We start from the raw sequence: 175183 nt of genomic DNA, 5'->3' as shown, positions 1-175183 counted from the left end.
GAGTCCGCACGCAATCGACGACGACAACGTCTCTCGGATTAAGGCTCATAGTTCTTTCTCCGTTCGGAAATCTCGTTCAGGGTTAGCCAAAGAACTTTTCGCCAGTCTTGGCCATTTCACGCAGCTTCTCGGTCGGGTGGTACAGGGGACCAAGATCTGCAAACTTGTCTGCCAGCTCGACGAACTTGTCCACACCCATATCGTCGATATAACGCAGGGCACCACCACGGAACGGCGGGAAGCCGATACCGAAGATCAGGCCCATGTCGGCATCAGCCGGATCTTCGACGATGCCGTCTTCGAGGCAGCGAACAGTTTCCAGGCACAGCGGAATCATCATCCGGGCGATGATATCCTCGTCACTGAAATCGTTCTTACCCTGAACAACCGGCTCGATCAGCTTGTAGGTCTCTTCGTCTACAACCTTTTTCTGCTTACCTTTCCGGTCGGTCTCATACTTGTAGAAACCCTTGTCGTTCTTCTGGCCATAACGGTTGTTCTCGAACATCACTTCCACGGCAGACTTGAAGTCGGCCTTCATGCGCTCGGGGAAACCTTCTGCCATCACCTCGTTGGCGTGTTTGGCAGTGTCCATGCCAACCACATCCAGCAGGTAGGCCGGGCCCATGGGCCAGCCGAACTTCTCCATCACCTTGTCGACGTGCTGGAAATCAGCGCCGTCACGAACAAGGCCGGAGAAACCACCGAAGTACGGGAACAACACCCGGTTAACCAGGAAGCCTGGGCAGTCGTTGACTACGATCGGGGTCTTGCCCATTGCCTTGGCGTAGGCAACAGTGGTCGCGATAGCGCGGTCACTGGTCTTCTTGCCACGAATGACCTCAACCAGCGGCATCATGTGTACCGGGTTGAAGAAATGCATGCCGCAGAAGTTTTCCGGACGCTTCAGGTTCTTGGCCAGAAGGTCGATGGAAATGGTGGAGGTGTTGGAAGTCAGAATCGCGTCTTCGCGAACGTTGTCCTCGGTCTCACGCAGAACCGCATCTTTTACTTTCGGGTTTTCAACAACAGCTTCGACCACCAGGTCGACGTTCTTGAAATCGCCGTAGTTCAGTGTGGGCGTGATGTTGTTCAGAACGTCCGCCATCTGGTCGGGCTTCATCTTGCCCTTGTCGATGCGCTTGGTCAGCAGCTTCTTGGCTTCTTTCAGGCCAAGAGCGATGCCATCCTGATTGATATCCTTCATCAGGATAGGTGTGCCTTTGAGTGCAGACTGGAAAGCAACGCCACCGCCCATGATACCAGCGCCCAATACGGCCGCCAGCTTCACCTCGTTGGCCTCTTTTTCCCAGGCCTTGGCCTTTTTCTTCAGCTCCTGGTCATTCAGGAACAAACCAACCAGGCACGCGGCCACATTGGTCTTGGCCATCTTGGCGAAGCCCTTGGCCTCAACCTCGATTGCCTTGTCACGGGTCAGACCGGCGTGCTTCTGCATCACCTTGATGGCCTCAACCGGCGCCGGGTAGTTCTTGCCGGCCTGGCCGGCCACGAACGCCTTGGAGATCTCGAACGCCATCATGCTTTCCATGGCATTCAGCTTGATCTTGCCCTTCTTCTCTTCACGACGGGCCTGGTAGTCCAGCTTGCCTTCGTTGCACTGATTGATGATGCCTACGGCTGCCTCTACCAGCTGGTCAGACTCAAGAACTGCGTCCACGGCGCCAACTTTCAGGGCCTTGTCGGCACGGTTCTCGGTGCCGCCACAGATCCACTCCACGGCATAATCAACACCAACGAGGCGTGACAGCCGAACAGTGCCGCCGAAGCCCGGGAAAATGCCCAGCTTCACTTCCGGAAGGCCTACTTTCGCCTTCTTGTCCATTACCCGGTAATCGGTAGCCAGGCACATTTCGAAGCCGCCACCCAGGGCCATACCGTTGATCGCGGTCACGGTGGGAAAAGGCAGATCTTCAATAGCGCTGAATACTTCGTTGGCTTTCAGGTTGTTGGCAACCAGGTCTTCTTCCGGCCCTGCGAACAGGTCGGTGAATTCAGTAATATCGGCACCAACAATAAAACTGTCCTTGGAGCTGGTAACGACCAGGCCCTTCAGGCCTTTCTTCGCTTCCAGCTTGTCAGTCGCGGCGCGGAGCTCTTCAATCGTCAGACGGTTGAACTTGTTCACTGACTCGCCCTGCAAGTCAAAGTTCAACTGAGCGATCCCGCCTTCGATCTCTTTAACCGTGATGGCTTTACCTTCGTAAATCATCAACTGATCTCCAGTCTGTGTTTGGAACTGCTGTAACAGCCGCACAAGCGTTCGCCTAACGGCCGCTGATGCAGCGAGATTTCGGTCACTATTTTTGATCACTACCCCGATCAACCGATCCAGAATTCATACAGTCGTTTGAATCGTGGGATGACACGATGAAAAAAAACAGCTCGTTTGTCAATTTGTTTCTGGAAGAATCAACCCGGCCTGCCTCCGAATGATCAGCCGAACGGCCTCTGGAGGGGAATGGAATTGTTGTTTATCAAGCAACTACAACGATGTATGCAGAAGAAACAGGAAGTTCATCACGTAAATTTTAAATTTGTTTACATTTACCCCTGCCCCGCCCCGCAAAACTGCTTGATTGGCCGGCCCAGTTACTTTACCTTCGGATTAAGACTTTAGTCCACAATAATAAAACAGCCTTACGGAGACCCATCCGATGAAAGACGCTCGCCTGCGGGTACGCTCACTTGTAACCGCCCTGATACTGTTGCTGATTACTTCGTTCACTGTTCGTGCACAGGAAGACGGAGGGGACGGCTTTCTCTACGACCTGCACAACTTCCGCATCAGTAATTACATGGCACTGGATGCCTACTACCGTTTCAGTTCATCGGGTGACACAGAAACCCTGAACGAAATTGTTGCCGCCATCAACGAAGCCAATGACTCCATGAACTCGGTCGCAGACAGCACCGCCGGTGTTCTGTCCTCCGACCAGGTTGAAAGCCTCAACGTGGAATTCGATAAGTTTAAAGACCTGATGCGCAGCAACATCAACGATGTGCGCAACACCGGTTACCCGGACCTGCGCCTGGTTTCCGACATGGCCAACCAGGCACTGATGATGAGCCAGGTCGCGACTGAAATGTACGCCGTGGCCCAGGAAAGCTCGGAAACGGAGATCAACAACAGGATTGAGGCCGCTCGCTCCGCAGCAGTTACCATGGCGCAGATGATGGCCAAGTATTCCGCCCGCACACACTCGTCGGTTTCCCAGACCTTCCAGGGCTCATCGGACGACATGGCACTTGATGAGCAGGCAAGAGAATTCGATCTCCTCATTGCCGAGGTCTCCGAAGGTAATGCCGAGGGGCAGCTGAAAAAAACGCTCAATGATCTGACATCAAAGTGGGAATTTATCCGCGGCTCCTACATCAACTACAACGACAACAACGTTGCATTTGTGATTGACCGCTATTCCAAAGGCATTCTGAAGGGCCTGGCCACTACCATTGACCTGTTAAGGGAAGACGCCTGATACCTGATTGATTTGATGCTCGTCAGTATTCGTTTACACTTTTGGAGTACAGTGTTTCCTGGATAAGCCCCGATACAGACTTCATCCGCGAAGGAGCGATGCGATGTCAATCTATCAAAAAATTCTGGTGGCCATTGATCTGACAGAAGAAGCCCCACAGGTTCTTGAAAAGGCCGTGGAAGTCAGCAAGGCCCATGGTGCACAACTCATGCTGGCACACGTGGTGGAGCCCGTGGGCTACGCTTATGGTGGTGATATTCCCATGGACCTGACGGAACTCCAGGATCAACTGGACAAGGCAGCCAAGGATCAGCTTGCACAGTACGGCGATCAATACGGAATATCCAGGGACAACCAGGTAGTGACCGTTGGCCGCCCCGAGTCGGAAATCCACCGCCTGTCGAAAGAACAGAACGTGGATCTGGTGATTGTGGGAAGCCACGGGCGCAGGGGATTTCAGCTGCTTCTTGGCTCCACTGCCAATGGCGTTCTGCATGGAACCGTGTGCGACGTGCTGGCAGTTCGGATCAAGTAATCCTTACCGACATTGACGGATGGCGCCTTACAGGGCGCCATCCCCCCGCATTTTAGCCTCCAGCTTGCGCAGCTGGCTTTCCAGGGAAAAGCTGACACTGGAGGCCATGGAGAAGAAGTTCAACAGTGCTTTGAGGTTGCTGTCACCCTTGCAGACCGAATGAATGCGCTGCCACAGGGCCTGATTCACCAGCTGCAGGCGTTGATTCCTTTCCACCAGCCCTTTCAGATCCCAGTCCGGTTCCTGGTGATTGCGTTTCGCCAGATACTGCTCGAGCAGGTAATGGGAAACACTTCTCATGATGAACTCGTCATTGCTGGCAAACGGCAGGTGATGCACCGCCATGGATTTCAGTTCAGACAACACCGGGCACCCACTGGTGGCCATTTTAAGACCAAGGAGAGAGCGTAGCGCCTCCTCCAGGGTAGTGGATTTGGAATAGGTCCTGCGGTCATCGGTAACAATCACGTCCACCTTCTGATAGGCGTCTTCAGCCTGGAATTCGTTGACCACCGGCAGTATCTCTACTGCAGCCGGGCACTGGGGCGAATCCGCTGCTTTCAGGGGGCAGTTGGTGCACTGGCAGTGCTCCAGCCTCGTCCACGCCGGCAGCTTGCCTTTCGCGTCTGCCGGTTGGTCCGTGACCCTGAACTCCACGGACCGCTTGTCTTCAAATCTGAATTGGTATGTTACGTTCATTGATCAGCCTGTTCCTCCAGCTCCATCCACCGCTCAATTATCTTTTCCAGACGGGCTTCCTTATCGGCAAGATCTGCAAGGGTTGCGGATACGCTGTCCGCAGGGCCGGAATAGAACTCCGGGTCCGAAATCCGTTGTCGAAGATCTTCCAACTCGCTCTCCAGTTCTTCGATCTGGCCCGGTAGCTGTTCCAGTTCGAGTTTCAGTTTGTAGCTCAGTTTGGCGGGCTTTGCCTTCGCCGATCCGGTACCGGACGTTACCGGCGCCGGCTCTGCAGCTGGCGCCGGCCTGTCATTCCCTGGCGGCTTTGTCGCCTTGCGATTTCCTCCCTCGGAAGGAAACCGGCCACCCTGCCGTCGCCAGTCGGTATATCCACCGACAAACTCGGCTACTTTACCAGAGCCATCCAGAAATACGGTGTCGGTCGCCACATTGTCGAGAAACTCCCGGTCGTGACTGATCACAACGACAGTACCGGCAAACTCCACCAGACGGGACTCCAGCAACTCCAGGGTTTCCACGTCCAGATCGTTGGTGGGTTCGTCCAGTACCAGAATATTCGCCGGTTTGCTGAACAGCTTGGCAAGCAGCAACCGTGCCCGTTCGCCACCGGAAAATACACGCACGGGGGAGCGGGCGCGTTCCGGACTGAACAGAAATTCCTGCAAATACCCCAGTACGTGCTTGCTCTGGCCGTTGATTTCAATGAACTCGCGCCCTTCAGAAAGGTTATCCAGGGCGTTGCGTTCCAGATCCAGCTCACCGCGAAGCTGATCAAAATAGGCAACCTGAAGATTGGTGCCCAAACGGATTTGGCCTTCGGTGGGCTTCAGGTCCCCCAGAAGCAGGCGAACCAGCGTGGTTTTACCAGTTCCGTTTTCGCCAACCAGGCCGATCTTGTCACCCCTCAGCACCGTCATGTTCATATCCCGGATAACCGGAGTGCCATCAGGGTAGGAGAACCCGGCATCACGGGCTTCAACCACCAGCTTTCCGGATCGGGCAGCATCCTCCACCGAGAAGCTGGCTGTGCCCCCGCGTTCGCGCCGCTGGCGCCGCTCCTCCCGCATGGCCTTGAGCGCCCGCACCCGGCCCATGTTGCGGGTTCTGCGCGCCTTGATGCCCTGGCGTATCCAGGCTTCTTCCTGCTTCAGGCGCTTGTCGAACAGGGCATTCTGGCGCTCCTCTTCTTCCAGCGCCTTTTCCTTGAGGTCCAGATAGCGGTCATAGGTGGCGGCAAAGCTCACCAGGTGGCCGCGGTCAAGCTCCACAATCCGGGTTGCCAGCCTGCGGATAAAGGCCCGGTCGTGGCTGACAAAGAGTATCGCACCGCGGAACTGGGACAGGGCCTCTTCCAGCCAGGCAATGGCCGGCACATCAAGATGGTTGGTCGGTTCGTCCAGCAGCAGTACATCCGGCTCTGTAACCAGTGCGCGGGCCAGCAGTACGCGCCTCTGCCACCCACCGGAAAGCGTATTCAGCCGCTGATCCGGATCGATGCCGTACTGCGCGAGAATGGCGCCGACCTTCTGGTCAAGGCGCCAGCCATCAAGCGCTTCCAGGCGCTCCTGGACCTTCATCATCCGGTCAAGGCTGGCTTCATCCGCATTCTGGGACAACTGGTGGAATTCCGCCAGCAGGTCTCCGGTTTCCGGAAACGCACCGGATACCGCTTCATAGGCAGTCCGTGTATCGTTCACCGGGAGATTCTGGGGCAATACCGACAGCTTCGCGCCGTCTTCCAGTCTCACCGTGCCAGCATCCGGCACCACCTCGCCGGTGACAATTTTCAGCAAGGTGGATTTTCCTTCCCCGTTTCGTCCAAGAAGACAAACACGTTCTCCGGGCTCCATGGTCATGGAGGCCTGGTCAAGCAATGGCTGCATGCCAAAGGCCAGGGATACGGCATCCAGCGTTAACAATGGCACGTTACAGATTCTCCGTGGTTACAGTCGATAAAAGGGTCACCGGGTTTCCCACATGGATCTCCCCGGCTGATTCATGAATGGCATTCATTCCGAAGATCACACCGTCTGGCGTTCGCCGGTAGGTGCCGAGTTCACGCAGTGGCTGCAGATCGGCCGATTTGGTGCCGGCGTCGGGGTCTATGGTGGTCATGACGCATCGTGAGCAGGGTTTTACCAGGCTGAATTCGAAACTGCCGACAGACAACGCTTTCCAGTTGTCTTCCTCCCACGGCCTGGCACCATCTACTACGATATTGGGCCTGAAACGGCGCATTTCCACTGCCGTGGCCAACCGACAATTCAGCTCTTCCAACGAAGCAAGGTTGGTGATCAGGAATGGAAAGCCATCAGCGAAACTGACCCGACGATACTCGGTAACCCGGCTGGCATCAACGCGGCGAAAAGTATCATCAGGCATGTAGACGAATCGCAGGTTCTGGCCGCAATACCTGGACAGGGCCCCGGAGGCCTCCTGGCCACCGTATACCCCTTTGGCCCAGTCCCGCCAGACTCTTACCCGGCATTCCTCCTGGCCCGGAACGAGCGCGAACTCCCCTTCCCCCGGGATATCGATGAACACCTGCCCCGCCGCCAACCGGGTTGTTATCCGGGCCAGTTCCGGGTTGCTGCGCTGGGTAACAAACTCCCGGTCCGCATCCACAATCATCCATCGCCGATCGCCTTCCGGCCCGAAATCATCCATACGAAAGGAAGTAACCTGAATTCCGGCCAGGGATTTGACCGGATAGACGTATAATGAATGTACCCGCATGGCGCCCCCGTAACATGGGTAGTGATAAAATCATGATCACGGAGTATACCCGACAAAGCCGGGCCGGGGCTGCAGCGAAGAGGAAGACGGGGAGATCCGACATGACCAGGGAACTGTTCCAACGCAAAGATAAACAGCAATTCCTTGATTTACTGGAAGCAAGGGGTATCAGTGACAAGCGGGTCCTCAAAGCAATGGCGACCGTTCCGAGGGAGGCATTTGTTGGCCGTGACCTGGTTGATTCTGCCTACAGGGACTCCCCGCTGCCAATCGAGGAAGGGCAGACCATTTCCCAGCCCTACATCGTGGCCCTGATGACAGAAGCAATGCAGCTCGGGCCGGATGATAAAGTGCTGGAAATCGGCACCGGCTCTGGCTACGCCGCGGCTGTTCTGGCCAGTATTGTGAAGCAGGTTTACACGATCGAGCGCTACCCGTTACTGGCGGACCATGCCGCTGAACGACTGGAAGAGCTTGGCTATGACAATGTTGCGGTTCTTTGCGGCGATGGCACGCTTGGCTGGCCGGAACACGCCCCGTATGACGCTATTGTGGTAACGGCAGGCGGGCCCGATGTTCCGAAATCCCTGGTCAGCCAGCTGGTCATAGGCGGGCGCCTGGTGATTCCGGCAGGCCCGGACCAACACCGGCAACAGCTTTTACGGGTTACCCGCGTTGCTGCTGCTAAAACACAGACTGAAGACCTGGGTGGCGTCAGGTTCGTACCGCTGATTGGTGAAGAAGGCTGGAGCGAGAGTGAGGCAAAGTGGCGATGATCATGAAATGGAGCGGGAAACGAGATTCGAACTCGCGACCCCAACCTTGGCAAGGTTGTGCTCTACCAACTGAGCTATTCCCGCTTGATCAACGGACGCGTATTCTACGGATTCGTCATTGTCCGTCAACTGTTTTTTGCCAGTAAATAGTGTTGCCTGTTATCGCAACTGAGCTCAGCTTCGGCTACCCGAAGGCGCCTTGCTGTCTGCAACCTGCCCCTTCTCGCAGTTCAACAGGCCGGATGACTGCAACCATTGCTCGTCCGGATAATATTTGAACACCAACTGGCCTCCCTTGAGATTATCGACCACCTGGCGGATAACGTCTCGCCCCACCGCCGGGCAGCCATGGCTGCGTCCGATTCGGCCGTAATCGCGGACCCAGTCCTCGTTCACATAGTCTGCTCCATGAATGACAATGGCCCGCTGGCGTGCCAGGTCGTTAATACCGGGCTCGAGGCCATCAAGGCGAAGGGAGTAGCCGTGCTTTCCACGGTAGGATTCCTGGGCTCTGAACAGCCCGATGCTGGACTGATGACTACCCTCGATATTCGAGAACATGCTGGGACTCGTCATACCGGAGTTCTTGCCATGGGCAACCAGATCCCGAAGCAGGAGCCGATGCTCTTTCAGGTCAAATATCCAGAGGCGTTGTCTGGCTGATGGCAGAGAAAAGTCAATGACTGCCAGCCGTTCTGGTACGCTGATACCGTTACTGACCGCGCAACGGGATGCCTGTAATGCTTTTTCAAGCACCATTGCGTTCAGTTCCGGTGCCTCGGCCGATAATTTTCTGAAGGTTTCGCTGTCAAAGTCATCGGCAGTGCTTTCAGCGGCGAACAAGAAAACCGACATTATCGCGAAGGTGAAAACAAGGTATCGTCTGAAACAGGCAACGTGCATTAACGGTTCCTCACCGGCTGTCACACAAAAGATAAGACCGGGTTTGCCCACCGGTCCGGCCAGCGGCCTGGCCAATGATCAGAAGTGTCGCGCATTCTAACAGGGAAATTGTGGATGTCCGTCATGATGTACACTATTTATACAATTCAGCACACAGGGCAACGCGGCGGGATCGCGCTGTTGGCAACCCTTCTGTTTTCGTTCAGCGCCCCGGCTGCCGCCGTGCATGGCGATGACCTCCTCAGGTGCGAGACAACCGGAATGGCAGCCGACTGGTCAGACAGCGAGCGCCTTGACGAACTCATCGACGGGCTCAGAAATCTGTACCGGCACGGGCTCCACCCCGACCTGTATTCCCTCAGGGAACTGGTGACAATCCGGGAACACCTTTCGCTGTGGGGCAGTCTTTCTGACTGTGAAAATCAACTGGCAGAAACGACCTTTCACCGGGCGTTGCTTGATCTGAAATTTGGCAGGATAGACCCTCAGGCCCGGGGCATCACCTGGCAATCACCATTGATGCCCCCTCCCCGTCACCAGGAAGCCCTTTCCGGCCTGCTGGCTGAAGCCGGCAATTCACCAAAGCAGGCATTTGAGCTTGCCCGCCCGGAGAACCCCGACTATCCGGCACTGTTGCAGGTTTACCGTCAGGCACTACAGGACTACCCATCGTGGTGGCCGTTGATTGAAGCAGGCCCGACGCTGAAGGAAGGATCAGAGGATCCAAGAGTCCCGCACCTGAAGCAACGCCTCAGGGCCCAGGGCTACCTTGACGATCCTCCGCAAGATGACGGGAACCCGGAAGCCTACGATGCAGCAGTTGCCAACGCAGTTCGCAGTTTCCAGCGGGATTTTAATCTTTATCCGGACGGCCGGGCCGGCAGGTCGACACTTGAAGCCCTGAACAGGCCGCCAGGCGAACTGATCGATACCCTTCGGGCCAACCTCGAGCGCCTGAGATGGCCTTTTAACGCCCCCCTGCACAGAGGACTGGTGATTGATATCGCCGGAGCGGAAGCAACACTCTATGACGAGGGAAAGGCTGTCTGGAGCGGGCGGGTTCAGGTCGGCAAACCCGGCCGTGAAACACCGGAGGTCCGTTCCCTGATAACCCATGTCACCCGCAATCCCGCCTGGAACATTCCCACGTCAATTTTCATGGAGAACAAATTACCCCGGATCCGCCGAGACCCGGATTATCTGGAAGATCACAACCTTCGCGTTCTGGACCATTCAGGCAATGAGCTGGCGCCGGATCAGGTGGACTGGGCCTCACCAGCAGGTGTGCGTCTGCAACAGCAGCCCGGGCCTGCAAACCCTCTGGGTTCGGTGGTTATCCGTTTTTCCAACCCCTATGCGGTCTATCTGCATGACACCCCTGCAGGAAATCTGTTCCAGAGCACGGAACGCTTCTACAGCCACGGCTGCGTAAGGGTTGAAGGGGCAGAAACACTGGCCGGCCTGTTGTTCAGCCTCCACGACTGGCGAACCGAGACCGTTGCCACGGGCAGTTACTCCAGCGGCGAACCCCGGAATGTTCATCTGCCCCGCAGCGTCCCGGTTCTGATGACTTATCGCACGGCATACATCGACAAGAACCATCGCCTGCAATTCCGCAGGGACGGCTATCAGCGTGATCACCGGCTGATCACTCTTCTGGACACTCCAGAACCAGGCAGATGACCCTCTCGACCGTTTCCGAGAGGGTCTCAAAGTCCACCTCCTGATCATTAAGCAGGCTTTCGTACCCCATTCCCAGTGTCACATTGACCAGCAGCCCTGCGTCCCTGTCCGGTGATGGTGAATCCAGGCGCTCCAGTATCTGACGCAGCCCGGCCGTCCAGGCTTCACGATAGACTCGTGCCAGCCCGGCAAGACGCCTGTCACGCAGTGCTTCCATGAGAAAAACCTGTTCCGCCAGCACCTGTTGCCGGCGCTTGGTGAACTGCTCATGGAGATAGGCAGTGGAGATTGCTGAGAGCCTTGAAGTCAACTCCCGACGATGTGCGCCCCCGCGGCGCAGGGTTTCGTTCGGAAGGGTGTCCAGCACCAGGTTGATGGTGTCGTAGAAAGCATTGAGGTTGTCTCTGGCTTTCTCGGCGAACAGCATGAAGGAGTCGCTGATCAGTTCATGGATATCGCGAAAATAGTAAGTTGTGGCGGCCAGGGGCACACCGGCTTCCCGTGCCACTGCCCGGTGCTTGATACCCCGGAGCCCGTCACGCGCGGCAATGCGCAGCGTCGCTTCCAGGATTTCCAGACGACGCTGTTCGCTTTTGGCCCGCGTTGTCTTACGGCCACTGTAGCGAATGGACTGGCGAAGTGATCGATTCTCCGGCAACTCGCTCCGGACACTGGCTTCCGGCAACTGTGCCTGCACCATGGTTCATTTTCCCTGTTTCGACGGCCGTCCGTTGCTGCCCTGATTCGGAACAGTCCGGCCCGGCGTTTTATTGTTGGTTTTTGCAAATTCTGCCGTATCGGGCGCGGTGAAACATTGATGGGCTTGGCACTTCGGTTTTTTGCGACGACTGCCGGCAGCGGATTACTGTCCGAAACGCTTACCTGTCTCCAGGTAGGCTTCCTCTTCGGCAGTGGACTGTCTCTTTAACGCCCGGTTGCGGTGTGGAAAACGGCCAAAGGTCCGGATAATCTCCTGGTGGTCCCTGGCAGACTGAAGGAAACTTCCCATGAAATCGCCGGCTATGCCGTTTGTTGCCGTCGCCAGCTGCTCGTAGCAATCCACGGAAAGATTCTGGTCTTCCATTTTTTCCGAATGCTGCAGGGGCATGTAAAGAAACGCGCGCTGAACCGCGGGCAATGCCATGTCATGACCATTGCGCATGGCTGCCTTGCACAGCCGGATGGCAAGCTTGTCATTGTCGAACGCCAGTGCCCCGCCCCGGTGAATGTTGCGAGTGAACTGATCCAGCAGAATAATCTCGGCCAGAGCACCGCCCGGTATGCTTCGCCAGTGCCGCAATCCGTCTTCCGAGGCAAACAGCACCATGGAAATAAAACGCCGGCGAATCTCCTGATCAAAGGCCCGGGAAGAACGGAACCAGCGATTGCGGTGCTCACTGTCCGGCAACCCGTGTTCATCCAGTTCACCAAACCAGAAATCCAGAATCTCTTTCCAATCGAACATATGGTTTACCCTGTTGCATTACCACAGGCCGGCATTGGTGCCGGCACTGCTACACTTTACGATAACCAACCGGCTTTTGGTCATACCAGGAGACATTATGACTGACGACCCCAGAATCATCCTTCTTGCCCACGGAAGCAGTGACCAGCGCTGGTGCCAGACCTTTGAAAAACTCGCGACACCAACCCTTGAGTCTGTGGCCGGCTCCCGCATTGCCTACATGGAACTGGCAGAACCTTCACTCGATACCATTATCTCAAAGGGCAAGAAGGAAGGCATTACCGCCTATACCATCATTCCGCTTTTCCTGGCGGCAGGCCGTCACCTGAGAAAAGACGTACCGGGAATGATCGAAGAGCTTCAAGCCACTCATGGTGTCACCATTACCCTGGCACCCCCGATCGGCGAGAATCCGCAACTGGGCAATGCGATTCGTGATGTTGTTAACCAGGAACTTGAACGCCACAAACACCCGGCATGATGATCAACAACCGGATTGCCCCCTGAACGATTAGCATGGCAAGACAAAAGGAGTGGATGGTAATGGAAAAACGGATTCTGGTTACCGGAGGCACCGGTTTTATTGGCCAGTTGCTCTGCCAGACACTGATTGCCGACGGTCATGAGCTCACGATTCTGAGCCGGCAGCCGGCAGCCAATGTTCAGTCACTGTGTGGACGGGTGGAATCGGTGAACGAGCTGGAACAGCTCAGAGACCAAGGAGGGTTCGATGCCGTGATCAACCTTGCAGGGGAAGGGATTGCCGACAAGCGATGGTCCGAAAACCGCAAGCAGGAACTGCGAGACAGCCGTATTGACCTTACCAACCAGCTCGTGGACGTTATCAGGAGCTGGAAGACACTTCCGGCTGTTCTGGTGTCGGGTTCGGCTGTTGGCTTTTACGGTGATCAGGGCAGCCACCGCGTCACCGAGGATACACCGCCCCACGATGAATTTAGCCACCGTTTGTGCAGCGACTGGGAACAGGCTGCCCTGAGACTGGAGCCTGCAGGTGTGCGGGTTTGCCTGTCCCGCACCGGTGTTGTGGCCGGGCCAGGTGGAGGATTCCTTCAACGCATGTTACTGCCTTTCAAGCTCGGACTTGGCGGGCGTCTTGGCAACGGCCACCAGTACATGCCGTGGGTGCATCGTGACGATGTGGTTGCCGCCCTGGTGTGGATGATGAACACCGACACCGCACGCGGAGCCTACAATGTTGTCAGCCCCAACCCGGTTACCAACCGGCAGTTCACCAAATGCCTGGCAGGCGTTCTTGGCCGGCCCGCCATCTTCCCGGCCCCTGCGCCGGTCCTCAAGGTTGCGCTGGGCGAAATGTCACGGCTGCTGCTGACCGGACAAATGGCCATACCCGAACGCCTTGAGGCAGAAGGCTTCCGTTTCCGGTTTGCGAATCTCGGCCCGGCCCTTGCAGATGCGACCAGATACTGAGGTAAACCGTTAACCCCTTGGGGTAAACTGGTATTTTTTCCAAAAACCGTTTGACAGCCCGCATATCCTTACTTAATATACGCGCCACCTCGACGAGGCAAGGTTTTGAAGCGATGCGTCCCCTTCGTCTAGTGGCCTAGGACTCCGCCCTTTCACGGCGGCAACAGGGGTTCGAACCCCCTAGGGGACGCCAACTTCTCATCTAGCGCTTGTGCCCATCACGAGCTGATGCTTCTGAATGCCTCCCGTGATCCCCCAGCTGATGCTTTGCGTCCTTGAGAACGAATACTCCGACGCCGACAAAAAAACCCACCATCAGTAATACGGTTACAATTCCTGCAATAACAACTGCATCGGTATACATGGCCAACTCCTCCGGACAATCCTGATTAACTGTATCCAGATTACGCCCACCACCCCGACAGCATATTGATCTGCGTCAACGACGATGACGGCTCGCTGGCTGCCAGAATTCTGAACCGCGCCACATTTCTCTCGGTAATTCCTGTATTTGCAAAGCATTTGCAAGAAACAGCTGCTATAGTCCTGAGAACGTAAACGGACCAATTGTTACCAAACCTCCTTGCGCGGCCGAAGTATAAGGACATGCAAAAACTGCTGACTCGCCTGCAACGATTTCGAACCGGGTCCCCGCTGTCCTTCCGGCTACTCGCGTATATCCTGCTGTTCAGTTCGGTGTTTACGCTGATTTCGTCAGCTGCCCAGATCTACTCCGACTACCGAAAAGACCTGTCCCAGATTGACCGGCGTATGCAGGTCATCGAAACCGGCTATACCTCCAGCCTGGCGCGAAGCCTGTGGGCGCTGGACCAGAAACTGCTCCAGACCCAGCTGGAAGGCATTCTGAGCCTTCCGGATATTGTCCATATCCGGCTCAAGATCGAGCCGGATTCGGAACTTGTCATGGGCGAGATTCCCCGGGATACAAAGACCACCAGTCATTCCTTCGATCTGACCCACCAGGGCGACGAGATGTTCACCCTGGGCCAGCTGACAGTGACCGCCGATCTGAGACGGGTGTATTCCGATATGCGGCAGAAAGTTGTGGTGGTGCTGACGACCCAGTTCTTCAAAACCTTCTTTGTATCAATACTGATTATCTGGATTTTTCAGTATTTCGTGGCCCGCCATCTCAGCACCATGGCCAACTATGCCCGCAACTTCTCCCTTGCCAACCTTTCCCGGCCACTGCGGCTGGACCGCCCGGACACCGCTTTATACGCCAACGATGAGCTGGCCCAGGTCACGGACGCCATCAATCAGATGCGGCAGAGGCTCAATGACGATCTGGAGCGCCAGGAGCGGGACGCCGAGGAAATCCGCAAATTCTCCAAAGCAATCGAGCAGAGCCCCTCGTCCGTTCTTATCTGCGACCGCCAGTGGCGCATCGAGTTTGCAAACCACAAGTTTACGCAGCTCACCGGCTATGACGCCGATGCCATTATCGGCAAACACCCGGGCGTGCTCTCCGAAGACGCCCACGCCCACCGGGAAAACCGGCAACTGTGGCAGTCCATCCGCCTCCAGGTGCAGCGTGTTGGCGTCTGGCAGGGTGAAATCAACAGCATCCGGAGGAACGGTGAGCGATTCTGGGAACAGCTCATCGTCACGCCCATAAAGAACTCCAATGGTGAGGCAACCGGCTATCTGATCCTCGGCGAGGACATCAGTATCCGCAAACGCTATGAGCAACAGCTGCTGCGGCAGGCCAACTACGACATTCTCACCGGGCTCCCCAACCGGATGCTGGCGCTTGACCGGCTGAAACTGGCCCTTGCCCAGGCCCGGCGGGAAAGCTCCCTGGTGGGTGTCATGTTCCTGGATCTCGACAACTTCAAGCACATTAACGATACCCTCGGCCACGATGCAGGCGACAACCTCCTGATCGAGGCCGCCAGGCGCATATCAAGCTGTCTGCGTGGCACCAGCACGGTAGCCCGGCTGGGGGGCGACGAGTTTCTCGTCATACTGCCTGGCCTGACCGGGCCGGAAGCCACCTCCCAGGTAGCGGAGCGAATCCTCAAGACCTTTGCGCCCCCCTACCTGCTCAACGGCCAGGAAGTGTTTGTTACCACCAGTATCGGCATCGCGATTTTCCCCAATGACTCGGATAACAGCGGCACCCTGCTCCAACATGCCGACGCTGCCATGTACCAGGCCAAGCACAAGGGCAAGAGCTCCTATGCACACTTTGCGCCGGAGATGACGGAAGTGTCACACGAACGGCTGCAGATGGAGTCACTGATGCGCCGGGCCCTGGAACAGAACGAATTTGAACTCTATTACCAGCCGATTGTGCATACTGATTCCGGTGAGCTCTGCTCGGCGGAGGCCCTTCTGCGCTGGAACAATCCAGGCCTGGGCATGGTGATGCCGGATCGGTTTATTCCCCTTGCAGAGGAAACAGGACTGATCACCCCCATTGGTGAGTGGGTTCTCCAGGAAGCCTGCCTTGCGGCCATGCGCTGGAAGGAAACCACGGGCACCAGCATTGGCATCTCAGTGAATGTCTCGCCCCGCCAGTTCCGGGACCCGGGGTTTATCTACACCGTGATGAACGCCCTGGAAACCAGTGGGCTGGAGCCCCAGCAACTGGAGCTGGAGATTACCGAGCGCCTGATACTGGACAACACCATCGAAACAGCCGATATACTCCGGCAACTGGATCAATCCGGCATCCGCCTGTCGGTGGATGATTTCGGTACCGGTTACTCCGCACTCAGCTACCTGAAGAGCTATCCCTTTGATACCCTGAAGATCGACAAATCCTTTATTCAGGACGTCATAAAAGAGAAGGACGATGCATCCCTGGTGAAAGCCATCATCAATATGGCCCATAGCCTTGGCTTGAGGGTGATTGCAGAGGGCGTCGAGGAAGAGGCACAGACCCACTTCCTGAAGCAGGAGGGCTGCGACTTTTCCCAGGGATACTTCTACAGCCGCCCGCTTCCCGAAGATGCCTTCCATGAATGGCTCAGAACCAACCATCGCGTCCGCTGACACACCACCGATTAGAACGGGTTCATAATGGACGGAACGATACTTGTCATCAATTGTGGCAGCTCATCCCTCAAGATTGCCCTGTTTGACCAGCAGCTGAACAAGCTGGCCAGTGGCCTTGCTGAACGGCTTGGCAAAGACGATGCCTTCGCCACCCTGCAAGGACGACAGGAGCCTGTCCGCCTGCCGGCCGGGGCGGGCCACAAAGAGGCGCTGAATGCACTGACCAGCGCACTGCAGGGCTGCGGATTGCTCGATGATGTACCCGCCGCCATCGGGCATCGGGTTGTCCATGGCGGTGAAACCTTTCGCAAGGCAGCGCTGATCAACGACAATGTGCTGGCTGCCATCAAAGACTGCGCGGACCTGGCGCCACTTCATAACCCGGTTAACCTGGCTGGTATCGAGGCCACGACTGCCCTGTTCCCCGGAGTTCCCCAGGCGGCCGTGTTCGACACGGCCTTTCATCAGACCTTGCCCCGTAAAGCCTATCTCTACGCTGTTCCGCTTCAGTTATACAGAGACTGGGGTGTCCGGCGTTACGGTTTTCACGGTACCAGCCACCAGTTCATGGTAAACGAGTCCGCCCGGATTCTGGGTAAAACACAGGCCACAACTTCCATCATTTCAGCGCATCTCGGAAATGGCTGCAGCATAACGGCCATCCGTGACGGAATCAGTGTGGACACCAGTATGGGACTCACTCCCCTGGAAGGCCTTGTGATGGGAACACGCAGTGGCGATGTGGACCCGGGACTGTTTGATTTCCTCTCCGTCAAAGGGATGGCGTCACAGGAAGTTCACCGGCTCCTGAACAATGACAGTGGCCTGCTCGGGTTGTCTGGCCAGACCAACGATATGCGCACCCTCTGCGAACTGGCGGATCACGGCCACGAACCTTCTCAGACAGCCATTGATGTTTTCTGCTTCCGGCTCGCCCGCTACATTGGCGCCATGATGGCGTCTCTGACTCAGCTTGATGCACTTGTATTCACAGGCGGCATTGGCGAGAACAGCAGTCTGGTTCGCAGGAAAACCCTGGCGCACCTGACACTGTTCGGATTCACCATCGACGACGAACTGAACGACCAGCACGGCAGCATCAGCGACGGTCAGATCGAAGGAGCTGACAGCCAGTTTCGCGTTCTGGTCATACCCACCAACGAGGAACTTGTAATAGCCAGGGAAGCCCTGGCGGCGGCAGGACCCGGAATCGCCGATTAAACACGAACCACTCCACGGAGCCTTTAATGGCCAAGAATCTCTACATTGCGCCCACATCCCTGAATTCGGGGCTGACCTCTGTCTGCCTGGGGCTGCTCCGCGCCCTCGAACGGGTGGGCGTCAGCGTCGGATTTTACAAACCATTCCGCCAGTCCGTCCATCAGGGCGAGGCCCATCATAATGGTGGCGAAGACACGTCGGTTGCATTCGTTCGTGCCCGCAGTCATCTTGAACCACCCGAGCCCATGAACCTGAAGGAGGCCCAGAAACTCCTCAATACCGGCAAGGCCGACCAACTGCTTGAAACCATCGTTGGTGAATACCAGAAGGTGGCCAATACCGTTGATGTTGTCATCATCGAAGGTCTGGTGCCGGACCGGAGTGAAGCCTATATCGCAAGACTGAACGTGGAAGTGGCCCGCAACCTGGGCTCCGAAGTGATTCTGGTCAGCACTCCCGGCAACACAGACCCGCAAACCCTCGACGAAGAACTGGAATTCTATGCCAGGTTGTTCTCGAGCCCCTCTGACCCGGAAGTGATCGGCGTGGTCCTCAACAAAGTGGGCGAACCCGAACAGTCGGGATTTACCCCCAGGGTAAACTCCCGGGCCACTGAAGAAACGATAGATTATGGCCAGGCCTGCAGGGTATTCAGCCAGGGTCGCTATCGGCTGCTGGCGACCATTCCGTGGCAACCGGAGCTTCTGGCGTCACGGGTGTCCGATATTGTCCGCGAAATGAAGTGCGAGGTACTTCATGAGGGCGAGATGCACAGCCGGCGGGTTCAGAAGGTAACTGTCAGCGCCCGCACCATCCGCAATATGGTGGATACGCTGCGACCGGGCACACTCATGGTCACACCGGGAGACCGCGAAGACATCATTGTGACCACCGCGGTAGCCGCACTCAATGGCGTGCCCCTGGCCGGCCTGATGCTCACCGGGGGACTGATGCCCGACGACCGGGTGATTGATCTGTGTCGCCGGGCCCTGGAAACCGGACTGCCGGTGATGAAAGCCGAGACCAATACCTATGAAACGGCCCACCGGTTAGCCAACCTGTCACCGGCGATCCCGGTTGATGATCCCGGGCGGATCGAAAAGGCCATGGAGGCAGTGGCAACCCGCATCGACGCCGAATGGCTCAGGGAACACCTGAAAGTGGAGCGCCAGAGCCGGTTATCGCCACCCGCCTTCCGCTATTTGCTGTCGGAGCGAGCCAGGGCAGCGGCCAAACGCATCGTGCTGCCTGAAGGTAATGAGCCTCGCACGGTACAGGCAGCGATCATCTGCCATCAACGCAAGCTGGCGCACTGCATCATGCTCGGTGACCGTAATGATATCGCCAACGTGGCCCGTTCCCAGGGCCTCGATTTACCTGATGACATGGAGGTGGTTGACCCGTCCGAGGTTCGCGGGGACTATGTTGAGCCCATGGTCAGGCTCAGGAAGCACAAGGGCCTGACCCCAGACATGGCCGAAGCCATGCTGGAGGATAACGTGGTGCTCGGAACCATGATGGTGGCCGAAGACAGGGCCGACGGGCTGGTGTCCGGTGCAATACACACGACCGCCAATACGGTTCGGCCGGCAATGCAGCTGATCAAGACCCACGACCACGCAAAAGTGGTGTCCTCGGTCTTCTTTATGCTGTTGCCACAGCAGGTGGTCGTCTATGGTGATTGCGCCATCAATCCGGATCCGAACGCGGAGGAGTTGGCGGACATAGCCATCCAGAGCGCCGGTTCAGCAGAGGCTTTCGGTATTGAACCGGTGGTGGCAATGATCAGTTACAGCACCGGCAAATCCGGCAGTGGCAAGGACGTGGATAAGGTAAGGGAGGCCACCAGAATCGCCCGGGAAAGGCGCCCTGACCTGCTGATCGACGGCCCCCTGCAATACGATGCCGCCGCCATAGAGAGTGTCGCCAGAAGCAAGGCGCCGGACAGCAAGGTTGCCGGCAAGGCCACGGTATTTATCTTCCCCGACCTGAATACCGGCAACACCACGTACAAGGCGGTTCAGCGGAGCGCCAACGTGGTCAGTATTGGCCCCATGCTCCAGGGCCTGAGAAAACCGGTCAATGATCTTTCCCGGGGTGCACTGGTGGAAGACATCGTCTTTACCATTGCCATTACCGCGGTACAGGCCAAACAGGTTGAGGACGCAGGGCTGATCTGACCGATCAGCCCTGCCCACGGCAGGATCAGCGTTTCTTGCTCTTCATTCTCGCTTTCTTCTTCACCGGCCGGCCTTTTTTCAGGTCGTTGTCCTGCTTTACCTTCTGGCGGGGTGTCAGGCGGCTCACCTTGTTGGCGAACGGGTTCTCACTGGAGCGGAACTCAAAACGAATGGGTGAGCCGTTTACCTTCAGTACCTTGCGGAACGTATTCTCCAGGTAACGCTTGTAGGCTCCCGGCAAGGCATCCGTCTGGTTACCGTGCACCACAATGACCGGAGGGTTGGAGCCACCCTGATGGGCATAACGGAGCTTGATACGCCGCCCCTGCACCAGGGGAGGCTGATGCTGCGCAGTGGCATCCTGAAGGATGGCCGTGAGGCGATTCGTCGGCCATTTTGCCATGGCGGATTCGTAACAGTCATGAACCGAATCGTACATGACGCCAACGCCGGAGCCATGAAGTGCCGAAATATAATGCTTGTCGGCGTAATCGAGGAAGTCCAGGCGACGTTGAACCTGTTCTTTCACCCGTGCCTTGTCTTCGGGGTCCATGCCATCCCATTTGTTGATGGCAATGACCAGGGAACGGCCCGCATCCAGCACGAAGCCGATCAGGTGAAGATCCTGGTCCACCAGCCCTTCCCGGGCATCGATAACCAGAATGACCACATGGGCATCGTCAATCGCCTGCAGCGTCTTGATGATGGAGAACTTCTCAACCGTTTCGCTGACGTTCTTGCGACGGCGCACACCCGCCGTATCAATGAGCGTGTACTGACGATCCATACGCTCGTAAGGGATGTAAACGCTGTCCCTGGTGGTACCGGGCATGTCGAACACCACAACCCGGTCCTCACCCAGCATGCGGTTGACCAGCGTGGATTTGCCCACATTCGGGCGCCCGACGATACCGATCCGGATACCGGGGTAACGATCCGCCCTGTCCTGGGCTTCCCGCTCCTCCTCCGAGGGCAACAGCTCCTCCAGCATCGAGCGAATGCCCCGGTTGTGGGACGCAGCAATCAGGAAGGTTGACTGGAAACCGAGTCCGTGGAAATCCGAGGCCGCAATATCCGGGTCCTGCCCGTCGGTCTTGTTGACCACCAGGTGTGCCCGTTTACCGGTTTTGCGCAAATGGTCTGCGATAAGCTCGTCACCACCATTCAGGCCGGCCTTGCCGTCCACCAGGAACAGCACGATGTCGGCCTCTTCAACCGCCTGCATGGACTGACGGGCCATTTCAGCATCAAGACCTTCCTCGCCCCCCGTGAGGCCGCCGGTGTCGATGACAATAAACCGCTGGCCCTCGTAATTGCCCTCACCGTATTTACGGTCGCGGGTCAGACCGGGGAAATCCGCAACAAGCGCATCCCGGGATCGCGTCATCTGGTTAAACAGTGTCGACTTGCCAACGTTGGGACGCCCGACAAGTGCAATTACAGGGGTCATAATCTTTCGCTACACAGTGAACAGGGCCAGCGCTTCACAGCGAGATGGCCGGAAAGGAGCGCTCAGTCGCGCTCCCGGATTTCAAGAACAGACATTTTACCGCTATTGCCGTAAACCAGAAGGTTTCCGTTCTGCAACCGCTGGAAAGGCACCCTCAAACCCTCGTCGTCAAATTCCAGTTGACCCTGAAGGCTGCCGTCTTCCAGTGATAACATGTGAATATAGCCCTCGTAGTCACCAACCAGCAGGTAATCATCGAAGACGATTGGCTGGGTAGGCTGGCGCCAGGACAACTTGTCCTGAACCCACAGTTCACGCCGGTCGTTGCCCCGGTACGCGGTAATGTCGCCATTGGCACCGGCAATGAAAATTTTACCGCCACCAATCATGGGTGACTGCAGGCTGGAGGCCTTGCGGCTCCAGATTTCCTGGCCGCTCTGCAGGTCAACCAGGGCCAGTTTGCCCTGATAGCCAACCACCATGGCCGCGCTTTCCAGAATCAGTGGTTCTCCGGCAACGTCCACCAGCCTTTCCAGCTCGGTCCGCCCCTGGGGCTGACCGACGTCATATTGCCACACTGGCTGTCCGGTCTCCGTGGAGATGGCCATCAGTTTGCCGTTCGCCAGTGACGCCAGAACCAGGTCGGCGCCAACAAGCGGCGACGCGGCAGCCCGCATGGAAAGCACAGGTACATCGCTGTCGTACTGCCAGACCTTCTCGCCGTCACTGGTATTGAATGCCAACACCTTACCGTCAATGGTCTGAACCACCGTAAGACGACCATTTGACTGGGGTGAGGCCAGCGCTTCGTTTGGCAGTGACTGCTCCCAGAGCTCGGTGCCGTCCTGCCGAGACAGTGCTTTTAGCTGGGCATCGCGGGTGACAAGGTATAGGTTACCCTGATCACCACCTATGCCGGCGCTGATGTCCTCTTCAAGGTCCTGATACCAGGCCACCTCTCCATTTTCAGGATCAACAGCCCAGATCTCACCGTCGGCCGATGCGGCATAGATCGTATTACCGGCATTCAGCGGCGCCAGATAGATGAAATTGTCATCATGGCCATCACCGACGTTCATGGTCCACACGTTCTTCAGCTCGACATTCGCGGAAATCTCCGGAACCGGCGCGGGCTGTTCAAAGGTATCCGTGGAGCTGCAACCGGCCAGCAACGCCAGAACCAGCAGGCCAGCCAGTGGAACGCAACGTATCTGCCCGAAAGACAAAATGGGCATCAGGCACCCTCCCCTACGCCGAGATCCGACAGCTTCAGTTCAAGAATGCCGCTACGGCCCTGCTGAGTCTGTTCACGGGCTGCCAGGTAGGCATCCCGTGCACCTTCACGATCTCCCTGAGCAAGCAGAATATCCCCTTTCAGCTCGGTGAATACGGCACTGAAACTGCCGGCATCGTCCACACTCTCAAGGGTGCTCAGGGCCTCGTCATACTGCTCTGCCGCAAACTGGGCACGCGCCAGCCGGTTACGGATGACCAGCGCCAGCGGGCCGGATTCGTCCGCTTTGTCCCGGGCCCAGGTCAGGGATTCTATGGCCGCCCCGGCATCATCCTGATCCATGATCTGTTGCCGGGCCAGCATCAGCATGCCGTAGATGGCGAAGGCACTGTCGCTGTATTCATCCCGCAGAGTCTCCGCTATGTAGGCCACGGTTTCGGCACGGTTCTCGTCACTCTCATCGCTGTAGGCGTTAATCAGGTCGGCAAACTGGGAGGCAGCTTCTGTCCGTTGCTGCGTCTGATGGTTCTGCCAGGCCTGCCAGCCGAATACGATGGCCAGTGCCGCCGCAATACCGATCAGGAGGGAGCTGCCGTTTTTCTTCCACCAGTCCTTTATTGCCTGGACCGTTTCTTCCTCAGTACGAATTTCAGCCATGGTGACTCCTGTAATAAATGATATTTGTGCCTGTCGCCCGTCGACCCGCCATCAGCGGGCCAGCAAATTTTCCAGTGCGCCCGCAAGTTCAGCTTGGGCAATCTCCTGTTGGGGTTCATCAGACCGCAGAGGTTTCAATGCGGCCGTGCCGTTTGCCAGTTCGTTCTCACCCAGGATCACGGCGTACCGGGCCCCACTACGGTCTGCCTTTTTCATCTGGCTCTTGAAGCTGCCGCCGCCACAATGAACCATGATCCGGGCTTCGGGCAAGGCCGAACGCAGAGTTTCACCCAGTGCCAGCGCGGGTGCCACCGCTGCATCGCCCATGGCCGTCACATACACATCCACATTGCCGTTGGCACTGGAGGGAACAAGATCAAGAGTCTCCAGCAGCAGAATCAGCCGCTCAAGGCCCAGGGCAAAGCCCACGGCAAAGGTGGGCTTGCCACCGAGCTGCTCTACCAGCCCGTCGTAACGGCCACCGGCACATACGGTTCCCTGTGCGCCGAGACTGTCGGTAATCCACTCGAATACGGTTTTGCCATAGTAATCAAGCCCGCGCACCAGTCGCGGATTGACAGTGTACGCGACACCGGCCGCGTCCAGCAGCGCGCGAAGTGTCCGGAAGTGCTCCACAGATTCCTGGTCCAGGTAATCGTCCAGACTGGGAGCATCCTCCAGCAGTTGCTGAGTCGCGGGATTCTTGCTGTCCAGAATCCGCAATGGGTTGGAGGACAGGCGGCGCTGGCTGTCGTCGTCCAGTTGATCGCGATAATCGGATAGGTAGGCCACCAGGGCTTCCCGGTATTCACGCCGGGCGGCGGATGTGCCAATGGAGTTGATCTCCAGCCGGGTATGCTCTCCCAGCCCGAGCTCACGCCAGAGCCGGGCGGTCAGAATCAGCAGTTCCGCGTCAATATCCGGCCCGGCCATGCCAAAACATTCCACGCCAATCTGATGGAACTGACGATAGCGGCCCTTCTGTGGGCGCTCGTGACGGAACATCGGCCCGGTATACCACAGGCGACGGGTCTGGTTGAAAAGCAGGCCATGCTCTTCCGCGGCGCGGACACAGCCCGCAGTACCTTCCGGACGCAGGGTCAGGCTGTCGCCATTGCGATCCTCGAAGGTATACATTTCCTTCTCGACGATATCCGTCACTTCACCGATCGAGCGTTTGAACAGGTCGGTCTGTTCGACCACCGGCATGCGGATTTCCTGGTAACCGTATTGCGAGAGTACCCGCCTCACCGTGTCTTCCACAAACTGCCAAACCGGCGTCTGTTCTGGCAGGATGTCGTTCATCCCGCGAATTGCCTGGATCTTAGCCAAGTTACTACCTTATCTGTTTCAGTGATTTGGCGATCTGCACTCAGTCTGTCGAGCGGGTAATGATCGCGTCTTCCTTTTCCTTGCGACGGGCAACTTCCTCGCGGATCAATCGCTCCAGGTCGTCGGTCAGATTGGCATTATCGAGTTTCTGGTTGGGCTTGCCGGACATGTAGAACAGGTTTTTCGGGCTGCCGCCGGTCAGCCCGAGATCAGCCACCTTGGCCTCACCCGGCCCGTTAACGATACAGCCGATAATGGCCACATCCAGTGATTCGTTCACATCTTCCAGCCGGGCCTCCAGATCATTCATGGTCTGGATAACATCGAAATTCTGGCGAGAGCAGCTGGGGCAGGCAACGAAATTGATGCCGCGACTGCGCAGACGAAGGCTCTTGAGGATATCAAAGCCGACCTTGATCTCCTGCACCGGATCCGCTGCCAGCGATACCCGGATTGTGTCGCCGATACCGTCCATCAACAGCATGCCCAGGCCAATGGACGACTTGACGGTACCCGACCGGAAACCACCGGCCTCGGTGATTCCCAGATGAAGCGGCTGTTCAATCTGCGCGGCAATCTGGCGATACGCGGCCACGGTCATAAACACTTCGGAGGCCTTGAGGCTGACCTTGAAGTCCTGGAAGTCATGCTTGTCGAGGATGTCGATGTGGCGCATGGCGGATTCCACCAGCGCTTCAGCTGTCGGCTCACCGTACTTACGCTGCAGCGCTTTTTCCAGTGACCCGGCATTCACCCCGATGCGGATCGGAATGTTACGGTCACGGGCGGCACTGATCACGGCACTGACACGGTCATCGCGGCCGATATTGCCCGGGTTGATCCGCAGGCAGTCGACACCGAGTTCAGCAACCCTGAGAGCAATCCGGTGATCAAAGTGGATATCGGCCACCAGCGGCAGAGAGACCAATGAGCGTATTTTGCCAAAAGCCTCGGCCGCATCCATGCTGGGCACGGATACCCGAACGATGTCAGCACCGGCCTCCTGCAGCGCACGGATCTGGCCGACAGTTGCTTCCACGTCGCAGGTGTTGGTATTGGTCATGCTCTGAACAGCAATCGGAGCGTCGCCACCTACCGGAACATCTCCCACCATTATCTGGCGGGATTTACGTCTTTTGATCGGAGATTCGTGATTCATAGCCTGCTAACCAGGGGAAAGTGTGTTCGTAACTGTCAGATATCCAGCGTAAATTCTGCACGATTATTGACAACCCGGAAACCGGACATGTTTACCGGCTCCCCGTCAAAGCGTATGGATTCGATCGCATCAACCGCGCCCACGATGACCTGGACAGGTACCCTGCCAGACACATCGATTCGGTCACCCTCCCGCTGCAGGGAACCCACGAGGCGGTTACCCGAAGAGTCCGTCACCTGCACCCAGCACTCATCGCTGAATGACATTTCCAGACGGGCACTACTGGCTGTCTCGCCGGTTTGGGCGCTCTCTTCCAGTGCTGGCTCGGTGTTGCTGGTTACCACGGGTATCCGGCTCGGGTCAGGGTCATCAGAAGAGGATGAATCTGTTTCCGGCGTTGATCTGTCTGCCTCACCGGACTCGCTGGCTGTCACCAGGGGGATCTCTTCCAGATCAGCAGAAGGCTCTGCTTCGCTCACGCCAGCATTGGAGGAATCATCCTCTGCGAGATCGTCCTCCGCCGCACCAGCTTCGGATTGGCCGGCAGCTACCTCGGGTTGTTCTTCAGTGTCACTGCTCCCTGCGGAAGATTGACTGTCAGGCTCTGGCTGCTGCTGCCCGGATTCCGGTTCTGGCTCCGCTGGTTCGCTCATATCGGATGCGGGATCGGCGCTGCCTGCATCCTCATCTGTCGTACTGGTATCCATGGTATCCAGGAAACGAAGACCAATGAACGCCACAAAGGCAATAATGAGGATAAAAAAGAGAAGTTTTGCCACCCGGCGTTTCTGGCGCCTGCGACGTTCAATATCAACCAGGGGATTCAACTCTTCCGCCTGTGCTTTCTGTTGGCGCAGGGGTTCAAGTTCCTCGTCAAGGGTTGCAATCACGGCATCCGCGTCAAGACCCACCTGTTTTGCATAGGTTCTGACATAGCCCTTGAGGAACAGTTCACTGTCAATCTGTTCGTAGTCACCATCCTCAATGGCATGGATCACCGCTGGTCGCAGGTGCTGTGCGTCAGCCACAGCCGAGACACTCAGCCCCTTCTGCTCCCGCGCGCGCCTGAGTTGCCGGCCCGCGGGCTCACTCACCACTGGCTGTTGTGCGTCATCACTGTCCATTTGACGTCATCACCCTGTATTGTTGATATTCGACAGAGTTCGGAAAGTTGTTCTTCAGCTGCAATCCGAGACTTGATGCCTGATCCCGGTCACCGAAATGGTTAGCAATACGAATTCCGGTATAAAGGCTTTCCGGTGAATGGCGAAGGTTTCTGTTCCGCTGCATCAGGGACATAAGGCGACTGTAGTGGCGGGACGCCGCCTGATATTCACCCGACTCTACCAGTGTGCGAGATAACGCGAGCAGCGACCTGGCGTCGCCGCGGGACAACTCGACCGCACGACGATAGGCCTTGATTGCGCCCTCAAGATTATCTACCCGCTCCTCGGTAAGCCCGAGATTGAAAAATACCGATGCCCTTTCACCGTAACCCGTATCTCTGGACGCAGCGAGGAACTGGTCGCGGGCATCTTCAAACCGACGTTCACTGTAGAGAAAGGCGCCATAGTAGACCCGCCCACGGGTGTAGTCCGAATCACTGCTCAGGGCATCCTTGAAGGATCGCTCTGCCAGTTCCGGCTCGCCCTCCGATTGATACACCATGCCCATGGCGGCCAGAGCACCCGGGTTGTCCGGGTCAAGTTCCAGGGCACGGTCGAGGTGATTCCGCGCCCGATCTGTGTTGTCCTGACCGATATAAGCCGTTGCCAACTCAACGTAATTCTTGACCGCCTTGTCGCGATCGGCTTCCCGGGCGAACCGGCTATCGGTGTTGGTCACACAGCCTGTGACCAGCAATGCCAGCAATACCATGGCAAATACAGCCCGTACCTTAGTCACTGGTTCAGATGTCACAGTTGGCGATTCCTCTCGTATTCGGGGGTGAGAGCCTCACCCGGATTCATGGACTGACCTGGTGCACCTGTATGTAACGCTGACTCCTCCTGGTCCGGTCTTCTACCCGGCCAACGAGTTGTCCGCAAGCGGCATCAATATCATCCCCTCGGGTAGTCCTTACGGTTGCAATATAGCCTGCCTCGTTCAGGACCGCCTGGAAACGACGGGTGGCATTCATGCTCGGCCGCCGGAAATCGCTCTCCGGAAACGGGTTGAATGGTATCAGGTTGATCTTGCAGGGCAGCCCCCGCAAAACCACCGCCAGCTCCCGCGCATGCTCCGGCTGGTCGTTCACACCTTCAATCACCGTATACTCGATGGTGGCCTTTCGCTTGTCTGGCAGACGCGCCAGATAGCGCCGTGTTGCCGCCAGCAATTCCGCAATCGGGTACTTTTTATTCAGCGGTACCAATTGGTTACGCAGTTCATCATTGGGGGCATGAAGTGAAATGGCCAGTGAAACATCGGTAACTTCCCCCAACCGATCCAGCGCCGGAACCACCCCCGAGGTACTCACCGTAACCCGCCGTTTGGAAATACCGTAGGCCAGGTCTTCCATCATCAGGTTCATGGCATCGACCACGTTGTCGAAATTCAGCAGCGGCTCTCCCATACCCATCATCACCACATTGGTGATCGGACGATCCGGGCCGGGCTCGAACGGCATGAATGCCTTGCGGGCCACCCAAACCTGGCCGATGATCTCGGCCGCGGTCAGATTACGGTTGAACCCACGCTTGCCGGTTGAACAGAATGTGCAATCCAGGCTGCAGCCAATCTGGGAGGAAACGCACAAGGTACCGCGCTCACCGTCGGGAATCAGCACGGTTTCGACACTGTTGCCGTTATCCATGCGCATGACCCACTTGCGGGTGCCATCCTTTGACGACTCATCGTAGACCACCTCGGGCCCGCGAATCTCGGCCACTTCCTTCAGCTTTTCCCGCAGCACCTTGCTCATATTGGTCATTTGATCGAAGTCATCGGCACCTCGCTGATGAATCCACTGCAACACCTGTGTTGCACGGAAACGCTTCTCCCCCAGGGATTCGAAGAAAGCCTCCATCTTGGCCTTCGGCATTCCCAGAAGGTTGGTTTTCTCAGCAACAGCTGTCATTGAATAACCTCGATCAGATAACCAATCCGGGCCGGAACTGCTTCCGGCCCGGGACAGTGAACTCAGCCCCTCGGGCAGATTTCGCTGTCGTTGAAAAAGTACGCGATTTCACGCTCTGCTGAAGCAGCGGAATCTGAACCGTGAACGGCGTTGGCATCGATGGACGATGCGAAATCGGCGCGGATGGTGCCGGCTTCGGCTTCTTTCGGGTTGGTAGCGCCCATCAGGTCACGGTTTTTCAGGATAGCACCTTCACCTTCCAGAACCTGAACAACGACCGGCCCGGATGTCATGAACGCAACCAGGTCATTGAAAAACGGACGCTCCCTGTGCTCGGCATAGAAACCTTCCGCCTGCTCCTGGGTCAGATGCATCATCTTCGCGGCAACAATGGTCAGGCCTGCCTTTTCAAAACGGGTGTAAATCTCACCGATCACATTTTTTGCAACTGCGTCGGGCTTGATAATCGAGAGCGTGCGCTCATTTGCCATGATCTGTCTCCATTCAGGTTCAGAAAAATTTCAGGGTTGGGATTATACGCAGTCCGGAGGCAACTGCCTACCGCACTGAACGGAGACGGGTAACAACGTCAACGATTTGCGCAGCAGCGAAGTCAACCTCCTCCGGTGTGGAAAAACGCCCGAAAGAAAACCGGAGGGCCCGGTGAGCCTGCTCATCATCCAGCCCGATACCTTTCAGCACAAATGACGGCTCGATGGTCGCCGAGGCACAGGCAGAGCCGGATGAAACTGCCAGCTCCCTCAGCCCCAGCATCAGTGACTCCGCATCCACTCCGTCGAATGACAGGTTGATAATGCCCGGAACCCGGTGCCGGTCACTGCCGTTAAGCGCCACGCCATCAAGGCTTTCAAGCCCTTGCAGAAAGCGATGGCGCAGGTCTTCCAGCAAGGCCTTGTCCTGCTCAAGCAGTTCACTGGCCAGCTCAAATGCCTTACCCATGCCCACGATCTGGTGGGTTGGCAAGGTACCAGAGCGCATTCCCCGCTCGTGACCGCCACCGTGAATCTGGGCCTCGATCCGCACATCCGGCGAGCGGCGGACATAAAGCGCCCCGATACCTTTCGGGCCATATACCTTGTGGCCAGACAAGGAAAGCAGATCAACCGGCGCAGTGCTGACATCCACTTCGGTTTTACCGGCTGCCTGGGCCGCATCCACATGAAAGAGCACGCCGCGCTCGCGCAACAGGGTGCCTATCGCAGCGACGTCAGTCTGACAGCCCAGCTCGTTATTCACCATCATCAGGCTTACCAGCACCGTATTATCCCGGAGTGCGCTTGCCACCTGATCCGGTGCAATACGCCCATCACTCCCCGGTTTGAGCCAGGTAACACTGACACCCTGCTGTTCCAGCCATTTACAGGTATCCAGAACCGCCTTGTGCTCAACGACAGAGGTCACAATATGGGGGTTGTCACGACCGGCCACTGCGCCCTTGATGGCCAGGTTATCGGATTCCGTGGCGCCGGATGTCCAGACAATTTCCCGTGGATCAGCATGAATGAGACCGGCAACCTGCCGGCGGGCACCCTCAACGGCGGCCTCAGCCTGCCAGCCATAGGCATGGGTACGGGAAGCGGGATTACCGAAAACGCCATCGAGCGTGAGGTATTTGCACATTTCTTCGGCAACAACAGGATCCACGGGCGTTGTCGCCGCATAATCCATGTAGACAGGCTTTTTCATAGGATTTTCAGGAACTTCGTTCAGGCCGGCGCCTGATCCGTGAGGCGCTCGGTGTTAATCGTCTGTGAATCGCCTTCGGAATGGCGCCTGTTCTGCCGACTGGCAACCACCTGGATCTCCCGCTTCCTCATCAGGTCACCGAGGCTGATGTCGCTCAGAAACTGATGGATCTGCTCACTGAGATCAGACCACAGATGGTGGGTCAGGCATTTCTCGCCATTCTGGCAATCACCCTTGTTACCGCACCGGGTGGTATCCAGGGATTCGCTGACCGCATCCACGACCTCCGCGATAAAGACGGCATCGGGTTCGCGGCTCAGCCGGTAGCCACCACCTGGCCCCCGGATACTGGTCACCAGCTTGTGACGGCGGAGGCGGGAAAACAACTGCTCGAGATACGAGAGGGAAATCTCCTGCCGGGCAGAAATATCTGCCAGACTGACCGGCCCCTGGTCCCCGTGAAGGGCCAGATCCAGCATAGCCGTCACCGCGTAGCGGCCTTTGGTAGTCAGTCTCATAATGTCAGCCCCGGTCAGGGATTGATTAGGCTTTAACAGAGCCGAGTATGAATTGACCTACCATTTCAGTCAAGTATTCACCGCTGGGTGGGCTCATCGTCCCGCACGCAGTCAAAATCCTCCTCGTGCAATGGCGGCAGTTCTCCGTTCTGATACTCACTGTTCACCTTCCTGAGTGCCTTGCACATATTCTCGATCCGGTCGTCTACCGCATGCATGTGATCCAGCAGGCTGCGCATGGCGCGGGCAACGGGATCCGGCATCTCTTCGGTCACACCATAGGCATCGAACCCCATGCGCTCTTCCATTTCCTTGCGGCGAACGCTGTCTTCATCCTTACGTTTGACCACCACACGTCCGGGAATACCAACCACGGTAGCCCCCTCCGGAACCGCCTTGGTGACCACCGAATTGGAGCCGATTTTCGCGCCGGCCCCAACCTCGAATGGCCCGAGAATCTTCGCACCGGCTCCCACTACAACACCATCGCCCAACGTGGGATGCCGCTTGCCCTTGTTCCAGCTGGTGCCGCCCAGGGTTACGCCCTGGTAAAGCGTCACGTCGTCGCCAATTACCGTGGTTTCCCCAATGACCACACCCATACCGTGATCAATAAAGAAGCGACGGCCGATGGTGGCGCCGGGATGGATCTCGATACCCGTCAGCCACCGGGCAATCGTCGAGAAGGTACGGGCCAGCCACTTGAGCCCGAGATTCCACAGCCAGTGGGAGAACCGGTGACACAGGAGAGCATGAAGGCCCGGGTAGTTGGTCAGAACCTCAAAGGTGTTACGAGCTGCGGGATCGCGATGAAACACACTGTTCACATCTTCCCTTAATCGTTGAAACATAACCCTATTCCTGTTCACCGGCTGTGGAACCAGCCTTTGAAGTTGTTGATCCGGTGCTGTCCCTGCCAGCGGTTTTCTGCACAGCTGTCAGGACGCCCCGAAGAATGCTGATTTCCGTCTGATCCAGTTTCGCTCTCTGGAACAGGCGGCGCAACCGCGTCATCAGCAGACCGGGCTTCTCACGGCGATGGAAATCAACGTCCACCAGAACCTGTTCGAGGTGCTCGAAGAAACCCTCGACATCCCGGACCGGTGCCGGAGGCACATCCCAGCCCGGGTCACCGGGCGCCGCCATGGGCTTGAGATATGGGCTGCCGTCGCCACCTTCAAGCCCACGCAGATAATGCATGCGCAATTCATAACACATCACCTGAACCGCCATGGAAAGATTCAGGGAACTGTAGTCAGGATTCGAAGGAATATGGATGTGGAAGTGGCAGCGCTGCAACTCCTCGTTACTCAGACCATGATTCTCGCGGCCGAATACCAGGGCTACCGGCCCGGCACCGGAATGCTCCGCTGCCTTTGCTGCGGCATCCGGAGGTGCAATAACCGGCCAGGGTACCTTGCGGCCACGGGCACTGGTACCCATCACACAGACGCAGTCGGCAATCGCTTCATCAAGCGAAGCGACAACCCGCGCATTATCCAGAACATCCGAGGCGCCCGCCGCACGGGCATAAGACGTTTCATCCGGGAAAGACGCCGGATTGACCAGCCAGAGACTACCCAGCGCCATGTTTTTCATCGCCCTCGCAACGGCTCCGATATTGCCGGAATGAGAGGTTTCAACCAGAACGATCCTGATCTGGTTGTCAAAGGTGTCGGTGCCCTCCTGGGGCATCGCTGACTTGTGCATGGCGCTCGTATCTCTTCAGAAATCCGCAAAGGCGCGCATGATAGCAGATTTCACCACGGCCCTGCCTCTCCGGAAAAGCCCCGATACAGCGCCATCAGTGACATTGCGGAGTCGAAAAACGTACAAGCAACGGCAGTTTTTGATATGCTATGCGCCCTTCACACACCCGGATAATGAACACTCAGATGCAACCAGCTATTAAAATGGCCCTGCGCGTCGCGCGTCAGGGGTCCGACTATCTGAAAGCACACTTCGAACGCCAGGAACCCAATGGCGACCGCGAAGACCGCCGCAAGCAACTGGAGCGCGTCGAGCAGTCGGTTTACGACAATTTTTCCGAGCAGCTCGAAAAGGCCTACAAGGACCACGTGATCGCACCGCTTAACGAAGCGGACGCCGACGGCAATGACAAGAGCTGGCACATATTTCCCGTACTCGGGCGTGAAAACTTTTTGCGTGGCATTCCGGATTTCGCACTGGCACTGCTGCAGAAAAAGAACAACCGCACCGAGAATCTGCTGCTGATCAATCCGATCACCGGTGAAGAGTACTCCGCCAGCCGTGGTCACGGCGCTGCCCTGAACAGCCGGCGCGTACGCACCAGCGAAGTCAAGCACGCCGACCGCGCGGCCGTGGTCAGCAATCTGCTGGACCAGACCCGCCATGGAGATGACCCGCTGATGTGGGGCGAAATGGCTTCCCTTCTGGCCCGCGACAGCAGCATGTTCCGCACTGCCGGTTGCGTTGCACTGGATATTGCCCGGGTTGCTTCCGGCCATCTGGACGCTGCGGTTATATTCCGCCCGGAGCCAGCAGATCTTGCCATCGGCGTTACCCTGGCGCTGGAATCCGGCGCCCTGACCGGCGACTTCTCAGGCAACCCTTCAACCGAGAAGGCCAAACAGCTCATTGTTGCCAACCCCAAGCTGTTCCGTGAAGTTCTGAAAGTCCTTCATCCGTTCCGGGGTCGTTTGCCGCGCTGATTCCGCCAGGCACAAAAAAGCCGCAACACCTTCCGGGGTTGCGGCTTTTTTTTACCTGAATGAATTACATCCGGTTAAGCCATTCGGGTGGTTGCTCTTCTTCCTGTTCCTGCCCGGCCAGGCCTTCCTTCGGCGGCACAATCAGATCCTCACGGGCAACACCAAGTGCGATCAGCATGTTGGCGGCAACGTAAATGGACGAATAGGTACCCACCACAACGCCGATGATCAATGCCACCGCAAAGTTGTTAATGGCCTCGCCACCAAAGAAATAAAGAGCCAGAAGAACCACAAGCGTGGTACCGGATGTATTGATGGTCCGGCCGATGGTCTGATGGACAGACTCATTGATCACATGCTGGGAGTCTCCCTCCCGCATCTTGCGGAAGTTCTCGCGAATCCGGTCCGCCACAACGATGGTGTCGTTGAGGGAATAGCCGATAACCGCAAGCAGTGCCGCCAGCACGCTCAGGTCGAATGTCCACTGGAACAGTGAAAATACGCCAAGCACGATGATCACGTCGTGGGCCAGCGGCACCACCGAGGCAATGCCAAACTTGAACTGGAAACGCATGCCAACATAGATCAGCACAACCGCCAGGGCGATCAACATCCCCAGGCCACTGTCTTCCTTGAGTTCTTCTCCCACCTGGGAGCCAACGAACTCCGAACTGACCAGTTCTAGTTCTTCACCGGAGGCTTTCAGAGCTTCGGTTACCTCTGTAGCCAACTCATCGTTGCCAGTCTCGGCCAAGCGCACCAGAACCGTGGTATCAGAACCGAAATTCTGCACCACGAACTTCTCGTACCCCGCCTCTTCAAGGGTTTCACGAACATCGTCCAGCGGTGGCGCTTCCTGATACTCAACCTCTACCGAAGTGCCTCCGGTAAAATCGAGCCCGAGATTCAGGCCACGTGTCGCCAGCAGTGCAATAGCAATGACCACCAGGGCAATGGACAGAACGGAAGCGATCTTCCGAAAGCCCATGAAATCAATTGGTTTCTTCTCAGCTTCAGACATTGGCCAGCTTCCCTCCGATCGACAGCTTTTCGATCTTTCGACCGCCGTATACGAGATTTACGATGCTGCGACTGACCATCAGCCCGGTGAACATCGACGTGAGAATACCGATGGACAGCGTTATCGCGAACCCTTTCACCGGGCCGGAGCCCATGGCAAACAGGATCACCGCAACCAACAAGGTGGTTATATTGGCATCGAAAATTGACACAAAGGCCCGGGAGTAACCGGCATTAATGGCCGACTGTGGTGGTATCCCGGCCTTCAATTCTTCCCTTATACGTTCGAAGATCAACACGTTGGCGTCGACCGCTATACCAACTGTCAGCACAATACCGGCTATACCCGGTAGTGTCAGTGTTGCTGACAGAATCGACATACAGGCAACCAGCAGCGTCAGGTTAAGTGTCAGGGCAATGTTGGCAATCATGCCGAAGCCACGGTAATAAATCGCCATGTAAGCCAGCACAAGCACAAAGCCCAGTAACACGGACATCATGCCGGCATCTATGTTCTTCTGCCCCAGGCTCGGGCCGATGGTCCGTTCCTGAACAAAATACATCGGTGCGGCAAGGGAGCCCGCTCGCAGCAGCAGTGCCAGTTCCGACGCTTCCGGAATTGAATCAAGCCCGGTAATGCGGAAGCTGCTGCCCAACGCCGACTGGATTGTTGCAAGGCTGATGATGCCTTTCTCTACAACCCGTTTGTCAACGGTCTTGGTTTCGCCATCCTCAACCACTTCTTCCGTTTCCGTGCGGTACTCGATAAACAGCACCGCCATGCGACGACCAATGGCATTGCGGGTTGCCCGGTTCATCAGGTCACCGCCCACCGAGTCCATGCTGATGTTGACCTGCGGCGTGCCGTTTTCGTCGAACGCCTGCTGGGCATTGGAAACGTTGTCACCGGTGACAATCACATCACGCTCGAGGCGGGCATCGCGATTGGGCTCGTCACGAAACTCGAACTTTTCAGTGTTGGCGGTGGACTCGTCCTGCCGGGCCTCAAGGCGGAATTCCAGATTGGCGGTGGCACCAAGCACACGTTTTGCGGCTGCGGTATCCTGGACACCTGGCAGCTCGACGATAATCCGGTCCGCGCCCTGACGCTGCACAAGCGGTTCCGCCACCCCGAGTTCGTTGACACGATTCCGTATGGTGGTCAGGTTCTGCTCAATGGCGTAGTCCTGGATTGACTGGATTTCCGATTCCGACAGGGTGAGAACCAGACGGTACTCGCCGTCCTCACCCTGCTCTTCGTCCATGGTGAACTCGTCGTACTGGTCGCGGACCAGGCTGAAGGCTTCACTGCGGGAATCTTCATCGCGGAAGATAAGAGAAATGGAACGATCACCTTCAACATCCCCGCCGCGATAACGCACGCGCTCATCCCGGAGTTCCCGCTTGATCTGGCTCGACATCGACTCCAGGCGCTGCTCAACCGCCGTTTCCATATCCACCTCCAGCAGGAAGTGAACACCACCTCGAAGATCCAGGCCCAGCTTCATGGGCCCGGCTCCCAGGCTTTTCAGCCAATCCGGGGTGGAAGGAGACATATTCAGTGCTACCAGATAATCCTGTCCAAGTGCGTCCTGGACGATCGGCCTTGCCTTTAACTGGTCTTCGGCACCGGTCAAACGGATCAGGGCATCCCGATCCTGCATCTCGGAAGCCTTGATCTCTATACCCTCTGCTTCGAGCGCATCAACCGCCCTTTCCAGGATTCTCTGATCAACATCGGTGCTGCTCCGGGCACCGGTAATCTGCACGGCATAGTCGTCAGGAAACACATTGGGTAAGGCATAGATAAACCCGATCGCGAGCGCAATCAGGATGATCAGATTTTTCCAGAGTGGATACTTGTTCAGCATGGGGGCCCTTTAAGCCGGCCCAAAGACCGGCTGTGAAGTTTCAGCTTGGCAAATTCAGACCTGAGTCGAAAACCGGTCGATCAGATGTCCTTCAGAGTTCCTTTCGGAAGTGCAGCTGCTACAGCAACTTTCTGAACCTTGACTTCAACGTTATCGGCGACCTCGACCACGATAAAATCATCGCTGACCTTGGTGATCTTGCCGGCCATGCCACCGGAGGTAACCACTTCATCACCTTTGTTCAGGCCAGCCATCAGTGCTTTATGCTCTTTTGCACGCTTGGACTGCGGGCGCCAGATCAGGAAGTAGAAAATCAGAATAAAGCCGGCGAAGAAGATCACCTGCCCCATCACGCCCATGCCCTGGGCACCGGGATCCTGTGCCATGGCCAGTGCCGGCATAACAGCAAAGAGCGCAGCAACAAGTAACTTGATCGATTTCATTGATTATCTCCGTTTGATAAGAAAAGTTCAGATAGCGGTTCACAACCGGCACGCCCCGTGGTTACTGCGCCATTGGCGGCACCGTTTCACCCCGGCGGGCGTAGAAGTCACTAATAAAGTCCGACAATGTACCTGCTTCAATTGCGCCACGCAATCCGGCCATCACGTTCTGGTAGTAACGCAGATTATGAATGGTGTTCAGTTGCGAGCCGAGCATTTCTCCACATTTATCCAGATGATGCAGATAACTTCTCGAAAAATTGTTACAGGTATAACAGTCACATTCAGTATCCAGCGGCGAGGTGTCATGACGATGTCGCGCATTGCGGATCTTCACAATGCCGGTGGAGGTAAACAGATAACCGTTACGGGCATTCCGGGTGGGCATTACACAGTCGAACATATCCACGCCACGGCGAACTGCCTCTACCAGGTCTTCCGGTCGGCCAACGCCCATAAGGTAACGGGGGCGGTCTTCCGGCATCTTTGGTGGCAGGTGGTCGAGAATACGGATCATGTCCTCTTTGGGCTCACCCACAGACAGGCCACCGATGGCGTAGCCATCGAAACCGATATCGGTAAGCCCCTGCAGTGAACGTTCTCTCAGGGACTCATACATGCCACCCTGCACAATACCGAACAGTGCCGCCGGGTTACCCGCGTGCGCCTCTTTGCTGCGCTCAGCCCAGCGCAGGGACAGTTCCATTGACTCATTGGCCTGCTTCTCCGTGGCCGGGTAAGGCGTGCACTCATCGAAGATCATGACGATATCCGAACCCAGGTCACGCTGGACCTGCATAGCGATTTCCGGTGAAAGCTCCACCGGTGAGCCATCCACCGGTGAGCGGAAGGTTACTCCCGCCTCGGTTATCTTGCGCATTTCCCCAAGGCTGAACACCTGGAAGCCACCGGAATCGGTCAGGATCGGCCCCTGCCACTGGGTAAAATCGTGCAGATCGCCATGAGCCTTCACCACCTCGGTGCCTGGCCGTAACATCAGGTGAAACGTGTTACCCAGAATGATTTCCGCACCAATGTCCTTGATGTCCCGTGGCAACATTCCCTTGACAGTGCCGTAGGTGCCCACGGGCATGAAAGCCGGCGTTTCTACCGTGCCACGGGGAAAGGTCAGGCGTCCGCGCCGGGCACGGCCGTCTTCCCCAAGCTTCTCGAAAGACATAAAGCACTGGTCTGTCATGATTCTTCTCCGGATTCCGGATGCCCTTCCCCGGCATAGCATTTGAGAGCGCCCAGACTGGGCTCCTGCCCGGTAATGAACATGGCATCACCGTAACTGAAAAAACGGTATCGTTCCGCAACGGCGTCGCGGTAGGCGGACATCACATTCTCATAGCCTGCAAAAGCGCTGACCAGCATGATCAGCGTTGATTCCGGCAAATGAAAGTTGGTCACCATGGCATCGACACACTGGAACCGGTAACCGGGGTATATAAAGATATCCGTTTCGCCCCTGAACGGCTTGAGCACCCCGCCCCGGCTGGCCGACTCCAGCGAGCGCACCGAGGTGGTTCCTACCGCAACCACACGGCCACCCCGGGCCCGCGCCGCCTCAACGGCGGCGACGGCTGCTTCCGGAACATGGGCCACTTCGCTGTGCATTATATGGTTTTCAATCTGTTCGACCCGCACGGGCTGAAAGGTACCGGCGCCCACATGAAGCGTTACAAAAGTACTTTCAATACCCCGGGCCGCGAGCTTCGCGAGAATTCCTTCGTCGAAATGCAGCCCCGCTGTCGGGGCCGCCACGGCACCGGATTCTTTCGCATAGACCGTCTGGTAACGCTCCCGGTCCGTGGATTCGTCCGGGCGGTCAACATAAGGAGGAAGGGGCATGTGCCCGATGCGATCGAGCAGTTCGAGCAAAGGCTCGCTGCTGTCACATACCAGATGAAACAGGGCATCCTCCCGCTGCTTCATAAGCATCGGAGTCCCGTCCTCCAGAAGGATACGCTGCCCCGGCTTCAGCGCCTTGGACGCCTTCACATGGGCAAGCAGTTCATGTTCCCCGAGCAGTCGCTCCACCAGCACTTCCACCTGGCCGCCGGTTTCTTTCCTGGCGAATAACCGGGCCGGTATGACTCTGGTGTTGTTGAAGACGAGCAGGTCCCCGGGCTGAAGCAGGTCTGTCAGGTCAGCGAATTGCCGATGGGCAACGGTGCCGGACAAACCATCAAGGCTCAGCAGACGTGATGCGCTTCGCTCTTTGAGTGGATACCGGGCGATGAGTTCATCCGGCAGTTCAAAGTGAAAATCGGAGACATTCATTGAATGGACTGTTCAAGACACCGCATTGAGCGGCTTGTTAATGGTAGCGGCGGGCGGACTCGAACCGCCACGGGTTTTACCCCAACGGATTTTGAATCCGTCGTGTCTACCAATTTCACCACGCCGCCATCGGAGAGTGTGGGGGATTATACTGAGGTTGATTCTGAAAGCAATATAAGCGCCGTAGTTGGTTCAACGGCGCCCCGGGTGATTCTATAGCCGATCAAACAGGGACAGCCTGGAAACCTGCGCAAATGACTGCTGGGCCGCCTGCAAGACAAAGCTCTGGAAGCTCAGGTTGCTGATGGCTTCTGCATAATCCACATCCCTCAGTTCCGAGCGGATATCCTCGCTGTAGACGGAAGAGTCCTCCAGAAAGGACCTGGTGGATTCCACGGCGTTCAGGCGACCACCCAGTTCCGTTTGCTTCTTGACGATGCTCTCCTGGGCGTTGTCCAGGTTCTGTAGGGAGGCGGCGATCAGGTCATCATAGGCCGCCTGCCCTTCCGGCGTTCCCTTATCAAGGGTATCCAGACCGTCAATCAGGTTTTCGAAGGTCGCAAACACCGACTGCTTTTCACCAGCGCGGATGGTAAAGGTGTCGCCGTCCTCCGCATCCGAGATGGTTGCCCGAACTCCCGCGATTTCAAACGGTTCGCCAGATTCGTAGGGAATACCGGGTGGCCCGACAAGAACATCCCCGGTATCAGTGACTGCTGTGAGGGTGTTGGTACCGGTGTCCACGGTAATTTCAATATCATCCGGAGATACAGCCGAGAAAGCGCTGTTATCCACGACACGAACCTGATCAATTCGGCCATCTCCGGTGTTTGTCCCGCCAGGTTCTGCAGATACCGCCGCCGGAATGGTCGAGAAAATGCCCTTGCCGTGGTCGCTGATAGGCACCGTTACACCGTCATCAATTTCCAGCACCCGCTGCCCTTCATCCCCCTGGTATTCCCAGTTTCCGGATTCATTCTTGGCAAAGGCCGGGTTGTTGCCCTGAAAACCACTGAAAATATACTCGCCGGAAGCGTCCCGCGTATTGGAGATATTAGCCAGCTGGCCCAGCCGTTCCTTGATTTCCGAAGAAATGGACTTGCGGTCATTCGCCGAAAGGGACCCGTTACCCGCCTGGACCGTCAGCTCGCGTACCCGCTGGATAACATCCAGTGAGTCGCCCAGGGTGCTCTCTTCCTGTTGCAGCCGGTTCTCGGCAAGCCCGGCGTTACGCTGATACGTTTCGATGCGAGACAGCTCCTGGTCCAGCTTGAGAATCCGTGCTGCCGCGACAGGGTCATCTGATGGCTTGTTCACCCGTTTACCGGTGGACAGCTGCTCCTGGGTCTGGTTCAGGTTACTGTTCAGATCCTGCATCCGGTTAATGCCGCCGGAAAAGATCTGCTGTGATGAAATTCTGATCATGTCACATCACCTCGCGCTGTTACCGGAAACTCTGTAACAGGGTATTGAACAAATCCTGGGCCACACTCATTACCTGAGCGGACGCATTGTAAGCGGCCTGGTACTGGATCAGCCTGCCGGCCTCTTCATCCAGGTTGACACCTGACACCGATTCCCGCTGATTGGTGGACTGCTCCAGCAGCGTTTTACCAGCATCCTTGTCCAGCTGGCTCTGCCGGGTTTTCACGCCAATATCTTCAACCAGGCCGGCATACCCTTCTGAAAAACTCTGGCTGCCATTATTGAGGGTATTCTTGGTGCCCAGAGCAGCCAGGAATTCGGCATTACGGTTGTCCGACACCCCGTTGGTGTTGTAATCGATAACGAAGGAATCACCGGGCCTGGGGTTGCCGGATATTTCAAACTGGAAGCCAAAGTAATCCGGTGAGCGCGGATCCTCGGTAAACAGCTTGTTGGAGATGCCTGGCTCGAACACATTGACCGGGGGGGTTGCTCCGGCATCACCCTCAATAAGCGGCGGATCGCCGGGGGCGGCGTTTGCATCAAAAACATCGTAAACAAGCTCGCCGCCATCTTCACGGAAGCGGATATCCAGTGGCGGATCCAGCTCGCCCTCCTGACGAAAGTTACTGAGCAGCGAGTTGGTGAACGGGTCCCGCACGTTGAGCATTTTGCCCTGGTTAATGCTGGCATCGCCGGTGTTGGCATCCGCACCCTCTGCCCTCACCGGGCTGGCGAAGGCGAGATCTTCCTCGCGGTCCACTTTCAGGTCAATATTGGCTGCCGCCTGTCGCGTGGGCTGGATCAGAAACTTGTCACCGGCATTGAACGTGCCGCCTTCAACACGGATATTGAATCCGGGCATGGATATCTCGGACTGGACCGGGTCTGGCAGACGGCCCTGGTTGACCACCTTGCCTGTGGCCCTGTCCACCAGTTCAAAGTTGCGTCCGTCGCCGCCGAACTCCAGCGACCAGCTTCCGGCCTCCAACTCCGAACTGTCGATAATTTCGACGGCCAGTTGGGCATCGCGCGGCGCCCCATTATCGGCATTGGCGATGACCCGGCCACGCTGTGCCGATTCCGAGTTGATATCGCTGAAAAACAGGCCACCCAGCTCACCATCAAGATCCATACCGATTTCATGCTGGTGATTGACCGTGTCGGAGAGCGCAATGGCCACCCTTCCCAGCTCATCAAACGCCGGCTGCAGACCTTCCGATTCAAAGCGGCGCAAACCACCCAGTTTACCGCCATTGATCTGACTGTCGACGTTCAGAGTCCGCCCACCGGTAGTCAGAATGAATTCCAGACTGGTGGGGTCTTCGGAATTTTCGCGGGTACCGAGTTGCGCGGCTTCATCGCCGACCACCAGGGATTGCCCGTTACGCAGGGAGACATTGACCTGGCTGCCTTCAGCCTGCGAGACTCTGATATTAACCAGTTCGGACAGTTCTCTGAGCTTTTCGTCACGCTTATCCAGCAGTTCATTGGGCTCCCGCCCCTGGGCCAGCCCCGGCGACTCTGATATCGCATTGTTCAGTTCCGCGATGCTCTTGAGCAGCGTATTGGCATCTTTGACCCCCTGCTGCTTCTGGGTCTTGACTGACTCCCGCTGCTGGATGAACTCCTGGTTGAGCGCCTCGAAACGGTTAACCACCTGTTGCGCTTCGCTGAGCACCAGTTGCCGCTGTGGCAGCGAGGCCGGATCTTCAGCGGCATTCTGCAGGCTGGCGAAGAAATTATTGAGGGCATTGCTCAGGCCCGTGGACTCACCACCCAGAAGGTTATCGAGGCGTGACAATTCGGAGTTCAGGGTTTCCTGTTCCCCGGCCAGTGTTGTGTCCTCACGCACCTGCTGGGTAAGAAACTCGTTGGCCAGACGGCGGATATCGGTAACATTGACACCCGTGCCCACGGAACCGGCGCCGGAGCGCTGCGCCGGCTGGGTTTCAAACTGAACTTCCTGACGGCTGTACCCGGGCGTGTTGGCATTGGTGATGTTATTGCCGGTGGTATTCAGCGCCGTCTGGTGGCCGAGGATGCCGGTAAGACCGGTATTGATGAGCCCTGCCATAACCGTTACTCCTCAGCCCCGCGGGAACCCATGGACAATGTTGTCATGGAGTCGTTGTTCATGATGCGGCGAATCTTGGCACCGTAGTTCGGATCAGTGGCATAACCGGCTTCCTGGAGCTTGCTGGCAAACTGATCGGGGTCGTCGGCGGCGGCCAGCACATCCCGGTAGCGGGGATTGGACTCAAGGAACGACACGTAATCCCGGAAGCTGGATTCATAATCCGGATACGCCCTGAACGCCGCCCGCTCATTCATCGGCACACCTTCACGGAATTCCGTCGTGGCAATATCCACGGAACCGCCCTGCCAGCGCTGATCTGCCTTGATGCCGAACAGGTTAAAGCTGGGCGAACCGCCGTCACCTTCAATCATGTGCCGGCCCCAGCCGGTTTCCAGTGCTGCCTGGGCAATCATCAGCCTGGGGTTGATGCCGCTTTGTTCAGCCACCCGTTCAGCCACGGGCAAGAGTTCTCGAACAAACTGCTCCGGCGATTCGAACCGGTCTGGCAGGGTTGCGCCCGTTTCCGGCTTCACGGCCGGTGCCGGCATTTCGGCCACCCGGTTCACCTTGTCCACCTGCTCAGGAAGGCGTGGCGACAGCACGGGCACATTGCGGTCGTAATCCGCCAGCTCCGCCTTGTGAGCCGCCAAGGGTTTACCTTCCTCGGTCATACCCGGAATCTGCCGGCTTAACTGCCGGACCAGTGCTTCAGAGAGCCCGGTACCCTGTTTCTGCGATAATGTGAGGCTGAGCTGGCTGTCGAACATTTCCTGATAGAATTCCGACTGGCTGCTGTTGAGATAATTGCCTTCCGCGAACACATCGCCAGCCTTGCGCATGGATTTCACCATTTCCGACAGGAACAGGCCCTCGAACTGCTTCGCAACCTCAAGCAGTGCCGCATCCTTGTCTGTCCGGGCCCGGCTCTTGATGGAGTTGAGCCCGTCAAAATCGGTATAGACCTGTGCTTTCTGGAGACTGTAATCCTGCATCACGCCACCTATATAACAATCAGCTCGGCCCGCAGAGCGCCGGCCTGCTTGAGTGCTTCCAGAACAGCCATAACATCACCCGGCGCAGCACCTACCTGGTTCACCGCCTGCACAATCTCGTTCAGTGTGACAGCCGGACCGAACTGGAACATTCTTGCCGGTTCTTCGGTAATCGCGATCTGGGAATCAGGCTCTACCTCTGCATCCGCATCGGTAAAGGGGTTGGGCTGCTCCACTTCCGGATTCTCTTCGATGGTCACCGTAAGGTTGCCGTGAGTGACCGCAGCAGGACTCACCTTGACGTTTTTCCCGACAACAATGGTGCCGGTACGGCTGTTGATCACCACCTTGGCAGCTTCCTCTGCGGGATCCACATCGATGTTTTCAAGAATGGAAAGAAAGCTCACTCGCTGGGACGGATCGCGGGGTGCCTTGACCGATACCGCTGTTGCGTCGTGGGCATAGGCCATATCCGGCCCCAGCTGGTCATTGATGGCTTCCACCACCCGCCGGGCGGTGGTGAAATCCGGACGCATCAGGTTGAAGGTGATGGTATCGCCCCTGGTAAAGGGTGAGGTCACCTCCTGTTCAATGGTGGCACCGTTGGGTATGCGGCCAACACTGGGTACATTGACCGTGATACGTGAACCGTCCGCCCCCTCGGCACCAAAACCGCCAACCACCAGGCTGCCCTGGGCCATGGCATACACCTGGTCATCAGCACCTTTCATCGGTGTCATCAATAGCGTGCCGCCACGGAGGCTGTCCGCATTGCCGATGGACGAAACAGTAATATCCAGCTCCTGCCCCGGTTTGGCGAACGGTGGCAGGTTAGCGGTTACGGTCACCGCCGCCACATTGGCGAGATTGGGGTCTACCCCCTGCGGCAGCGTGATACCGAACTGATTCATCATGTTGCGGAACGTCTGGTTGGTAAAAGGCGCCTTGTCGCCGGTACCGTCCAGGCCAACCACCAGGCCGTAACCAACAAGCTGATTGCTGCGCACACCCTTGATACGGGCCAGATCCTTCAACCGGTCCGCCAGTACCGGTGCAGCTACAACCGACAGCGCTATTACCAGTATCCCGAACCTCAGCATTTTCATAGCGGGAACCACTCACTGTTGAAGAAGCGTGCCAGCCAGCCCATCTGATTGGCCTGGTCAAAGTCACCGGTGCCGCCATAGGCGATGCGCGCATCAGCGATGCGATTGGACGCTACGGTATTATCCGGGGAAATATCCTGGGGACGAACCAGTCCGGTCAGGCGGATGTACTCATCACCGTTGGTCAGCGAAAGCCACTTTTCACCGCGAATGTGCAGAATCCCGTTGGGCAGCACTTCTGTCACGGTAACGGTGATATTGCCGTTAAGGCTGTTACTCTGATCCGCTTCCGCCTGGCCCTCGAAATCACGTTCCAGATCAATGTCTGTGTCCACACCAAGGTTGTCCTTGCCCAGAATACGGGGGTCCAGCATGGAAATTTCATTGTCCTTGTTGATGCTGCTTTCGGCGTTCTTGCTGGCCTGGGTGGATTCCTCCAGGGTAACGGTCAGAATATCGCCGACGTTCAGTGCGACCGTGTCACCGTAAAGGCTGTAGTTTCTCGATGACTGGTAGATAGCTCCGGACTCCGGATCCCGCTGCATCATGGCCTCGGCTCGAACAGGGGAATAGGCCGGATCATCGGGCATTGCCCGGGGGCGGCTCATGGCAGTACAGCCCTGAAGCACAACCAGCGCCAGGACCACCGCCAGGGTGCCGGCGCCATGTCGGCCTGGTCTGTCAGAGATAATGGATGTCATGGTTGCCCCTCCTGCTCGCTGCTGCCGGTTAACCAATATTGTTCGTGATGAACTGCAGCATCTGGTCCGTTGCCGAAACCACTTTCGAGTTCATTTCATAGGCGCGCTGGGTGGTGATCATGTTCACCAGCTCCTCCACCACTTCCACGTTGGAAGACTCGACCATACCCTGTTCAACGGTGCCCAGGCCGCCGATACCGGGCTCGCCTTCAGCGGGGTCGCCGCTGGCATTGGTCGCCTTGTACAGGTTGTTACCGATGGCCTGCAGCCCCTGGGGGTTGGTGAAGTCCACCAATGTGATCTCTCCCAGGTTCACCGGAGCCGCCTGGTCATCAGTCACCGCTGATACCGTTCCGTCCTTGCCGATGGTGACCTTGGTGGCGTTTTCCGGCACGTTGATATTGGGCTCGAGGGTATAACCGTCCGGGTTGACGATATCGCCGTCGGAATTGAGCTGGAACTGACCGTCACGGGTGTAGGCAATCTGGCCATCCGGCAGCAGTATCTGCATGAAACCACGGCCGTTTACCGCGATATCCAGGGGCTGCTCGGTGACTTCCAGATTACCCTGGGAAAACTGCTTGGCGGTGCCCACGATACGCACACCAGTACCCAACTGAAGGCCGGACGGCAGTTCCGAGTTCTGGGTATTCAGGCCACCGGGCTGCCGGTCGATCTGATACAGCAGGTCCTGAAACACCGCACGGTCCCGCTTGAAACCGGTGGTATTCACGTTAGCCAGGTTGTTGGAAATGGTGGACATGTTGGTGTCCTGTGCGCTCAACCCGGTTTTGCTGACCCAAAGTGCTGGATGCATGTCATCTACTCCTTGCCGGGGCTGCCTTGATGCGGCCGAATTTTGCCGCTTTCCCGCCCACCCGGACGATGTTCAATAGGTTTATCAGAGATTCTGCAACAGTCGTGCCGAAGCCTCGGAATTCTCGTTGGCCGTGGTCATTACCTTCACCTGCATCTCGTACTGACGGGAAAGCTGCAGGTTGGAAATCATCTCTTCAACGGCATTCACATTGGAGCTTTCCAGAAATCCCGAAGCTACCTTCATGTTTCCATCCGGGGGCTCGGGGCCATCCAGTGCCTCATCGGCCTTACGGCGAATAAAGCCGTCCTCACCTTTCTCCAGAACTTCGGGCGGTGGATTGACAAGCTTGAGGCGGTCAACTTCCACCAGCTGGTCTGGGGGACCGCCCACGGGAACGATCGAAATCGTGCCGTCAGCACCAATTTCCACGTTGTCGAAAGGTGGCAGCGCGACCGGGCCGCCATTCCCCATGACCATTTCGCCGCTGGACAGGCGCACCATACCGTTGACATCAATCTGCATGCTGCCGGAACGGGTGAAGACTTCCTCACCCTGCTGGTTCTGAACCGCCAGCCAGCCATCACCTTCAACGGCAATGTCCAGCTTGCGACCGGTATCCTGCAACGCACCGGCGGAAAGATCGGTACCGGGCCTCTCAGCCATGGCGTAGGCCCGGGTGGGATGGTGCTCACCGAATACCGGCATACTGCGGGCCTGGGCAAAATCCCGCTTGAAGCCAGTGGTGCTTACGTTGGCCAGATTGTTGGCATGGGCCTGCTGGGAAAGCATGTTCTGCTTGGCGCCAGACATGCCGATATAGAGGGACTTGTCCATGGGAAAACTCCTGCCGGAATTTTGACTGTTACCAGTCTTTCCAGTGTTAAAGCAGGAGTTGTGCCATGTTCAGTATTCAGGGTTAGCGGAGGTTGATGATCGTCTGGGTGACGGCATCGGAGGTTTCGATGGTTTTGGCATTAGCCTGGTAATTGCGCTGGGCAATGATCAGGTTGACCAGTTCCTCGGACAAATCCACGTTGGATTCCTCGACGGAACTGGCATTGATGGAGCCCAGGGTTCCGGTGTCCGGAGCGCCGATAATAGGCTGTCCAGACTCGAAAGTTTCCACCCAGGTGGTTTCACCCACCGGAGACAGGCCATTGGTATTGTTGAATGAAGCCAGCGCCACCTGCCCCAGTGACTTGGACTGCCCGTTTGTATACCGGGCAAACAGCACACCCTCGTCTGACACATCCAGCCCGGACAATCGACCGGTTGCATAACCGTTCTGTTGCTGATCATTCACCCCGAATTCGCTGCCATACTGGGTGGTATTACCCAGGTCCAGCACAAAAGCCGAGCTTGTAGGTGGATCCGGAATGGGAGTGGTTATTTCTTCTCCGTCAGCGGGAGGACCGTCCGCTCCGTTCGGCGTACCGTCGGCATCCTTGGGCGTCCAGTCATCAATCAGGATTTCCCCATTGGGGTCGCCATTCACCGATTGTAATTCACCGTCCTGGTTAAAACGGGCCCTGTGTGGAGTTTCATCTGTTCCACCAACAAACTCACCGTCAATCTGGGTGTACACCGACCATTCGCTGGTACCCACGCCACCACCCGGCGACGGCTGCTTCACAAAGAACTGGGTCATATCGTGGGAGTTGCCCAGGCTGTCATAGATGGTCGTGGATGTTGCGTGATTGTATGTACGCTGGTCCTGAGGGTTGAAAGCGTTTATCCGCTCTGGAGCTACGTTAAAGGCCTCTGCAACTGTCGTTGATGTTGAGTCCACACCGGTAACTGTACGGTCGGTATTTATTGAGACAACGCCTGTTGCCGATTCATCAAAGTCAGGGTCTGAATCGTTTTCATACTCAGCCCGAAGCGTCTCGCCCGAGTTGTGCGTAATGCTCAACACACCATCTTCATCAACCGACGCGGATATCGACTGATCCGATATTTGCCTGATCCTGGATTCAAGCTCTTCAACTGTCGTGACCCCATCCAGGTCGATGTCTCTTGGCGAACTCTCGTCACCAACCGTCAATCGAAAGGTTGAAAAATCGGCATCCGACATATCACCGACCGGAAGAGACGTCGCAGCCGATGCCGACACTCCGGACGCAGACTGGAGTTTGCCAACGATATCGCTAACAGCCTCATCCGCATCAATATCGATGGTGCTGGACTGACCATCATACTCAAAGGTGACACTCTCATCCCTTAGATCATCTACACTCAGCGAGTTCCAGTTTCTCACCTGGCTTTCCAACACAGACTCGCGGGAATCCAGGTTCAGGTCAGAACGCAGGTTGGTCGTGCGTTTGGGTGCCAGGTTATCGGTTTCAATCTGCAAGTCATCCTGGATGCCAGACAGGTTGCCATCATCATCGGCAACAAAACCCTGAACCCGCATGTTCTGGTTATTGGTAACAAACCCGTCTTTATCGATGCCAAACTGGCCGGCACGGGAGTAACGAACCTCACCGCCATTGTTAAGAACAAAAAAGCCATCGCCGTCGATGGCCATGTCCAGGCCATTGTCGGTGAAACTGATATTACCCTGGCCAAAGGACTGCTTGACGTCCTGCACCCGGACACCGTCACCAATGGGGTTGCTGCCGGAGCCCAGAAAGCCACTGGCGTAAAGGTCACCAAACTCGGCCTTGCTGCCCTTGAACCCCACCGTGCTGGCGTTGGATATGTTGTTACCGGTTACGTCAAGATCAACCGATGATGCCCTTAAGCCGCTAAGACCTGTGTTGAAAGCCATACTTCACCTCGTGCTAATTCACCGGTATCAATTAACCTGCTCAACATCCGACAGAGCGATGGAGCCCATGCCTGCCAGGTTCAGCGTGATATTTCCGCCCTTGCCCAGCGACACGCTATCGACGTTCGCACTGAGCATGGTGCCTAACTGTTCGGGGCCGTCCGGAGTGGATGCCTCGGCGACTACCTTATAAGGACCGGGAGGCAAACTGTTGCCGTTGCCGTCCTTACCGTCCCAACTGAACCCTGTAACACCGGCCTGCTGAGCACCCATATCGATCTGCCGCACACGTTCCCCGGCCTGGTTCTCAATGGAAATGCGGAGACTGCCGGTACTGTTGGGGACTTCCACGTTTCCGGAAATTTCACCCTCAGCCCCCAGGATGCCCACGGATGAGGGCGCCAGCACGGTACGGCCCACCATGGCCGATGCCTGAAGCGCCTGGGTAGAGCGGAACTGGCTTGCCACGTCATCCACGCTACCGGAGAGGCCTTGCATCTCCTCGAGTGAACTGAACTGCGCCAGCTGGGAGATAAACTCGCCGTTCTCCTGGGGCTCCAGCGGGTTCTGGTTCTTCAGCTGGGCAATCATCAGCTCCATGAACTCATTCTTGCCGAGCTCACTGCTGCCTTTGGTGCCCTGCTCCTGCTCCACGCGATATTTGCTCAGCACATCCGAAGCGTCTGCCGGGTTAATTGCGCTCATGGTTCAATCCTCGCTCGGTTGTTACTGCTGACCCAGGGTCAGGATGCGCTGCATCATGGATTTGGCGCTGTTCATAATGTCCACATTCATCTGGAAGCTCCGGGATGAAGACATCATGTCCGCCATTTCTTCGACCACGTTCACGTTGGGGTAGAACACATACCCCTCTTCATTGGCCGCTGGATGATCTGGCTCGTATCGCATCTGCAGCTCGGCATCACTCTCAACAACGCCTTCCACTCTCACCCCGGCACCAGACCCCTCTTCGCTGCCAAAAGCCTGGCCCTGCTGTGAGGGATTCAGCATCGCCTGCTGAATGGCGGCGAATACCGGCTTGCGTGCGCGATACGTCTCTTCCGTACTGGAACTGGCGGTCTCGGCGTTGGCAATGTTGGACGCAGTAGTGTTCAGCCGCAGCGACTGGGCTGTCATGCCGGACCCGGCGATATCGAAAATGCTACCCAGTGACATGGTGTTGCTCCTCAGTTAGGTGACTGCGCCCGGATCACTGACCCGAGAGTGCCTTTTTGATGCCGGTGACTTTTCCGTTCAGGAACTGGAAACTGGCCTGGTAATCCATGGCATTACGCATGAAACGGGTCTGCTCCTGCTGGGCGTCCACTGTATTGCCATCCACCGACGGCTGATCGGGAACCCGGTACAGCAGTTCGCTGTCCTGGCCCATGGAAGAGGTGTCCATATGCGATGCATGGGTACGGTTCATGCCAAGCCCGCTTTCCATGCCTTCCTGGGCTTTTTTCATCATCGCCTGAAAGTCGATATCCCGCGCCTTGTAGCCCGGTGTGTCAGCGTTAGCGAGATTGTTGGCCAGCACCTCCGCACGCTTGACCCGCCCTTCCAGCGAGTGCTGGTGAATGCCCAATGCCTTGTCCAGGGAAATAGCCATATTGCCTCCGATTCCTGCACCCGGCGTTATTCATATTGCCGGTTATGCTTCATGCAGGAGTAAAAGCAATCGCAGTGCCAGTTTTGGGGAGTTGTTGCGGGGCATGGGCTGTAGCGGGATTCGAGCCGAAATAGCAGATATCGCGGCAGGCAGAGCGGCAAGGGATTTCCCCCCACCTGAAGCGGCAGGGGCAAGGCGCTACGGTCAGGATTGCGGCCAGCGGCGGACGAACTCCGTCTGGTGTGGTCTGGGCACTGGCGGTTTGTTTGAACTGATACTGCCGGTGTAAAGGAATCCGGTGATAATTTCATGGTCATCCAGCCCCAGGCCGCGTGCCACCTCCGGATGGTAGGCCAGGCCACCGGTTCGCCACATAGCGCCGTAACCGGCAGCTTCCAGGGCCAGGAGCAGATAGCCCATGCCAACGGCAGCCGACATGGTCTGTTCAATCTCCGGTACCTTTGGATGATTACTGTGGGATGCGATGCCCACGATAATCATCGGGGCTCTTGTGGCTTTGTTTCGAAGCTTCTCCCGCTCTTTGTCAGACGCATCGGCGCTGCAGGTGGATACAAACAGATCCCCCAACGCGGCAAGCGCCTCCTCGCCTTCAATGACCAGATAACGCCAGGGCCGCAAAAGTGCGTGATCCGGTGCCCTGGCGGCACAGGCAAAGGCTTTTTCCAGAGTTTGCGCATCCGGAGCCGGCGCACACAGGCGCGGTTCCGAAGCACGATTCATCAATGCATCCATTACTGCAGTCATATCTTCTCGCCTTGTTGGGGGCGCATGCCGTCGGATCAGGCCTGAACTACCATACGAATTGTGGGACAGATGTATTACTGTTAGTCTTTAGTCTAAGTACTTTCCACAATAAAAAAGTACTATCTACCCGAACAATGACAAATAAACCGGTAGACGCTTTATGAGCCAACAGCAACCCTTTCGCAAATGCCAGGATTCGCTTCTGACATGATGAGCGCCCCGATTGATCTGCGTAACGCCAGTTCCAGCGCCAGCAAATCTGCTGTACTGGATTCGCAGAATAACCCTGTCGCCATACCTCCCATGCCGGATTATAACGGCAGGATTCTGGCCTACACCGCCACCGCGGGCATTATTGTCTCGGGCGTCCTGCAGGATGTATTCGGCCTGTGGATGCTGTGGCTGCTGGCCGGGGCGCTGACCTGGCCGCATATTGCTCACCAGCTTACCCGCAAAACCTTCCTCCGCAACTCGCCCCGCATACGCCAGAAGATGCTGCTGGTGGACTGCGCCATCGGGGGAGGCTTTATCGGTTGCATCGGGCTGATTGCCATACCCTCCGTGGCCGTCGCCCTGATGCTGATGTTCAGCTGCCTGATCGTTGGTGGCATCCGCCAGTGGCTGTTCGGCACGGTTATCATGGCGGCCAGTTGTGCCATTGGCGTAGCGGTCGTCGGCCCGGCAGACTCTCTCCAGTCGCCATTGATCACCAGCATCATCGCCATACTGGCGACAGGGCTCTATATCTGCATGACTGCTTTCTATTCGCACCAGCAGGCCCGCGCCCTGATGATGGCAAAAACCCAGATTCAGAATCAACGGGAACAATCCATTGCGCTTTCCCACAAACTGTCCAAGTACCTCTCACCCCAGGTATGGCAGTCCATCTTTACCGGTGAGCGCGATGTACGGCTGGAAACCCAGCGCAAGAAGCTGGCCGTGTTTTTCTCGGACATCAAGGGCTTTACCGAACTGTCCGAGGAAATGGAGCCGGAAGCACTGACCGAACTGCTGAACCACTACTTCAACGAAATGTCTGAAGTGGCTCTCAAGTACGGTGGCACCATCGACAAGTTTGTCGGTGATTCCATCATGATATTCTTCGGTGACCCCACCAGCCGGGGCCAGAGGGAAGACGCCTTCGCCTGTGTGTCCATGGCCGTGGAGATGCGCAAGCACATGAAGATCATGCGCCAGAAATGGCGCAGCCAGGGCATCAAGACGCCGCTGGAAATCCGCATGGGTATCAGCACCGGCTACACCACCGTGGGCAACTTCGGCGCCGAGAACCGCATGGACTACACCATCATCGGCAAGGAAGTGAACCTGGCCAGCCGCCTGGAATCCCTCGCCGAACCCGGCGAAATCCTGATCTCCTACGAAACCTTCTCGCTGGTCAAAGACCGCATCATGTGCCGGGACAAGGGCGAGATCACCGTAAAAGGCTTCGGGCGCCCGGTTTCCATCTACGAGGTTGTGGACTTCCGCCGGGACATGGGCCCCAATCGCAGCTTCCTTGAACATGAACACAGCGGCTTTGCGATGTATCTGGACTCGGAGAAGATCACCGAACAGGAACGTGAATCCATCCTTTCCGCACTCGAGGACGCCGCCGACCGCCTGCGCCAGGAAGAGGATTCCTGATCGACTACTGCCTGATCAGCCGCGGCCCGGCTGCATCCTCCGGTGCTGTACTGCGCCACGGGTTGATATCCAGCCCTCCCCGGCGCGTATACCGAGCGCAGACCGACAGATATTCCGGCTTACAACGGGCCATCAGGTCGGTAAAGATGGTTTCAACGCAGTGCTCGTGAAAATCCTGTTTCTGGCGGAAACTGACGATGTAACCGAGCAACCCCGCCCGATCAATAGCCGGGCCGGTATAGTCCACCAGCACGGTTGCCCAGTCCGGCTGGCCGGTTACCGGGCAGTTGCTCTTCAGCAGGTGCGAGCAAAGCTTTTCCGAAATCACTTCGCCCCTGGCCAGAAGACTGTCCGGGCTGTATTCGTAAGCCACTGAATCCACTTCCTCATCGTCGATCAGCACGAAACCTTCCGGCCGACCGACTGCCCGCGCGCCCTGGTCCACGCTGTGCAGCTCCACGGTAACCGAGGCGCCACTGGCGCTGGAAAGGTCGCGGGATATAACACGACTGACCTGGTCAGCCGAGGAAAACACCGTCTGGTTCAGGGAATTCAGGTATAACTTCAGGGACTTGGATTCGATGATGGACGGCGACGCCGCCGGCACGCGAATTTCCGCCCACGCCACGGCAGGAACACCACCGGGCCTGAGCCAGGAAATTTCCCAGGCCTGCCAGAGATCCTCACCGAACCACGGCCAGCGCCCGTCGTCCAGACCGATACGGCGGCGGTTCTCCTCCCTGGCGACGGGGAACAACAGTTCCGGATCGTAAGCATCCGGATAGTCGCTGGACTTGCCCAGCGGGGCATCAATAAGGGCCATGATCAATCCTGGAACCAGACATCAGTGACGAATGCCCTTGCCGCGCGCCAGCATGCGCAGGGAAATGGCAGACAGAATGGCAATAAACATCAGAATCATACCAAGGGCAACGTACGGATTGACATCCGACACCCCGAGAATGCCGTACCGGAATGCGTTCACCATGTAGAGGATCGGGTTGATCATCGACACGCCCTGCCAGAAGCCGGGCAACATGTCGATGGAGTAGAACACCCCACCCAGGTACGTCAGCGGCGTCAGTACGAACGTTGGCACAATGGAAATGTCATCGAACTTGGTCGCCAGCATGGCATTGATAAATCCACCCAGCGAGAACAGGGCCGAGGTGAGAAAAACCGTCAGTATGACCATCGGCAGATGATGGATGGACAGTTGGGTGAAGCCCAGGGACAACAGGGTGACAATCAGGCCAATGCCCAGCCCCCGGGACATCCCTCCGGTGACATAGCCCGCCAGAATGATCCAGTTGGGCACCGGGGATACCAGCAGCTCCTCAATGCTGCGCTGGAACTTCATGGAAAAGAAGGACGACACCACATTGGCGTAGGAGCTGGTAATCACCGACATCATGATCAGCCCGGGCACGATAAACGACATATAGTCGAAACCGCCCATCGCCCCGATCCGCGAGCCGATGAGGTTACCGAAAATGATAAAGTACAGCGTCATGGTTACTGCAGGCGGTAACAGGGTCTGTGGCCATATCCTCGTGAACCGGCGGATTTCACGGACCACGATGGTTTTATAGGCTGTCAGCATCGCATCTGTTCTCATGCCGCATCTCCCTCCCTGGCGGCACCGGTGTTGTTATCCTCCACCATGCGAATGAACAGCTCCTCCAGCCGGTTGGCCTTGGTGCGCATACTGACGACACGGATGTTGTGAGCCTCCAACTGAATAAACACGCCGTTCAGGCTCTGGCCCTTCTCTACATCCACAACCAGTGCCCCCTCGTCATCCAGGCTGGTGGCAAACCCCTCAAGAAGCGGGGCCTCCGACAGCGGCTCTTCGGTATCCAGAACAAAGGTTTCCAGGTTCAGTTGCTGCAACAGCGCCCGCTTGCTGGTGTTCTTCAAAATGCGGCCGTGATCAATGATGGCGATATTGCGACAGAGAGCTTCCGCCTCTTCCAGGTAATGGGTCGTCAGAATGATGGTGGTGCCCTGGCGGTTCATTTGCTCAAGGAACGTCCACATGGAACGCCGTAACTCGATATCCACCCCGGCAGTGGGTTCATCCAGGATCAGCAGTTTCGGCTCGTGCACCAGTGCCCTGGCAATCATCAGGCGCCGCTTCATGCCCCCGGACAGCATCCTTGCCGGGGTGTCCCGCTTGTCCCACAGCCCCAGCTGACGCAGGTACTTCTCGGCCGATTGCGATGCTTTCTTCAGCGGAATACCGTAGTAACCCGCCTGGGTGGTGACTATATCGAATACTTTTTCGAACTGATTGAAGTTGAACTCCTGGGGCACGACACCCAGGTTCAGCTTGGCATCGGATAGATGGGTATCTATGTCAGAGCCGAACACCCTGACCTTGCCGGCACTTTTGTTCACCAGCGAACAGACAACCCCCAGCGTAGTGGACTTGCCCGCCCCGTTCGGGCCAAGCAGCGCGAAGAAGTCGCCTTCGGCCACATGCAGGTCAATACCCTTGAGGGCCTGAAAGCCGTCGCCATAGGTCTTGACCAGACCTTCAATTTCCAGTGCGTTGGTCATATTGAATCCAGAGGAACAAAAAAACAGGTAGCTATAAGTTGTGGCCCGGAAAGAGAAATTCAAGGTACTGGGCACGGGCGGCGTGAAATCACTAAAACCCCAAACTGCGACAGGTTTCCCGATATGGCGGCATTGGCCTCCTTATAATGCCGGTTACAACAATTTACAAAGGCTCTGCAACGCAGGCCAAAACGTCAGGGAATGTACGCGCTGCCATGAGATCCGTTCACTTCAAGTCTGCTTTATTGCCTCTGGTCCCGGTCCTGTTGCTGGCCGGCTGCTTCGACGGGGACAGCAGCGACAGCGGTGATGATTCACGCACGGGCCAGATCACGCCCGCCGGCATCTCGGGCCTGGCCTACTCTACAGCCAGCCGGAATGGCACAACCGACAGCGAAGGCCATTTTCGTTACTATCCCGGTGAAACGCTCACCCTGAAGGTAGGTGATCTGCCACTGGCGGAAGGCGTACCCGTTTTGCCAGTGGTGACTCCCCTGGAATTCTTTCCGGACCTGCGGGCCGCGTTGCAGATCCCGGGCACCACGGATGAAGGACTGCAAAGCCACCGGATAACCGAGCAGCAACTGATCCGGGAAGTGCCGCTGATCAACCTCACCCGATTCCTGCTGGCACTGAACTGGGATCTCAATATGTCCGACGGTGAAGGCATCGACATCCGGGAACGTGTCATTACCCAACTGAACGCCGCATTACCGGAACTGGATGCCCCCATCGACTTCAACGTCCCCGAGGACGAATTCACTGCCAGCGGCGAAGAGCTCTCTCCTGCTAACCAGTTGCTGCAACGCATCTGCTTCTACCCGGAAGGCGATGAACTGTGCGAAGACCCGCCAACCGAGGAAGAAATCGAAGCCGCCCCCGAACGGCCTGAAGACGCTGACGAACGGGATGAGAACGTTGAATACCAGGAAGACCTGGAAAACAAACGTGACCGGATTCTGAACTCGGTACGGAGCCTGGAAGACGCGGATGCGGAGGACGCCAGAATCTATCTCACCCGGGAACTGGACGCCATTACAACCCGCCTGGGCAACCGCTATTACCTGGACGATGATGTGGTGTCATTCCCCGAGTCCGACACTGCCATCAAAACCGTCCGGGTCAGGAAAATAGCCGGGGAACCCCAGTTGGCGGACATTGAAGCCATAAGCACCCGGGAGCGGGACGTCGTCATCCATTCCTTTGGCTGGCAATCGGCGTCCGTTGATTACTTTATTGACGGGGAATCCGGAGGGGAATCGGAAGTGCTGGTCAATTTCCGCCCGGATGACACCTATCGCTGGGTCAAGAAGCAGCTTCGGGTCATTATCGAGTAACCCGCTTTGCCGGCGCCCTCAGGCGCCGACAATCCGTGAAAAGCTCCAGCGGGATTCGGCGCCGGTCACATCATAGTGTTCGGGGTGGAGCCCTTCCGTGCCGTGTGGCAGGCACTCTGCGATGGCAAGGGTCTCGGGCGCACTGCGGCCTTCATTGTACTTTGCCAGGTCCACAATCCGGGCAGACCGGAGGGGATGGTGATCACGATCCGTCATCACCATCACTTTTGGCCACAGGCGGCGTTCAGGTGTATGGGATACCACCACACCGCGCTGGCCATCGGTAAGTTCAACCAGGCTTCCGGTCGGATAGATACCGATGGCCTGAATGAACTGCTCGGCCAGGTCTTCCTGGAATTCGATGTTGCGCATCTCGTAAAGCAGATTCACGGCACGGGCCGGTGTCATCGGCTCTGACGTGTCCCGGGGGCCAATAAGGGTTTCAAAATACTCTGCCAGGCCCGCCACCTTCGCCAGCAGCGGAATCCTGTCGCCACGCACGCCCTCGGGAAATCCGGAGCCATTGTGGCGCTCACGATGTCCCTGAACGACACTGACAACCGCCCTGGAAACCCCCGTGTCTGCCAGTTTCGCCACGCCCTTCTCCACATAACTGCGGTAAATGGCGAAGTCCTCGGCCTGCAGTTTGCCTTCGTTACGGAGGATATGGTCCGGCAGCTCCAGCTTCCCTATCTGCGACAACAGACAACCCAGCCCGAGATGGTTCAGAAGGCCTTCATTCAGGCCCAGCTGACGCCCACATACCAGTGCCCATACAGCGGTATTCAGGGAATGCCGATAGGTGTAATTGTCATGCTGGCGGGTTCGGCTCAGCCAGAGCAGCGCGTCCGGGTTACGGACCGCACTGGCAACCATACGACGAGTAACGGTTGCCACATCCCTCAGGTCCGGGGCATCACCTTTCTCTACAGACTCGAATACCCGGTGAAGAGAGGCCTCGGCGTCCATCATCACCTTTCTTGAGACCTTGAGCTCTTTCTTCATGGTGGTCACGTTTTCATAGCTGACCGGGTCCTTGATGCTCAGCGGGGGCAGCTGCACGGCCTCGCGGCTGTTGCCCTTGCCCTGCTGCCTGCCGGCAAGAAAACGGGTGCCGGGCTTATTCTGTTCAATGCTTTCACGGGTTTCCGCTACATCAATGACCACCCATTTGCAGTAGGTGACCAGAGAACGGATATCTTCCTGGGTACGGATGTGGAAACCCTGGATAGGGAATGGTGTCTGGTGCCACGGGCGATCCAGATCAGACACAAACATGCCGATTTCGAGATCGTGGACAGCGATTTTCTTTTGACGGACTCCCACGGGACACCTCTACACGTGAACGAATCGATAATCACTATTGTGACGCCCCCCGTGGAAGAGTCCATTACATTTTTGTAGTGCGAAGTAACCCGAAAGCGACAGAGGGTAACGAAAACTATCAACGGGAAACAAAGTGTAGCAACGTGACAACCCTCACAATTAAACAGATTGTCAGAAAATTATTCGTCACTCTCACAGACACTGTCATTCAGGTCAGGGGGGCGGGAGTCGAGCCTGCCTCGCGGAGACTTGCGGCTATAAACGGTATAGGGAACCGACGACGCGCGGATATAGTCGATATTCTCACTGTCATCGCCACTACCGCGGGCCGTGTTCACTGGCTTGCAGGACACCAGCAGATCCAGGGATGACCCCATATCCGTGATCAGGGCGTCTGTGTTGTCGGGATTAACCGCCATACACCGGGTATCCGGCCCTGCAGGCTCACCATTGCCGGCAACAACATCTTCTCCCTGCACACCACAGGCGCGGATGCCACCACCGCAGTCCGCTTCATCGGCCTCACTGTGGCTACTGTCCACCAGTCGCCACTTTCGGGTACTGCACTGGGTTTCAATGGTGATGGGCGTGGATTTATCCCCCACGATCCACCAGTCGGGGTATTCCGCGGTCTGCCAGGTGAGTTTTACCTGGCGGTCTTCCCCTTTGGAGTTTTCAGCCGGAAACACCGCATAGTGACTGTAATAGGAAGCGCACCCGCTCAGCAGGAGCGGTATCACCGCAACAGGCAGACCAAGCGTGCGCAATAAACCGCGATTTTTCATGGTGATTACCTCCGTGTTATTGGTCTGCGAACTGCAGCCCGAAACCATCATTGGTCTCTCTTACCACCACCATATCCAGAACCGGTGCAGGCACTGGCAGGCCCTGAACCTGCACCTGAACCCTGTCGCCAATCGAAGGCGCAAACGGCTCGGTGTCGACCACCACAAAAACACCGCCGTCGGATATATCTCTGGTCGAGAACACGAACTCACCCAGTTCTTCATGAGTCACCCGGACCTTTGCACTCATCGCCGTGCGGTTGTGTATTCTGCGATCATTCCCAACCATAGTCTGTGTTCCCACCACTTTTTGCATAGTTTTTATAGTCTTCCGAAGCATAGCACCATTTTGAAAAGAATATGGCACCGGCATATTGACACCGGCGTGAACAGAAATGAGAATGGTTGTTGTTTTTAAACATTGCTGACTCTCAATCCCGTTCAGCAAAACAACGTTTACCAGAAAAAGGAAAGTACACCATGCGCCTGAAACTTGCCGCATCTGCTGTTGCTGTAGCCTGTGCCCTGCCAATGCAGGCCAGTGCCGATGGAGAAGTCAACATCTACTCCTACCGCCAGGCTTACCTGCTTGAGCCCCTGCTGGAGGCCTTTGAAGAGGAAACCGGCATTGAGACCAACGTGGTATTCGCCAAGAACGGGCTCGCAGAGCGCCTTGAGCGCGAAGGCCGTAACAGCCCGGCGGATCTGGTGATGACAGTGGACATCTCCCGCCTGAGTGAACTGGTTGATCGTGACCTGGTGCAAGGCGTAGAGAACGACACACTTGAGAAGAACATTCCGGAAAACCTTCGCCATCCGGAAGGCAAGTGGTACGCGCTGACCACCCGCGGGCGACTGATCTTTGCTTCCAAGGAACGCGTTGAGGAAGGTGAGATCGCGACCTACGAAGACCTGGCCGACGACAAGTGGAATGATCGCATCTGTACACGCAGCGGCAAGCATCCCTACAACGTCGCTCTGTTCTCATCCATGATCGCGCATCATGGTGAGGAGAAAGCCGAGGAGTGGCTGACAGGCCTGAAAGACAATCTGGCCCGCAAACCCCAGGGTGGCGACCGTGACCAGATCAAGGCTATCCATGCCGGCGAATGCGATATCGCCATTGGTAACAGCTACTACTATGGCAACATGCTGAACGACGAGAATCAGCGTGAACAGGCAGAAGCTGTGCGCCTGGTATTTCCGAATGCCGATGGCCGGGGCACCCACATCAACGTTAGCGGTATTGCACTGACCAACAGCGCTCCGAACCGCGACAATGCCATTCGCCTGATGGAATTCCTGTCGACGGCCAAAGCCCAGCAGATCTACGCCGAGGCCAACACCGAGTACCCTGCCAACCCGGAAGTCAAGCCGTCCGGCATTGTTGCCGAGTGGGGTGAGATCAATCCCGATGACCTGTCCCTGCAGGAAATCGCAGACAACCGCAACGCAGCAGTACGCATGGTGGATCGCGTCGACTACGACGACTAAGCGCTTCACACCAAAAAAGCCGGGACGTTGGTCCCGGCTTTTTTGTACAATCGCGGCCCTGCATTTTCATCAACCCGAAGGGAACCTATGACAGAGGCCATTACCGCGGACGAGACCGGAACCGAAAGCCCGCTGCTTGCCAAACGGACTTCAAAACGCTGGCTGGTCACTGCAGCACTCACCACGGCCATTGTGGTGCTCCCGGTGCTGTCTGTTGTAATACTTGCCCTGTTTCCCGAAGAAAACATCTGGCCTCACCTGCTGGATACCACCCTGCCCCGATATGTATCCACCACGCTCAAACTGATGGCGGGCGTTGCCGTAATTACCCTGGTCATTGGCCTTGCGACCGCCTGGACAGTCACCATGTGCGAATTCCCTGGGCGGAGATTTTTCGAGTGGGCCATGCTGCTGCCCTTCGCCGTGCCGGCCTACGTTATCGCCTATGTATACACCAGCCTGCTGGATTATGCCGGGCCGGTTCAGACCACGCTGCGGGAGTGGTTCGGGTGGCGGAACGCCGCCGATTACTGGTTCCCGGAAATACGCAGCCTGGAAGGCGCCATCCTGATGATAGGCCTGGTGCTTTACCCCTACGTCTACCTGCTGGCACGGGCGGCATTTCTGGAACAGTCACCGTCGCTGTTTGCAGTCAGCCGCAGCCTGGGACACTCGGCACTCAGCACCTTTTTCCGGGTAGTACTGCCCATTGCCAGGCCTGCGGTTGCCGTTGGCCTCTCGCTGGCACTGATGGAAACACTGAACGATTTCGGTACCGTGGATTTCTTCGCGGTACAGACCCTGACCGCTGGCCTGTTCGACACCTGGATGAACCTGGGCAACCTTGGCGGTGCCGCACAAATCGCCACTACCATGCTGGCTTTTGTGGTTATCCTGGTCACCCTTGAACGCTATTCCCGACGCAAGCAGCAACAGTTCGCGGCGCGGGACAACCGGGACCCGATTCGGCGCTTCACCATGTCATTCCCGCGCCAGATGATCTGTGTGGCTGTCTGTGCACTGCCCGTTATCTTCGGTTTCCTGCTGCCAGCCATCACCCTTGGGCAGTATGCCTGGGAATACTTTGACGAAAGCTGGAACACAGATTTTATCCGCAACACCCTGAACAGCCTGTTCCTTTCCGGCACCGCGGCCCTGACCACGCTGGTCATCGGCGTAACCCTCGCCTACAGCCGCCGGCTTCATGACACACGGGGCATGCAAGTCATGATGCGGCTCTCCAGCCTCGGTTACGCCATGCCCGGTGCGGTGCTTGCGGTCGGCGTGATTGTACCCCTGGCGGGCTTTGACAACTGGGTGGACGGCATGCTGCGGGATACCTTTGGCATCAGCAGCGGTTTGCTGCTCAGCGGCTCTGCCTTTGCCCTGGTGTTTGCCTACACAGTGCGCTTCCTGGCGGTATCGGCCGGCAGCGTGGAGAGTGCCCTGCAGAAAATCACGCCAAGCATGGATATGGCGTCCAGGTCCCTGGGGCATTCACCAGGACAGACCCTGGTCAAGGTTCATCTCCCGATACTCCGGGGCACCCTGATCACTGCGGCACTGGTGGTCTTCGTGGATGTCATGAAGGAGTTGCCCGCCACCTTGATTCTGCGGCCGTTCAACTTCGAAACGCTGGCAACCTATGTGTATCAGTTTGCCTCGGACGAACAACTGGCACGCAGCGCATTGCCTGCACTGGTCATTGTCCTTGCGGGAATCATACCGATTATCCTGATGAGCAAGTCCATATCCGGAACCCGCTCCATCAGCTGATGCCATGAGGCAGGCAACGGCGGGGCTAGAGAACCGGTCTGGAATGGGCACCCTGCACTACAAAGCGCCCCTGGAACACGGCCACGGGTTCACCGACCGGCTCCGTTGAGGGCTCGCCACAGTATACCTCGGCAATCAATGACAACCGCCCTTTACCATGGCGCGCCAGGCTCTTGCGGAATCTGTCCGGAATCTCGCCGCCGGGGAGGCGGCACAGGGCGTAGAAGTCACAGTCAACCGGTTCGATATGCTCGATTTCGCCAACCTGTATAACCACGTTGCCGGCCAGGCCCAGGTCGGACAAGACCAGCTCGACAAGGCCCCAGGCCGAAATCACCGCAACAGAATAGACACTGCCGCCAAAACCGGTTCCCTGATGGTTATGATTGGGCTCGAGCGGCGCCCGAACCAGAAGTGCGTGGCCGTCATAGGAAAGCAATTCAACACCCAGGGCTTCCGAGAGCGGGATCATGGTGTGGATGCGTTTCTGAAACCGGGCTAACTGAGTCATATTCCCTCCTGAATATGTCCTCAGTTTATGCCCGTTTCAGCGCTTTCCCTATGCGACTATCGTCGGTTTACTGCCAGATGACAGGCTCGCGCTTGGCGTACCAGCTATCGACCTTTTCCTGGTAGGCATCCTCAACAACATTGCGCTTGAGCTTCAGCGTGGGCGTCAGGAAGCTGTTCTCGATAGACCACTCGTCACTGACTACAGTAATAAACGCAAGTTGCTCGTGCGGATCGACAGTTTTATTCACATCAGCGATCAGCTGCTTGAAGCTGGCTTCAATTTCCTTGCGGAAGGCTTCATCGGCCATCTTCGGGCGGATCTCCTCACCCAGCATGACCAGTGCATGGGGCTGAGTCTGGTTGGCACCGGACACGCACACCATTTCGATAGCCTCGTGGGACATCAGGCGGTTCTCGATTGGCGCAGGCGCGATGTACTTGCCCTTGCTGGTCTTGAAGATTTCCTTGATACGGCCAGTCAGTTTCAGACGGCCCATCTCGTCGATTTCGCCTTTGTCACCGGTCTTCAGGAAGCCATCCTCGGTAAAGGTCTCGCGGGTTTTCTCCTCATCCTTGTAGTAACCCATCATGGTGGCCGGGCTCTTCACCAGCACCTCACCTTCATCACTGATCTTCACTTCCACGCCCGGCAGGGCTTCACCCACATAACCGGTACGGGAGCGGCCCGGCTTGTTCATATGGGAATAGGCGAAGTTTTCAGACATGCCGTAGCCTTCCAGCAGTTCCAGCCCCAGGTTGCGGTACCAGTCCAGCACATCGTTGGACAGGGGTGCGGACCCACTGCCTGCCAGCTTCACCTTGTCCAGGCCAAGGCCCTTGAGCACCTTCTTCTTGATCAGTTTGTTCACCAGGGGAATCTTCAGAAGCTTGTCCAGCTTCTCTTTTGGCAGCTTCTGCAGCACACCGTGCTGGAATTTCACCCACAGGCGTGGCACGGAAAGGAACAACGTTGGCTGCGCCCGCTGCAGGTCCTGCACAAAGGTATCCAGGGATTCAGCGAAAAATAACTGGTAACCCGCGTACAGAGAGGACAGTTCTACAAATGTGCGCTCGAAGACGTGGGCCAGCGGCAGGTACGAAAGCATGCGCTCATTAGGGCTGACATCCAGCACCTGCATGCCGCCAGCGGCAGCAAACGCCATGTTGCCAAAACTCAGCATCACGCCCTTCGGGCGGCCGGTACTGCCAGAGGTATAGACGATGGTGGCCAGTTCATCGGCATCCCGCCGGGTGTTCTCTGCCAGCGGCGGAAACTTGCCCACGATATCGTCCCAGGTTTCAAAATCGTTGGGCGGGCTCAGCGGGTAGGACACACAACGCACGGATTCCGGAACACCGGACTTCATCATGTCCCAGTCGTCCAGTTTGCCTACGAACAGAACCTCACACTCACTGTGGTTCAGGATGTAGTTCACGGTGTCGGCATTGAGCGTCGGGTACAGGGGTACGGAAATGTGGCCGGCCATCCAGATGGCCCAGTCAGACATAATCCACTGGGCGCAGTTCTTGGAGATAATCCCCACCCGGCTTTTTTCCGGCAGGTTCAGGGACTTCAGATAGGAGGCCATGCGACGGGCTTCGTCTACCGCACGCTTCCAGGTGTACTCGACGACTTTACCGTCGCCGATTGGCTGGGTCATATAAAGGGAGTCCGCCTTGGCGGTTTCCCAGTGATAAAGCATATCAAGTGGGAGTTTGTTGGTGGTGTCCATGGACCTTCCTTGCAGTGCGTTATTTGAATTATCGGTTTTCTTGTAAGGGGTTATGCGTATTCGACTTTGGTAGGATATTTCAACACATTCACAACAGTCAAAACGTGATGGAACTAATACTATTCCCCATCCCCTGCATTCTAGCGACAGATTACCCTTCTGAAATTGACCATTAAGGTATCTTCCCTTACCCCGCAAGCCAATGGCCTGTGATAAACTTCCGCCCCGTTATCAAACGGGCGTTCGACATACCGGTCGCGCCATAATCTTTGTGAACTGACTCTGGAGACCGGCCCATGGCCAACAGAATTCTGCGTACTCTGCTGGGCACGGCCCTGCTGTCACTGGCAGCCATTGCCCAGGCTGATGAACAGCGCGTCGTTGCCATCACCCAGATAGTGGAACATCCCGCACTGGATGCGGTGTATCAGGGAGTCAGGGACGAACTGGAAGAACAGGGATATAAAGACGGCGACAACCTGCGCATCATGCACGAAAGCGCCCAGGGTAACTCAGCGATTGCCTCACAGATCGCCCGCAAGTTCGTCGGTGAAAGCCCGGACGTTATTGTTGCCATCGCCACCCCATCGGCCCAGACCATGGCAGCCGCTGCCCGTAATACCCCCGTGGTGTTTTCAGCCGTGACAGATCCCGTGGGCGCCAAGCTGGTCAAAACCATGGAGGCCCCCGGCGCCAACATTACCGGTGTAACCGATATGCTGCCCATCGAGCGTCACCTTGACCTGCTCGAGCGCGTGGTTCCTGACGCCAAACGAATCGGCACTGTCTACAACCCCGGTGAAGCCAATGCCGTGGCCCTGGTAGAACTGCTCGAGGAACGCCTGGAAGCCCGCGGCCTGGAACTGGTCAAAGCCGCTGCCACCAAAACCTCCGAAGTGCTGGGTGCCGCGCGCTCCCTGGTGGACAAGGCAGATGCAATCTATCTGACGACCGACAACACGGTGATCAGTGCCGTTGAAGCCGTCATCTCCGTGGGTGAGCGCGCCAGCATCCCGGTATTTGCCGCCGACACCGCTACCGTCGACCGCGGTGCTGTTGCCGCACTCGGATTCGACTACTACGACCACGGGCGCCAGACCGGTGCCATGGTGGTCCGCATCCTGGAAGGCGCCAACCCCGGCGAGATGGATGTGGAATCCGTCGACACTCTGGACCTGTTTGTAAACCCCGCTGCGGCAGAGCGTATGGGCATTACCCTGTCTGACGACCTGATCAGCGAAGCCAAGAAAGTCGTAAACAGCGACAAGTAACACACTGTTGACGGGCTGCCTCACAAGGGCGGCCCGTTTCCAATTACGGTGAACCTATCCCATGCTCAGTAATATTGCCTTTTACGGTGCAGTTGAAACCGGCCTTATCTATGGCCTGGTCGCCTTTGGTATCTATCTCTCCTTTCGGGTGCTTGATTTTCCGGACCTGACGGTAGACGGTAGCTTTCCACTCGGTGCCGCGGTTGCGGCCATGCTGATTATCGAAGGTTTCAATCCCTGGCTGGCAACCGGTGCCGCTGTCATAGCCGGTATGGGTGCCGGCGCGGTCACAGCGCTGCTGAACGTCAAGCTCAACATCCTGAATCTGCTGGCCTCCATCCTCACCATGATTGCGCTGTATTCGGTGAACCTGCGCATCATGGGCCGGCCCAACGTGGCACTGCTTTCGGAAGAAACCGTACTGACGCCCTGGTACAGCCTGGACCTGGAATATCACCAGGTACCCGTCGTGCTGTTCACTATTGTGGTGTTGGTTGGCCTGGTACTGCTTTGGCGTTTCATGAAATCCGAGACCGGCCTGGCCATGCGTGCCACCGGCGCCAACCCCAGAATGGCCCGGGCCCAAGGTATTGCCACCGGCGCCATGATCGTTCTGGGCGTTGCTCTGTCCAACGGCCTGGTGGGCCTGGCCGGGGCCCTGTTTGCCCAGAGCCAGGGCGCGGCAGACGTAACCATGGGCGTAGGCGTGATCGTGATTGGCCTGGCCTCGCTGATTGGTGGTGAAGCCGTTCTCACACCCTCCACGGTAATACGGGCCCTGCTTGCCTGTGTGATCGGCGCCATCATCTACCGGCTGGCCATCGCGCTGGCCCTGAATGCAGACTTCCTGGGCCTGCAATCCCAGGATCTGAACCTGATCACCGCGGTGCTTGTCACCCTGGCCATCGTGCTGCCGGGTGTGCGCACATCCGTTGCCGCGCGACTCACCCGCGACAAGGCCTGAAGGGAGGTTAATCATGATTACCGCAACCGATCTGAAACTGACCTTTGGCAAGGGTACGCCCCTTGAGAACCCTGCCCTTCGCGGTATGAGCCTGACGGTCAACCAGGGCGAATTCGTCACGGTTATCGGCAGTAACGGCGCAGGCAAATCCACGTTCCTGAACGCCCTGGCCGGCGAAGTCATGGTGGACAGCGGCAAGATCATCGTGGACAACCAGGATGTCACCAAGCTGCCCACCTACAAACGGGCCGGCCGCGTGGCGCGGGTGTTCCAGGACCCACTGGCCGGCACCTGCGAAGGCCTGAGCATTGAAGAGAACCTGGCACTGGCCATCAAGCGCGGGCAACGCCGCGGGCTGAGCTCGGCGGTAAAAGCCCGTTACATGGACCAGTTCAGAACCAGCCTGGCATCACTCAACCTGGGCCTGGAAAAACGCCTTGGCGACAAGATGGGCCTGCTCTCCGGCGGCCAGCGCCAGGCCGTCAGCCTGCTGATGGCCAGCCTGACACCTTCGGCCATCCTGCTGCTGGATGAACACACCGCAGCGCTGGACCCGAAAACCGCCTCCTTCGTGCTGGACCTGACCACGCAGATCATCGAAGAACAGAAACTCACTGCACTGATGGTGACCCACAGCATGAAGCAGGCGCTGGAAGTCGGCGACCGCACGGTGATGCTGCACCAGGGCCAGGTGGTGTTCGATATTGCCGGCAAGGACCGGGAAGGGCTGGAAGTAAAGGATCTTCTGGAGCTGTTCGAGAAACAGCGCGGGCTGGAAATTACCGACGACAGCCTGCTGCTGGGTTAAGGACGAATACGGCGGGAACCGTCCGACGGCCCCGCCGCACCTGTCTGCCAGGATAAGGCCTAGTGGCCGTATACCAGCATCCGGGTATTGGTTACGGCCAGGTCATCCATAAACACGCGACCAATAGAGGTTCCGCCTACAATCACACCACCCATGGTGATGTCTGCACGAAACTCATCCATATCAATCGCCAGGCTGTCTACACCCTGCGAGTTCTGGCGCTTATAGATATCCAGGTCCACCTTCGCGAACAGGTCCGGAATGTTCTTGTTACGCACGGGATCGTAATCAGCACCGGTGAGGGACAAGTCCTCGATTCCCAGCGCGATGAACGGCATATCAAAGTCCATGTCGTCAATCGCGATGTCTGCGCGGAAGTTCAGATTATCCGTTGCCGTGTCGATTTCGATATTGGCGCCGCCCATCACCATGTCAGCCTGGAAATTATCCAGAACGGTGGTGCTGTTACTGGTGCCGGTCAGATTCCATGCGCCGGTTGAAATACGCATATCAACCGCGCCGAAGGTCTGGGGCAGAACGTTGATGAGAGCATCCCCGTCGCTCAGGATATCGATCTCGATACGAATGTTGTCCAACAGGTCATTTTCCTGGGCAGTACTACCCATCAGGTTAACGCCCAGTTCGGAGAACATATCGCTGCGATTGGTACCACCAACGAAGATATCGTTGATTTCCAGAGACCCTTCATCGGTATAGATAAAGCGATCAATGTTCAGCTTTGTTTCCAGCTCAATGGTTACACCGGCCTGGCCGGTGATATCACCCATCGCGCTGTCGTCCAGCATTTCTATGTCTGCCATTGCGGCAGCAGGCAACCCTGCGACGCCCAGCGCAAGCAGTGTTCGTTTCAGGCCTTTCATTGTTCTGTTCCCTTTATAGTAGTTTTCACTTCCTGTGGGCCACTACCAGTTACGACTCCACGCATCTACTTTAGCGACAGGTAAAAATCGGGTACGTGCACCGGTCACATTTAATTGACTTAGTTAACTTTTATTCAGGTTTTTTCTGCACAGTTTTTAACCACAACATCTAGTGGTTTCTCGCAATACCGCTCAAGACGGCGTTTTCACAGGTATTTCACGATTTTCAAGGTTTCCGCCATTGATTTTCTTACGCTTTCAGCCGCAGTCTATAGTTGACTTCTTATTCACAGACCACTATATCCTGTTATACTCATTCCATATTCACCCATATATAGGGTTTTCTGGCCCGCCAGACACAACGCGGAGCACAAGAGACGTGCCAGCAAGCACAGGGTGAGCCTCTTTTCCTGAAACCCGCCGCCAGGCTCTGTCCGAGGCCAGGCGGCAGGCACGAAAAACACCAGATCTAGTGTTTACGCTGATCTGAAGCAAGACAGCCTTGCGGGCTGCGCAAATCTGACGAAACACATGGGGTATGGCCGGCTGCAGTAGGCAGCGACCATCAAAAAAGACAGACCGGATATCTGAGGGTGGCAATGAACGCTAAAGCACAGGCAGTGATAACAACAATTCCAATGCAGGAAGCTTCGCTGGACATCTGGAACAGCAAGTACCAACTCAAAACCAAGACCGGTGAGCCGGTCGACAAGGACATCGAGGCAACCTACGAGCGTGTTGCCACTGCCCTCGCCCAGGTAGAAAACAAGGCCGACCGCGCCAAGTACAAGAAGGAGTTCGTCTGGGCCCTTCGCCACGGTGCCATCCCGGCGGGCCGCATTACCTCCAACGCAGGCGCGGAAGCCCATAAACCGGCTACGTCCACCATTAACTGTACCGTTTCCGGCTCCGTTCAGGATTCCATGAACGACATCCTGGAGAAAAACCACGAAGCCGGCCTGACCCTGAAAGCAGGCTGTGGCATTGGTTATGAGTTTTCCACCCTGCGCCCGAAAGGTGCCTATGTCGCCGGCGCCGGGGCCACCACCTCCGGCCCGCTGTCGTTCATGGATATCTTCGACCGCATGTGCTTCACGGTGTCGTCCGCCGGTGGCCGCCGTGGCGCACAGATGGCCACCTTCGACGTACACCACCCGGACGTGATCGACTTCATCCAGGCCAAGCGTGAAGACGGCCGCCTGCGCCAGTTCAATCTGTCGCTGCTGATCACTGAAGACTTTATCGAAGCCGTACGCAATGGCGACGACTGGCACCTGTCTTTCCCCGTCACCCAGAAAGAAGTGGAAGACGAAGGCCTGGACCTGTCCGACAGCAGCCAGTTTGTGTACCGCGACTTCCCGATCCAGAAAGGCTACGTGGTCAACGACGACGGCATGGTAGCGTGCAAGATCTACCGCACCCTGAAAGCCCAGTTCATCTGGGACACCATCATGACCAGCACCTATGACTACGCCGAGCCGGGCTTCATCCTGATCGACAAGGTCAACCAGATGAACAACAACTGGTTCTGCGAAGACATCCGCGCCACCAACCCCTGTGGCGAGCAGCCCCTGCCCCCATACGGCAGCTGCCTGCTGGGCTCTGTGAACCTGACCATGTTCGTGGACTACCCGTTCACCGACAAGGCCAGCTTCAACTATGAGAAATACCGCAAGGTAGTGGCCATCTTCACCCGCATGCTGGACAACGTGGTGGAAATCAACGGCCTGCCGCTGGAAGAACAGCGCCACGAAATCACCTACAAGCGCCGCCACGGCATGGGCATCCTGGGCCTGGGTTCCACCCTCGCCATGCTGCGCATGCCCTACGGCTCGGAAGAGTCTGTACAGTTCACCGAAGAGGTTGTGCGCGAAATGGCCGTGGAAGGCTGGCGCCAGTCCCTGGCCCTGGCCGAAGAGAAAGGCCCGGCGCCCATCATGGACGACGAGTTTGAAATCACCCCCAAGATGCTGACCAAGTGCCCGCAGCTGGCTGAAGACGGCTACAAACTGGGCGACAAGCTCAAGGGCAAGGTACTGCACGCCAAATACAGCAAGTACATGCAGCGGATTGCCGGCGTGGAGCCGGAACTGGTGGAAAAACTGGCCGAGAAAGGTGGCCGCTTCACCCACCACACCTCCATCGCGCCCACCGGCACCATCAGCCTGTCACTGGCCAACAACGCCAGTAACGGTATCGAGCCGAGCTTCTCGCACCACTACGCGCGCAACATCATCCGCGAAGGGCGCAAGACCAAGGAAAAAGTCGACGTATTCTCCTTCGAGCTGCTGGCCTACCGCCACCTGGTCAACCCCGGTGCCATGCCCTTCTCCGAAGAAGAAGACAAGCGCCTGCCGCCCTACTTCACCACGTCTGAAGACGTGACACCGGCGCAGCACGTGGACATCCAGGCCGCCGCACAGCTGTGGGTGGATTCCTCCATCTCCAAGACCGCCAACGTGCCCCAGGACTTTGCGTACAAGGACTTCAAAGACATCTACATGTACGCCTACGACAAGGGCCTGAAGGGTTGCACCACCTTCCGCTTCAACCCGGAAGCGTTCCAGGGCGTACTCGTCCAGGAAAAAGATCTGGAAAACACCCTGTACGAGTTCACCCTGGACGATGGCAGCAAAGTGACCCTCAAAGGCAACGAAGAAGTGGAGTACGACGGCGAAATCCACAACGCCGCGAACCTCTTCGATGCGCTTAAAGAAGGCACCTACGGCAAATATTGATCCGGTACAACCGACACAGGACACAAGACCATGACAGTTAAAATCAGCAACAAAATCGTCGGCTACCGCGTCAAGAAAGCCGACCCTGAAGCAACGCAGCCAGCGGCGCCCCAGGAAATCAAACCTGTTCAGATGAACGAATACATCGAACGGCCAGACTTCCTGCTGGGCACCACCTACAAGATCAAGCCGCCGGTGGCCGAGCACGCGATGTACATCACCATCAACGACATCCTGCTCAACGAAGGCACCGACCACGAAAGCCGGCAGCCGTACGAAGTGTTCATCAACTCCAAGTCCATGGAACACTTCCAGTGGGTCATCGCCCTCACCCGCGTTATCTCCGCGGTATTCCGCAAGGGTGGCGACGTGACCTTCCTGGTGGAAGAACTGCGCAGCGTGTACGACCCCAACGGCGGCTACTTCAAGAAAGGCGGCGTGTTCATGCCGTCCCTGGTAGCCGAAATCGGCGCCGTGATCGAAAAGCACCTGAAGGCCATCGGCCTGATGGAAAGCGAGGAAATGAGCGAAACCACCAAGCGCATCCTCGCCGAAAAACGCGCCGAATTCGAAGCCAGCCACAGCACGGCAACGAACGACGACAAAGCCAGCGACTTCCCGCCCAACGCCACCATGTGCGGCAAGTGCAGCACCAAGGCGGTGATTGTGATGGACGGGTGCGCGACGTGCCTGTCTTGTGGCGATAGTAAGTGCGGTTGAGGTGATTGACCGCGATGAGTGATGAGAAGGCCCGGGGTGAAAGCTTCGGGCCTTTTTTATTACTGGCGGCCGGAATTATTTGATCGCTTTAATATTGCGAAAATCGAGAAGGCTTCATTTTGACCGGAAATGTGACCGCTTCGTTATTGCGGAGAGTTGATAAAGAAGGGTTGTCTGGTTGGCTTTCAATACGCTGTTTTTGTGGCTATTTTGAGAACATATCAAAGGGATGGCGATTCTATTCAGCGCAATAATGAAGCGGTCAAATTTGTGTCGCGGATTTGGAGTCGGTCTAGTTACTGTTATGAGGAAAAATAAGGAATAAATAATGAGCATTACTCCGAGAGGTATGAGCATACAGGAAGCTTATCGCCTATATCGAGATGACAAGATTGAGGTCAATCGAAAGTATCAACGAAAACTAGTATGGACCTTAGAAGAAAAGCAGTCTTTGATTGACAGCATCATAAATGATTACCCTATCCCATTAATTCTTTTGGCTGAAGAAAAAGGAAAGTCCCGATACGAAATCCTTGATGGAATGCAGAGGCTGAATGCTATTTTTTCATATATAGAGAATGGCTTTGCATTGAATGGGGAGTACTTCGACGTGAGGGAGTTTTCTAGAGCCAAGCAAGCACAGGACGCTGGACTTTTTCCAGCTCTTGAGTCTGATATCGACCTTTTAGCTCCCGACAAGTGCGCCAATTATCTCGATTATCAATTAGCGGTAACGATATTTCCTGCTGAAGATGATGCTCAGGTAACGGATGTTTTTGCACGAATCAACTCTGGCGGACGTCAGTTAAGTTGGCAAGAAAAACGGCAAGCAGGAATGACTGATTCTTTTTCTAATCTTGTAAGAGTTATATCCTCCGAAGTGCGTGGTGACTCATCGCAAGATACTTTGCCCCTGGCTGACATGCCGGAAATTAGCATCGACTCCTCACGGCTCGATCTTGGTTATAAGTTAAAAGCAGAGGAAATATTTTGGTGTAAACAAGGCGTTTTATGGGTAAAACAACTTAGGGATAGCGAAGACGAGGAAATGATAGCAGATGTCATTGCTTCTTTGATTTTTGGAAGTCCGATTGCAAAAAGCAAAGACTTGCTAGATGATATCTACAATTCGGAAACTCAGGTTTATAAAGACATAAGGTCATCGCTGGCGACCTATGGTGAAAATAGGGTCAGACAAGAAATCAAGGTTACATTCTCAGTCTTGAATGAAATCATAGAGAATGTTGACTCCGGGCAAAATGCACTCCGACGTGCTATTAATCCAAAATCTACGAATCCTATTAAGGCAGCTTTTTTTAGTCTTTTTTTAGCGTTGCACGAAATCGTAGTAAAAGAAGAAAAAACGCCTGATAATTACAAGGCAATCATGGATGCAATATCCGGGTTGCAACGTACAATGCGTACGACCGCAAAGTATTCGAAGACAGATGACCGTGTTCGAAACGTATCCATTACAAAAGGCCTTATACAGAAGTTCTTTGTTAAAAAGGATCCTCCTCTTTTGAAGCATGGCGCAGGCTTGGCCCTTGACCTAGAGAATTCGTTGAGAAGGTCGAAGATTGAAACTTCAAGATATGAATGCAAGCAAGGGATCGTTGATCTTTCGCCTGCGAGAAAACAGGACAAAAAGCTTCTTCCTCGAGTGATTGAGACCATTTGTGGTATTGCAAACGTTGGACCAGATGAGAATGGATTTCTTTTCTTGGGCGTGGCCGATAATCAGGCGGACTCAGACCGGATAAAAGACTTGGACGACATAAAGCCTGTCAAGGTTGGTGAGAGATATGTGGTTGGAATAGATCGCGAGCTTGGACATTTGGGATGTGATCTAGAAAGCTATGTGGCAAAGGTGTTGTCTGCGGTAAGAGAGTCTCAGTTATCTGAACCGCTAAAAAGTCAGATCCTAAGCCAGGTAGATACAATCGAGTATCGAGGAAATACGGTTATTCGTGTGAGGGTACCCAAACAAAAAGAAGTGTCTTTTGTTGGTGATATAGCCTATGTCCGCGAGGGGAGTTCCACAGTCGAGGCGACTGGGAAGAAGTTACTGGCCGTGAACTCGATGTTTTCATAACAAATCGTGCCACTCGGACGCACTAAAGTGCGCCGGTGCGCTCCGGTGTTAAAAGCTCACAACACTGATCATCAATCGGAGGGGCAGCCATGGAATTTGATTATCGTTCAGACGACGACTCAGGGCTCATGTATTCCGGCGACTATGAGCCCGGAACGAGCCTGTCGCAAACTATCGAGCCTGGTGATGAGGTAACGCTCAAGGTTGATGGAAGTAGAGTAAATGTCACCGTCGATACCATCAACGGAAATTCTTACGAGGGTACTGTAAGCCGGTTCATTGATGACCCAGATGCATTCGATGACCTAGACATCGGTGATGACGTGGAGTTTTTCCACTCCAGTATCTGGGCTAGGCATCGGAGTTTGTGAGCATTTAACCAGTGCATCAAATTCGTTCTGCACTTCCCCCACTTCAGTAGACACGCATCGATAACTCTGGACTTACCCCGGTGCGGTAGACACTCCTAGCCTATGATTGGACTTACCCCGGAGTAAGTCCAACGCAGCAAAGCCGCGCCGGTGTTTGAGGCGTTAGCTTTCTGGCGAAACAATGGAGATCGAATGAGTAGCAAAATGACAGCCGTTTTCGTAATGATATTGGCGATGCTAGGAGGAAAATCTCTAGCTTCTGAAAGCTCCCCTTATATTGGCGAAGAAGCCCGAGAAATTAAATCCTTGTCAAATGCAGAGGTTGACGGTCTATTGTCTGGAAAAGGTATGGGTTACGCAAAGGCAGCGGAACTGAGCGGGTACCCAGGTCCTGCTCATGTGCTCGAGCTCAGCGAAGAGCTGTCGCTTTCAGCCGATCAGCGGAGAGAGACCGAAGTCATATTCTCCCAAATGGAAGATTCCGCCAAAGACATAGGTGCTGATCTGGTGGCAGCAGAGCGTGCACTTGATGAGGCATTCAGAAGCAAGAAGATCGACGAATCATCCTTGTCGAAGCTTGTGGAAGATATTGGCAATATTGAATCCCGTTTGCGTGCAGTCCATCTCGGTGCGCATTTGCAGCAGACTGAAATTCTCAATGATGAACAGATATCTGAGTATATGGATCTGAGAGGCTACAACCGTGCTGGGCACGGAAATCACCACAAGCATCATCATGGGAAATAAAAGCTAGCAAGCGCATGTTGTCGGACTGGTTTTCCGCTGCGCTCCAAACCAGCCGCAAATGCGGGCGTTAAATCGAGATACCAACACGGAGGTTCCCCATGAAAACCATTGGTCTGATCGGCGGAATGAGCTGGGAGTCAACTCAGACTTACTACCGGCTGCTAAACCAGAAAGTAAGAGACGATCTCGGCGGGCTCCATTCAGCAAGGCTCGTTCTCTACAGCGTGGATTTTGCTGAGATTGAGGCGTTGCAGCACCAGGGGGATTGGCAGGCAACAGCGGAAATACTTGGCTCAGCCGCGCGGTCGGTTGAATCGGCAGGAGCGGAATTTCTGGTTCTCTGTACGAACACGATGCATAAAGTCGCCCCCCAAATTGAACGGGCAGTAAGCATCCCCCTTCTTCACATCGCAGACGCCACGGCCAACGTGCTCAAAAAGGACGGGGTAACCTGTGTAGGGCTTCTGGGGACAAGATTTACGATGGAGCAGACGTTTTATCTTGGTCGCCTACAGGACCATGGTATACGGGTTGTTGTGCCAGATGAGCCCCAAAGAGAGTGTATTCATTCTGTGATTTACAATGAATTGTGCCGGGGTGTGGTCAAGTCTGATTCAAAAACCATGTATCTGGATGTAGTGGCATCATTGGCAGAGCGCGGTGCTCAAGGGGTAATCTTGGGGTGCACGGAGATAGGTCTTTTGATCCAGGGCTCGGATACAGATGTCCAACTCTATGACACTACAGAAATACATGCCGAGCAGGCGGTTCAGCTTGCCTTGGGCAGGATTTAACCAGGGGAAAACCTGGACAGATCTGTTCTGCGGAACATCGCGGCTTCGCCTCCATTCCTGAGCCCCCCTGCTGCGGGCGTTGAGATCTCAGATCGACTGGTGCCAGCGACCATCATTTGCTAACGTTCAAACCGTCCAGGAGGACATTATCTGTCAATGCACAAAAGGAATTGGATCATGGATCACAGTGACCGTGAGTACGTCTCTGCCGCCATCAACTTTTTCTGGGGTGATGGTACTGCCTCACCTGAATCCGTCAATGAACGATCCGCTGAGGTCGTCTATACCGCAGTATCCGAGTCGCAATCGTGCTCAGCATCCATGGACCTGGTACCAAGGCCTAGCGGTGGTAAGCCCGGCATTACTTATATCGTGAAGCAAGTGGCGGGTATTGGTAAAAATATCGCTACCGGCAATAGCGAGACTTATCACATCTGCAAGCTTCAGGTCAGCCAGAACTTCCGCTCTGAAATCCACATGGCACTAAAGGGAATTTGATATGTTCAAGATTGGATTGGCCGCTGTTGCTTTAATTCTGTCCTTTGGAGTTCAAGCTGGTGATCACATCGAAGTCGTTTTTTCCGATTTGAGATTCAACATCCCGGCAGGCTTCACCGTTGTTGGTGATATTGGCGACAGCCAGAACATGCTGGTATTCCGATATGGCGATGAGCCCGGCAAACAGTTCCTCGCGTTTTCGGACATGACCGATGATCAAACGGTGAATTACGGCTGCCCCGTAGGCACATTTTTTGAGGCTGTTTTTTTCGAGACAAATGCAGCCGAGTGCGATCAGGCGTTGATCCAAGCCATGCAAGAGAACTTTGTCGTTGGCCGGGATGTGGCGACCTGGTCACAGGATACCTATTCCCTCGCCTACTCTGACCACGGGAACAAGGCCTTCCTGTTTGTTATTGGCGAAGATTCAAAGCTGCTGAAGATTGACTCCGATTTCCTTGATGGCGAATCCCTTAAACGCCTTGCTGACAACATTTAGTTCTCAGAAAGCTAACAGCCTCGACCACTAGCCTGATAGGTTGTGTTTGAGTGGTTCGGGTTTACCGAGGAGAAGCACTTGCGCCTTATTTTGGCACTGGTTTTGGTTCTGGCAACCCTCGCGACGGCGGGGTATGCCCACTGGCAGCTATACCGTCAGGTAAAGCCTCTTCCTCAGCGCTTGCTTGGCCACGTACTATTGGTTTTGGTGGCGGCTGGCTTTGCCTGGGTTATCTCAGGCGTTTACATGCGCGCTGAAGAAGGCGGCGGTCTGGCGGCCTTTTTAACGGCCTTTGGGGTGGCTCACGCGCCACCGGCCATCGTGCTGTTCCTGAAACAACTGGAAAAGCGATGAGCGAGCGACGAAAACACGCCGCTTTAATTACTTCCATGCTGAAGCACTTACTGGATCTTGGTCAGTGAGTCTTCGATGTCACTACGGTTGTCCGGGCGAACCAGCCGTGTGATCTCTTTTCCATCCTTCAGGAAAATCAGCGACGGCCACAGTTTCACGCCAAACGCCCGGCCCAGCCGGCGTCCTTTTCCATCCTCTACCTTCACGTGTTCAACCCCGGGATAGCTTTCCATGGCGGCCTTTATGTGTGGCTGCGCTGCCTGGCAGAAGCCACACCAGTTTGTGCCGAACTCTAACAATAAGGGGCCCTGGCTATGGGTCACCTCCTCCAGAGTTATGGATTCAGGTGTATATTGGCTGTCAAACGGCATAATGTTTACTCCGCAAGTAGCAGGCAACGTTTGAGCATAAGAGCCCAAATGATAACTTTTAATGAAATCAGTCATCCAGACTGCGGCCAAGGCAGATTTCATACGAGAGGCATTGAACCGCTGCAACCCGGCTTCAGGACAGAAGATCAGATGAGCGAATTCGTCGAAAACCTCAACGATGTATTTTGCCAATTTGGCCCTGTCTCGGTTCGGCGCATGTTCGGAGGCTACGGTGTATACCACGATGGCCTGATGTTTGGTCTCGTCGCCGATGATGTACTGTATTTGAAGGTCGACGGGGAATCGGTTGGTCGGTTTATAGAGCTTGGGTTGGAGCCGTTCGAGTACCAGAAAAATGATGCCATGATTAAAATGTCTTACTACATGGCACCGGAGAGCATTTTCGAGGATCCCGAACAGGCGAAGGAATGGGCGGCTCTCGCGTTCGATGCGGCGCTCCGGGCCAGAAAGTCATCAACAAGAACCAAGGTGAAAAAGCAGTGACAGCCTACGTAATCGGCCAGATCACCGTAAAAGACCCAGGTAAATGGGAAGAATACCGCAAGCGGGTCCCCGAGACCCTGACGCCCTGGGGTGCCGAACTTGTGCTTCGCGGCACAGGGGCGAAGGTACTGAGCGGACAACACCCCCATACGGATACTGTGGTAATCCGCTTCCCGGATATGGAGTCCTTGGTCAAATGGCACGACTCCGCCGCGTATCAGGCGCTGGTTCCTTTGCGTAGGCAGGCAGCGGATGTGGATTTAATCAGTTACGAGGCCGATTCGTAGCAGCAAGCTAGCCGGGCATTCAAGGTTACCCGACTGCATCATTCACTCAACCACTGGAGAATGCTATATGGCAGGTGGATGGTCAAAGGATGGCGCCGTTCAGGATCAGATTGATGCCAGCGTTGATGATGCGGTGCAACGCGCACGCAGCCAACTGGTGAGCGGTGAGAGCGCCGTTTATTGTGAAGAGTGTGGCAGTGCCATTCCGGAGCCCCGCCGCAAGGCAATACCCGGGGTTCGGTTGTGTGTTGCGTGTCAGTCGACTCTTGAGAAGCAGGAGACCTATTCAGGCGGCATTAACCGCCGTGGCAGCAAGGACAGCCAACTGCGGTAAGCGACGAATCCGGCGAATGGCGCCTATACTGCACAGTAAACCACCAGAGAAGCACCATGGAAAACAATACAGCAACCCTGAGCATGACCGTCCTGATGACGCCGGACAAATCCAATTTCTCCGGCAATGTGCACGGCGGCACCCTGCTGAAGTATCTGGATGAAGTCGCCTATGCCTGCGCCAGCCGTTACGCGGGGACCTATGTTGTTACCCTGTCCGTCGACCAGGTGATGTTCCTCCAGCCCATCCACGTTGGCGAGCTGGTCACCTTCCTGGCGAGTGTGAACTACACCGGCCGCACCTCCATGGAGATCGGCATCAAGGTGGTCACCGAGAATATCCGCAACAAGTTGGTTCGTCACAGCAACAGCTGCTTTTTTACCATGGTGGCCGTTGATGACAACGGCAAGGCCGTCCCGGTGCCGCAGCTGACTCCACGCACCGATGATCAGATCCGGCGATTTGCCAACGGTAAGGAGCGCCGTGCCATTCGTGCCGAACTCGAGGAACGCTACAGGGAGCTTCATCGCAAGTAAGGTCGAGCGCGCGGCGGTTATCTGGTACCCGCACACGCGCAGCAGGACAACGTTAACCAACCTAGAAGATGTAAATGAACCCGACGCCTATTTCGGCCTCGTAATTGCTGCGGGCGATTGGGCTGGAGCGAACGTCGCTACTGTAGTACTCGTAGAGTGCTTCGCCGTAGATCTGCCAATTATCGTTGATGTTGTGACGGTAATTGTAATCGACCCCAACGGAGCGGAGCCCACTGCTCAATCTGGTTTCGTCCAACCCCGATGCAGCTGCTTGCTCGGCGTTGATGCCGAAGTCTTTATTGGCGAATTCGCTATCGTGAAATACCCCAACAAGGTTAATCTCGGACCCGGTGCCGTCGATTTGGTCACCGAAGCGGCGGCCTACGCCAAACAGGCCCAGGTTGCCGTTTTCGCCGGTCACCACTCGACCAACCAGCCAGTAACGCCAGTCGGCGCTGAACGTATGGCGTGCCTGCAATACGAGTTCAACCCCTTCATCGCCGTCACCAAGTCCGTCCAGATAGCCCTTGTCGGAATCACTTTCTTCACGGCCCTCATCAAAGCCCACAAGGGCTTCGAGTAACCAGGTATCAGCAGGGAGGCCACGCCAGCCTAGTGCTTCACCGGCCCAGTAGAAGATGTTATCCCCTTTACGCCACTGCACGGCGCCTGCAGGCTGGAGCTCAAATTCAAATTCGTCCGATCCTTCGTAGGCGGTTTCATATTCAATAGTGAGACCTAGCCCGAACCCCCAGCCGTCCTCACCTCGGGTAAAGTCGTCGAGTGAGGGCAATGGAACCAGAGCCTTGTTTTCATCTTGCGCCAAGGCTGTTTGAAATAAAAAGGTCTGTAGGAACATAATCAACAGTGAGCTTGTAATTTTTTTCATGGGGAATTTTTCCTGCGTGCTACCGGGCAATGGGTGCCCAAGAAGATGCTTATTTTTTCTATTATATGGACCATTTGGGAAAACAGATCTCAGTACATATGCCGGCCTGGACTATTTCGTTTCGGGCCGGGAAACCCAATCATGCTAGTCTGGTGACAAACAACCTTATCCATCCAAGGCATCAACCATGCGAAAGAACATTCTGATTACCGGCGCCAGTTCCGGGCTCGGTGAAGGTATGGCCCGCGAATGGGCGGCAAAGGGCTGCAATCTCGCGCTCTGTGCCCGGCGGGCCGACAAACTGGAAGCGCTGCAGCGTGAATTGCAACAGGCCTACCCAAACATACGGGTGCTGGTCCGGGGCCTGGATGTGTGCGACTACGATCAGGTATTCGCGGTTTTCCGGGGTTTCAGGGATGAGCTGGGCAGTCTTGACCGGGTTGTCGTGAACGCAGGCATCGGCAGTTCCCAGCCGGTTGGGCGCGGACACTTTGCCGCCAACCGCCACACCGCGGAAACCAACTTTATCGGCGCCCTGGCCCAGAGCGAGGCGGCCATGGAGATTTTCCGGGAACAGAACAGCGGCCACCTGGTGCTGATGTCTTCAGTCAGCGGCATTCGCGGTTTCCGGGGCGCTATCAACGTGTACGCGGCTACCAAGGCCGCTGTGGCATCGCTGGCGGAGGGCCTGCAACTGGATACCAAAGGCAAACCCATCAACGTCAGTAACATTATGCCCGGCTATATTCTGACCGATATCAACCGTGACACGAAGAATGCCCCCTTCCGGGTGGACCTGGAAACCGGCGTGAAGGCACTGGTGAAAGCCATCGATTCCGAAAAGCGCCGCGCCTATGTGCCCTGGTGGCCCTGGACACCGCTCAGTTACGTGTTGAAGGCCATGCCCTTTGGATTGTTCGCAAGGGCAATGTAAGCGAATTTCTGAAAGCTGAGCCCTGTGAGTCAACCAAAAGGAGCGTGAATGCTTAAAACAATCCCGTTATTCAGGCCGCGAGCCAGGTATCCGGCGTTCATGGCAATCGCCATGCTGTTTTCGGCTCAGGTCTGGGCCGTCCCGGACTTCACCAGGTATGAATCGGTCGAAAAGCGCAAAGAGGCTTTTTTCAGCTTTTTTCTTCCCCTTGTGAAGGAGCGTAATAGTGAAATTCTGGCAATCAGAAAAAAGCTCGCACAATGGCAGGACGATCCTGAGGCAGTGGATGGCTGGAGCAGCAATGACATTCAGGACGTTGCGGCCGAATACGGCATCGAGGATTTTGAGCCGGGCTCCCCGGATGACTGGAAGCGCCTGTTGCGGCGGGTGGATGTAATCCCGCCCTCTCTGGCGCTTGCCCAGGCAGCCAAGGAAAGTGCCTGGGGGACATCCGGCTTTGCCCGCGAAGGCAATAATTTCTTCGGGCAATGGTGTTTTGAAAAAGGCTGCGGGCTGGTACCGGAGGAGCGCCCCCCGAACGAAGACTATGAAGTCGCAGTGTTCGCCTCGGCCGAGGAATCCGTCGAAGCCTACATGCGAAACCTGAACCGACACAGGGGCTACGCACCATTGCGACGTATTCGTGAAGACCTGCGCAGCAAGGATGAACCGGTGACCGGAACCGCATTGGCGAAGGGCCTTGAAGATTATTCTGCGCAGGGAGAGGAATACGTGTCCCGGGTGCGGGCCCTGATACGTTCCAATGACCTTGCCCGACACGACCAGCTTCGGTGACTAGATCGGCCAGGGTTTCTCGGCGAAAACCGGGGTACCATCACGTTAGCTGTGGCAGATACTGGTCCAGAACCTCAAAAAACTGGTTCATTCTGATGGGCTTGGTCAGGTAGTCATCAAAGCCTGCGGCCTTGCCCCGCTCAACCTCCTCCGGCAAGGCAAAGCCGGTCATGGCAATGATGGGTGTATCGCTCAGCTCCGGTTTTTCCTTGAGTGCTTTCAATACCTGGTAGCCATCCATGCGGGGCATGCTGATGTCGAGCAGGACCAGCGCCGGCTTCACGGTTGCAGCCAGTTCGATGCCTTTCTCCGGGGATTCCGCAGGCACCATGTGGGCCTTTCCATGGCGGCGGATGAACAGCTCCACCACTTTGAGGTTAACGGGGTTATCCTCGATGTAGAGTACTGTGCAGGGCTGTTGCTCCGATGCGGTCATTTCTGCAGCCGGTTTTTCCGCCGGCGGTGGAGAGGCCCGGGGTTCCGGCGGGCACTCCGGCAGTTCAATCCAGAAGGTGCTGCCAACACCCAACTCGCTTGAAATACCCAGCCTGCCCTCCATGGCTTCGATGATCTGGCGGGTAATGGTCAGCCCGATACCCGTGCCTTCGATATGGCTGTCTGCCTGTGGCAGGCGGTTGAATGGGCTGGTCAGCCCGGGCAGGTCCTCGGGGGCTATGCCCTGCCCGGTGTCGGTGACGGCCACCCTCACCCGGCGCTGGCCGTCGTCCCGGGTGCGCTCAACGGCCACGTTTACTTCGCCCCCTCTGCGGTTGTACTTGATGGCGTTGGAGACAAGGTTTACCAGCGCCTGCTTCAGACGGGTGCGGTCGGCTCTTACCCACAGGCTTTCCGGGGACGTCATCCGGCACTGTATTTCACGGTGTTCGGACAGGGGTTTTACCAGCCCCAGGACGTCTTCGATCGCCTTGTTGACGTCAACGTTTTCCAGTGACAGATCGACTTGTCCCGCTTCCACCCGGGCCAGATCCAGAACGTCGTTGATCAGTTCCAGCAGGTGATTGCCGGCCTTGATGATTTCAGCGACCTGGCTGCGGTGCCTGTCGGGCAGTGAGGGGTCGGCCTCCATATTCTGGCTGAAACCAAGAATGGCGTTCATCGGGGTGCGCAGCTCGTGGCTCATGCTCGACAGGAATCGGGATTTGGCCCTGTTGGCCTGCTCGGCCATATCCCGGGCCTTGTTCAGTTCGTTGTAAAGCCGGTTACGCTGAACGGCCCGGAACAGGCTCCAGTAGATATACCCGTCTCCCGGCTGGTCCATAATCGCATTCACCACCACGGGAACTCGCCGGTTTTCAGGGATGAGGATTTCAAGCAGGATTTCTTCCACTTTCCCTTCGTGCTTGAGCATCGGCAGCATGTAGCTGTCAAAGATGATACCGGAAGCGGGCGTAAGCAGGGAGGTGACTGCGCGCCCCACCAGCGCGCCCTCTTCGAAACCCAGCCGGCCATAAAAGTACGCATTGGCGAACAGGATTTTGCGTTCGCCGGGCTGGCCCGGGCCGGTGGTAATCAGGCAGCCACAGGGGAATTTTTCGGTCTCTCTGGCCGGCACCTGCTGCATTCAGCCACCCCGCTCATGGCAGAAGCCAATAATGGCCTCAGCCACTTCAGCCGCGTGCGTCATGTGCAGGCAATGACCCTCCGCCTGAATCAGGGAAAATGTACTGCCAGGCATATGCTCATGCATATAACGGCCAACGTTTGGCTGGGCCAGGGTGTCGGTTTCGCTTTGCAGTATCAGCGCTGGATGTCTGGTGTCGCCGAGGATGTGGCGGTAATCGGAAAGGAACGTTGCGCGGGCAAAGGCTCTCGCTGCCCGGACATCCGTTGCGCAGAAACTCCGGTTCAGCTCATCCACCAGATCCGGCGGTGCTTCAGGGCCCATCACCAGGGGAGCCATGAAACTGGCCCATCCCAGGTAATTCTTCTCCATCAGGTCGAGCAGTTCCTGGAGATCCTCGCGCTCAAAACCACCGGAATAGTCCGGCGGGATGTTCAGAAAGCATGGAGACGGACAGATCAGCACCAGACGCGAGAAGAAGGCCGGGTTGGACTGGGCCGCAAGCAGCCCGATGATGCTGCTGACAGAATGCCCCACAAGAATCACGTCCTGCAGTTCAAGCGCCCGGCAGATGTCCAGGATATCTTTGGCGTAGCCTTCCAGTGTCCCGTAACGCTGGGGATCAAAGGCGGACATTTGCGAGCCGCCGGAGCCAACATAATCAAACAGCACCAGCCTGAAATGCGCACTCAACCGGGGTGTCAGATACCTCCACATGGTCTGGTCGCAGCCAAACCCGTGGGCGAGCATCACGGTGCGAGCACCTCTGCCTTCAAGATGGACGTTGTTCCGGCGAACGATATCCTCCCCGTCCATTAGCCCCTCCCTGATTCCGGCATTCAGTCACGGCACAATCCAGCACATCTGATCGACGACACCGTTACTTCAGTATAGCTTAGCTGCTTCGGACAAAAAGGAGGTTTCAGGTTCGCATTTCTGCTCTCTCAACCCACGGCCTGCTGTGCTTGGCAGGTGCACCCGGATTTGCGGGGCGTGGTGAGGATTCATGCCCTGATGGATTTTCTCACTGAGGCGGTCAGGGCCCAGCAGGAGCGCCTGGCCGGACGGCTTTTGGTTTGAACTTTTTCCCAGTACTCTTGGGAACACATCAGCTAGTATTGAGGATCCGTTGTCCGGAACCCTGTGACAGCACGTCAGGATCACATCTATGGCAAACAAGGCAGAAAAGATATGACAGAATCCAGACAGGTCGCCGGCCTCTCAGCAGACCATCTCTCTCATATTGAAAACCACCTTGAACGCCGCTACATCAAGCCCGGAAAATTGCCCGGTGCGCTGACACTGGTGGCACGGCACGGTGAAATTGCCTATGTGAAAGCCCAGGGGATGATGGATCTGGAGCGCAACAAACCTGTCTGCAGGGATACGGTTTTCCGCATTTATTCCATGACCAAGCCGATCACCTCGATTGCCATGATGCAGCTTTATGAGCAGGGGCGGTTTCTGCTGGATGATCCCGTACACAAGTATATTCCGGCCTGGAAGAACCTGCGGGTTTATAAGAGCGGTGTCTATCCCGATTTCCTGACCACACCTGCAACCACCACCATGACCATTCGCGATCTGTTCACGCATATGTCGGGCCTGACCTACGGATTCATGAATCGCACCAACGTCGATGCTGCCTACCGTGAACTGAAGCTGGATGGCAGCCGCAGCATGACGCTGGAAGCCCTGGTCAATCAGCTGGCAGAATTGCCGCTGGAGTTCTCACCGGGTACGGCCTGGAACTATTCGGTCAGCACGGACGTGCTGGGTTACCTGGTGCAGTTGCTGGCTGACAAGCCATTCGATGAGTACCTGCGCGAGCATATCTTTGAACCTCTGGACATGCCTGACACCGGCTTTCGGGTTCGTGACGAGCAGCTTGACCGCTTTGCCGCCTGCTATCAGTACGACCCCGTCGATCAGCTCAAGCTGCAGGATGATCCGCAGACGTCCCCTTTCCGGAGTAAAAGAGAGTTTATGTCTGGCGGTGGCGGGCTGGTTTCCACCATTGACGACTATTTCCACTTCGCCCAGGCACTCTGTCAGGGTGGACAGTTTGGGGGGCGGCGAATTATTGGCCGGAAAACCCTGGAGTTCATGCGCCGTAACCATCTGCCCGGCAATCAGGACCTGCCCGGCCTTTCCGTCGGTGCGTTCAGCGAGACACCTTATGCCGGGAGTGGCTTCGGCCTGGGCTTTTCGGTAAAGACCGATGTCGCCAAATCCCACATCAACGGATCGGTTGGCGAGTATGGCTGGGGTGGCCTGGCAAGCACCAACTTTTTTATCGATCCCGTAGAGGAGCTGGTGATGATCTTCATGACACAGCTGATCCCCTCGTCGACCTACCCGATCCGCCAGGAGTTACGGGCTATTGTTAATGGAGCCCTGTTGTAACCCGCGAAAGGGGTGGTTCCTCTCTGGAGAGCCCACCCCGTCCAGCCTACCGGGTGCCGTCAAACTGCATGGCCACCGTCCCGTTTTGGGCTGCAAATACCATTTGCTGGTTTTCGGCCGGCCCGAGAAAGCCGCGGCCCGTGTAGTCACCATTTCGATGTTTGTATTCGTCGTTGCATTCGGACATGGTGTAGGCAATTTCAAACATGTTGATTGAAGTGTCGGGCACAGAGAGGGTTTGGATTCCCTGGAGGTGGCAACCGGTGGTTTTCTTGTAATACTCGGCGTTCACTGTACCATCTGCTTCCACGGTAAGGGCGACCCCGGAATCCTCCGTTGTATAAGTGCCGGCCAATTCCTCCAGTGATACTCCAATATCGCTGATCGTGTTTTGCCGCTTCAGTTTCACTTTCGTATCGATTTCGCCTTCCGCGTCGGCCGTCGTAAACCTGCCAGACTCTCGCGATTCGACGGTTCCGCTTATTGTCCCCTGCTCGTCATCTTTTTTCTCGACAAAGCCTTCAGGGTCGCGTTCGTCAGGGTCCAGCTGACGATAGTCACTACTGGTTCCGCTGATATCGGAACCATCAAATTCCAACGTTCCAAACGAAAGCCCGGCACCTTTAAGGAAGACCGTTGTGAGGGCTCCTGTCGGGCTGAGATAACTCACCGCCGTTTGGGTAGCAGAGTCGAGCTTAGTACGGGTTATCTCTGTTTCATACAGGCCGGCTTTCAGCCCTGTGACATCACCGCCTAAGCTGCTGGAACTGGTTGAATCGCTTCCGCCCCCACCTCCGCCGCCACAGGCACTTACCAATAAACTGGCGCCCAGGATTGTTATTGCCAGACCTGATTCATGCGTTTTCTTGAACATACAACACCTCGATGAAGCGACTTTAGGGAACGTCCGTTTCCAGGTTTCAAGTATCTCTGTCGCCTCTTGGAGAAAGGTCAATACCACGGCCTTTTCACTCGAAACACAAAAACCAACCATCAATTAAAAACCTGCATTAAAGGGGCCATAGCAATCTTTTAGCTTCTGTTTCCGTACCCTGTCGATTGCGCCTGCAGATGGAAAAACATGATGTGTAAAGTTTTTCGACACTGCTGTTACAGATTTGACACAGCTTCTTTCCTCCGGAACCCGGTCACCCACAGGCAATAACGGGAAGGTAGGCAAAGACTAATGTGGAGCATCGCCGCCAAATCAATCCGTGTAAGATAGTCACAACCTCCAAGCGCAATCCGTCATAGCGGAAAGCACCATGAATGCTGAGACACCCGGAGCCTGACAATGCAGCCAAAAGACATCGTTGCGCAGTTTATCGCCGACATCCATGCCCAGCGGTTTGATGAGGCCAAGGCCTTGCTGGTAGAGGAGGGGTTTGAATACGTGGGGCCGAACATGCGCTTCCTGAACCGGGATGACATGCTTGGCTATCAGTTCGGCATGGCCGCCATTCAGAAAGACCTGATCGTCCGCCAGCTAAGTGCCGACGGGGAACACGTGTTTGCGATTCTGGATTACCAGACCCACTTTGAACTCATCGGGGATGTGCGCCTTGCGGTCTGGTTCCGGGTCCGGGACGATAAGATACAGACGGTCGAAGCCTTCTATAATGCCGCTGTGGTTGAAAACATGCTCGGTGGCAATCTGCCTTCGGCGGCTTCCCGGTAACAACTGCAGGCCTGACTGCACAGGATGAACCCAGGTAAGCCGGCTATACTTTCAGTCCTTCCTGTTTTGCGGGCAATTGGCCCCCGTTGTTTCAAGGAGCATTGGCATGGCAACCCCTTCCCAGCACGACCTTCGCAAAGAGTTTCGCGCGCTTCTGGACACCAGGGACTGCTATTACACAGCCTCGACCTTTGACCCCATGTCTGCCCGGATTGCCGCGGACCTCGGCTTTGAAGTAGGCATTTTTGGCGGCTCTGTGGCCTCCCTGCAGGTACTGGCGGCTCCGGATTTTGCGTTGATCACCCTCAGTGAATTTACCGAACAGGCAACCCGTATCGGGCGTGTCGCCCGGTTGCCGATTATCGCCGATGCGGATCATGGCTACGGCAATGCGCTCAATGTGATGCGCACAATCACGGAACTCGAGCGGGCCGGTGTCGCCGCCCTGACCATCGAGGACACCCTGCTGCCGGCCAAGTACGGACGTAAATCAACGGACCTGATTCCACTGGATGAAGCCGTGGGCAAGATTGAGGCGGCCCTGGAAGCCCGCATTGATCCCGCCATGGCTATCTTCGCCCGTACCAATGCTGGCGAACTCAGTATTGACGATACCATCGAACGGGTTGTGGCTTACGAAGCCGCAGGAGCAGACGGGCTCTGCATGGTTGGCATCCGGGATTTCGAGCACCTGGAAGCCATCAGCAGCCATGTGTCGGTTCCCGTGATGCTTGTGGCCTTCGATAACCCCCAGCTGGAGGACCACCAAAGACTGATCGCCAATGGTGTGCGCATCGTGGTGAACGGCCACGGGGCCTATTTTGCCGCCATTAAAGCAACCTACGACTGGCTGCGGGAACAGCGCGGGGTCTCCGAAGGTACTCTCACCGCCTCCGAGTTGTCGACTCGCTACTCTACCCTTGAGGAGAACCGGGAATGGGCCCGGCGATTCATGGATGTGAAAGAATGACCGCTCCTCTCACTGGGATCCGTATTATCGACCTGACAGCCATGATATCCGGCCCCCTGGCCACCATGATACTGGCCGATCAGGGCGCGGAAGTCATCAAGGTCGAGAACCCGGCGGGGGGCGATTTCACCCGCTCTGCAGCCAACCGTCAGGGCGATATGTCGGTGCTGTTTCTCAATAACAACCGCAACAAGAAGTCTGTTGCGCTTAACCTGAAGGAGCCACAGGGGCGAGAGGCGCTGTTAAAACTGGTAGCCACGGCCGATGTATTTGTACAGAACTTTCGCCCGGGGGTTATTGAGCGAATGGGCCTGGGTGAGGACGAGTTACGCAAGGTGGCTCCCAACCTGATCATGGTGTCGATCAGTGGTTTCGGGGATACCGGCCCCTATTCCCGGCGCCCGGTTTACGACCCGTTGATTCAGGGCCTGTCCGGACTGGCCACTGTGCAGGCCGGAGCAGATGAGCGGCGCCCACAGCTGGTCAGAACCATACTGCCAGACAAGCTCACCGGCGTGACCGCGGCCCAGGCCATTACTGCAGCCCTCTTTGCCCGTGAACGAACCGGTGAAGGCCAGCATGTGCGGCTATCCATGCTGGATGCAATCATTGCGTTCCTGTGGAGTTCCGACATGGGCAGCCAGACCTTTGTGCATACAGAGTTGCCACAGCAGGAAGCCGCCAGCTTCCAGGACCTGATCTACGAAACCACCACCGGATACATTACCATCGCTGTGCAGAATGACCGCGAGTGGCAGGCGATCATCCGCGCCCTGAACCGGCCGGAATGGGCCAAGGATCCCAGGTTTCTGACCGCAGAACTGCGCCAGCAGAACATCGATGCCCGGCTTGACCTGATCCAGTCCGTTATCCGCACCGACTCTGCCGAACACTGGCTGGCCAGGCTGGAAGAGGAACAGGTGCCCTGCGCCCCGGTCCTGACCCGCACCCAGATGCTGGACCATCCCCAGGTTAAGGCGAACGACCTGCTGGTAAACTACGATCACCCACAGGCCGGCCTCATCCGCCAGACCCGTGGCCCGTCCCGGTTTTCAGCAACGCCGGATCAGCACTGGCAGGGCGCGCCACGCCTCGGCGAGCACACCCGCACCCTGTTGGCGGAGTGCGGTTATACCGGGGAGGAGATTCAGAGGATGATGGATTCAGGGATGGCGGGCAGCTGACCCGCTCACCCATCCCGCAGCAAAAGCACGGGATTCAACCGCATGGCCCTCAGTGTCGGTATCAGCCCTGCCAGCAGGGCCAGCGAACTGACCGTGCCGGCCACCAGCGCGCCCAGCCACCACAGGTCGCCGGCCGGCAGCTTCAGCGCCAGCCGCCGGGCAAAGTTACGATCGGCAAAGCCACTGTTCTCCACTGCTTTGGCCCCACGCCGCAAACAGCCAGCTCAGCAGCAGAGGGGTGAGCCAGAGGGAAACCCCCTGCCCGCCAATGAACAGCGTGGTAAAGGCGATCAGAGACACAAAAGCACCTTTTTCGAGGACGGGTTGCTGCCATGGAACTGTAAGGCATTAAATCAGAAGTACGCTCGTAATGAGCATGAGGCGGCCGGGGCTGGTATATTTTCTGCCTTACCTGAGTGCGCATGACAGGAGTATACCCGTTGATCAACCGTTGTCGTCCGGCCCTGCTGCTTTTGCTGGTCCCCCTGGCCAGTCTGGCAGAACCACGCTGTGAGGCCGATGCCCTGCCCGACCCCTCCGCTGATTACCGGGCCCGCGTGGAGGCAATCAATACCGGCCTGGGCATTTCGGACACCTCTATAAAAAACAGGGGGCTGAGTCTTCAGATACAGCAGGACGATCTGGTTGTCGCGGATATCGACCCCGGTCAGGGAGTGTTTTTCATGTCCCGTGAGGCCCGGGATGCCTGGAGGGAGATGCAGGCCGCCGCCATGGTCGATGACGTAACCCTCACGCTGGTTTCCGCTTTTCGCTCCCTGGAGCATCAGGAGCAGCTGCTACGCGACAGACTGAAAAACGGCGAGACCATTGAAACTGTCCTGAAAACCAGCACACCTCCCGGCTTCAGTGAGCATCACACAGGCGATGCCCTCGATTTCATGACCACGGACGTGGAGCCTTTCACTGAGGCCTTTGCCGAAACCAGAGCATTCAGGTGGCTTGAGGAAAACGCGGCGGATTACTGTTTCAAGCTCTCCTACCCGGAAGAGGATAACAACGGCATCAAATTCGAGCCCTGGCACTGGCGGCTTCTGCGGGCGGGGGAATAAGTCAGCGGGCTCAGCTCTTCTTGCGCTGCTTGCGTCTGGCTTTTTCATAAAGCTCCCGCAACGCTTTCGGATGCTTACCCTTGCCAGAACCATGGGAATCAAGAATCCGCGTCCAGATTGCCTGCTTTTCATCAGCGGAGAGCTGTTTCCACTCTTTCTTCTCCTGCCTGGTGCGGCCACAGGCCTTACAGACGGCCTTTTTGTTGAATTCGCAGATGTCGATGCAGGGTTTCTTGGTAACGGGTTCCATGATAACTGGCCCACCTCTTATCGAAAACAATATTACCCACAAGGCTGAGCATTGCAGCCCATGGTTACAAGGCGCAGGGACCGTGGAAAACCGAGATGCCAGCACCTCTGTAACTGGTCGTGGATACCTGCCCAATGGCGGCTGTGGTGCTTTTAGGCTATTCTCAGCCTTTCCAGGCAGGCGTCTGCCCACAGGCCGAAATTAACGCCACGAGGTTTGAGCATGTCCGACAATAACAAAGCCAAAGGACAGGCAACGGAATTTGATTACATTGTGGTGGGTGCCGGCACGGCTGGTTGCCTGCTGGCCAACCGCCTCAGCGAGAACCCGGATAACCGGGTGCTGCTGATCGAGGCGGGGGGCAGGGATACCTATCACTGGATCCACATTCCGGTGGGATACCTTTACTGCATTGATAATCCCCGCACCGACTGGCGCTTTCGTACCGACGCCGTTCCCGGGCTCAACGGGCGCTCGCTGATCTATCCAAGGGGCAAAACCCTGGGCGGGTGCTCCAGCATCAATGGCATGCTCTATATCCGTGGCCAGGCCCGGGATTACAACCACTGGGCGGAAGTGACCGGCGACGAGGCCTGGAACTGGGAAAACTGCCTGCCGGATTTTATGCGCCACGAGGACCACTACCGGCTAGATGAAGGCAGCGATGCCGACCCCGACCACAAAAAATTCCATGGCCACGGCGGCGAGTGGCGCATCGAACACCAGCGCCTGAAATGGCAGGTACTGGAGGATTTCGCCGAGGCGGCAGTGCAAGCCGGTATTCCCCGCACCCATGACTTCAACCGGGGTGACAACGAAGGTGTCGATTACTTCGAGGTCAACCAACGATCCGGCTGGCGCTGGAATACGTCCAAGGCGTTTCTTCGCAGTGCCATCAGCCGGGGCAACCTTACGCTCTGGCACTCCACCCAGGTACTGGCTTTGAACACAACGGCTGCGGAAGATGGACAGCCCCGCTGCACGGGGGTCAGGGTCGCCAGGGCAGGCGGTGATGAAGTTGAGGCCCTGGCTGCGAAGGAAGTCATCCTGTCTGCCGGCTCCATCGGCTCACCGCAGTTGTTGCAGGTTTCCGGAATCGGCCCTGCCGATCTTCTGAAGCAACACAACATTCCTGTTGTCGCGGATTTGCCGGGCGTCGGCGAAAACCTGCAGGACCATCTGCAGATTCGGTCAGTGTACAAGCTCCATGGCGCCAAAACCCTCAATACAATGATCCACTCCATGTTCGGCAAGGCGCGGATTGGCCTGGAATACCTGTTCAAGCGCTCCGGCCCCATGAGTATGGCACCGTCACAGCTATGTGCGTTCACCCGCAGCTCGGAGGAATATGACTACGCCAACATCCAGTACCATGTTCAGCCCCTGAGCCTGGATGCCTTCGGTCAGCCCTTGCACGAGTTCCCGGCAATCACCGCCAGTGTGTGCAACCTCAACCCCGGCAGCCGCGGCACGGTCCGTATTCGCAGCAGCGACCCGAGGGAAGCGCCTGTGATCGCCCCGAACTACCTGAACACCGAGGAAGATCGCAAGGTAGCCGCCGATTCCCTGCGGGTTACCCGCCGTATTGCGGAGCAGCAGGCGTTCGCCCGATACCGGCCGGAAGAATTCAAACCGGGCGTTGAGTACCAGACCGACGACGAACTGGCCCGCCTGGCCGGCGACATTGGCACCACCATCTTCCATCCTGTCGGTACCACCCGGATGGGCCGGGCGGATGACCCCATGGCCGTTGTGGATTCTCACCTGAAAGTGAGGGGTGTTTCCGGGTTGAGGGTTGTGGACGCTGGCGTGATGCCCACCATTACCAGCGGCAATACGAACTCGCCGACACTGATGATTGCGGAGAAAGCGGCTAGCTGGATTCTGGCCGGGAAATAACCCGCTCCGGACAGGGCGCCTTACCTGGCGGCTCTAGGAAAGGGCCACCTTCAGCCCGATGCCCATCATCAGCAAAGCGAAGACGTTGTTCTGGACTTTCTGATACCGGGCATTCCCGGCTGTCAGTGCCCACAATCCCCTGCCGAGGAACGCAAAGGCAAGGTCAAAAGCAAAGCCGGTCAGAACCAGTATCACTGCCAGAACTGCAAATTGCTCCGCCACACCGGAAAGCTCCGGGTGAATGAACTGGGGGAGCAGCACAGAGCAGAAGATCAGAGACTTCGGGTTGAGCAGGTTCGTTGCCAATCCACGCCGGAAGGCTGCCAGGTAACCTCGCCTTTTATTGCCAGCCGCCAGAGCGCTCTGTTCTGGCAAGGCACCACTGTTGCGCAGAAACTGCCAGCCCAGGTAAAGCAGATAGGCAGCACCGAGCAGGCGAACCGTGTGATAACTCCAGGGCTGCGAGTCAAAAAGCGCCGCAAGCCCAACCGCCGCCAGCAACACATGTATCGAGCGTGCCACTGCAAGCCCCGCAGCCGTGGCAATGGCTTGCCTCTGCCCATCCCTCACGGTTGTACCGAGAACCAGAATCATATCCGGGCCGGGAGCCAGATAGATTGCAACAAGGGCGGTAGAGAACAGGAATAATTCGTTCATATCCGTGGTGTTTTCCCTGAACCGAGACAATAAGTATACCGACGCCCCGGTAGCGAAAGGTTGCTTTCTGAGCCACAGGATGACTAGTATTTAGTCACTATCACCAACTCAACAGTCAAATAATGACAATTATGCCAACTGACAAGCTAGATCGATTTGACCGGAAAATTCTGGAAAAACTGCAGGCTGACGGCCGCATGCCGAACATCGATCTGGCAGCGGAGATCGGCCTATCCCCGTCTCCCTGTTCACGCCGGGTACGCCTCCTGGAAGAAAGGGGCGTCATAAAGGGTTACAGTGCCGTGCTGGATCAGGAACAGGTAGGGCTTGGGCTCACCGTATTCGTGGGCATCAAGGTCGAGCGCCACCGGGAGAAAGAAGCAGAGGCGTTTCGCGAAGCGGTCAGTGTTTTACCGGAAGTGGTTATGGCGCACCTCGTCTCCGGGGAGTCCGACTTCATGTTACAGGTGGTGGTGCCGGATCTCCGCGCCTATGAGAACTTTCTGACCACGACACTGCTCAAGTTGCCGGGTGTTCGTGATATTCGCAGTAACTTCGCAATTCAGACGGTTAAACCCCAATCGCCGTTGCCACTGGCGCACCTGCCAGCCTGAGAACGGATGCGGGGCTGTTCACGACACTGCTTTCCACTATGATATCAGGCCGGAATTCATCCCAGGCACACACGATAGAGGTTACTTTTATGGCAGACCCAGACACCCTCACCGCCCTGAAAACCGCCTTCACCTTCATGCCCCAGCCGGTGGAGATCAATCGTTTCGAATATGGCGACGATGCCGACAGGATCCTGGCCCAGGTGAATTTTGTGAGGGAGGTCCTGGTCAGCCATGGTATTGATCCCGAGGAAGTGGCCGGGGAAATCAACCCGGATTCTTCGCCAAACTCCTGCTACTGAACGCAGTCGTTTGTCCCCCACGGTGCACTCAGGGCCAACAGGAGAGACAATGTGCCGTTGATTGATCACCTGCCGGGCTGGCTACCTGCGGACCCTTCCCGGTCCACCCTGAACATTATTCTGTTGGGGGTCATCCTGTCTGCCAGCATTTTTGCCGACACCGTTGCCAGGCGCACCAGCATCCCGAGAATTTCCATTCTGATGCTCGTGGGCCTTGGCATTGCCTTCGTGCAACAGGTGTGGCTTGGCGACAGGAACGGCGACTTGCTCGGTGGTCTGAGTGAGCCACTGATCCAGCTGGCCCTGGTGATGGTCGCATTTCTGCTGGGTAGCGAATTGAAGGCAGACCGGCTGCGCAATACCGGCCCGCTGATACTGGTTATATCACTGTTCGTGATTATCGGCGGCGGCGTTCTGGTAGGAGCCGGGCTGATGTTGCTCGGGTTTCCTCTGGTGGTTGCTGTATCACTGGCCGCTATTTCAGTGGCAACCGACCCCGCCGCTGTGCGTGAAACCGTCAGGGAGAACAGGAGTACCGGGCTACTACCCGGCGTCCTGCTGGGCATTGTCGCGATTGATGATGGCTGGGGTATCGTCGTTTTCGGGTTGAGCATGGCCGTGCTGGGCTGGGTGCTGGGCGGCGATGGCCAAATGGCCCTGCTGCATGCCTTCTGGGAGCTGGGTGGCGCAATACTGATCGGCCTCGCCATTGGCCTGCCCGCCGCCTGGCTTACCGGGCGCCTCCGGCCGGGAGAACCCACGCAGGTTGAAGCCATTGCACTGATACTTCTGCTGGCCGGGCTTTCCTCATTGCTCGAGGTTTCCGCGCTGCTGGCGTCCATGGTCGCCGGTTGCCTGGTCGCCAACCTGTCCTATCACCATACCCGGTCATTCCGGGAAATCGAGCACATTGAATGGCCATTTCTGGTGTTTTTCTTCGTGCTATCCGGGGCAAGTATTGATCTGTACAAAGCGGACGATGCAATACTTCTCACGCTCGCCTATATTCTTCTGAGACTGGCCGGCCGGCTGTTCGGCGGCTTTGTTGCGGTAATGTTCGATCGCGCAAGGCACCAGGCGCTTCCCCGGAATATTGGCCTGGCGCTGACACCACAGGCCGGCGTGGCCATCGGCATGGCCTTGCTGGCAGCCGAGAGGTTCCCGGAGCTGCGTGACACCATTCTTCCGGTAGTGGTCGCCTCAACGATCATTTTTGAGCTGATTGGTCCGGTGCTTGTAAGGCGGGTGCTGCGCTCAGGAGGACCAGATGCACCCAACCGAGTATAAGCCATGAACAAAGTTGCTATCGTCACCGGTTCCAGCCGCGGTATCGGAGCCGCCACAGCAAGGCTTCTGGCCGCCAGAGGTTACTCAGTATGCGTAAACTATCGCTCCGGTGCGAGCCAGGCGGAGGCCGTGGTTTCAGAGATTACCGATCAAGGCGGTAGCGCCCTTGCCTGTCAGGCAGACGTCAGCCAGGAGCATGACGTTATTGCCCTGTTTGATGCAACGGAAAAGGCTCTCGGGCCGGTAACCGCCCTGGTGAATAACGTGGGCGTGCTGTTCACGCAGTCCCGGTTGGTGGATATGGATGTGGAACGATTCAACCGGGTAATGACCACCAATACGACCAGTTGCTTCCTGTGCTGTCGCGAAGCCATGCGTCGCATGCCTGATGGTGGTGCGATCGTGAACGTCTCCTCTCTGGCTGCTCGCACGGGCTCACCGTTCGAATACGTGGATTACGCCGCCTCCAAAGCCGCCATGGACGCGCTTACCAGGGGATTGTCTGTTGAAGCTGCGGAGCGAAATATTCGTATCAACGGGGTTCGCCCCGGATTCATTCATACCGATATCCACGCTGATGGTGGCGAACCCGGCCGGGTTGACAGGCTGACGCCGTCCATTCCCCTCAAACGGGGCGGACAACCGGAGGAAGTTGCCAACGCCATCGCCTGGTTGTTATCAGATGAGGCAACCTATGTGACAGGAACCTTTCTGGATGTTGCCGGTGGCAGGTAAGCTCAACACCAGGTCTGGCCAATTGTTAAACATTCTCCCCCCACTGGCTAAGCCGGCATGCCTGGCAGTATAGTTAGCGTCATGAACAAAAATCCCCCCATACCTAACGACAAGCTTCTGGATCTGCTCCTGGACGTAGTCTGCGTGGTGGATATAGAGGGTCGTTTTCTGTCTGTCAGTGCCGCCAGCGAACGGGTTTTCGGCTACCGGCCCGATGAGATGATCGGCCGGAGCGTCTTTGAATTCATACACCCGGACGATCATTCCATTACCCGGACAGTCGTCGAACGTATCAATTCAGGCCAGCCCTCCACCGATCATGAAAATCGCTATGTGCATAAAGACGGCCATATTGTCCAGATCATGTGGGCTACCCAATGGCTGGAGGAAGAGCAGGTGCGAATAGGCGTCGCCCGGGATATTACCGAGCGCAAGCAGATGTACTCCCGCCTGGAATACCTTGCCCAGCACGACCAATTGACGGAACTGCCCAACCGGGCGCTGTTCCTGGATCGTCTGCAAATTGCGCTGAAAAAGGCCGCAAGGGATTCAACCAAGCTGGCAGTGCTTTATCTGGACATGGACAGGTTCAAGGAGATCAACGACACCTTTGGCCATACCACGGGTGACCATCTGCTTAGGGAAGTCGCCCACCGCCTCATCCGGAGTGTGCGGGACTCCGATACCATTGGCCGCCTGGGCGGCGACGAATTCGCCGTTCTGCTGGACGGCATCAGCGAACCGACAGACGCTACTGTGGTAGCGGATAAAATTATCGCCACGCTGAGCGAGCCATACAACGTAGATGGGGAAACACTCAATACCGCCCCCAGCCTGGGCATTGCGATATACCCTGAGCACGGCCACGACGACCTGCACCTGATTCGGCACGCCGACGATGCCATGTATGTGGCAAAACGGGATGGCGGTAAACGGTATAGCATGGGCCAGGCCCGCCGGGGAAAACAGCGCCACCCTTCTCCCGACCTTCTCTGAACCTCGATCTTTTCGATGATCCGGTGCCTGATCGGTGCCCTTCCCTCACTCAGCTCGGCGAATAGGCACAAAGACATTGTTAGGTGCGCCAGCGCACTGACAAGGAACCCGGCCACACTCAAGCTGGAGTGACAGTTTCGCAACCTGAGAACCGCGCCCAGGGCTCACGGGCCGCCAATAGGTTGGTGAGACGCATAAAAGAGAGGGAAACTCATGAAATCCGAGAGGATAACGCCTGTCGATTTTCAGTCCGGCAAGCAACGGACATTCCGCTACGCTTTCGCCACCATCAATACAATCACCCTGATGGGCACCCTGGTGTTCCTTGTCTGGATTCTCGGGAAAATCATTGGTGCCCTGCACGTCCTTGTGTTCAGCCTGATCTTCGCGGAAACACCGGAGCAATCTCCGAAAAATTTCCTGATGCAGGAACACACCGGCACCTGGGTGGAAGCCCATTCAACTCTGCAGTATTCGGAGAACTCCCTTGACAGCGAAGCCTTGTACGCTATTGATCCGCAGGAGTGGGACCAGTAAAACCACCACCTGAGAGCCTTGAAGAGCTTTTGCTATTGAATGTGACCACCCGGGCCATCGGCAAGTTGGCTGCCACTGGCTCCGCGCCCGTAGAGCCGCCGGATGCCAAGCAGATCCCCGGGCTGCAGCCCGGGGAAGTCTTCCGTATAGCGAAACCCCATCAGCTGCCCGGATGGGCCGGGATGGTCCAGGCCAACGGCATGACCAATCTCATGAATCAGCGTGTAGCGAATGTCGTAGACTTCCTTATCGCCACCAAACCCGACTTTCCATTTCTGTTCGGGGTTCAGGCACACCAGCGACTGGGTGATGGTGCGCACGCCCTCTTTCTCATCAGGTGCGTAGGATACGTTGGCGAAAGCCCGCCGGCGCGGCTGGCCCTGCGCTCCGAGAATGATATCCGCATCCCGGGCATCCGCAACCCGATGAAAAGAGAGATCGGCAGCACGCTCCCATACCTGAAACGCCGCTGCCGTCTCGCGCACCAGCGTCTCGAAGGGCAGGTCCTCGCCCGAAAGCGCTTTCATGGGGGCCAGAACACCACAGTTGCGCGCATCGTCAAACCGCATTGTTTCGTCAGCAAAGGCGTAGCTGATGCTCGCTCCGACACCTAGCGTCTGCTCACCCCATTTGACTTTGGAGCCTTCCAGTTCAAGCAGCCGATACCCGTCTTTCGCGTCTGCAGCAAGCAATGGGAGCGACAGTGGCAAGAGTGCAGCCACTGTCAGTGCTCTGATGATATACCCGAAGGGAAAGCGGCGTTTCCGCCATACCAGGACTCGATTCATCGGAACAGAATACTGGCAACCATTACAGTTATCGGTTGTAGTTTGGTAAGGGATTGTTTACTGAAAGCTGATACCAGGGGTCAGGGCAATCCTGAAAATTCATTAACGACAGCCAGCAGGACCAACAAGATGATATTCAGTGGATGGGACAAACTGCGCTTTATTATCAATCGGTTGAGCGAGCGTTTGTGGGTCAAGCCACTGGTACTTTGCGTGCTTTCTGTTAGCGGCACATTCATCGCCATGCTGGCTGACGATATGGGTCTTGCCAGTGTGGTGCCCGACATTACCCCGGAATCCATCAAGTCACTGCTGTCCATCATGGCTTCGAGCATGCTGGTTATTGCGACCTTTGCCGTGGGCTCCATGGTTGCCGCCTACGCATCGGCCAGCGCCGGCGGTACACCTCGCTCGATACCACTGGTGATCGCTGATGATGTTACCCAGAACGCATTGTCTGCGTTTATAGGCGCCTTCATCTTCAGTATTGTTTCCCTGATAACCGTTCAGAATGACATGTTTGACGCTGCCGGCCGGTTTGCGATCTTCACGCTCACCCTTCTGGTGTTCGCCATTGTCATCATCACGTTCGTTCGCTGGGTGGACAGGATTGCCCGGCTCGGCAGAGTGGTCAATACCATTGAGAAAGCGGAGAGGGCAGCGGGCGAAGCACTGGACCGTCGCCGGCACTCCCCCACGCTCGGTGCACTGACCGCCTCCCCTCACCCGGCTGCTGACAACGGTGTTCCGGTATTTTCTTCGACGGTTGGCTATGTCCAGCATATTGATCTGGAGACGTTACAATCCTGCGCGGAAGCTCTCGATTGCCACGTAACGGTGGAGGCACTTCCGGGCGCATTTGTGAGCGGACACCGGCCACTGCTTTGTATCGAGGGGGATATTAAGCTGGGCGAAGCGTTCAGGCCGGATGCTTTCGCAGGCGCCTTCACCATTGGCTCAAGCCGTACCTTTGAAGATGATCCCCGCTTCGGGCTTCTTGCGTTGTCAGAGATCGCCGACAAGGCGCTGTCGCCTGGCATCAATGACCCTGGAACTGCAATCAACGTCATTGGCACACTGGTGCGACTGTTTACGCTCTGGCAATCCCCGCGTGAAGGGGACAGGTTGCAGGCGATCGCTTATAACCGCGTATCGGTTCCGGAGCTGGTGATCGATGACTTGTTTGACGATGCCTTTACCGCAATTGCCCGCGACGGAGCGGGCATGGTTGAAGTGTCCATTCGACTGCAGAAAGCTCTCCGGGCTCTGGCGGAAACTGATGACGATGCGATGACCGCCGCTGCCAGAAAGCATTCACGAATGGCTCTGGCACGTTCGGAGCACTCCATGTCGCTTCAGGAAGATATCAACGCTGTGCGCCGGAATGCTGAATTTTCGGCCCCTGAATTCAGGACAGAGGCCCCTCCCGTTTAATCAATCCACCCTGACATTCATGGGTGGACCTGGCTTTCACTCACTCATATCTTCATAACTCGGCGCAGCGTTCAGATCATCACGAGTCATGTTAATGCGAAGGTCCAGCTCCTCAGAATCGTCCGTGGCGCGTGACATGGTTACATCATCCCAGCCAATCGCGACGTCTTTCTCAGCCAGGCCCAGGAATCCGCCAACCCCGACTACCACGGCAGCAACCTTGCCATCCTTGTCAATAATCAGGTCAGTCACCGAACCCACTTCCTCTTCATCATTGGTTCTGATCTCGGCGCTGATCAGGTCACTCGCCTGTATACCGCCGGCCGGCACAGAGTCCATATAGCTCTCACTTTTCATGCCGGACTGATCGCTCATTTTCTGGTCATCCTGGGTGCTCTTTTCCTCCATAGCAGCATCCTTGTCGTCAGTTTGTTCTGCAAACACAGCGCCTGAACCCAGGGCTATTGCCGGTGTGACCAGTGCATAAAAGGCAAGTGAATGTAGTGTTTTCATTGGATTCTCCTCGAATCGGGTATGCAAGCCAGAGAAAATGCTCCGACCTGTCGCCTCATCACGGCTTTCCCCATTCCGGCTTCATTGCCGGGAACGGTCTGAACTAAGGCTCAACATCAGATTCAGGATGAGGTTTCAAAGTACCCCGGGAGAACCGGCCGGTCTGTTCGCTAAAACACCAAGAGGGGCGAGCCTAGCGTGAGCTCGGCGGCGACGCGGACTCTTTACGCAAGCTCGATTCCAGTTCTTTCGTGTCGGTAATGTCGACCATGGTCATAACCACGCCGTCAATGACGTTGTCGAGCCGGCGGTAAGGAATGATCCGGATAGAAAACCAGCGGCCATCGTTGGTTGCAATCTGCTTTTCACAAACCACAAGGGTATTGAGCGTCTCCCGTGCATCCTCTTCCAGCTCCGGGTAGTCGAGGATGGTGGTCAGCTCACTGAGAGGACGCCCAACATCGCTTTCCCGCAGGCTGATAATGTTGGATGCCCGGGCGGTGTAGCGGCGCACATTCAGATTCTGGTCCATGAACAGAATGGCAATTTCAATGCTGTTGAGCACATTCTGCATGTCGCTTTGTGCCAGCGCCAGGTCGTCCAGTTTGGCCTGCAATTCGGCATTGATGGTCTGCAACTCTTCGTTCATCGACTGCATTTCCTCCTTGGACGAGGTCAGTTCTTCATTTGCAGACTGGAGTTCCTCGTTGGTGGATTGCAGTTCTTCATTGGAGGCCTGAAGCTCTTCCCTGGAGAGCCTGGCTTCTTCGCTCAGCTGCTCGATGGCCTGCTGGTACCTGAGGATTTCCTCCGACTGGTCGTTGACCGCTGCCGGGGACCGCTTTGAGCGTTTGCTCCGGGCGACGGCGGGTGCCTCACGGAATACCACCATGGTCATGCCTTTAAGCGCTGCGGGGTCGCTCAGCGCCTGTACCGTTACATCCACATGCTGCACCCCTGCCCCAGTCTCGACGGCCACATTGTGGAGCTCCACCGGTTCGCGCTGGGCCGCCGCCTGTTTCAACGCTGTATACAGGGGTGTACGCAACCCCTCCCGCGCCATGGCATGGATATTCCAGTTGGCTTTGCCGGCCGCCGGCTCAAGATACTTGCCGGTGCGCCCACTGATATAGACGATGTCGGCATCCCGGTTCAGCACCACTGCCGCCGGAGCATACACCTGCAACAACAGATGATCGGCAGCAGTTTGCAGGTTCTCGCTGCCCTTGTGGGGAACGGTGGGCACAGGCACGGGTTGCTCCTTGGATAGAGTGGATAACGGAGGAAAGGACTTTAAAAGGAAACTGGAGCCGCTGATGGAATCGTGCGGCAACCTTCGGTAAAGGCGCAGTCTCTGCTTCAGGGGCTCAAACAGATGGTTCAGCCTGCCCACGGTCTCCGAATTGCCCAGCATCAGCAGGCCATTCTCCCGCAGGCTGTAGTGAAACAATGGCAGCAGCCGACGCTGCAGCATGGGGTCGAAATAAATCAGCAGATTGCGACAGGCAAGCAGGTCAAGCTTTGTGAACGGCGGGTCCAGAATAACGTCATGCTGGGCAAACAGAACCTTGTCGCGGATGGGCTGATTGATCTGGTAACCGTTATCGCTTCTGGTGAAGAAACGGGCAAGCCTCTGTTTCGATACCTGTGCTTCGATGCTTTCAGGGTATCGACCAGCACGGGCTACGGCTATGGCCTCGAGGCTCAGATCCGAAGCGAAAATCTGGAAGCCGATATCCTGCTTCGGCTTCACCTGCTCCAGAACTTCGGTGATTACCATCGCCAGGGAATAGGCCTCTTCACCAGTGGAGCAGCCCACAACCCATGCTCTCAGGCCCGTGCCACTCCGATTCCGTTCAATCAGCGCCGGCAGCGCTTCCTTGCAAAGATAATCCCAGGCATCAGGGTCGCGGAAAAAGGAAGTTACCCCTATCAGCAATTCCTTGAACAGCAACTGCACTTCCTGGCTGTTCTCTTCCAGGTATCGAATGTAGTCAGGCATGGTCGCGATGCCATGAATCGCCATACGGCGTTCTATTCTCCGCAACAGCGTACTGGGCTTGTAAAGAGAAAAGTCGTGCCGGGTATTCTGTTGTAGTATCCCGATAATCGCATCGATGGGCTCCAGCGACCTGGCCGGGGGCTTACTCTCGTCCGGTTCGGTAACGTGGGTATTGTAAGACAGTATCCGCCCGGGAAGTTCGCTGGCCGGGGCAACGATATCCGCGCAACCGGCAGCGATGGCACTTAGCGGCATGGCATCAAACTCCGCGGAACCCGGTTCCTGTACAACGGCAAGTCCGCCGGTGGCCCTGATGGCCTGCAGGCCCAGTGTGCCGTCAGAACCCATTCCTGAAAGTACAACAGCAATGGCCCGTTCGCTCCGGGCGCTGGCCAGTGAGGAAAACAACACGTTGATCGGTAAGCGCATCCCCCTTGGCTCACGGGGCTGCTGCAGTTTCAGCAGATTATCCGTCACCGTTAGCTCAGCGTTGGAAGGGATAACATAAACGGTATTGGGCTGGATGTGCTGGTCTTGCCGGGCTTCCTGAACCGGCATGTCGGTAAACCGTTGCAGCAGTTCCGGCAACAGGGCTTTCTGGGTCGGGTCCAGATGCTGAACAACGATAAACGCCATCCCGGTATCCGCTGGCGTGTGGCGGAAAAAGTCCTCAAGTGCTGCAAGGCCGCCAGCGGATGCTCCGATACCTACAATACGCATCAGGTCAGGGCGGAGTCAGTGTCAGGCACCGGACAAGGGGAAACCACCATCAAGACGTTATCTCCGGACGGGCTCAGGCTGGCCCTGATCGACAGATGGAGTTCCGGTTGTCCGGCAAGTTGCGCGGTGCAGGTTCCGGTTGAACCCGGGACCTTGAGCGACTCAATCATATTTGCCACATCGGCACGCCCCGGGGATGCCAGGTACTGGGTCAGTGTTTGCTCTTCCGAATGTTCCGGCGCAAAACCCAACAGACTGCACGCGGCCGCGTTACTTTCAACAACCCGGCCATTGCGGGATACCACCAGGTAGGCCATCGGGGCGAGCTTGTAAAGCGTCTGATAATGGGCCAGTTCCTCGGTCAGTTCGGATTCGCTGGCCTGGATCTGTTCAAGCAGAATATCAAGTTCTACCTGGTGGGTCTGCAGCTCGTGAAGGAGCTTCAACGCATCGGCGGCAAAATCAGGGTTGCTGGCCCGTCGGTACAGAAGTTCCAGGGCCTCAACCCCCAGAGCTCCACCCCCGATTCTGGATGCAGCAGCAGCCCCATCGCTGATCAGCGCTTCGGCGTAATCGCGCAGGTGGGCCCGGTTCTCGGCCCAGGACATCTCCTCGATGGTTGTCATTAGTGGCTCCTTGTTAAGGCTTTTCAGCCGTTACTGCTATTCATACTACTCCGCACAACAGGCTTTAGACAGTGGCGGTAACATAAACATCAGATTCAGCGCCCTGTGTGCGTTAGCGTACCGAAACACTGGCGCCAAATTGTTAAATTCAGTGAAATAAGGAGAGTCTGCGAGCGCAATCGATTCGCAAGTATCTGGCCCCCAAAGGGGGTACCTGATAGCTCCGGATTAACCGGGAGCATCGCTATGAAGATCTTTCACTTCCCAGGCCGACGAATGCCACTGATTTTCGGCCTCGCACTGGTATCACTACTGGTGGCCTGTGCTTCGGCACCCTTACCCCCTGAAGAGTCTTTGAATGCCGCAAACGACGCGATCGAAAGTGCCGAGCAGGCAGACGCAAGGCAATACGCCCCTGCGGAGCTGGAAGAAGCCCGCGCAATGCTCGTCATGGCGGAGAAAGCCGTGGCCGAAGAAGCCATGACCGAGGCTGACCAACTGGCGCAGCAGGCGCGGGTGGCCGCTGAACTGGCCATTGCAAGAACACAGGCCGCCAAGGCAACGGAAATCAATCGCCAGTTCGAGCGCGATGCCGATGCCCTGGATGTGGAAATGGGGCGGCAGGGAGAGCAGAAATGAATACCATATCGTTACTGAAAAAACCGTTTGGCGGCAAAGCCGGCGCTACGATCGTATTGTCCTCGTTATTGCTGACTGCGTGCGCCATGGCGCCCGAAACCCCACCCGCTGCACTGGATGTACGTGAAAAGCTGACGGAACTGCAGCGTAATCCCGACATGGCCAATAACGCTCGCACCGAGCTTCGCGATGCAGAAGCCGCTGTCGAACTGGCTGAACAGCCGGTTGACAAAGACGAAGCCGAGCTAGCTGACCACCGCGTTTACATGGCGGACCGCATGGTGGAAATCGCCAGGGCAAAAGCCACCACCCGCAAGGCAGAAGCAGACCGGCAGCTCCTGGCTGAGCAGCGGGATGCCGCCAGGCTTGCTGCCCGCACGCTTGAGGCAGACAGCGCCCGTGCAGATGCGGAAAGCGCACGCAGCTCCGAGTCTGCGGCGGCGGCCATGTCAGAAAAAGCCGCCGAGGAAATGCAGAGACAGATTGACGAGCTTGAGGCCGAAGCCACCGAGCGTGGCCTCGTGCTGACTCTGGGAGACGTATTGTTTGCCACTGGCAGCGCCGAGCTTCAGGGCGGCTCCAACCGCAACCTGGAAAAGCTCGTGGACTTTCTCAATGAATACCCGGACAGGAATGTTCTGATTGAAGGCCACACGGATAACGTTGGCAGCGCACAGTTCAACCAGACGCTTTCAAGGCAACGAGCCGAGTCGGTGCGCCGTTATCTGATTGACCATGGCGTGCAGAGCCGCCGGCTGGATGTATCCGGGCTGGGCTTTGATCGCCCGGTTGCCAGCAATGACTCTGCAACCGGACGTCAACAGAACCGCCGCGTCGAAGTCATTATCGAGAACTAGGGATCACAGCCATGTTGGGATCATCCAGGACAATACCTTTTGTGCCTGTTGCGGCTCGAAAAAGCGGCAACGGCGTGAACAGCGCTGGTTGCAATGGTGAATCGCAGAACACGAAACTCACGGCCACCAACAGAAAAGAGACTTCCTGCGTGGACAACCAGTGGGCGGATGCAATACTCGATTTTGTTGGCGATGCCGTACTGGGTACGGATACCCAGGCAACGATCACCTACATGAACCGCGCGGCGGAAAAGCTGACCGGATTCAGCCGCAAGGAGGCGATCGGCCGGCCTCTGGACGAGATATTCCGGGTCATTGACGTGGCTACCCGGGTAACCAGGGCCAATCTCGCGCACCATGTTATGGACAGTGGCCTGGCGGTTGATTTGCATAACAGCTCTTTGCTCAGAACACGCGACGGTAGTGAGCTGGCCATCGAAGATGCAGCCACTCCACTCTACAACGCGAACGGCGAGGTAATTGGCGCGCTGATCAAGTTTCATGATTCCCGCTATTCCGCCGAAACAACCGCCAGAATGGCGTATCTGGCGCAACATGATTCGCTCACGGGCCTACTTAACCGCTACGCCTTCGCAGAGCGCTTCGAGCAGGCAGCAGCACTGGCCCGCAGGCACGGCAAGAAAATGGTGATGTTGTTCATCGATCTGGACAATTTCAAGGAAGTGAATGACACCCTGGGCCACAGCGTCGGCGACGAGATCCTGAAAGCGCTGGGGCAAAGGCTGCTGGGCTGTGTGCGTGCCACGGATCACGTGTGCCGGCATGGCGGCGATGAATTTGTCGTGCTGTTAAGCGACCTGACAGAACATGAACAGGCTTTTGCCGTGGTCGACAAGGTACGAGAAGCCGCGGCCGACCTGTTGCGGGTTGGTGGTTATAAGCCCTCAGTCAAACTCAGCGTCGGTATAAGCCTGTTCCCCAACGATGGCGAAACACTGGAGGCATTGCTGCCCCACGCGGACGCTGCCATGTATCGGGTCAAGACATCGCGCAAACAGCGCAGGAACAAATTACGGGATGCCCCGATACCGAATCACGGACGAACCGCCTGAAGGTTTGCACTTGTGGCTTCCAGACGGTCTGTTTCACGTTTAACTACGGCGTAACATTCGCAGCTCAACGACTCCATTTTCGCACGGTCGATCACCGTGATATGTCCGCGCTGGTAAGTGATAATTCCCTTTTTCTGGAGTTTGCCCGCCGCTTCAGTCACGCCCTCACGGCGCACGCCGAGCATGTTGGCGATCAGTTCCTGGGTCATATTCAGTGTATTGCTTTCCAGGCGATCGAGGGACAGCAGCAACCAGCGGCACAGTTGCTGGTCGATGGAGTGGTGGCGGTTGCACACAGCCGTCTGGGACATCTGGGTGATAAGTGCCTGGGTAAAACGCAACGTGAGAACGCGAACTTCCGAATAATCGTTGAATTCCTGTTTCAGTTCGGCAGCGGGCATTCTATAGGCATGCCCATGGCTCTGCACAATCAACCGGTTCGGCGTGCTTTCACCACCCATCACAACGGCAACGCCGGCCATGCCCTCTCTTCCCACTACTGAAATCTCGGCAGAAGCACCGTTCATCATTACGTACAGCAGGGAAATAATGCAGTCCACCGGAAAGTAGACATAGTCTATGGTCTGGCCAGACTCATAGATAACGTCACCAAGCGACATTTCTACTGGCTTCAGTTTCGGAAATATTCGCTGCCGGGCATCTTCCGACAGTGCTGCAAGCAGCCTGTTGTGCAGTGGTCCAGGTGTATCAGTCATTTAAATCTCTTCTGAGATATTGTGGTTAGTGAAAACACTACCTGTTTCGGTGACTGCTTGAACTACCCGGCGTTACCGCTCACTTAACAGTTCCTAATCTAGCATAGAAAACCCATGATAAGGGGACATACCTGTTCCGTTGACGCAACAAGTTGCCTCCAAACCGCCGGATATTTTTACACCTCCCATTTTCCAAAAAATACAGATCATTGATTCTGTGTGCATCTACACCTCTGGCCTGAAATATGCTGCTTCCATACTGAATCCATTACATGGAAGATTCGCTATGAAAAACCTGATGACCGGACTCACCGTTTCACTGCTTTCTACCTCAGCAATGGCAGGAACCGCGGTAGTGGTTCCTGAACCCGGCATGTTGGGCCTGTTCGCAGCCAGCGTGGCCGCCCTCTTTATCGCCCGGAAATTCCGTAAGTAGCAGGGGCTGTGAGAAGACCAAGGGACAATACAGCAGGGACGCTGACCTGACTGCCCCGGATAGAGAGCCATGGCCACCTACCAGATTCTTTATCTGATCTGCATTCCGCTGATTCTCGCGGCAGAGTGTCGTTTCTCCCGAAGGGCGCTTATCCATGATCGCTTTGACCGCTGGTTTAACAACCTGAGCCTGGGGTTTATCAATGAAGCGGTTCTTCTGGCATCTCCGGTTCTGATTCCGGTTCTGCTGCTGCCAGCGTCTTCCTCTTCTTCCCTGCACCCGATCGCCGGAGCGCTGATTGCCTTCCTGATCCTGGATCTGGCCAGCTACTGGCTCCACCGTGCCCATCATCATTTCAGAGCACTCTGGCGCCTGCATCGGATTCACCACTGTGATCTCGAGCTGGATTTTTCCACCACGTTTCGGCATCACCCGGGGGAAGTGATCGTCAGCTTGGTGGTTATCTATATTGTCATGGCGACGCTGTCACTGACGCCATTGCAGGTAATCCCCTATGTGGTCGCTCTGAAAGTAACCCAACTGCTGGCGCACTCGAACATTCGCCTGGATGCCCGCGCAGAATCCCTGATCAACCTTGTTTTCGTCACCCCGGGTTCCCACCAATTCCACCATTCCAGGCTCCAGCCCCAGACGGACTCCAACTTTGGCGAGGTATTGACGATCTGGGACAGAGTGTTTGGCACTTTCACCTGCCCCCGGCGGCACCCGGAACCCGACTCATTCGGTCTTGCGGAGTTTGCCGAGGCGGACGATCAGCGCCTGGGCTCTTTACTCACGCTACCACTGCGCCGGTGATTACCGAAACGTAAACAAAGTACCGGGTTATCGGCTGGCAAATACCCGATAAAGGGTGCATGGTTGCGTGCCGTAATAGTCATCAGGCCCTGACGAAACCACATCAACACTGAGTTAACCATGACCACAGCTACCTGGTTCATATTACTTGGCTCACTGCTGCTGGTAGTGGGCTTTACCGCCTCCTACATCAAAACCGTGCCAGCCACCTCGGCCATTGTGTATCTGTGCATCGGATTCGTGGTCGGGCCAATGGGATTGAACCTGTTTCATTTCAATCCCCTGGAAGAATCCGCGCTACTGGAATTACTGACAGAGATCGCGGTCCTCATCTCACTCTACTGTACCGGTGTAAAAATGCCCGCACCGGTCACGTTCAGGCGCTGGCGCACGCCGCTCAGGCTGGCTGTTGTGTCAATGGCACTGACGGTCGGCCTGGTCACCCTCTTTGGTTACTACTGGCTTGCCCTGCCCCTTGGTGCTGCCGTTTTGCTCGGTGCCGTGGTGGCCCCCACAGACCCCGTGCTGGCCACGGAAGTACAGATTCGGCACGCCGATGACCCGGACCAGCTGCGGTTCGGATTGACCTGCGAGGCGGGAATCAACGATGGCAGTGCCTTTCCCTTTGTGATGCTGGGTCTGGGACTGCTGGGGCTGCACGACCTGGGCGACAGTGGCTGGCGTTGGCTGGCACTGGATGTGGTATGGGCCACAGGTGCTGGCATTGGCATTGGCATTCTGGCGGGCATTGGCGTGGGCTGGCTCGTGCATAAGATGCGCACCACCTATTCCGGCACCGAGTTCATGGAGAGCTTTCTGGGGCTCGGGCTGATCGCGTTCGCCTATGGCATCAGCCTGCTGGTAGACGCCTGGGGTTTCCTGGCGGTCTTCAGCGCTGCCGTGGCCTTGCGGCACACAGAACTGAAGCTGACAGGGCTGAAGCAGAGCTATTCCGACGCTACATCCGGAGAGACAAAGCCGGGTGATCCGCCCCAGCCCATTGCGCACATTCATCAAAGCTCCCTTGTCTTCAATGAACACCTCGAAAAACTGGCCGAGATTGTGCTGGTTCTGCTGATTGGTGGTTCACTGTTCTGGGATTCATGGAGCTGGCGGGCAGTCGGCTTCGCAGCTTTCCTTTTCTTTGTTGCCCGCCCTGTCAGTGTTCATCTGGGCATGTTGGGGAGCGGAACACCCGCTCGCCTGCGTAACATGGCCGGATGGTTTGGTGTTCGGGGTATCGGGTCACTCTATTACCTGATGTACGCCATCCAGCATGGACTGCCGGAAGACATAGCCCTGGAGCTGATTCACCTGACCCTGGTTGTGGTCGCCCTGTCGATCCTGGTACATGGCGTTAGCGTGAAGCCTGCCATTGCCCGGTTCTGGCATGGAAAAAACAGGAATAGCTCGCCGGGGTAGCCATCAGGTTCGACACTGCGCTCCGGCAGCTCCTATACTGAAACTTCACTCAGCTGGATGACTTATTTATGCGCGTATTCGCAAACCCGGTCGGTTCCGGCTCACTCTGGTTTGATAATCTTGCCACCGCTGACGGAACCCCTGTCGCTTATGACCCCCAGGCAAGGGCGTTCCTGCCCATGCCGCCATTCTGCGCCAATCGGGATGTAATTGGCTGCAACTGGATTGCGCCCGAACAAGGTGCTTTCTGTCGTTCCTGTGCCATGACAGCGCTGGCGCCGGATCCGTCCATTCCCAATGCCATTCCTAACTGGGCCAAAACCGAGGCGGCCAAGCGCTGGGCAATTGATAACCTGGGGCGCTGGCACTGGTTCCGGCCGGAAGATCCCGGTGCACGGCCGGTTTTCCACATGCTGGCCGAGGGCCCCACGCCCGTGCCCATGGGCCATGCCCAGGGTGTCGTCACCATCAGTGTGGCCGAGGCGGACCCCGTGTTGCGAACCGCCCGGCGGGAAGCGCTGGAAGAGCCCTACCGGACCATGATTGGCCATATGCGCCACGAGATTTCCCACATGCTGTGGTGGCGGCTCAGCCTGCGCGAGGATTTCATGGACGCCTTCCGGGCCATGTTCGGTGATGAACGGATCAGCTACCCCGGCGCACTGCAGCACCACTACGAGAATGGCCCACCGCAGGACTGGAAGCGGTATTACCTGACCAGCTACGCCTCTGCCCATCCCCATGAAGACTGGGCCGAGACGGCTGCGCACTTGCTGCACCTGACGGACCTGACCGACAGTTTCGTAGCGTCCGGCCTGACCTCGCCGGAAGTCCCGGGCCCCGGCTGGGATCCCTATTCAGAACCCGATGCCCAGCGCCTGATTCACATTGCCGCCTCTATTGCCGTAGGGGTGAACCACGTGAACCGCTCCATGGGGCTGTCGGACCTGTATCCGTTCGTACTCTCCAGCTTCGCGCGCCAGAAGCTTGCCTTTGTGCACGACTGGCTGCGACGGGGTGCCCAGGGCCTTTAAGGGCCTTACAATCCAATACCCGGGCACTGGCGTAACTTTGTGAAATCAGAAAGGAGCCACCTCATGAGCAATCCGGTCATCGCAGACAACAAACCCAGGAAAGTGACACTGAAAAAGGACGAGAAGTACCTGTTCTGCACCTGCGGGCGCTCCGGGGATCAACCCTTCTGTGACGGTTCCCACAAGGGAACCGGTTTCAAGCCCAAAAGCTTCGTGGCGGAGAAAGACGAGGATGCGGTGCTCTGCCAGTGCAAGTATACCGGCAACGCTCCCTACTGTGACGGTACCCACAACCAGTTCGACAAGGACCAGGTCGGCAAGGAGGGCCCTTAGGCCGGCGTGGTTGATTCCTCTGCCTGAGTATCTTTGCTGGCTGCCAGGGTTCGCACGCGTTCGAAATCTTCCTCGGTGAATACACCATTCACCCCGGAGATGGCGGCCAGCTTCATGCCGTGTTTCAGGCCCAGCTTGTAGATTTCCCGCACCTTCTCCCACTCGATATTACGGCCGAGGGTAAAGTTTTCGAACCGCCCTTCCAGCGCCAACACGATGGTCTCCGCCAGACAGGCGTAGGCGATGCCCCTGGGCAGGCCGATGTCCTTCATGCGGACTTCCCCCGGCAGCTGGATTTCTCCGGACTCGATCACCAGAACATCCGGTCGCCGGGCCACGTCTTCGGCTGGAATGTCCAGCGGCCGGGCAACATCTGTGATCACGCAGCCCGGTTTTACCTTCATGATGTCCAGAATGCGCTTGCCCGCACCGGAGGTGGCAGTAACGATCATATCCATCTCCGCCAGATCCCGCTCTGCAGAGCCGGCCACATGCACAATGGCCCCCGGTGTTTCCTGCTCGATGCTTTCTTTCAGCGCCAGCAGTTTGGCAGGCTCTGGCGCGGCCAGATAGATTTCATCCACCGCTTTGGCCAGCAGGCGTGCGCATACAGAGCCAATGGCACCGGTTGCGCCAACCACCATGGCCTTGCCGGCGACTTTCCCGCTGGGGCCGATACTCACCCGCCCTATTTTCTTCATGGCATCATGGGCGGCCCAGAGCGCGCCAGAGGCGCTGTAGCTGTTTCCGGTGGTGATCGGCAACGGTGCCCGCTTCGCCACGGTAATGCCGGCATCCCCCACCACTTTGGTGAAGGCTCCCAGCCCCATCACCTGGGCGCCCATTTTCTTCGCCAGATTCGCGGCCTGCAGCAGCCTCGAATAGGTGAACTCCGGCCCGTGGGCCATGATTTCCCGGGGTGTCCCCCCCACGGTGATCAGCCACCCCTCCACTTCATCGCCGGTGGGCGACCGGATGCCGGAAATCTTTGAATAGATAAACGGCGGCGTATAGGCGATGGCCTTTTCCACCAGGTTCATCACCGCTGGCGGCGACACACTTGCAATCCAGTCCAGCGGTGGGGTCTTGGTGAGGTACTGTTGCGAGAGCGGATGAATCACAAAGGCGAACCGGTTTACCCGGCGATAACCGTTCGGGTACAGAATCCGGGGCTCGATACCAAGGCTCTGGATGACATCCAGGAAGTCATCCGGCCCCAGTTGCTCCGGCGTCCGGGAAAGCGCTGCGCTGATCATCGCTTCCATCACGTTGACACCCACCGGCCGGCCTTCCAGCCAGGGGCTGTAGTCAACCACCATGGCGACACGGCGGGAACGCATCCAGTCGAGTGCGGTTTCGGTTACCCGGGAGGTGATGACTGTTTTGCCATCCAGTTCCTTGTGGGTGAAATGCTCCAGATCGCCGATGGCCGCGACAATAACATGGGCCTCGGAAACCGCATGGTGCAGGGAGCCTTTGACAAGCCCCTCACCCAGCCGGTACAGCGGTGTCCGCAGGATGGTCTCGATGGCTTTTACCGCTGACGGCCTGAACATGATCGGAGCCGTCAGTGAGGTATAGGTTTCCAGCTGCTTCAGTGATGTCAGCATCCTGGGCACACCGAAATCGGTGTATGGGTCGGCGAAGAACAGGTTATCCGTATGCTCGGAAAGGGCTTTGGCTATGCGATATCCGGCCTGGCCGTTCATGAACAGCACCCGGGCGTTATCAAAGAAATGCCCCAGCTCCGATTGCGTATGCCGTACCGCCCACTCCTGAAGAATCGCGCGCAGGCCGGCGCCTGTGGTAACCGGTTTGTCAGGCACACAGGCTTCCAGACGGGCAGTGTCCGGGTGTTCCAGTTGCTCCCGGCCCACTTCGTAGTGATCATGAATCATGCTCAGGCCGATGGCGTCTGCCTGTGAGTGAACCGATTCAAGCGCCGCTTCCGCCCTGGAAAGATCGCCGTCCGTACCTATGCGGATAATGCGGAAGGGCTGCCCCAGGAACTCGGTTTCAAGGTCGTAGTCGTACTCGGTGGATCCCTGGCTGACACTGACAACGGTTTTCATTTTCACCCATTCCCTGTTTACTGTTGTTATCACTCACAGCCTAATTCACAGCATCCGATTTTGCCTTAGCCCAGATCAAATTCCAGAGCGCGAATCACCGTCTACAATGAGATAACAGCGCAAATTCACGCTCAGACCGTTACGGATCAATCAGGAGCTCACTATGACCATTCAGGAAGAACTTGACGCCACAATCCGGGAACTGGTTCAGCCCGGCAAGGGAATACTCGCGGCGGATGAAAGCCACCCAACCATCGCCAAACGGTTCAAGGCGGTTGGTGTTGAATCCAGCGAAGAAAAACGCCGCGAATACCGCAACCTGCTGCTGGACACGGCGGGGCTGGGCGACTTCGTCAGTGGCGTGATTCTCTTTGAAGAAACCCTGGGCCAGAAATCCGACGACGGCAAGCCGCTGCCATCGATTGCCGCCAGCCAGGGTGTCATTCCCGGCATCAAGGTAGACAAGGGCAAGGGCCCGATGGTGAATGCACCGGGTGACGAGATTACCGAAGGCCTGGACGGCCTGGCCCAGCGGCTGGAACAGTACAAGGAGCTGGGGGCACGGTTTGCCAAATGGCGGAACGTTTACCACATCACCGATATGAACCCCAGTCTCGCGGCGATTGAGGCCAATGCCGAGGTGCTGGCCCGGTATGCGGCAATCTGTCAGTCCTGCGGCATTGTGCCGATCGTGGAGCCGGAAGTGCTAATTAACGGCAGCCACACCATTGAGCGCAGCGCCGATGTCAATGAGGCGGTGATTGGCGAAGTGTTCCGGGCCCTGCGACGCCACCGGGTTGAACCGGAAACCATGATTCTCAAGCCAAGCATGGTCACCCCCGGCAATGCCAACGGCCAGAAAGCCAGCCCCGAAGAGGTCGCAGAGCATACCTTGCGGGTATTCCGGCGAGTGGTGCCGGCAGCGGTTCCCGGCATCAATTTCCTGTCCGGCGGCCAGACACCCGAGGAAGCCACCCTCAACCTCAACGCCATCAACAGCGGCGCATCCCAGCCCTGGGTATTGAGCTTTTCATACGGCCGAGCCCTTCAGGAGCCGGCACAGAAAGCCTGGGCCGGCATTTCCTCAAACAAGGCAGCGGCCCAGACAGCCCTGCTGAAAAGGGCAAAACTCAACAGCCTGGCAACCCTGGGGCGCTACTCAGCGGACATGGAGGAAGGCTGACCCCGAGTCAGCCTTCGGATCTAGCACCCTTCGGTGCAACCTGCATCGGCGTCAAAGCTCAAGGTTTTCCCGCTGAGAGGCACATGCACCGGCACTGAAGACAGGCTGACAAACTCTCCGGTGCGCGTATCTTCGCGCACCTTGCCCTTTTCCGTGGCCGCTTCATTGGCATGGGACGCGATCACCGCCTTCGGACGGATCAGGTCATTGATCACATAGGCCGCTTCTTTTGGCCCGGTGGTGAAGGTGTCACCGATATTCATTACGACCAGTTCGGCGCCATAATGCTCGTTCACCACCAGTTTCTGTTCGGCGGTGATGCCGGTATCGCCAGACAGATACACCACCAGCCCGTTGGAGAAAGTCAGCACATAGCCGGTAGGCGGCCCAACACTGGCCCCTACGCCAGCGGCTTTGAGGTGTTCCGCCAGCGGCCCTGTCAGGAATGACGGGGCAACGCCGTTACTGTGAACCGCCGGAACGGTCGTGATCGCCACACCACCCACTTCGCGCTCGCCACCGAAACGCACCAGCAGGGAGTTTGCGGCATCACCACCGTTATCTTTCAGTTTGGCCGCAAAAAATGCCGGCATTTCACTGCCGGTGACGATCTTTGAATTCTTCTTGACGGCAATATCGACTGTGTTGGATTGCGGCAGTGTTGATACTCCGGTGTCCGGGGATGCGCAACTGCCCTGGTTGGTCTCACGAATGCGCTGATCGCCCACGTGGTCACCGTGCATATGAGAGACAAGAATCACATCAATGTCGCCCAGACGGGGGTCCTCCGGCCCGGCAACCGTCCGGCCCGCGTCATACAGAATGCGCGTGCCATTCGGATCTTCAAATACCAGCGCCCGATCGCGGCTGCAGAATTCACCATCGTGGCTGCCAAGCGGCGTGACCTTGACCACATGCTCACTCGCCTTGGCCGGCAAAGCTGCGGCGAGCATCAGGCAGCCAGCTGCCCCCGCAACAGCCAGGGTATTTCGAACAGAACCTGGTGACATGTTGTACCCCCCTTTTTTATCTCGTTTATTGTTGGTCCCTGTACTGATACGAAAGGCAACGCCGTTGGTACCAGTGTAGACCGCAGAGGGAATCGGGGTAAGAAGATAACGTCAGGCAGCGCGGGTTCGTGTTTCGGACACCGGTTTCTCAAGACAGGCCATCATGGGAGCCACCTGGCGGATCTTGCGGGCCTCTGGCCACAGGGCTTCCGCCTCCACAAAGCCCTGGCGCAGGAAATTGAGCCATTGCTTGATACGGCCGGTTACATAGCGGTCTTCCAGCCAGCCCTGTAAAACGGTGGCGTATTCACGAACCAGTGCAACGGCTTCCGGCCAGGTCATATCCGGTACGACCCTGCCCTGCTGGCTGGCTTTGATCTGTCGGGCCAGGTCCGGGCGGGCAATCAGACCGCGGCCGATCATCACATCTTCGCAGCCGGACACGTCGCGGCAACGCCAGTAATCGGCGACGGTCCATATTTCACCGTTGGCAATGATGTGGGTTTTCACCGCTTCCCGGGCCCGGGCAATTTCCTCCCAGTATGCAGGCGGCTTGTATCCATCCACCTTGCTACGGGCGTGGATGACGATTTCCTCCGCGCCGGCGGCTTCCAGTGCCTGGGCACAGGCAACGCCCATGGAGCGATCATCGTACCCCAGACGCATTTTGGCGGTGACCGGCACGTTTGACGGCACCGCCTGACGTACCGAAGCAACTATCCCGTGCATCAGTTCCGGTTCACGCATCAGTACACAACCGCCCTTGTGTTTGTTGACGGTTTTGGCGGGGCAGCCGAAGTTGATGTCCACCCGGGTTGCGCCCAGCTCAGCGGCTTTTACGCCATGACGGGCCATCTGGTCGGGGTCTGACCCCAGCAACTGGACAGCCACGGGTATGCCTGCCCGGGTAAGCGACTGATTATGGAGTTCCGGAGCGTACTTGTAGAACACCCTGGGTGGCAGCATGCCGTGGGTTACGCGAATGAATTCCGTCACGCACCGGTCAATACCACCGACCTGGGTCAGGGTTTCACGGATGGGTGCGTCGACCAGCCCTTCCATAGGGGCGAGGATGATGCGCATGGATGCTCCGGTAACAAGGCTATCTGTGTAGATTGAGGCTGATCAAAAATCAGGCGGGGCGGATTGTAAGTAATTTGGCGGGAAGTTGGTAGACGGGCACCCCGTTACCGGGGTGCCCAGTCGTCGGCAGGTCTTACTTCTTGACGTCGAAACGATCGGCGTTCATGACCTTGGTCCAGGCGGCAACGAAGTCCTTCACGAACTTCTCTTTAGCGTCGTCCTGGGCGTACACCTCGGCATAGGAGCGGAGGATGGAGTTGGAACCGAACACCAGATCAACACGGGTCGCGGTGAACTTGGTGTTGCCGTTCTTGCGATCCACGATGTTGTACGAGTTCTTGCCAGTCGGCTCCCAGGTGTTGGCCATGTCGGTCAGGTTCACGAAAAAGTCGTTGGTCAGCTGACCTACGCGATCCGTGAACACGCCATGCTTGCTGCCACCATGGTTGGTACCAAGTACTCGCATGCCACCCATCAGGACGGTCATTTCCGGCGCTGTCAGTCCCATCAGTTGGGCACGGTCCAGCAGCATTTCTTCGGGCTTGACCACATAGTCCTTCTTCTGCCAGTTGCGGAAGCCATCAGCCAGCGGCTCCAGCGGATCGAAGGACTCGGCGTCGGTCATTTCGTCCGTAGCGTCGCCACGGCCTTTCAGGAACGGCACATGAACCTCATGGCCGGCAGCCTTCGCCGCCATCTCGATGCCCAGGTTGCCACCCAGCACGATAACATCCGCGATGCTGGCACCGGTGTCGGCCGAGATCTTTTCGTAGACCTTCAGCACCTTGGCCAGGCGATCCGGCTCGTTACCTTCCCAGTCCTTCTGGGGCGCCAGGCGAATACGGGCACCGTTGGCACCGCCACGCATGTCTGAACCACGGTAGGTGCGGGCACTGTCCCAGGCGGTGCAGACCAGCTCATTGATGCTCAGGTTGGCCTCAGCAATCTTCTCCTTGACCACCTCTTCAATGTAATTGGTCTCGCCCTGCGGTACGGGATCCTGCCAGATCAGGTCTTCAGCCGGTACGTCCGGACCGATATAGCGGGACTTCGGCCCCATATCGCGGTGGGTCAGCTTGAACCAGGCGCGGGCGAAACAGTCCTTGAAGTACTCCGGATCTGCCATGAACTTCTCGCAGATTGCACGGTACTTCGGGTCCACCTTCATCGCCATGTCCGCATCGGTCATGATCGGATTACGGCGAATCGATGGGTCAGTGGTATCGACCGGTTTGTGCTCTTCCTTGATGTCGATCGGCTCCCACTGCTGGGCGCCTGCAGGGCTCTTCTTCAGTTCCCACTCGTACCCGAACAGGAGATCGAAATAGCCCATGTCGAATTGTGTCGGGTTCGTTGTCCACGCACCCTCGATGCCTGAGGTAACAGCATTGGTGGCCTTGCCATCAAGGTGCGGGTTGCGCCAGCCAAGTCCCTGCTCGTGAACGTCGGCACCTTCGGGCTCTGGACCAAGCGCCTCAGCATCACCGTTACCGTGGGTTTTACCAACGGTGTGACCACCAGCGGTCAGTGCGACAGTTTCTTCGTCATCCATTGCCATACGGGCAAAGGTAACGCGTACCTGTTCAGCGGTCTTCTGCGGATCGGGCACACCATTCACGCCTTCAGGGTTGACGTAAATCAGACCCATCTGGACCGCAGCAAGCGGATTTTCCATGGTGTCGGGTTTATCGAGATTCTCATAACGGCTGTCTGACGGCGCCAGCCATTCCTTTTCCGCACCCCAGTAAATGTCTTTCTCCGGGTGCCAGATGTCCTCGCGGCCATAGGAGAAACCGAAGGTCTTGAAGCCGAAGGATTCGTAAGCAACGTTGCCCGCCAGAATGAACAGATCGCCCCAGCTTACCTTGTTGCCGTACTTTTTCTTCAGCGGCCACAACAGGCGCCGTGCCTTGTCGAGGTTACCGTTATCCGGCCAGGAGTTGATCGGTGCAAATCGCTGGTTTCCGGTGCCCGCACCACCGCGGCCATCTGCCAGCCGATAAGTACCCGCTGCGTGCCAGGCAAGGCGGATCATCAAGCCGCCGTAATGGCCCCAGTCTGCAGGCCACCACTCCTGGCTGTTGGTCATCAGCTCGTGCATGTCCTTTTCAAGGGCTTCGTAATCGAGCTTTTTGACCTCTTCCCGATAGTCAAAATCCTCACCAAGCGGATTAGTCTTTCGGTCGTGCTGGTGCAGGATGTCCAGGTTTAGATTCTCAGGCCACCAATTGGCACTTACGTCGGCCTTTTCCTGGGTGTTCGAGCCATGCATTACAGGACACTTACCACCCTGGCTGTTGTTATCGGTCATTCCTCTCTCCTCATTCGGTTTGGCAAAAACGCACTACTTTGAGTCGGGCAACACTAACTATAGGACAGAAAAAGCGCTCTGCTCTGAGTATTTCTTATGTCCCGAATAGTGATTGCCTATCGGATCTACCGCGGGCGTTTCGAGCACAATAGATCTGACATGGATATGCTCCTGCCCAACGAGAACGGTTATACGTTAACGCGCAAAGGAAAGCTTAATACAATTAATTAAAAATAAATTTCTGAAAGCTTTTATCAATAGATAGAGCAGTGCGAAAGGTCAGAGCCTTTCGATAGACACGAACTTTCCGGCGTCATCGAACAGAATACGGAAGCTGCCGCGAATGCCGTCCTTGAGGTAAAAGCGGGAGAGGATACGGGCCGGGAAGCGGACAGAGCGCCCGTCCCGGGCCGTGGTTCGGACATCAGTGGCAACGCCCTGATAGAGCTTTATCCACTCATCAGGGCTGATCTCGACGTCCACAATGATTTGCTGCATGAAAACTTGATCGCAGGTTGCATTAACGTAGGTCGGATTAGCGAAGCGTAATCCAACAACCGAAGCCCGAGATGTACGCCAGTTTTGTCGGATTACGCTTCGCTAATCCGACCTACATCCGACCTGCGTGATCAGGCCTTAGTTGGCCAGTTCAAGCAGCAGCCGGTTCAGGCGGCTGACGTACGCGCCCGGATCCTGCAGCTGCTCGCCGCTGGCCAGTGTGGCCTGGTCCAGCAGGACTGCGGACAGCTCCTTGAAGCGGTCTTCGCCCTGCTCTTTCTCCAGGCGCTGGACCAGCGGATGATCCACATTGATTTCAAAGATCGGCTTGCTGTCCGGAACCTTCTGGCCAGCGGCTTCCATGATCTTCTTCATCTGGGCACCCATGTCGAAGTCGCCCACCACCAGACAGGCTGGTGAATCAGTCAGGCGATTGGTAACCCGTACCTCCTGAACCCGGTCTTCCAGAGCGGTCTTGATACGCTCCAACAGATCCTTGTGCTCCTCGGCCGCTTCTTCCTTGTGCTTCTTGTCTTCCTCGGTTTCCACATCGCCCAGGTCCAGATCACCCCGGGCAACGTCCTGGAACTGCTTGCCGTCGTACTCGTTCAGGTAGCCCATCATCCACTCGTCTATGCGATCCGAGAGGATCAGCACCTCAACGCCCTTCTTGCGGAATACTTCCAGGTGCGGGCTGCTCTTGGCGGCCATGAATGAGTCTGCAGTGATGTAGTAGATCTTGTTCTGGCCTTCCTTCATGCGGCCGATGTACTCGTCCAGAGACACATTCTGGGTTTTCTCACCGGTATGCGTGGAAGCAAACCGCAGCAGACCGCCAATCTTCTCGCGGTTGCTGAAGTCCTCTGCCGGGCCTTCCTTGAGTACGGTGCCAAATTCGTTCCAGAACTGCTGGTACTTCTCTGGCTCTTTCTTGGCGAGCTTGGAGAGCATGTCCAGAACCCGCTTGGTCACCGCCGTGCGGATGCTGTCCACCGTGCTGTCATTCTGCAGAATCTCACGGGACACGTTCAGCGACAGGTCATTGGAATCAATCACGCCCTTGGTAAAGCGCAGGTACAGGGGCAGGAACTGCTCGGCGTCATCCATGATGAACACGCGCTGCACGTACAGCTTCAGGCCACGGGGGGCTTCCCGGTTGTACAGGTCAAACGGTGCACGGCCGGGAATGTACAGCAGGCTGGTGTAATCCAGCTTGCCTTCCACCTTGTTGTGGGACCAGGTCAGCGGGTCTTCAAAGTCATGGGCGATGTGTTTGTAGAACTCCTTGTATTCGTCATCCTTGATCTCGCTGCGGGACAGTGTCCACAGGGCAGTGGCGTCATTGACGGTCTCATCCTTGCCTTTTTCGCCCTCTTCCTCGGATTCGGACTTCATGACCACGGGGAAGGAAATATGATCGGAGTATTTCTTCACCAGATTGCGCAGGCGGAAGCCGTCGGCAAACTCTTTGGCGTCATCCTTCAGGTGGAGGACAATTTTTGTACCGCGTTCTGGCAGGTCGACATTCTCGATCGTGAACTCACCGTCGCCTTTGGACTCCCAGTGCACACCTTCTTCAGCAGGCGCACCGGCACGGCGGGTAAAGACCTCCACCGAATCGGCCACGATAAAAGAGGAATAGAAGCCCACACCGAACTGACCGATCAGCTTGCTGTCTTTCTTTTCGTCTCCGGAAAGCTGCTTGAGAAACTCGGCGGTGCCGGACCGGGCGATGGTGCCCAGGTTCTGGATTACATCGTCCCGGGTCATGCCGATACCGTTATCAGCGAGAGTGACGGTATTCTTCTCGGCGTCATAGTCCAGGCGTATTTTCAGCTCCGGATCGTTCTCGAACAGGCTGTCGTCTTTGAGGGCAGCGAAACGCAACTTGTCTTCGGCGTCTGAAGCGTTCGAAATCAGCTCACGAAGGAAGATTTCCTTGTTGGAATACAGTGAGTGGATCATCAGGTTAAGCAGCTGCTTGACCTCTGTCTGAAACCCGAGCGTCTCTTTTTGCGATTCAACCGTCATGGCTTGTTTTGTCTCCTGCTTTGTTTAGTTCGGTCTGGTTCGGTGGAGCGGTGCGGGTACGAAGCCCTGTCCAAAACACGCTGTGGATACGTCCCTGTACGCTCCGCTCCGCCATCCATGGCTCCGCAGGGTTTTGGACAGGGCTTCGTACCCACACCGCCCGACTTTTGAGTAAAACCGGTTATGGCACGGATCTGGAGCGAGCAGTTGAGGAAGGATTTACGAAACCGTGCGGAGCCATGGATGGCGGAGCCCGAGCCGCACAGGGACGTCTCGAGGCGTGTTTCGTAAATACTTCCTCAACTGCTTGCCTGCACCAATGCCTGAATAACTGATCTCAGAAATGGGGGTAACAGGCGGTATTTCAACCCCAAAAGGGCGAATTCAGTCCGCCAGCAGGAAGTGGGCCCGGGCCGTGGCGATGGGCTGGGAGCGGGATTTCTGCCAGGCGGTGATCATCACGTTGGCAACGCGATTGCCCTGGCGGGTGAGCTGGCATTCTGCGAAGGTTTCCCGGTTCAGGCCGGCCCGCAGGTAATCCAGGGAAAAATCAACGATACGGGGCATGCGCAGGGTCTCCTGGGACATCATCAGGTAGATAACCGCCGACAGCTCCATAAACCCACCGATCACACCACCATGAATCGCAGGCAGAATCGGGTTGCCCAGGTTCTCTTCCTTCTTCGGCAGACGGAAGATCAGGTCGTCGCCAAACCGTTCGCATTCCAGGCCGATGAAGCGGGCGTAAGGGATGCTTTCCAGCATGCGGGAGAAATCACCGGTTTCCTGGGTGTAACGGAGGATTTCCGGATTGGTCATTCTTCGCCTCCGGTAATCAGGTCACGGAAGGATTTGGGCGTTGCCTCCTTGCCGATGCGCATGAAAGTACCCACACAATTGGCGATGGTCTCGCCCGGCTCCTGAAACGCCTCACAACGGGTGAAGATAATATTGCGGGTAATCCTGTAGGTTTCGGCCCGGGCATACACCGGCTTGTGAGGCTCGGCCGGGCGCATGTAGTCCACCCGCAGGTCCAGCGTCGGGCACAGCTCGAAATCCTCCAGTGCACACATGATGACCGAGCCGGAAGCGGTATCCATCAGTGTGGTGATGGCGCCACCGTGAATCACGCCGGTATCCGGGTTGCCGATTATCCGATCGCTGTACGGAAGGCACAGGGTAAGCTGTTCCTCTTTCGCCGATGTGACGGTCAGGCCCAGCTCGCGGCCCTGGTTAAGGGTTCCGATGAACCGGCGAACCCGGTCCTTTCGTATGGAATTTTTCATAAAGTCTGGCTCGTCAGATCACGTACGAGTGGGAGGAGTTCCGGGTGTCAATGGCTGAACAGAGGAGTAAACAGGGGGCAATGATAACGCAACAGTGCCAGGGCCTCCATACGGGTGGCAACGCACTGAAGTAACGCAGCCTGCCGGGTGGGTATGCTATAAAGGTACCATTGACTGACAGGGCGATTTTAACCATCCGAAGGACTCGCCAGGGGACACAGACCAAGGAGCACTATCCGTGAACATCTCTGCTGGATTTCGATACCTCACCATCGTGATCATGCTGGCCATCCTTTCCGGATGCGCTGTAAACCCGGTTACCGGCAAAAAGCAGTTGTCGCTGATTCCCGAAAGCCAGGAACTGTCCATCGGCAGTGAGCAGTACAAGCCCACCCAGCAAACCCAGGGCGGCCGTTTCTACCTGGACCCGGATCTGAACCGATACGTTGAGGAAGTGGGCCAGAAGCTGGCGAAAGTCAGCGACCGCCCGGACCTTCCCTACGAATTTGTGGTGTTGAACAGCAGTGTGCCCAATGCCTGGGCACTGCCGGGCGGCAAGATCGCAATCAATCGTGGCCTGCTGACAGAATTTGATGATGAAGCCCAGCTGGCCTCCGTGCTCGGGCACGAAATCGTCCATGCGGCTGCAAGGCATAGCGTTCAGCGCATGCAACAGGGAATGCTGATCAGCGCCGGCGTGGCCGGGCTGGGCTTTGCGCTTTCAGATAATGAATGGGCAGGCCTGATCATGGGGGGCGCAGCCATGGGTGCCCAGCTTGCCCTTGCACAGTACAGCCAGGGTGATGAGCTTGAGTCAGATCATTTCGGCATACGATACATGAAGGAAGCCGGCTATGATCCTCAGGCGGCCGTGGAACTTCAGGAGCTCTTTGTGAAGCTCTCCGAAGGCCGCGAAACCAGCTTTATCGAGGGCATGTTTGCCACTCACCCACCTTCACAGAAACGTGTTAACGAAAACCAGAAACTCGTTGACGACATTGGCGCCGGGGGCTTCCGCGGGCGCGAGGAATACCAGAAGAAAACCGAATTCCTGCGCAGCCGGCAACCTGCCTACGACGCCCATGACGAAGCCATGAAACTGGCGAGCGACGACAAGTTCGATGAGGCCATTGCAAAAATCAACGAGGCCATCAAGATCGAGCCGGAAGAAGCTGCGTTCTATTCCCTGCGTGGCCAGATATACAAGGCACGGGACGAGCCGGAAAAAGCCGAGGCCGACTTCGACAAGGCCACCTCCCTTTACCCGGAAATGTTCACCTACCAGTTGCACAGCGGCCTCAATGCCCTGGCGCTTAACAAACTGGACAAGGCAAAAGAGCGCCTGAACAAAGCCAACGAAACCGTCCCGACCTCCATTGCCTATCTGCGCCTCGGTGATATTTCGGTCAAGCAGAATCGCCGGGACGACGCCATCCAGTATTACAGCACCGCAGCGAAGGCTGAAGGTGATATCGCCGAGGAAGCAAAACAGAAACTGGCCCGGCTGACGGAGAATTAACGTCATCGTCCGCATTGACTTTTAGAGCAATAACTCTAAAAATCGAGGTATCGAAACAACAACCGGACGATTGCCATGCTCGCGAAACGTATCCAGCCGATGGTCTTTCAGGCCCGCCGGCTTTATGTAGAGCTTATGTTCCAAGTCATGGGGCGTGCGCTTCAGGCTGTCAGCGAAATAGATGCCTCTGTACAGAAGGAAGCCCGGGCCCTGCCCGAGGGCTTCCTGTTTGAAATGATGGTGATGCCGGATGGCTCACGGCTGATCGTTGAGCACACCGGCGACGGCCGTTTTCATTACCACGGTGATTCAGCCCCCCGCCCGGTGGACCTGTCCATCCAGTTCAAACATATCGCCCACGCCTTCCTGGTGCTGTCGTTCCAGGAGAAGACATCCGTCGCCTTTGCCAACGACCGCATGCTGGTGGACGGGGATATCAGTTACGCCATCCGCATGACCCGGATTCTGAACCGGCTGGAAACCTTTATCCTGCCCAGGCTGGTGGCGGAAAGGGCCGTAAAGGAATACCCCTCGAACCTGCACCTGCCCGAAAAACTTCTCAGTGCAGCTCGTATTTACCTCAAGGTAGCAACCAATTTCGTCGAGACGGTGAGAGCATAATGACCAATCAATACTATGAGTTTTTCTGCCCGGTTAAGGTGATTGCCGGCAAAGCGGCTCTGGAGCACATTCCCTATGAGCTGACCGGCCTGGGTGCGAAACGCCCGATGATTGTCACGGACAAAGGCGTTCGTGCCGCCGGCCTCCTGGACCCGGTACTTGCTGCCTGCGAAGAGAGTGGGCTGGAAATCATCAGTATCTACGACGATGTGCCACCGGACTCCTCCACCGGGGTGGTGAAAGACATCGCCGGCATCTATCGCCGGGAAAAGTGCGATTCCCTGATTGCAGTAGGCGGCGGCTCCGCCATTGATACCGCCAAGGCCGTGAACATTCTGGTCTCTGAAGGCGGTGACGACATTGCAAAGTACAGTGGCGCGGGCGTTATCAAACACCCGTTGAAGCCATTTCTGGTGGTTCCCACAACCGCGGGTACCGGGTCAGAGGTCACCTCTGTGGCGGTTATTACAGATACCGCCAAGTCAGTGAAGCTGCCGTTCACGTCGTCATTCCTGTTGCCCAATGCGGCAGTCATTGACCCGCGGATGACGCTGACGTTGCCGCCGCACATCACCGCGGCAACCGCAATGGATGCCATGACCCATGCCACCGAAGCCTTTACCTGCATGGCCAAGAACCCGCTCAGTGATGCCTATGCAACGGCGGCAATCAAGAAAATCAGTAAATCGCTGCTTAAGGTGATGGATAACCCGAAGGACCGGGACAACCGGCTGGAACTGGCCCAGGCTTCCACCATGGCCGGCATTGCCTTTTCCAATTCCATGGTCGGCCTGGTTCATGCGCTGGGCCATGCCACCGGTGCTATCTGTCACCTGCCCCATGGCCTGTGTATGAGCCTGTACCTGCCCTATGTGCTGGAGTACAACCTGGAAACCATCCGTGAACCCCTGGGGGAGCTCCTGCTGTATCTGGAAGGCCCGGAAGTGTATTCCAGCACGCCGGCCAGCCGCCGTGCCGAAGCGAGCATTTCCGCACTCCGCAAGCTGCGGGATGAGCTCTACAAACGCTGCAAGCTTCCCCGAACCCTGAAGGAGACCGGCAGCGTAGAGGAACACCAACTGGATACCATTGCCGAACTGGCCATGGATGACGGCTCCATGATGTTCAATCCGAAAGAAGTCACACTTGAGGATGCCCGGGCCGTTCTGAAAACAGCCTGGGCCTGAGCCTACCGCCCCGGCAGCCGGATAACACCGGTTGCCGGGGCTTTGCGGGCTCCGGCTTTTGCAAAGGTTGACGAAAACATTCTATTGAAATCATTGAAATCAATAATGGAAAAAGTGACAATTCCTTCTCACTGGCAGGGATGTAGCCGGGTCAGATCTTTTGATGAAATCAGGGCCTTGCATCTATGCACAATGCATCCTCCAGCCGGCGCCTGCCGGTAGCCATTGCCTCGCTTACCTTTCTGTTCGCTTTCGGGTCTGGCACAGACACACTCGCTACCGAGGATACCGCCCCCGGTGAGAGTGAACGTGTTATCCGGTTTAATGTTTCCCCCAATGGCTACCCACCCTACCTGATCAGCGAGAACGGCAGGCAATCCGGCATCATGTGGGATGTGGTCACAAAGATTGCCAGCAGGCTGGATTACCGGGTGGTACCCGAAAAGATACCCCGCAAACGTGTGGACCAGATGCTTGCGGAGGGTTACATCGACGCCACCACCCGGGCAAAGGAATGGACAGACAACCCGGATGACTATGCCTTTACCGACCCCGTGGTGGATATCGAGGAGGTACTGTTCGTACCCAAAGACTCGGACCTGGAATTTGAAACACCCGAAGACCTGTTTTCACATACACTGGTGACCCACCTGGGCTACCACTACCCGGCCCTGCAGCCCCATTTCGAATCCGGCAAGATCCGGCGCTTTGATGTGTCCCGCGATAAAGACATGTTCGACTATGTGCTCCATGGCGACGACATGGATGCCGCCGTTGCTGACCGCCTTGTTGGCCGGTGGATTCTGATGAAAGAAAACATGCAGACAGAGTTTCGCAGCACCCCTGAAACCCTGAGCGAATACGGCTTCCGGGTGATGCTCAGAAAGGACTGGGAAGACTTTGCCGAAGACTTCAACCATGAGCTTGAAACGATGCGGGAGAGCGGCGAGCTGGACGAAATCCTGTCGAACTACCGCTAACTCCCGCATGGCTCCGCCGCCCTGCCTCTATTCCAGCCGCCTGAGCAACAACATGGGTGACACGCTCAATACCGGCTTCAGCTGCCAGCGTCCGAACAGCGCCAGCACCAGGGCACTGAGCAGCGGAATAGGCAGAATGGCCTGCCAGTGCCAGCGGAACTCCCCCTCAAACATCCTGAACTGCAACGCCCATACAGCGCCCTCTGCCGCTGCAACCCCGAGAATTCCGGCAAAGAAGCCCAGCAAGGCAAACTCCAGCATGGTGCTTCTCACCAGCAGCGACTGCCTGCCCCCAAGGGTTCGTAACAACGCCCCCTCCCGTTGACGATCCTGCATGGTTGCGCTGACCACCGCCGCCATGACCACCAGGGCAGCTGCAAGAATCAGCGCCAGTATCGCTTCGATGGCCTGGGTCACCTGACGCACAATTTCCTGAATGCGTTCAATCACGTGGTCAATTTCCAGCACCGAGACCGTGGGAAATCTGCGGGAGAATTCGTTGAGCTCCCCTTTCATACCCGAAGGCAGGAAGAACGCCGTAATCCAGGTTGCGGGCATGTCCTCCAGCCCGCCACCTGGTGGAAAGGCCATGTAGAAGTTGGGCTTCATGCTGTCCCACTGCACAGTGCGGATACTGGTTACGGTTTCCGTCACCGTATCCGAACCAATGGTAAAGCCAAGTTCGTCACCCACTTTGACCCCGAGTTTGCCGGCCAGCTCCGCCTCAATGGATACACCGTCTTTCTGGCCGTCTGCGAACCACTCTCCCGCCACAATCTTATTGTCGTCCGGTAACTGGTCCATCCAGGTCAGGTTAAGCTCCCGGTTCAGGGCACCTACCCGCTCTTCCTTGGTGACGGCTTCCTTGACTGGCTGCCCGTTCAACTCGGTGAGGCGGCCACGGACCATCGGGTACAACTGTTCCAGCGGGTGCCCCCGCTCTGACCAGAATTCATCGACTTCATCCACCGCCTGAGGCGAGATATTGATCAGGAAGTGGTTCGGGGTATCGTCGGGTAACTGTGCCTGCCAGTCGTCCAGCAATGATGTCCTTACCAGAATCAGCGTCGCTGCCAGCATCAGAGTCATGGCAAACACGGCTATCTGGGACAGACTTGCCCGGCGATGTCGGTACAGCCCCACAAGTGCCAGCCTCCAGGCATTACCTCCGCCACTGATCCTGCGCAGGGTACTGACCAGCAACCAGCCCAGCAGGGCGAGTGTGCCCAGCAGCAATGCCAGCCCGCCCAGCAGTGACAGCACCAGTGAAACTTCACGGGCGTACATCCACACCAGGCCAAACACTGCCACCACAGCAATGACGAGGTCCGGAATGGCTTCACGGCCGGATTCACCCGGCTGACTCCGCAATACCCGCATGGCCGGGACATTCCGCAGCCGGCGTATGGGGGGATAGGCAAAGGCAAACAGAGAGACCAGCGCCGTCAACAGCGCCGGTGCCAGTGCATTGGGATCGAGCTGGTAATCGATCTGCTGCTCCAGCACGTCTCCCAGCACACTGGACAGCAGCCAATACAGAGGCAGGGCCACCAGAAGCCCGCCAACAGCACCAACAACACCCCATAGTGCCAGCCTCCGCAGGTAAAGCCGGCCGATACCTTTGCTGCTGACACCCAGGGTTTTCAGCAGTGCGACGGTGTCTCTCTGGGAAAGCGCATACTGGCGGCTGGCCACGGCAACGGCCACCGCCGCCAGCATGACGGCCAGGCTGCCACCCAGCAACAGGAAGCGTTCGGCCCGCTCAAGGGACTGGGAGAAGGTTTCGCCATCGCGCACACCCTCCCATTCATGACTGGGTTCCAGCCGGGGTTGCAGCCAGCTGTAATAGTTATCGAGAGCGGCTTCTTCGCCAGCAAACAGGTACACATACTCAACACGGCTGCCCTCCTGGATCACACCGGTGGGTTCCACGTCGTCCACGTGCATCATGACCCGTGGAGCCAGTGAAGACATGCGGAAGCCGCCATCCGGTTCGCGCACCAGCAGACCCGAGATGGTCAGCTCGTGATTACCCACTTCCAGGCTGTCGCCGACCTCTAGTTCCAGTAACCGCAGCAGGCGTGGATTCACCCAGACCTCTCCCGGCCCGGGTCCATGGCCGACGGTCTGCCTGGGCGCATCGGCACCCTCCTGGTATTCCACCTGGCCACGCAGCGGGTACTCGTTGTTCACTGCCTTGATGGACACCAGCTGGAAATTATCAGCCCCGTATACCATGGTTGAGAATTCCACCATGCGGGCGGTTTCAAGGCCCCGCTGTTGTGCTTCTTGTAACCAGGCTTCCGGAACCGGGCGGCCGTTTTCCGCTTCCAGTTGCCGGTCTGCGGCGAGAAAGGAACTCGCGGAGGACACCAGCGTGCGTTGCAACTGACTGGCGAACAGCGCAATGGTGGCAACCGTGGCAACGGCAATGATCAACGCGGACAGAACAACGCGAACGTCCCTTTCACGCCAGTCGCGCCGGACCGACATCAGTTTCTTCGACGCTGCCATCAGTTCACCGTTTCCTGCTGCTGGGCCGATGAGGGTTCTGTCAGTATGCCGGCTTCAATATTGAACTGCCGGCCACAACGGGCGGCAAGCCGCTCATCGTGGGTGACCATCACCAGAGTGGTGCCCTGTTCCCGGTTCAGGGTCATCAGCAGGTCTGACACATCGGCGCCGGTGCGGTTGTCCAGGTTGCCGGTGGGTTCATCGGCAAACAGGATGGCCGGTTCCGAGGCGAAGGCCCTGGCGATGGCAACACGCTGCTGCTCGCCGCCGGAAAGCTGCCTGGGCGTGTGGTAAAGCCGCTCACCAAGGCCGACCCGTTCAAGCAGTTCCCGGGCCTTTGCTGCCGGGCTGTCAAAACCGCCAAGTTCCAGGGGCAACATCACGTTTTCAAGCGCCGTCAGTGCGGGCAATAACTGGAACGACTGGAATACAAAGCCGACCCGGCGGGAACGGAGCTTGGCCCGTTCATCCTCACTGAGCTGACTGATCACGGAGCCATCCAGTTCAACAGTGCCCTCCGAGGGTGTGTCCAGCCCCGCCAGGAGCCCCAGCAAGGTGGTCTTCCCGGAACCGGAGCGCCCGACAATCGCCACGGATTCACCGCGGTTGATTTCCAGACTGACCCCCTGCAAGATCGTCAACGTATCAGTTTCCAGGCTTACCTTGTGCGTCAGGTTACTGACCTTCAGCATGGGGCGCCGGCTTTCAGGTTTGTGATCACTTAAGTCGCTCACTGGCTCTCCGCAACGGTTGTATTTGGAACAGGTCCTTCATGAATACGGTACTTTTACGCCTGAGATCAATAGTTTTCCTCGCTTTAATTTGTGTCTGTGCGCAAGCGCAGGCCAGCCAGAACACCCTGATGATATTCGGTGACAGCCTCAGCGCCGCCTATGGCGTGCAGACCGAGGAGGCCTGGGTAGCGCTGCTGGAGGAGCGCCTCGAAGAGGAAGGCCTTGATCAGTGGCAGGTGGTCAACGCCAGCATCAGCGGAGAAACCACCGACGGCGGCCTGCGGCGCTTGCCGCGACTGCTGGACAAGAACCAGCCTGATATCGTTATTCTCGAACTTGGTGGCAACGACGGACTGCGTGGCTTCCCGCCCGATGTCATCCGCCAGAACCTGGCCAGCATGATTGAACAGGTCAATGACGCCGGTGCCCGAGCCCTGCTCGTGGGCATGCAGATTCCTCCCAATTATGGCCAGCGCTATACCCGCGCCTTTGCCGACATCTATCCCGAGTTGGCCGAGGAACAGGAAACCGAACTTCTGCCCTTTTTCCTGGATGGCATCTACGACCAGGAGGGCATGATGCAGGATGATGATATCCATCCCACCGCCGAGGCCCAGGGCCGGCTGCTGGACAACGTGTGGCCGGTACTGGAACCCATGCTGCGCCAATAAACCATTGCTGTCAGGTGAGAATTGCACCGGCATGGGCGACAGCCCGGCGTTCCGACCAGTAATAACCATCCCGGGCATGTTCCACAAAGCCCACGTGCCCGCCCCAGCGGGGAGACTCCAGACGGACATGGGCCCCGAGTTCCGAACGGGATTCGGGAAAACACTGTCGGGACAGGAACGGATCGTCGCCGGCATTGACGATCAGCGACGGCACCCGGATGTCTTTTAGTCTCCACAACGCCGAGCAGTTCGCCCAGTAATCCCTGGCATCCCGGAAACCGTGTAAAGGAGCGGTGTAGCGATCGTCAAACTCATGAAAGCTTCGAATCGACTCAAAGCCTTCGGTAGTGATGAGATCCGGAAATCGCCGGGATTTCTCTTCCATTTTTACACGCAGGTCCCGCAGAAAACGCTGCATGTATATGCGACGGCTGGGCAAAGCCAGGGTATCGGCACTGCCAGCGAGGTCACAGGGCACGGAATAGGTGATGGCACCGCAGATGCGGCTGTCCACACGTTCTGACTGCTGGCCCAGATACAGCAGGGTCAGGTTGCCCCCCATGCTGAAGCCAGAGAGGAAGGCCGTGTTGTATCCCTTGCTCAGGCCATGCCGGACGACCTGATCCAGGTCACCGGTTGCCCCGCTGTGGTAAAAGCGGGGCTGATGGTTCATCACACCGCCACAGGAGCGGAAATTCCAGGCCAGTACATCCCATCCTTCATTCAGCAGGGCGCGGGCCAGACCCAGCATATAGGGCCGACGGCTGTGGCCCTCCAGGCCATGGGACAACACCGCCAGGCGATCACTGCCCTGGCGATACCAGTCAAGGTGTAACTCGTCATCATCATCGGTGGGCAACACCTCACGCTCCGGCTCGGCAAGGGCCACCTTGCGAAACAGTGTCGGCCATATCGATTGAATGTGGCCATTGCGCAGCCAGGGCGGTGGTCTGTAATCCGAATGCTGGTAGTGCAAGATTTAACCTTTCAATTCATGGGCTTGACGCCACCCGGGAAAATCCCTATCATGCGCGCCATTCCGACTTTGTTCCCCGATAGCTCAGTTGGTAGAGCAACGGACTGTTAATCCGTTTGTCGCTGGTTCGAGCCCAGCTCGGGGAGCCACTTACAGCACCTCTCCCCGCTGCATGAACGCCTGCAGCACCCTGAACAGAGTTACCCCGTCCCTGGTTCCGGCCAGCTCCCGAATCGAATGCATGCCAAACTGCGGCACACCGATATCCAGCGTTGTCACCCCCAGGTTGCCAGCCGTCAACGGGCCAATGGTGCTGCCACAGCCCATATCGCTGCGCACCACAAACGTCTGGTATGGCAGATCCAGCTCGTCACTGATATGGCGATACAGGGCCGCAGAGCGGCTGTTGGTGGCATAGCGCTGGTTGTGATTGACCTTGATCACCGGCCCCTGATTGAGAACAGGGCCATGGTTTTCGTCATGCTTGTCCATGTAATTGGGGTGGATACCGTGGGCGTTGTCAGCCGAGATCATCATCGATCGGGCAATGGCTCTTGCCCTGCCCGCTCCACACCAGCGGTCCAGAACGGCGGACAGGAACGGGCCCTGAGCACCTTCCGCGGACATACTGCCCACTTCTTCATGATCATTGCACACCAGCAGGGCCGGCTCATCACCGGAAGATTCGATCAGGGCCTGCAGCCCGATATAACAGCTGAGCAGGTTATCCAGCCTGGCCGAGGCAATAAACTCGTCCCGCAACCCCACCAGCGAAGCGGGCTGGGCATCGTAGAAACCCAGTTCGTAGCCCAGGATCTTTCGCACACGAACGCCCGGTTGCTCTTCCGAAAGCTGTTTGGCAAGCAGATCCACAAAACGGGTGGTATCGTCCTCCGGCACCTGCATCAGCACCGGAGGCAGATCCGTCTGGGGATTGACAGTGCGGTTACTGTTGGCCTCCCGGTCCAGATGGATGGCCAGGCTGGGGATATAGGCTACGGCTTTGCGGAAATCGACCAGAGTGTCGTTCACCCGGCCGGACTCATCCACATAGGTAATCCGCCCCGCCAGGGACAGGTCACGGTCAAACCAGGGGTTGAGCAGCACCCCGCCGTAGACTTCCACGCCCAGCTGGAAAAACCCCTTTCGGCGCAGTTCCGGGTTCGGCTTTACCTTCAGGCACGGGCTGTCAGTGTGGGCGCCCACCATACGAATACCCGATTCCGCCACGTTCCGGCGGCCGGTACGGAAGGCGACAATGGATGAGCCGTTGCGAATGGCGTAGTAGCCCTGGCCAGCCTCCAGGTCCCAGTCGTCTTTTTCGTCGAGGGCACGGAAACCGGCCTTGTCCAGACGCTGTTTCATGGTGGCGACCGCGTGCCATGGAGTCGGTGAAGAATTGAGAAATCCAAGCAGTTCGTTGTTAAATTCAGCGTGTTCCATGATGTCCCTGATAAACTGATAATTGCGGCGCCAGTATGGCATGATGGCGCCCGACGTCATATCCGTACCAAACGGCTGCCCTGGTGCAGCCCGGCTAACCGGAGAGTGTACCTTGCCCGCACCGCGTTTTCTCGATATCGAATACTGCCAGACCGACGACGTGCTGTTTCCCGTGGCCATGGCCTGGTCCCTGGAAGACGGCCAGATGAAAACCGTCGTTATTGCCCCGGCCGATGAATGGATCCCCGAAGACGCCGATCTGGGCGATATTGACCTGCTCTATCTGGAAGAACAGGGCGTACCGCTGATAGAACTGGCTCACGAACTCCATCAGGATCTGCCCGACCAGACCGTTTACGTAGACGGCATGGACCCGGATGAAATCCTGGTGGATCTTATTTTCACCGCCGTCAGCATGGATGCCCCCTTCGAAATCGCTGGCGTTGAGGAACTCATCACCACCATGCCCCGGGAAGATCTGGACGACCGCCGCCGCCAGTTGTTGTCAGACGAAGGCCTGGAACCCCAGTTGCCGGAAAACGGCGTTTATGCGCTGCTCCTGATAGCCCGGGAAGAGGGCCTTTTCGACTAACCCCAATTCTATAACTCGCCGAGCAGGGCGAACTGTGACTTGTGTCGACGTAACAAACAGTTACAGAAGGCAGAATCTGTCGGAATCCGACAATGCCAGGAAGCCCGATAACAATGAACACGCTGTTGCGAGATATCCCCACGGCTGCCCTGCTCACAGCGGCCCTGCTGACAACAACAACCGCCACGGCCCAGGACAAACAATCCCGGGAGGGCATGACCTACATCGGGCTTCTGGGCAGCATTCTCAACCACCGCTCCGTGGGCCGAAACACGCTGGAGACAACCAACTCCTCCACCGGCTCGATGGTACTGGGCACCCATATTTCCGATCATTTCCATGTGGAAATCCGCGCTGGTGCAGGCACGACAACCGGTGAAATCGATAAAGAGCTGGAGCTGGACATCGAATACTTCGCCAGCTGGTACATCGGTGGCCATTACCCGATTACCGACTACGCCAACGCTTACGCACAGTTCGGCTTCTCCCATGTACAGGGTGAAGCCCGGCTAACCCCCCTCGGCGAGGCCCGGGAGGCGGATCCTGAAGACCGCTCCCCCTACGCCTCGCTTGCTGACGAGTACCCGGACAGTTCCTTCAGTGTCAGCTGGCTGGTGGGCCTGGATTTCGAGGTGATTGATAGCGGATTCATCGTGCTGGAAGGCGGCAGGCTTTTCGAAGATACCGAAACCGGCGCCAACACCTTCCAGTTCTCAACCGGTATCAGATATGAGTTCTGATATGCCAGCAACGGTGAATCCTGGCATTGCGCTGAAAATCCCGGTCGAGCGTATCGCGGGTTACCTCTTCAATGGCGAACTCTTCCTGCAGGTTCTCATCCAGACGGAACCGCCGGAAGTTTGTCGAGAAAATCAGTAACCCCTCGGACGTCAGCCGCTGCATTGCCTGCCGGATCATCCGCCCGTGATCTTTCTGGATATCCAGCACTCCAGCCATCCTCGCCGAATTGGAGAAGGTGGGCGGGTCCATGAAGATCAGGTCAAACCGCTGGTCGGGGGTTGGCCCCGCTGCCAGCCATTCCAGGCAATCTGCCTGCTCGACCCTGTGATGGGAGGCATCCGCCCCATTCAGCGCCAGATTCTCCTGCGCCCAGTTCACATAGGTTTTTGACATATCCAGGCTCAGTGACCGGGTTGCACCACCCACCACGGCATGAACCGTGGCCGCTCCGGTATAGCAGAACAGATTCAGGAACCGTTTGCCCGCGGCATGCTGCTGAATCCAGTGCCGCACCGGCCGATGGTCAAGAAACAGGCCGGTATCCAGGTAATCCTTCAGGTTCACCTTCAGTACACAGCCATGCTCGTGAACATTGAAAAACTCGCCACTGGCTGCCTGTTTTTCGTACTGGCTGGTGCCGGACTGCCTCTGGCGCTGCTTGCACACCATCGCCTCGCGATCCACGCCGATAGCCTCGGGAATCACCGCCAGCGCCTCTGCCAGCCGTTCCCGGGCGGAGCGTTCATCCACTGACTTGGGGGCTGCATATTCCTGTACGTGTACACGGCCTTCATAGATATCGATGGCAAGGGCGAACTCCGGCATATCCGCGTCATAAAGGCGATAGCTACCAATACCCTGCTTGCGGGCCCACTGGCCTACGGTTTTCAGGTTCTTCTTCAGACGATTGCGCAGCATGGCGGCGCGTTTTTCGTTGGTAATCCTGGGAGTGACTTGGCCGGGCACATCCGGTTCCCGTGGCGTCATGGCACTGACATCGTCCACATTGAACAGCAGCAACTGTGCCGGTAACTTGCCGTTGTACAACCGGTACTGCTTGTAGCTGCGCAGGCCAATGGATTTACCGTATTCAGGCGCGCCGGTGAATATTCCGAGCCGCCAGCCCGGTAACTCGGACTTCACGGCTTCGCCCAGGCTCCTGTAAAGACTACCCAGCTCCTTGCGCTCGCTCAGGCGCTCGCCATAGGGGGGGTTCACCAGCACCAGCCCCCTGGCTGCCCAGTCCTCACCGCGGGAGAATGCGCTTACAGCCCGTTGTTCAACGTTCACGATACTCTCAAGGCCCGCACGCTGGAGATTATTCCTGGCGGTCTGTATCACAGCCCGGTCCTGGTCAAACCCCATGAAGATGGGCACCCGGCCATCGATGCCCTGCCTGCCCTCGTAGGCCCGTTTCTCGGCCTCCTGGCGCAACGCCAGCCACAGGTCCGGCTGGTGGCCCAGCCAGCGCTCAAAACCGAAGCGCTCCCGCTTGCGACCGGGGGCCAGGTCCAGCGCCATCATGGCAGCTTCAATCACCAGGGTGCCGGAACCACACATGGGATCGACAAAGTCACCACCCGCCTTCGCCAGCTCGGGCCACCCGCACCGCATCAATAGGGCTGCCGCCAGGTTTTCCTTCAGTGGCGCCGCCCCCTTTTCCGTGCGGTAGCCCCGCTTGTGCAGGCTGTCACCGCTCAGATCTATGCCCACAGACAAGGTACCGCGATTCAGGCGGGCAGACACGGTGACGTCAGGATTTTTAGCATCCACCGAGGGCCGCTCGCCGCTGGCACTGCGCAAACGGTCGACAATGCCATCCTTGACACGCTGGGCGCCAAACTGAGTGTTGCGAATGGCCTCGTTCTGGCCCACAAAGTTGACGCGAAAGCTGCCGTTGACAGGTATGTGCTGTTGCCACTCCAGGTCCGTGACGCCACCGAGCATCTGATCGCCGGAAGTGGCGTCCACATCCGCAAGGTGAAGGATCACCCGGTTTGCCAGCCTCGACCACAGGCAGGCCCGGTAGCCGCTCTCCAGGGTGCCGTTGGCCCAGACACCTGCCGGTGCGTTCCGGACCGGGTCCATACCGAAGGTACGCAGCTCGTCCTCCAGCAGATACTCCAGGCCCTTTGGGCAGGTTACAAAAAAGTTAAGGTCTGACACGTTCGACTCCTGAGTCGTTTCTGGTGTGGCTAAAGTCGTGGCATAGCGCATTATCCCGGGTTTTACCCGGTTCGTTATGTCACACAACTATAAGAGAAGCTTCATATAGATGAAATAAATAGTGTACAACGGCGGCGGCTTGGTCTTACCTTGTAAGTGACGCGTCGTTCCGGGAGCCCGAAAAAAGGCTCTCTGTTAACAGGATCCTGACTGCTCTGGCCATACCTGACAATAGTGGGTTACCCCGGAAGGGTTGCCCCAGTCTCGGCCACTGCAGATGTGTACACGCTTGTTCTGTTAATCCATCAGTGAGGAACGGCATGAAAAGACAGAAAAGAGATATGTACGCTCGTGCATTCAAACGGGGTTATCTGGCCGGCGTGTCCGGTAAAGCAAAAGACAGCTGCCCGTTGGAACAACCAGAAGTACGCCAGGAATGGCTTAACGGGTGGCGAGAAGGCCGCACAGATCAATGGGAGGGCATGACCGGCGTATCCGGCATCCACAAGCTGGCAAACGTAACGGCATGACGCTGTTTGCCAAAGCCCCGAATCTTTAATCTGATCTTTCAACAACACACAATTTGACGCAGTACTCAGAGCAACCCAAACGGGTCCTCCCGACCCGTATCATGCGATGAAGCGCCACGGGGTAAATTCCCCGCACGGGCCCGCTAAGCGGGCCCACTCTATTTCTGGCCCCACCGTTTTCAGATTGCTTTCACCCCAACCGGCGAATTGCTTCAACCGACTCCCGGATAAGTGCCGGCCCACGATAGATAAAGCCTGTGTATATCTGCACCAGCTTCGCCCCGGCCCGGATCTTTGCCGCCGCGCTGTCACCGTCGGTAATGCCGCCTACCCCGATAATCGGCAAGGATTCACCCAACTCTGCATAAAGCGCCTCGATCACCCGTGTTGAAGGCTCCCGTACCGGTGCACCACTGAGGCCACCCGCCTCTTCTGCATACCGGTGCCCGGCGACAGCATCACGGCTGATGGTGGTATTGGTTGCAATAACGCCATCAAGCCCTGACTCTTTCAGTGCCCCGGCAACGAACCGGATACCCTCGTCGTCCATATCCGGGGCAATTTTTACCGCCAGCGGCACGTAACGGCCATGCTCCTTTTCACAGCGGGCCTGTTCATCCTTGATGGCATGCATGAGGCCTTTCAGCGAATCGCCAAACTGCAGATCCCGCAAACCCGGCGTATTGGGGGACGACACATTCACAGTAATGTAGTCGGCACGGGAGTAGACCGCCGCTATGCCCTTACGGTAATCCGACTCGGATTCCTCGTTGGGTGTTACCTTGTTTTTACCCACATTGATTCCAAGAACACCGGAATAATGCTTTTTATCCACGCGCTCAATCAGGTGTTCAAGACCCTGGTTGTTGAAACCCATCCTGTTAATGAGCGCCTGATGCTCGGGGAGCCGAAACATGCGCGGTCTGGGGTTGCCCGGCTGGGCAAGAGGCGTAACAGTGCCCACCTCGATAAAACCGAAACCCAGCGCGCCCAGCGCATCGAGATGATCGGCATTCTTGTCCAGGCCTGCAGCCAGCCCCACCGGATTGGGAAAATCCAGCCCCATCACCCGCACGGGTAATGGGTCCGGCCGGGACACAAAAGCCTTTAGTAGACCAAGTTTTCCAGCCAGATCCAGGCCAGACAGGGTCAGATTATGGGCGGTTTCCGGTGGCAGTCGGAACAGCAATTCGCGCATAATGCCATACATAGAGGATCTCCCTGTTCGAGAATGACGCGGAGTATACCGGAACTTTTCCACAGCATCGCCCTACACCGCTTATATGACGGCTAAATGTCTGTAGCGTTAAGGTGTTGTGACCTTTTCCACGGAATCTGTGGATAACCCTGTTGAAAATTGCTGGGCAACGCCGTCGAACCCTTGATATCCGCGCCAGCCTACAGATTGATCAATTTTTAACCAGTTTATTTTTATATATATATCAATAGGTTATACTTGTTTTTATCCATGGGAAAGCACAGGGAACACCAGATGTTACTTTAGAGTCTTTCCCCGGCAATGTGCATAAAAATCCAGGCCAGGTGTTGACGAATGGCCTGAAGCACTTGCCGATAACGTCGTTATACTGGCCTTCTCAGCCGCCGGAGCAAAAGAATGAAAGAACACCGGAGCCAATCCGCAAAACAACAGGTAAACCTCTCAGAGGAACGCAGAGCGGCCTCCAGAGTCACCATCATCGGCATGATTCTGGATGCCGTTCTGGGCGTCATCAAGATCATCGGCGGTGCCCTCTTCCATTCCCAGGCCTTGGTAGTCGACGGCATTCACTCGTTCAGCGATGTGATGTCGGATTTTGTGGTATTGGGTGTCATGCGCGTATCCCGACAGGGGCCTGATGCCGACCACCCCTATGGCCATCAGCGTATCGAGACAATGGGCACCATGGTGCTGGGCAGTTTCCTGATTGCGGTCGGTGCGGCACTGGCGTGGGACAATACCCTTCGCCTTATGGGAGAAGGCGCCACGGATCTTCCGGAGTGGCCCGTACTGGTAGCCGCTGCCGTATCCGTAGGCAGCAAGGAATGGATCTACCGCTACACCCGTCACATAGGCATCAGAATTCGCTCGGACCTCATCATTGCCAACGCCTGGCACAGTCGTACCGATGCCTTTTCCTCAGTGATCGTACTCTTCTCCACAATGGGCGCCATGCTCGGCTACATCTGGCTTGATGTGCTGGCCGCCGTGGTTATTTCCGTCATCATTATCCACATTGGCTGGAAGTTTACCTGGGACAGCGTCAAGGAGCTGGTCGACACCGGCCTGTCCCCGGAGGACACAAAGCTGCTCAAGGAAACCGCCTTGGCTATCGATGGCGTGCGGAACGTACACGAGCTCCGCAGCCGCCGCATGGGCCACGACATAATGCTGGACGTGCACCTGGTGGTGCGGCCGGAAATCAGTGTATCGGAAGGGCATCAGATCGGGATGCAGATGGTGTCCGCCATGCGGGAGCAGCTCGACAATATTCTCGACATCAATTTCCATATCGATGCCGAGAATGACGAAGACCACCCCCAGACTTCGGAGCAGTTACCCGGCCGAGAAGAAATCCGCGAGTTATTAAGCCGGCATATTGACAGGCTGCCCCCTGACAGCCGGCTCCGGCTCCACTATCTGCGCAACAAGGTTCACATGGAACTATTTATGGAGATCCCCGAAACCGAACCCCTGCCTGATGCCCGCCGGATCAGCCGGGAGCTGGAGCACTACCCCTGGTTCGGAAGCCTGCGCATCTGGCATGCCCACACGGAACATCACTAACGGCGGCGATTGTCTTCCATGCGGGACAGGAATTCCTGCATGATCAGCGTGTACAACTCGCCTCCCAGGAAGCGGTCTTCCACACCGGCATCAATGCTGGGGTTGTCGTTCACCTCAATCACCGCCACCCGGTTACCGGACTGCTTGATATCCACACCGTATAACCCGTTACCGATCAGCCGGGTGGCGTTCAGGGCCGCCTGAATCACGTTCCTCGGAACCTCGTAGGTAGGCATGGTCTCAAAGCCGCCACTGTCCACTTCGGCACCACCGTGCTGGTAGATCTGCCAGTGTCCCTGAACCATGAAATACTTGCAGGCATAGATGGCACGGCCGCCGAGCACACCAATACGCCAGTCATAGTCGGTGTAAAGGTATTCCTGGGCCAGCACCAGCGCAGACTGCTTGAACAGCTCCTTCAGGCCCGCGCGCAATGTCTTTTCATCCTCTGCCTTGGTAATCCCCCTTGAGAAGGCACCGTCCGGGATCTTGATAACCGCCGGAAAGCCAAGCTCACGGATGACCTGCTCGGCGCTGTCCTTCTGGTCCTTGGAGAGGATCAGGGTTCTGGGGGTCGGGATCTTGTTATTTTTCAGAAGATCCGCCAGATACACTTTGTTCGTGCAACGCAGGATGGACACGGGGTCATCAATCACCACCATCCCCTCGGCTTCAGCCTTACGGGCAAAACGGTAGGTGTGATGGTCGATGGCCGTGGTCTCGCGAATAAACAGGCCGTCGTACTCCGGCAGCCGCATATAATCGCGCCGGTTGATCTGCTCAACGTTGATACCAAGCTTACGGCCGGCCTTCTCGAATTTGCCCAGCGCCTCCTTGTCGCTCGGTGGCATCTCTTCTTCCTCGTTCACCAGCATCGCCAGATCAAAGCGATAGCGGCGACGGGTACGGGGCTTGCGCCAGACCATGCTGCTGAACCGGTCAAACGCCGCGGCAAAATCGTCCTGCTCCTTCCCCTTCAGGTCGGCCGGACAGCCGGGCTTCATGGAAGCGATCTGCCAGGTTTTACGCCGCCGGAACACAACCTCGAGAATCGGGCACGGAAAACGGTCAAACAGCGCCCGTGCAACCGGCTTCAGGTCGGCGTGGGCCGCCTGGCCGAAGTAGGTACGGATGCGCACTTCATGAGTGGCATGGCTGTTGTCTCCGGCAGGCTCGATTTCGGAGGCCGAAGCCTCAAGCCAGTTAATGACGCTGTCATCCAGTTCATCCAGCTGCAGGGAGAACAGCCCCTTGCGGCTGAGATCATTCAGTGTCATGACCGAGGGGACAACATGGTGGCCACGGGCCTCGGCCAGTAACGAGCAATAATAGCCCCGGCTGAGGTAACGGGCACTCTGGCACAGGTTAATAACCCGTACCCGGCTGGAGGCCGGCGCGGTAAACTGAAGATACTGATCAAATGTCAGCACATCTTCGCTGGGGTAATAAGGTGCCCAGTCCCTGGCCCGGTCAACAACAATCAGTAAACGTGACATCAGCGGCGCTCCTCCTTGAAGCGAAGCCGGATAACAGATGAATAACAGGACGACTCCGTAATGGCGACGCCTGCTGAATGTCGCAACCATACGCCGGAAAGCACTGGTCTACAATTAGCAGCAAATGCGTGCTTTTACTCATGTTTGCCTGCTTCCGGCGAGGTCGGCACTCACTCATAATAGCCGCCACCAATGAATCCGGCCAAGCCGCCACTTTTGCGTTATCCAGAGCCTTTAACCATGACAGCACTTCGATTCCGTCACGCCACCAGTGAAGACCTGGATGCTCTGGTAAAACTGGAAAATCGCTGCTTCAGTGAAGACCGGATTTCCCGACGCAGCTTCCGCCGCTTTCTGGACATGCCCCGTGACAGGCTGATTGTTGCGGTGGATGGAGAGGAACTGGTCGGTTACTGCCTGGTGCTGATGAGTGCAGCTACCAGGCTGGCACGAATCTATTCCATTGCCGTGGCACCATCAGAGCGGGGCCGTAACATTGGCGAGCAACTGGTTCGCGAGGCCGAAACCGCCGCGGCCGACGCCGGCCGTATCGTGATGCGCCTGGAAGTTCGGGAAGACAACGCAGCTGCCATCCGCCTGTACCGACGCCTGGGCTATCGCCAGTTCGGCACCTACCGGGACTACTACGAAGACCACGGCACTGCCCTGCGCTTCGAGCGGCGTATCCTCTACTACGCCCCGTCACGGGAATTCCCCGCCGTGCCCTACTACCCCCAGACCACCGAATTCTCCTGCGGCCCGGCCGCCCTGATCATGGCAATGGCCACGCTGGATGAACAGCAGCCCATGACCACCCTGGAAGAACTGAAACTCTGGCGCGAAGCCACCACCATCTTCATGCTCGCCGGCCACGGCGGCTGCGGCCCCCACGGCCTGGCGCTGGCCGCCTGGCACCGGGGTTTCCATGCCAGCGCCTATATCAGCAAGGAAGGGGCTCTGTTCAAGGACACGGTTCGCAATGACGACAAGAAACGGGTACTGGAACTGGTGCACGAGGGTTTCCTGCATGATATCGGCCAGACCGGCATCGAACTCCACCACGACCCGCTGACCCTGGACGGCCTTCAGGCGGCACTCCACGATGGCCGTGTTCCGGTGATCCTGATCAGCACCTGGCAACTGAACCGCAGCCGCGTGCCCCACTGGGTCACTGTCTGCGCCATTGACGACCAGTTTGTCTACCTCCACGACCCGGAGATCGACACCGACATCGGCGAAACCGTCGCCGACAAGCAGTACCTCCCGGTGGACCGCCGCGTCTTCGACCGCATGTCCCGCTATGGCAAGAACCAGCCTTTGCAGGCGGCGGTTATTGTTGGGCCCAAGCGTGGTGCGTAGTCTGCCTTAGTAGCCTGCGAGTTGCCGGGCTGCACGAGGCGGGGGAACCTGTTCAGGAAACGCCCGTGAATACGTCCATGTAGGGCTCGGTCGCGCCATCCCTGGCGCTCCACGTTCCTGAACAGGTTCCCCCGTCTCGTGCGTTTGCACATTGGGGATATCGCGATGGTTAAGGCCGATAAACGTAGGTCGGATTAGCGAAGCGTAATCCGACAATCCGTAGGCACGTTTAGTCTTTTCGTGGACCACCATTTGTCGGATTACGGCTTCGCCTAATCCGACCTACGTGAACCAAGCAGTGCACCCAAGGCGATAACTCCGATGTTGGAACAAGCACTGCCGGGCACCCCTTGCAAAACCGTGGAGCGCCAGGGATGGCGCGACCGAGCCCTACAGGGACGTATTCACGGGCGTGTTTTGCAAGGGGTGCCCGGCAGGGCGAAGCCACATAAGCAACAGGCTACATAGGCACGAATTAGCCAGTCCGCAAAGCCGCCTCTTTAAGCTCCGAAATATCATCCCGTAACCGCGCAGCCGTCTCAAAATCCAGGTCGGCGGCGGCCTTGTACATGTCGTCTTCCAGGCGGGTGATCTCCTTGAGAATCTCCTCCGGAGAGCGGTTGCCAGTCTTCGCGCGGTAACGCTCCGCTTCCTCGGCGGCCTTCTCGCCCGGGCGCTCTGCCTTGCGGCGACCGCGGCCGCTGCCGCCACCGGCGCCTTCCATGATATCGGCAATCTTCTTGTTCAGGCCCTGGGGCGTAATACCGTGCTCTTCGTTATGGGCCGTCTGCTTCGCCCGGCGGCGTTCGGTTTCGTCAATGGCCCGCTGCATGGAGCCGGTGATACGGTCGCCGTACAGAATAGCCTTGCCATGGAGGTTACGAGCCGCACGGCCGATGGTCTGGATGAGAGAGCGCTCGGAACGCAGGAAGCCTTCCTTGTCGGCATCCAGAATAGACACAAGAGACACTTCCGGCATATCCAGGCCCTCACGCAGCAGGTTGATGCCCACCAGAACATCAAACTCCCCCCTGCGCAGGTCCCGGATGATTTCCACCCGCTCGACTGTATCGATGTCCGAGTGCAGGTAACGCACGCGGATGTCGTGCTCCATCAGGAAGTCCGTGAGATCTTCCGCCATACGCTTGGTCAGGGTAGTGACCAGCACCCTTTCGTTCACATTCGTGCGCAGACGGATTTCCGAGAGCAGGTCGTCCACCTGGGTGGAGGCCGGTCGCACTTCGATTTCCGGGTCCAGCAGGCCGGTGGGCCGGACCACCTGCTCCACCACCTGCCCTGAATGTTCCGCTTCGTAATTGCCAGGGGTGGCGGAGACGAACAGCATCTGTGGTGCAATCCGTTCCCACTCGTCAAATCGCATGGGCCGGTTGTCCAGGGCCGATGGCAACCGGAAGCCGTATTCCACCAGGGTCTCCTTGCGGGAGCGGTCGCCCTTGTACATGGCGCCGATCTGGGGAATGGTGACGTGGGATTCGTCCACCACCAGCAGCGCGTTGGGCGGCAGGTAGTCAAACAGCGTGGGCGGTGCCTCTCCCGGCTGACGACCTGAGAGGTAGCGGGAGTAGTTCTCGATGCCGTTGCAGTAACCCAGCTCCAGCATCATCTCGATGTCGTAGCGGGTACGCTCCTCCAGACGCTGGGCTTCCACCAACCGGTTGTTGTCCCGCAACTGCTGCAGGCGGCTGTCCAGCTCCACCTTGATGTGCTCGACCGCATCCAGCACCGTCTGCCGGGGCGTGACGTAGTGGGACTTGGGATAGATGGTGACCCGGGGAACCCGGCGCAGGACTTCGCCCGTGAGCGGGTCGAAGTAACTCAGGTTTTCCACTTCGTCGTCAAACAGCTCGATGCGAATGGCCTCTTTCTCGGATTCCGCCGGGAACACGTCGATCACATCGCCACGCACCCGGTAATTGGCCCGGTGGAATTCCACATCGTTGCGGGTGTACTGCAACTCGGCCAGGCGGCGGAGAATGTAGCGCTGGTCGATCTGGTCGCCCCGGTCCAGGTGCAGCATCATTTTCAGGTAGGACTGGGGATCACCCAGACCATAGATAGAAGATACCGTGGCCACGATGATGGCGTCCGGGCGCTCGAGTAACGCCTTGGTGGCAGACAGGCGCATCTGCTCGATATGCTCGTTGATGGAGGCGTCTTTCTCGATAAAGGTATCGGAAGACGGTACATAGGCTTCCGGCTGATAGTAGTCGTAATAGGAAACGAAGTATTCCACGGCATTGTCCGGAAAGAACTCCCGGAACTCCCCGTACAACTGGGCCGCCAGGGTCTTGTTATGGGCCATGATGATGGTTGGCCGCTGCACCTGCTGGATGACATTGGCGATGGTGAAGGTCTTGCCCGAGCCCGTAACCCCCAGCAGGGTCTGGTGCGCCAGGCCCGAGTGAATACCATCCACCAGTTCTTCAATCGCTTTGGGCTGATCCCCGGCAGGCTGAAACGGGGAATCCACCTTGAACGCACCGTCTTTCATGAGCGCGCCGGTTTCTGAAGTGGCCATAGTCGGGGGATGTCCTCCGTTCATTCAATGTCGAGTTGGACAGTGAGTTAAAGTGCCAATGGCAAAGGTTGCAATCTGCAGAGAAACTTATCGTCACGCAAGCTTCATGATACCATCTGTGCCATTCAAGGCGGCCCGATACTGGTGAAAACCACTACCCCCTGGCCGCCGGATACCTATCAGACGCAGCTTTAAGGAGCGCAAGTTTGGACCTTCAACTTTCCAGCCGAGTACAGGCAATCAAGCCATCTCCCACCCTCGCGGTTACCAACAAGGCGGCGGAATTGCGCGCGGCCGGCCAGGATATCATCGGCCTTGGCGCCGGCGAGCCGGACTTCGACACACCGGACCACATCAAACAGGCAGCCATTGAGGCCATCAACAACGGCCAGACCAAATACACTGCCGTGGATGGTACGCCCGCCCTCAAGAAGGCGATCATCGCGAAGTTCAAACGGGACAACGGCCTGGACTACGAAGCCAACCAGATACTGGTATCCAGTGGTGGCAAACAGAGCTTTTTCAACCTCGCCCTGGCCACCCTGAACAAGGGTGACGAAGCCATCATCCCGGCCCCCTACTGGGTCTCCTACCCGGACATGGTGCTGGTAGCCGAAGGCAAGCCGGTGATCATCGAAACCGGCGCGGAAACCCGCTTCAAGATCACCCCGGAACAGCTGGAAAACGCCATTACCGAGCGCACCCGACTATTCGTGATCAACAGCCCGTCCAACCCAAGTGGCATGGCCTACAGCATGGACGAGCTGAAGGCGATCGGCGAGGTGCTGAAGAAGCACCCGAACATCATGATTGCCACGGATGATATGTACGAGCCCATACTGTGGACCGGCCAACCGTTCTGCAACATCCTGAACGCCACTCCGGAGCTGTATGACCGCACCTTCGTGCTGAATGGCGTTTCCAAGGCCTACTCTATGACCGGCTGGCGCATCGGCTATGCCGCAGGCCCGGCGAAGATCATCGGTGCCATGAAGAAGATCCAGTCCCAGAGCACCTCCAACCCGGCGTCCATTTCCCAGGCAGCCGCGACAGCCGCCCTGGACGGCCCGCAGGATTGTGTGCAGGAGATGGTCACCGCGTTCAAGGAACGTCATGACTACCTGGTGGAAGCCCTGAACGCCCTGCCCGGCGTTGAATGCCTGCATGGCGACGGTACCTTCTATGTGTTCCCGAGTTTCCAGGGGGCCATTGATGCGGATTCCGACGTCAGCAACGACGTTGAGTTCGCGGAGAAACTGCTGAAAGAAGCAGGCGTTGCCCTGGTACCAGGCTCCGCCTTCGGCGCTCCGGGCCACATGCGCCTGAGTTTCGCAACCAGCCTGGACACACTGAAGCAGGCCATTGAGCGTTTGCAAAAGGCCCTCGGCTAAAATTTCTGGCAAGGGGTTGACGAGGCCGTGGGGTAACCTTAATATACGCGCCTCGTCACAAGACGACGTTCCCCGATAGCTCAGTTGGTAGAGCAACGGACTGTTAATCCGTTTGTCGCTGGTTCGAGCCCAGCTCGGGGAGCCACTATTCCGAAAAGCCGCTAGTCCACTGGATTGGCGGCTTTTTTCGTTCTGGTTCTTTTGATTTGGCTTCGGGCCCAGCCTGGTCACTGTGGTGCCACGGCGGGGTAGGACTTCCTTCCCCGCCGATTCCGGCCTCTAGAGTTATCGCGACAAATGATGTAGGTCGGATTAGGCGAAGCCGTAATCCGACAAACCATAGGCACGTTCGATTTGTGAGTGAGCCATCATTTGTCGGATTACGCTTCGCTAATCCGACCTACGTCATGCCTACGGCGATATCTGAAATGTTTAAACCGGTGCGGTGGGGGCGCCCTCACAAAAATGTGCGGAGCCATGGATGGCGGAGCCCAAGCGTACATGGATGTACTCGAAGCGGTTTTTGTGAGGGCGCCCCCACCGCACCGAGGCAACAAACCAGCAGGCTAGGGCCAGACTAAACCAGGAACAGACGATTTAGAGACCAATCACCTCAGTATGAATAGCTTCCAGAGCAGCCAGAGGATCCGCCGCCTGGGTTATCGGTCGGCCGATGACCAGGTAGTCAGAACCGGCGTTGATGGCATCCGTGGGGGTCATGATGCGTTGCTGGTCGCCCTTGTCGGCGGACAACGGGCGGATGCCAGGGGTGACGAGCTTGAACTCGGCGCCCTGCTCTGCTTTTAAGCCCGGGGCCTCCTGTGCTGAGCACACTACGCCGTCCAGGCCGCAGTTGCGGGTCAGGGTTGCCAGGCGCGAGACCTGGGCCTCCGGGGAATCGGTGATGCCGATGCCGGCAAGGTCGGCCGCGTCCATGCTGGTCAGCACGGTAACCGCGATCAGCAACGGCCGGTCCCTGCCAAAGCTTTCCAGGCGGTCGCGGCAAGCCGTCATCATCTTTTCACCGCCCGATGCATGCACGTTCACCATCCACACACCCAGATCCGCTGCGGCCGCCACTGCAGCAGAGGTGGTATTGGGAATATCGTGGAATTTAAGATCCAGGAACACATCAAATCCGCGGTTCTGGAGATCCCGGACCAGCCCGGGACCGGAGCGAGTAAAAAGCTCCTTGCCGACTTTCAGACGGCATTTCGACGGGTCCAGCTGGTCAACCAGCGCCAGGGCCGGTTGGTCTGACGGGAAATCCAGGGCAACAATGATTCGGGGGTTATCGGGGGTTTGCACAGTCAGTTTCCTGCAGAATGTCGTGTAATCGGATTATTCGGCTTCCACACCCTGAATCGGGCGAACGGTTTCCCATTGCTTGCAGCTCGGGCAAAGCCAGTGAAGTTGCTGGCCCGAGAAGCCGCAGTTAACGCAGCGATACACCGGACGGTTGGCCAGTATCAGGTGGCCGATACGGCTGACCAGACGGCCTTCGTCGGTAGTCATGCCCTTTTCATAGCCGGCCAGTTCCACCAGGCGTAACAGCCCCCGCACACTGGGACGTACCTCCAGTTCGCGGCGTAGCAATTCAATAGCCGCCATCCGCCCCGAGGTGCGTTCAACCGACTCCACCAGTGCCAGCAACAGGCTGGTGCTGGGCCAGGATTCGTAGAATTTTCCCAGCTTTTTGGACAGGCGCCCGACATCACCGTGTTCCCGCTCAAGCTTCATTAACCGGTCCACGGCTTCGGAGCCAAACTCGGGATTCTGATCGAACACTTTCAGGCTCTGATTGGCCGCATCCTTGTAACTACCCTGGCGAACCAGAAGCTTCATCATGATGAACGTGGCCCTTACGCAGGACGCATCGTACTCCAGCGCTTCCCTGGTCTGTTTCTGCGCCATCCAGCGGTCATCGTGCTTGAGGGCATCTTCAGCCAGTTCACAGGTGATGTAAGCCAGCATCTTGTGCATGCCCGGGTCATTGTCGCCGGTGGTCAGGGTTCTGGCCACCTGGCCGGCCTTGCCCCACTCTTTCTCCTGCTGGTAAAGCTCGATAAGCTGCAGTGAGGCTTTACGACCATACTCGCGGTCGCCCATCAGCTGATGAAGCAAGGCTTCGGCCCGGTCCAGCAGGCCCGCGTTCAGGTAGTCAATGGCCAGCTCATAGGTGACCTGCTGGGAGTAACGCGGCGGCAGCTCAGGTCGAGCCAGGAGGTTCTGGTGAATAAGAATAGCCCGGTCGGTTTCGCCCTTGTGGCGAAAATGCGCACCGATAGACAGGTGCAGGCCCACCGTTTCCTTGTTCACCGCCAGGGACTGAACAAAGTTCTCAACGGCCTGATCGGAATAGTTGGTAAACAGAAACTGCAGGCGATCCTTGACCGATTCTTCATCCGAAATGGGCGTTTTGGAGCGGTCTCTGCTGTTGCCCATACGCCCGACAAACCAACCTGCAGCTACCGCAACCGTGAGCAGCAGCCACTGAAGCACTATATCCATTAAAGCGTCCGGTCGTTCTGGGCCCTGGATTTCTCCAATGCCTGCTCGGTACGAGCAAGTCGTTTCTCGAGGTTACGGCGGGAAACCGATGTGCGAACGGTTGCAAGCATGGTAATCAGAACTCCGATCAAAGCGCCGATCACAAAGGACATAATAATCCAGACCGCAACACCATGGGGCTGGGTTTCAAAAAGCAGGAAGTTGAGGGACACAGCCATCTGATTATTAAGGGAGAAAACCAGTGCTACCAGAACCAGAAACAACACCAGCAGAATGAGAAGGACCTTCTGTAATCCGGCCATAGTTGCAACACTCCAAGCGGACCTGAGTGTTTATATCAGGACCTGGTTAAAGTCTTTCCCTGTCAGGGTAATCAGAAACCCTTTTTCAGGCTGTCATTAACCTGTTCCCGCAACTCCTTGCCAGGCTTGAAGTGCGGAACAAATTTAGCCGGTAACTGAACAGCCTCACCCGTTTTGGGATTTCGCCCGGTTCTGGCAGCGCGGTGGTGCAAAGAAAAACTGCCGAACCCACGAATCTCGATCCGCTGGCCATCCGCCAGAGACTGGGACATGTGTTCGATAATGGTTTTTACAGCCAGCTCCACATCCTTCACTGAAAGCTGCGTCTGTTTGGACGCAATCAGCTCCACCAGTTCAGATTTCGTCATTGGGCTCATCCCTCTTTACATTATTATCGGATAGCCGGTTACCAGCTCCATGCCTCTAGTTTAGCCAAACCAGTAAAAAACACAAAAAAAACGGGCTCTTAGAGCCCGTTTTTTTCATACCAACCGGAAATCTTATTCCTTGTTGGCGTTTTGCTGCTGCATCTGCTCCTTGATGAGATCACCGATGGTGGTCGCACCAGAGGAAGATTCAGCGGTTTTCGCACGTACACCTTCCAGTGCCTGCTTGTCATCTTCAACGTCTTTGGACTTCACAGACAGGTTGATAACGCGGTTCTTGCGATCGATGCTGATGATCTTCGCTTCAACTTCATCACCTTCGTTCAGGGCGTTGCGTGCGTCTTCAACACGGTCACGGCTGATTTCGGAGGCTTTCAGTACCGCTTCAACTTCGTCGTTCAGGGTGATGGTGGCTGCCTTGGCGTCAACCGCAGATACCGTGCCCTTCACGATGGAGCCCTTGTCGTTCAGCTGTACAAACTCGGCGAATGGATCGCTTTCCAGCTGCTTGATGCCCAGGGAGATACGCTCACGCTCGGGATCAACAGACAGGATGACGGTTTCAACTTCGTCGCCCTTCTTGTATTCACGAACGGCTTCTTCGCCAGTCTCGTTCCAGCTGATGTCTGACAGGTGAACCAGTCCATCAATGCCACCGTCCAGGCCGATGAAGATACCGAAGTCAGTGATTGACTTGATCTTGCCGGAGATACGGTCGCCCTTGTTGAACCTGCTGGAGAAATCTTCCCAGGGGTTGGCAACGCACTGCTTGATACCCAGGGAGATACGACGACGCTCTTCGTCGATATCCAGAATCATCACGCCCACTTCGTCGCCAACCTGAACGACCTTGGACGGATGGATGTTCTTGTTGGTCCAGTCCATTTCGGACACGTGAACCAGGCCTTCAACGCCTTCTTCAAGCTCAGCGAAGCAGCCATAATCGGTCAGGTTGGTTACACGTGCAGTAACCTTGGTGCCTTCCGGATAACGACCCTTGATATCGACCCAGGGATCTTCGCCCAGCTGCTTCAGACCCAGTGATACGCGGTTACGCTCACGGTCAAACTTCAGAACCTTGACGTTGATCTCGTCACCGACATTGACGATTTCGCTCGGATGCTTGATACGCTTCCAGGCCATATCGGTAATGTGCAGCAGGCCGTCAACACCACCGAGATCCACGAACGCGCCGTAGTCAGTCAGGTTCTTGACGATACCCTTGATTTCCAGACCTTCGGTCAGGGTTTCGAGCAGAGCTTCACGCTCGGCACTGTTTTCAGCTTCCAGAACGGCGCGGCGGGAAACAACCACGTTATTACGCTTCTGGTCGAGCTTGATAACCTTGAATTCGAGTTCCTTGTTCTCCAGGTGCGCGGTGTCGCGAACCGGACGAACATCTACCAGAGAGCCCGGCAGGAAGGCACGGATGCCGGCCAGATCGACGGTGAAACCGCCCTTGACCTTACCATTGATAACACCCTTAACCACTTCTTCAGCTTCGAAGGACTTCTCGAGTACCTTCCAGGCTTCTGCACGCTTGGCTTTCTCACGGGACAGACGGGTTTCGCCGAAGCCGTCTTCAACAGCGTCGAGAGCTACGTCAACAACGTCGCCAATAGCAACTTCCAACTCGCCTTTTTCGTTGAGGAACTGGGAGGCGGGGATAACGCCTTCGGACTTCAGCCCGGCGTTAACGGTGACCCAGTCGTTATCAACATCAACGACGGTTCCCTGGACGATGGAACCTGGTTGCATGTCAATTTCTTTCAGGCTTTCTTCAAAAAGATCCGCAAAGCTCTCGCTCATTATGTGTCCTATGTGATCAACGCAAGTTTACTCCGTGCTACCAGCAACACGGTCTGTTAGTTTCAATCCGGATCCAGCCAGTGGCTGGCCGATAACGCCGAATCCGGAATTTCAACGACAAAAAGGTGTAGTCAGGCCTGACCTGCTGCGGCCATAACCCTGACTAGCACCTCTTCTATACTCAAACCTGTCGAATCAATGACTTGCGCATCGTCTGCAGGCTTAAGCGGGGCGGCGGCGCGGTTCATGTCCCGCTCATCGCGCACCCGTATCTCCTCTAAAAGGGCGTCAATATTAACATCGACCCCAGCGTCCTTCAACTGGCTGTAACGTCTTTGCGCACGCTCCTCGGCACTGGCGGTGAGAAATATCTTCACCGGAGCGTCAGGAAACACCACCGTACCCATATCGCGACCGTCGGCAACCAGCCCCGGGGGCTTGCGGAAGTCACGCTGGCGCTGCAAGAGCGCATCGCGAACAGGCTGCATGACCGCCACCTTCGAGGCATTATCGCCACAGGTTTCTGTACGTATATCTGCGGTCACATCAACACCACCCAGAAGCACCTTCGCCGGCTCGCCGGGGGGTGTGGGCTCGAACGATACATCCAGATTGGCGGCGAGTTCCACCAGTGCCGGCTCATCATCCAGTGAAACCCCCTTCCGCTCGGCTGCCAGGGCGGTAAGACGATAAAGCGCCCCGCTATCGAGCAGGTGCCAGCCCAGCTTGCGGGCCAGCATCTGGGTAACGGTGCCCTTGCCGGAGCCGCCCGGGCCATCCACGGTAATAACCGGTGCCTTACTTTCAGCCACGACTAGGCTCCCTCGGCCGAGATATTGATACCGGTGCGCTTCGCCAGCTCCACGAAATCGGGGAACGACGTGGCAACGTTGGCGCAATCGGTTACTTCGATGCTGCCACTGGCCCGCAGGGACGCCACCGAGAACGCCATGGCTATCCGGTGGTCACCGTGACTGTTCACGGAGCCGCCGCCCATGGTCTGGCCACCATCAATAATAATGCCATCCGGCGTGACAGTGGTTTCCACTCCCAGGGCGTCCAGGCCATCAGCCATTACCTGGATCCGATCGCTTTCCTTGACGCGTAGCTCCTCGGCCCCACGCAGGACGGTTCTGCCCTCCGCGCATACGGCGGCGATGAACAGCACCGGGAACTCGTCAATCGCCAGGGGCACCTGGTCTTCCGGGATATCAATACCCTTGAGATCCGCGGAACGAACACGAAGATCGGCAACCGGTTCGCCACCGATGACGCGCTCCTCCAGCACTTCAATATTGGCCCCCATCATGCGAAGGATGTTGATAACGCCGACGCGGGTCGGATTCATGCCCACATGACGAATGGTGAGGTCCGAATCCGGAGCGATACTGGCAGCTACCAGGAAGAACGCGGCGGAGGAGATATCCGCAGGTACATCAATGGCAGTTGCGGTCAGGCGCCCACCCCCGGTCACGCTGGCCGTAGCCATGTCACGGTGGACATGATAGCCGAAACCTTCCAGCATGCGCTCGGTGTGGTCCCGGGTTGGCGCCGGCTCGGTCACCGAAGTGACACCCTCGGCATAGAGCCCCGCAAGCAACAGGCAGGATTTTACCTGGGCACTGGCCACCGGCATCTCATAGTGGATGCCGGTCAGGGCATGACCACCGCGGATTTTGAGCGGTGGCCTGCCGCCTTCGGCGGTATCAATCACCGCGCCCATGGCCCGCAGAGGGTCCGCCACGCGGCCCATGGGGCGCTTGGACAGGCTCTCGTCACCGGTGAGTTCCGAGTCGAAAGGCTGGGCAGCCAGCAACCCGGAAAACAGGCGCATGGCGGTACCGGAGTTGCCCAGGTAGAGCGGGCCCCGGGGCGCCTGAAGGCCATTGATACCAACACCATGAATGCGCACAAAACCTTCGTCGGGCCCTTCAATGGTCACACCCATATCACGAAAGGCCTGGAGGGTGGCGAGGCTGTCCTCCCCTTCCAGGAAACCCTTCACTTCAGTGATGCCATCCGCGAGGGCACCGAGCATGATGGAACGGTGGGAAATGGATTTGTCGCCCGGCACACGGATCTCGCCGGCAATGCGGCCACCGGGCTGAAGACGGAACGTTACCTGTTTCTGACTGTTGTTTGTCACGTAAGCCTGTCCTGAAAGCATCTTTGAAAAATGTTCCCGCGCCGCTTTGGCGCGACTGAAAACCCGTAACAGAGTTGCACTGTCCTGATCGGCAATGGCGGTGCGGAGCTGATCCAGATCGTGGGTGAAATGGTCTATCACCCGCAGCACCGCTTCACGGTTGGATAGAAATATGTCGTGCCACATTACCGGGTCGCTGGCTGCAATCCGGGTGAAGTCCCTGAAACCGCCCGCTGCGTAGCGGAATATATCCAGATTTTCGTCTTCGCCGGCCAGGGTGTCTACCAGTGAGAAAGCGATCAGGTGTGGCAGGTGACTCGTGGCGGCCAGCACCTCGTCGTGATAGGCCACGGACATGGTCAGCACAGTCGCACCACAGCCTTCCCAGAGCGCTTTCAGCTTCTCGAGGTCTGTCTGGCTGACGTTATCCGCCGGGGTCAGAATGACCTTGTGGTTGGCAAAAAGGCCGGGGTCCGCCGCCCGAATGCCACTTTTCTCGGAACCGGCAATGGGGTGGCCGGGGATCACCTTTGCAGGCAGCTCACCAAACACCTCGATGACATCGTTCACGAAACTGGTTTTGGTGCTGCCCACATCCGTGAGCACGGCATTACTGCCCAGATGCGGCCGGATCTGTTCCAGCACTGCCCTGGTCGCCTTTACCGGCACCGCCAGCACCACCAGATCACTCCCGGCAACCGCTTCGGCAACAGAGGCGGCGGCCTCATCAATAATACCCAGCTCCCTGCCAAGGGCCAGCTCATCCTCACGCTTGTCAGCGCCGACAACACTGACGGCAAGGCCGTTATCACGAATGGCCCTTGCCAGTGAACCACCGATCAGGCCCAGGCCGATCACCGCAACGCGCTGAAACAGTGGCTGGACGTCAGACACCTTAAGCTCCCTGCCCGAACTCGGAGGCCGACACAGTATCCAGGGCGCGCGCCAGGGATTCGATAAAACGGTCATTCTCCTCGGGCAGGCCGATGGACACCCGCAAGTGCCGGGGCATGCCATAGCCCGCAACCGGTCTGACAATCACCCCCTGCTCCAACAACAACTGATTGATCTGTCCGGCCTGCTCTCCCACGTCAACCGCAATGAAATTGCCGGCAGAGGGAATATAGTCCAGCCCCAGTTCCTTGAAGGCAGACTCCAGCTGCGCCATGCCCCGGGCATTCACCTCCCGGGAGCGCTGCAGGTAGGACTCGTCACCCAGCACCGCAGTGGCAGCGGCCAGAGCGAGAGAATCCACGTTAAAAGGCTGACGCACCCGGTTGAGAACATTCGCAATTTCAGGGGAACTGATGCTATAGCCAACCCGCAGGGATGCCAGCCCCCAGGCCTTGGAGAAGGTACGGGTGACGATCAGGTTGGGAAAACGCTCAAGGAGCGAGATACCATCCACATAGCCGTCACCCTGAAGGTACTCGCAATAGGCTTCATCCAGAACCACCAGTACCTGTTCGGGGATACTGGCCAGGAAGCGCTCAATGGCCTCCGCCCCGTGCACCGTACCGGTAGGATTATTGGGATTGGCCACGAATACCAGCCTGGTGCGCCCGGTGACAGCCGCGGCCATGGCATCCAGATCATGGCCATAATCCCGGGCGGGAACCGACACGCCCGTGGCCCCGATGGCCTGAGTCACCAGCGGATAAACCGCGAAAGCGTACTGGGAAAACACCACTTCGGAAGCCTGATCGGCAAAGCATCGGGTGATCACTTCCAGAACGTCGTTGGAGCCGTTACCCAGGGTAATCTGCGACGGCCGGATCCCATATCGTGCTGACAGCGCCTGCTTCAGCTCGAACCCATTGCCATCCGGGTAACGGCAGAGGTCATTCAGGGTTTCCCTGACGGCCGCAAGCGCTTTCGAACTGGGCCCCAACGGGTTTTCGTTGCTCGCCAGCTTGATGATGCTGTCCGGGTCAAGATCCAGTTCCCGAGCCAGCTCATCAATCGGCTTGCCCGGCTGGTAAGGGGATAACGCCTGCACGCCTCTGACCGCCAGACTTTGGTAATCAATCGACATCTCACCCTTCCTCGGCAAATCGTGTTTTGTTACAGAACCCCTATGGGATAGGAACCCAGGCGCTTCAATTCCACCGCTTCCTCATCAATCTCGGAAAGCACCTTGCTGACCTGTTCGTCATCCACATGGCCCTCGAAATCGATATAGAACACGTACGCCCAGGTACCGCTTGGCGATGGCCGGGTTTCAATACGGGTCAGGCTCAGGCCGTGCCTGTGGAATGGCTCCAGCAACTGGTATAGCGCACCGGGCTTGTTGCGCATGGACACCAGGATAGAAGTCTTGTCGTTTCCGCTGGCCGGCACTTCCTCGCGTCCGATAATCAGGAAGCGGGTGGTGTTGTCCGGCCGATCTTCGATGCGGGTGGCGAGCATCTCGAGACCATACAGCTCCGCGGCCATATCGCCGGCGATGGCGGCCGTGCCCGGCTCTTCCGCCGCGCGCCGGGCCGCCTCGGCATTGCTGCTGACCGTGACCCGCTCGATGCCGTAGCGGTGCGCATCCAGCCATTGCCGGCATTGGGCAAAGGACTGCTGATGGGAGTAGATGCGGACAATCTCCTGGCCCTTGTGCTTTGGTGACACCATCAGGTGGTGATGAATACGCAGCTGGACTTCGCCACAGATTTTCAGCGGTGACGACATGAACATATCAAGGGTATGGTTGATCATGCCCTCGGTGGAATTCTCCACCGGAACCACGCCATAGTGCGCCGCACCGGATTCCACCTCACGGAACACCGCATCAATGGCCGGCAATGGCACACTCACCACGGAATGCCCGAAGTGCTTGAGCGCCGCCGCCTGGGTAAAGGTACCGATGGGCCCCAGGAAAGCAATATGCATGGGTTTTTCCAGGGCAAGGCAGGCAGACATGATTTCCCGGAACAGCCGCGCCATTTCCTCGCCCGAGAGCGGGCCCGGATTGCTTTCCTTGATGCGCCGCAATACCTGGGCTTCCCGCTCCGGACGGTAGAAGAACACATCCTGACCGGGATTGGCTTCCATCTTCACCCTAGCCACTTCCTGGGCGCATTCCGCACGCTTGCTGATCAGGTCCATGATCTCCCGGTCCAGCCGGTCAATCTCTTCCCTTAACTGCCCCAGGCGGGCCTGCTCATCAGCGCTCATGATCAGCCCAGCTCCTTCGCAAATTCGGTCATGTAATCAATCAACGCATCAACACCGGCTTCCGGCATGGCGTTGTATATACTGGCTCGCATACCGCCCACGGAGCGATGCCCCTTGAGATTCAGCAAGCCGCGCTCGTTGGCCCCCTGCAGGAAGTCATCGTTCAATGCCTCGTCCGCCAGGGTGAAAGGCACGTTCATCCAGGAACGAAAACGCGGGGCGATGGGATTGGCATAGAAATCATTCTCGTCGATAAACCCATAAAGCTTGCTGGCCTTGCGACGGTTGATCTCACCCATGGCGCTGACGCCACCCTGCTGTTTCAGCCACTTGAACACCAGCCCGGCCAGGTACCAGGAATAGGTTGCCGGGGTGTTGTACATGGAGCCGTTATCGGCAATCACCTGATAGTTCATCATCGTTGGCGTGATCCTGAGCGCTTTGCCCAGCAGATCCTTGCGGATAATCACCACCACCAGCCCCGAGGGGCCAATGTTTTTCTGGGCACCGGCGTAGACCAGGCCGAACTTCGACACATCCAGTGGCCGCGACAGCATGGTAGACGACATATCCGCAACCAGTGGCACGGAACCGCTGTCGGGCACGAAATCGAATTCCAGGCCGCCGATGGTTTCATTCGGCGTGTAGTGCAGGTAGGCCGCATCGGCACTGGTGTTCCAGACCCCCTGGTCGGGAATGCTGGTGAATCCATCGGCTTCGCTGCTGGCCACCACGTTTACCTGCGCATAACGGCTGGCCTCGGCAATGGCCTTTTTCGACCAGATGCCGGTGTTCACATAGTCCGCAGAAGCCTTGTCGCCCAACAGATTCAACGGAATGGTCGCGAACTGGCTGGACGCACCACCCTGCATAAAGAGCACGGCATAGTCATCTGACACGCCGGCCAGTTCCCGGAGATCCCTCTCGGCAGTTTCAGCGATTTCCACGAACTCATCACTGCGATGGCTCATTTCCATCACCGACATCCCGCTGCCGCGCCAGTCCAGCATTTCGTCCCGCGCCTGTTGCAGCACGGGCTCCGGCAAGGTTGCCGGGCCTGCACAAAAGTTATACGCCCTGGTCATGATCCTGTGATCTCTCAATTCCTGCCAATTGAGATGCCGGCCTATTCCTCGCCGGCACCCTCTTCTGCGCTACCTGAGTCGTCCGGGTTATCCCCCGGGGCTTCCGGCATTTCCTCACCGTCTACCTCTTCGGCATCGGTTTCAGCAATTCGCTCTACACCCACCAGGCGCTCATCTTCCTGGCTCAGCTTGATCAGGCGAACACCCTGGGTATTACGGCTCAGAACCGATACTTCGTCGGTGCGGGTACGTACCAGCGTGCCCTTGTCCGAGATCAGCATCATTTCATCGCCCTCGAACAGCTGCAATGCCGTTACCAGGTTACCGTTACGCTCGGAACACTGCATGGCAATCACGCCCTGGCTGCCACGGCTGTAGGTCGGGAATTCGTCGAACGTCGTGCGCTTGCCATAACCGTTTTCACTGGCGGTCAGCAGCACTCCACCCTCCTGGGGAATGATCAGCGACACAACATGATGCCCTTCCGGCATCTTGATACCACGAACACCACGGGCTGTCCGGCTCATGGGACGTACTGCTTCTTCGTTAAAGCGAACGGCCTTGCCCGCCGAGGAGAACAGCATGACTTCCGCGTCACCCCTGGTGATGGCCGCGCCAACCAGGGTGTCGCCCTCGTCGAGATTCAACGCGATCAGGCCACTGCTGCGCGGACGGGAGAAGTTCGGCAGCGGGGTTTTCTTGACCACACCGGCGGATGTTGCCATCAGCACGTACTGGTCTTCCGGGTAATCACGTACCGGCAGGAAGGTTGTGATGCGCTCACCTTCTTCCAGCGGCAGGATATTGACCATCGGGCGCCCACGTGACGCACGGCTGGCACGGGGAATCTCGAATACCCTCAGCCAGTACACCTTGCCCCGGTTGGAGAAACACAGAATCGTGTCATGGGAGTTGGCTACCAGCAGCTTCTCGACGAAATCCTCGTCTTTCATGGACGTCGCGGCCTTGCCCCGGCCACCACGGCGCTGGGCCTGGTAGTCCTCAACGGCCTGGGTCTTGGCGTAACCGCCATGGGAGATGGTCACCACCAGATCTTCCTCGTCGATCAGATCGGCGATCGTCAGGTCACGCTTGGAGCTGGTAATTTCAGTCAGGCGCTTGTCACCAAACTCGGTGACAATGGCTTCCAGTTCTTCACGGATAACCTGCATCAAACGGTCCGGGTCGCCAAGAATCTCGAGCAGATCAGCAATCTTTTCGAGGATCTCCTTGTATTCGTTCTGCAGCTTCTCGGTCTCGAGACCGGTCAGGCGATGCAGGCGCAGATCCAGGATTGCCTGGGCCTGTTCCGGGGAAAGATGGTACAGGCCATTACGCAGGCCATAGGCTTCCGGCAGGTCGTCCGGGCGGCAGGCATCCTCACCGGCGCGCTCAAGCATGGCCAGCACATCACCCGGCGCCCAGCCCTGGGCCATCAGCTTTTCTTTCGCCTCGGCCGCAGCCGGGGAAGCCTTGATCAGGGCAATAATCTCGTCAATATTCGCCAGTGCAACCGTCAGGCCTTCAAGGATATGGCCACGTTCACGGGCTTTGCGCAGTTCAAAAATCGTCCGGCGCGTTACCACTTCCCGGCGGTGGCGAACAAACGCGTCCAGCATTTCCTTCAGGTTCAGGATCTTCGGCTCGCCGTTGATCAGGGCAACCATGTTGATGCCGAAGACTGTCTGGAGCTGGGTATGGGCAAACAGGTTGTTGACGATGACATCCGGGTTCTCGCCGCGACGCAGCTCGATCACTACCCGGATACCTTCCTTGTTGGACTCGTCCCGCAGCTCGGAAATACCTTCCAGGCGCTTTTCTTTGACCAGCTCTGCAATTTTCTCGATCAGCCGCGCCTTGTTCAGCTGGTACGGCAGCTCGGTAATAATGATGGCGTCGCGGTTGGTTTTCTTGTCGTGCTCGATTTCATGGCGGGCACGGATATAGATGCGCCCACGGCCGGTACGGTACGCCTCGACAATGCCGGCGCGGCCGTTGATTATGCCTTCTGTCGGGAAATCCGGCCCCGGAATATGCTCCATGAGATCGTCAATGGTCATGTCCGGGTTGTCGATCAGTGCCAGACAGCCATTGACGATTTCCGTGAGGTTGTGGGGCGGAATGTTCGTTGCCATACCGACGGCAATACCGGAGGAACCATTCACCAGCAGGTTCGGAACCCGTGTGGGAAGCACTTCCGGGATCTGTTCGGTACCGTCGTAGTTGGGTACGAAATCAACCGTTTCCTTTTCCAGATCCGCCAGCAGGGAGTGGGCGATCTTCTCCATGCGGATCTCGGTGTAACGCATGGCGGCTGCGTTATCACCGTCGATGGAGCCAAAGTTGCCCTGGCCGTCCACCAGCGGATACCGCAGGGAGAAGGGCTGGGCCATACGGACAATGGTGTCGTAAACAGCGGAATCACCGTGGGGATGGTATTTACCGATAACGTCACCCACCACACGGGCGGACTTCTTGTAAGCCTTGTTCCAGTCGTTATTGAGCTCGGACATGGCAAACAGCACACGACGGTGCACCGGCTTGAGGCCGTCCCGCACGTCGGGAAGTGCACGGCCAACGATAACGCTCATGGCGTAATCGAGGTAGGACTGTTTCAGCTCGTCTTCAATATTTACCGGCAGGATCTCTTTGGCTAACTCACCCATCGAGAAAGGTTCCTTTGCATTTGCTGGAAGTCGTTTCAGGGCCCTTCAGAGCGCCCCATAGTTATTCTTTAACAAGCGGCCAATACTACCACATTCAACCTCTTAGCGGGGCATATGGCGGTGCCTGTCAGTCAAAAACCACGGTCTTGTTTTCGTAGGTGATCACACGGTCTTCAATGTGTGCCCTCAGACCCCGTGACAGGGCGTTTTTCTCCACATCCTTGCCCAGGCGCACCAGGTCTTCTATCGAGTCGCTGTGACTGACGCGAATGACGTCCTGCTCGATAATGGGGCCTTCGTCCAGATCCTGCGTCACGTAGTGGCAGGTAGCACCGATCAGCTTCACACCCCGGCTATAGGCCTGGTGGTATGGCCGGGCACCGGCAAAGGAAGGCAGAAAACTGTGATGGATATTGATCACCTTGCCTGAATACTTCTCACACAGGCTTGCGGGCAATATCTGCATGTATCGGGCCAGGACAACCACATCGGCTTCATACCCTTCAATCAGGCCGTCAACCTCGCCGAAGGCCTCATCACGGTTGGTCTTGTCCACGGGGATATAGTGGTAGGGTATGTCATGCCACTCCACCATGCGCCTGAGATCCTCGTGATTGGAGATAACGGCTACGATCTCGGCATTGATCTCCTTGCTGTGCCAGCGGTGTAGAAGATCTGCCACGCAGTGGGATTCCTTGCTGCACATCAGGATCACTTTCTTGGGACGAGCCGAATCGGCAATGTGCCAGTTCATGTCAAACTCGCGGGCTATCGGCTCGAAAGCGATGCGGAACTGTTCAAGCCCGAACGGAATCGAATCGGCCTTGATCTCATGCCGCATGAAGAACCAGCCTGTCTGGGTATCCGAGTGGTGGCTCGCCTCGGTAATCCAGCCATTGTAGGTCGAAAGGAAGTTACTGACCTTGGCGACGATTCCGACCCGGTCCGGGCAGGAAATCACAAGACGATAGGTATGCTCCATGGAAGCCTTTCCTTAATCTGATCCGGGAAAGCGGGCGTGCAGGTTCACACCCTGAAAAATGACCGGCTATGATAGCCTATCTGAGCATCAGAAACGAGGCACCATAACATGGACAGACACCCCCTACAGGCTTGCACAGAAAAACCCGTTCCGGGCCACTCACTGGCCACCAGGCTGCTCATCGCCCTGGCATTGCTTTTGCCGCTGCAACCGGCTGCAGGGGACGCCATTCTCGAGGGTGAGCGGCATCACCCGGTCAAGGCAAAGAACGGAATGGTTGCCACCAGCCATACGCTGGCAAGCGAAGTGGCGCTGGAAGTTCTCAAAGACGGCGGAAACGCCATGGATGCAGCAGTGACCGCCGGATTTGCCCTGGCTGTTACCCAGCCACGATCCGGCAACATCGGCGGTGGCGGTTTCATGCTTTACGCGCCCGGCAACGGAGGCGCCGTGGAAGCCATCGATTACCGGGAAACAGCTCCTGCAGCTGCCACGGAAACCATGTTCCAGGATGAAGACGGCAACGTGGTGCCGGACCGCAGTCGCTTCACCCACAAGGCAGCCGGCGTGCCCGGCACCGTCGCCGGTCTTGCCATGGCACTGGAACGGCATGGCACGCTTTCCCTGGAGGAGGCACTGGCACCGGCAATCAGGCTGGCCCGGGACGGGTTCAACGTACCCGACCGCTTCACCGAGGGGCTTGAACAGGCCCGTGAACGGCTGCAACGATGGCCCGCCACACTGGATACCTTCTATAAGGAAGACGGCTCTGCCTGGCAACCGGGAGAACGCTTCCGGCAGCCAGAACTGGCCAAGACCCTCCAGCGCATTGCCGATGAGGGTATCGACGGCTTCTACGAAGGCAAGACCGCGCAACTGATTGTGGACGAAATGGAACGCCACAACGGCCTGATCACCCTGGACGACCTGAAAAACTATCGGCCCCAGGTCCGCCAGCCGGTCCATGGCAGCTATCGTGACCACGACATCTATTCCATGTCGCCGCCCTCTTCCGGCGGAACTCACATCGTGCAGATTCTCAATATTCTCGAGGGCTTCCCACTCTCGGACTTTGGCCATAATTCCGCTGCCGGCATCCACCACATGGCTGAAGCCATGAAACTGGCCTATGCCGACCGTGCGGAATACCTGGGCGATACGGATTTCGTGGAGGTGCCCCTGGACGGCCTGATCAGCAAGGCCTATGGCGAATCCTTACGCAAAACCATCGACCCGGACAGGGCACGGCCAGCGTCGGACATCCGCGCCGGGGATCCGGGCGCCTGGGAGAGCCCGGAAACCACCCATTTTTCCATTGTCGATCGCTGGGGCAATGCCGTTTCCAACACCTACACCATCAACTTCAGTTATGGCTCCGGTATCACAGTTACCGGGGCCGGCTTTCTGCTCAACAACGAGATGGACGATTTCAGTGCCAAACCCGGTGAACCCAACGCCTACGGGCTCATCGGCGGCGAAGCCAACAAAGTGGAACCGGGCAAGCGCATGCTGAGCTCCATGTCGCCCACCATTGTCAGGCGTGATGGCAAGAACTTCCTGGTGACCGGCAGCCCCGGTGGCTCCAGAATCATTACCACCACCTTGCAGGTACTGCTGAATGTGATTGATCATGACATGAACATTCAGTCTGCGGTCAGCGCACCGAGAATCCACCACCAGTGGCTACCGGATGAAATCCTCATTGAACAGGGCATCAGCCCCGACACCGTCCGGTTGCTGGAGGACAAGGGCCATGAGGTAGTGCCTGGTAGCGCCATGGGGGCCATCCAGAGCATACTGATCGATAACGAGGGAACCCTGCACGGCGGTGCAGACCCTCGCCGTAGCACATCGTCAGCCATGGGTTACTGAACCCGGGAGGTTTTATGTTCTTATCAGTGCAATTGAGTTGCTACCCGCTCGCAGACGACTACAAACCACCCATCCGGGCGCTTATCGAACGGCTGGAGAATAGCGGGCTGGAAGTCTATCCCGGGCGCATGAGCACGGAAATATTCGGGGAGTATGATGAGGTCATGCGGGTGCTGTCGGATACCATGAAATGGTCATTCGAGGAGTACGGCAAAGCCGTCTTCGTGGCCAAGATCATGGAGGGTGACCGCAGGCCACGATAACAGCAAGGCACAACAACCTGCCGCGGGTGGGGCCCTACCCGCGGCCGATAAACAAGGCGCCTACCAGCACAAGCCCCAGGAACGCCACAACCATGTTGACGGCCAGGCCCCAGCGGAACCCGTATCCGGCCGGGAACTCTGCCGGGCTGAGGGTACGCAACAGGGCGCGGAACTGGCGTGAAGACCACACGGCAGCAAAGGCCCCGAGCAGGATAAACAGAATACCAATCCAGAATCCCAGCATGGCGTTGATCACGCCCACGCTGTCGGGCGCCAGAACATGCAGTAGCAGGCCCGCCCGCTCGATCAGAAAGCCGAACGCAATAAAGGACAGGCTGGTGCGGTTCCATGCCAGCAGGGTTCGCTCAGCGGCAAACAGAACTCTCGGGTCTTTCAGGTCAGACATGGGCTTCCTTTCTACTCCGGTGTTACTTTCAGAACACGGCCATCATCACTGTCGGTAAGCAGGTAAACCGCACCATCCGGGCCGGTGCGCACATCCCGGATGCGTTCTTCCAGCTCTCCGAACAGAACACCCACTTCCCTCGCCTGGCCATTTTCCAGGCGAACCCGATGCACCTGCCTGGTCACCAGCCCCCCGACCAGCAACTCACCCTGCCACCGGGGAAACAGTTCACCGGTATACAGCGTCATGCCGGACGGCGCAATGGAAGGCGTCCAGTGCAACAACGGTGGCTCGATACCATCCCGTTGCTGGAACGGTGTCACCCGTGCGCCGGTATAATCCAGCCCGTGGGTGGTAACGGGCCAGCCGTAATTGGCGCCCGGGCGGATGACATTGATCTCGTCACTGCCGCGGGGCCCGTGTTCATGGGCAATCAGTCGGTCCTGCTCATCATCGTAGACCAGTCCCTGCACATTGCGATGGCCATAGCTGTATATTTCGCCCTGATATTGCCCGGAGCCGGCAAACGGGTTGTCCTCCGGCACGCTGCCATCCGGGTTCAGGCGAACAATACTGCCAATATGGTTCTCCCGGCGCTGGGCCTGCTCACGGTAATCAAAACCATCCCCCAGAGTAAGCACCAGCGTGTTGTCCGGCAACCATGCCAGGCGGCCCCCATAATGGGCGTTCCCCTCCTTGGCCGGCTGAACGCGGAATATCTCGGTGACATTCTCCAGGCCCCGGTCGACAAGTTTTCCCCTGGCCAGGCAGGCATGATTGGCCTCCGGCGTACCACAGGCATAGCTCAGGTAAATCATACCGGTCTTCTCGAAGTCACCGGCTGGAAGCACATCGAAAAGCCCGGCCTGCGCCGAGGCAAAGACTTCCGGCACACCATCCACGGCATCCGGCAGCAGCTCGCCTTCAGCTGTCAGTATCCGCAGCCTGCCTGGCCTTTCGGTAACCAGCATCCGACCATCAGGCAGGAACGCCAGCGACCAGGGATGCTCCAGACCCCGGGCCAGTGTCTCGATATTGTAGCCGGGCTGCTCGTCTGCCACTGCATCCGATTCCGGCAATACCAGACCGCCTGCCAGCATGATCGCCAGGGCCGGCATGGCAGAGATCCCCTGCCCCCGGCTCACGGAACGGCCAACCAGCACCGCAAACAGCCAGCCGGATACCACAGCTGTTGCCAGCATAGCCATCAAGCCTCCCGTACTCCGTGTTGCAGCAATAAGCGTGGGCATTGGCGCCAGGGTATTCACAATGATCAAAGTCAGCCAGAGCCCCACCGCCGCAGCAACCGGGTACAACCAGTAACGGCCGGAATTCCCTGTCTGCCTGACCACCAACCCTGCAACTCCCAGGGAACACAGAAGGCTTGTTCCGAACAGAATGGCGTATAAAGGTGCAAAATTGATCAGATCAAGAGCAGTGGTTTCCAGCCGGGTGGCGGCACCAATGTCAACGCCCAGGCCTTCCAGCGCCTGCAGGTTGAACTGGGTCTGGGCAAGGCTGCCGAGCACCGAGCCCACCACCACGGCAACCACGAATGCCAGAACCACTTTCCACCAGGGGGCAGGTGCAGCCATTATTTTTCTCCGGCAGGCTCCAGCTTGTCCTGGGTCCGCAGTTCGAAGTCACTGGCGTCGTGCCTTTCATGCAGCTGTTTGCTCTCTTCACCCCAGGTGCGGTTTACCATCAGCCCGCGCTTGACGGCCGGACGTGCCCCGATTTCGTCAGCCCAGCGCACGACGTTGGTGTAGGTATGCGCCTCAAGGAACTCGGCCGCCTCGTAGACCCTGTTTTTAACCAGCGCACCATACCAGGGCCAGATGGCCACATCAGCGATGGTGTATTCATCCCCTGCGATATAACGGTTATCCGCCAGTTGACGATTCAGCACATCCAGCTGGCGCTTCACTTCCATGGTGTAACGATTAATCGGGTACTCGTATTTTTCCGGTGCGTATGCATAGAAATGGCCAAATCCGCCGCCCAGGAAAGGCGCACTGCCCATCTGCCAGAACAGCCAGTTCATGGTTTCGGTGCGGGCAACAATGTCTTTCGGCAGGAACTCACCGAACTTTTCTGCCAGGTAAAGCAGAATGGAACCGGACTCGAACACACGAACAGCCGGCGAGTGAGTGTGATCCATCATCGCCGGGATCTTGGAGTTGGGATTCACCTTCACAAAGCCGCTGCCAAACTGGTCGCCTTCGGTAATGCGGATCAGCCAGGCATCATACTCTGCCTCTTTGATGCCTTTCTCCAGCAACTCCTCGAACATAATGGTGGCTTTTATCCCATTTGGGGTTGCCAGTGAATAAAGCTGGAACGGATGCTTCCCGACCGGCAACTCCTTTTCATGGGTAGGGCCTGCAATCGGTCGATTGATTTTCGAGAAGGCTCCACCGCTCTCGGCGTCCCATTTCCATACCTTCGGGGGCGTGTAGCTGGCATCAGTCATTCAATCATCCTCACATTAAGGTACTGCGAATTTCGGTACATTCAGGATTCGGGGAAGCAAACTTCCCGGCTGCGGGAAGTCAGCCTGCTCCACTTCCCTTTATTGCTGCTACGTACGGTTTTCAGATACTTGTTTACATCGGAAAACTGCTTGTCAGTTGCGCCCATCTTCCTCGCTTCGTCGCCATGGGCGTCAGATATGAAAACCAATGCCTTGTATTCTTCACCTTTCTCGGTGAGTGAGTCACTGAGCAGTGTCAGATGGCTTGCGCAAAAAATATGCATATTGCGCTTGTCGTAATCGACATCCTGAGCCGAAGCGCTGAAGCTCAACGCTGCCAGAAGCATCGTTACCAGAACGGGATTCTTCATAAAGCCTTACTCCACAGAATGAGCGTTACCTCGTGCACGGGCCGCATGCAGCTTTTTATAGCTCTCTACCAGACGCAGGTGCTTATCCAGGCCGTCCAGCTGCATGTTGGTCGGGGTCAGGCCATGGAACCGAACACTACCATTGACCGAGCCTACCACGGCATCCATGGTTTCCTCACCAAACATTCGCTGAAGGTTGACCAGATAGTCTTCCAGCTCCAACTCATCATCAAGGGTAATCTCCAGCACCGCATTGACTGCCCGGTAGAACAGGTTGCGCTCCACTGTGTTGTCGTTGAACTGCAGGAAGGCTTCTACCCTTTCCAGAGCTTCCTCGTGCTGCTGAAGAGCCAGGTAGATCAGCAGCTTGAGCTCAAGAATCGTGAGCTGGCCCCAGACCGTATTCTCGTCAAACTCGATACCGATCAGGGTAATGATGTCGGTGTAGTCGTCCATCTGGCTCTCTTCCAGGCGCTCCACCAGGCCCCTCAACTGGTCGTCGCTGAGGGTGTGCAGGTTCAGAATATCTTCACGGTAGTCCAGAGCCTTGTTGGTGTTGTCCCAGATCAGATCATCCGCGGGATAGACCTCCGAATACCCGGGAACAAGAATACGACATACAGGAGCCCCCAGTTCTTCATAAACCGCAACATAGACTTCCTTCTCCAGCTCCGCGAGTATTCCGAACAGGCACGCCGCCTCTTCCTGGTTGGTGCCGGAGAAATCCCACTCGCAGAATTCATAGTCCGACCTGGCGCTGAAGAAACGCCAGGACACCACACCGGTGGAATCAATAAAGTGTTCCACAAAGTTATTGGGTTCTGTTACCGCAAGGCTGTTGAACGTGGGCGGCGGCACGTCGTTCAGACCTTCAAAACTCCGGCCTTGAAGCAACTCCGTAAGGCTGCGCTCCAGGGCCACTTCCAGGCTGGGGTGAGCACCGAATGAAGCGAACACGCCACCGGTTCGGGGGTTCATCAGAGTGACGCACATCACCGGAAACCGGCCGCCCAGAGACGCATCCTTGACCAGGGTGGGAAAGCCCTGCGCTTCCAGAGCTTCCACACCTTCCAGAATGTCCGGATACTTTTCCAGCACCTCCCGGGGCACGTCCGGCAGTGCAATCTCTTCCTCGATAATCTGCTTCTTCACCGCCCTCTCAAAGATTTCCGACAGGCACTGCACCTGGGCTTCATGCAGCGTGTTACCCGCACTCATACCATTGCTGAGGTACAGGTTCTCGATCAGGTTGGAAGGGAAATAAACCACCTCGCCATCGGACTGGCGCACGAACGGCAGCGACACAATCCCCCGTTCCGTCTTGCCGGAATTGGTATCGATCAGGTTGGAACCACACAGCTCGCCTTCCGGGTCATATATGGCCAGGCAATGATCATCCAGAATACCTTCCGGCAACTCGTCTTCGGGGTCGGGCTTGAACCACTTTTCGTTCGGGTAGTGGACGAATTCACTGTTGGCTATGTCTTCCCCGAAAAACTGGTCGTTATAGAAGAAATTACAGTTCAGCCGCTCAATGAATTCACCGAGGGCAGAACACAGTGCGCTTTCCTTTGTGGCGCCCTTGCCGTTGGTAAAACACATGGGCGACGCTGCATCGCGGATATGCAGGGACCACACGTGAGGCACGATATTGCGCCAGGACGCAATCTCGATTTTCATCCCCAGATCCTCAAGGATCCGGGTCATGTTGGCGATGGTCTGCTCCAGGGGCAGATCCTTGCCTTCGATATAGGTATTGGTGCCACCCTCCGGCCTGGTCATCAGCAACGCCTGGGCATCGGCCCCCAGGTTCTCGACGGTTTCAATCTCGAATGTCGGGCCTGTTTGCACCACCTTCTTGACGGTACAGCGATCAATGGAACGCAGAATGCCCTGCCGGTCCTTGTCGGAGATATCTTCCGGCAATTCCACCTGGATCTTGAAAATCTGGTTGTAGCGATTTTCCGGATCAACAATGTTGTTCTGGGACAGACGGATATTCTCGGTGGGAATGTCCCGCGCCAGACAGTAAACGCGAACAAAATAAGCCGCGCACAGGGCTGAAGATGCGAGAAAATAATCGAAGGGGCTGGGTGCCGACCCGTCACCCTTGTAGCGGATGGGCTGGTCGGTAACGACAGTGAAATCGTCAAACTTGGCTTCAAGCCTGAGGTTGTCGAGAAAATTGACGTTGATTTCCATGACGAAGTATCCGGATTGGAGAATTTGGCGCGCTGCGGCCCTGAATGCTCGCCATTATCCAGTTTTTACCGCCCTTCGTCTTGGTATGTGGCATCAACCCTTCGACAATTTCGGGGAAGTCCTGCTGCTACTGCGGCTGCCGCCAGCACGCCTGCCCAAGGCAAACTGAACTGCCTGGTCGGCATGTATTTCTGTCGTGTCGTAAAGCTGGACCTGTGTATCCGTGCCCTGGATCAGAAGCCCTATCTCCGTACACCCTAGGATGACTCCCTGAGCACCGCGTTCAGACAATGATGCGACGATATCCAGATATGCGGTTTTTGAATCAGATTCAACGACACCCCGGCACAACTCCGTGTAGATCACAGAATGAACACACTCTCTTTGGGCCGCATCTGGCACGACAACCTGAACACCATGGCCCCGGAGACGATCAATATAAAACTCTTGCTCCATGGTAAACCTTGTTCCCAGAAGGCCCACACAGGTTACCCCATCCTTTTCCAGCACACTGGCCGTAGCGTCTGCTATATGAAGAAGAGGGATGCTTACTGCCTCTTCAATCCGGGAAGCGACTTTATGCATCGTGTTTGTACAGAGAACCAGAAATTCTGCGCCTGCTGATTCAAGCGCCCGGCCCGCTGAACCAAGTATTTCCGCCGTTGCCTGCCAATCACCCTGGTGCTGCAACGCCTCAATCTCGGCGAAATCCACGCTGTAAAGAACAAGTTTTGCCGAATGAAGCCCGCCAAGCTGGTTTCTCACTTTCTGGTTTATCATCCGGTAATAAGTCTGAGTAGACTCCCAGCTCATTCCTCCGATCAAACCTATTGTTTTCACAGGAAACCTCTCGTTCACGTGTCATTCAATGGTGACACGGGTGGATATTGGCATCTTGCTAACGCAGAGCGCACCGGTGACCTTGACGTAGCGAAGCGCAGACAAGGGCATCCGGGTGACGCGCCTGGTTAGCTGTTCCCAAGCATGTACGCACGAAGCTGCCGCTCTTCTCGCATGACATAGAGGAGGAGAACCCGTTTCTCATCCTCACGATAAAAAATGCGACACGGTGGAACCACCACCTCCCTGTACACCGAATTAGGGAGCTCTGGAGGAATGCGCCCAGATTGGGGAAAATCTTCCAAACGGTCGGTTTTATCGAAAACTTCTTCTACCAGCCGGCTTGCAGCGTCAGGATTGTCCAGAGCAATGTACTCTGCGATTGCGTTTAATTCTTGAAGAGCCGGCTCAGTCCAGATTACTTCAGCCATTTACTCATTTTCTCCCTGGCCTCACTTTGGCTGTACGTTCTTCCCTCAAGTACAGCACGCTCTCCTCGTGAGAGCTCCTCAAGCAGCTCAAGCCGGCGCTGCATGAACTCGTAATCCTGTACATCAACAAGATAAGCGGATGGCTGGCCATGTTCAGTGATCAGTACCGGCTCTTTGGACAGATGCAGATCTGCCAAGATTTTTGTGGCTTGGCGCTTAAGGTTTGTAACAAGCTCAACTTTCATGGGCTCACCCTGATCCAAATTGATAGTGACACTATAGTATCACTTTTCAGGTGAGGCAATCACAGCTAAAGCCCTGGCTTTGCGGCGTGCCGAAGCGCCAGCGCAGGCGCGTCCGACAACAGCCATTGGGTAAATGCTTGCATGCGCATGGCAATGCGCATACGATCAAGCTATGTATTCTAGATTTTATCGGAGGCCCTCATGGCCGAACTCTATAATTCAGCCGCCCCCAAAAAAGCAACGAACCTCTCAATCAACAGCGATCTGCTGCGTAAGACCCGGGAACTGAACATTAATTTGTCTGCCACCCTGGAACGAGCTCTAAAAGACGAGCTTTCGAAACGCGAAGCCGCACAATGGGTTGAAGAAAATCGCGCTGCGATAAAAAGTTACAACGATTTCGTCGAACAACATGGATGCTTCGGCGACGAATTCAGGGAGTTCTGATGGCAAAGTTCGATGTATACCCCAACCCGAGCAAAGTCAGCAAGGCTCACTACCCTTACCTTGTGGATATTCAGAGCAGCCTCCTGAACGATTTGGCAACTCGCATAGTTATCCCTTTGGGCAAACGTTCTGCCTTCGGTGGCGAAGCCATGCAAGGGCTCACTCCGGAAATCAGCTTTGCGGATCAGGAGTTGTTGCTGTTAACTCCGCAAATTTCCTCCGTGCCCGAAAAACACCTCAAGAGCCCCATTGGTTCCCTCTCACATTTCAGAGACCAGATTGTTGGGGCTCTGGACTTAGCTATCACCGGCATTTAACGCCAGTGGTAATGGGCGGCAACGGAGCGCAGTAGGCGTCTGGTGTAGGGCCGCCAGGCCCGGAACGCACTACAACAATTTGTTATGCAATGCCCAGTCTTCGCACGTCATTCGATACACCCGCACCGGTCGGTTATGGAATTCTTGAAGTTTGTAGTCTCCAAACCCTACCTTCTCCGTCACCCTAACGGATGATGTATGCTCCGGCTCGATGATAGCAACTACCGACTCGCAGAGCTTTTGACCGAAAGCATACTGGAGGACACCTTTGACAGCTTCTGTCGCAAACCCCTGATGCCAGAATCTGCGCGCCATGCGATAACCTAGATTGACTTCTTCAACATCACCAACCAACTCCGGCCCAACGCCACAGAAGCCGATAAAATCCCCTGAGTCTTTCTCGCAGAATGCCCATGGCCCGATTCCATGAGTGGCGTAGCACCCAAGGCACCAATCAACAAATTTCCGGATAGCTTCTTCATCGCAAACTTCGCGAACCGAAAACTTCATAACTTCCGGATCACTGAGCATTGCCGTGAGCACCGGAACGTCCTGATGGAATAACTTCCTTGCAACCAACCTCTCTGTTTCAAACAATTGCACCGTGCTCGATCTCTCCCTGTGCATAACGCCGAGCTTTGCGGCAATTTTGGAGCCGCGAAGCGGTGGAAAAATTGCCGGCAACAGCGGCTGGTTATGCATTATTCGTAGTGGCTCCAGAGCCTGAGGACTTTCACCACACGCTCTTCCTCGAGCACTTGGTAGACCAGCCGATGCTGAATATTGATACGGCGTGAATAGGCACCAGCAAGATCCCCTATGAGCTTCTCAAACGGAGGGGGCTTGCGGTATGGATCTTCTGCTATAAGCGCCAACAATTCCTGGGCTTTTGGTTTGAGACCGCTGGAGGCCAGCTTTTTTGCATCTTTCTGGGCTTGCTTGGTGTAAACCAACTTCCATGTCACCAGTCCAGCTCCTCATCGCATTCCTTCACGGGGGTATCCATCCCCTCGCGAATAGACTCTCGCATACCTGGCACGGAAAGCAGGTAAAGTGTTTCCTGAATTGCAGACCAGTCTTCCTCGGACACCAAAACCGCTTTGTTCCGCTTCCCCATGATAACGATTGGTTGGTGAGACTCGGCGGTTTCGTCGATCAACCGATATAGGTTGCTGCGCGCCTCAGTTGCTGTGATTCCGGTCATGACGCACCTCTTGCGTGTTTATCTTTTAACCAAGTGTACGCCTATAGGTACGTACGTCAAGACGAACGCTCTGCATAACGCCGCTCAGCACGCGCGGCTGCGGAATGGAGGCGAAGCCGCAATGGAGTAGCCGTCGCCGTGGCTGGCCTTGTTAGGGCCTTTGAATCGGGATAGCATAGTTGCATTGCCACTCGCGGAGGCACCATGACTACCGAAACATTAAATCACCTACGCTCTCAGATTTCGACTCTCTCCGAGTCGGAACGTGCTGCGTTGGCTCGAGAGCTCATAATGAGCCTAGACGGCCCCCGTGACGACTCTGTTGAGCAGGCCTGGAATGATGAAATTATTCGGCGCGTAGCCAAGGTCGAAAGCGGTAAGGCTACACTGCTCAGCCGTGAAGAATTCCGGACAAAGATGCGAGCGAGGTTAGGCCAGTAACAGTGCGAACGGTAAGGATACTGGAAGAAGCCTCGCAGGAAGCCCTAACGCCCGCCATCACCGGTGACAAAACCGCAGCGAAGCGGAGGGTTTGGCATCCGGTGCATGGCTTGGTTACACCTCACCTTGCTCAGTGAAGTTGATTAAAAACTTCGGGGTGTTGTTCAGCAATGCGCAAAAGAGCGACCGCTGGACCCTGTGGCTCCCTGCGCCCCTGCTCCCAATCCTGAAGAGTTCGCACGCTCACTCCCATGAGACCGGCAAACGCAGATTGCGACATGTTCAACTTCAGCCTGATCACTTTAGGCGGTGAGGGCTCTGATAGCTCATGGGTTCGTAGAGCCAATTTGCCCTTTTTGAACTGCTTGATTTCATTGATGCCATCAAGAATCTCTGCCCCTAGGTTCCTGTCACCCATTTTTGATTGCCTCCGCTATCTGCTTGAGCGTATGGCCAGGAATGCTGGCGCGCTCTGATTTACTGTACAGCGTGAGCATCCATATCTCGTGGTCAGACTTCTTCCAGTAATAAATAGCTCTGATACCACCGCTCTTTCCCGAACCCGCCGGTGCCCATCGAACTTTACGAACACCACCCGAACCTTTGATCAGATCTCCCGCATCCGGCTTCTGTAGAAGGTAGGTTTGAAGCCCACGATATTCCTCATCCGTGAGGTAGTTCGGCAATAACTTGGTGAACGTTGACGTTTCGATGAATAGCATCACAAGAATATACGGCGATGCCGTACAAAACTCAAGACCGGATCAGGGAGGTGTAATCGGGATAGGGAGGCCCCTCACGGTGCCTCTCCTCCCACATCACCGGGCATACGGATCACGTACCACGGCGATTCAGTGACTTGATTCAACCCTTT

Annotated in this window: 170 protein-coding genes, 5 tRNA genes and 1 pseudogene; 73 read left to right on the top strand and 103 right to left on the bottom strand. The window is 56.9% G+C overall.

Translation table 11 applies throughout. The features are described from left to right. Positions 1-82 precede the first annotated feature (82 nt). Entirely contained in the window at positions 83-2230 is a 2148-nt protein-coding gene (gene fadB, locus HLUCCO03_RS16105; protein ID WP_027831855.1) for a fatty acid oxidation complex subunit alpha FadB, read from the bottom strand. A gap of 445 nt (positions 2231-2675) precedes the next feature. Between fadB and HLUCCO03_RS16100 the strand changes: the two genes are divergently transcribed. Continuing rightward, positions 2676-3497 carry a hypothetical protein gene (locus HLUCCO03_RS16100; protein ID WP_027831854.1) on the top strand — a complete coding sequence of 274 codons (822 nt, stop codon included), beginning with the start codon at positions 2676-2678 and terminating at the stop codon, positions 3495-3497. Between the two features lie 103 nt (positions 3498-3600). Then, positions 3601-4032, top strand: a complete 432-nt coding sequence (locus HLUCCO03_RS16095; RefSeq protein WP_027831853.1) for a universal stress protein — start codon at positions 3601-3603, stop codon at positions 4030-4032. A gap of 27 nt (positions 4033-4059) precedes the next feature. Here HLUCCO03_RS16095 and HLUCCO03_RS16090 read toward each other — a convergent pair whose 3' ends face one another. The 3 genes from HLUCCO03_RS16090 to HLUCCO03_RS16080 are packed head-to-tail and all read right to left on the bottom strand — an operon-like array spanning position 4060 to position 7470. After that, complete coding sequence (locus HLUCCO03_RS16090; protein ID WP_027831852.1) at positions 4060-4731, bottom strand: hypothetical protein; 672 nt, start codon at positions 4729-4731, stop codon at positions 4060-4062. Beyond that, positions 4728-6659: an ATP-binding cassette domain-containing protein gene (locus HLUCCO03_RS16085; RefSeq protein ID WP_027831851.1), complete on the bottom strand. Its 1932-nt coding sequence runs from the start codon at positions 6657-6659 to the stop codon at positions 4728-4730. Before HLUCCO03_RS16085 ends, HLUCCO03_RS16090 begins: the two co-directional genes overlap by 4 nt. Position 6660: 1 nt before the next feature. After that, positions 6661-7470, bottom strand: a complete 810-nt coding sequence (locus HLUCCO03_RS16080; RefSeq protein WP_027831850.1) for an MOSC N-terminal beta barrel domain-containing protein — start codon at positions 7468-7470, stop codon at positions 6661-6663. Between the two features lie 101 nt (positions 7471-7571). Between HLUCCO03_RS16080 and HLUCCO03_RS16075 the strand changes: the two genes are divergently transcribed. After that, entirely contained in the window at positions 7572-8246 is a 675-nt protein-coding gene (locus tag HLUCCO03_RS16075) for a protein-L-isoaspartate(D-aspartate) O-methyltransferase (RefSeq protein ID WP_027831849.1), read from the top strand. Between the two features lie 8 nt (positions 8247-8254). Here the strand turns inward: HLUCCO03_RS16075 and HLUCCO03_RS16070 are convergent. Then, positions 8255-8330, bottom strand: a tRNA-Gly gene (locus HLUCCO03_RS16070). Positions 8331-8420: 90 nt separating this feature from the next. Continuing rightward, positions 8421-9101, bottom strand: a complete 681-nt coding sequence (locus tag HLUCCO03_RS16065; protein WP_292016741.1) for a murein L,D-transpeptidase catalytic domain family protein — start codon at positions 9099-9101, stop codon at positions 8421-8423. 228 nt (positions 9102-9329) lie between these two features. On the opposite strand from HLUCCO03_RS16065, the gene HLUCCO03_RS16060 reads away from it, so the two are divergent. Then, the gene (locus HLUCCO03_RS16060; RefSeq protein ID WP_197025667.1) at positions 9330-10832 is read left to right on the top strand and encodes a L,D-transpeptidase family protein; all 1503 of its coding nucleotides are present in this window, start codon (positions 9330-9332) and stop codon (positions 10830-10832) included. On the opposite strand, the gene HLUCCO03_RS16055 is transcribed toward HLUCCO03_RS16060, so the two are convergent. Then, positions 10798-11532 (bottom strand): TetR/AcrR family transcriptional regulator, encoded by a 735-nt coding sequence (locus tag HLUCCO03_RS16055; protein WP_051603842.1) that lies wholly within the window; start codon positions 11530-11532, stop codon positions 10798-10800. The genes HLUCCO03_RS16060 and HLUCCO03_RS16055 overlap by 35 nt on opposite strands. Positions 11533-11694: 162 nt before the next feature. Continuing rightward, positions 11695-12297 carry a DUF924 family protein gene (locus HLUCCO03_RS16050; RefSeq protein ID WP_027831846.1) on the bottom strand — a complete coding sequence of 201 codons (603 nt, stop codon included), beginning with the start codon at positions 12295-12297 and terminating at the stop codon, positions 11695-11697. Between the two features lie 97 nt (positions 12298-12394). Here HLUCCO03_RS16050 and HLUCCO03_RS16045 point away from each other — a divergent pair, with 97 nt between their 5' ends. The 3 genes from HLUCCO03_RS16045 (at position 12395) to HLUCCO03_RS16035 (ending at position 13939) form a co-directional block, all read left to right on the top strand. Continuing rightward, positions 12395-12778 (top strand): CbiX/SirB N-terminal domain-containing protein, encoded by a 384-nt coding sequence (locus HLUCCO03_RS16045; RefSeq protein ID WP_027831845.1) that lies wholly within the window; start codon positions 12395-12397, stop codon positions 12776-12778. Between the two features lie 62 nt (positions 12779-12840). Continuing rightward, a complete protein-coding gene (locus HLUCCO03_RS16040) occupies positions 12841-13746 on the top strand; it encodes a TIGR01777 family oxidoreductase (protein ID WP_027831844.1) in 906 nt (301 codons plus the stop codon). Between the two features lie 117 nt (positions 13747-13863). Further along, positions 13864-13939, top strand: a tRNA-Glu gene (locus HLUCCO03_RS16035). Between the two features lie 75 nt (positions 13940-14014). Here HLUCCO03_RS16035 and ccoM read toward each other — a convergent pair. Further along, a pseudogene (gene ccoM / locus HLUCCO03_RS16030) lies at positions 14015-14110 on the bottom strand (cytochrome c oxidase subunit CcoM); the annotation flags it as partial. 242 nt (positions 14111-14352) lie between these two features. On the opposite strand from ccoM, the gene HLUCCO03_RS16025 reads away from it, so the two are divergent. From HLUCCO03_RS16025 to pta, 3 genes are read left to right on the top strand one after another with little or no spacing between them, the layout of a single operon-like run. After that, complete coding sequence (locus tag HLUCCO03_RS16025; RefSeq protein WP_027831843.1) at positions 14353-16767, top strand: EAL domain-containing protein; 2415 nt, start codon at positions 14353-14355, stop codon at positions 16765-16767. Between the two features lie 27 nt (positions 16768-16794). Further along, on the top strand, positions 16795-17991 hold the full coding sequence (locus HLUCCO03_RS16020) for an acetate kinase (protein ID WP_027831842.1): 1197 nt from the start codon (positions 16795-16797) through the stop codon (positions 17989-17991). A gap of 26 nt (positions 17992-18017) precedes the next feature. Further along, positions 18018-20171: a phosphate acetyltransferase gene (gene pta, locus HLUCCO03_RS16015; protein ID WP_027831841.1), complete on the top strand. Its 2154-nt coding sequence runs from the start codon at positions 18018-18020 to the stop codon at positions 20169-20171. Between the two features lie 25 nt (positions 20172-20196). On the opposite strand, the gene der is transcribed toward pta, so the two are convergent. From der to trmJ, 13 genes are all read right to left on the bottom strand, one after another. Then, positions 20197-21621, bottom strand: coding sequence for a ribosome biogenesis GTPase Der (gene der, locus HLUCCO03_RS16010; protein WP_027831840.1), 1425 nt, complete (start codon positions 21619-21621; stop codon positions 20197-20199). Between the two features lie 62 nt (positions 21622-21683). Next, entirely contained in the window at positions 21684-22856 is a 1173-nt protein-coding gene (bamB, locus tag HLUCCO03_RS16005; protein ID WP_027831839.1) for an outer membrane protein assembly factor BamB, read from the bottom strand. Beyond that, complete coding sequence (locus tag HLUCCO03_RS16000) at positions 22856-23512, bottom strand: tetratricopeptide repeat protein (protein ID WP_027831838.1); 657 nt, start codon at positions 23510-23512, stop codon at positions 22856-22858. The genes bamB and HLUCCO03_RS16000 overlap by 1 nt, the downstream gene beginning before the upstream one ends. Positions 23513-23563: 51 nt before the next feature. Further along, positions 23564-24844: a histidine--tRNA ligase gene (hisS, locus tag HLUCCO03_RS15995; protein ID WP_081813536.1), complete on the bottom strand. Its 1281-nt coding sequence runs from the start codon at positions 24842-24844 to the stop codon at positions 23564-23566. Positions 24845-24884: 40 nt separating this feature from the next. Further along, positions 24885-26003 carry a flavodoxin-dependent (E)-4-hydroxy-3-methylbut-2-enyl-diphosphate synthase gene (gene ispG, locus HLUCCO03_RS15990; protein WP_027831836.1) on the bottom strand — a complete coding sequence of 373 codons (1119 nt, stop codon included), beginning with the start codon at positions 26001-26003 and terminating at the stop codon, positions 24885-24887. A gap of 35 nt (positions 26004-26038) precedes the next feature. After that, on the bottom strand, positions 26039-27127 hold the full coding sequence (locus HLUCCO03_RS15985; RefSeq protein WP_027831835.1) for a RodZ domain-containing protein: 1089 nt from the start codon (positions 27125-27127) through the stop codon (positions 26039-26041). Further along, a complete protein-coding gene (gene pilW, locus HLUCCO03_RS15980) occupies positions 27117-27881 on the bottom strand; it encodes a type IV pilus biogenesis/stability protein PilW (protein WP_036197438.1) in 765 nt (254 codons plus the stop codon). Before pilW ends, HLUCCO03_RS15985 begins: the two co-directional genes overlap by 11 nt. 88 nt (positions 27882-27969) lie before the next feature. Then, on the bottom strand, positions 27970-29082 hold the full coding sequence (rlmN, locus tag HLUCCO03_RS15975) for a 23S rRNA (adenine(2503)-C(2))-methyltransferase RlmN (RefSeq protein WP_027831833.1): 1113 nt from the start codon (positions 29080-29082) through the stop codon (positions 27970-27972). Positions 29083-29144: 62 nt separating this feature from the next. Further along, the gene (gene ndk / locus HLUCCO03_RS15970) at positions 29145-29573 is read right to left on the bottom strand and encodes a nucleoside-diphosphate kinase (RefSeq protein WP_027831832.1); all 429 of its coding nucleotides are present in this window, start codon (positions 29571-29573) and stop codon (positions 29145-29147) included. Between the two features lie 67 nt (positions 29574-29640). Then, positions 29641-30789 carry an IscS subfamily cysteine desulfurase gene (locus HLUCCO03_RS15965; RefSeq protein ID WP_027831831.1) on the bottom strand — a complete coding sequence of 383 codons (1149 nt, stop codon included), beginning with the start codon at positions 30787-30789 and terminating at the stop codon, positions 29641-29643. 20 nt (positions 30790-30809) lie between these two features. Further along, the gene (iscR, locus tag HLUCCO03_RS15960; RefSeq protein WP_027831830.1) at positions 30810-31307 is read right to left on the bottom strand and encodes a Fe-S cluster assembly transcriptional regulator IscR; all 498 of its coding nucleotides are present in this window, start codon (positions 31305-31307) and stop codon (positions 30810-30812) included. Between the two features lie 77 nt (positions 31308-31384). Next, the gene (gene cysE, locus HLUCCO03_RS15955; protein ID WP_292016744.1) at positions 31385-32191 is read right to left on the bottom strand and encodes a serine O-acetyltransferase; all 807 of its coding nucleotides are present in this window, start codon (positions 32189-32191) and stop codon (positions 31385-31387) included. Continuing rightward, positions 32163-33017, bottom strand: a complete 855-nt coding sequence (trmJ, locus tag HLUCCO03_RS15950) for a tRNA (cytosine(32)/uridine(32)-2'-O)-methyltransferase TrmJ (protein ID WP_081813534.1) — start codon at positions 33015-33017, stop codon at positions 32163-32165. Before trmJ ends, cysE begins: the two co-directional genes overlap by 29 nt. Positions 33018-33202: 185 nt before the next feature. Between trmJ and HLUCCO03_RS15945 the strand changes: the two genes are divergently transcribed. Further along, positions 33203-34000, top strand: a complete 798-nt coding sequence (locus tag HLUCCO03_RS15945; protein WP_027831828.1) for an inositol monophosphatase family protein — start codon at positions 33203-33205, stop codon at positions 33998-34000. A 64-nt stretch (positions 34001-34064) separates the two neighbouring features. Here the strand turns inward: HLUCCO03_RS15945 and secF are convergent, their stop codons facing one another. The 18 genes from secF to HLUCCO03_RS15855 all read right to left on the bottom strand — a co-directional run bounded on the left by secF (position 34065) and on the right by HLUCCO03_RS15855 (position 51891). Continuing rightward, positions 34065-35021, bottom strand: coding sequence for a protein translocase subunit SecF (gene secF, locus HLUCCO03_RS15940; protein WP_027831827.1), 957 nt, complete (start codon positions 35019-35021; stop codon positions 34065-34067). Beyond that, the gene (gene secD / locus HLUCCO03_RS15935; protein WP_027831826.1) at positions 35014-36891 is read right to left on the bottom strand and encodes a protein translocase subunit SecD; all 1878 of its coding nucleotides are present in this window, start codon (positions 36889-36891) and stop codon (positions 35014-35016) included. Before secD ends, secF begins: the two co-directional genes overlap by 8 nt. Positions 36892-36971: 80 nt before the next feature. Beyond that, positions 36972-37277: a preprotein translocase subunit YajC gene (yajC, locus tag HLUCCO03_RS15930; protein ID WP_292016743.1), complete on the bottom strand. Its 306-nt coding sequence runs from the start codon at positions 37275-37277 to the stop codon at positions 36972-36974. Positions 37278-37395: 118 nt separating this feature from the next. Further along, the gene (gene tgt / locus HLUCCO03_RS15925) at positions 37396-38514 is read right to left on the bottom strand and encodes a tRNA guanosine(34) transglycosylase Tgt (protein WP_027831824.1); all 1119 of its coding nucleotides are present in this window, start codon (positions 38512-38514) and stop codon (positions 37396-37398) included. 14 nt (positions 38515-38528) lie between these two features. Next, entirely contained in the window at positions 38529-39620 is a 1092-nt protein-coding gene (gene queA, locus HLUCCO03_RS15920; RefSeq protein WP_027831823.1) for a tRNA preQ1(34) S-adenosylmethionine ribosyltransferase-isomerase QueA, read from the bottom strand. Between the two features lie 41 nt (positions 39621-39661). Further along, a tRNA-Leu gene (locus tag HLUCCO03_RS15915) sits at positions 39662-39748 on the bottom strand. An 85-nt stretch (positions 39749-39833) separates the two neighbouring features. After that, the gene (flgL, locus tag HLUCCO03_RS15910) at positions 39834-41045 is read right to left on the bottom strand and encodes a flagellar hook-associated protein FlgL (RefSeq protein WP_027831822.1); all 1212 of its coding nucleotides are present in this window, start codon (positions 41043-41045) and stop codon (positions 39834-39836) included. Between the two features lie 19 nt (positions 41046-41064). Next, positions 41065-43122: a flagellar hook-associated protein FlgK gene (gene flgK, locus HLUCCO03_RS15905; protein WP_027831821.1), complete on the bottom strand. Its 2058-nt coding sequence runs from the start codon at positions 43120-43122 to the stop codon at positions 41065-41067. A 5-nt stretch (positions 43123-43127) separates the two neighbouring features. Continuing rightward, the gene (gene flgJ, locus HLUCCO03_RS15900) at positions 43128-44117 is read right to left on the bottom strand and encodes a flagellar assembly peptidoglycan hydrolase FlgJ (protein WP_027831820.1); all 990 of its coding nucleotides are present in this window, start codon (positions 44115-44117) and stop codon (positions 43128-43130) included. Between the two features lie 8 nt (positions 44118-44125). Then, complete coding sequence (locus HLUCCO03_RS15895) at positions 44126-45223, bottom strand: flagellar basal body P-ring protein FlgI (RefSeq protein WP_027831819.1); 1098 nt, start codon at positions 45221-45223, stop codon at positions 44126-44128. Beyond that, positions 45220-45924 carry a flagellar basal body L-ring protein FlgH gene (flgH, locus tag HLUCCO03_RS15890; RefSeq protein WP_027831818.1) on the bottom strand — a complete coding sequence of 235 codons (705 nt, stop codon included), beginning with the start codon at positions 45922-45924 and terminating at the stop codon, positions 45220-45222. Before flgH ends, HLUCCO03_RS15895 begins: the two co-directional genes overlap by 4 nt. A 28-nt stretch (positions 45925-45952) precedes the next feature. Continuing rightward, positions 45953-46741 carry a flagellar basal-body rod protein FlgG gene (flgG, locus tag HLUCCO03_RS15885; protein ID WP_027831817.1) on the bottom strand — a complete coding sequence of 263 codons (789 nt, stop codon included), beginning with the start codon at positions 46739-46741 and terminating at the stop codon, positions 45953-45955. A gap of 84 nt (positions 46742-46825) precedes the next feature. Continuing rightward, a complete protein-coding gene (locus tag HLUCCO03_RS15880) occupies positions 46826-47578 on the bottom strand; it encodes a flagellar basal body rod protein FlgF (protein ID WP_027831816.1) in 753 nt (250 codons plus the stop codon). Between the two features lie 82 nt (positions 47579-47660). Next, on the bottom strand, positions 47661-49514 hold the full coding sequence (locus HLUCCO03_RS15875; protein WP_027831815.1) for a flagellar hook protein FlgE: 1854 nt from the start codon (positions 49512-49514) through the stop codon (positions 47661-47663). A 27-nt stretch (positions 49515-49541) separates the two neighbouring features. After that, the gene (locus HLUCCO03_RS15870) at positions 49542-50219 is read right to left on the bottom strand and encodes a flagellar hook assembly protein FlgD (RefSeq protein ID WP_027831814.1); all 678 of its coding nucleotides are present in this window, start codon (positions 50217-50219) and stop codon (positions 49542-49544) included. Between the two features lie 21 nt (positions 50220-50240). Beyond that, complete coding sequence (gene flgC, locus HLUCCO03_RS15865; RefSeq protein WP_027831813.1) at positions 50241-50690, bottom strand: flagellar basal body rod protein FlgC; 450 nt, start codon at positions 50688-50690, stop codon at positions 50241-50243. Positions 50691-50724: 34 nt separating this feature from the next. Beyond that, the gene (gene flgB / locus HLUCCO03_RS15860) at positions 50725-51126 is read right to left on the bottom strand and encodes a flagellar basal body rod protein FlgB (RefSeq protein ID WP_027831812.1); all 402 of its coding nucleotides are present in this window, start codon (positions 51124-51126) and stop codon (positions 50725-50727) included. Between the two features lie 204 nt (positions 51127-51330). Continuing rightward, complete coding sequence (locus HLUCCO03_RS15855; RefSeq protein ID WP_027831811.1) at positions 51331-51891, bottom strand: nitroreductase; 561 nt, start codon at positions 51889-51891, stop codon at positions 51331-51333. A gap of 207 nt (positions 51892-52098) precedes the next feature. On the opposite strand from HLUCCO03_RS15855, the gene HLUCCO03_RS15850 reads away from it, so the two are divergent. Then, entirely contained in the window at positions 52099-53535 is a 1437-nt protein-coding gene (locus HLUCCO03_RS15850; RefSeq protein ID WP_027831810.1) for an adenylate/guanylate cyclase domain-containing protein, read from the top strand. A gap of 4 nt (positions 53536-53539) precedes the next feature. Here the strand turns inward: HLUCCO03_RS15850 and queF are convergent, their stop codons facing one another. From queF to HLUCCO03_RS15835, 3 genes are read right to left on the bottom strand one after another with little or no spacing between them, the layout of a single operon-like run. Then, positions 53540-54358: an NADPH-dependent 7-cyano-7-deazaguanine reductase QueF gene (gene queF / locus HLUCCO03_RS15845; RefSeq protein ID WP_027831809.1), complete on the bottom strand. Its 819-nt coding sequence runs from the start codon at positions 54356-54358 to the stop codon at positions 53540-53542. 21 nt (positions 54359-54379) lie between these two features. Further along, complete coding sequence (locus tag HLUCCO03_RS15840) at positions 54380-55153, bottom strand: ABC transporter permease (RefSeq protein ID WP_027831808.1); 774 nt, start codon at positions 55151-55153, stop codon at positions 54380-54382. After that, positions 55150-56097 carry an ABC transporter ATP-binding protein gene (locus tag HLUCCO03_RS15835; RefSeq protein ID WP_027831807.1) on the bottom strand — a complete coding sequence of 316 codons (948 nt, stop codon included), beginning with the start codon at positions 56095-56097 and terminating at the stop codon, positions 55150-55152. The genes HLUCCO03_RS15840 and HLUCCO03_RS15835 overlap by 4 nt, the downstream gene beginning before the upstream one ends. A gap of 215 nt (positions 56098-56312) precedes the next feature. Here HLUCCO03_RS15835 and HLUCCO03_RS15830 point away from each other — a divergent pair, with 215 nt between their 5' ends. Further along, on the top strand, positions 56313-57434 hold the full coding sequence (locus HLUCCO03_RS15830) for a hypothetical protein (RefSeq protein WP_027831806.1): 1122 nt from the start codon (positions 56313-56315) through the stop codon (positions 57432-57434). 18 nt (positions 57435-57452) lie between these two features. On the opposite strand, the gene HLUCCO03_RS15825 is transcribed toward HLUCCO03_RS15830, so the two are convergent. The 3 genes from HLUCCO03_RS15825 to HLUCCO03_RS15815 form a co-directional block, all read right to left on the bottom strand. Further along, positions 57453-58760, bottom strand: a complete 1308-nt coding sequence (locus HLUCCO03_RS15825; protein ID WP_027831805.1) for an HD-GYP domain-containing protein — start codon at positions 58758-58760, stop codon at positions 57453-57455. 179 nt (positions 58761-58939) lie between these two features. Continuing rightward, entirely contained in the window at positions 58940-59545 is a 606-nt protein-coding gene (locus HLUCCO03_RS15820; protein WP_051603840.1) for a hypothetical protein, read from the bottom strand. 16 nt (positions 59546-59561) lie between these two features. Further along, positions 59562-59834: a PilZ domain-containing protein gene (locus HLUCCO03_RS15815; RefSeq protein ID WP_027831803.1), complete on the bottom strand. Its 273-nt coding sequence runs from the start codon at positions 59832-59834 to the stop codon at positions 59562-59564. 191 nt (positions 59835-60025) lie between these two features. On the opposite strand from HLUCCO03_RS15815, the gene HLUCCO03_RS15810 reads away from it, so the two are divergent. Both HLUCCO03_RS15810 and HLUCCO03_RS15805 read left to right on the top strand, forming a co-directional pair. Continuing rightward, the gene (locus HLUCCO03_RS15810; RefSeq protein WP_027831802.1) at positions 60026-61039 is read left to right on the top strand and encodes a Fe(3+) ABC transporter substrate-binding protein; all 1014 of its coding nucleotides are present in this window, start codon (positions 60026-60028) and stop codon (positions 61037-61039) included. 87 nt (positions 61040-61126) lie between these two features. Beyond that, complete coding sequence (locus HLUCCO03_RS15805) at positions 61127-62815, top strand: iron ABC transporter permease (RefSeq protein ID WP_027831801.1); 1689 nt, start codon at positions 61127-61129, stop codon at positions 62813-62815. A gap of 25 nt (positions 62816-62840) precedes the next feature. On the opposite strand, the gene HLUCCO03_RS15800 is transcribed toward HLUCCO03_RS15805, so the two are convergent. Both HLUCCO03_RS15800 and HLUCCO03_RS15795 read right to left on the bottom strand, forming a co-directional pair. Next, positions 62841-63326, bottom strand: coding sequence for a thioesterase domain-containing protein (locus tag HLUCCO03_RS15800; RefSeq protein WP_027831800.1), 486 nt, complete (start codon positions 63324-63326; stop codon positions 62841-62843). 67 nt (positions 63327-63393) lie between these two features. After that, entirely contained in the window at positions 63394-65061 is a 1668-nt protein-coding gene (locus HLUCCO03_RS15795; protein ID WP_027831799.1) for an AMP-binding protein, read from the bottom strand. A gap of 296 nt (positions 65062-65357) precedes the next feature. Here HLUCCO03_RS15795 and HLUCCO03_RS15790 point away from each other — a divergent pair, with 296 nt between their 5' ends. The 3 genes from HLUCCO03_RS15790 (at position 65358) to HLUCCO03_RS15780 (ending at position 68104) form a co-directional block, all read left to right on the top strand. Then, on the top strand, positions 65358-66332 hold the full coding sequence (locus tag HLUCCO03_RS15790) for an ABC transporter substrate-binding protein (protein WP_027831798.1): 975 nt from the start codon (positions 65358-65360) through the stop codon (positions 66330-66332). A 61-nt stretch (positions 66333-66393) separates the two neighbouring features. Next, positions 66394-67296 (top strand): ABC transporter permease, encoded by a 903-nt coding sequence (locus HLUCCO03_RS15785; RefSeq protein WP_027831797.1) that lies wholly within the window; start codon positions 66394-66396, stop codon positions 67294-67296. 13 nt (positions 67297-67309) lie between these two features. Then, entirely contained in the window at positions 67310-68104 is a 795-nt protein-coding gene (locus tag HLUCCO03_RS15780) for an ABC transporter ATP-binding protein (RefSeq protein WP_027831796.1), read from the top strand. Between the two features lie 59 nt (positions 68105-68163). Here the strand turns inward: HLUCCO03_RS15780 and HLUCCO03_RS15775 are convergent, their stop codons facing one another. Further along, positions 68164-68985 carry a DUF6160 family protein gene (locus tag HLUCCO03_RS15775; RefSeq protein WP_027831795.1) on the bottom strand — a complete coding sequence of 274 codons (822 nt, stop codon included), beginning with the start codon at positions 68983-68985 and terminating at the stop codon, positions 68164-68166. 599 nt (positions 68986-69584) lie between these two features. Here HLUCCO03_RS15775 and HLUCCO03_RS15770 point away from each other — a divergent pair. The 9 genes from HLUCCO03_RS15770 to HLUCCO03_RS15730 all read left to right on the top strand — a co-directional run bounded on the left by HLUCCO03_RS15770 (position 69585) and on the right by HLUCCO03_RS15730 (position 77801). Next, a complete protein-coding gene (locus tag HLUCCO03_RS15770) occupies positions 69585-71723 on the top strand; it encodes an adenosylcobalamin-dependent ribonucleoside-diphosphate reductase (protein ID WP_027831794.1) in 2139 nt (712 codons plus the stop codon). A gap of 30 nt (positions 71724-71753) precedes the next feature. Beyond that, positions 71754-72443 carry an NrdJb gene (locus HLUCCO03_RS15765; RefSeq protein ID WP_027831793.1) on the top strand — a complete coding sequence of 230 codons (690 nt, stop codon included), beginning with the start codon at positions 71754-71756 and terminating at the stop codon, positions 72441-72443. A gap of 328 nt (positions 72444-72771) precedes the next feature. Beyond that, positions 72772-74538 (top strand): DUF262 domain-containing protein, encoded by a 1767-nt coding sequence (locus HLUCCO03_RS15760; protein ID WP_027831792.1) that lies wholly within the window; start codon positions 72772-72774, stop codon positions 74536-74538. An 89-nt stretch (positions 74539-74627) separates the two neighbouring features. Further along, the gene (locus tag HLUCCO03_RS15755; protein WP_027831791.1) at positions 74628-74909 is read left to right on the top strand and encodes a hypothetical protein; all 282 of its coding nucleotides are present in this window, start codon (positions 74628-74630) and stop codon (positions 74907-74909) included. Between the two features lie 192 nt (positions 74910-75101). Then, positions 75102-75656, top strand: a complete 555-nt coding sequence (locus HLUCCO03_RS15750) for a hypothetical protein (RefSeq protein ID WP_027831790.1) — start codon at positions 75102-75104, stop codon at positions 75654-75656. Positions 75657-75754: 98 nt separating this feature from the next. Next, positions 75755-76450 carry an aspartate/glutamate racemase family protein gene (locus tag HLUCCO03_RS15745; RefSeq protein ID WP_027831789.1) on the top strand — a complete coding sequence of 232 codons (696 nt, stop codon included), beginning with the start codon at positions 75755-75757 and terminating at the stop codon, positions 76448-76450. Positions 76451-76627: 177 nt separating this feature from the next. Next, a complete protein-coding gene (locus tag HLUCCO03_RS15740) occupies positions 76628-76948 on the top strand; it encodes a hypothetical protein (protein WP_027831788.1) in 321 nt (106 codons plus the stop codon). Position 76949: 1 nt separating this feature from the next. Beyond that, entirely contained in the window at positions 76950-77447 is a 498-nt protein-coding gene (locus tag HLUCCO03_RS15735; protein WP_027831787.1) for a hypothetical protein, read from the top strand. Positions 77448-77489: 42 nt separating this feature from the next. Further along, on the top strand, positions 77490-77801 hold the full coding sequence (locus HLUCCO03_RS15730; RefSeq protein WP_027831786.1) for a hypothetical protein: 312 nt from the start codon (positions 77490-77492) through the stop codon (positions 77799-77801). A gap of 47 nt (positions 77802-77848) precedes the next feature. Here HLUCCO03_RS15730 and HLUCCO03_RS15725 read toward each other — a convergent pair whose 3' ends face one another. Next, the gene (locus HLUCCO03_RS15725) at positions 77849-78172 is read right to left on the bottom strand and encodes a thioredoxin family protein (protein ID WP_027831785.1); all 324 of its coding nucleotides are present in this window, start codon (positions 78170-78172) and stop codon (positions 77849-77851) included. A 150-nt stretch (positions 78173-78322) separates the two neighbouring features. Here HLUCCO03_RS15725 and HLUCCO03_RS15720 point away from each other — a divergent pair, with 150 nt between their 5' ends. The 4 genes from HLUCCO03_RS15720 to HLUCCO03_RS15705 all read left to right on the top strand — a co-directional run bounded on the left by HLUCCO03_RS15720 (position 78323) and on the right by HLUCCO03_RS15705 (position 79833). Continuing rightward, positions 78323-78676 carry a TfoX/Sxy family protein gene (locus tag HLUCCO03_RS15720; protein WP_027831784.1) on the top strand — a complete coding sequence of 118 codons (354 nt, stop codon included), beginning with the start codon at positions 78323-78325 and terminating at the stop codon, positions 78674-78676. After that, a complete protein-coding gene (locus tag HLUCCO03_RS15715; RefSeq protein WP_027831783.1) occupies positions 78673-78963 on the top strand; it encodes a DUF1330 domain-containing protein in 291 nt (96 codons plus the stop codon). Before HLUCCO03_RS15720 ends, HLUCCO03_RS15715 begins: the two co-directional genes overlap by 4 nt. A 67-nt stretch (positions 78964-79030) precedes the next feature. Then, positions 79031-79297 (top strand): DksA/TraR family C4-type zinc finger protein, encoded by a 267-nt coding sequence (locus HLUCCO03_RS15710; RefSeq protein WP_027831782.1) that lies wholly within the window; start codon positions 79031-79033, stop codon positions 79295-79297. Between the two features lie 56 nt (positions 79298-79353). Next, positions 79354-79833, top strand: coding sequence for an acyl-CoA thioesterase (locus HLUCCO03_RS15705; protein WP_027831781.1), 480 nt, complete (start codon positions 79354-79356; stop codon positions 79831-79833). Positions 79834-79894: 61 nt separating this feature from the next. Here the strand turns inward: HLUCCO03_RS15705 and HLUCCO03_RS15700 are convergent, their stop codons facing one another. Further along, complete coding sequence (locus HLUCCO03_RS15700; RefSeq protein WP_027831780.1) at positions 79895-80722, bottom strand: MipA/OmpV family protein; 828 nt, start codon at positions 80720-80722, stop codon at positions 79895-79897. A gap of 187 nt (positions 80723-80909) precedes the next feature. On the opposite strand from HLUCCO03_RS15700, the gene HLUCCO03_RS15695 reads away from it, so the two are divergent. Both HLUCCO03_RS15695 and HLUCCO03_RS15690 read left to right on the top strand, forming a co-directional pair. Next, positions 80910-81656, top strand: a complete 747-nt coding sequence (locus HLUCCO03_RS15695) for an SDR family oxidoreductase (RefSeq protein ID WP_027831779.1) — start codon at positions 80910-80912, stop codon at positions 81654-81656. A 48-nt stretch (positions 81657-81704) separates the two neighbouring features. Further along, complete coding sequence (locus HLUCCO03_RS15690) at positions 81705-82451, top strand: glucosaminidase domain-containing protein (protein ID WP_197025663.1); 747 nt, start codon at positions 81705-81707, stop codon at positions 82449-82451. 40 nt (positions 82452-82491) lie between these two features. Here the strand turns inward: HLUCCO03_RS15690 and HLUCCO03_RS15685 are convergent, their stop codons facing one another. Together HLUCCO03_RS15685 and HLUCCO03_RS15680 are read right to left on the bottom strand one after the other, a co-directional pair. Further along, positions 82492-84033, bottom strand: coding sequence for a PAS domain-containing hybrid sensor histidine kinase/response regulator (locus tag HLUCCO03_RS15685; RefSeq protein ID WP_051603838.1), 1542 nt, complete (start codon positions 84031-84033; stop codon positions 82492-82494). Further along, the gene (locus HLUCCO03_RS15680) at positions 84034-84849 is read right to left on the bottom strand and encodes an alpha/beta hydrolase (RefSeq protein WP_036197429.1); all 816 of its coding nucleotides are present in this window, start codon (positions 84847-84849) and stop codon (positions 84034-84036) included. A 375-nt stretch (positions 84850-85224) separates the two neighbouring features. On the opposite strand from HLUCCO03_RS15680, the gene HLUCCO03_RS15675 reads away from it, so the two are divergent. Further along, positions 85225-86439 carry a serine hydrolase gene (locus HLUCCO03_RS15675; protein WP_027831777.1) on the top strand — a complete coding sequence of 405 codons (1215 nt, stop codon included), beginning with the start codon at positions 85225-85227 and terminating at the stop codon, positions 86437-86439. 46 nt (positions 86440-86485) lie between these two features. Here the strand turns inward: HLUCCO03_RS15675 and HLUCCO03_RS15670 are convergent, their stop codons facing one another. Next, positions 86486-87313 (bottom strand): hypothetical protein, encoded by an 828-nt coding sequence (locus HLUCCO03_RS15670; protein WP_027831776.1) that lies wholly within the window; start codon positions 87311-87313, stop codon positions 86486-86488. 420 nt (positions 87314-87733) lie between these two features. Here HLUCCO03_RS15670 and HLUCCO03_RS15665 point away from each other — a divergent pair, with 420 nt between their 5' ends. From HLUCCO03_RS15665 to HLUCCO03_RS15655, 3 genes are all read left to right on the top strand, one after another. Further along, positions 87734-88117, top strand: a complete 384-nt coding sequence (locus HLUCCO03_RS15665; RefSeq protein WP_027831775.1) for a nuclear transport factor 2 family protein — start codon at positions 87734-87736, stop codon at positions 88115-88117. A 106-nt stretch (positions 88118-88223) separates the two neighbouring features. Next, a complete protein-coding gene (locus HLUCCO03_RS15660; RefSeq protein WP_027831774.1) occupies positions 88224-89087 on the top strand; it encodes an oxaloacetate decarboxylase in 864 nt (287 codons plus the stop codon). After that, positions 89084-90271, top strand: a complete 1188-nt coding sequence (locus tag HLUCCO03_RS15655) for a CaiB/BaiF CoA-transferase family protein (protein WP_027831773.1) — start codon at positions 89084-89086, stop codon at positions 90269-90271. The genes HLUCCO03_RS15660 and HLUCCO03_RS15655 overlap by 4 nt, the downstream gene beginning before the upstream one ends. A 5-nt stretch (positions 90272-90276) precedes the next feature. On the opposite strand, the gene HLUCCO03_RS15650 is transcribed toward HLUCCO03_RS15655, so the two are convergent. Continuing rightward, the gene (locus HLUCCO03_RS15650; protein ID WP_027831772.1) at positions 90277-90486 is read right to left on the bottom strand and encodes a hypothetical protein; all 210 of its coding nucleotides are present in this window, start codon (positions 90484-90486) and stop codon (positions 90277-90279) included. A 207-nt stretch (positions 90487-90693) separates the two neighbouring features. On the opposite strand from HLUCCO03_RS15650, the gene HLUCCO03_RS15645 reads away from it, so the two are divergent. Then, positions 90694-91341, top strand: a complete 648-nt coding sequence (locus tag HLUCCO03_RS15645) for a D-alanyl-D-alanine carboxypeptidase family protein (RefSeq protein WP_081813532.1) — start codon at positions 90694-90696, stop codon at positions 91339-91341. A 10-nt stretch (positions 91342-91351) separates the two neighbouring features. Here the strand turns inward: HLUCCO03_RS15645 and HLUCCO03_RS15640 are convergent, their stop codons facing one another. Continuing rightward, entirely contained in the window at positions 91352-91591 is a 240-nt protein-coding gene (locus HLUCCO03_RS15640; protein WP_051603836.1) for a DUF1289 domain-containing protein, read from the bottom strand. Positions 91592-91813: 222 nt separating this feature from the next. Here HLUCCO03_RS15640 and HLUCCO03_RS15635 point away from each other — a divergent pair, with 222 nt between their 5' ends. Next, positions 91814-93490 carry a GMC family oxidoreductase gene (locus HLUCCO03_RS15635; RefSeq protein ID WP_292016740.1) on the top strand — a complete coding sequence of 559 codons (1677 nt, stop codon included), beginning with the start codon at positions 91814-91816 and terminating at the stop codon, positions 93488-93490. Between the two features lie 33 nt (positions 93491-93523). Here the strand turns inward: HLUCCO03_RS15635 and HLUCCO03_RS15630 are convergent, their stop codons facing one another. Next, positions 93524-94147, bottom strand: a complete 624-nt coding sequence (locus HLUCCO03_RS15630; protein WP_027831770.1) for a LysE family translocator — start codon at positions 94145-94147, stop codon at positions 93524-93526. A gap of 131 nt (positions 94148-94278) precedes the next feature. Between HLUCCO03_RS15630 and HLUCCO03_RS15625 the strand changes: the two genes are divergently transcribed. The 6 genes from HLUCCO03_RS15625 (at position 94279) to HLUCCO03_RS15600 (ending at position 98618) form a co-directional block, all read left to right on the top strand. Beyond that, a complete protein-coding gene (locus HLUCCO03_RS15625) occupies positions 94279-94761 on the top strand; it encodes an Lrp/AsnC family transcriptional regulator (protein ID WP_027831769.1) in 483 nt (160 codons plus the stop codon). Between the two features lie 89 nt (positions 94762-94850). Further along, the gene (locus HLUCCO03_RS15620) at positions 94851-95063 is read left to right on the top strand and encodes a hypothetical protein (protein ID WP_027831768.1); all 213 of its coding nucleotides are present in this window, start codon (positions 94851-94853) and stop codon (positions 95061-95063) included. Between the two features lie 51 nt (positions 95064-95114). Next, positions 95115-96350 (top strand): cation:proton antiporter, encoded by a 1236-nt coding sequence (locus tag HLUCCO03_RS15615; protein WP_197025661.1) that lies wholly within the window; start codon positions 95115-95117, stop codon positions 96348-96350. A 3-nt stretch (positions 96351-96353) separates the two neighbouring features. Then, complete coding sequence (locus tag HLUCCO03_RS15610) at positions 96354-97085, top strand: glucose 1-dehydrogenase (RefSeq protein WP_027831767.1); 732 nt, start codon at positions 96354-96356, stop codon at positions 97083-97085. A gap of 81 nt (positions 97086-97166) precedes the next feature. Next, a complete protein-coding gene (locus HLUCCO03_RS15605) occupies positions 97167-98081 on the top strand; it encodes a diguanylate cyclase (protein ID WP_051603835.1) in 915 nt (304 codons plus the stop codon). A 213-nt stretch (positions 98082-98294) separates the two neighbouring features. Next, a complete protein-coding gene (locus tag HLUCCO03_RS15600; protein ID WP_027831766.1) occupies positions 98295-98618 on the top strand; it encodes a hypothetical protein in 324 nt (107 codons plus the stop codon). 32 nt (positions 98619-98650) lie between these two features. Here the strand turns inward: HLUCCO03_RS15600 and HLUCCO03_RS15595 are convergent, their stop codons facing one another. Continuing rightward, complete coding sequence (locus HLUCCO03_RS15595; RefSeq protein WP_081813621.1) at positions 98651-99340, bottom strand: matrixin family metalloprotease; 690 nt, start codon at positions 99338-99340, stop codon at positions 98651-98653. 195 nt (positions 99341-99535) lie between these two features. Here HLUCCO03_RS15595 and HLUCCO03_RS15590 point away from each other — a divergent pair, with 195 nt between their 5' ends. Beyond that, on the top strand, positions 99536-100840 hold the full coding sequence (locus HLUCCO03_RS15590; RefSeq protein ID WP_027831765.1) for a DUF2254 domain-containing protein: 1305 nt from the start codon (positions 99536-99538) through the stop codon (positions 100838-100840). A 36-nt stretch (positions 100841-100876) separates the two neighbouring features. On the opposite strand, the gene HLUCCO03_RS15585 is transcribed toward HLUCCO03_RS15590, so the two are convergent. The 3 genes from HLUCCO03_RS15585 to HLUCCO03_RS15575 form a co-directional block, all read right to left on the bottom strand. Continuing rightward, positions 100877-101353, bottom strand: a complete 477-nt coding sequence (locus HLUCCO03_RS15585; RefSeq protein ID WP_027831764.1) for a PRC-barrel domain-containing protein — start codon at positions 101351-101353, stop codon at positions 100877-100879. A 193-nt stretch (positions 101354-101546) separates the two neighbouring features. Next, a complete protein-coding gene (locus tag HLUCCO03_RS15580; RefSeq protein WP_051603834.1) occupies positions 101547-104075 on the bottom strand; it encodes a chemotaxis protein CheB in 2529 nt (842 codons plus the stop codon). Beyond that, entirely contained in the window at positions 104075-104701 is a 627-nt protein-coding gene (locus HLUCCO03_RS15575) for a PAS domain-containing protein (RefSeq protein ID WP_051603833.1), read from the bottom strand. Before HLUCCO03_RS15575 ends, HLUCCO03_RS15580 begins: the two co-directional genes overlap by 1 nt. Positions 104702-104977: 276 nt before the next feature. On the opposite strand from HLUCCO03_RS15575, the gene HLUCCO03_RS15570 reads away from it, so the two are divergent. From HLUCCO03_RS15570 to HLUCCO03_RS15560, 3 genes are all read left to right on the top strand, one after another. After that, positions 104978-105340, top strand: coding sequence for a DUF4398 domain-containing protein (locus HLUCCO03_RS15570; RefSeq protein WP_051603832.1), 363 nt, complete (start codon positions 104978-104980; stop codon positions 105338-105340). Next, positions 105337-106197 carry an OmpA family protein gene (locus HLUCCO03_RS15565; RefSeq protein WP_027831760.1) on the top strand — a complete coding sequence of 287 codons (861 nt, stop codon included), beginning with the start codon at positions 105337-105339 and terminating at the stop codon, positions 106195-106197. The genes HLUCCO03_RS15570 and HLUCCO03_RS15565 overlap by 4 nt, the downstream gene beginning before the upstream one ends. A 149-nt stretch (positions 106198-106346) precedes the next feature. Further along, a complete protein-coding gene (locus tag HLUCCO03_RS15560; protein WP_197025660.1) occupies positions 106347-107270 on the top strand; it encodes a diguanylate cyclase in 924 nt (307 codons plus the stop codon). Here the strand turns inward: HLUCCO03_RS15560 and HLUCCO03_RS15555 are convergent. Beyond that, the gene (locus HLUCCO03_RS15555) at positions 107252-107986 is read right to left on the bottom strand and encodes a Crp/Fnr family transcriptional regulator (protein WP_027831759.1); all 735 of its coding nucleotides are present in this window, start codon (positions 107984-107986) and stop codon (positions 107252-107254) included. The two genes, HLUCCO03_RS15560 and HLUCCO03_RS15555, sit on opposite strands and share 19 nt — an antisense overlap. Before the next feature lie 139 nt (positions 107987-108125). On the opposite strand from HLUCCO03_RS15555, the gene HLUCCO03_RS15550 reads away from it, so the two are divergent. From HLUCCO03_RS15550 to HLUCCO03_RS15530, 5 genes are all read left to right on the top strand, one after another. Next, positions 108126-108422: a PEP-CTERM sorting domain-containing protein gene (locus tag HLUCCO03_RS15550; protein ID WP_155939918.1), complete on the top strand. Its 297-nt coding sequence runs from the start codon at positions 108126-108128 to the stop codon at positions 108420-108422. Positions 108423-108491: 69 nt separating this feature from the next. Continuing rightward, the gene (locus HLUCCO03_RS15545; protein ID WP_027831758.1) at positions 108492-109238 is read left to right on the top strand and encodes a sterol desaturase family protein; all 747 of its coding nucleotides are present in this window, start codon (positions 108492-108494) and stop codon (positions 109236-109238) included. 120 nt (positions 109239-109358) lie between these two features. Continuing rightward, positions 109359-110660, top strand: coding sequence for a cation:proton antiporter (locus HLUCCO03_RS15540; RefSeq protein ID WP_027831757.1), 1302 nt, complete (start codon positions 109359-109361; stop codon positions 110658-110660). Positions 110661-110728: 68 nt separating this feature from the next. Next, positions 110729-111694 carry a putative zinc-binding metallopeptidase gene (locus HLUCCO03_RS15535; RefSeq protein ID WP_027831756.1) on the top strand — a complete coding sequence of 322 codons (966 nt, stop codon included), beginning with the start codon at positions 110729-110731 and terminating at the stop codon, positions 111692-111694. Positions 111695-111757: 63 nt separating this feature from the next. Beyond that, on the top strand, positions 111758-112027 hold the full coding sequence (locus tag HLUCCO03_RS15530) for a CDGSH iron-sulfur domain-containing protein (RefSeq protein ID WP_027831755.1): 270 nt from the start codon (positions 111758-111760) through the stop codon (positions 112025-112027). Here HLUCCO03_RS15530 and HLUCCO03_RS15525 read toward each other — a convergent pair. Continuing rightward, positions 112024-114099: a dehydrogenase gene (locus tag HLUCCO03_RS15525; RefSeq protein WP_036197425.1), complete on the bottom strand. Its 2076-nt coding sequence runs from the start codon at positions 114097-114099 to the stop codon at positions 112024-112026. The two genes, HLUCCO03_RS15530 and HLUCCO03_RS15525, sit on opposite strands and share 4 nt — an antisense overlap. Positions 114100-114262: 163 nt before the next feature. Between HLUCCO03_RS15525 and HLUCCO03_RS15520 the strand changes: the two genes are divergently transcribed. After that, positions 114263-115282 (top strand): class I fructose-bisphosphate aldolase, encoded by a 1020-nt coding sequence (locus tag HLUCCO03_RS15520; RefSeq protein ID WP_027831753.1) that lies wholly within the window; start codon positions 114263-114265, stop codon positions 115280-115282. 20 nt (positions 115283-115302) lie between these two features. Here HLUCCO03_RS15520 and HLUCCO03_RS15515 read toward each other — a convergent pair whose 3' ends face one another. From HLUCCO03_RS15515 to HLUCCO03_RS15485, 7 genes are all read right to left on the bottom strand, one after another. Then, on the bottom strand, positions 115303-116292 hold the full coding sequence (locus HLUCCO03_RS15515) for an MBL fold metallo-hydrolase (protein ID WP_027831752.1): 990 nt from the start codon (positions 116290-116292) through the stop codon (positions 115303-115305). Positions 116293-116403: 111 nt separating this feature from the next. Then, positions 116404-117375: a tRNA-dihydrouridine synthase gene (locus tag HLUCCO03_RS15510; RefSeq protein ID WP_027831751.1), complete on the bottom strand. Its 972-nt coding sequence runs from the start codon at positions 117373-117375 to the stop codon at positions 116404-116406. A 133-nt stretch (positions 117376-117508) separates the two neighbouring features. Beyond that, positions 117509-119686, bottom strand: a complete 2178-nt coding sequence (gene katG / locus HLUCCO03_RS15505; RefSeq protein ID WP_027831750.1) for a catalase/peroxidase HPI — start codon at positions 119684-119686, stop codon at positions 117509-117511. Positions 119687-119965: 279 nt separating this feature from the next. Further along, entirely contained in the window at positions 119966-120184 is a 219-nt protein-coding gene (locus HLUCCO03_RS15500) for a DUF2835 domain-containing protein (protein ID WP_027831749.1), read from the bottom strand. A gap of 138 nt (positions 120185-120322) precedes the next feature. Further along, entirely contained in the window at positions 120323-122215 is a 1893-nt protein-coding gene (gene htpG, locus HLUCCO03_RS15495; protein ID WP_027831748.1) for a molecular chaperone HtpG, read from the bottom strand. Positions 122216-122599: 384 nt separating this feature from the next. Beyond that, positions 122600-123034 (bottom strand): PaaI family thioesterase, encoded by a 435-nt coding sequence (locus HLUCCO03_RS15490; protein ID WP_027831747.1) that lies wholly within the window; start codon positions 123032-123034, stop codon positions 122600-122602. Continuing rightward, positions 123031-123501, bottom strand: coding sequence for a PaaI family thioesterase (locus tag HLUCCO03_RS15485; protein ID WP_027831746.1), 471 nt, complete (start codon positions 123499-123501; stop codon positions 123031-123033). The genes HLUCCO03_RS15490 and HLUCCO03_RS15485 overlap by 4 nt, the downstream gene beginning before the upstream one ends. A gap of 280 nt (positions 123502-123781) precedes the next feature. Between HLUCCO03_RS15485 and HLUCCO03_RS15480 the strand changes: the two genes are divergently transcribed. From HLUCCO03_RS15480 to HLUCCO03_RS15465, 4 genes are all read left to right on the top strand, one after another. Next, positions 123782-125020 carry a M48 family metalloprotease gene (locus tag HLUCCO03_RS15480; protein WP_155940021.1) on the top strand — a complete coding sequence of 413 codons (1239 nt, stop codon included), beginning with the start codon at positions 123782-123784 and terminating at the stop codon, positions 125018-125020. A gap of 75 nt (positions 125021-125095) precedes the next feature. Then, positions 125096-125641 carry a hypothetical protein gene (locus HLUCCO03_RS15475; protein WP_027831744.1) on the top strand — a complete coding sequence of 182 codons (546 nt, stop codon included), beginning with the start codon at positions 125096-125098 and terminating at the stop codon, positions 125639-125641. Beyond that, positions 125641-126828 carry an iron-containing alcohol dehydrogenase gene (locus HLUCCO03_RS15470; protein WP_027831743.1) on the top strand — a complete coding sequence of 396 codons (1188 nt, stop codon included), beginning with the start codon at positions 125641-125643 and terminating at the stop codon, positions 126826-126828. The genes HLUCCO03_RS15475 and HLUCCO03_RS15470 overlap by 1 nt, the downstream gene beginning before the upstream one ends. A gap of 185 nt (positions 126829-127013) precedes the next feature. Further along, the gene (locus HLUCCO03_RS15465) at positions 127014-127808 is read left to right on the top strand and encodes an ABC transporter substrate-binding protein (protein WP_027831742.1); all 795 of its coding nucleotides are present in this window, start codon (positions 127014-127016) and stop codon (positions 127806-127808) included. Between the two features lie 27 nt (positions 127809-127835). On the opposite strand, the gene HLUCCO03_RS15460 is transcribed toward HLUCCO03_RS15465, so the two are convergent. Beyond that, positions 127836-130322: an FtsX-like permease family protein gene (locus HLUCCO03_RS15460; RefSeq protein ID WP_027831741.1), complete on the bottom strand. Its 2487-nt coding sequence runs from the start codon at positions 130320-130322 to the stop codon at positions 127836-127838. Continuing rightward, positions 130322-131014 carry an ABC transporter ATP-binding protein gene (locus tag HLUCCO03_RS15455; protein WP_051603830.1) on the bottom strand — a complete coding sequence of 231 codons (693 nt, stop codon included), beginning with the start codon at positions 131012-131014 and terminating at the stop codon, positions 130322-130324. The genes HLUCCO03_RS15460 and HLUCCO03_RS15455 overlap by 1 nt, the downstream gene beginning before the upstream one ends. A gap of 170 nt (positions 131015-131184) precedes the next feature. Between HLUCCO03_RS15455 and HLUCCO03_RS15450 the strand changes: the two genes are divergently transcribed. After that, the gene (locus tag HLUCCO03_RS15450) at positions 131185-131727 is read left to right on the top strand and encodes an arylesterase (protein WP_292016739.1); all 543 of its coding nucleotides are present in this window, start codon (positions 131185-131187) and stop codon (positions 131725-131727) included. 10 nt (positions 131728-131737) lie between these two features. Here the strand turns inward: HLUCCO03_RS15450 and HLUCCO03_RS15445 are convergent, their stop codons facing one another. Further along, complete coding sequence (locus tag HLUCCO03_RS15445) at positions 131738-132703, bottom strand: YheT family hydrolase (RefSeq protein WP_367142372.1); 966 nt, start codon at positions 132701-132703, stop codon at positions 131738-131740. A 73-nt stretch (positions 132704-132776) separates the two neighbouring features. Between HLUCCO03_RS15445 and HLUCCO03_RS15440 the strand changes: the two genes are divergently transcribed. Next, positions 132777-132852, top strand: a tRNA-Asn gene (locus HLUCCO03_RS15440). Between the two features lies 1 nt (position 132853). Here HLUCCO03_RS15440 and HLUCCO03_RS15435 read toward each other — a convergent pair. After that, complete coding sequence (locus HLUCCO03_RS15435) at positions 132854-134146, bottom strand: M18 family aminopeptidase (RefSeq protein WP_027831737.1); 1293 nt, start codon at positions 134144-134146, stop codon at positions 132854-132856. A 112-nt stretch (positions 134147-134258) separates the two neighbouring features. Between HLUCCO03_RS15435 and HLUCCO03_RS15430 the strand changes: the two genes are divergently transcribed. Further along, complete coding sequence (locus HLUCCO03_RS15430) at positions 134259-134738, top strand: hypothetical protein (protein WP_292016738.1); 480 nt, start codon at positions 134259-134261, stop codon at positions 134736-134738. A gap of 113 nt (positions 134739-134851) precedes the next feature. Further along, a complete protein-coding gene (locus tag HLUCCO03_RS15425; RefSeq protein WP_027831736.1) occupies positions 134852-135478 on the top strand; it encodes an outer membrane beta-barrel protein in 627 nt (208 codons plus the stop codon). Here the strand turns inward: HLUCCO03_RS15425 and rlmKL are convergent. Continuing rightward, positions 135462-137645, bottom strand: coding sequence for a bifunctional 23S rRNA (guanine(2069)-N(7))-methyltransferase RlmK/23S rRNA (guanine(2445)-N(2))-methyltransferase RlmL (gene rlmKL / locus HLUCCO03_RS15420; protein ID WP_027831735.1), 2184 nt, complete (start codon positions 137643-137645; stop codon positions 135462-135464). The genes HLUCCO03_RS15425 and rlmKL overlap by 17 nt on opposite strands. Before the next feature lie 320 nt (positions 137646-137965). Between rlmKL and rmf the strand changes: the two genes are divergently transcribed. Continuing rightward, positions 137966-138175: a ribosome modulation factor gene (gene rmf, locus HLUCCO03_RS15415; protein WP_027831734.1), complete on the top strand. Its 210-nt coding sequence runs from the start codon at positions 137966-137968 to the stop codon at positions 138173-138175. 190 nt (positions 138176-138365) lie between these two features. Here the strand turns inward: rmf and HLUCCO03_RS15410 are convergent, their stop codons facing one another. Then, entirely contained in the window at positions 138366-139385 is a 1020-nt protein-coding gene (locus HLUCCO03_RS15410; RefSeq protein ID WP_027831733.1) for a quinone-dependent dihydroorotate dehydrogenase, read from the bottom strand. A gap of 405 nt (positions 139386-139790) precedes the next feature. On the opposite strand from HLUCCO03_RS15410, the gene HLUCCO03_RS15405 reads away from it, so the two are divergent. Further along, a complete protein-coding gene (locus HLUCCO03_RS15405; RefSeq protein WP_027831732.1) occupies positions 139791-140960 on the top strand; it encodes a cation diffusion facilitator family transporter in 1170 nt (389 codons plus the stop codon). Here HLUCCO03_RS15405 and HLUCCO03_RS15400 read toward each other — a convergent pair. Further along, positions 140957-142456, bottom strand: coding sequence for a RimK family protein (locus tag HLUCCO03_RS15400; protein WP_027831731.1), 1500 nt, complete (start codon positions 142454-142456; stop codon positions 140957-140959). The genes HLUCCO03_RS15405 and HLUCCO03_RS15400 overlap by 4 nt on opposite strands. Positions 142457-142696: 240 nt before the next feature. Here HLUCCO03_RS15400 and rimI point away from each other — a divergent pair, with 240 nt between their 5' ends. After that, a complete protein-coding gene (gene rimI / locus HLUCCO03_RS15395) occupies positions 142697-143815 on the top strand; it encodes a ribosomal protein S18-alanine N-acetyltransferase (RefSeq protein WP_027831730.1) in 1119 nt (372 codons plus the stop codon). 475 nt (positions 143816-144290) lie between these two features. Here rimI and uvrB read toward each other — a convergent pair whose 3' ends face one another. Beyond that, positions 144291-146327, bottom strand: coding sequence for an excinuclease ABC subunit UvrB (uvrB, locus tag HLUCCO03_RS15390; RefSeq protein ID WP_292016742.1), 2037 nt, complete (start codon positions 146325-146327; stop codon positions 144291-144293). A gap of 233 nt (positions 146328-146560) precedes the next feature. On the opposite strand from uvrB, the gene HLUCCO03_RS15385 reads away from it, so the two are divergent. Both HLUCCO03_RS15385 and HLUCCO03_RS15380 read left to right on the top strand, forming a co-directional pair. Further along, positions 146561-147745 (top strand): pyridoxal phosphate-dependent aminotransferase, encoded by a 1185-nt coding sequence (locus HLUCCO03_RS15385; protein WP_027831728.1) that lies wholly within the window; start codon positions 146561-146563, stop codon positions 147743-147745. Between the two features lie 69 nt (positions 147746-147814). Further along, a tRNA-Asn gene (locus HLUCCO03_RS15380) sits at positions 147815-147890 on the top strand. A 452-nt stretch (positions 147891-148342) separates the two neighbouring features. Here HLUCCO03_RS15380 and pyrF read toward each other — a convergent pair. From pyrF to purU, 12 genes are all read right to left on the bottom strand, one after another. Further along, positions 148343-149053: an orotidine-5'-phosphate decarboxylase gene (gene pyrF, locus HLUCCO03_RS15375; protein ID WP_027831727.1), complete on the bottom strand. Its 711-nt coding sequence runs from the start codon at positions 149051-149053 to the stop codon at positions 148343-148345. A gap of 33 nt (positions 149054-149086) precedes the next feature. Next, entirely contained in the window at positions 149087-150256 is a 1170-nt protein-coding gene (gene lapB / locus HLUCCO03_RS15370; RefSeq protein ID WP_027831726.1) for a lipopolysaccharide assembly protein LapB, read from the bottom strand. Then, the gene (locus HLUCCO03_RS15365; protein ID WP_027831725.1) at positions 150256-150558 is read right to left on the bottom strand and encodes a LapA family protein; all 303 of its coding nucleotides are present in this window, start codon (positions 150556-150558) and stop codon (positions 150256-150258) included. The genes lapB and HLUCCO03_RS15365 overlap by 1 nt, the downstream gene beginning before the upstream one ends. A 71-nt stretch (positions 150559-150629) precedes the next feature. Beyond that, positions 150630-150926: an integration host factor subunit beta gene (locus HLUCCO03_RS15360; protein ID WP_007154691.1), complete on the bottom strand. Its 297-nt coding sequence runs from the start codon at positions 150924-150926 to the stop codon at positions 150630-150632. 132 nt (positions 150927-151058) lie between these two features. After that, positions 151059-152753 carry a 30S ribosomal protein S1 gene (rpsA, locus tag HLUCCO03_RS15355; RefSeq protein ID WP_027831724.1) on the bottom strand — a complete coding sequence of 565 codons (1695 nt, stop codon included), beginning with the start codon at positions 152751-152753 and terminating at the stop codon, positions 151059-151061. Between the two features lie 131 nt (positions 152754-152884). Continuing rightward, positions 152885-153565 (bottom strand): (d)CMP kinase, encoded by a 681-nt coding sequence (cmk, locus tag HLUCCO03_RS15350; RefSeq protein WP_027831723.1) that lies wholly within the window; start codon positions 153563-153565, stop codon positions 152885-152887. A gap of 2 nt (positions 153566-153567) precedes the next feature. Next, positions 153568-155793: a bifunctional prephenate dehydrogenase/3-phosphoshikimate 1-carboxyvinyltransferase gene (locus tag HLUCCO03_RS15345; protein ID WP_027831722.1), complete on the bottom strand. Its 2226-nt coding sequence runs from the start codon at positions 155791-155793 to the stop codon at positions 153568-153570. Between the two features lies 1 nt (position 155794). Then, on the bottom strand, positions 155795-156934 hold the full coding sequence (hisC, locus tag HLUCCO03_RS15340) for a histidinol-phosphate transaminase (RefSeq protein ID WP_027831721.1): 1140 nt from the start codon (positions 156932-156934) through the stop codon (positions 155795-155797). Between the two features lie 29 nt (positions 156935-156963). Then, positions 156964-158064: a prephenate dehydratase gene (gene pheA, locus HLUCCO03_RS15335; RefSeq protein WP_027831720.1), complete on the bottom strand. Its 1101-nt coding sequence runs from the start codon at positions 158062-158064 to the stop codon at positions 156964-156966. Between the two features lie 2 nt (positions 158065-158066). Next, entirely contained in the window at positions 158067-159149 is a 1083-nt protein-coding gene (gene serC, locus HLUCCO03_RS15330) for a 3-phosphoserine/phosphohydroxythreonine transaminase (RefSeq protein ID WP_027831719.1), read from the bottom strand. A gap of 41 nt (positions 159150-159190) precedes the next feature. Then, entirely contained in the window at positions 159191-161815 is a 2625-nt protein-coding gene (gyrA, locus tag HLUCCO03_RS15325) for a DNA gyrase subunit A (protein WP_027831718.1), read from the bottom strand. Positions 161816-161942: 127 nt separating this feature from the next. Further along, on the bottom strand, positions 161943-162797 hold the full coding sequence (gene purU / locus HLUCCO03_RS15320) for a formyltetrahydrofolate deformylase (protein WP_027831717.1): 855 nt from the start codon (positions 162795-162797) through the stop codon (positions 161943-161945). Between the two features lie 108 nt (positions 162798-162905). Here purU and ggt point away from each other — a divergent pair, with 108 nt between their 5' ends. After that, positions 162906-164669: a gamma-glutamyltransferase gene (ggt, locus tag HLUCCO03_RS15315; RefSeq protein ID WP_081813530.1), complete on the top strand. Its 1764-nt coding sequence runs from the start codon at positions 162906-162908 to the stop codon at positions 164667-164669. A 14-nt stretch (positions 164670-164683) separates the two neighbouring features. Next, positions 164684-164932: a thiamine-binding protein gene (locus HLUCCO03_RS15310; protein ID WP_027831715.1), complete on the top strand. Its 249-nt coding sequence runs from the start codon at positions 164684-164686 to the stop codon at positions 164930-164932. 34 nt (positions 164933-164966) lie between these two features. Here HLUCCO03_RS15310 and HLUCCO03_RS15305 read toward each other — a convergent pair whose 3' ends face one another. The 8 genes from HLUCCO03_RS15305 to HLUCCO03_RS15270 all read right to left on the bottom strand — a co-directional run bounded on the left by HLUCCO03_RS15305 (position 164967) and on the right by HLUCCO03_RS15270 (position 171900). Beyond that, positions 164967-165338 (bottom strand): DUF202 domain-containing protein, encoded by a 372-nt coding sequence (locus tag HLUCCO03_RS15305; RefSeq protein ID WP_027831714.1) that lies wholly within the window; start codon positions 165336-165338, stop codon positions 164967-164969. A gap of 11 nt (positions 165339-165349) precedes the next feature. After that, positions 165350-166933: a PQQ-dependent sugar dehydrogenase gene (locus HLUCCO03_RS15300; protein WP_027831713.1), complete on the bottom strand. Its 1584-nt coding sequence runs from the start codon at positions 166931-166933 to the stop codon at positions 165350-165352. Continuing rightward, the gene (yghU, locus tag HLUCCO03_RS15295; RefSeq protein WP_027831712.1) at positions 166933-167811 is read right to left on the bottom strand and encodes a glutathione-dependent disulfide-bond oxidoreductase; all 879 of its coding nucleotides are present in this window, start codon (positions 167809-167811) and stop codon (positions 166933-166935) included. Before yghU ends, HLUCCO03_RS15300 begins: the two co-directional genes overlap by 1 nt. Positions 167812-167852: 41 nt before the next feature. Further along, on the bottom strand, positions 167853-168182 hold the full coding sequence (locus tag HLUCCO03_RS15290; RefSeq protein WP_027831711.1) for a hypothetical protein: 330 nt from the start codon (positions 168180-168182) through the stop codon (positions 167853-167855). A 6-nt stretch (positions 168183-168188) separates the two neighbouring features. Then, the gene (locus tag HLUCCO03_RS15285) at positions 168189-170384 is read right to left on the bottom strand and encodes an OsmC domain/YcaO domain-containing protein (protein ID WP_027831710.1); all 2196 of its coding nucleotides are present in this window, start codon (positions 170382-170384) and stop codon (positions 168189-168191) included. 93 nt (positions 170385-170477) lie between these two features. Continuing rightward, positions 170478-171224: an aspartate/glutamate racemase family protein gene (locus tag HLUCCO03_RS15280; protein ID WP_051603967.1), complete on the bottom strand. Its 747-nt coding sequence runs from the start codon at positions 171222-171224 to the stop codon at positions 170478-170480. 128 nt (positions 171225-171352) lie between these two features. Then, on the bottom strand, positions 171353-171655 hold the full coding sequence (locus tag HLUCCO03_RS15275; RefSeq protein WP_027831709.1) for a type II toxin-antitoxin system RelE/ParE family toxin: 303 nt from the start codon (positions 171653-171655) through the stop codon (positions 171353-171355). Further along, complete coding sequence (locus HLUCCO03_RS15270) at positions 171643-171900, bottom strand: type II toxin-antitoxin system Phd/YefM family antitoxin (protein WP_027831708.1); 258 nt, start codon at positions 171898-171900, stop codon at positions 171643-171645. The genes HLUCCO03_RS15275 and HLUCCO03_RS15270 overlap by 13 nt, the downstream gene beginning before the upstream one ends. Before the next feature lie 201 nt (positions 171901-172101). Between HLUCCO03_RS15270 and HLUCCO03_RS15265 the strand changes: the two genes are divergently transcribed. After that, positions 172102-172347, top strand: a complete 246-nt coding sequence (locus HLUCCO03_RS15265) for a type II toxin-antitoxin system CcdA family antitoxin (RefSeq protein ID WP_027831707.1) — start codon at positions 172102-172104, stop codon at positions 172345-172347. Then, entirely contained in the window at positions 172347-172664 is a 318-nt protein-coding gene (locus HLUCCO03_RS15260; protein ID WP_027831706.1) for a CcdB family protein, read from the top strand. The genes HLUCCO03_RS15265 and HLUCCO03_RS15260 overlap by 1 nt, the downstream gene beginning before the upstream one ends. A gap of 69 nt (positions 172665-172733) precedes the next feature. Here the strand turns inward: HLUCCO03_RS15260 and HLUCCO03_RS15255 are convergent, their stop codons facing one another. The 3 genes from HLUCCO03_RS15255 to HLUCCO03_RS15245 are packed head-to-tail and all read right to left on the bottom strand — an operon-like array spanning position 172734 to position 173868. Further along, entirely contained in the window at positions 172734-173366 is a 633-nt protein-coding gene (locus HLUCCO03_RS15255) for a GNAT family N-acetyltransferase (RefSeq protein ID WP_292016737.1), read from the bottom strand. After that, complete coding sequence (locus HLUCCO03_RS15250; RefSeq protein WP_027831704.1) at positions 173366-173629, bottom strand: Txe/YoeB family addiction module toxin; 264 nt, start codon at positions 173627-173629, stop codon at positions 173366-173368. The genes HLUCCO03_RS15255 and HLUCCO03_RS15250 overlap by 1 nt, the downstream gene beginning before the upstream one ends. Next, positions 173626-173868, bottom strand: a complete 243-nt coding sequence (locus tag HLUCCO03_RS15245) for a type II toxin-antitoxin system Phd/YefM family antitoxin (RefSeq protein WP_027831703.1) — start codon at positions 173866-173868, stop codon at positions 173626-173628. Before HLUCCO03_RS15245 ends, HLUCCO03_RS15250 begins: the two co-directional genes overlap by 4 nt. A gap of 204 nt (positions 173869-174072) precedes the next feature. On the opposite strand from HLUCCO03_RS15245, the gene HLUCCO03_RS15240 reads away from it, so the two are divergent. Then, on the top strand, positions 174073-174309 hold the full coding sequence (locus HLUCCO03_RS15240; protein ID WP_027831702.1) for an addiction module protein: 237 nt from the start codon (positions 174073-174075) through the stop codon (positions 174307-174309). Between the two features lie 130 nt (positions 174310-174439). Here HLUCCO03_RS15240 and HLUCCO03_RS15235 read toward each other — a convergent pair whose 3' ends face one another. Continuing rightward, complete coding sequence (locus HLUCCO03_RS15235) at positions 174440-174727, bottom strand: helix-turn-helix domain-containing protein (RefSeq protein ID WP_012137897.1); 288 nt, start codon at positions 174725-174727, stop codon at positions 174440-174442. Continuing rightward, positions 174720-175031, bottom strand: a complete 312-nt coding sequence (locus HLUCCO03_RS15230; protein WP_012137896.1) for a type II toxin-antitoxin system RelE/ParE family toxin — start codon at positions 175029-175031, stop codon at positions 174720-174722. The genes HLUCCO03_RS15235 and HLUCCO03_RS15230 overlap by 8 nt, the downstream gene beginning before the upstream one ends. Positions 175032-175183: the final 152 nt, after the last annotated feature.

Source organism: Marinobacter sp. HL-58 (assembly GCF_001314605.1).
Classification (GTDB): domain Bacteria; phylum Pseudomonadota; class Gammaproteobacteria; order Pseudomonadales; family Oleiphilaceae; genus Marinobacter.
The sequence above is the reverse complement of the archived record's forward strand: the minus strand, read 5'-3'. Positions and strand labels throughout refer to the sequence as shown.

Coding starts and splice junctions, on each gene's coding strand:
- fadB (WP_027831855.1), bottom strand. CDS start 2,230: ATGATTTACGAAGGTAAAGCCATCACGGTTAAAGAGATCGAAGGCGGG.
- HLUCCO03_RS16100 (WP_027831854.1), top strand. CDS start 2,676: ATGAAAGACGCTCGCCTGCGGGTACGCTCACTTGTAACCGCCCTGATA.
- HLUCCO03_RS16095 (WP_027831853.1), top strand. CDS start 3,601: ATGTCAATCTATCAAAAAATTCTGGTGGCCATTGATCTGACAGAAGAA.
- HLUCCO03_RS16090 (WP_027831852.1), bottom strand. CDS start 4,731: ATGAACGTAACATACCAATTCAGATTTGAAGACAAGCGGTCCGTGGAG.
- HLUCCO03_RS16080 (WP_027831850.1), bottom strand. CDS start 7,470: ATGCGGGTACATTCATTATACGTCTATCCGGTCAAATCCCTGGCCGGA.
- HLUCCO03_RS16075 (WP_027831849.1), top strand. CDS start 7,572: ATGACCAGGGAACTGTTCCAACGCAAAGATAAACAGCAATTCCTTGAT.
- HLUCCO03_RS16065 (WP_292016741.1), bottom strand. CDS start 9,101: ATGTCGGTTTTCTTGTTCGCCGCTGAAAGCACTGCCGATGACTTTGAC.
- HLUCCO03_RS16055 (WP_051603842.1), bottom strand. CDS start 11,532: ATGGTGCAGGCACAGTTGCCGGAAGCCAGTGTCCGGAGCGAGTTGCCG.
- HLUCCO03_RS16050 (WP_027831846.1), bottom strand. CDS start 12,297: ATGTTCGATTGGAAAGAGATTCTGGATTTCTGGTTTGGTGAACTGGAT.
- HLUCCO03_RS16045 (WP_027831845.1), top strand. CDS start 12,395: ATGACTGACGACCCCAGAATCATCCTTCTTGCCCACGGAAGCAGTGAC.
- HLUCCO03_RS16040 (WP_027831844.1), top strand. CDS start 12,841: ATGGAAAAACGGATTCTGGTTACCGGAGGCACCGGTTTTATTGGCCAG.
- HLUCCO03_RS16025 (WP_027831843.1), top strand. CDS start 14,353: ATGCAAAAACTGCTGACTCGCCTGCAACGATTTCGAACCGGGTCCCCG.
- HLUCCO03_RS16020 (WP_027831842.1), top strand. CDS start 16,795: ATGGACGGAACGATACTTGTCATCAATTGTGGCAGCTCATCCCTCAAG.
- pta (WP_027831841.1), top strand. CDS start 18,018: ATGGCCAAGAATCTCTACATTGCGCCCACATCCCTGAATTCGGGGCTG.
- der (WP_027831840.1), bottom strand. CDS start 21,621: ATGACCCCTGTAATTGCACTTGTCGGGCGTCCCAACGTTGGCAAGTCG.
- bamB (WP_027831839.1), bottom strand. CDS start 22,856: ATGCCCATTTTGTCTTTCGGGCAGATACGTTGCGTTCCACTGGCTGGC.
- HLUCCO03_RS16000 (WP_027831838.1), bottom strand. CDS start 23,512: ATGGCTGAAATTCGTACTGAGGAAGAAACGGTCCAGGCAATAAAGGAC.
- ispG (WP_027831836.1), bottom strand. CDS start 26,003: ATGAATCACGAATCTCCGATCAAAAGACGTAAATCCCGCCAGATAATG.
- HLUCCO03_RS15985 (WP_027831835.1), bottom strand. CDS start 27,127: ATGGACAGTGATGACGCACAACAGCCAGTGGTGAGTGAGCCCGCGGGC.
- pilW (WP_036197438.1), bottom strand. CDS start 27,881: ATGGTATTGCTGGCATTGCTGGTCACAGGCTGTGTGACCAACACCGAT.
- rlmN (WP_027831833.1), bottom strand. CDS start 29,082: ATGACAGCTGTTGCTGAGAAAACCAACCTTCTGGGAATGCCGAAGGCC.
- ndk (WP_027831832.1), bottom strand. CDS start 29,573: ATGGCAAATGAGCGCACGCTCTCGATTATCAAGCCCGACGCAGTTGCA.
- HLUCCO03_RS15965 (WP_027831831.1), bottom strand. CDS start 30,789: ATGAAAAAGCCTGTCTACATGGATTATGCGGCGACAACGCCCGTGGAT.
- iscR (WP_027831830.1), bottom strand. CDS start 31,307: ATGAGACTGACTACCAAAGGCCGCTACGCGGTGACGGCTATGCTGGAT.
- trmJ (WP_081813534.1), bottom strand. CDS start 33,017: ATGCACAAGTCAGCGATGCCCCAGGAGGGCACCGACACCTTTGACAAC.
- HLUCCO03_RS15945 (WP_027831828.1), top strand. CDS start 33,203: ATGCAACCAGCTATTAAAATGGCCCTGCGCGTCGCGCGTCAGGGGTCC.
- secF (WP_027831827.1), bottom strand. CDS start 35,021: ATGTCTGAAGCTGAGAAGAAACCAATTGATTTCATGGGCTTTCGGAAG.
- secD (WP_027831826.1), bottom strand. CDS start 36,891: ATGCTGAACAAGTATCCACTCTGGAAAAATCTGATCATCCTGATTGCG.
- yajC (WP_292016743.1), bottom strand. CDS start 37,277: ATGGCACAGGATCCCGGTGCCCAGGGCATGGGCGTGATGGGGCAGGTG.
- tgt (WP_027831824.1), bottom strand. CDS start 38,514: ATGTCTTTCGAGAAGCTTGGGGAAGACGGCCGTGCCCGGCGCGGACGC.
- queA (WP_027831823.1), bottom strand. CDS start 39,620: ATGAATGTCTCCGATTTTCACTTTGAACTGCCGGATGAACTCATCGCC.
- flgL (WP_027831822.1), bottom strand. CDS start 41,045: ATGATCAGAATTTCATCACAGCAGATCTTTTCCGGCGGCATTAACCGG.
- flgK (WP_027831821.1), bottom strand. CDS start 43,122: ATGGCAGGGCTCATCAATACCGGTCTTACCGGCATCCTCGGCCACCAG.
- flgJ (WP_027831820.1), bottom strand. CDS start 44,117: ATGCAGGATTACAGTCTCCAGAAAGCACAGGTCTATACCGATTTTGAC.
- HLUCCO03_RS15895 (WP_027831819.1), bottom strand. CDS start 45,223: ATGAAAATGCTGAGGTTCGGGATACTGGTAATAGCGCTGTCGGTTGTA.
- flgH (WP_027831818.1), bottom strand. CDS start 45,924: ATGACATCCATTATCTCTGACAGACCAGGCCGACATGGCGCCGGCACC.
- flgG (WP_027831817.1), bottom strand. CDS start 46,741: ATGCATCCAGCACTTTGGGTCAGCAAAACCGGGTTGAGCGCACAGGAC.
- HLUCCO03_RS15880 (WP_027831816.1), bottom strand. CDS start 47,578: ATGGACAAGTCCCTCTATATCGGCATGTCTGGCGCCAAGCAGAACATG.
- HLUCCO03_RS15875 (WP_027831815.1), bottom strand. CDS start 49,514: ATGGCTTTCAACACAGGTCTTAGCGGCTTAAGGGCATCATCGGTTGAT.
- HLUCCO03_RS15870 (WP_027831814.1), bottom strand. CDS start 50,219: ATGAGCGCAATTAACCCGGCAGACGCTTCGGATGTGCTGAGCAAATAT.
- flgC (WP_027831813.1), bottom strand. CDS start 50,690: ATGTCACTGGGTAGCATTTTCGATATCGCCGGGTCCGGCATGACAGCC.
- flgB (WP_027831812.1), bottom strand. CDS start 51,126: ATGGCTATTTCCCTGGACAAGGCATTGGGCATTCACCAGCACTCGCTG.
- HLUCCO03_RS15855 (WP_027831811.1), bottom strand. CDS start 51,891: ATGACTGCAGTAATGGATGCATTGATGAATCGTGCTTCGGAACCGCGC.
- HLUCCO03_RS15850 (WP_027831810.1), top strand. CDS start 52,099: ATGATGAGCGCCCCGATTGATCTGCGTAACGCCAGTTCCAGCGCCAGC.
- queF (WP_027831809.1), bottom strand. CDS start 54,358: ATGGCCCTTATTGATGCCCCGCTGGGCAAGTCCAGCGACTATCCGGAT.
- HLUCCO03_RS15840 (WP_027831808.1), bottom strand. CDS start 55,153: ATGAGAACAGATGCGATGCTGACAGCCTATAAAACCATCGTGGTCCGT.
- HLUCCO03_RS15835 (WP_027831807.1), bottom strand. CDS start 56,097: ATGACCAACGCACTGGAAATTGAAGGTCTGGTCAAGACCTATGGCGAC.
- HLUCCO03_RS15830 (WP_027831806.1), top strand. CDS start 56,313: ATGAGATCCGTTCACTTCAAGTCTGCTTTATTGCCTCTGGTCCCGGTC.
- HLUCCO03_RS15820 (WP_051603840.1), bottom strand. CDS start 59,545: ATGAAAAATCGCGGTTTATTGCGCACGCTTGGTCTGCCTGTTGCGGTG.
- HLUCCO03_RS15815 (WP_027831803.1), bottom strand. CDS start 59,834: ATGGTTGGGAATGATCGCAGAATACACAACCGCACGGCGATGAGTGCA.
- HLUCCO03_RS15810 (WP_027831802.1), top strand. CDS start 60,026: ATGCGCCTGAAACTTGCCGCATCTGCTGTTGCTGTAGCCTGTGCCCTG.
- HLUCCO03_RS15805 (WP_027831801.1), top strand. CDS start 61,127: ATGACAGAGGCCATTACCGCGGACGAGACCGGAACCGAAAGCCCGCTG.
- HLUCCO03_RS15800 (WP_027831800.1), bottom strand. CDS start 63,326: ATGACTCAGTTAGCCCGGTTTCAGAAACGCATCCACACCATGATCCCG.
- HLUCCO03_RS15795 (WP_027831799.1), bottom strand. CDS start 65,061: ATGGACACCACCAACAAACTCCCACTTGATATGCTTTATCACTGGGAA.
- HLUCCO03_RS15790 (WP_027831798.1), top strand. CDS start 65,358: ATGGCCAACAGAATTCTGCGTACTCTGCTGGGCACGGCCCTGCTGTCA.
- HLUCCO03_RS15785 (WP_027831797.1), top strand. CDS start 66,394: ATGCTCAGTAATATTGCCTTTTACGGTGCAGTTGAAACCGGCCTTATC.
- HLUCCO03_RS15780 (WP_027831796.1), top strand. CDS start 67,310: ATGATTACCGCAACCGATCTGAAACTGACCTTTGGCAAGGGTACGCCC.
- HLUCCO03_RS15775 (WP_027831795.1), bottom strand. CDS start 68,985: ATGAAAGGCCTGAAACGAACACTGCTTGCGCTGGGCGTCGCAGGGTTG.
- HLUCCO03_RS15770 (WP_027831794.1), top strand. CDS start 69,585: ATGAACGCTAAAGCACAGGCAGTGATAACAACAATTCCAATGCAGGAA.
- HLUCCO03_RS15765 (WP_027831793.1), top strand. CDS start 71,754: ATGACAGTTAAAATCAGCAACAAAATCGTCGGCTACCGCGTCAAGAAA.
- HLUCCO03_RS15760 (WP_027831792.1), top strand. CDS start 72,772: ATGAGCATTACTCCGAGAGGTATGAGCATACAGGAAGCTTATCGCCTA.
- HLUCCO03_RS15755 (WP_027831791.1), top strand. CDS start 74,628: ATGGAATTTGATTATCGTTCAGACGACGACTCAGGGCTCATGTATTCC.
- HLUCCO03_RS15750 (WP_027831790.1), top strand. CDS start 75,102: ATGAGTAGCAAAATGACAGCCGTTTTCGTAATGATATTGGCGATGCTA.
- HLUCCO03_RS15745 (WP_027831789.1), top strand. CDS start 75,755: ATGAAAACCATTGGTCTGATCGGCGGAATGAGCTGGGAGTCAACTCAG.
- HLUCCO03_RS15740 (WP_027831788.1), top strand. CDS start 76,628: ATGGATCACAGTGACCGTGAGTACGTCTCTGCCGCCATCAACTTTTTC.
- HLUCCO03_RS15735 (WP_027831787.1), top strand. CDS start 76,950: ATGTTCAAGATTGGATTGGCCGCTGTTGCTTTAATTCTGTCCTTTGGA.
- HLUCCO03_RS15725 (WP_027831785.1), bottom strand. CDS start 78,172: ATGCCGTTTGACAGCCAATATACACCTGAATCCATAACTCTGGAGGAG.
- HLUCCO03_RS15720 (WP_027831784.1), top strand. CDS start 78,323: ATGAGCGAATTCGTCGAAAACCTCAACGATGTATTTTGCCAATTTGGC.
- HLUCCO03_RS15710 (WP_027831782.1), top strand. CDS start 79,031: ATGGCAGGTGGATGGTCAAAGGATGGCGCCGTTCAGGATCAGATTGAT.
- HLUCCO03_RS15705 (WP_027831781.1), top strand. CDS start 79,354: ATGGAAAACAATACAGCAACCCTGAGCATGACCGTCCTGATGACGCCG.
- HLUCCO03_RS15700 (WP_027831780.1), bottom strand. CDS start 80,722: ATGAAAAAAATTACAAGCTCACTGTTGATTATGTTCCTACAGACCTTT.
- HLUCCO03_RS15695 (WP_027831779.1), top strand. CDS start 80,910: ATGCGAAAGAACATTCTGATTACCGGCGCCAGTTCCGGGCTCGGTGAA.
- HLUCCO03_RS15690 (WP_197025663.1), top strand. CDS start 81,705: ATGCTTAAAACAATCCCGTTATTCAGGCCGCGAGCCAGGTATCCGGCG.
- HLUCCO03_RS15685 (WP_051603838.1), bottom strand. CDS start 84,033: ATGCAGCAGGTGCCGGCCAGAGAGACCGAAAAATTCCCCTGTGGCTGC.
- HLUCCO03_RS15680 (WP_036197429.1), bottom strand. CDS start 84,849: ATGGACGGGGAGGATATCGTTCGCCGGAACAACGTCCATCTTGAAGGC.
- HLUCCO03_RS15675 (WP_027831777.1), top strand. CDS start 85,225: ATGACAGAATCCAGACAGGTCGCCGGCCTCTCAGCAGACCATCTCTCT.
- HLUCCO03_RS15670 (WP_027831776.1), bottom strand. CDS start 87,313: ATGTTCAAGAAAACGCATGAATCAGGTCTGGCAATAACAATCCTGGGC.
- HLUCCO03_RS15665 (WP_027831775.1), top strand. CDS start 87,734: ATGCAGCCAAAAGACATCGTTGCGCAGTTTATCGCCGACATCCATGCC.
- HLUCCO03_RS15660 (WP_027831774.1), top strand. CDS start 88,224: ATGGCAACCCCTTCCCAGCACGACCTTCGCAAAGAGTTTCGCGCGCTT.
- HLUCCO03_RS15655 (WP_027831773.1), top strand. CDS start 89,084: ATGACCGCTCCTCTCACTGGGATCCGTATTATCGACCTGACAGCCATG.
- HLUCCO03_RS15645 (WP_081813532.1), top strand. CDS start 90,694: ATGACAGGAGTATACCCGTTGATCAACCGTTGTCGTCCGGCCCTGCTG.
- HLUCCO03_RS15640 (WP_051603836.1), bottom strand. CDS start 91,591: ATGGAACCCGTTACCAAGAAACCCTGCATCGACATCTGCGAATTCAAC.
- HLUCCO03_RS15635 (WP_292016740.1), top strand. CDS start 91,814: ATGTCCGACAATAACAAAGCCAAAGGACAGGCAACGGAATTTGATTAC.
- HLUCCO03_RS15630 (WP_027831770.1), bottom strand. CDS start 94,147: ATGAACGAATTATTCCTGTTCTCTACCGCCCTTGTTGCAATCTATCTG.
- HLUCCO03_RS15625 (WP_027831769.1), top strand. CDS start 94,279: ATGCCAACTGACAAGCTAGATCGATTTGACCGGAAAATTCTGGAAAAA.
- HLUCCO03_RS15620 (WP_027831768.1), top strand. CDS start 94,851: ATGGCAGACCCAGACACCCTCACCGCCCTGAAAACCGCCTTCACCTTC.
- HLUCCO03_RS15610 (WP_027831767.1), top strand. CDS start 96,354: ATGAACAAAGTTGCTATCGTCACCGGTTCCAGCCGCGGTATCGGAGCC.
- HLUCCO03_RS15605 (WP_051603835.1), top strand. CDS start 97,167: ATGAACAAAAATCCCCCCATACCTAACGACAAGCTTCTGGATCTGCTC.
- HLUCCO03_RS15600 (WP_027831766.1), top strand. CDS start 98,295: ATGAAATCCGAGAGGATAACGCCTGTCGATTTTCAGTCCGGCAAGCAA.
- HLUCCO03_RS15590 (WP_027831765.1), top strand. CDS start 99,536: ATGATATTCAGTGGATGGGACAAACTGCGCTTTATTATCAATCGGTTG.
- HLUCCO03_RS15585 (WP_027831764.1), bottom strand. CDS start 101,353: ATGAAAACACTACATTCACTTGCCTTTTATGCACTGGTCACACCGGCA.
- HLUCCO03_RS15580 (WP_051603834.1), bottom strand. CDS start 104,075: ATGCGTATTGTAGGTATCGGAGCATCCGCTGGCGGCCTTGCAGCACTT.
- HLUCCO03_RS15575 (WP_051603833.1), bottom strand. CDS start 104,701: ATGACAACCATCGAGGAGATGTCCTGGGCCGAGAACCGGGCCCACCTG.
- HLUCCO03_RS15570 (WP_051603832.1), top strand. CDS start 104,978: ATGCCACTGATTTTCGGCCTCGCACTGGTATCACTACTGGTGGCCTGT.
- HLUCCO03_RS15565 (WP_027831760.1), top strand. CDS start 105,337: ATGAATACCATATCGTTACTGAAAAAACCGTTTGGCGGCAAAGCCGGC.
- HLUCCO03_RS15555 (WP_027831759.1), bottom strand. CDS start 107,986: ATGACTGATACACCTGGACCACTGCACAACAGGCTGCTTGCAGCACTG.
- HLUCCO03_RS15545 (WP_027831758.1), top strand. CDS start 108,492: ATGGCCACCTACCAGATTCTTTATCTGATCTGCATTCCGCTGATTCTC.
- HLUCCO03_RS15540 (WP_027831757.1), top strand. CDS start 109,359: ATGACCACAGCTACCTGGTTCATATTACTTGGCTCACTGCTGCTGGTA.
- HLUCCO03_RS15535 (WP_027831756.1), top strand. CDS start 110,729: ATGCGCGTATTCGCAAACCCGGTCGGTTCCGGCTCACTCTGGTTTGAT.
- HLUCCO03_RS15530 (WP_027831755.1), top strand. CDS start 111,758: ATGAGCAATCCGGTCATCGCAGACAACAAACCCAGGAAAGTGACACTG.
- HLUCCO03_RS15525 (WP_036197425.1), bottom strand. CDS start 114,099: ATGAAAACCGTTGTCAGTGTCAGCCAGGGATCCACCGAGTACGACTAC.
- HLUCCO03_RS15520 (WP_027831753.1), top strand. CDS start 114,263: ATGACCATTCAGGAAGAACTTGACGCCACAATCCGGGAACTGGTTCAG.
- HLUCCO03_RS15515 (WP_027831752.1), bottom strand. CDS start 116,292: ATGTCACCAGGTTCTGTTCGAAATACCCTGGCTGTTGCGGGGGCAGCT.
- HLUCCO03_RS15510 (WP_027831751.1), bottom strand. CDS start 117,375: ATGCGCATCATCCTCGCCCCTATGGAAGGGCTGGTCGACGCACCCATC.
- katG (WP_027831750.1), bottom strand. CDS start 119,686: ATGACCGATAACAACAGCCAGGGTGGTAAGTGTCCTGTAATGCATGGC.
- HLUCCO03_RS15500 (WP_027831749.1), bottom strand. CDS start 120,184: ATGCAGCAAATCATTGTGGACGTCGAGATCAGCCCTGATGAGTGGATA.
- htpG (WP_027831748.1), bottom strand. CDS start 122,215: ATGACGGTTGAATCGCAAAAAGAGACGCTCGGGTTTCAGACAGAGGTC.
- HLUCCO03_RS15490 (WP_027831747.1), bottom strand. CDS start 123,034: ATGACCAATCCGGAAATCCTCCGTTACACCCAGGAAACCGGTGATTTC.
- HLUCCO03_RS15485 (WP_027831746.1), bottom strand. CDS start 123,501: ATGAAAAATTCCATACGAAAGGACCGGGTTCGCCGGTTCATCGGAACC.
- HLUCCO03_RS15480 (WP_155940021.1), top strand. CDS start 123,782: ATGCTGGCCATCCTTTCCGGATGCGCTGTAAACCCGGTTACCGGCAAA.
- HLUCCO03_RS15475 (WP_027831744.1), top strand. CDS start 125,096: ATGCTCGCGAAACGTATCCAGCCGATGGTCTTTCAGGCCCGCCGGCTT.
- HLUCCO03_RS15470 (WP_027831743.1), top strand. CDS start 125,641: ATGACCAATCAATACTATGAGTTTTTCTGCCCGGTTAAGGTGATTGCC.
- HLUCCO03_RS15465 (WP_027831742.1), top strand. CDS start 127,014: ATGCACAATGCATCCTCCAGCCGGCGCCTGCCGGTAGCCATTGCCTCG.
- HLUCCO03_RS15460 (WP_027831741.1), bottom strand. CDS start 130,322: ATGGCAGCGTCGAAGAAACTGATGTCGGTCCGGCGCGACTGGCGTGAA.
- HLUCCO03_RS15455 (WP_051603830.1), bottom strand. CDS start 131,014: ATGCTGAAGGTCAGTAACCTGACGCACAAGGTAAGCCTGGAAACTGAT.
- HLUCCO03_RS15450 (WP_292016739.1), top strand. CDS start 131,185: ATGATATTCGGTGACAGCCTCAGCGCCGCCTATGGCGTGCAGACCGAG.
- HLUCCO03_RS15435 (WP_027831737.1), bottom strand. CDS start 134,146: ATGGAACACGCTGAATTTAACAACGAACTGCTTGGATTTCTCAATTCT.
- HLUCCO03_RS15425 (WP_027831736.1), top strand. CDS start 134,852: ATGAACACGCTGTTGCGAGATATCCCCACGGCTGCCCTGCTCACAGCG.
- rmf (WP_027831734.1), top strand. CDS start 137,966: ATGAAAAGACAGAAAAGAGATATGTACGCTCGTGCATTCAAACGGGGT.
- HLUCCO03_RS15410 (WP_027831733.1), bottom strand. CDS start 139,385: ATGTATGGCATTATGCGCGAATTGCTGTTCCGACTGCCACCGGAAACC.
- HLUCCO03_RS15405 (WP_027831732.1), top strand. CDS start 139,791: ATGAAAGAACACCGGAGCCAATCCGCAAAACAACAGGTAAACCTCTCA.
- HLUCCO03_RS15400 (WP_027831731.1), bottom strand. CDS start 142,456: ATGTCACGTTTACTGATTGTTGTTGACCGGGCCAGGGACTGGGCACCT.
- rimI (WP_027831730.1), top strand. CDS start 142,697: ATGACAGCACTTCGATTCCGTCACGCCACCAGTGAAGACCTGGATGCT.
- uvrB (WP_292016742.1), bottom strand. CDS start 146,327: ATGAAAGACGGTGCGTTCAAGGTGGATTCCCCGTTTCAGCCTGCCGGG.
- lapB (WP_027831726.1), bottom strand. CDS start 150,256: ATGGATATAGTGCTTCAGTGGCTGCTGCTCACGGTTGCGGTAGCTGCA.
- HLUCCO03_RS15365 (WP_027831725.1), bottom strand. CDS start 150,558: ATGGCCGGATTACAGAAGGTCCTTCTCATTCTGCTGGTGTTGTTTCTG.
- HLUCCO03_RS15360 (WP_007154691.1), bottom strand. CDS start 150,926: ATGACGAAATCTGAACTGGTGGAGCTGATTGCGTCCAAACAGACGCAG.
- rpsA (WP_027831724.1), bottom strand. CDS start 152,753: ATGAGCGAGAGCTTTGCGGATCTTTTTGAAGAAAGCCTGAAAGAAATT.
- hisC (WP_027831721.1), bottom strand. CDS start 156,934: ATGTCGATTGATTACCAAAGTCTGGCGGTCAGAGGCGTGCAGGCGTTA.
- pheA (WP_027831720.1), bottom strand. CDS start 158,064: ATGAGCGCTGATGAGCAGGCCCGCCTGGGGCAGTTAAGGGAAGAGATT.
- serC (WP_027831719.1), bottom strand. CDS start 159,149: ATGACCAGGGCGTATAACTTTTGTGCAGGCCCGGCAACCTTGCCGGAG.
- gyrA (WP_027831718.1), bottom strand. CDS start 161,815: ATGGGTGAGTTAGCCAAAGAGATCCTGCCGGTAAATATTGAAGACGAG.
- purU (WP_027831717.1), bottom strand. CDS start 162,797: ATGGAGCATACCTATCGTCTTGTGATTTCCTGCCCGGACCGGGTCGGA.
- ggt (WP_081813530.1), top strand. CDS start 162,906: ATGGACAGACACCCCCTACAGGCTTGCACAGAAAAACCCGTTCCGGGC.
- HLUCCO03_RS15310 (WP_027831715.1), top strand. CDS start 164,684: ATGTTCTTATCAGTGCAATTGAGTTGCTACCCGCTCGCAGACGACTAC.
- HLUCCO03_RS15305 (WP_027831714.1), bottom strand. CDS start 165,338: ATGTCTGACCTGAAAGACCCGAGAGTTCTGTTTGCCGCTGAGCGAACC.
- HLUCCO03_RS15300 (WP_027831713.1), bottom strand. CDS start 166,933: ATGGCTGCACCTGCCCCCTGGTGGAAAGTGGTTCTGGCATTCGTGGTT.
- yghU (WP_027831712.1), bottom strand. CDS start 167,811: ATGACTGATGCCAGCTACACGCCCCCGAAGGTATGGAAATGGGACGCC.
- HLUCCO03_RS15290 (WP_027831711.1), bottom strand. CDS start 168,182: ATGAAGAATCCCGTTCTGGTAACGATGCTTCTGGCAGCGTTGAGCTTC.
- HLUCCO03_RS15285 (WP_027831710.1), bottom strand. CDS start 170,384: ATGGAAATCAACGTCAATTTTCTCGACAACCTCAGGCTTGAAGCCAAG.
- HLUCCO03_RS15275 (WP_027831709.1), bottom strand. CDS start 171,655: ATGGCTGAAGTAATCTGGACTGAGCCGGCTCTTCAAGAATTAAACGCA.
- HLUCCO03_RS15270 (WP_027831708.1), bottom strand. CDS start 171,900: ATGAAAGTTGAGCTTGTTACAAACCTTAAGCGCCAAGCCACAAAAATC.
- HLUCCO03_RS15265 (WP_027831707.1), top strand. CDS start 172,102: ATGGCCGAACTCTATAATTCAGCCGCCCCCAAAAAAGCAACGAACCTC.
- HLUCCO03_RS15260 (WP_027831706.1), top strand. CDS start 172,347: ATGGCAAAGTTCGATGTATACCCCAACCCGAGCAAAGTCAGCAAGGCT.
- HLUCCO03_RS15255 (WP_292016737.1), bottom strand. CDS start 173,366: ATGCATAACCAGCCGCTGTTGCCGGCAATTTTTCCACCGCTTCGCGGC.
- HLUCCO03_RS15245 (WP_027831703.1), bottom strand. CDS start 173,868: ATGACCGGAATCACAGCAACTGAGGCGCGCAGCAACCTATATCGGTTG.
- HLUCCO03_RS15240 (WP_027831702.1), top strand. CDS start 174,073: ATGACTACCGAAACATTAAATCACCTACGCTCTCAGATTTCGACTCTC.
- HLUCCO03_RS15235 (WP_012137897.1), bottom strand. CDS start 174,727: ATGGGTGACAGGAACCTAGGGGCAGAGATTCTTGATGGCATCAATGAA.
- HLUCCO03_RS15230 (WP_012137896.1), bottom strand. CDS start 175,031: ATGCTATTCATCGAAACGTCAACGTTCACCAAGTTATTGCCGAACTAC.